This is a genomic window from Bacteroidota bacterium (assembly GCA_016722565.1).
Lineage (GTDB): Bacteria > Bacteroidota > Bacteroidia > 2-12-FULL-35-15 > 2-12-FULL-35-15 > 2-12-FULL-35-15.
On record JADKIU010000007.1, the window covers coordinates 173,015 to 403,700 of the forward strand.

Here is a 230,686-nt window from a genome sequence, read left to right on the forward strand (position 1 = left end):
CACTTAACAGTGTGAATGAAGGCACACAAGCGTCCAGCGCGGAAGTAAGAATGGGTGACGTAATCAATTCGGATGACATCAACATTTATCGTCAGCTATCGGGTGGCGTTACCACCGCACAATTATTGCACGGTTCTGCTAACCCAATTGGAGGACAATCGGCAATTATAAAATTACGTTGGGGAAAATCACCGGAAGAAATGAAATTTGAAAAAGCGGATGGGTTTATCAAATTTGCTTTAGGTGAAAATGTAAAACAAAGCAACTGGGGAGATGCGAACACCATTCGCTTTCCGCAATCACGTATGGGCGTAGAGCAAGTGTATTATGATATGTTTACCAGAGCGAAAGAATACGATGCCAAACAAAAAACATTTGGTGCCTTATCCGACAAAGCAAAAGCAAATACGACTCCATTCAGAAGAGACTTAGAATTGGAAGCCATTGCAGAAATTTTAAATAAAAAGCGATTCATTACATGTCACTCGTATGTACAATCCGAAATCAATATGTTAATGCATGTAGGTGATTCATTAGGCTTTCAGGTAAATACATTTACACACATTTTAGAAGGATATAAAGTAGCCGACAAAATGAAAACCCATGGTGCCGGAGCTTCTACATTTAGTGATTGGTGGGCGTATAAAATGGAAGTAAAGATGCAATTCCGCACAATGCTGCATTACTTACCAAAATGGGAATTACAACCGCTATCAACTCTGATGATGCAGAGATGGGTAGAAGATTAAATCAAGAAGCTGCCAAAGCAATTAAATATGGTGGATTAACGGAAGAAGAAGCTTTGAAGTTAGTGACATTAAATCCGGCTAAACTATTACATATTGATGATAAAGTAGGAAGTATTAAAGTAGGAAAACAAGCGGATTTGGTTTTATGGTCTGATAACCCATTATCTGTTTACGCAAAAGTTGAAAAAACAATTATTGATGGTCACGTTTATTTTGATTCGGAAGAAGATTTAAAACTGAGAGCAGAGATGCAAAAAGAACGTGCCCGCATCATTCAAAAAATGTTGGATGAGAAAAAAGGTGGAGCACCTACACAAAAACCAACAATGAAAAGAAAACAATTGTTTGAATGCGATAGTATGCAGGAAGATTATTTGGAAATAGCGGAGTAATTCATACTTACATCAAATAGGAACGCAGATCTTTAAGACTTTTATGATTTGCTAAGATAAAAAATTGAACTTTATTTATGATTTGAGATAATTATACACATTCAGATATAACTAAGAAAATAATAAAAGCTTATTACAATGTATACAATAATCTAGGCTATGGTTTTTTAGAAAAGGTTTATGAAAAAGCTATGATCATTGAGTTGAATAGACAAGAGCTTGAATGTGAAAGGCAAAAACCTATTGACGTATTTTATGATAAAATATGCATTGGAAATTATTTTGCTGACATAATTGTAGAAAACAAAGTTATTATTGAGTTAAAGGCATGCGAATATCTAATTGAGGAGCATGAAATTCAATTAGTAAATTATCTGAAAGCAACTGAAATTGAAGTTGGATTATTACTAAACTTTGGAAAGGAAGTTGAATACAAAAGAAAAGTATTATCAAACAATTTTAAAAAAAACATAACCCTAGAAAACATAAAAATATCATAAGACACACAGCTATCTTTTTTTACCCTAAAAAATCTTAAACGATCTGCGTTCCTATCAACATCAGCAACCATGAAAAAACTAATTTTATTCGCATTACTGCTTTCAACAACTTTTACCTTCGCACAAAAAAGTGCGTTGATTATGAACGGCATCGCTCATATCGGGAACGACAGTGTGATTCAAAATTCCATCATTGGAATTAAAGCCGGAAAAATTGTGTTAGTAGCCGATGCAACCACCGCAAAAATTGACCCATCCGGATACGATGAAGTAATTGATGCAAGCGGGAAACACATCTACCCGGGATTTATTGCTCCAAATTCAACTTTGGGATTAACAGAGATCGAATCGGTGAGAGCAACAAACGACTTTAGAGAAACTGGAACAACATTGCCGAACGTTCGTTCCTTGATTGCCTATAACACAGATTCAAAAATTATTCCTACCGTTCGCACCAATGGAGTTTTGTTAGCACAAATCACACCGCGTGGCGGACTTGTTTCCGGAACATCCAGTGTGGTTGTATTGGATGGATGGAATTGGGAAGATGCTGCTTATAAAATTGATGATGGGATTCACATCAACTGGCCTACCATTCAAAGCCGTAAATACTTGGATGAAGACAATATTTTCCCGGGACCATTTGAGAAAAACAAAGATTACATTCAACAAACCAATTCATTAAAAAAATTATTTGCAGATGCCAAAGCATATAATGAGAACCAGACCAAGGAAGAAGCCAACCTTCGCTTCGAGGCGATGAAAGGACTTTACAACGGCACTCAAACATTATTTATTCATAGCAATACTGTAAAAGAAATGGTGGAAGCAATCAATTTTGTGAAAGAAAACAAAATTACCCGTGTTGCAATTGTTGGAGGAAAAGAAAGTTGGATGATTACCGATTTATTAAAACAAAATAATATTTCAGTGATTGTTTCTCGTGTACATGATTTACCAACCTATCCGGAAGACGATGTTGATTTACCTTACAAACTTCCATATTTATTACAAAAAGCCGGAGTTCTTTTTTGCTTAAACAATGAAGGAGACATGGAAGCACCCGGAGCACGCAACCTTCCATTTTTAGCAGGAACAGCAAGTGCATACGGATTAACAAAAGAACAAGCTTTAAAATCCATCACTTTAAATGCAGCAAAAATATTAGGCATTGATAAAACTACAGGAAGCATTGAACAAGGGAAAGATGCAACACTTTTTATTTCAACCGGTGATGCATTGGATATGAAAAGTAACAATGTGGAGAAAGCCTTCGTAAAAGGAAACAGCATTGATTTAAAAAATGATCAAACAGAATTATACGAAAAGTATAAAAAGAAATACGGAATTAAATAACCTTAAGTCTGCTAATTTAAAAAATGAAACATTTCATTTCTATACTTATAATTTTTGTTTTTATTGCTTCATGCAAAAAAGAACCAAAGACGGTTACCGTTTCATATAAAATTTATGAAAAAAGTACCGCTGTTCCTACCTATACAGTTCGGTATACCCAAGCAAATGGTGTTTCTAAATCAAAAGGAGGAATTACACAAGCCAATTGGGTTTCAGAAACTATTCCGGAAGTGGAATTAGGCAAAACCGTTTCTCTTTCTGTGGAAGGGAATGGCGGTGGCGTTTACGAAATGTATATTTATGTAAATGGTTCCGTGAACGCACATCGCAGTGCAGGCGATGGTTATGGCGAACAAACACTCACACTGGAGATACCATATTAAATCTTAAATCCTAACTTTTCTCTCACACGTGTTAGTGTAGCTCTTGCTATTTTTCTGGCTTTATCGGCACCCACTTGCAGTTTCGCATCCAGCTCTGCACGGTTGTTCATGTAATACGAATAGGTTTCCCTTTCCTTTTTGAACTTTTCTAAAATCAATTCAAATAAAGCTGTTTTCGCATGACCGTAGCCATACCCCCCTTTTAGGTAATTCGCTTTCATCTCTGCAATTTGAACATCGTTGGCCAACAATTTATATAATGCGAACACATTGCAGGCATCCGGATTTTTAGGAGCTTCCAGTGGTGTAGCATCTGTAACAATACTCATCACTACTTTTTTTAATTCTTTATCCGTAAGAAATATGTTGATGAAGTTATTCAACGACTTGCTCATCTTTTTTCCGTCAATACCGGGAATCAGCATGGTTGCTTCATTTACTTTGCCTTCCGGAATCACAAATACCTCACCATAGACATTATTAAATTTTTCAGCAATATCGCGGGTCATTTCCAAATGCTGCATCTGATCTTTTCCAACAGGAACATAGTGCGCATCATACAAAATAATATCAGCTGCCATCAATACCGGATAAGTAAATAAACCTGCATTCACATCCGATAAGCGCTCCGACTTATCTTTGAATGAATGTGCATTCGCCAACATGGGAAATGGAGTGAAACAATTTAAATACCAGGTCAACTCACATACTTCGGTGACATCACTTTGACGATAGAAAATATTTTTATCCGTATCAAAACCGAAAGCCAACCAGGTAGCAGCAACAGCGTCCGTACTTTCTTTAATAAAAGCGGCATCCTTAATGGTTGTTAATGAATGTAAATCCGCAATAAAAAAAAGTGATTCATTCCCTGCTTGCTTCGACATTTCAATCGCAGGTATAATGGCACCTAAAATATTTCCCATGTGGGGAATATTGGTACTTTGAACTCCTGTAAGTATTCGTGACATAATTGGTAGTTAGTTGTTTGTTATTGGTTGATAGAGAATCTAGGTCAAATATACAGAAATTTAAAACCACAAAAACAGCCTTAAAATTTGCTATATTTGTCTTCCCAATGAACTTTTTGCTAATCATACCTCGAACACTTTGGAAGCTGGTCTTCATCCTCAATTTTGTATTGGGCTTGATTGTTCTTTATCCATTGTTTTCTATTTTTCTTTCGAAGCGAGAATGGTATCCAAAAGCTTTTGAGTTGAAAAAGTTCTGGGCAAAGTGGATTTTATATGTTCCTGGAATTTTTATCAAAGTAAAACGAGAAGTTCCAATTGAAAAGCTTCCACATCCAGCAGTGTATTGTGCTAATCACTCGTCTTATTTGGATATTGTGATGAGCTATTTGGTGATTCCGAATTATTACGTTTTTATGGGGAAGCAGGAATTAGACAAAACACCTTTGTTCCGAATTTTCTTTAAGGACATGAATATTTTGGTGGATAGAGGAAGCAATACATCATCGCACCGAGCGTTTATGCGGGCAGGAAAAGAAATTGACAAAGGAAATGGGGCATTTATTTATCCCGAAGCAGGTATTTCCAGCAATGGAAAATTAAGAGGATTCAAAAATGGTGCGTTTAAATTGGCGATTGAAAAGCAAGTGCCAATTGTTCCGATTACCTATTTAAACAACTGGAGATTATTACAAAATGGTGGTTTCTTTAAATCCTTTGGCGGAGATAGGCATCTCGCATATTATTGTCCACGCACCCATACCCACAAAAGGATTAACTGAAAATGATTTAGTATCTTTGAAAACAAAAGTGCATGATATTATTGCAAAAGAATTAGAAAAGCATGATTCCTCGACATCCCGATAGCTATCGGGACGAAATCACATTAAAGGATAAAAAATGAAGATAGATAACGACACCGTAGACAAAATTGCTCACTTAGCACGTTTGGAATTTGCAAACGAAGCAAAAGAGGAAATTAAAAAAGACATGAACAATATGTTGGGCTTCATAGACAAGTTGAACGAATTGTACACGTCTAATGTTGAACCGTTAATCTATATGAGTGATGAAGTAAATGTTTTGCGTGAAGATGAAGTGAAGCAGGTAATCACTCAAGAAGAAGCGTTGAAAAACGGACCAAAACATGATTCGGATTACTTTAAAGTTCCGAAGGTGATTGAGAAGGCTTAAAAGACAGCCACTTTTTCCAACTCAATTTTATTTCCGACAAACCATTTATCGTTTATCTTGCCACAACCCCAGAGTTTTAATTCGTATTTATATTCTTTATTGTCGGTAATGGTGATAAAGATATCGGCTCTTTCCTTGTAAATTTTATCTCCATCCTTCAATACGGCTCTGGTAGAAGAGCTCAACGTTTTTGAACCTTTTAGCGGTTTCAAATCTGTTGAAGAGATTTGCTTCAGTTTTTCAAGTATGTTTTTTTGCTCCACTGAATCAGTCGACAGAAGCACTTTCAACTTCTCTTCATTATAATTCAAAAGTGAATTTGTAAACGTCTTGCTCAATTCCTGAGGAGTTGTTTGTCCGGTTATTTTTAACGAAAACAAAACAAGAAAAAGTAAAATTGGAAGTGTTTTTTTCATTTTAAAATTTTCAAATTAACAAATTTTCAAATCCACCCCTTTTCAAAAATATCCTTCGTATGATAGGTAATAATGATATTTGCTCCTGCTCTAGCAAACGCGTGCATATTTTCCATCACAATTTTTTGCTCATCAATCCAGCCATTTTGCGCTGCGGCTTTTACCATGGAATATTCGCCTGAAACATTATAGCAAGCAATTGGTAAAAGTGTGTGCTGACGTAAATTAAAAATCACATCCATGTATGCCAATGCCGGTTTCACCATTAAAATGTCTGCCCCCTCCGCTTCATCCAACAATCCTTCTGTCATGGATTCATTTCCATTACGGTGATCCATCTGATACGATTTCCGATCGCCTTTTTGTGGGGCTGAATCTGCTGCTTCACGGAACGGACCATAATACGCAGATGCATATTTAATAGAATACGACATGATTGCTGTATTCTCAAAACCATTTTTATCTAACAATTCACGCATTGCTCCTATTCGACCATCCATCATATCACTTGGCGCTACCATATCCGCTCCGGCTTGTGCATGCGCCAATGCCATTTTTGCTAAGACCTCCACAGATGAATCGTTATGAACATATTCATCATGCAAAATACCACAATGTCCGTGGGTTGTATACGCGCAAACACAAACATCGGTAATGACATAGAGGCTGTCACCGAATTTTTCTTTCAATGCTTTTACCGCTTTTACAACAATAGAATTATTGCTGAAAGAAGAACTTGCATCTTCTGTTTTTTGTTCGCCAACACCAAACAAGAGAATTTTGTTGATCCCAATTTTCAAACCTTTCTCAACATCTTTCACCAATTCATCTACAGAATAGTGATTAATTCCCGGCATGGCATCAATACCATGTACTACGTTTTTTCCATCTACCACAAAGTAGGGATAGATAAACATATCTTTTGAAAGTCGGGTTTCAGCAACCATTTCACGAATGATTGCATTTTTTCTGAGTCTACGAGGGCGTTGTAACATATTAGTTGTTAGTTGTGGGTTGTTAGTTGTTAGTGTTGCAAGATTGCTAGTTTTATTTTTTTTCCAACAACCAATAACTAACAACCATCAACCAATTTATATTCCAAACACAGCTTCCGCCAAACCAACTTCATCAAACGAAGCTGGCAGCAAACAATTTTCTACTCCGTGTTCTGTTAATTTTTTTTCAGTTGACTTTCCGATGGCAATTACTTTCTGTGTCGCTTCTATTTTACCTTTTTCGAAAAACGATTCGACATTAGAAGGACTTGTAAATACTAAAATTTCAGCATCTGGTAATTTTGCATTTTCTTTTTTTACTGTCTCATACACAACCAAATCAGTCAATTTAGAAGCATCTTCAAATTGTTGTTGAATGGTGCGTAATCCGCCTTTTGCCTGCGGGAACAACACCGTTTCATCACCCACTGTTTTTGCAAATTTTTTGCCAACCACTTTTGTATCAGGGACAGAGCCGACAAATGCTGCGTTTCTGTTGTGCTTTTTCAATTCTTGTTCGGTCGATTTTCCAATCACTCCGAATTTTGTTTTTGATTTTAATTCCGGATTTTGAGAAAAGAAATAATCAACTGCATTTGAGCTGGCGAAGAATACCCAATCTGCCTGAGGAACAGACAGAATATTTACTTTTTTAGTTTCGATAAAAGAAACACCTTCTACGGTATATCCGTTTCCTTCTAAAACATTTTTAAAGAAGGAATCTTGTTTTAAATCACGGGTAATTAAAACTGAACAACCTTTAATTGCATTTAATCGGTTGACAATTTTTTGTGCAAAACCATCGGCAGTAAAAGATTCAAAATACAATCGTTTGGGCATGGTATCCCAGGCATCCGACTTGGAAGTCCACACTTTAAATTTATTATCCTCTTTGATACAGAAAACGCCTAAAGGCAATTGACAACCGCCATCAAATAAGTTAAGGACTTTGCGTTCGATACCGATAGTATCTTCAACTTTTTCGGAATTTAGCTTGTGGATGTATTCAAATAATTCATGGTCATCCTCGCGAATTTGCAATCCTAAAACACCTTGAGCGGGAGCGGGAATAAATTCTTTTGGATCTAAGCGTAGTACTTTAAATTCACTTAAATCGATGCGTAAACGTTCCACACCTGCAGCAGCTAACATGATAGCATCGTATTTTTTATCGCGTAATTTTTGAATACGTGTGGGAACATTCCCTCTTAAATCTTCAATTGTAATATCCTTTCGAAATGCGAGCAATTGAGATTTTCTTCTTGCGGAAGATGTTCCAACAACTGCATTTTTTTTGAATGCATATTTTTGTGCATTGTCAACACATTCTTTGCGAATCAAAATTAATTCTGCAGCATCTTCACGTTCGGAGACAGCAGCAATTTTAAGTCCTTCAGGAGAAGTGGTTGGTAAATCTTTGTGAGAGTGAACGGCTAAATCAATTTCTTTATTTAACAAGGCCTCTTCAATTTCTTTTGTAAAAAAACCTTTTCCTTCCAGTTTATCAAAACTTAAATTTTGAATTGCATCCCCTTGGGTTGTAATAATTTTCAATTCGGCTGTTAGCCCTAATTTTTGAACTTTACGCAATACGTGATTGGCTTGCCACAATGCTAAGTCGCTTCCTCTAGAGCCAATTATTATTTTTCTTTCCATTTATTTTTAATTGGAACGCAGATCTGCCAATTGGCCGTCAGGTTCTATTTTTGATTCGTCAAAATTTCCTTTGCCATTTTCATCGGCACACTGATGTATTTTTTTTCCATATAGGAAATTATTTTATCCAGCACTTCTTTCGATTCCGGATTGAGTGCATTCAATTCTTTGGCAAATACTTCATTCGCTGTTTCACGTATTTCCTTTACCTTTTTAGGTACTTCACTCATTGCCAATTCCACTTTGCGTGTTTTGAGGATTTGACGAAACTCATAAATATTGGCTTCAATAATTACTTTGCACGTATCCAATTCCTGTTCACGTGCCTTTAAATTTTCTTTTGCAATTTCCTGAAGGTTATTTACTGCGATGAGGTTTACATCGTAGTTATTTAAAATTTCAGCATCCAAATCATTCGGGATGGCAAGATCGATGACTATTTTTTGTGATTTATCATTCCCAACAAGATGCTTATACAATTCGAGAGTGATAATACTTTGAGCTGCACCTGTACAGGTTAGAATGATATCAAAACCTTCTTTATAATTATTCAATTCAGAAAGTGGAAATGCTTTTCCATTGAGTTCTGATGCTAATTTTTGAGCATTAGAAAGTGTGCGATTGAATACGGTAAAATTTGCAAACTTATGTTTTTTCAAGTATTGCGCCATGGTGGTGTTGGTAACACCGGAACCGATGATGATAAAGCGGGATTCTTTTTTTACGTTAAGAGAACGTAGTTTTCTGTAGGCCAATGAAACAACAGAAACAGGATTTCTGGCGATATTGGTTTCGGTATAAATTTCTTTTGCTGTTTCAATCGTCTTTTTTACAACCAAGCGAATTAAGTCGCCAGTTAATCCATATTCATTACATTTTTCATAGGCGTTGCGAACTTGTGTAATGATTTCTCTTTCTCCAACAACTAATGAATCAATGGAAGAAGCGACATTGAATAAATGACGCAATGCGGCTTCACCATCAAATACCTGAACATTTTTTTGAATCCAGTCGAGGTAGTCTGCATTCCAATCGTCATTAAAAGCTTTGAAAAAACTTTCGATATAAAGCGCATCGATTTCCTGTTCGGTGGAGAGCATAAATTCCATGCGATTGCAGGTACTGAGGTATAACAATTCTTCGATATCCATTACCGCCTTCACCAATGCTAATTTTTCGCTCGCAAGATGATCTTCCACGTGCAATTTTCCGATGTCGTTCACATCGGTTGTTTTATGGGTGAAAGCGATTATTTTAAACTTGTTCACTCTTTTTTGTATTACGATGCAAATTTGGGAATCTAGCCGAAGAGATTTGTCACACAATTGTCAGAAGCACAAATTCTGATGAAAGTCATAAATTCTATAAAAAGAGTTAAAATCGGAGCATCAACCAAAAGGTTCCAAGAGGAGAATGACCAAAATAGCTAAACCCGATGGAAGCGATTTTTTGAGCTGAGAGCGGGACGAAAGGTTCCAAAAAATGAGCGGCCGAGCTTTTCAAAAAATAGCAACAAAAAGGCTTTTTAAGGCGTTTTTTAAGCAAAAAACACGAATTTTTAAGTTTTTTCAAGCTTTTTGACGAAAATTACAACAAAAATACGAATGCAATATTAAGACCAGAATGCATGAACCACCTGTACGATGTGTTTCAAAAAAACGGATTTAAGCGATTAATAATGAACATTTATTTGTGAATTATTTTGTCAGAAATAAAAATGTGCTTATCTTCGCGTCCCGTTTTAAGAAAAATACGGCATTTTTAGTACATAAATTAATATCTAAATACAGTGGAAGCAATTAGTTACAAAACGGTTTCAGCAAGTAAAGAAACTGTTACAAAAGGATGGGTTATCGTAGATGCAGAGAACGAAACATTGGGTCGTTTAGCTTCAAACGTGGCTTACATTTTAAGAGGAAAAAACAAAACAAACTTTACTCCTCACGTAGACACAGGTGATAATGTGATCATTATCAATGCTGAAAAAGTAAAATTAACAGGGAACAAAGTTTCTGAAAAGGAATACGTTCGTCACACAGGGTATCCGGGTGGACAGCGTTTTGCAACTCCTAAATTATTACTTTCTAAAAAACCAACAGAAGTAATACGTTTAGCAGTTAGCGGTATGTTACCAAAAAACAAATTGGGTGATGCATTGAGAAAAAATGTATTTATCTATGCAGGTGCAGAACATCCACATGCAGCTCAACAACCGAAACAAATCAAAATAAATACAATTAAATAATAAAAATGGAAGTAGTAAATACTCTTGGTAGAAGAAAAACCGCTGTAGCACGTGCATATGTGCAAAAAGGAAGTGGCGAAATTGTAATCAACAATAAAGATTACAAAACGTACTTCACAACATCCGTTTTACAATACAAAGTAACTCAAGCTTTTGCTGTGACAAAAACACAGGATCAGTTTGATGTGAAAGTGAATGTAAAAGGGGGCGGGGTAACAGGACAAGCAGAAGCTGTTAGATTAGCGATTGCTCGTGCTTTAGTAGAAACGGATGCAAATCTTAAGCCTTTGTTAAAAGCAGAAAGCTTAATGACACGTAATCCTAAAATGGTTGAACGTAAGAAACCGGGTCAGAAAAAAGCTCGTAAGCGTTTCCAATTCAGTAAACGTTAAGATCATCTTCAAAACAGTATTAATCAACATTAAATTAAAGACGCAATGTCAAGAACAAATTTCAATGATTTATTAGAAGCAGGTTCCCACTTCGGACACTTGAAAAGAAAATGGAATCCAGCAATGGCTCCTTATATCTTCACCGAAAAAAACGGTATCCACATTATCGACTTAAACAAAACAGTTGTGAAAGTGGACGAAGCAGCAGATGCTTTGAAACAAATTGCAAAATCCGGTAAAAAGATTTTATTTGTTGCTACTAAAAAACAAGCAAAAGATATCGTTGCTGATAAAGTAAAAGCAATTGGTATGCCTTATGTTACTGAGCGTTGGCCAGGTGGTATGTTAACAAACTTTGCAACCATCCGCAAAGCTGTTAAGAAAATGGCAACCATTGATAAAATGAGTACTGATGGAACATTTGATAATATTTCTAAAAAAGAAAAATTACAAATTTCTCGTGAGCGTGCTAAATTAGAAACCAACTTAGGTTCTATTGTTGAATTGAGCCGCCTACCGGCAGCCTTGTTCATCGTAGATATTTCTAAAGAACACATCGCAGTAGCTGAAGCAAAAAGATTAAACATCCCAACATTTGCTATCGTTGATACGAACTCTGATCCTAATGCAGTTGACTTTGCAATTCCTGCAAATGATGATGCTTCTACTTCTATCGCTTTAATTACAGGTATCATTACCAAAGCAATTGAAGAAGGTTTAGCTGAACGCAAAGTGGATAAAGAAACACAAGCTGAAGAAAAAGAAGGAACAAAAACTTCTCGCGATGAAGCTGAACAATTAAGCGCTGGTGCCAAAGTAAAATCATCAAACGATGGTGAAGCAAAAGGCGGAGCCGGAAAAAAACCAAGAAGAAAAATTAATAGTTAATTAATAAAATACAAAAAACGTCCCCACAGAAATGCGGGGACATTTTTTAATAATATAAAAACACATGACAACAATGGCGATTACAGCAGCAGATATTAATAAGTTAAGACAAATGACCGGTGCCGGCATGATGGATTGTAAAAAAGCATTAACAGAGGCTGAAGGTGATTTTGAAAAAGCAATTGACGAATTACGTAAAAAAGGACAAAAAGTAGCAGCTAACCGTGGTGATAGAGAATCTAAAGAAGGTGTTGTATTAGCGAAACTTACTTCTGACAGCAAACGTGGTGTTGTATTAGCAGTAAACTGCGAAACAGATTTCGTTGCTATCAATGCTGATTTTATTAAAATGACAACTGCAATTTTGGATATCGCAGTTGAGAAAAACGCAAAAACTGCTGACGAATTAAAAGCTTTGCCTTTTGATGCTAAAATCACAATTGGAGAAAAACTAATTGAACAAACAGGAGTTATTGGAGAAAAAATTGAATTAACAAAATACGAAGTTGTGGAAGCTCCTTTCGTATACGCATATATTCACCCTGGTAACAAATTAGCAAACGTTGTTGGATTTAGTTCTGCAACAGTGAATGCTGATGTTGCGAAAGATGTTGCAATGCAAGTTGCTGCAATGGCTCCGGTAGCTGTTGACAAAGGCGATGTAGATGCTGAAACAATCAAACGCGAAATTGAAGTTGGTAAAGAACAAGCTCGTGAAGAAGGTAAACCGGAAGAAATGCTTGAAAAAATTGCAATGGGTAAATTGAATAAGTTTTACAAAGAATCTACTTTGTTAAACCAAGAATTTATCAAAGACAATAAAAAAACCATCGCTCAATATTTGAACGACTCAGAAAAAGGATTAACCGTTACAGGATTCAAACGAATCGCTTTAGGCTAATTCATTATTATTTTTTAAGTCCCGATTTATTCGGGACTTTTTTTTGCCCGGCCGCAAAGCGGCTTTATTTATGAAGTACTTGGTGTTTTACTAAGCTTTGAATAATAACTTTAAAGTTAATCTATATGAAATACAAACGCATCCTCCTAAAACTTAGTGGTGAATCCTTAATGGGTAACAAACAATTCGGCATCGATCACGATCGTTTAACCGAATATGCTGCAGCGATTAAAGAGGTAGCTGCAATGGGTGTTGAAGTTGCCATTGTGATTGGTGGAGGCAATATTTTTAGAGGAATTCAGGCTGCTGAAGGTGGCATGGACAGAGTACAAGGTGATTATATGGGAATGTTAGCTACGGTTATCAATTCGATGGCCTTGCAAGCAGCACTGGAAAAAGCTGGAGTAGAAACGCGTTTGCAATCGGCCATTAAAATGGAACAAATTTGCGAACCTTTCATCCGCAGAAAAGCTGTTCGTCACTTAGAAAAAAGCAGAGTTGTTATTTTTGGTGCAGGAACCGGAAACCCTTACTTTACAACGGATACAGCCGCAACATTGCGTGCCATCGAAATTGAATCGGATGTGGTATTAAAAGGAACACGTGTAGATGGTATTTACACTGCAGATCCTGAAAAAGATAAAACAGCTACTAAATACGATACGATTTCTTTTGAAGAAGTATACTCCAAAGGCTTAGAAGTAATGGACATGACAGCCTTTACGCTTTGTAAAGAAAACAAATTGCCAATTATTGTTTTTGATATGAACAAAAAAGGAAACCTTAAACGTTTGGTAGAAGGTGAAAAAGTAGGAACATTAGTTGAGTTCTAGTTCAAAAAAGCATAATTTTGTAATACACCTAAGGACTATTTATTATGACAGAAGATATTCAATTTATATTAGACAGCGCAAAAGAGCAAATGGAAAAAGCTCTTAATCACTTAGATGCAGAATTGGTTAAAGTACGTGCCGGGAAAGCGAGTCCGACTATGCTTGAAAGCATTTCTGTAGATTATTATGGAACGCGTACACCGCTAAATCAAGTTGCGAATGTGAACACTGCAGATGCACGTACCTTGGTTGTTCAACCTTGGGAAAAATCGATGTTGACACCAATTGAGAAAGCAATTATGGCGGCCAACTTAGGTTTAAATCCACAAAATGATGGTGTATTGATTCGAATTCTAGTTCCGGCTTTAACAGAAGAACGTAGAAAAGATTTAGTGAAGAAAGCTAAAGCGGAAGCGGAAGCAGCAAAAGTTGTTTTACGTACTGCCAGAAAAGACGCAAACGAAGAATTAAAAAAACTTCAAAAGAACGGAACTCCGGAAGATGAAGTAAAAAGCGCTGAAACCCTTGTTCAGACGTTAACTGATGGTTATGTTGTAAAATGTGATAAACATCTAGAAATAAAAGAAAAAGAGATTATGACTGTCTGAGTTTTCGACACTCCATCCATCCATTACTTAAACGCTCTGAAAATTTCAGGGCGTTTTTTATTAAACGCCATTCTACATTTAAATTCGACTGCCACTTCGAGTGGTTTGGTTTAACAAAATTGAATCGAAAAACATTAAAACAAAGCGCTCATTTCTGATAAAAGTCATGGTCGATAATTCAGATTATTTTTCAAACCTATTTCCAATTTATTAAATTTGTTTAAACCATTCATTCATGGAAAAAATAATCTACCCCAGATTTTTGATTGTCAAAGACAATTTTTATGACAAGCCCAATGAAGTACTTCAAACAGCACTTAAATCAAACTTCTATCAACCGGAGCATGCTACAGGCTACCGTAGCGATACAGTATTCCACCCCAAAGGTATTAAAGCGAAACTTGAAAAGATTTTAGGTCTGAAAATTACACGGTGGGACACCGATCCATTGGAAGAAAATGGCGTGTTTTACTTCGGATTTTCAGAGGGAAAGAAAAAAGAAAAACTGGGTGTGCATTCGGATGAACCCTACAACGATGTTACGATTGTTGTTTACCTCACCCCTAACATTCCGATTGACTGTGGAACCTCTTTATGGATGCACAAACAAACCGGGTTAATAAATCCAGTTTCTCCGGCAGATGCAAGAAGATTAAAATTAAATTTCCCAAAGCTACGAGCTCAATTAGAAAAAGAAAGCAAGGACAGGTCGAAATGGATTGAGGTTGACCGTGTTGGATACCGCGTAAATCGAATGGTGGCATACCCTTCAGGTGTTTTTCATTCTGCTACCAATCACTTTGGCGATAGTCTTTCAAATGGAAGAATTTACCAAACATTTAGGGTGGGTGTAGATTGGAGCACTTTTAAAATGAATAACCTTTAATGCTCAAAAATCTGATTCAATAATTTTTGGTAAGCATACAGGTCATTCGTTTTAGCAAAAGGTAACTGAGAAAATAATGTTAGTTTTGGGGATCCGAAATTTCAAACGCATTTACCCACAATGCAACTTCATTTAAAATTGCTTTTTCGTCTCTTGATTTTGGTAGTGACTGTTTCGTTTTTTCCAAAAACAACTCTACGCTTTTCTTTTCAGCCAATGTAGCATCATTCTTATACCTTTTATTAATCATTACTCTGATCTTCTCGGTTATATCGACTACACGAACTGGCGTTTTCTTTTCCATGTTCAAAGCAACATTTGATTCCGTAAATTTCAGCAATACTTTTTCGGTGCTTCGGTAATTTTTTTTCGTTTGAATCTTTGAAAACTCGGAATTTGATAGTTTCAACAGGTTTTTATCAAGAGGACGGAATCCATAACGATAATAGAACCAAAAAGCTCCACTGGTAATGCCATCCGGATTATCTAACCCAAATTGATAGGCTTCAATTTCAAAATAAGAAAGATTGAACGCTTGTTTGTATACGCGTAACAACTGACACATCACATATCCTGATTCTCCACCTCTAAACGATTCTAAAATATTCATTCCAAAATTTGCTCCTTTTCCAAATACCCAAGCACCGCCATAAGAACAAGGAAAACCATTTTTCAAAAGTGTAAAACCAACATAGGATTCAAAAGGCAATTGTCGATCCGGAACCATTCCGTAAATACAAACACTCATGCCTCTTTCCAGATCAAACACCTTCAACGAAGATGGCTCAATAAAAGTGGTTGGATCCGTTTCCCTTGCCGTTAAAGCCATTGCGTTTTTCAAGACATCAATCAACGCTGCTCTTTCCTTCACATCCATCATTCGGTCTGCAGGTAGTTTAGCATTTAGCAACGCTTCATGATCAAATTTTTTAAGTAAGGAATCGTGAAAGAAAGGTTGCTTGATTTTAGTTCGATTATATGTTCTAGAGAACGAAGCATTTTTCGGAATAAGTTTCACATACACCTCCAACCGTTCAAATAAAAAGTCTTTAATTAACGGATGTTCATTCAGGCGTTCGATTTGATTCACTAAATAAAAAAGATACTCTTTAGGGCTTACACCCAATACCTCCAAAAGCTCTTCACCCTCTAAACCGGCAGTAGTATGGGATTTTAAAGCACTCGGCAAAGTCAAATTTAAGACTTCATTAAGCGTCAATGTTGGATCAGAGAAAGCACTAAATTGAAGAGATACATCGGAATGCGTACTCAACCATTTTAAAAAATCTGGAGTAAATCGGGTAACCGTATGCGAATAAGGTAATCCCTCATTTTCAAAAAATGAGGCAGCTGTTTTGGACGACTTTTTTAAAAACAAAGTAATTCTGCTTAATTCCTTTTCAACAACCTCTAAGATTTGTTTATTATTAGGATGCGAACACATGAACAATAAGCATTCATGATAGTCGAGCAATGCTTTATTGACTTGCAACTTAGACCCGCTCAACTCCGATAAAGCCTGTTGTTGGAGCGTCAACGATTCTGAATCAAATTTATTGATTACCGTTTTTAATTTTTTTAAAGTAGAATTGAAATTCGTTTTCATATCCGTTTTTTTTAAATTAAAAAAAGATTAGGCCCATACTTTTGTTCCTTCTGTGCAATTTTTACAAATATCGATTTCGGAGCGAGAACGCAGGACAGCACTTCTAAAGTTTTTATACTTCTCCCCTTGCCACATTTCTTTGAATGATTCGGTTTTCAAATTCCCTAATTGATGTTGCGCATCTTTATCAAAACAGCAAGGAACAACCAAGCCATCCCAGGTGATAACCGTTGAATGCCAAAGCCTCCAGCAATGGTTCAACATTTCATTTTTGATGGTGTAGGTTCCATCGTCTTGCTTTTTATAACGTGAATATTTTTCGATGGTAGGAATCAATTTATTCCCATTTACATAATCATACATCTGAGCTGTTTTAAAACGCACCTCATCCACTCCTACTTTTTTAGCCAACACCTCAACGTCTTTTATTTGATGTTCGTTTGGTTTTACAACTAAAAATTGAAAAATAATATGCGGTGTTTTCGAATTCAACTGTTTTTTCCACTTCACAACATTTTCTGCTCCTTCAATTACTTTATTGATATCGCCACCAATCCTATATTGTTCGTAGGTTTCCTGAGTTGTTCCATCAATTGAAATAATTAATCTACTTAATCCGCTTTCTACCGTTTTTTTTGCTACGGCATCATTTAAATAATGTGCATTGGTTGACGTGGCTGTATAAATATTTTTTGAAGAGGCATATTTCACCATTTCTAAAAACTGAGGATTGAGAAATGGTTCACCTTGAAAATAAAAAATCAAATACGAAATCTCTTTGTACAAAGCATCAATGGTTGATTTAAAAAAATCATTTTGAAGCATTCCTGTGGGGCGTGTAAATTCGCGTTTTCCACTTGGACATTCAGGACATCGTAAATTACAAGAGGTGGTTGGTTCGAAAGTCACACTAATGGGAACGCCCCATTGAATAGGTTTGCCGCTCCATTTAGAAATATAAAAGCTCATCACGACTTTCGTAGCATTCCATGCTCTGCGAAACGTGAGTTTTGATACAAATTGGAGACCGTCAGAAATTCTTGGATTCAATTGCTTTGCTTTTATGTAAAGGTAAGGATGATTTTTAAATGAATCACCTTAACACGTCATTGCGAGGAACGAAGCAATCTCTCACGATGAGGAGAAGAGTTCCACTTTGGTTAAGATTGCTTCGTTCCTCGCAATGACGCATAAAAAAACACCAGCAACAAAATTATCACTGGTGTTTTTTAAATATAAAAGGTTTATTTCGTTACTTCAAATTTTCCTCTGTTAATCACTTCTTTCTTTTCATTCAGAACATTATAAATATAGATTCCGGATGCAAAAGCAGCTGTTTCAATGGTTGTTGTATTTGCATTCATTGTAAACGTTCCAACTTTACGACCAGCAACATCAAGTACTTCAACTGTTTCAGCGTAAACTGAACTTGAAAGGGTGATATTGTTAATTGCAGGGTTAGGGAAAACCGTAACTGTATTCACAACACCATTGATTTCGTTTGTGCTGGTATAACCAGACCATGACATTGCATCAATATAGAATGCGCTACCAATTTTTGCTCCCGGATGGTTGTAAACACTTGAGCTTGCAAACACCAACATTGTATCTGCCCAAACACCACTAAATGCAGGGTTATAGTTCATTGTTAAACTGTTTGCAGCAAAGCTCGTTGTTGTTGCTCCAGTTGCATACTTACCAGAAGCAATTGTATCTCTATTCCCAGCAAAATAACGGGTCAAATATGCCAAAACAAACGCAGAATCGCCAGGCATTGGGGTATATTTTGAAGTGAATGCCAATGTAGAAGGACGCCCAGACATTGGTTTACCATAAGAAATTCCTGGAGGAGAAATATTTATTGCCCCCATCACCAAAATTCCTGCTGTATCAATATTTCCAGTAGTGTAAGGATTTGGAATGGCAGCACCTACAACTTTTACAGTAACAATTTTTGCGCTGATTAAGCCTTGACTTGGAGCTACTGTTTCTTTAAAAACAGATTGAAGAGTTCCAACTGCAGTAAGTGCATTCAAGCTCGCCCAACCTTGTGGGTCTTCAATTGTAACAAAAGGAGGAACAGCTGCACCCCATGTTTCAAACATTAAATCGGGAGCTTGTGCAGAACCATTAAATGCAAAAGCAATAATTGCAGTCGCAGAAAGTAATATTTTTTTCATCGTTTATATTTTAAATGTATCTAACAAATATAACACAAATTTTTTCTTTAGTCAATACCATACAAGCAAAAAACGTCCCACCAAAGGCGGGACGCTTTTCAATTAAATATCAGATGAGATTATTTTACAATTGTAAATTTTCCTCTGTTTAAGATAACATTGTCCCTACCAACAAGTGTATAGGAATAAACCCCATTTGCTAATATTGAAGTATTCACTGGAACTGTTTCTCCATTCACTACAATTAAATCAATCATTCTTCCTGTGATATCCAAAATTTGGATTGAAGCTACTTTTTGAGCTTCTACAGTGAAGGTGATTTGATTTTGTGCCGGGTTAGGAAATACATTTACAACTGTTGCATTTGATTGTTCATTAATACCAACAGTTGGCAATGCTTGCAACCATTTTGCTTCGCTAATAGCTGCTGTTGAATCTAGTTTCAAAGAAACCAATGGAAAACCAACACCGTTTGCCCAGAATGAATAACTTGTAGTTGAATCAGCTGCCAAAAGAGGAGTAAAACCGGGAACCGGATTCCATCCTCCAAGTGAAGAAATTAATACATCGGTTGTATCGCGTCTTATAACAGTTTCTTTTACTCGAAGTACATTGTATGTTCCTAATGGAGTTGTTAAAGAACCCCAAGCATCAACTAAGAGTGTTTTTTTTACTCCAGCTCGTTGTCTTGCAGAATCAATCACAAAACCAACACCAGGATCAACGTTAAAATAGAATGCAGGTGTATTAACTTGATAATTATTTGTGGTCGAACTTAAATAAGTTCCAGGAAAGCTCATCAACACTTCTTCAGGTGTATTTTTATTCATAACAGTAGAACTTCCTCCACCAAAATCAGTATAGGCCACAGAACCTGATGATGTTAAGCCGGTAGCATTGTTTGTCAAATAAATATAATTAGTATCCGTTCCTGAAAAAGCACTTGCAATTAAATTGGACGCAGGGAAATTAGGATTCGGAATCCAAGAATAAGAGATAAACGTTAAACTATCTAATATACTTGAATTTAAAGCCGTCATGTTCCAGGTCTGGTTGATACCAGCAGAACCTTCAGTAACCGTAGGCAAATTATCTGTGGCTTGTTTAATCACTTTAGTAGGCATTGCTACATCCGCAGTAGTAATGGTAATTTGAGCGCTAGCACTCAAAGCACCGATCAATAATGCAGAACTTAGTAGTAAGTTTTTTTTCATGTTTATCGTTTTAAATTAAGGGGTTGAACTTTCAATTTATCTTAACAAATATACAAAATTTGAATATTCGATAAAAATACCAATGGTTGAGTGGAAATTAGACGTTGTGAGTGGGTTTAAGCTTAAAATGGGAAGTCTCATTTAAACCGTCATTGCGAGGTACGAAGCAATCTTGACTTATTGAACGCGAGAGATTGCTTCGTACCTCGCAATGACTTGCTAACCCGCAATCTCTCATTCTCAATAAGCAGAACTAATCATTTGGTAAAGAGTGCCACATCCCGCGAAAAGACGGAATTCGCAATGACGAAATTAATTGGAATTGGGGGAGCTTTATTAAACAAAGGATTGCATTTCGTGCAATTTGGAATAGGTGCCGTTTTTAGCCAATAATTGGGTATGTGTTCCTCGTTCGATGATAACCCCTTTTTGCATTACAATAATTTCATCGGCATGTTGGATGGTGGATAAACGGTGTGCAATTACAACCGAAGTACGGTTTTTCATTAAATTGGACAATGCATCTTGCACCAAACGTTCACTTTCAGTATCCAAGGCGGATGTTGCCTCATCCAATATCAAAATAGGCGGATTTTTAAGCACTGCACGTGCAATACTCATTCGTTGACGCTGTCCACCCGACATTTTACTTCCCCGATCGCCAATATTGGTTTGGTAACCTTGTGGCATTTTACTGATAAACTCATGCGCATTCGCGATTTTTGCTGCTTCAATCACTTGTGCTTCGGTAACATTCTCTATTCCAAAAGCAATGTTGTTATAAACGGTATCATTAAACAAAATCGACTCTTGCGTAACAATCCCCATGAGGGCCCGCACATCGGCAATTTTAGCATCTTTGATGGATACTCCGTCAATTAAGATTTCCCCTTGGGTGGTATCGTAAAAGCGAGGCAACATGTCTGCCAAAGTCGTTTTTCCGGAGCCAGATTGTCCAACCAAGGCAATCGTTTTTCCTTTTTCAATTTTCAGATTAATGTCGTTCAACACCCATCCCACTTCACCTTCACGGTAGGCAAACGAAACATTTTTGTACTCGATTTCTTTTTCGAATTTTGTAATTGGTTTTGGGGTTGGACCATCCTTAATGGTGACATCGGCATTCAACACTTTATCGATGCGTTCGGCAGAAGCCAATCCTTTTTGAACACTGGTATAGGCGGTGGTAAATGCTTTTGCAGGCGCTAACAATTGCGCAAACAAAGCTAAATAGGTGATAAACACTTCCCCATCCATGGAATAATCACTAATCACCATTTTACCACCAACATAGAGAATAACCACCAATACCGAAACACCCATAAATTCGCTGAGCGGAGATGCCATATCTCCTTTTCGGTACATACGAATGCTGATGTCGGTGTATTGCTGATTTTCGCTACGGAATTTTTCGCTAATGATTTTCTCTGCATTAAATCCTTTGATGATTCTTAAGCCTCCCAATGTTTCTTCCATAATGGAAAGCAATATTCCCATTTTTGCTTTTCCTTTTGCAGAAGAACGTCTTAAGCTTCTTCCAATCAATCCGATGGTAGCTCCGGAAACAGGCAAAAGGATAAATGCAATTAACGTGAGCATCGGATTCATGAACACCATCATGATTAAAAAGAAAACGATGTTTAAAGGTTCACGAAAAATCATTTCGAGCGATTGCATAATGCTCCATTCAATTTCCTGAACATCCACCGTCATCCTACTCATGATATCACCTTTGCGTTCTTCTGAATAATAGGCCAATGGAAGCTCCAATGATTTATTAAAAATTTTATTCCGCATATCTCTTACCACGCCATTTCTAATAGGGGCAAGAAAATACATTGCCAGGTAACGGAATAGGTTTTTTAGGAAAACCATGATAACCGTAAACAAACAAATCCAAATTAAGACACTTACTTTTCCATTGTCCACTGCACCTTTTGCCAAGGTGTGATTGAGTAGATCCAACAATCCACTGGTACTAAAGCTAAAAACAGGTTCTTTGGCTGCAATTGCCTGAAGTGCGTTCGGGTCGTTTGAAAACAGAATTTTCAAAAAGGGCAGCAACATTAAGATTGAAAAAAGAGAAAAAATAACGGAAAGTATATTAAAAACGATGTTCAGGATTGCATAGCGCCAATATCCTTTTACATAACGTAGAACACCGAAAAACTTTTTCATTCGGCAAATATAGCGTTTGTAGCCTTAATTTTGCTAATTTTACGCTCATAATAATCGTTAAAATGGATTCAACACGTCAGTTAAAAGTATCACGCTTAATTCAAAAGGAATTGGGAGAAATCTTTCAAAGAGAAACCCGTTTGCTTTTTGGAAATGCGCTTATTACCGTAACGCAGGTGCGTGTGAGTCCAGACTTAGGCATCGCCAAAGTGTATGTGAGTTTATTTAATGTTCCTGATAACAAAGCATTGCTAAAATTAATCCAGGAGAACACCAAGGAAATACGCATGAAACTTTCGGAGCGTATTAAAAAACAAGTACGCATCATTCCAAATTTGGTTTTCTTTCATGACGATTCATTGGATTATGCGATGCGGATTGATGAGTTATTAAAAAAGTAAATAAGTTAATTGTGGAAAATAAGTAATTTAGGTTTGTTTACAATTTTACTTGATTACCCTATTTAACCCAATTAACCTAATCAACTGATTTGAATCTACCCTTCTTCATAGCAAAACGGTATCTGATTTCTAAGAAGTCGCACAATGCCATCAATATCATTTCAGGCATTTCGGTTTTGGGCATTTGTATTGGCACCATGGCATTGGTCATAGTATTGTCAACTTTCAATGGTTTATCGGGCTTGGTTCAATCGCTTTATAATTCTTTTGATGCTGATTTGGAAATTACAGCCAAACAAGGAAAAACATTTGACCCAAACACCACCGCATTTCAATCCCTTTTAAAATCTGAGAACGTAGCACATTATACGGAAGTAATGGAAGGCAACGCATTATTAAAGTATGACGATAAACAATGCATTGCAACTGTAAAAGGTGTAAGTGCCGAATTCCAAAAAATGAGTCGCTTTGACACCCTTGTTCGTGAAGGCGATTTTAATATCAGCAAAAGTAACATTGTGATTGGGAAAGGAATTAGCTATAAACTGCAAACACGAACCAATGATTTTGCTTCACTAATTTCCATTTATGCACCCAAGCGCGGCAAAATAAGTTCCATGAATCCCGAAGACGGCATCAACGAACTAAAAGCTTATCCTGCTGGAGTATTTACCATCAGCGATGAACTGGATGATTACATCATTATGGACATTGCGAATGCAAGAGCATTGTTGGATTATACCACCGAAGTAACCGCCATTGAATTGGGAATGAAAAAAGGAATAGACATTGAAAAATTCAGAACTGAAGTTACAAGTATTGTTGGTGACGGATTTGAAATTAAAACCAGAGAACAACAAAATGCATTGTTTTATAAAACGATGCAATCGGAAAAAGTATGGACCTTCATCATTTTACTTTTTATTTTAATCATTGCCACATTTAATGTGATTGGCTCCTTAACGATGTTGATTATTGAAAAGAAAAAAGACATTACCATTTTGAGTAATATGGGAGCCGACATACAACTCATTCGTAAAATATTTTTGGTTGAAGGAATCTTAATTACATGTATTGGGGCATTCCTCGGTTTGTTTTTCGGCATACTCATTTGCTGGATACAAACAGAGTACAGTGTCATTTCGATGTCCGATAATTTAGTAGCAAATGCCTATCCGGTAACGGTAAAAACACTTGATATCCTTACCATATTGGGAGCAGTACTCGCGATTGGATTTATTGCAGCTTGGTATCCGGTGCGTGTGTTTACTAAAAAACATTTTGCATTATAATACAGGTTCGACAATGGTGCATTTTTCAAAACATCTAATTTGTGTTTTTTTCATTTTCGCACTATTAACATCAGCTTGCCATAACAACGATAATCTGCCACAAGGAAATTCTTCTTTTAATTTTCCAATTGGTCTCGATAACAAAATTAAAGTTGCCATCCTTCCATTTTCAGGAGTTGATCCTACTTATTCAAAATTATTAAAATCGGAAATTGAATTATTCTATTCTTGTGAAGTAACTGTGCTCAAAGAACATACTCTTCCAGCCTTTGCCTTTTATCAGCCTCGTAATAGATATAAAGCGGATAGCTTATTAAAATATTTAAAGCTAAGTCTACCAAAAGATTATAACTTAATAATTGGAATTACAGGAACTGATATTTCCACAAAAGATGACATTCATGAAGACTGGGGTGTATTTGGCTTAGGTTTTATGGGTGGTCCCAGCTGTATTATTTCTGATTTTAGATTAAAAAAATCTGCCATTGACAAAAAACATTTACAGCAACGAATAATAAAAGTTGCACTCCATGAATTAGGCCACACATTAGGTTTGCCGCATTGCACTTCCAGCAATAAATGTTTAATGAAAGATGCAAATGGAACAATTAAAAGTGTAGATGAGGAAGAAAAACAACTCTGTGAAAGTTGTAAAATAAAATTAGCGTCCTTCCGAACGATTAAGTAATTTTTGCAACAACTTACTCTTTGGTTTTTTATACGGATAGAAACGATTCTTCGGAATATTATTAAAAATCAAAGCAACAATTAAGAGTATCACCACACCAACCAATACCGGTGATAGTACATACAGAAATCCCAGTGCTTGAATTTTTTCAGAACCAATGTTGGCAATCAACGCTGTAGCGCCTCCTGGAGGATGAAGCGTTTTGGTAATTTGCATCATGACAATCGATAAGGAAACGGCTAAAGCGGACGACAACCAAATTTCTCCGGGAATTAATTTATGAATAGCCACTCCAATAATTGCACTGATTAAATGTCCGCCAACCAAATTACGAGGCTGTGCCAAAGGGCTGTTGGTAGCGCCATAAATTAACACCGCAGTCGCACCGAACGAACCGATTAAAAATAAATTATCATTTAAAGTAAAATAGCGGGAGTTGATAAATCCGATGAGTCCGATGCCTACAAACGCTCCAAGAAAAGTCCAAAGAATATCTGCTTTATCAACAATTGTTTCGCGGTAAACAACATAACGGGCAATGCGAAAATTTCGCTTGAGTTTATCCTTCATGGCAGTTATGCGACTTCCAATGCACCGTATTGTTTTTCAACTTTATCCAACAGCATAATAATTTCTTCGTAGGAATAAGTCGTCACCAATTTTAAACGAAATTCTTTAAAATTCGGCAAGCCTTTAAAATAGTTGGTATAATGTCTGCGCATTTCAACAATACCTGCATGGTTGCTTTTCCAACGCATCGAGAAATCGAGGTGTTCTTTACATACACGTACTCTATCCGAAATGGTTGGTGGTGCTAAATGTTCTCCGGTATTAAAATAATGTTTGATCTCATTAAATATCCATGGATACCCAATGCTTGCTCTTCCAATCATAATTCCATCTACACCATATCGATCACGCATTAGTTTTGCTTTTTCGGGAGAATCCACATCGCCATTTCCGAAGATAGGAATTTTGATGCGGGAGTTATTTTTGATATCACCAATCAAACTCCAATCGGCTTCGCCTTTATATAATTGAGCACGGGTTCGACCATGAATGGTTAAAGCAGATATTCCAATATCTTGTAAACGTTCTGCCACTTCCACTACATTTTTTGTATTGTCGTCCCAACCCAATCGTGTTTTTACGGTCACCGGGCGGGTTGCAATTTTCACAATGGCAGAAGTCATTTCCACCATTTTGGGAATATCTTGTAAGAGTGCTGCACCGGCACCGCGACAAGCAACTTGTCGGACTGGGCAACCATAATTGATATCAATCAAATCCGGTTTTGCATTGTCGGCAATCATGCCGGCTTCACGCATGGAATCAATATCAGAACCAAAAAGTTGAATCCCAATGGGGCGTTCGTACTCAAAAATATCCAGTTTTTGCACACTTTTAGCAGCATCACGGATAAGTCCTTCGGAAGAAATGAATTCTGTATACATTAAATCCGCACCATTTTTTTTACAAACGGCACGAAAAGGCGGATCACTCACATCCTCCATCGGAGCAAGTAATAAAGGGAATTCGCCTAATTCTATGTTACCTATTTTAGTCAATCGTTATGAGTTAAATGAAAATGGTTAATTGTTTTTTGGTGAAACCTAAATTACTTAATGTACCTAATTAACTATTTTACTAATTTAGCCCAAAGTTACCAAAAATAAGCCTATCAATGCAAAACATCGAGCAAGAACGCCATTCTTGGATTAAATTATCTGTCATTTTTGCCTGGTTATTTTTATATGGAGCCGGAACCGTTATTGGAAGTGGTGCTGAAACAGCGCTCAACCTAGATAACCCGCAAACAGTTTTATTGCTCTATTTCGGACAACTCATCGGAGTAATCGGATTATTTATTGTGCCATCGTTATTATTTGCCGGTTTCTGGACCAAACAAAAAATCGGTTATTTGGGTGTAACTACCAAAGCGTCTTTTCTCACATTAATACTTGGAAGTATTGGAATTTTATTTGCACTTCCAACCATCAATTGGATTGCTCAAATGAATGAACAGATGCATTTGCCGGATGCATTGCACGGGGTGGAAGAATGGATGAGAACCAGTGAAGCGAAAGCGATGGAAATGACGGAATTATTTACAAAAGGAAGTTCCGTTGGCGGATTGATTTTGAATTTATTTATTGTAGCCTTTATGGCGGCCATCAGTGAAGAGCTTTTTTTTAGAGGCATGATTCAAAAGGTTTTGATAGAATGTTTTAAAAATAAACACATCGCTATTTGGACCGGAGCAATACTATTCAGTGCATTTCACATGCAATTTTTTGGCTTTTTTCCACGAATGTTGATGGGTGCTTATTTAGGATATTTGTTCTTGTGGACGGGTTCGTTATGGCCGGGTATCTTAGCCCATTTCGTCAACAACGGAATGGCAGTTTTTTTAATCTGGCTCTCGAACAGGGGCGTTATTTCAGCAGATGTAGATAAAATCGGGACATTCGAGAATGAACTTATGTATGTGATTACAAGTGCGATTCTGGTGACTTTCAGCATGATTTTGGTTTATCGTATGGAGAAGAAACGAAAAAATAGCCTGACAAGCTAAAAACTTTATTACATTTGCAACCCGATTCCGGAGAGGTGTCTGAGTGGCCGAAAGAGCAAGCCTGGAAAGTTTGTATACTCGCAAGGGTATCGTGGGTTCGAATCCCACCTTCTCCGCTGAAAGGGACTTAGGCTCAAAAAGAGAACTAAGTCCCTTTTTTATTAAAGCCAAATCGCCCGTGTGTCGGGCGATTTGTGCAATTATAAAATTAATTTCAGCGGTTCGAAATGCCCCATTTTTCTTGTCATATACCAAACCGGACGGAAATATTAAATTTTGCAATCCTTCTTTTAGTGCTATACCGCCATCTTGCCAAATTTGGCGCAGGTTTTGGCAAATAAATACAGCTTCATTTATCATTTCTTTTAGGTTCGAAATGGAAATACCACAAGTTGCCATTTCCTTTCGAATATTATCAAATTCCTTAGTGTATTTTACTCTAAAACGTTCGTAGGTTTCCTTGGGCATCTCCTCTTTTATGAAGTGCTTCTCCTCAAGCGTTTCAATATCCTTGGTTAGTTCGATAATTCTCGCCTTAAGGATCGCTTCCTTTTCAACGGAGTCCTTATTCAGTTCATGGTAGGTGCTTTCCAATTCGATTTTTATAGCTTCTGTCAATTCAGGTTTTACTTCGTATTTCTCAAGTTCCTCTGAAAACAAACGGTGCATTTCTTTTGCGCTTTTATTGCACTTGCAACCGTTTGTTCTGCATTTGTAATAGTACAAGTTCTTCTTCTTTACAATGTATCCTGTAAAGGGCTGATTACAATCCGAGCATTTAATGAAAACCTTCAGCGGAATATTTACATCTTCTGCTTTATGCGGTACTCCGAATTTAGTTGAAGATGAAATTACCTCATTCACTTTCATAAAGGTTTCTTTTGTAATCATTTTTTCATGTACTCCTTCAACTACTTTTCCATTCAACATTCCGTGCGAAACTAATCCGCAATAAAATGGATTCATAAAAATTTTATGCAATTGTTGTTTGTACATTTTTACTCCGATAGACTGAAGCTTCAAAATAATTTCTTCATTCTTCATGCCCATGAGTTTCCATTCCCACGTTTTTTTAATTTTCTTTCCTTCTGCGTTCACAACAATTTTACGTTCACCACTTGTTCTTACAATATCATAACCCTGCGGTGGTTTCACAACCCAAATTCCCTTTTCAAACTTTGCTTTCATTCCAGCCATTGCCACTTGCTTTCGTTGTTCGTTATCCCACCGCCCGAATAACAATTGCATATCATGAAATAAAACTCCATTTGGATTGGAGGTATCAATTGGTTCTGTTACTGCCTTAATATGAACTCCATGTTTTTCTCTTAGTTCATCTGCAATGGAAATAGCTTTGCCTCCTGTTCTACTAAAGCGAGTCATTTTGTAAACCAAAATGGTGCTTATTTTTCCTTTGCTTGTATTCAAAAAACTCAGCATTCGCTGAAACTCTTTCCTAGCATCGGTTTTAGCACTTTCATAAGTATCCCCAAACGCTGAAACAATTGTGAGATTATTTCTCTTAGCATATTCCTCAATCGATTTGCGTTGAGTCTCCAACGACTCGTTTTTATCGAACTGACCTTTGCCAGAAACCCTTGTGTACATTACTGCTAAATTGGATGTCGACTGTTTTACTTCCTTTTTACCAAAGCGTCCAAACCGACTTGCGATTATTTGTTCTTCTGTCATTTTTGCCTCCTTTCTTTTATTATTAATCTTCTTATGCTTGTTTTCTGTACTCAATTTCCGAAACATCATTTTCAGTATTCAGCAAAATTATTTTTGCTTCACTTGAATCATCGATCTCGTTTTTCTTTTTTAGTTTTGAAAGATGTTCGCATAAAAGAACAGCCAGTTTTTTGATTGATAATACAATCTTGTTTGCTTGTTCATCGCTTACACTTTCATAACCTTTTATCATTCTTAGTTTTTCAACCGTTAATCCTTTATTATTTTCGCTCTCACTTTTCATTTCTCTTTTTGACTTCCGTTCAACACTCCTTTTTCTTCATTATTGTATTGATATTCAATATTATAGCTAATTTACGTACATCTTTTGGAATAAAGAAATACCCCAAAATCGCCCTAAGTTTGCCTAATTTTCAGGTTGATTTTATAGCTTTCTTCTGTACAGTTTATTATCCCAAAATTTGGCAAGGTGATCTTATTTTTATTTTCTGTTTCATATTATGCTGCTTTATTTTGTTGTTGACTTTTTAATAATCCCTGTTTTTTTAATGCTTCGTATCTATATCTCCAATCACTCTTTTTTTCTGTTTCACTTTTACCGGAGATGAATTGCTGCACTTTTTCTTGATGCGGTTTCTCTTCAACAAAATCTATTTCGGAAAATTTTATTTCAGGTGTGTGATGCATTAATTGATGCCTAATGCAAATCAGATGCGCTTTTCTTTCCTTTGTTAATTTGAAAGCAAGCATTTTTAAATGTCTCTTTTCTTCTATCGTTTTATTTAGTCCGAGAAAGAGTTCAATAATTAATTCCTTAAAAGGATAATCTTTTGGAAGCTTGTTAAAAGTTGCACTTGTAACCAATCGCTTAAATGCATCCGTTACGCAAAGCAAGGTGTGCTGGTCTATCCGGCTATAGTTACTAAGCTTTATTAATCCTTCGGATAAACATCTAAAGCGTGTGTTTACCCAAACAATCAGCTTTGCATCTTCGTATTCCCAATAATCAAAAGGCTCTTTTATTTTTACACCTCCGTAATTTTGCTCGTATTTTTTTTCAATTAAATCAATGAGTTTACTGTTGATCCATTTATAACGTGGCTCGTTTTCATTTTCATGTTTCTGCTCAACTTTTATAAGATTTTTTATTGGTTCAATTTCCTTTTCAATCTCTCTTACATTATTCGATTCTGCTATTTTGGTTTCTTCTTCTTCTTCTTCTTCTTCTTCTGCATCCGCCAGCGGTACAAATTCAAATTCACTTTGTTCATCCTTATCGTATTTTACGGTAAGTTCTTCATTACCGTATTTTACGGTATCCTTTTCCTTATCGCATTTTACGCTAACTTCATTAGTAGTAACAGGCTTTACGTTAACTATAGGAACTTGCAAACTTGGTTCTGCTTCCGTTGTTCCTGAAAGCACCAAACCATTTCTTTTAAAGTATGCCATTTGTTTACAGTTATCGCTGCAATATTTTTTGCTCGACCGTATTGCAGTAAAATGCCCTCCGCAATATAAACAGGTGCTTTCCATTCTTTTTAAATTCTAATCGGTTTAATATTCGTTTTCATCATCATCTTCATCCAACATCAAAACTGTATCGCCAAGCAAACCTTTCATGTATTCGCTGTAATCAGTTAATATGCCTTCCATGTTTTCTTTTGCTTCTCTATTCTTAAGAGAGTTTAAATCAAAATTCACATTTAGCAATACAATGTTTTGTCGCTCCTGAATTCCAATAATTTTATGCTTGATATTGTTACCAAACAGAATGCGTAAAATATCCATAAGCAAATCTTCTGGTACTTTATATCGTTTTACAATTAATTTATTTTCCATTTCTTTAATTTTATAAATAAGCGGTTTCATATGTTTTCTTTTTCTCCGGTTGCGTTATTGGTATAACATCTCTGAGTGCATTCATCCCGATTCCTAAATGGGGATTCTCCGTTTCTGTTTCCGATAACACTTTTATCTTCTTGTATTTCTTCTTTACTTTTTCAAAATCTTCCTCAAGCTCCGTATAGTCTTCTTTTAGCTTGAGGTTTTCTGCTTTCAATTTTTCTATTTCCTCCTTTTGCCCTTTTAATTTTATAAAGGCATAGATCAATAAACCGACACCAACCAATAGTGTAATAGGACTTAATACAAGTTTTAAAACAGATCCCATTAATTTATTATCTCCAGCAATGGTATCTGCTCTTTCCCAAACACCTTTTTCGGCATCTGTTCCTGATAAAGTTTTTCGGTCTTGTTTCCGTTTTGTTTTTGTTCTGTTTTTTCTTCTTTCGTTTCTTTCATGGCTATTGTATTTTACGTTTAAAAATTCAAAGGTCGTATACTGTATTTTACTGTTTGCCGATTCCCGAACGCATTGAACCTTATTGGTTCTTATTGAACGGTATTGCGTTTATCGTTTACAAAAACAAAGGTGCAACAAGTGTATTTTTACGCTTTCCGCATTTTGACGTTCATTGCAATCTTTTTCGTTTGTTTTATAATCTTTTCTAAAGTTTTTCGATTTTAGTGTAAAGTAACGGCAGGGGTTTAACTCGCTTTACCGATTTGGGCGGAAACTGCCGAGAAGTGCGCTCAAATGCTCTATAAAGATGTTTAGGTGCAAATTGAAAGGGGGGACTCCTCCTTTGCAAACTATAGTTATTTAGAAAATAATTAAGAATTACTTGTAAATTAGCAACGCAATTGTCTCAAACTCATAACATACTCAACCCTAATAACTGGATCAAAACATACTCCGATGAGTTATATGGCTATGCTATGGGCTTTAAAAATGAGAGTAATTTCACAACATGGACATATCCCATCGCTACTAATTACCTCTTAAACTTGATAGATAAGCAAAAGCGTCAGCAAATAAATTTTGAGATGTTTGCTGTAGACTTATCTCAGGGCTTAAATCATAATTTATTTGGTAAACGATGCAGAGAAAAAATTATTGGTGGAGGAAGTCAAAATCGGATGTTCCACTGGCATGTTACAATGCCTAGATGCTGAAAGTAGAATCACCTATATTTTAGGAGAGATTTTAGAATTAGATTCGATTGAAGATGCCTATATTCAAGATGTATCTATGTTTTTATTGGTTTATAGTAGTTAGACACAAAAAAAGAAAAGCTGTTACAACTCGGATTAACTTATTAAAGCGCATACAATTAAATTCCTTGATTATCAATACTTTAATATTTGTACAGGGCTAGATTTTGTAACCTCTATTCCGAGTAAAGTAGCTTTTAAGAATAACTGTATAACGGTAGTAGATGTATTTGTTTGTTACAGGTTACACTAAAATCCAGAAAAGAAGAGAGATGTTGAAAACTTTTATTTTATATAGTCAGGAATCCTAACTATATTTGCCATGTAATTGCAATTACATAGTTTAAGTATTATTAATATCTAAAAATTAAAGAAATGAGCAAATCAATTTTCTATCACGCAGGTTGTTCTGTATGCGTTAGCGCGGAGCACGACATCATTAATCTACTTGGTGCAAATAATGTAGATGTTGTACACTTCGGTACAGATAAATCAAGAATTGCAGAAGCTGAAAGGGCAGGTGTAAAATCTGTTCCTGCATTAGTAACTCCAAATGGTAATGTACTACACATTAATTTTGGAGCATCAATGGCAGATGTAAAAGGTTAAAAATAATGCCCTGCTATTACTAGCAGGGCATTTAAGTTTATCGATCTATGAAAAATTTAATGTTTTATCACGATGGATGTGACATTTGCGCAGGTGTTGGGCAAGTAATTGTAAATCTAATCGGACTTGCCAAATTGGATATCATTCATGTTGGGGTTAATCCTTCACGAATGGAAGAAGCTAAAAAAATCGGAATAAAGGCCTTTCCTGCCTTAGTAACTAGCAATGGAAATGTACTACATTTTAATGTTGAAGAGCATGAAGGAAGTACATCTTGCTTGTTTTAAAAATTATAAACTTTAATTAAAAAAAAATGAAAAAACTATTTTATACAATGTCGCTAGCGACACTATTTATTGCGTCAAAAGCATTTGCATGCGATAAGTGTCAAAAATTTAAAAACGATAATTTCGTTATTGTATCTACAAGTGCCAGCTACAATGCTAATTTAAAACAAGTGGTAATGTCGATACAAGTAAAAGGACAAGCAGGAATAACTATGCCTGATTCAATTGGAAAATTAGATGGTGCAGGGGTATTGGGGTATGTTTTTCCAACAACATTAAAACCAGAAGATGTAGGATTTAATCAAACGGAAGGTATTGTAGCTTTAGCGCTTACCTCACATCCTGATTTTGATGATTCTCCGTTATGGGATGAAAACAATAATGGTACTTTTTCTGATGATGGCCGTGTTTGGCATCCACACTGGGTCATACTGGTGAAAGATGAGAGGGTAAAAGGTGGGCTTGCTGTAAAAGAATTTAAAAAAGAAGATAAAACAGTAAAGTTACCTCCAACAGCTCCAAATATGCCAATGTATATGGATAGTCCGGCTTTCAGGTGGTAACAAAAGGAAATACAATTCAGGTTGTCATTCCATCATACAGAATTAACAACAAAAAAGATTTTAAATTTGATGCAGTTACCTGCTACATGGCTGTTAACACTTCCGATATGATGATGCCTATGCTAGGTGTAATGGATGTGTATAGCGTTGCATCAGGTAAGTTAACTTTACCATATACAATAAAAGTAAAATAATAATAACCAAAGTCCGTCACGTATATACGATTTTAATGCGTGTAGGCTTACAACTTAGATTCCATGGAAATATCCTTATACAATACCATATTTAAAAAAGAAGATGGTAATCTCTTAAAATTTGACATCATTGTCCCATCCGAATTCAAGGATATTGATAGAATTTATCAATTTGGAAATGAGTTTTTAAAAAAAGAAGGGGTATTGGCAAAAAAATTGATTAGCGCAGAGGAATGTGATTTTTGTCATATGGAAATAGCTAATGAAAAGATTACAGAAGAAATTCGGGAAAAGGGTTATTCAATTTTTAAGCATTGGGGATTCGAAACTTTAGCAAAATAAGTCCAATAATTTTTGTCTTGTAAAGTTAGGATTCCTACCTTTGCAAGACATTACTTCAAATAAAAAAAATAGTAAAGTGAGGATTTTAAATTTATTAATTATAATGCTGTTTTCTTTTTCCGCAAATGCACAAAACTATAAAACAAAAACAATGAAAGTAGCAGTTTGGGACACCTATGTAACAAAAAAAGATGGTAGTGTAATGCACTTCGATATTATCGCACCTGAAACCGTAAAAGACACAAGTATCATATACTGTTATGGTAAAGAGTATTTAAAGTATAAAGGGCAAGAAGGGCAACCATTAACTTCAAAAGAATGCAAGTATTGCCATATTGAAACAGTACGACTCCAATGGGAAGCTGAAATAAACCAAAAAGGGTATTTCATTATTGAAATGGAGAATTGCAAATGAAAGAACGAATTCATTTACTATTTTCCTACGGCACTTTAAAGTTAGAAAAAGTTCAACTTGAAAATTATGGCCGAATTTTAACTGGAACGCCCGATAGACTTAACGGCTATAAAATTTAAAACTTGCAAATAACCAATTCGACAGTTTTAAGTAAAATGTCAACTTGAATTTGACCCAACTGCAGTAAAAAAACAAATACAAATGCTTTTATTGAAGGAATGATACTTGAGATTATAGACACGGAGCTTGCAGAAACAGATAAATACGAAGTAAGTGATTATCAAAGAATTCTTGAAACATTTGAGTCGAGGAAAAAGGCTTGGATTTATATTGCTAAAAATTTGACGATATGAAATATTCATCATTCAACTTAAACGAGCAAAACGAACAAATTGAAAGCCGAATTGTCGTAGCTTTGGAACGAATTTCGGAAGCGTTCAGAGTATTATTATGGAATGAAAGTAAAGAAAACTCATTAAGTCCTATTCAAATTCAAATTTTAATTTTCATTTACTTTCATTCGTTGGAAAAATGCAAAGTGGGTTATTTGGCTGATGAGTTCAATATGACCAAAGCCACTATTAGCGATAGTGTAAAAATTTTACTTTCAAAAGAATTAGTAACCAAGGAAACTGATCCCAATGACACAAGGAGTTTTTCGATATCACTCACAAATGAAGGAAAAAAAATTGCTAAGAAAGCATCTTTATTTGCTTCATCAATAGAACAACCTATTGAAAAGCTGACGCATGAACAAAAAAAAATAATGCTCAGTGGCTTGCTGAAATTGATTTATGACTTGAACAAATCAGGCGTCATTACTATTCAAAGAATGTGTTTTACTTGTTCCAATTATCAACTAGAAAAAGATATTCACTACTGCAAACTTTTAAAGAGTCAACTTGCGGAAAGCGAATTAAGAATAGATTGCCCCGAACACGAATTACAGCTATGAATTTATTAATTGAAAATTTAGACAAGATAAAAAGCAGAATTAATATGCAGCAAAGTTATCAAGTCGTAATCCTAATGAAATCAAACTTCTGTTAGCAACAAAAAACGTTTCAACTCAAAACATAATTACAGCAATTGAAGCTGGTGAAATCTTAATTGGAGAAAACAAAATCCAAGATGAATGGAAAGGAAAACCAATTGCAATTTCAAATCTTTCAGCCAGTGGTTTTAGAGGTACGCAAAAGCTAAGAAAATATTCATTTTTAATGTAAATTATATAGTTGAAGGAGCTGAAGGAATTGCTTCTTTTTCTTCTTCAGGATCAAAAACTTACGCTATATCCTCACATAAATTGTTGTATACAGAATTTATGGTAGATGCGTCTATTTTTTGGAAAGGAAAAGAAATTGATAATATGAATGTGTTTATATGTTTTGATTTAAACACAGGAAAAATTACAGGAAAATTAAGTGATTTAAACATTTTTCAAATTGGGATGCAAATCCACAATCATTTTTAATGTTAAAATATTCTGTAACCTTTCCGGTTGTCAACTACTCTAATGTAGTATAAGTCAAAATTAATTTCATCTCTAAACCAAATTAAAATGGAAAGTATCAATTTAAATCAGTCAATCAAACCTACATTAAATCTTCTAAAACTAACATTTGGCATAGTTCCTATTGTTGCCGGGTTAGATAAATTCACTAATCTACTTACCAATTGGGAACAATACGTTCATCCCGGTATTGCAAGTATGTTACCTATTTCAGCATCTGCATTTATGATGATCGTTGGAGTTATTGAAATTGTAGCCGGAATAATAGTATTAAAGAAAACAGAGATAGGTGGTTACATTGTTGCGGCATGGTTAACATTAATAGCACTTACTCTTTTGGCAAGTTTTAAATTTGTGGATGTGGCAGTTCGTGATCTGGTTATGGCAATTGCCGCTTTCTCAATGGCTCGCATAGCCAAATTTGTTAAATAAACTCCTTACTTGTAACCTTTATTAGTATCAACCACTCTAATAATTCATAAACCTATATAAATGAAAAAAATAATTGTTATCGCCACACTATTAATATCAATAACCGTAGCTTGTAAGTCAAAAAAAGCTACAACTTCAACTGCAAAAGCAGATTCTAATATGGATGCACAACTAACAGCCGTAAATGCCCGGTTTCCAAATACTACAATGGAAGAATTGAAAAAAGGACATTCCATTTATACTGGAGCGTGCACCAAATGTCATGGCGCAAAGGATGTAACAGTCTATACAGAACCAAGATTGTTGGAAATAGTAGATGTAATGGCTAAAAAAGCGGAAATTACAGCAGAAGAAAAACAAGCGTTAATAAAATTTGCTGTTGGAGTAAGAGCCACGTCAAAATAATATTCAACTTTATAGTATGGCGAACGTAAAAGAATTCGAGCATTATTCAGATATTGAAATAATAGGCAAAATACTTGATGGCGAAAGTAAACTCTATGAATTAATTATTCGCAGGAATAACCCCTTTTTATATAAAATTGGTAGAGCCTATAATTATACGCATCATGACACTGAAGACTTGATGCAGGAAACTTACGTCAATGCATTTTACAATTTATCAAAATTTGAAGGAAAATCTACTTTTAAAACGTGGATCACAAGAATAATGCTTAATAACTGTTATCAAAAAAATAAAAAGCATAGTTACAAAAACGAAAATACAGTTGAGGAAATAACACTCGAAAAAAATAAACCGATGTTTCAAAATCACACGAATACCGAAAAAAATATTTTAAATAAGGAACTGGGACATGTATTAGAAAAAGCACTTAATAAAATCCCTGAAGATTACCGGTTAGTGTTCACGATGCGAGAATTAAACGGACTAAACATAGCTGAAACAGCTGAGGCACTTAATATCAGCGAAACAAATGTGAAGGCTAGATTAAGCAGAGCAAAAACAATGTTAAGATCAGAAATAGAAAAAATGTATTCGCCCGAAGATATCTACGAATTTAACTTGGTTTATTGTGACAGAATGGTAGAGCGAGTAATGGCAAAAATTACAACAAAATAAGAAGAGGCAATGATAGAAGATGTTGTAACGGAAAAATTATTACACGAATTAAACGAGGAACATTTAAGCACTTCGATAGATACCCCTATGCGTGAAGATGCTTTTAAATTAAATGACACTCAAAAAATTAAAATTATTGCTGACCATTTTAAACAAATAATGCATACGCTGGGTTTAGATTTAACAGACGATAGCTTAAAAGACACACCACTTAGAGTGGCAAAGATGTATGTTAAAGAAGCTTTTAGTGGGTTAAATCCTGCTAATAAACCACAAGCGGCATTATTTGAAAATAAGTATCGATATAACGAAATGTTGATTGAAAAAGATATTACTTTATATTCTTATTGCGAACATCACTTTGTTCCCATCATCGGCAAAGTCCATGTGGCATATATTCCTAATAAGAAAGTTATTGGATTGTCTAAAATAAATCGTTTGGTACAATATTATGCTAAACGTCCGCAAGTTCAGGAGCGTTTGGTAAATCAAATAGCAGAGGGGTTAAAAGCCGCATTAAATAGTGATGATGTTGCTGTTATTATTGATGCTACACATCTTTGTGTATGTTCAAGAGGCATAAAAGACACAAATAGCAGCACAATTACAGCTCATTACTCCGGTAAGTTTAAGGATGAAAAATTAAAAATGGAATTTATTACTTTGATTAAATAGTTAGATAACTGATACAATGCTATTAATTAAATAACAACTCATACAATCCATTTTCGCTAAAGCTATTTGGCACTAAAACATTAAAAATTCCATATTCTGTTAATTTATATTTAGTCGCATCCCCCATTGCTATTACAAGTTGTCGCGAATCAATCTTGTATTTATTAAAATAAGATAATACGTTTGAAGGGCTTGTGAAAATTAAAATATCAGTATATGGTATGGTAAAATCACTTTTTATACTGGTTTTATACACATAAAGATTATAACAAGTATTAGTAAACGATAATTGTTTCTGTATAGATTGTAAAGAATCGATTGCTTGAGGAAATAAAACAGTATCATTTTTTAAAGCCTCCTTAAAATCTTTAGCGATTTGCAACATATTATTACCTTGACCAATAAAATTAGCTTCCTTACCAAAAGTCAATAAATAGTTTGCAGACACAATACTCACTACTCCATAATTGACGTTTGCAGGTAATATAGGATTTTGTGCAAAAAAATAGGTAATAGAGTTTTTACTTGAAAAAAATATCCACTTTGTTTGAGGTGTATACGAATAACGAACAGGATTAATTTCTATCAAGGGCTCATCAATTAGCGTTATGTTGCTATCGCTTTTTAACCTTGTAAAGGCACCGTTCTCATCTACTTTTCTAGATATAAAAACACTTTTTATATCTTGAGATATAGCTTCACTAATCATATATTTATTAATTAATTTTTAAGACTTATAATGCGTACTAATGTACTAATCTTTACTGCATTTATTTCACTCGTTTAGTATCAATAAATACCACTATTTAACATTTAATTTAAAGCAATTGTCCGTTACTCAGTATATTTGCAATAATTCAAATGAATATTCAAAAATATTTCAGTTTAACAATAATATATAATAAACTTAAATTCAACAATAAAAACATTTAAATGAGTCAGTGAAATCATTTTCTTTTTTAATTAATAGTAATATTTATATTTCATTTGCAGCATCTGTATTAGCAATTGAAACACAAATTCAGTTGGGAATGAGACCTCAGTTGCATCCCTACGTGTTTATTATTTTTTTCGCAACTTTATTTGAATATAACATACATCGTTTAATATTAGTTTTAACTAATAAGGATGCATTAAACCATCATAGACATTCTTGGATCAAAAAAAATCCAAAACAATTTTATTTCGTTGTATTCTTTTCTATCATAGGCTTTTTAGTTTCAATACTTCTTGCTAAAGAAAGAGTTCTTATTGCTTTAGCACCTATAGGTCTATTAACCATTTTCTATTCCTTACCATTTTTTAAAAAATTAAAGTATGTTTTTAGATTGAGAGAAATCCCCTTTCTTAAAATATTTTTAATTTCATTTGTGTGGTCAGTAGTCACAATATTACTTCCTATAATTCAGTCAAATATTACTTATGATATTGGCCATCTATTACTAATGTTAATTGAAAGATTTATATTCGTATTTGCAATTACTATTCCATTTGACATTAGAGATATTTCTGACGATAGGGTATCTGGATTAAAAACAATTCCCATATTAATAGGTCAAAAGAAGTCAATAGTTGTAGCTAATATTTCTCTGCTATTATTTACAATAATTTGTTTAGTTCATTATCCAATGTATAAACTTACATTTATTTTACCTGGTTTAATTTTATCAACATTAACCACCTTGTTTTTTCTTAATAATAAGACGTTACGTAGCCTTTATTATTATCATTATGGCATTTTAGATGGTACAATGATTTTACAAGGATTTTTAGTGATTATCTTTTTCTATTTTTTAAATTAGCCAAAGAATAAATTCATGGAAAAGAATTGCAGTCTCTACAAAAATGATTTATAAATAGACATTACGTTTATGCCAACAAAAAAAATAAAAAGAAGTTATAGAAAGGTTAAGTATGTTTTTTATAAAGAAACGTTAATTGATAAAAAAGAACATTTTTTTACATTTCTCGGTGCATTTTTCGGCATTGGTATTATAGGATTCATTAACAGCAAATATTTTGTTTTTAATGATAATTTATTCTTGATAGGTTCATTTGGAGCCTCTTCTGTTTTGATTTACGGAGCTATAAACAGTCCATTAGCTCAACCACGTAATTTAATTGGCGGGCACATTGTGTCTGCTATTATAGGAGTCACAGTTCACAAATTAATACCAAATGAAATTTGGCTATCCTCAGCACTAGCCGTTGCTCTTTCTATTGTTTTTATGCAGATTACAAAAACGCTCCATCCCCCAGGTGGAGCTACAGCTTTAATCGCAAATATCGGCAGTGAAAAAATAAAGGCATTGGGATATATATACGTTCTTTCTCCAGTATTAACAGGTGTTCTAATCTTATTTTTAGTCGCACTAATTTTTAACAATATCACGCCAAACAGAAGGTATCCTGTAAAAAAGGATTATAGAAAAAGGATTCGATTCATTTTAGGGTTAAAAAAATAATAAAAGATATTTTTGTCTTTTATTTAAAATTGTATACATTTGTACTATAAATATCATTACTATGTTTTCAAAAGCTTGTGAATACGCTATTAGATCTACAATATACATTGCAGAACAGTCCAATTTAGATAAGCGTGTAAGTATTACAGACATTGCAAAAGCGATTGATTCGCCTGAAGCCTTTACTGCAAAAATTTTGCAACAACTTTCAAAAAATCAAATAATAGACTCAATTAAAGGTCCTAATGGAGGATTTTCTATAGAAAAAAAAAATATGCGTAATTTAAAACTTAGTCAGATAGTATTGGCTATTGATGGTGATTCTATATACAAGGGTTGTGGATTAGGCTTTAAAGAATGTTCGGAAAAACAGCCTTGCCCAGTACATAATAAATTTAAAATTGTAAGAGATGAATTAAAATATATGCTCGAAAATACCACTATTCTTGAATTGTCACTTGGGCTAAAAGAAGGGTTAACATTTTTGCATAGATAAAAAAATTAAAACATTAAAGGATATAAAGGTCTTAATATATTGTAATATATAATTCAAAAAATAGAAATCATGAATACATCTAAACAATCACAAATCAATACTCGGAATGGAAGCCAAAATTCATCTGACAGAGGAATTGATACTTGGTTCAACGAGCAAGCAGAAAAATTCGAGAAATCCCGTTTTGGGTGGATGGCAATGGGTATTACAATTCAAAGCTGTTTGGGTTCCATTGCTTGTGGCTTTATTCTTCAAAATAATGCTCACGTTATTTTACTAGCAACTTGTGCAGCAATTACAATGGCTAGCAACGCCGTTTTTATTGCCCTTGGTTCGGGTAAGCTCTGCCTTTCGATGTTTTACTTAAGTATTTTTTTGAACACCATTTTTATTATTACAAACATCTAAATTCAGTCAAAATGAAGCTAAGGCTAATAATAACCACCATACTTATATTTTATGGCTCAACGCTATTAAATGCTCAAGAAGCGAATAACATGATTCATCTTGAAAATTCACCACCAACCGCAACCTTCATATTTATATTATTCATAGGATTATTTTTAGCCATCATTTGGTACTTCCTTAGAAAATTTAATATTCAGGTATCTCTGGAAAAAAAATGGAGAAAAGAAACTACTACTAAAAGATTTTCTTCCTATATATCTAGTTTAAATTCAAATCAGATAACAGAATATCTTAAAGTAAAGCGGTTGCTTCGTTCTAAAAAAAAATCTGATATAAATAAAGGTATAAGCACTATTATACTTATACTTTTCTCCTCATTAACATTATCTGCTCAAAATAATACTAATCCGGAAAAGGGATTGTTTGGTCAAGGCGGTATTATTATAACCCTTATATTAATTTTAATACCTGTTTTGCTAGGATCAATTTTTGCGATTGTTAAAGCAATTAATGCGTTCAAAATTTATAATAATCAAAATAAATTACAAGATTCTAAGCAATTTGCAGAAAATCTTATAGCAATAGAAGATGAGGAACTGGAAAGTACTCTTCTAAAACGTAAAGCTGCACTTGATTATACATTGTCTAACTATGAGCTATCTGGAAAAAATAAGGCAGAAGATACAATAGGCATCATTCAAAATGCAAATCCAGATCACCAGGTTCACTTCACAGCACAAAAAAAGAAAGCAATTCCAAGGCCTAGCCTCGACAAAGATATCACAAAATTAATCCTATGGTATTTGGGATGCGCTGCCTTTTGGCTTGTACTTGGTGGTACTATTGGTGAATATGTAGGAATAAAATTTGTGTCTCCTGATGCGGATCATATTAGTTGGTTGAGTTTTGGAAGGCTAAGACCTGTTCATACGAATATGGTTTTTTGGGGTTGGGCATCATTAGGCATAATCGGTTTAGGATATTACGTAGTACCAACGGTTAGTAATGCAAAAACATACAACATCAAATGGGGATGGAATGCTCTTTGGTTAATTAATGCGATGGTAATCTTTGGTACAATAAGTTTAATGGCAGGTATCAATAATGGTGGCGGAGAGTTCAGAGAATATATATGGCCAATCATGGCGCTATTTGCAGTCGCTCTTATTCTAACATTATTAAACTTTTTAAAAACTGTAGCTAAACGCACTACCAAAGAAATTTACATTTCAAACTGGTATATTATTTCATCCATTATTTTCACAATTATAATTGCCCTAACGGCTTACTTGCCATTTTGGCAAAATGGCATTAGCGAAACAATCATTCAAGGCTATTATATGCACTCCGGTGTTGGTATGTGGTTTACTTTATATACACTTGGGTTGTTATATTATTTTATTCCTCAGCAATTAAACCGTCCAATCTATGCGTATAGCTTAGGTATATTGGCGTTTTGGACACAAATTTTATTTTACACAATTATAGGCACACATCATTTTGTTTTTAGCGCAATTCCATGGTGGCTACAAACAGTTGCTATTGTTGGTAGTGGTGGTATGATAATTCCTGTTGTAGCCGCTACAATTAATTACTTTTTTACATTTAAAGGTCAATGGAAAAAAGTATCGAACAGTTACACTTTACCATTCTTTTTTGTTGCTGTTATGTATTATTTTATTGTTTCTATGCAGGGTACAGCTGAAGCATTTAAGTTTACTAATCAATTATGGCACTTCACCGATTTTACAGTGGGACATTCTCATCTTGGGTTTTATGGCATAATCACATTCGCCATTTGGGGTGGCACCTATACAATAGTTCCAAGGTTAACAGGTATAGAGCCGCAACATCATATTGTTGGAGCGCACTTTTGGTTAGCCTTTATTGGATTATTGTTTTATGCTATCCCTTTATCCATTGGCGGCACGTTGAAAGGCATGATGTGGATGGAAGGTAAACCCTTTATTGATAGTGTTGTAATGATGTTTGACTATTGGTTATGGAGAGCAATTGGTGGCAGTTTAATGTTTTTAGCTCACTTTGTCTTTGCTTATAATTTCTATAAAATGACACGAAAACCAACTGTTGATATTGATATTAAAGAAGAGGCAATTAGACATTTAAAATCAATCATTGGAAATTAATAAAAAGTATCATGAATATATTTAATGATCATAAAAAACTGTATACAACAGCAGGTGCTTTGTTTTTGGGACTAACATTCCTTACGGCAATTATGCCCGCTCTTCAAAATCAAAAAAACACTGAACCTCTGCCCGAATCTAAACCATTAAGTGGTGATGCTTTAGCCGGTAAAATGATTTATATATCCGAAGGTTGTGTTGCTTGTCATTCACAACAAGTAAGAAATATAGATATGGACAAAGTATTCGGCTCTCGCCCAGGAATGGCTGCTGATTATGCCAATATAGAAAGAACCAGTTTTTGGCAAAACACGGCAACATTAATGGGTACCGAAAGAACAGGCCCGGATTTAACCGATGTAGGAAATAGGCAATCAAGTATAGATTGGAATTTAATGCACCTGTTTAATCCTCGTACCGTTGTTAAGCAATCCATCATGCCATCCTACGAATGGCTGTTCGAAACAAAACTTCATCCTACTAAATCAGATGTTGTTGTAAATGTGCCTCCAGAATTTTTAAAGGGTTTACACGGAAAACTAGTTGCGAAAAAAGAAGCCTTACAGTTAGTTGCATATATACAATCTTTAAAACAAATTCCATTACCAGACGGATCTAAAACTCCAATTTTTTTATACAAGAAAGAAACCAAGGTATCACTTGAGTCTAATTCGAATAGCGATGCTGATGGAAAAACGCTTTACATAGCCAATTGTCAAAGCTGCCATCAAGCAAACGGCGAAGGCCTTAAAGGTGCATTCCCTTCATTAAAAGGGAGTCCTATTGTTAACGGAGACAATTTAGAACTATATGTAGATATTATTATGAATGGCTATGATGCCCGAGCAGAATATGGAGTCATGTCCGCAGTGGGCACAAACATGGAATTCAGCGAACATCAAGTTGCGGCAATTATTAATTACGAAAGAACAAGTTGGGGAAATACTGGTAAAAAGGTAAGTCCTGAAGAAGTAAAGAAAATAATGGATTTTATTAAAATTAAAGCGACAGCAGCAAAATGAAAAAGAAAATTGTGATACTAATTATATTTCTGCAAACACTTGCCAACGCTTGCCCTGTTTGTGAAAGACAACAACCGAAAATTTTGAGAGGCATTGTGCATGGTACTGGTCCTGATAATAGTTGGGACTATGTAATCGTTTGGTCAATTGCAATTATAGCAATGTTGACACTTTTCTTCTCAATAAAATGGCTTGTTAAGCCAGGTGAGAAAAACAAATCACACATTAAGTATTTTATTTTAAATAACGATTAAAATGAGCGCCAATAGTAAAGTAATAATATTCTTAGACGACGAGAAAATTCCTTTTGGGGAATTTGAAGCTCCAATAAATTTTGAACTCGATACGCGTAAGTTGGTTGATGGAGCTCATAATCTAAAAATAGTCAGCAAAGATCCATTAGGTAAAGAAGGCATCCGCCTCATTCCATTTACAGTCCGAAATGGACCTGCTATTGCTGTTGAAGGTATTTCAGAAAACGAAGTAGTAGATGGCGTTTTACCAATTATGATAAATGCCTATGGTAAAGGTGATCAAAAAAGATTTTTGATTGAAGGTAGTGAAACTCCCCAAAGCATACCTGCTTGGCTTTGGGCTTTAATTATTGGCTTCGTAGGCTGGGGAATCTATTATGCAGTAACCGCTTTAAATACACTTCTATAATGAAAGAAATAATAACCATTGAGGATATAAAATTATTGGTCGATGCGTTTTACACAAAAGTAAGAACTGACAGTTTATTGGCTCCAATTTTTAATGATAAAATTCAAGATAGATGGCCAATTCATTTAGAAAAAATGTATCGTTTTTGGCAGACCGTTTTATTAAATCAACATACCTATAACGGCAGTCCATTTGTTCCTCATGCTAAACTTCCTGTAGACCAACATCATTTCGATAGATGGCTATTATTGTTTTACCAAACAATAGATGAAAATTTTAGTGGGGAAAAAGCAACAGAAGCCAAGTGGCGAGCCGAAAAAATGGCCGAAATGTTTTATCATAAAATTGAATACTATAAAAGCAATCCAGATAAATTAATCTTATGACAGCAGCTACAAAAGATCCATTAGCATTTGCCGTAATTTATTTATGGATAGGTTTTGTCTGTGCAATCAGTTTTATGGAAGCATGGTTAAAATTTAGAGCGCCCGGTGTAAATCTACAAATTGGATTAGGTATCGGAAGATTAATTTTTAATGCCTTAAACAAAGTAGAATGGGTTTTTGCAATCGCATTAATGATTAGCTTATTTAATTCAAAAGATACTATATATGCACCTTCTAATTTATTCTTTTACCTCCCACTAGTATTGCTAATTATACAAACAACTTGGTTGTTGCCAACCTTAGATACAAGGGCTCAAATGCATATAGATGGCAAGGTAGTACCCGCTTCAAACCTTCATTTATATTACGTTGGAATTGAAATTATAAAAACAATTTTCCTTTTTATTTACAGTATTAAATTTTTAAAATAATCAAATATGGAACAAACAATCATTCATCAAATTGAAGAAAAATATAAGAATTTGGGCGAAAATCCTGAAACATACTTAAAAGGCTTACTACAAGCAAAACCAATTAACTATTGGGATTACGTTGAAGTTGATACGCTATTATCATTACAAAAACCACGTACAAATTTTAAAGATGAAGAAATCTTCATTATGTATCATCAAGTTACAGAATTGTTTTTAAAATTAATGATTCATGAAATTAAACAAATTGTTTATAGTGATTCAATTACAGAAACATTCTTAATTACAAAAATGAGTCGGCTTAATCGTTATACCACGATGTTAATCAATTCGTTTGACGTTATGAAAGATGGCATGGATTACGATGACTATAATACATTCAGAACAACCTTAGCGCCAGCAAGTGGTTTTCAAAGTGCTCAATTCAGATTAATAGAAATTTATTGTACTCGTATTAAAAATTTAATTAATCAAGAAGGTAAAAAACACATCTCAGATCAACCATCAATCGAAGAATATTTTGAACATATTTATTGGAAAGATGCTGGATTAAACCGGAAAACTGGAGAGAAAACACTGACTCTAAGACAATTTGAAGAAAAATATCTTGACCGTTTTATATCTCTAGCTAAAAAAGTAAAGGGAAAAACAATCGAAGAACAAATATTAAAAATTGAAAACCCATCTAATGAACTCACACAAATTTTGCGAGAGTTTGATTGTTTGTATAATATTAAATGGCCACAAGTTCATCTTAACACAGCTAAACAGTATTTAGACAAAAAAGGCGAAAATCAGGCAGCAACAGGTGGTTCTGAATGGAAAAAATATTTACACCCACAGTTTCAACAACGAAAATTTTTCCCTGAGTTGTGGACAGAACACGAGATATCAGAATGGGGAAAATCTACTAATATTTAAATGAAATGAATAAACCAGAAGTAACATTACTCAAAAAAGGGGTCGTATTTAAAATATTACAAGTAACAGGTGAAAAAGATATGCAGATGCCTAAACATATCAGTACCAAAGAAGCAGTTATTGTTATTGAAGAAGGTAATGCAATCATTGAAATAGCCTCCAAAGAGCGTTTATTAAAAAAGGGTGATTCAATGATAATTCCAGCTACCGTTCCACATTCATTATTAGTAATGACTAGTCTTAAAGCAATTGTAATGATGCCAGTTGAATCAGAAATAGAATTTATAAACTAAAAATTAATAACATGAATACCACTAAAGAAAAAACAATTGGTGAAATGGTAGCAGACGATTACCGCACCGCAGGAGTGTTCCAATCATTCGGAATCGATTTTTGTTGTAAGGGCAATCAAACGATAGATGAAGTTTGTGAAAGCAAAAGTATTAGTAAAAGCTTATTGTACAATGATCTCGAAAAAGTAAAGATAAGTGAAGATAATCCAGCAACAGATTACAAGTTTTGGCCATTGGATTTATTAGCTGATTATATTGAGAAAAAGCATCACAGGTACGTTGAAGATAAAACACCTGTCTTAAAACAATACCTTGATAAAATATGTACAGTGCATGGTAAGAACCATCCAGAATTATTTGAAATAAAAGATTTGTTTAATCAATCTGCGAGCGAACTCGCTGCTCACATGAAAAAAGAAGAGTTGATTTTATTTCCGTTTGTAAGAAAAATGGCAATTGCAAAACAAGAAAATCAGCCCTCTCCTCAGCCTCCTTTTGGAACAGTTCAAAGTCCCATAAAAACAATGATGCACGAGCATGATACCGAAGGCGAAATATTTAGAAGAATCGAAAAATTAACTGATAATTATACACCGCCACTTGATGCTTGCAATACATATAAAGTAACATTTGCTTTGCTTAAAGAATTTGAAACTGATTTACATCTTCACATTCATTTAGAAAACAACATCTTGTTTCCAAAATCAATCGAGATGGAAAAGGAAGTTAAAAAAGAATACTAAAATATATTTAAGCAAAAATTTCAATAGGGAAATGTCTTAAAATAGATGTTTCCCTATTTTATATTTTAATGCTAATGTCTAAAATCAAATAATTCATTGTTTTTAATTGCCCCCGTGAGTCAAATAAAAGATATAAAAATAATTTTAATTAAAGGGGGTCAAAAAATCCAATTTTTAACTTACACTAATGAGTATAGAAGCCTGATGGAGCTTTTATCGGATAAATTGTATCTAGAGAATTTTGGCGAATGTAAAGGCATGGGACGTTGTTGTACTTGTCTGATTAAAATAAATTCTAAATTCCATAAAGTAAACGATTTTGAAGGAAATGAATTAGCTACTCTTAAAAAACACAATTTTAATAATTTAAATGATAGGCTTTCTTGCCAGATAATAATTGACCAAAATTTAGAATTAATAGAAATAGAATTATAATCATGAAAAATAAACTTAAAAATTACAAAGTTGATGTAACTGATTTAGATTGGAAAACAGGTCACGTAAAGGGGTTTTTAGGAAAGGAATTCATTCAGTTATCAAATGGCGGAGTTAAGTTAATTAAAATTGATCCTATGTCAGTTTATCCTGAACATTTACATCCAGATAAAACAGAATATGCCTATGTAGTTTCAGGAAACCCTGAATTTTCTATTGATAATGAGTATTTTATTGACAAGTCAGGTGATTTTTTTATTTTTCCGTGCAATGTTAAACATTCAATAAAAAGCAATACAGTCGTTGAATGCCTTGTTTTAATAGGCTCTATTAATAATTAAAACTAGTGATAATGAAAACAGTACCAATTAAAAGAAGCATTGCTTTACAACCCTTAAGTCGTGAACATCATCATGGCTTACTGCTATGTTGGAAAATAAGAACAGGGCTAAAGAAAGGTATTGATATCGATAGGATAAAAAAATATTCAGATTGGTTTTTCAAGAATAGTTTGTTAACCCATTTTAATATAGAAGAAGAGTTCGTTTTTCCACTATTGGGCAATGAACATGAGTTGGTCAAAAAGGCACTAACAGACCATCGAAGATTAAAACGGCTCTTTGAAGACACAACGGATATTGAAAAATCTCTAAGTCTGCTTGAAGAGGAACTTGAGAAACATATTCGTTTCGAAGAAAGAGTATTGTTTCCTGCAATAGAAACAATCGCAAATGAAAAAGAACTACAGCTCATTATGGAAATTCATTCTGAAGACAGTACTTATGAAGATTGGGGAGATGAATTTTGGAAAATAATTCGTTAACTAGGTGTTAATGTGATTTAAATCATTCAAAATAGTTGTTAAAATAATTGTGGGGGAAAGAAATGTTTAATACTTTTGTAAGTGAATACTAACTTACATTAAAATTATGAAAGGAAAAAATAACATAGCTATCGGTTTTCTTGTAATGGGATTGTTTATGGCATATGGCTTTTTACTAATCTATTTAAGAGACTTTGCTCCCGGTAAGGACGAGTGGATTAACTCTTACTCAATAGGTAAACACTTTGAAACAAGATTAGCCCATGTACACGGTAATCTTTTCGCCTTCTTAAATATTTTGATAGGTTACTTACTATTACATTTTAAAAATCAACTTAAAAACACAACGGTAATTTCTTGGCTTGGTTTAATTGGTCTGTTAATGCCAATAGGGATTCTGTTAGAAGTGTATTTAGGTGCGCCTCCTGTATTTGTGCTTATTGGCGCAATTAGTATGACGGTGTCAGTAATTTGGTTAGGAATATCTTTTTATAAAATGAAACTTGAAAATGAAAAATAATAAATTCTCTGAAAGACAAATAGAAATCATTGAAGCCGCTACCAAAAGAATTGATGAGCATGGCATTCAGGATTTAACGATTAAAACACTTGCTGCTGATTTAAATTTATCAGAAGCAGCATTATATCGCCATTTTAAAAGTAAAAACGAAATATTACTTGGCTTGTTAACATACTTTATTGAGGAAATGAAAGGGAGGCTTGATGTAATACTTTCTAATAAAGATCGCAGTCCATCAGAACTTTTGAAAGCTCTGTTTGATTCGCAATTAAAAACATTTGTACAAAAGCCTTCGGTAGTTAGTGTTATTTTTTCCGAAAGTATTTTTCAATTTAATAAAGAATTGTCATCTACGGTTTCATCCATGATGGAATTGATGCAGAATCATATAGAAACCATTGTGAAAAAAGGTCAGGCAAATGGATCTTTTAGTAAAATAGTGGGCGTTTCAACAACAACAACAATTATAATGGGTGGGATGCGAATTACAGTTCTTAAATGGAAACTATCAGGTCATAAATCAGATTTGATAAAAGATGGAAATAAAGTATTAAATGGCATATTAAAAATGGTAGAAACTAATCATTAACAAACAACTAATGAAACCAATTATTTTAAAAGCAGCAGCAGTTATCATTACATTATTTGCATTAATTACTCTATTTATGAGTACGTCTGTAATATTTGATTTGTTCGGAATAAGAGCGAAGGAGGGTAATTATGTATTGTTTGTTGTAGTCTCCAATTTTATTGCAGGTTTCCTATATCTGTTTGCTGCATATGGATTATTTACAGAAAAAGCGTGGGCTACAAAATTACTTTTAATCACAACAACAATCCTTATTGTGAGTTTTGTTGGTTTGTTAATTCACGCAAATACAGGTGGAATTTACGAGCAAAAAACGATTAAAGCCATGCTTTCTCGTATTGCTATTACAGGCGCATTTGCAGGCATATCGTGGTTCTTTATAACAAAAAAAGATTAGCATAAATGAAAAAATATTTGGCAATATTAATTGTGGTTCTTATGGGTATTACCTATGGCTGCAATAATCCTGTAAAGGATGAAAATAGTGAGATTTCGAATATTAAATCTATACCATCATCCAAGGAAAGCGAACACCAACATACAGAGAGCGACTCCATTGAATTAAACAACGGAGCTAAATGGACGGTTGTTCCTGAAATGATGGCGCATATTAGGAACATGGAATCAGACATTAATCGTTTTGTTGAAGCTAAACATACAGAACTAAAGGACTTCACACAACTTGGTGCAAGTTTGCAAAAAAACATTGATCTCTTAACTTCAAATTGCACTATGGAAGGAAAAGCCCATGATGAATTACATAAATGGTTGTTGCCTTATATTGATATGGTAGACAAATTGAATAAATCAAAAAATAACGATGAGGCATTGCAAACCTTTGAGGAAATAAAAGCTTCTTATAAATTATTTAACATATACTTTGAATAAAAAAGAAATCATGAACATAAAATCAATCCATACCGAAGAAAAGCCTGTCAGCGCAAAGAAATTATTTTCTACAACTGAAGGAAATGTAACTGCTTTACAAATCAAAGCAAACGGCACATTAAAAGAACATATAACAACTGTTCCTGCATTACTTATTTGTATTAATGGCAATGTAGTTTTTAAAAATGAAAAAGGGGTAACAGAAAACCTTTTAAGTGGCGACATGGTTAACATTGAGCCAAACGTAAAACATTGGGTAGAAGGAATAGAAGACACTCAATTACTATTAATCAAATAAAAAAATTTGCCTAATTATGTTAGTAAACACTCACTTATTAAAATTGAAATTATTAATGGTTCTCACCATTTTAATTTTCACAACCAATTCTGAGGCTCAAAATTGGTCACTAAAGCAATGTATTGATACAGCATTAGTGCATAATAAAACGTTGAAAATAGCACAAGGCGATATTGAGATTGCCAATGAGAGAAACAAGGAAGCAAAAGGTGGTTTAGTACCAAAATTGTATGGCAATGTTGACTATCGGTACTACACCGATCTTCCGTATCAGTTACTTCCTGCATCCGTTTTTGGTGGACCGGCAGGCGTTTACAAAGAGGCTCAATTTGGTGTTCCTCATAATTTAAATGCAAACCTAACTCTTGATGTGCCTTTATACAACCCTCAAGCTATTGGAGCAATTACGATTTCAAAAAGAGCAAAAGAATTAAATCAAATACAGTTTCAACAAACCGAGGAGCAAGTGGTATTTGATGTTTCTAATTTGTATTACAATGCACAGTTAGTATCAAATCAGATTGTGTTTATCAAAAACGGATTAAGTAATAGCGAAAAACTACTTAGCAATATTCAATTGCTTTACTCACAACAAATGGCAAAGGGTACAGATGTAGATAAAATTAAACTTCAGCAAAGTCAGCTAAACACACAATTAAGTAAGGCGAATGCACAGTATCAACAAATTCTTAATTTGTTAAAACTTCAATTGGGCATAACACCAACCCGACCAATTACAATTGAAGAAACATTTAGCACATCGTCAGAAGTAGTAAAATATACAAGCAAACCAACCTCTGATATATTATTGTTTAATACGAAAGAACAGCTCTTAAAATCTGAATTAAAAACATTAAAACTTTCACATTTACCTTCTTTTTCACTTTATGGTACTTATGGAACTACCGGATTTGGAAACTACAGTGGTACAAATGATTTCTTTAAAACGTACCCGATTGGATTTGCCGGGGTAAAAATGTCTTGGATGATATTCTCCGGTACTACTTTAGAACACAAGGTTTTTCAAAAGAGAGAAGAGATAAAGCAAAATACAACTCGATTAGAATTATTAAATGATAAACAAAACGTTCAGATAGAAAATGCACAAATGCAATATGAAGTTGCAAATTCTAATCTATTAAATGCAAAATCACAATTGACATTAGCAGAAACAATTTATTCTAAAACACTTATTCAGCAAAAGGAGGGTGTTGCATCATTAACAGATGTTTTACTTTCAGATAATACCCAAAAGGAAGCACAACAAAATTATTTGTCGGCATTGGTAGATGTGATGAAGGCAGACTTAGAACTAAAAAAAGTATCAGGAAATATTTTAAAAACGAAATAAATTAATAATTAAAAATAACAGATAATGAAAAAGGTTTTATACATCATCATACCATTGGCATTAATTGCAATTGTAGTCATAAAATTAAAAAGTAATAAAGAAATCGTAAAAGATAAAGTTTATCAATATGATAAAGAGCAAGCTATCCATGTTCAGGTAGATACAATCAAATCGGAATTAATAGGAGCTGAATTTGCTTATTCAGGAACATTTGAACCTAATAAAGAAACTAAGCTTAGCGCTGAAATACAAGGCAAGATAAATGATGTTTTAGTTGATGTTGGAACTTTTGTAACAAAGGGGCAATCATTAATTCAGTTAGATAATTCACTATTGAAATTGCAATTACAATCAGCGGAGGTTCAAGTTGAAGGATTAGAAGCTGATGTAAAACGATTTACTGTTTTAGCGAATGCAGATGCTGTACAAGGGGTTCAATTAGAAAAAGCAGAGTTAGGTTTAAAATCTGCAAAAGTTCAAAGAGCAACTTTACTTGAACAAATTAATAAAACAACCATCAAAGCACCGTTTAATGGAGTGGTTACTGCTAAACTTACTGAAGAGGGAGCATTTGCCGCACCGGGTGTGCCATTGCTTCAAATTACAGATATTTCAGTTTTAAAATTTACCGTTAATGTTTCTGAAAATGATTTGAGTTCATTTCAATTAAATCAAACCTTCTCGATTAATGCAGATGCTTATTCGGATGTGCTATTGTCGGGTAAAGCAACAATGATAGGTAGTAAAGCCAATATGGGCAGTAGTTTTCCTGTTCAGTTTATTGTAAGTAACACCTCCGATTTAAAAATCAAATCGGGAATGTTTGGTAAAGTAAATTTGAAAAGTGAAAATCAAAAAACAGGAATCATTATACCGGCTTCTGCTATTGTTGGATCGTCAAGTCAACCTCAAGTTTATAAAGTTAAGAACGGAAAGGCTGTTCTAAATAGCATAAGTATTGCGCAAAAAATAAAAAATAAAACTGTTGTGGCAAAGGGATTAGAAGAAGGTGATGTGATTGTAACAAATGGATTTATTAATCTATTTGACAATGCGAATGTAACTGTTAAATAAAATTTGAATTATGAATATTACAGAAATATCAATAAAACGTCCATCGCTGATAATTGTTCTTTTCAGCGTACTTACCTTATTGGGAGTTATAGGATATAAAAATTTGAGTTATGAATTGATGCCTGATTTTAATCAACCTGTTGTGGTTATTAAAACGGTGTATCCCGGAGCAGAGCCCAACGAAGTAGAAACTTCGGTGTCACGAAAAATAGAGGATGCTTTATCTAATTTAGAAGGAGTGGATTATTTGGTAACTAAATCTTTACCAAACGCATCTATCATTATTGCCAACCTGAAATACGGAACTGATTTGGATAAAACCATGCAGGATGCTCAACGCTACATTGACAATATTCGCAAAGATTTACCGCAGGATATTTTAAGTCCGGTAATGAGTAAGGTTTCTCCTAATGATTTACCTATCATGTCAATTAGTGCAACAAGTAACTTGCCTGCAACAGAGTTTTATCAAAAAATGAAAGACGAGTATCTTCCACAAATTCAACAAATAAAAGGGGTTGCAGAGCTTACGATTTTAGGTGGTGAAGAAAGAGAGATACAAGTAAAAGCAAACCGGGATAAACTGAAATTATATAAAATTTCATTGTATCAGGTTGTTGAGGCTATTAATCGTTCAGGCTTAGACTTACCTGCCGGAAAAGTACAAACGGATCAGGAGAATAACTCCGTTCGTTTAACCGGAAAATTTGCAACAATTGATGATGTAAAAAATGTTCAGGTGGCTATGCCAATGCTCGGCAGCCCAGTCTATGTAAAAGATGTTGCTCAGGTAGTTGATGGAATAAAAGAAACGACATCTATCAGTAGATACAATGGAAAAGATGGCATTGGAATTCTATTAAAAAAACAAGGCGATGCAAATGCTGTTGATGTTTCAAAAATGGTTCGTGCAAAATTTAAAAGTATCGAAGCACAAAATAGTAATTCCTCTGTAAAATTCATCATTGCAGATGATAGCACCGACAATACAATTGCAGCTGTTAATTCTGTTGTATTTGATTTGGGATTAGCAGTTGTTTTAGTTTCTTTAGTAATGCTATTATTTTTAAGAAGTTTCAGAAACTCTTTAATTGTAATCATTGCAATACCTACCTCTTTGGTTACAGCTTTTGCAGTTATGTGGCTTTTAGGATACACTCTAAATTTAATGACCTTGCTCGCCATGTCTTTAATTATTGGAATCTTGGTTGATGATGCTACAGTGGTGTTGGAAAACATTCAAAGGCATTTAGATATGGGAAAAGAAAAACGTACTGCCTCAATGGATGGGCGTATGGAAATTGGATTTTCTGCATTGTCGATCACATTGGTTGACGTGGTTGTGTTTTTACCGATATTGTTTTTACAAGTATTTGTGGCAGATATGCTCAAACAATTTTCAGTAGTTGTAGTAACTTCAACCTTAACGAGTTTGTTAGTTGGCTTTACGCTTACACCTTGGTTGGCATCAAGAATAGGTAAGAAAGAAGATTTACAACCAACCAACTTCTTCAATCGTTTTTTGCTTGGATTTGAACATCAATTAGAAAAATTCACCAATTGGTATGGCAAACAATTAGAATGGGTACTCAGCCACAAATTAATTTTTACAGGAATAGTTGTTTTACTTTTTGCGGTTACTTTGGGAATAATGAAACAAGGTATCATTGGTAAAGAGCTTATCTCTACCGGAGATCAGGGTAAATTTCGTATGGCTTTAGAGTTTGACAAATCAACTTCCATTCAACAAAACAATTTAATCGCTCAGAAAATAGAAACCTATATTATCAAGCAAGCAGATGTCTCTACTGTGTTTAGTAACATAGGTGGTCCGAGTACAGGCATTGGAAGTTTAGGTGTAGGATCAGCTAATAAAACTGAATTTACTATTCAGTTAAAATCCGCAAAAGAACGCAATAAGCAACCTACTGAAGAGTTTATGAAAAAATTGAGGGAAGAATTAAAAATGAAATTCCCCGGAATAAATTATTCAATGGCTGCATTAGGATTGATACCACGTTCAGCTCCAATTGAAATTACTTTAAGCGGCAGTAATTTAGATTTAGTAATGAAAACAGGTAATGATTTAAAATCGGTGATTGAAAAAATACCGGGTTCAGATAATGTACGTTTATCAGTAGAACAAGGAAGTCCCGAATACAAAATAATTCCTGACAAAGATAAAATGCAACGATTAGGATTAACGACAGCTTATGTTGGCATGAATTTAAGAACAGCTTTTACTGGCAATGACGATGCAACATTAACAGAAAACGGAACAGAATATCCTGTAAGAATTTGGTTTGACGGTTACAGTAGACAAAGCTATGAAGATGTACAACGCCTCTCAATTGTTAATCCAATGGGGTTACCAGTAGAAGTATCGCAGTTTGCAACGGTAGAACGAGATAATTCACCATCCTTATTGGAAAGAAAAGATCGTCAGCCAGCGGTAACGCTTACGTCTGACGCACTTGGTAGACCTTCGGGAACAGTTGCTGATGATGTAGTTGCTTACCTTAAAAATAACCCATTACCCGATGGAATTCAAATGACTTGGGGTAGTGATATCAAAAGACAAAATGATAGTTTTGGTGCATTGGGTTCGGTTCTATTAATCTCGTTCCTATTGATTTATTTAATCATGGTTGCTTTATATGATAGTTTCGTTTACCCATTTGTGGTATTGTTTTCAATTCCTGTAGCTGCTATTGGTGCGTTTTTAGCATTGAATTTATCATTAAACAATCTTAGTTTATTTGCTTTGCTCGGATTGATTATGCTCATGGGATTAGTAGTAAAAAACGCTATTTTAATTGTAGACTTTACAAATCAATTGAAGGCGGAGGGAAAACATTTCAAAGAAGCATTAATAATTGCGGGAAAAGGTCGTATGCGTCCAATCTTAATGACAACCATTGCAATGATTATAGGAATGTTGCCAATTGCCCTTGGCAAAGGAACAGCAAGTGAATGGAAGAACGGTTTGGCATGGGTAATTATTGGTGGGCTGTTTTCATCCTTGATATTAACTGTTTATTTAGTGCCAATGGTTTATTATTTAGTAGATCGTTTAAAAGAAAAAATTACAAATAGAAAAACGAATTAAAATGAAACAATTACTCTTATTCGCACTAGTCAGCATATCATTATTGACCTTATCTTCATTTAATAACCAAAAGGGAGAAAACTATTCTTTAACCGTGGAAGTAAATGGTCTACAAAACTCGAAAGGTATTGTCCAGTTTGCATTATATAATAAGGACGGAACGATTCCTGATGAAGATTACAAAAAGTGTTGTAAGATATTGAAAGAAAAAATACAAAATGGATCATCTAAAGTAACCTTTAGTAATCTTCCGGTAGGTAAGTATGCTGTAAATATTCTTCACGATGAAAATGAGAATGGTGAGATAGACAAAGGGTTTATTTTACCAATAGAAGGGAATTGGGTTTTCGAATTATGAATCAATTGGATTAACAAACCGCCCCAACTTTTCAAAAGCAAGCTTTGAGTTGAATTGTGATAAGAAAATCTCAGTAAAAGTCATCTACATGTAGCTATCGAGAATCTATTACAGTATTTTAGCATTGTGAAAAAATCAACTATTTATATTTCTAAAATGGATTGCCCTTCAGAGGAAAACATGATCCGACTAAAATTGCAAGGTCTGCATTTTATGAAACTTGATTTTGACATCCCTAATAGAAATTTATATGTGTACCATGAAGGTGATATAACGTCTATTTTTAATGCTGTTAACGACCTTAAACTTGGGGCTTCATTAATTGGTAGTGAAGAAAGTAATTATACCCATGTTAGCGAAGACCATTCAAAAGAAAAAAAATTACTGTGGACAGTTTTATTGATCAATCTTTCGCTTTTTATTTTGGAAATTATCGCAGGGTTTATTTCAGAATCAATGGGATTAGTTGCCGATAGCCTTGATATGCTTGCTGATGCTATGGTCTATGGATTAAGCTTATATGCTGTTGGTCATTTAGCGTCTAAAAAGAAGCAAATTGCTAAAATGAGTGGATATTTTCAGATGGCATTAGCTCTGTTTGGAATAATTGAGGTTATTAGAAGGTTTTTGGGGATTGAGGAAGTTCCCGAATTTCAATTAATGATCATCATTTCGCTTTTCGCCTTAGTAGGAAATGCGGTTTCACTTTACCTTCTTCAGAAATCAAAAAGCAAAGAGGTTCACATGCAAGCAAGTGTAATTTTTACGAGTAATGATGTAATCGTAAATATTGGAGTTATTTTAGCTGGTGCAATTGTTTATTTCACAAATTCCAAATATCCCGATTTAATTGTGGGCTCCATTGTTTTTATTTTGGTCGCAAAAGGAGCAATAAGAATTCTTAAACTATCTAAATAATATTTTTTGAATTAAGGCAGGAAATTCCCCTCCCCCTTAGAACTTGAAAATCATCAGTAAAACTTGATAAATTTACCGGGAATAAGTTCGGAATCAGTTTTCAGGGTTAAAATTAAAACTCCTTACCTTCCTTTCAACAGCAAGCTTTCACTTAAATAGCGTTAAGAAATTCGTTGTAAAGTCATTTACCTGAGACCCTAAGGGGGGATCTTACAGTAAAATTACCGTAAAATACGATAATAGCCCCTATTTCTGACCAACCCTAAACACCTTGCAGAAGTGACTTATCGCCCGTAAATCAGCTAAAAATCGCTGAATTTCAGCATCTTTCAATTCTTCAGGGTTTTCGTTGGTTATTTGGTTCGAACAGGGTAAATTTGAGCCCGCAATGAATCAAATAAAGTCCCGTTTTTACGGGACTTTTAATTTTTCTATACAGTTCGTAATAGAAAAATTCAACTATTTAACTAATACTAAAAACCTATGAATAGAATGAAACGATACTTTAAAATTGCACTATTAGGCTTTCTTATGTCTTGTACAAACAATTCGAATGAATCAAAAGAATCTATTTTAAATGATATACAAAAAGACAGTTCAAGTGTGGAAAAAATTGAACCAGAAGAAAATGCAAGCCCATTGGTATTTTTAGAAGATGATTCTATTGCATTTTACAATTCAACCATTGCTGAAGAAAAAACAATAAAAGAATATTGTGAATGCGCCCAAAAGAAGGGAGGAACAAGTTCTGCATGCAGAGATTTCATTAAAAAATTAACAGTCCATCAAAACAGAACTGATGAAATACTAAATAAGTATCTAAACAGTACAGCAATTTTTGAAAAATTGAACTTAAGGGTTTCTGCTTTAAATAAAAAATTTAATGATTGCAACAACTATCCTTCAAAATAAATGAAATCTTAACCTATCTAGTTCTTTAATTTTTCATTTAGACAAAATCCGATGGCATATGATTTTAAAATAGAATTCATAGTTGTTAACCCCTACAAAATTTAAGTATTTATTTATTTTATTACTTCCATACTTATTGTATATGCTGCGCTGATTCACTAATTCAAAAAAGAATGCATTTTCAAATTTGACCATCTCGTACTTACCAGTAAAATCGGCCCATCGATGAAAATAATCAGTGTTGTTTGTATAAATATAAATCCCACTTTCGGTCCCGAGAACATTAAAGCCCTTTCGTTTCACTCTTGAATAATACAACGCTCCCAAAACGACAAAAAGAACGAATGAAAGTATACCAATAAAAAGTAAAAGATTACTTAGATTTAATGCATTCAAAACGTTAAAGATGAAGGAAAAGATAAAACAGAATTGAAATTATTGAAACGACTAAAAATCCAAACCCGATTTTGAGATTAGGTTTTTCCTTTGCCATAGAATAGCTAGATCTTGTCTGAAAAAAAAACACTCTTTCGCCCTCAGGATGATTAACTTTTTTTGCATAGTAATTTGACAAAAAAACAATTTCCTTATACGTATCTATTTCAAAATGCTTTTGATATTTACTAACAAAAATGCCATCGGTATCAACACATCCAAACTCAACAATATGGCTAGGGATAGAAGTCGAGTCTCTTCCCCATGGATCTTCAAATACTAAAATTTTTTTAATATTAAAATCTAATTTAATAAGACAATCCGTGCTGTTTAATTTAAATTCATACTGAAAAAGGCTCATCCTTTGAAATATAGTTTATTTAAAAATACAAAAAAATAATTCCCATAACGAATAGTTAACACATTTCTAACAGCAATTTCTAAAAATTTCAATTAAACTAACACAAGGAGAATTATAGCAAAACTAAGAGCATGTAAAAAAAGCAATTATTTTCATTAAATTTACAACCCTATGGAATACATCATCATTTGTTTAGTTGCATTTCTTGGCTCGGGATTAACATTGTTTTCGGGGTTCGGACTGGGCACCTTATTATTACCCGTATTTGGATTATTTTTCCCCATTGAACTATCCATCGCTTTAACTGCCATTGTACATTTTTTAAACAACCTGTTCAAATTAGCATTGGTTGGGAAGCATGCCGACAAAAGCACCATTATTAATTTCGGAATTCCATCTATCCTTGCTGCATTTATAGGAGCATATGTTTTACAACTGTTAAGCGGGATGCAACCGGTGTTTGCTTATACATTGATGGAACATTCGTTTAGTGTATTACCCATCAAGTTAATCATTGCGATTGTTTTACTTTTCTTTTCCTGTTTTGAAATCATTCCGGCTTTGGCCAACCTGGAATTTGATAAAAAGTATTTGCCATTAGGTGGATTGCTAAGTGGATTTTTTGGAGGATTATCGGGCAACCAAGGAGCATTGCGTTCGGCATTCCTGATTCGCTCCAACTTATCAAAAGAAGCATTTATTGCCTCCGGAGTGGTGATTGCTTGTTTAATCGATATTTCAAGATTATCGATGTATTCCAAACAAATTTTCTCATCGCCCTACCCTTTCAACTATGCGCTGATAGTAAGTGCAACATTGGCGGCTTTTGCCGGTGCATTCATTGGAAATAAACTCTTGAAAAAAGTAACAATAAAAACCGTACAACTTCTTGTTGCCATTTTACTATTTATTTTTTCGATTCTTTTGGGAATGGGAATTATTTAATCGATTTTGCAAAAAAACAAACTTTAAAAATATGAAATCTACACTTTTATTATCGCTTACTTTTTTATTCGCTCAATCCCTATTCTCTCAAAAAGAAAAAATCATTGCTGCCCCAGATGGCAATTGCAAGGAAGATCAATGGGAATTGAAATTTGAAGAAAATTTTGATGGGATGCGATTGAACTTAAACACCTGGAAAAACAGAGAATATTCACAAGGTTCAATGAGCAACGAAGGTGTTGAAGTGTATTGCACATTAGATAATGTTTCATTATCGAATGGAATTTGTAAAATCATCGCTAAAACCGAAACCATCGAAAGAAAAGCTGTTAACTGGAAACCGGATACATTAAAACTGGATGATGGTGTTCAAAACTTAAGAACATATTATCATACCGCTTCATGGATTGAAACCAGAGAAACCTATAAATACGGAAAATTTGAAATCCGATGTAAAATTCCAAAAGAAAAAGGATTTTGGCCAGCATTCTGGATGTACGGACAATCCGGTGATGTGAATAATGAAATTGATGTGTTTGAATTTTGGAATCCAACCAATTTTTTCGGAAAATACAATGAAAAGAAACTATCTAAAATTCACCACATGACCGTTCATTACAATAAAAAAATGAGTGGAGAAAATTATGAAGGCCCGGACTTCTCTGCCGACTTTCATACGTTTTCTGTTGTATGGGACAGTACAAAAATTGAATGGTATGTTGATGGAGAATTGAAACGATTAAGTACATATTACCAAACAAAAAGAGGAAAAAATGTAGAATGCAAAAATATAAAAGCCGGAAAAACCTACTACATCAATCCAATATTCCCCAAAGATCCTATGAGTATTATTGCCAACTTAGCCATTCAAACCGGTAAAAATACTCCGGATGTAACTGTATTCAATAGCGCCTTTGAAATTGACTACATCAAATATTATAAAAAAGTAGAATGACAACTACTAAATTCGAAAAGTCAATTTTTATTCTTGCCGTAACTTGGTACTTTATTACCGCCTATTTTAGTAATGGCTATTACCATGCTGATGAACATTATCAAATAATTGAATTCGCTAAACTAAAACTTGGGACCAATATTCCAAGTGATTTATCTTGGGAGTATCACGAGCAAATCAGATCAACAATTCAACCTGCTCTATGTTTTGTAATACTAAAATCACTCCATCTTATATCTATCACTAACCCTTACATACAGGCTCTTCTGCTTCGAATTCTAACCTGTCTATTTGCTGTCTTTACTATTTCATTTTTCAGTTTCTCCTGTAAAAAATATATCCATCCAAAAAATTGGAACACATTTTATTTTCTTTCCTTTTTTATTTGGTTCCTACCAGTTATCAATGTTCGATTCTCTTCTGAAACTTATTCCGGATTACTCATTCTTATAGCTATTTCAATGATTTTAAGGGAAAGAAATTCTTCTCGTCATTTTATAATCATAGGTCTTTTACTTGGACTCAGTTTTATATTTCGATTTCAAACTATTGCATTGACTTTTGGAATTATTGCTTGGTTGAAGTTCATCAAAAAAACACCAATCAACAAATGTCTGTTTCTATTCATCGGATTTTCTACATCAGTAGTCATCGGAGTGATTATTGACTGTTGGTTCTACAACAATTTTGTATTAACTGCTTGGAAATACTTTTATTCCAACATTGTAAACGATGTTGCATCCAACTTCGGAACCTCCCCTTGGTATTATTACTTCTATTATGTTTTCCGTTATTCGTTTTTTCCGATTGGAATTGCCATCCTACTTTCATTCATTCTCCTCCTCATCAAACAACCAAAAAGTATTTTTATCTGGGCAGTTATTCCTTTTATAATCCTGCACTCCATCATTCCTCATAAAGAATTGCGCTTTCTTTTTCCAATTGTTCTTCTCGTTCCAGTCTTTTTGATGGTCGCCTTTCAAGAAATTAAAAACCAAACCGAATATTCCTCTTTAATTATTAAAAGAATTGTTTCTTTTCTTCTTATTTCATTAGGAGTGATTAATTTAATCGGACTTACTGTTGCAAGCACAAAGCCGGCAGGAAACGGAGCTATAAAAATCACAGAAGATATAAACAAAAACACCTCCTGCAATCAGATTTGTTTAATTGAAAAAAACGGCAGCAATCCGTTTGATCCTTGGGATGGATTAGTCGCAAAGTTTTATTTACAACACAACTTGACAACTTTTGATTTAAACTCTTTCCCTGCTTCCGAAATGCTAAATAACAAATGCACCTTTTTAGTTTTAAAAAAGGAAGACGTAAAAGATTCTGTTGTTTGTAATTTTATTAAGCAACACAACCTACAGCATATCTCACAAAGTGTTCCTGAATGGATGGATGGGCTATTAAATCTCTATGGGGGATACGATTCAAAGCAAACGCTCATTTTGTACAAAAAGAAAATATAAACTCGGGACTCAAGTCTTAAATAATTCTTGCAGCTACAACCATCAAAATAATTACACTTTGATGTGCCATTTGATCCAACCCGAACACCCACCAATGGTAAGAATTTTTTGCATCTGCCAAAGAAAACCAAACATTCAGCTTCCCTTTCAATACATCAATACAAAAATGTGTTCCTATTTGAAAGGCTGTTAATATCAAAACGGTTTTAATCGGTGCAAAAAACAAAAGAACAATACACATCAACGTGCCATGAACGCAAGCATGAATAAAAATTGGGAATAAAGGCTTGCCGATTGCTTTCGCTCTTAGCATCCATGGAGTAGACAAATGGGTAAAGTCGGCCAACCAATGACACAACATCAACAAAAAAAGCAATTTTATCATTTGAATAAAATTAAACAGTCATTTCGCCCCTCAAATCTTTCTGCAATAATTTTTCGATTTCTTTTTTATTGGAAGTGGCGCCAAGTACAAACATCAATTTAGCAACTGCTGCTTCCGAAGTAATATCCGAACTTCCGATAACACCAATTTTTTTAAAGGCGGCACTGGTTGCATATTTGCCTTGCTCTACTTTTCCGGCATTGCATTGTGTTACATTCAAAATAACAATTCCTTTGTCGATTGCCTTTTTCAAGGCATCAATGAATCCTTTTTGGGTGCTGGCATTTCCGGAACCAAAGGTTTCTAAAATAACCGCCTTTATATTTTTGGTATTTAAAATTGCATCTACCACATTTTGAGTAATCCCCGGAAATACTTTCAAAATAGCAATATCTGAAACGAGTGTTGTATGCACTTTTAATTTTTTTCCATTTCCTTTTTGCAATGCACTTTGATTGTATTTTAAATGTACACCTGCTTCGGCCAACACGGGATAATTTGCCGATTGAAATGCTTGAAAATGTTCTGCATTAAACTTATGTGTTCGGTTACCTCGATACAATTGATATTCAAAATAGATACATACTTCTGAAACAACCGGTTTTCCTTTATGTTTTGCTGCTGCAATTTCAATTGCTGTAATTAAATTCTCTTTTCCATCCGTGCGAATCATCCCTATTGGCAATTGTGAACCGGTAAGTATCACCGGCTTGTTCAAATTCTCCAACATAAAACTCAATGCAGAAGCAGTAAACGACATCGTATCACTTCCATGCAAAACAACAAAACCATCTACCTTGTCGTAGTTCTTTTCAATCATCTTTGCAATATCCACCCAAACTGCAGGTTGCATATCGCTGGAGTCGATTGGATTTGCAAATGAAACAGCAGACAATGTAACATCAAACTTATTCAGCTCCGGAATCTGATCTGTAAGTTGCTTGAAGTCGAATGGTTTCAGTTGACCGGTTTTTGCATCCTGCATCATGCCGATTGTTCCACCGGTGTAGATTAATAATACTTTACTTTTGCTCATACTTTAAATGTGTTGACTATAAATGGTAGTTCTAACAACCAAAAACTTCTATGGAATTTTTTGTTGTGGTCTCAATTACTTCTTCCAGACTTATGTTTTTTATTTCAGCAATTTTTTGGGCTATCAGTATTAAATATTCAGGAAGGTTTGTTTTTCCGCGGTGTGGAACCGGAGCCAAATAAGGCGCATCTGTTTCCAACACCAAATGTTTTAAATCAATCGCTTCTACTACTTTATCCAATCCCGAATTTTTAAAGGTCACGACTCCTCCTATTCCTAGTTTAAAAGTTCCCAACTCAACCACTTGCTCTGCTTGAGTGACATTTCCACTAAAGCAATGAAATATGGCTTTGATACGATCTTCCTTAAATTCATTGACAATTTCCATCACTTCATCAAACGAATTTCGCGAATGTATCACATAGGGTAAATTGTATTTTTTTGCCCATTGAATTTGTGTGCGGAAGGCATCTTGCTGCTGTTCAAAAAATGTTTTATCCCAATACAAATCAATTCCGATTTCCCCGATAGCTACAAATTTCCGTTTAGCCAGCCAGTACTCCACTACCTGCAATTCTTGCTGATAGGTTGCATTTACCGAACAAGGATGTAAGCCCATCATCGCAAAACAATGATTCGGAAACTGTTTTTCTACTTGAAACATTCCGGCAATTGATTCACTGTCCACATTGGGCATAAACATTCGGGTGATCCCTGCATCAATTGCATTCTGAATCAGCTCTTGCCGATTGGCATCGAACTCCTTTGAATATAAATGGGTATGGGTGTCGGTCACAATCATTTCTCAAAAATAAGCATTTTCAATCTTCCGAATACTACAATATTCTTTATCTTTGTTTACGTGAAACACCTAGCTCAACTATCTCTTTTTATTCTTTTCATTTCTTTTGCCTCTTGCAAAAAATATGAAGATGGTCCTGCTATGAGTTTATTGTCCAAAAAAGCACGAATCGCTAATATTTGGAAAGTGGATACTTATTATTTAAATGGCAAAGACAAAACCACAGAATACCGTCAACTAGTTGTTCGCGAGAAACTCATCTTCTTTCAATCCGGGGAATTTCAATACAGTGAATTGTCAAACTGGATATGGGCCACTCCCGAATATTCAGGAACCTGGAAATTTGTGAACGATAAAGAAGAAGTTGAAGTAACACCCTCAACTTCCACCGTAAAAACAAAAACATATAAGATACTACGATTAAAAAACAAATCGTTGTGGCTCGAAGAGCGCCTATCCAACGACTCATTAGTTGAATATCATTTTTTACCTTATACTGAAAATTAAATGAACATGAAAAAATCTGCTCCGCTTTTAATTGTCCTTTTTATGACAATTCCATTTTTAAACAGTTGTAAAAAATATCCTGATGGACCGGGATTCAGTCTGCTGTCCAGAAAACAACGATTAGCAAATACCTGGCACGTTAAAACCTACCAAGAAAATGGAGTGGACAAAACAGCCGACTTTAACAATGTTTTTCAAGGGGCAATCATCACCATTGATAAAGAAGGTGGATACTCACTAAAATATAAAGCATTTGGAGTAGTCGACTACAACGAATCCGGAACTTGGCGCTTTACCGACAATGACGATTTTTTTGAAACAAACCCTACAAACGGTTCCGGATCAGTAGCTCGCCATGAGATTCTACGCCTTAAAGAGGCTGAACTCTGGTATGTGGATACCGATGCAAATGGGACAAAAGAATACCATTTGGTACCATAAAGGATTACCAAAAAATTTACTTTTTAATCTCCGTTTTATTTATTAGATTTGTTTTATGAATACTATCGGCAAAGCCCTTATTATCGATATCAAACAAATTACCAAACGTAATCCTGAATAGGAATACGCTCCTCATCGTTTTTGTACTTCGTACAAAAAACATCTATTTTCCAGCATTTTAACTTTTAACTTATTTATAATGCCAATCTATCATAAATTGGGTGAATTCCCTCAAAAACGTCATACACAATTTGAAAAGCCGAAAGGCGGATTGTATTATGAACAACTCTTCGGAACCGAAGGATTTAATGGTCATTCTTCTTTATTGTATCAGGTTCACCGCCCGACACAAGTAAAAGAAATTTTGAAATCGTATGATGTTACTCCGAAAATTGCAATCAACAAAAACATCAAAGCACTTTTATTAAAAGGATTTGAAGTAAAACCTGCTGCTGATTTTTTAGAAAGCAGAAAAGACATGCTTGTGAATTCCGATTGTATCATTGGTTTAGCGGCTCCTCAACAATCCTTGCGCACGTATTTTTATAAAAATGCAGATGCAGATGAAATGTTGTTCATCCACAGAGGAAAAGGGAAATTACGCACCATGATGGGAAACATCTTCTTTGAATATGGCGACTATCTTATCATCCCGCGTGGAATGATTTATCAAATTGATTTCGAAACATCCGATAATCGTATTTTTTATGTGGAATCGCATGCTCCTTTTTATACCCCTAAACGTTATAAAAATGAGTCTGGACAATTATTAGAACACTCCCCATTTTGTGAGCGTGATTTTAAATTACCAAACGAATTAGAAACGTTTGATGAAAAAGGTGACTTCTTAATCAAGATTAAAAAAGAAGGAATGATACACGAAGTTGTTTACGCTACTCACCCATTTGATGTTATTGGTTGGGACGGATACAATTTCCCTTATGGTTTCAGCATTCACAATTTTGAACCGATAACAGGACGTGTTCACCAACCACCTCCGGTGCATCAAACTTTTGAAACTTCAACGTTTGTGGTGTGTTCATTTTGTCCACGTTTATACGATTATCATCCGAAATCAATTCCTGCACCTTACAACCATAGCAATATCGACAGTGATGAAGTATTGTATTATGTAGATGGTGATTTTATGAGCAGAAATAATATTGAACAAGGACATATTACGTTGCATCCAAAAGGAATTCCACATGGCCCCGCACCTGGAGCGTATGAAAGAAGTATCGGTCAGAAAGAAACACAAGAGTTGGCGGTGATGGTAGATACGTTTAAACCATTGATGGTTACTGAAGCCGCAATGGGCATTGATGATGGAAAGTACTATAAGAGCTGGACAGAGTAAAAAAATATGTATTATAAATTTAGAATTATAAATTAAAGAGAAATGGCTAAAGAAGTAAAAAATGTAGAGTACGGTTTAGAAAAAATATTTGAAGGAGCACAAGATTTTCTTCCATTATTAGGAACCGATTATGTAGAATTTTATGTGGGCAACGCAAAACAATCGGCTCATTATTATAAAACTGCTTTTGGTTTTCAAACTCATGCGTATGCAGGATTGGAAACAGGATTGAAGGATCGCACATCGTATGTATTAAAACAAGACAAAATCCGATTGGTCTTAACAACAGCATTAGTAAGCGATTCACCAATTGGCGAACACGTAAAAAAACATGGTGATGGTGTAAAAGTAATTGCACTTTGGGTAGAAGATGCTCGCAAAGCATGGGAAGAAACCACCAAACGAGGCGCAAAATCGTTTATGGAACCAACCGTTGAAAAAGATGAAAACGGAGAAGTAGTACGTGCAGGAATTTACACGTATGGTGAAACCGTACACATGTTTGTAGAACGTAAAAATTACAAAGGTGAATTTTTACCGGGATTCAAAAAATGGGAAAGCGACTACAACCCAACACCAATCGGTTTAAAATTTATTGATCACATGGTTGGTAATGTGGGTTGGAACCAAATGAATACCTGGGTGAAATGGTATGAAGATGTAATGGGATTTGTAAACTTCCTTTCATTTGATGACAAACAAATTCATACAGAATATTCTGCGTTGATGAGTAAAGTAATGAGCAATGGGAATGGTCGAATTAAATTTCCAATCAATGAACCAGCAAAAGGTAACAAACGTTCACAAATTGAAGAATATATTGATTTTTATGAAGGTTCAGGCGTACAACATTTAGCGTTGGCAACAGACGATATCATCAAAACGGTGACAGATTTAAAAGCAAGAGGCGTGGAATTTTTACCACCACCACCACAAGCGTATTACGATGAAATTCCAGCACGTTTAGGAGTTCACCGCGATATGATGAAAGAAGATATCGCACAACTTCAAAAATTATCCATTTTAGTAGATGCTGATGAAGACGGATACTTGTTACAAATCTTCACCAAACCGGTAGAAGATCGTCCGACATTGTTCTACGAAATTATTCAGCGTATGGGTGCCAAAGGTTTTGGTGCAGGAAACTTCAAAGCATTGTTCGAGTCAATTGAGAGAGAACAAGCGAAGAGAGGAACGTTGTAGTTTATAGCACAAAATAGCAATAAAAATGCCCCGTTCAATTACAACTGAATGGGGCATTTTTATTGTCTTATTTCCTGCAAAATGCCTATTTTAGTAATCTATTTGTAGTAAGTTCATGAAGTCGATTTTCGCCCTTCTATTCGTTTTTATTATTTCTTTTTCGCAGGTTCATGCGCAGGAGAATCCGGCTGTTGACTCCCTTCAAAAAGTAATTTCTGCTACCAACAATAAAAAAACGAAAGCCGATGCATTGGTTGAACTCTCTGTAGAATATATCAATTTTAATGTACCCAAAGCTTACGAATACGCCAAACAATCCATTGAATTTTCAAAAAAAATACAATACACACATGGGATTATTGAAGGGATGAATTCACTGGCAATGCTTGAAAACAACAGCGGAAAGTTTTCTCAGGCATTGATTGTATTGCGTGATGCCCTCCATCTTGCGCAGGAAAACCGAGATCCTACTGCCACTGCCAGATGTTATTTAAACATGGGAAATGTGCATTCAACACTAAAAAACCATCAAAAAGCCATTGAAAATTATCAAAACGCATACGACCTCTATTATCAACACAAAGATTACGACCAATGCATTATCGCATTGAACCGCATTGCCAATCGTACCATGGATATTGGAAACGAATTGAACGACACCAGTTATTTTTTCAAAGCAATCAATATTTACACCAATGCATTCAATATTGCGAAGCAAATAAATGATATCCCGAAAATCATCAACTCCTATGCAAACATGGCGGATGCCTATAATATTTTAGGTAGCAAAACGAACAACAAAAACTATTTGTTCTATTCTATCAACTACTCCTTAAAGGGCTTAAAGTTATCACGTGAATATAAATTACCACGACAAGAAGGTCTTAACTTTTTGAATATGGGTGAGGCGTATGAGCGATTAAATTTTCCATTTAAAGCCATCCATTTTTATGAAGAAGCGCTGCATAAATATGAAAAAGCGGGAGATAAAAACTGGATTCAAAATACACATCGGCTGCTCGGAAAAATATACCATGCACTTAAAAATTACGACAAAGCAGTTTTTCACATTAACAAAAGTATTGAGCTTGCAAAAGAGCAACAATTAATCGGTTACCTCCGCGACAATTACCAAATCCTGTCAGATATTTACGCATCGAAAAATGACCTCAAAAAATCATTGGAATACCAAGAATTGTATGCTAAATACAAAGACAGCATCCTCAATGAGAACTCTGCCATTAACATTGCCCGCCTCCAAGCTGAATTTGAATTTGAAAGACAAAATCAAGAGATTGAACTTTTAAGAAAGAATACCGAAATTCAGAAAGAAAAAATCAAAACACAAAATACACAACGTAACTTTCTAATTGCTGCCATCATCGGAATTTTTTCATTGCTCGTTATTCTTTACTACCGCTACCGCGAAAAACAAAAAGCAGAAGCACAAATATTAAAAGCAAAAGAGGCGGCAGTACTTGCAAAAGAAATGCAAGAGCAATTTTTGGCAAACACCAGTCATGAAATTCGTACTCCGATGAACGGAATCATTGGAATGACCAGCCAATTGTTGGACAGCAATCTTACCAACGAACAATTAGAATACGCGTTGGCAATCAAAGAATCGTCCAATAATTTATTGGTGATCATTAACGACTTATTGGATTTATCGAAAATAAAAGCCGGAAAAATGGCTTTTGAAATGATTCCTTTCAGCTTAAACGACTTGTGTAAAAACTTAATCTTTACACTACAATACCGTTTAGCTGAAAAAAACATTCATTTAATTTCCAGCATTGACGAAAAAATTCCAAATGTTCTGGCCGGAGATCCGGTACGATTAAACCAAGTTTTATTAAACCTGGCTGGGAATGCTATCAAGTTTACTGAAAAAGGGGAAGTTAAAATCAATGTAAAACTTTTAAAAGACGATGGCAAAAAAGTACGACTGCTTTTTTCCGTACACGATACCGGTATTGGAATTCCAAATAATAAATTAGATAAAATTTTTGAGAGTTTCACACAAGTAAACGCTACAACCACCAGAAAGTATGGAGGAACAGGATTAGGGCTTACCATTGCCAAGCAAATTATTGAGCAACAAGGAGGAACTATTTCTGTTAGCAGCAAGGTAAATGAAGGCTCCGTATTTGTTTTCTTTCTCGACTTTGTGAAAACGAATAAAAAAGCGAAAGAGTTAAAAGAACAAAAAACGACCGAAACGGTTCACCAGAGTGTCAATCTATCAAAAATCAAAATTCTAGTGGTGGATGACAATCGCGTGAATCAACGAGTGGCGTCTTTGACATTAAAAAAATGGAATGTCGATGTAAGTGTAGCGGACGATGCAAAATCAGCCATCAACTTATTAAAAGAACACCAGCACCATTTGATTTTAATGGACATTGCCATGCCTGAGATGGACGGATTGGAAGCAACTCAATACATCCGAACACAACTACCTGCACCGCTCAACAAGACACCAATCATTGCAATGACTGCATCTGCATTAATCGGGGAAGAAGAAAAATGTATTTCTGCCGGGATGAATGATTATATTTCAAAACCTTTTCATCCCAATGATTTATTTGTCAAAATAACTCGTTTAATACCAAAGGAGTTGATTACAACCAGCGGAAAATCAATCGACCTCACATTACTTCATAGTCGCGCAGAAGGTGATAAAGAATATTTAACTGAAATTTTTGAAACCTATATTGCAGAAATGCCAAACTATTTGAAAGAATTAAACGATTTCATCGAAAATAGAAACTGGCCACAAATCTGTAAACAAGCTCATAAAATGAAAAGTCCGGCTGCATTGGTGGGTGCTCATGAATTAAAATATATTTTTGAAAGAATAGAAATAGATGGTCTTTCAGAAGAAAAGCAACCTGAACTAACTGAATTATTTAGCCAAATGAACAAACTAACATCCAGAACCATTGATGATATTAAAAAAGAGCTGAAATCGATTACTTAAAAACAATCTTTCAGAATGCTTTTTTTTAACAATTATTTTTCTGTACTTTGCTTACATAAACAAGACAATGTTAAATCGCATCCTATTCCTTTTCATAATACCTTTTGCATTTGCTTCCTGCAAACACGAAACTGTTTTTACTGAAGTAAAGGTGAATAACAGATATTCTATGAATATCCCGGATTATCTGCAACCTTGCACCGATTTGCACAAGGATGCTTCGTTGCAATATCAAAACATAGAAAAAGATGTGTATGCAATGGTGATTGATGAGAAAAAGAAAACCATGCAGGATTATAGTCTGGATTATGATTTGGACACCTATTTCAACAACATTGCCTCCCAAGGTTTTGCGGACAATATCAAAGATGGAAAAGTAAGTATTCCCGGTCGTCAGGAAATTGACGGACATAAAGCATTGATTGCTGAAGTAACTGGCAAACTTGAAAACAATGAAGTGTATTATAAATTGGGATTGATTGAAACTCCCTATGAGTTTTATCAAATTTTAGTTTGGACACGCGCATCTAACAAAGAAGAGTTGGAACCCGATTTTGTCAAAATATTGGAGTCATTCAAAGAACTTCCTCATCCTGCAGAAGAGCTACCTGAGCCCAAAATAAGTGATAGTGTGGCTATCATTCAAAACTGGGATGCAGCACAATAAAAAATCCCCTCGATATAATCGAGGGGATTTTTGTTTTATATCACTTAGAACTATTTCACTTCTATTATTCTCTTCATTGTTGTTTTTCCATCAATCATAAATTTCACAAAGTAGATTCCAGCATCGTAGCCATTTTCTTTTGCACTGAAAGTGTACTTATATTCACCGGCCGACTGCTTACCATCAACTATCGTTTCGATTTTTTGCCCGATGGTATTATAAATTTCAATTGCAACATTAGAATTTCTAACCAACGAATAATAAATATTGGTTGAACCTGAATACGGGTTTGGATAGACATCGATACCATTAATATTCTCAGTATCATTTAAAGCTGTTGCCAATGGTACAATATAAATTGTATCTGTTTCTAAACTAAGAAGCACATTAGCTCCTGCTGAATCATTTGCTGTATATCCAGAGTAAGAAAAATACATTGGAGTAGTTGCAGAAATAGTGCTGAGCGCTTGAAATCTGAATGTTGCAATCTTTCCAAAACCATCAGTATTCACATGATCAATACGCGTTTCCGCACCATAAGCAGTATTTGCCAAAGGAACTATCTTACTTAGCTTTATACCGTCCAAGCCAGGAGAAGCGAACCAACTTGCAGGATAATTCAAACTTTCTGTTCCGGGTTGAACCATTGATGCATCATAATTAATATTAAATGCTATACCGTACAAATTTTCAACTGGTAGCGCTGATGTACCCAACATCACATCAACATTCACCCAATCACCTGGAAGATAACTACTGCTTGTTGTTGAAAAATACATTGGAGGCGAAAGTAATCTTGCATCATTTGAAGGCTCTGGAGCAAAGGCATGTATGGATGCAAAATTTAAATTCACGGCTAAAGTATCATTAGCATTGATGATACCATCACCATTGCAATCAGCATGATTAATGTCTGAACCATTTGACTGAGTTGTGCCCCATTCCGCAGACGGATAAGCTTGCCAACTATTGCTTATGGTTGATCGTGGAGATCCTGTTTGTGAATAATGCAGACCAATAGGTAATAAATCAAAATTATTTGCAACAGAATCATTGTTTGCATCACCAGGCCAGACATTTGTATAATCAACAAAGATACAATTAGTGTCTAATTTTGCGGCAAACGCACCAGGATTACAACACCCTCCGCCCAAACCTACAAACGTTTGTGCCAAAGTAAAATCATACGAGTAAGTGGATGATATATATATATTTTCATTCGAGTCAATTGACAATGCATCGTTAAAATCATCATCACCAAGCATATCACCTACCAACTTAACCAGATGCTGTGGTCTCAGCAAAGTGTCGGTCTGAAGCAAGAAAAGATTTGAATAAACAGATGAAATTGTAGCTGTAGAAAGAGCTGGAATACCAGCAAAGGAAATTGTATCACCTAAGCCAGGTCTTGCTGATCCTAACAAATAAGCGTGTCCATTTTTTACTGCTGCACCAGAAATGTATGAATTAAATGAAGCCTCTCCTTGTAATATACCCAAAGGTACTCCTCCGGGTGAAAACTTAGCAATAAACACATCATATTGCACAGGCCCAGAAACAGGATTTGCGTTATAAAGTGTGTCACCGTTAAAAATAAAATTTTGTTGGAAATTACCAAAAACATAAATATTTCCTGCTTCATCTTTTTTGAGGATCTTACTCCACACCTTGGGATAAGAAGCAGGAGGAGCAACTTGTATAAAAGGTGTTTGCCAGATTAGAACCCCCATGGGATTAAACTTTTGCACAACCAATCCGTTTTCCGAAACAATGTATGAATCTCCATTCGGATCAACCGTTGCATCTCCATAATAATCCAAGGTTTTTGACCACAATATATTTCCACCGGGATCGAGTTTATAAAAACTTCTTTGTGCGGAAAGATAAATATTTCCACTGGAATCTGTTTTAACGGAATAACCAACTCTTTCAGAAAACACAAGGTTAAAGTATTTCACAAATTTCAGAATTCCGTTTTTATCATACTTGCAAAGAAATTTATTATCAACCGGAACCGCTACAACAGTGCTATTGTCAATCGAATTAAATGAAGCAGGGCCCCATTGCGTATAACCTAAAACAAAAACGTTGCCCTGACCGTCAACATGAATTGCTTTCGCTGCTGCGGTTCCTGCACCTGAAGAATTTAATGCCCACTGAAGAACACCAAACTTATTTGATTTAGAAACGAAAATATTGTCTCCCGGAAGTAATTTAATCGTGTCAGTATTATTCGGTGAAAACAAGTTCAAATTTCCGCCATAGTAATCTCCAAAACAATAGAAGTTGCCAGCGGAATCATTTTCGACCGCATGCAATTGAACGGGCATACTTGGAATGCAATTCATTTGTGATATGTAGCATGACCCGGTTGTATCGTAATTGATCACGTTCACATTAATTTGTGCTGTATCCAAACAACCATTTGGACCGACTGCTATTAATTTTATTACTTTAATTCCTAAACTTGAATAAGAAAACGCAACAGGCGACATTAAGGTAGATGATGGGATTGACGCTCCCACACCAAAATCCCAGGAATAAGTTCCTCCCGGATTAACAGAAGTATTAAAACAATTCACTAATTCTCCAATTCCAACATTATAAGATCCAACAGTAAAATATGCCAAAGGAACTTCAACCGCAATGGTTATAGTATTGGTCAATAAACTAACACACCCTAAATAACTTGTTGCCTGAATACTGAATGTTGTTGTTGAAAGCAAATTTCCAGACGGGAAAGAAATGGTTGAACCATTACCCATCAGTGCTGGACCAATGTTAACCGCTCCCACTTTCAGCTGATACATTGTTCCAACATTCGAACTTCCTACAGTTATAGTTGTTGAAGAATTTTTACAGACGATTGTTGATGTTGCAGAAACGGGCAACAAATTATTATTTGGAATAACATAAACTGTATCATAATTAACCTGCTGATAAGTACCGCATACATTTGTTTTTGTTCCAAGAATATTAAATGTAGTTGTACTTGCCACCGTTCCTGTGGAAAATGAAAGTGTACCTCCTGTTCCATTTTGAGTAACGCCAATTTGAGTGGTACCATTTCTTAACTTATATGTAACACCAACTATTGATGATGCAACCTGCAATGTTGCCGATGTACCCGGACAAATACTATCATTTACCACTGCTGTACTCATTGTAAAATTCAATGCCGGCTGAACATAAGGATACTGATAGACTGTATCATATAATGAGCCGTTAAATGCAACTAAAGAAATAGTATCTGTTTGACCCCCATTCGTAAATGAAAAAGAAGGATTGTATGCTGAAGAAAATAAAACTCCGTTAAAGAACCATTGGTAGGAATAACCAACAGGGCCATTATTAATAAATGAAAATAAAGAATCCTTGCAAAAAGTACTTGTAGAAGTAGAAAAAGAAGCAATTGGTCCTGAAACCCCTCCTGAATTAGTAGTTTTATAAGCATTTCCATTCTTACCAACAAGAATTCCATCGGTACTATTTTGGAAAGCGATGCCATTGTGCACGACTGCAGAACTTACTATTTGTTCCTCCCAAAGTGTTCCGCCATTATTTGTCTTCAGAACAACATTCCCAGATGTTGCATAGCCAGTATCCTGAGCTGTAAAAAACACATCCGTAAATGAATAAGTTCCATATACTGGAACCAGTGACCAGGAAGCTCCTGAATTCGTTGTCTTATATATTTTACTATTGTCTGCTACAGCATAACCTGTTGTTACAGTTGGAAAATAAACAGATTTGAAACTAGTACTTGCAATACTAGTTTGCGTCCATGAAGTACCGCCATTTATCGTTTTCAGTATAATATTGTTTCCAACAGCAAATCCGGTTGATGTACTTGTAAAACAAACTGAAGTAAGAGCTTGTGTTGTTCCTGAAGGGCTTGACGACCATGTTGCACCAGCATTGAAAGTCCTAAGAATCCGACCATTTGTTCCTACCGCAAAACCGTTCGTTGCACTTGGAAAATTTATATCATTCAAATTTCGTGGCCATGCTCCTCCTCCATAAAGACTCACCGTGGACCAATTTACTCCTCCATTTGTTGTTCGTAATATTACTTCATTATTTCCACTAACCATCAAACCGGTTGCAACACCGGTAAAAGCATCAAAAAAATGCACATCATAAAGTATACTAGCTAAAATAGGACTTCCTCCTACATCCAGAAGAGGAAAGGTATTCCATGTTGATCCATTGTCTGTTGATTTAATCAAACCATCTACACCTGTTACATAAATAAGAGGTGGTGAATTATATTGAATGCCATAAAGTTCTTGAGTACTGCCAACACTTAAAGGATTCCATTGTGCAAACAATGATACAGAGGTGCCAAATAAAAAGGAGCAAAAAAACAGAAATTTTTTCATTATGTAAATTTAACCATTAAAAACAACAAAACCCTTGCTTTTCAGCAAGGGTTTTTAATTATATCTGTTGAATTTATTATTATTTCTTCAACCCAATCATCAACTCATCCAATTGCGCTTGTGAAATAGGTGAAGGTGAGTCAATCATTACATCTCGTCCGGAATTGTTTTTCGGGAAAGCGATGAAATCACGGATTACATCTGCTCCTCCGAATAATGAACAAAGTCTGTCGAATCCGAAAGCAAGTCCACCATGTGGAGGCGCCCCAAACTCAAATGCATTCATCAAAAATCCAAATTGTGCTTGGGCTGCTTCTTTGCTGAAACCTAACAAGCTGAACATTTTGGCTTGTAAATTTTTATCGTGTATACGGATAGAACCGCCACCAATTTCAACACCATTAATTACCAAATCATATGCATTGGCACGAACAGCTCCCGGATCAGTTTCCAACAAGGATACATCTTCCAATTTAGGAGATGTGAACGGATGATGTTTTGCATGCCAACGTCCACCTTTTTCTCCAACAGAGGTTGAATCTACTTCTTCACTGAATTCTAATAATGGGAAATCAATGATCCAGTGACAAGCAAATTTATTTTTATCTCTCAACCCTAAACGATTTCCCATTTCTAAGCGCAACTCCGATAATGCTTTACGCGCTTTGTTTTCTTCGCCAGCAATGATCATCATTAAATCGCCCGGTTGTGCATTAAATGCAGCAACCCATTTTTTTAATTCGTCCTCGTTGTAAAATTTATCAACCGAAGATTTAATTGTTCCATCTAAATTATAGCGTGCATAGATTAAACCGGTTGCACCAATTTGTGGACGCTTCACAAACTCTGTCAATTCATCCATTTGTTTACGGGTATATTCCGCAGCACCTTTTGCACAAATACCAACCACCAATCCGGCATCATCAAATACTTTAAACTCTTTGCCTTTAACGATATCATTCAACTCCACAAATTTCATTTCAAAACGAATATCCGGTTTATCATTTCCATAATACTTCATCGCATCCGCATACGACATGCGCGAAAGTGTTGGAACATCAATCCCTTTCACGGATTTAAACAAATGACGAATCATTCCTTCAAAGGTGTTTAGGATATCTTCTTGCTCCACAAATGCCATTTCGCAGTCAATTTGTGTAAACTCCGGTTGACGATCTGCACGTAAATCTTCATCTCTAAAACATTTTACAATCTGATAATACCGATCGAAACCACCTACCATCAATAATTGCTTGAAGGTTTGTGGAGATTGCGGTAAGGCATAAAATTCACCCGGGTTCATGCGTGAAGGCACCACAAAATCGCGAGCCCCTTCCGGAGTCGATTTAATTAAGACCGGTGTTTCTACCTCTAAAAAATTTAATTTATCTAAATAGTTACGTACTTCAATTGCAATGCGATGACGCAACTCTAAATTTTTACGTACAGAATTTCTTCTCAAATCCAAATAACGATATTTCATTCTGATATCATCTCCACCATCCGTTTCATCTTCAATCGTGAAAGGAGGAGTTATAGCCGCGTTGATAACAACAATTTTTTCCGGATTAATTTCAATATCGCCTGTTGGTAATTTATCGGATTTTGAATACCGCTCCGCAACTGTACCTATAACTGAAATCACGAACTCACGCCCCAAGGTACGCGCCACGTCAATTAGTTCTTTTGAGGCTTTATCCGTTTCAATGGTAATTTGTGTAATGCCATAGCGGTCACGTAAATCAATCCAAAGTAAAGAACCTTTATCTCTTACTCCTTGCACCCATCCGCTGAGTGTAACCGTTTGTCCTGCATTTGAAATTCGTAATTCTCCGCATGTATGTGATCGTAACATAGTAATTTGAAAATTTGAAAATTGAACTCCCGATAACTATCGGGATTGAAAATTGTTTTGCCTTAGGCTTCTGCGAAATTACTAAAAATAAAGCTTGGTTTAGGCATAAAAATTAGGCTTAGGAACACTATCTTTACCGCATGGAATTAACCGTTTTTAGTGACGAATCCTTTATGCGGGAAGCCTTAAAGGAAGCTCAAAAGGCTTACGATGCCGATGAAGTACCTGTTGGAGCCATTGTGGTTTGTCAGAATAAAATCATTGCCCGAGCACATAATTTAACCGAGCGACTGAATGATGTAACGGCACATGCCGAAATGCAAGCCATCACATCTGCAGCCAACTTTCTCAATGGAAAATACTTGAATGAGTGCACTTTGTATGTCACCTTGGAACCTTGTGTGATGTGTGCCGGAGCCATTTCTTGGGCACAGTTTGGAAAAATCGTTTATGGTGCTGCCGACACCAAGCGCGGATTTAATTTGATTACCAATTCGTTGCTTCATCCTAAAACACAAATCATTTCGGGAATCCTGGCAGAGGAAAGCACAACACTTTTGAAATCATTTTTTCAAAAAAAAAGGTGATCAATGGATCACCTTTTTTTCACAATTCAATTACCTCGGGTTTTGAGTATTTCTTGGCGGAGGATTTACTGTATTCGGATCCGAATCCACAGGTCGATCTCCCAATTTCAGTTCGTTCTTTTTTAAATCCGGACCTTTAATTTCATTTCCGTCCATATCCAATTCTATCACTTCATAGCCCAACTTGCGCAACGGCAACAATATCTTCGACTTATCACCCACCACCAAAATCGCCATTTTATCATATTGCAATTGCTTTTTTGCAAGTGCATTGATTTCTTCTTTTGTGATTGCTTTTAAAATTTCATTTTGTTTGGTTGTATATGCTTTGTCTAAGTCATAATCCAAAATACGTTTTACAAATCCAGCTTTTTGACCTGCTGTTTCATACTTCAACGCTTCACTTTGTCCCATCGAACTTTTTGTAAATTCTAATTCCGCATCCGTAACACCTTTTTCTGCGAACAACTTAATTTCTTTCATAAACTCAACAACCGAACTATCTGTTGCATCTCCGCGCACACCTGCACTAGCAGTATATGGACCAGCAAATTGATTTCCTGAAAATCCGGAACGGGCACCATACGTAAATCCATGTGCTTCACGTAAATTTAAATTGATGCGGCTATTAAATGCCCCACCCAATGTAAAGTTCATGATGGTTGATATATAAAACTCACCGGTAGCATCGTAGGGCATCGACATAAATCCGATACGAATTTCCGATTGCGGTGCTTTGTCTTTATTAACAAGGTATATTTTTGTTTTATCGATAGTTGGTGTTGCCACTTCTGGAGCATGCACCACTTTCGGTCCTTTCCAGTTTTTCAAGAAACCAATCTTCGGTAAAATAGCTTCCTGAGAAACATCTCCTACAATCACCAATGAAGAAATGCTCGGTGAAATATTTTCTGAATAATATTTTTTAACATCGTCAATCGTTAGAGCAGAAACCGTTTCTTTTGTTCCTAATGCTGAAATCCCCATGATGTGATCTTTCCCGTACATTAGTTTTGCATACGCATTATTTGCAATGGTAGTGGCTTGCGTTACCTGATTAGCAATCGCTTCCAAGCGTTGTTTTTTCACGCGTTCAAACTCTTCTTTATCAAACTTCGGCTGGAACAACATCTCTTCCGCAATTGCAAGTGTAGCATCAATGTTTTTTGTTAAACAGGAAACATACACAACAATGTCTTGCCCATTATTTACGATGCTAACTGTACTTCCTAAATTCTCCAACAATTCCCCTATCTCTTCTGCCGAATGTTTGGTTGTGGATTCATTCATTACACTCGTTAATAAATATGAAATTCCGGCTTGCTCCTTTTTCTCATAACGATGTCCGGCTTCAATCGTCAACTGAAATGTGGTTGTGGGTACCTCATCGCTTTTCGCTCCGATTATTTCAATTCCATTCGAAAATTTTTGTTTCCAATATTCTGGAGCTTTAACAACCGGACTTGCACCTGCAACAGGTTTTTTGCTTCTATCAAAATTATCTTTCGCTTTGTTGTAGACTAAATTTTTATACTCTGCTCCTTCCGGGGCATTGACATTGCGTTGTGGAGGAGTATAATTATCCTTCTTTGCTGCCAAGTTCGATTTCCCTTTTGGGCAAACACTTAATACAACTGCGAATTTATTTTTGATGTATTGATTGTAAACACGCATGACATCTTCCTTGGTCACTTTCGAATACCGTTCAATTTCTTTGGTGATGTAATTCGGATTACCAGTAAATGTTTCGTTCGAAGCTAACATTGCTCCTTTTCCTTGTACACTAGACAAAGAGTTTACCATCTGTGTTTCAAAACCAGCCAAATACTTTTTAATATCCTCATCTGTTACACCACGTTTTTCAAATTCCAACAACGAATAACGTACCAACGAATCCATTTGTGCTAATGATTTATCCGGGAATGCACGAATAGTAATATCAAAAGTACCTGCTAATTCTGCGGTTGGATGACCGGCACTTGCAGACATTGCCAATTGCGATTTTACAAAATTCTGATAAAAAATAGACGATTTTCCACCTGCCAACACATCTGCCAACACATCCAACGGAGCTTCATCCGGTGAACGAGCAGGAACTGTTGGAAATGCAAAATCTAACATAGGAGCACGCACATTGTCTTCATAAGAAATGTAGCGATCCTTATCCAAAACAACAGTAGGAAATGATTGTGCTTTTACTTCCGGTCCGGGAACGATGGGCCCAAAATATTTTTCCGCTAACTTCACAACTTGCTCAGGAGTAACATCTCCGGATACTGTTAGCGTAGCATTATTGGGGCCATACCAACGCATAAAGAATTTTTTCAAATCATTTACATCTACACGATTCAAATCTTCAATGTATCCGATGGTCAACCAAGAGTATGGATGTGTTGTTGGATACAATGCCGCTGATGATTTTTCACCAGCCAAGCCATACGGGCGATTATCATAATTTTGTCCACGTTCGTTTTTAACGGTTGCACGTTGCACTTCAAATTTTTTCTGAGTAACCGAATCCAACAAAAATCCCATTCGATCTGATTCCAGCCAAAGTGCCACTTCCAATTGATTCGAAGGCATTACTTCAAAATAATTGGTACGATCCAAATTGGTTGTTCCGTTTAATGTGCCACCGGCTTCACTTACTATTTTAAAATGTTGTTCATCGCCTACGTGTTCAGAACCTTGGAACATCATGTGTTCAAAAAAATGTGCAAACCCGGAACGTCCTTCTTGCTCACGTGCAGACCCCACATGGTAGGTTACATCCACATAAACAATCGGATCGGAGTGATCCTCGTGCACCAAAATGGTTAACCCATTTGCCAACTTATATTTTTCATAGGAAATCACCAGTTCGGACCCTTTCCGAGTCACTTTTTCAATCAATTTTGTTTGAGCAATTGATTGGATTGTTCCTGTTAAGAGTAACGCCAGTAAGAGTATTCCGCTTTTTATTTTCATTTTTTTTGAGATTTTGAAGAACAAATATATTGATTTGATTGTTAGAATCATATATTACTGAAATAGGGTATCATTTATAGTACATATTTCGTAAATTTGCACCCACAATTCAATTAGTATAAACATATCCGTCCGAGTGAAATCCTGACGGATGAAAATAATAATAACTATGTATCCAGAAAGTATTGTATCGCCTATGAAAGCAGAATTGACTGCTGTAGGATTCGAAGATTTAACAAACCCTGATGCGGTAAACGCAGCTATCAATAGCCCGGGAACGACATTAGTAGTCGTAAATTCTGTTTGCGGATGTGCCGCAGGAGCTGCTCGCCCGGGAGTAAAATTATCATTGACAGGAACAAAACGTCCGAGTAAAATCACAACGGTTTTTGCAGGTTTTGATACCGAAGCTGTTGCGGAAGCTCGTAAACATTTTGCTCCATACCCGCCATCATCACCGGCTATCGCCTTATTTAAAGATGGCAAATTGGTGCATTTTGTAGAACGTCATCACATTGAAGGACGCAGTGCACAAATGATTGCAGACAACTTAAAAATGGCATTTGACGAGTTTTGTTAATCCATTCATACGCCTTTCGGCAGGTCAAACCCCTCTCTTTGCAAAAGGAGAGGGTTTTTTGTTTCTGAAAGCGAATTCACGGCAGCCATTCATCCATACCTCTAACCATTCATACATTATCTTTCACTTTCTTACAAAAAACGAGTAGAAATTGATGAAATATCTATATTTTCGTATACCTAACCCAATTATAATTATGAAGCACCTACTCCTAATTGCAAGTTTCCTTTTTACAACTGCAATTTATGCACAGACAAAAAATCCGGACAACTGGCCTACTCTTGATCCTAAAAAAGACAAAGCCTATGGTGTTGGTTCGGAACAAGCTTACAAAACGTTAACCGGAAAAACATCCAAAACAGTGATTGTTGCTGTTATCGATAGCGGTGTAGATCCGAATCACGAAGACTTAAAAGACGTGATCTGGAAGAACGAAGACGAAATTCCTGACAATGGAATTGATGATGATAAAAACGGATACATTGATGATGTAAACGGATGGAGCTTTTTAGGCGATAAAAACGGAGACATTAATTTTGAGGCTTCCGAGTTGGCGCGTATCGTTCAAAAAGGAAATAAAAAATACCAAAATGTTACCGATGAGTCGAAGCTGAAAGGTGATGAACTAAAAGCTTATCAAGAATACAAAACATTAAAAGAAAAATTTACCACTGAATTAAAAAATCAGGAAAAACAATTGGAAGGCATCAAAGCTGTTGAATCCTATTTACAAAAAGTAAAAAAGCAAAACAACGGTGTTTTAAATAAAGAGGCATTTAAAAATTACAAGCCGGAAGGTGAGATGGAAATACAATTGAATAAAGCAATTATTCCTGCTATTTCATTGGGACTTGTTAAACCGGAAGAAATTGAAAGCCAAGTAAAAGAAGGAATCGACCATTTTGAACCAATGGTAAAATACAGCAAGTTGGATTCTGATTCGTTGAGAACCTACATGGTGGGAGATGATGTAAACAACCCTACTGAAAAGTATTATGGAAACAATCATGTGCAAGGACCTGATGCTCGTCATGGAACACATGTTGCCGGCATTATTGCTGCTACAAGAGGAAACAACTTAGGAATTGAAGGGATTGCCAACAATGTAAAAATTATGATTGTGCGTGCTGTACCAAACGGTGATGAGCGCGACAAAGATGTAGCCAACTCCATTTATTATGCAGTTGACAATGGCGCTACCGTTATCAATATGAGCTTTGGTAAATATTATTCTCCTGATAAGAAATTGGTTGACGATGCGATTAAATATGCCTTGTCAAAAGATGTTTTATTAATTCATGCTGCCGGAAACGAATCCAAAAACAATGATGTTGAACTTTCGTTCCCTAGCCGTGAATTCCTCGATGGTGGAATTGCAAGTAACTGGATTCAAGTTGGTGCAAGTGGTTATAAAAAAGGATCTGAAATTATTGGTGGCTTTTCGAATTACGGTAAAACAAAAGTTGATTTGTTTGCGCCAGGTGTAGATGTTTACGCAACCGTACCGGGAAGTAAGTACGAAAGTTTATCCGGAACCAGTATGGCATCACCAAGCACAGCTGGTGCAGCAGCCATCATTCGCAGTTATTTTCCTGAATTAAAAGCGGAAGAGGTAAGAGCAATCCTAATGAAAACTGTTGTTCCTTATAGCGGAAAAGTAAACGTTCCGGGATTAAGAGAACCGAGAGGATTACGCAAAAAAATGAAGCCTGTAAAGAAAAAGATGACTGAGTTGTGTATCTCCGGAGGTTTTGTGAATGTGAACAATGCCGTGATTGAATTGCTTAAAAAGAAATAGCTATACGCAACATCCCTAAATCAAAAGCGCCAGGAATGAAAAACCTGGCGCTTTTTTCTCAACCTATCCCAACCCAAAACTATTGCAGCTGTTTCACAACTTCTGCTTTTTCAATAAAACCAACATTCGTCCACGAAAGTGATTTGTTTTTATATACCTGTAAAACCGGTAGTCCATCTATTTTCAACTCTTGACACAATTGTTTGTGATCGTCTGCATTGATGCGAATAACCGTTACCGTGTTTCCCATCTCCGTTGCAATTTCATCCAAATAGGGTTTCATTTTCTTACATGGTGCGCACCAATCGGCATAAAAATCAACCAAAACAATTTTATCTCCAGCCAATAACTTCTCAAATTCTGCTTTATTCATTCCTGCTGACACAACAGCGTTATCTGTTGTTTCAGGAAGATTCGCACTTCTCCACTTCATCATTCCTCCTGTTAGTTCAAACACTTGTTTAAATCCATCTGCTCGCATTTTGTTAGCAGCAGAAGAACTTCTTCCTCCACTTAAACAATACACAAAAACAGGTTCTGATTTATCCAACGTTGCGATTTGTTTCTCAAATTCATTTCCATTCCAATCAAAATTCTCTGCATTTTGAATATGCCCTTTTGAAAATTCATCGGGTGTTCGCACATCAATAATTTTTGCGGAGGGTAGCTCTTTTGTTTTTTGTGCAAACTCAGTTGCCGAAAGTGCTGTGTTTCCCGTTTGTGATTGTCCGGATGAACAGCTATAAAGAATCGTTGTCAGTGTAAATAAAGTGATCGCAATAATAGATTTCATAATTAGAGTGTTTTAAAATTTTGTTTTAGTTTCGAATAGTTCTTGTCGTATTTGATAAAAAAATTAAGCCACAATAAACGCGAAATACGAAACGTCAACGGCATGAATAAAATAATGGAAGTAATAAAAAAAGTTAAGTAGCTTCCAATCTCTGCATTAATAAAAAAGCGATCTACTCCCCATGTAATGATAAACCATCCCGCCATCAGCGCATAACTAACGTACATGGCGCCTTGAAAAAAACCGGGTTCCTTCTCATATTTTAATCCGCAACATTCGCACGACTCGTTCATCTTATCAAACTTCTTTAATTGATAAGGGCCTGAAATAAAAACTTTCGACTGATGACACTTTGGACATTTATTCCACAAGGTCGAATAAAATACATTTTTTAACATCCTTATAAATGTTGATTAATAATATCTTGAAGATTTCGTGCAGAAACCACACCGGATTGCCTCCACTTTATTTCTCCGTTTTTAAATAAGATCAAGGTTGGAACACCTTGTATTTGATATACACTTGCTACCTGAGGATTTTTATCTACATCAATCTTGATGATTTTTGCGTTCTCACCAACTGCTGTTTTTAATTCCTCTAAAATAGGTTTCATCATTTTGCAGGGGCCACACCACTCAGCAAAAAAATCAACCAACGTGGGTGTATCACTTTTAATAATATCTGAAAAGGTTGTTGCCATCTTATTTTGATTTAATTTTCACTTCTTCAAATTTTACGTCTTCTATCGATACATCCGATTTTTGTTCAGGCGTTGTCGTACAGTTTCCTACGTAACAATTTCCTCCTGCACAACCAAAACCAAATAAACCCATTGCTGCAAAGTATCCGCCAAAAGCGACACCCAACCATTGTCCGCTTTCCAATCCTTGCATAATCACCATCGCTCCTAATGCTACATATATAACACGAACAAATGTCCAGCCGGTTAAAAGTCTCTCTTTCATCTTATTGTACAATTATAGTTGGATGCATTGTTACTTTGGATTTTACGGAATTTGAGATCAAACAAGCTGCTTCCGATTTTTGCAAAACACGTTCGGCACGCTCGCGATCTTTTTCATCAGAAATAGTAACTACCGGTTCGAGAATAATTTCACTCATCATAAATTTTCCTTCTTGTTCCAACTTCCCTTTCGAATTACAGGTAAAACTAATAAAGGGAAGTTTGGAATTTTCTGCAATCGATAAAAAGGTGGTCATCAAACAACTGCTTACAGCTGCTGTGAACAAATGTTCTGGGGACCAAATACCTGGTATTCCTTTCGGAAATTCAGGTGGCGTTGCCACTTCAATGCAACTACCAGCATTGGAAGTTAATTCCGGGGAACACATCACACCTTTACGATCGGTGTTCCATTTAATATCTACGTTATAATAATGTGGTTCCATAATTATTTGATTTTATATTGTAAACTACTCCAGCCTCCTCCATTATGAACGGTAGTATATCCATTGGATTTCAAAATACTTTTTGCAGAAGCACTACGCATACCGCTTGCGCAACAGGTAATAATTGGTTTGTTTTTATCTTTTAACTTACTCAAGTTGCTCCCTAAAGCATCCACAGGAATATTGATTGATCCTTTGATATGCCCACCTGCATATTCTCCTTTGCTGCGCACATCTAAAATGATTGCGCCATTTTTTACCAGTTCTGACAAATCCACCTTGGGACCTAAACCAAATAGTTGTTTAATTGTACTTAACATATTTTATAGTGTTTGAGATTGATAATAATTTACATCCAACCAAGAACCGCCATTAAAGCATTCAATGCCTTGGTGCAGCAAGTAGCTATGCGCTTGCCCGCTTCGTCCACCGGAAGCACAACACAATACGAGTGGCTGTTCTAATTTTTTCAATTCATCCATACGTTGCTCAATTTCTTGCAACGGAATATTGATAGAACCTTTTACATTTCCACCGCGATACTCTTGTACAGTACGCACATCTACAATGGTACCTTTTTTCTCTTTAATTATTTTTTCTACGTTCATTTTATTCTGATTTTGGTTTTTCTGTTTTAAATACATTCACTAACAATCCGCCCATCAAGCCACCATACAGTGTGCTGTTTAATGGCTTAGACGTTATTGCACACGTTCCGCTGGCGCATCCTACAAAATAGTAGTAGAGATATCCGCCTATTGCTCCAAGAGCTACTCCGGCAATCGTAAATTTATGTTTTAGTATGAAATTCATTTTTGAAATTGTTTAACGGCTTCACTTAAATCAAATACTTCTGATGCACCCTTTAATTTTGACTTCAAAATACTGCTTCCTGCAGCACTTCTGTATCCACCTGCACAATGCACCAAAATTGGCTTATGCAAAGGTATTTCATTTGTGCGTTCTCTCAACTCGTGCAATGGAATATGAATGGTATTCGAAAATATTTTATTTACTTTCACTTCCGAATCGTTTCGAATATCAACAATTGTATATGCCGATTCATTTTCTTTTAATTCCTCACTATCAAAATAATTCATCTCCGCATTTCCAAAATTTAATAAGAAGGCAGAAATAATTTGTTTTTCATAACCAATTTTTGCAATTCGTTCAATCAGTTGATTTAAAACCATTTCGTTTTCGCCAATTAGATAGAATGGTTCATCCGCATTCACGATACTCCCTAGCCACGTTTCAAATTTGGTGTCGTTCATCAAGTTGATGGCATTTGCCAAATGTTTCTTTTTAAACTCTGCTTCCGGTCGTGTATCAATAATGACAACATCAGGATGTAGGGTATTGGCGCACGACTTGCAGGTAATTGGTTCTCTAATTTCAACCTTTTCTACACTGCTGTTAAAAGCATCTGCTCCCTTTTTGTTCACGCCTACATCAAATGTAAAATACTTAGGAATGAACGGTTGATCTGCTAATAATTCTTTCACAAATGCTTCTTCCGTCATGTTTTGCAAACTCCAATTGCTGATCTTCTCTGCACCGATTGTGCTGCTATTTTGTGCACTCAATCCTTTTCCGCATAAACTGCCGGCACCATGAGCCGGATAAACAAGGACATCATCGGGTAATGTCATTAACTTGTTTCGAAGTGAATGATACATATCTTTTGCTAATACCTCTCGTGCCGCTGTAATAGCGCCTGCTTGTTCTCTTAAATCCGGTCGGCCGCAATCTCCGATAAACAAGGTGTCACCAGTAAAAACTGCTTTTTCTTTTCCTGTCTCGTCTAACGCTACAATGCTGATACTATCCGGTGAATGTCCGGGTGTATTGATTGCCTTTAATGTACCATTTCCTAAAACAATTGCATCTCCATCATCAAAGGTTTGGTGGTCGTATTCTGCCCCCAACAATTTACTCACATAAATTGTCGCTCCGGTAGTGGTATGTATTTCTAAATGACTACTCACAAAGTCAGCATGTGGATGCGTTTCAATGACTGTTGTAATTCTTGCGTTATTTTGTTTCGCAAAATCATAATATGGCTGTGGGTTACGAGCCGGATCGATTAACGCTACTTCTCCATTGCTAAGTATTGCATACGAAAAGTGTGCTAAATTTTTATCTTCAAATTGTTTGATTTCCATTTTTCTAAATTTTGATGGTACAAAGTTCGTTCGATTTGTATTCCCCCACAGCCACTTTTGTTACACAACTGTAAATTAAGTTGCAATGCCCTTAAAACAGGCAATTATTCCTTCTCCTTTTTTCTGGTAGAAATACCAAAAGGCAGATAAAGCGGGCAAAAACTCATAAAACTTGTCAGGATAAATACTCCCGCAAGAATTAAAAGGATGATGGCAATAGTTCCTGAAATAAGGTTTGCGAAATACAAACCTACAATTACGATTGCGACAAGTATTCTAACTACTTTGTCGACTGTTCCCATGTTTTTTTTCATTTTTTTAGGATTTTAGTGGTTGATTTATACTACAAAAATCCATCAATAAAAAAGACTACACAGCAACTAATGTTACACAAGGGTTATTTTATTTCTGCCCAGTTTTACAAGGCCTTCATCCTCCATTTGCTTCAGCAATCGAGAGATAACTACACGGGCAGAACCCAACTCATTGGCGAGTTGTTCGTGGGTTACATATAAAGTATGACTGTTGGTAAGATCGCACTTTGTTTTGATAAAATCGAGCAAACGTTGGTCTAATTTTTTAAAGGCAACGGCATTTACCACATCCAAAAGTTCCTCAAATCGTTTATGATACAAGCGGAAAATATAATCCAGCCACTCCGGAAAATCTTTAATTAATAAATTGACCTTATCGATGGGAATAAATAAAATTTCTGTTTCTTCTTCTGCAATCGCGCGCACTTTACTTGTATCGTGGTGAATGCCTCCTAAAAAAGACATGATACAGCTTTCTCCGGCTTTGATGTAATACAGCAAGATTTCTCTGCCATCATCATCCGTGCGCATCACCCGAATACTTCCGGTTGTAACTATCGGAATGGCTTTGATGTAAGCATTTTCATTCAAAATCACTTCCCCTTCGGCAAATGTTTTTGTAAACCCAAAATTAGAAAGTTTGTCTCTTAACTCCTTAGACGATTTAAATTCAGCGATTGCGTTTAATTCCATGTTTTAAAGTTATACATTTTTATTTTGAGCGATTATTACCAAATCAACCGTTTTTACACCTACCTGTTGCTCATACTCTTTGCGATCTACCTTTAAAATTTTAAAGCCATTTTCGATAAGCATTTTTTCCAAATCAGCATATTGATAGTAATGCATATATATTTCGTCTCCTTTTCTTCCTTTTTGTAGTCCCGACTTACTATACGCTTCTTCCATTGTGCTGAGATAGATAACACCTTTCGTATTTAATAATCCAGCAGCATCTTTAATGAGTTGCTCCGTTTCCGACATGGATAAATAAGGCAAACAAAAACCACACATGAGACCATCATATTGCTGCTTCAGCTTACCGATTTCTCGACAATCCATGATTTCAAATTCAGCTCCGGGGTTGTTTTGTTTCGCCAATTCAACCATGTTTGGAGCCAAATCTGTTCCCAACCATTTAAAATCGGGACGTTTATTTAATACATGCTGTGAAATATTACCAGGGCCGCAAGCCAATTCTAAAATGGATGCATTCGATTTTTCAATTGCAGTACAAAAAGAATCGAATGTATCGTTATACAAACTCACGTCCATATATAAGTTTTGATAATCATTTGCATACTTGTTAAAGATGCTTGCTGCATGTATTCCTTTATCCATGTTACTACTTATTCTTAAGAAACCATTTGTTCGAAAAATCCACCAATTTCTAAATCACGATTTACAAAATGAATTTCATAAATCCAAAAGCGTTCGTTTCCAAGTTTATCTTTTTCACACATCAATGTATTGTTTTCAGGATGGATATAGTTCACTTTTTCTTCACCCAATAATTGTTCATGCGGGAAATTTCCAATTAAATGTCCACAATGCTCATTTCCATATTCCCATCCATATTTTTGCGCCAATGCCACGGTATACTTGTAAAAATCAGCACCTGTTAATTCTGTTTTATTTGCATCATAAAATGCTTTTCCTTCCTTCCATGCAAGTTCCACATCTTGTTTCAATTTATTTTTTCACATCATTCCCGATTACATAGGTCTTTCCAACATCTGCTTCCCAGTCTTCGAAAACCGGACCGAAATCAAAAAATAAAATATCATCGTTCTGTAAAATTAAATCAGGAGGATTTTCACGATATGGCAATAAAGTGTTTTTTCCGGATCTCACAATGCGTTTGTGCCAATACTTTTTTATCTCAAACAGTTCTTCTGCCAGTTTAAAAATATCTGTATTCAATTCGCGCTCTGATTTCCCAGCAACAATCAAATTACGCGCTTGCATCGTATCGAATAAAACGATTGCCTTTTCTTCAGCTGTTCTTAAATTATAAAGTTGTTCATTCATTTGACTCACTTTTAAATACTAAAATGAAGGTGTTAAAATACAAATGACTTTTTAAAATTTCCTTAGGCTACATTTACACCAAAAAGATATCCGACAAAAGCAGATAATCCCATTGCAACGGTACCCCAGAATGTAATTCTGATAATGGCCTTTTTTACTCCCGACCCACCTGTTTTTGCAGCCATCGCTCCAAGCACAATTAAAAATACAATTGCAAAGCCATATAGGAAGTATTCCATATTTTTTAATGGAAGAAAAAGTGTAACCAATACCGGCAACAATCCGCCAACTGTAAAAGAAGCACCGGAAGCGAATGCGGCCTGAATAGGATTTGCTTGTGTAATTTCATTCAATCCCAATTCGTCACGCATGTGCGCACCCAAAGCATCGTGGGCTGTTAATTCTTTCGCAACTGTTAAAGCTGTTTCTTTTTTAAGTCCTCGTTTCTCGTAAATTTCTGCCAACCGCTGCAGTTCCAGTTCCGGCATTTCTTTTAGCTCTTGCTCTTCACGCAATACATCCGCCTTTTCAACATCGGTTTGAGAACTAACCGAAACATATTCCCCGGCAGCCATCGACAGCGCTCCGGCAACCAATCCGGCAACGGATGCTAAAACAATCGGTGCTCTCAACTCACTTGCAGCCGCAACGCCAATCGCTAAACTTGCCGTTGATAAAATTCCATCATTGGCACCTAATACCGCAGCTCTCAGCCAATTGCTACGTTGAACATAGTGCGGTGCTAAATAATCATCTGTCGTAGTTGTCATTTTAGAAATCCATTTTAGTATTCATTAAATCCTTTTCCTTTTAAAATCTGAGGTATACATTTTTCAATTCTCGCTTCGCGTGTTTTAGTTTGTTTAGCTTGCGAAAAATGAAGCAAATAACTTTTTTGGCGACCGGGTGTTAAAGCATCAAACGCTTTTTTCAGCGCAGGCATCAGCTTCAATTTGTTTTGAAATTCTTCCGGCAGAACAAAATCTTCTGGTTTTTTAAACGTCACTTTCAATCCGGCTTTTTCGATTTCTATCGCTTCAAAAAGATATGCTTTCAAAACAGATTTTAGCTTCATGATTTCTTTCACATTCGTAAAACGAATTAAGCGAGCCGACTGTGTATGTTCTCCGGGTTGTGATAAAATGTTATGTGTATCGCTTAACAAACTGCCTTTAAAAAAACTCAGGGAGCAATATGTCTTAAATGCCGCAACCACTAAAATGTTTTTTTTCTGAAAGGTATAAACAGGCACTCCCCATTTTAATTCTTCCTGTAAACCACACTCCAAAACAATTGTTCTTAATGCTTTCAATTCTTCCGGCCAGTTGTGCACTTTACAATTGGGTGTTCCGCCTAAGGAGCAACGGCCACAGCCTTCAGCTAAATAATGATCAACTTGTGGATTCATAGCGTTGAATAATTTAGTCGTTTAACCCTTTTCCAATCAGAATATCCGGAATACATTTTTCAATTCTTGCTTCACGTGTTTTTGTTTGCTTAGCAGAAGAAAAAAAGAGTAAGTACCCTCTTTGTCTACCGGGTGTTAATGCATAAAATGCTTTTTTGAGAGCCGGAGTTTTGCTGAGTTTTTTCTCAAACTCCTCCGGCATATTAAACTCCTCTGTCGTTTTTAACTCCACTTTCAATCCTGCTTTTTCTACTTCAATCGCTTCATGGATATACGCTTTCAAAACAGATTTCAACTTCACAATTTCTTTCACGTTCGTAAATCGAATTTGACGAGCCGCTTGAACATTTTGTGTTTGTTGAGCCAGAATGCCTTTGGTATCTTTTAAGAGAGCACCTTTAAAAAACAAGAATGCACAATACTCCTTGAATACATGTATTAAAACAATATTGCTTTTATTCAATGTATAACAAGGCACACCCCATTTTAATTCTTCCGATAAATTACAATCCAATGCAATTGCTCGCATTTGTTCCAGCTCCTCTTGCCAGTTTTTTGCTTTTGTAAAATAAAAATCCACTTTCGGATTCATCGAACTTTTTGTCATCGTTTGTTTGTTTGATTTGTTTTCAAATGAGTTTGGATTCCTCTCTTTACTATTTTTGTTTTCGATTCGTTAAACAATTAAAATTAATTAAAATCGGTCTAAATTCATCACTTTATTCCATGCAGCTATAAAATCGTGAACAAACTTTTCAGTACTGTCAGCACATGCATATACCTCTGCTATGGCTCTTAGTTCTGAATTTGAACCGAATACTAAATCTGCACGCGTAGCTATCCATTTTACTTTTCCGGTTGCTCTATCTACACCTTCAAACAAATCACCGGATTCGGAAATGGCTTTCCAGGTCGTTTCAACAGTTAACAGATTTACAAAAAAATCGTTAGTTAATTTTTGAGGACGATCGGTAAACAGTCCATATTTTGAGCCGTTGTAATTTGTATCCAAGGCTCTCATGCCTCCAATTAAAACAGTCATTTCAGGAGCCGTTAAGGTGAGCAACTGCGATTTATCAACCAGCAGTGTTTCTGCTGGAATTGCAGCCATTGATGCATGCTTATAATTTCTAAAACCATCCGCTTTGGGTTCCAGCACCGCAAATGAATCAACATCAGTTTGCTCCAATGTTGCATCCGCACGACCGGGAGAAAATGGAACAAAAACATTCAATCCGGCATCTTTTGCAGCTTTTTCAATACCAGTGCAACCACCTAAAACTATCAAATCGGCTAATGATACTTTTTTCTTTCCGTTGTTTGTTTCATTAAATTCTTTCTGAATCTGTTCTAATTTCATCAACACTTTTGCTAATTGAACAGGATTATTTACTTCCCAATTTTTTTGAGGTGCAAATCGAATACGAGCACCGTTGGCACCACCACGTTTGTCAGAACCTCGGAATGTAGCTGCGGAAGCCCAAGCAGTTGAAACCAACTCGGAAACGGTTAATCCGGATTGAAGAAGTTTTTCTTTTAATAATACAATGTCCGCAGTTGTAATTAGTTCATAATCAATTGTCGGAATAGGATCTTGCCAAATTAATCGTTCAACGGGAATTTCCGGACCTAAATAACGAGCACGAGGCCCCATATCTCTATGTGTTAATTTGAACCATGCTCTCGCAAATGCATCTGTAAATTTTTCAAAGTTTTCAAAATAGTTTCGAGAGATGGCTTCATAAATCGGATCCATCTTTAAAGCTAAATCGGCTGTTGTCATGATGGGAGCGTGACGTTTTTTCGAATCGTGTGCATCTTCCACTAGGGTTGCTGCCGACTCATCTGTTGGTATCCATTGGTGTGCTCCGGCAGGACTCTTAACAAGTTTCCAATCGTATTTGAAAAGTGTTTCAAAATATCCATTGTCCCAGGTTGTTGGATTTGGTTTCCAGGCACCTTCTATCCCACTTGTAATTGTATCGCCACCTTTGCCGGTACCAAAACTATTTTTCCATCCTAAGCCTTGTTCTTCCATACTTGCACCTTCCGGTTCACGTCCAACATAACTTGCACTTGCCGCTCCATGTGCTTTTCCAAATGTATGTCCACCGGCAATTAATGCTACCGTTTCTTCGTCATTCATGGCCATGCGAGCAAACGTTTCGCGAATATCTTTTGCAGAGGCAACAGGATCAGGGTTGCCATTGGGGCCTTCCGGATTTACATAAATTAATCCCATTTGAACTGCCGCCAAAGGATTTTCTAATGCACGATCACCACTGTATCGTTTATCTCCTAGCCATTCCGTTTCGGCACCCCAATAAACATCTTGTTCCGGTTCAAAAATATCTTCACGACCACCTGCAAAACCGAATGTTTTAAAACCCATCGATTCCAATGCACAATTACCGGTAAGAATCATTAAATCGGCCCACGATAATTTTTTGCCATATTTTTGTTTGATGGGCCACAATAAAAATCGTGCTTTATCTAAATTCCCATTGTCCGGCCAACTGTTTAACGGAGCAAAACGTTGGTTGCCTGATCCAGCACCACCTCGCCCATCGGAAATACGATAGGTGCCTGCACTGTGCCAAGCCATACGAATAAATAACGGACCATAATGACCGTAATCTGCTGGCCACCAATCCTGAGAAGTTGTCATTAATTTGTAAATGTCTTCCTTCACCGCTTTTAAATCCAATTTTTTAAATTCATCGGCATACTTAAAATCTTTTTCCATTGGATTCGTAAGTGACGAATGCAAACGAAGAATGTTCAGATTCAATCGGTTTGGCCACCATTCTTTGTTGGATGTACCCATGCCACCAACGGGTAGACTTTGTCCATGATTAAACGGACATTTTTTTTCTGTTGAATTGCTCATTATAATTTTTTTATTTGTTAGTACTAAATTTCCCTGTGATCTGAAGCTTGATGTCTTCAATTTTAAAATTCTTTATTCTATGTTTTTTAAAGTACTCCTTTAAAAATTCATTTAAATGGTCATCATCATAATCTTCGATTCGATCTGTTTCAATGCAATACAAATGATGGTGATGCGACAAAACAGCATCATAACGCATAAAATCTTTTTCTGTTTTTACTTTCTTCAGCAGATCGTTTTCTACTAATGAATCCAACACTTTATAGACTGTGCCCACAGAAATGTTTGGATGGTTTGCTTTGATATAATCAATTATTTTCTCAGCCGTTGGGTGATTGTTTAATTTAACAACCGCTTGATAAATTGCTACACGCTGTGGTGTAACCTTTAGTCCTTTTTCTTGTAATTTTTCTCTGATATATGTATCCACGTGATTGGTTTTACTTATGAATTATTACGTAAAGATAATAATTCTCCTTTAGGAATAACTGACATTTATCATGTTTTGTCCAGATTGGTCAAAAAAAATGAATCTCAAAGCTGAAAAAAGGCCTTTAAATTGGGCAAAACAAGAGCTATCAGCTTATTTCCCGACTTCCAACTTCATTGGCAATTCTTATTGGAATTCCAAAAAATAAAGTGTAGATTTGATTTAATGTTAAACCCTAAAACTAAAACACTATGAAATTGAAAACAGCATTTTTATCTATGGCATTTTTGCTAGTCGTAAACATTGCAAGTGCGTTCACGATTGACTATTACAACAAAGACTCTCAAAAGTATACCATGGAAGTAAAATCCAACGGCTCTACTCAAAAAGTTGAATTTAATGCATCTACTAGCGGTGCTACATCGATTCAAACCAGCGCTTCAGAAGTTGAAATCAAAACTTCTTGCGGTTGGGTAAAAGTAAAAAATGGTGCTAAAATCACTATCAAAGACGGTTGCATTAAAGTTGAGTAATTCTTTAATACTAGTTTATAAAAAAAGCTCTGTGTACACAGAGCTTTTTTTATGGAGAATAAATCCTTTCTTCTAACACTCCACGACAATAAATACCGCAGGAGTAATTAAATTTCCCAATTCACATAGCAGGTTTTATTTTTTATGAGTTCGTTGTCGCTCTTCTCATTACTCAAATCCTGAATGATACTACCAATTTCCGATTCGGATAATTTTCTTCTACTATAGATAAGTGCGATACTGAGTGCATTTGATTTGCCCAACAAGATATTCACCAAATTTTTTGTGTTAGGGGTTCCAACAACTTTTTGCAATTGTAGGCTTGTGAATTGAATTTCTGAAATAGTTATAGAAAATGTATCTAATGGCAAAGAGACTATTGCATATCCATCCAAATTCGAGCGAATCAATGTATCCATTTTACTCCCACGGATTAAAATACTTGCAAATGGAACAGATTCACCCTTTTTGTCCAGAACTTGAAATGCAAATACACATTTGTTAGGGTCCAATAGTGTGTCTGCTACTTGAGCTGTGAAAGAGGAAGGCTGACTGATTAAATGTGCTCTATACTTATACTTATATTTTTTCTGAGCAAATACAATTGTCGGAAAGAGAAACAAAAAAAATAAAAGAAGACGAAACCAATACAATTTCATAAAAAATCGTGTTAATCACTGACTATTCCTTTGCAAATACATTCTTAATCTCACGAACATCGTCAATCAAAAAAGAGTTTTGTGATGGCACCACAACAATTTCTCTATAAAAGGTTGACTTATAATCCGCGTCTTCCAAAACTACTTCAAACAAATACCCACCCATCTCCGTCTTATTCTTCAATTCACATTTAGACACTTTAATTTTTCCATTGTCCGTTCCGCCTATTAAAAATCCTTCTTGAATTCCTGCATATTCGGAATACCTTCTTCCCCACTTCGTTTTAAATGCATCTTCTGACATTCCTCCATCCATATCCACATTGGTTGCATCTTTCTTGAATTCCGCATACTCCTTGGTGCAAATTTTTGAATAGTCTCCTTTCAATGTTTCAAAATTTGTAAAGAAGCCTTCTATAGTTTCAATCAACCATTTTTTTGCTGATGCTGCATCGTCTTCCTTTCTTGCTGATTCCGCATTTTTTGTGGCATCTACTGACATATTCTCCTTCTGTTCGTTGTTGCTACACGAAACAAAAAGTGACAAGAGTGAAATAGCAATAACAATCTTTTTCATTTTGTGTTAATTTTTAGTATTCTAAATAAAAGTATGAAATATTTCAGACAGCCGAAGAAAAGTATAGTTTTCTTCACGCATGCAGTTGACCAAGCTTCGTTAAAACATTTGTTAATTCGGTTGCTTTGCCTGTGCCTATTAATAATTTCTTACTTGTCTTAAATTCAAGTTGCAATCCGGTATTCCCGGAAACATTGTAAGCCTTTCCTCTGCCAAACAAACCAATTCTTAATCCCCAGCCACCATATTCAGTTATTGCAGAATAATTCCGAACAAATGATTTCGTCAACGATTCCCAACTGAAGTATTTGAAATTGACATGAAAGGAAAAAAAGCGAACGTAAATTCCGTCCTTTTTTATTTGTGTTTCAAGACGAAAAACAACAAATAATAAGGTGATTAAAAGAAAAAGTCCGGATACAATTAAAAGTCCGACATCGCTCATTGGTTTATCACCAAACGGATGGCCATTGAAAACTTGTTGAAAAACGCCAAAGAGGAACAATCCATTTAAGGATATTAAAATGAGCCAAAGCCACCATTGTTTAAACCGTTGTTGTTCTGTAAATAAAATTTCCTTGTCCATATAGTTTTATAGTTTAATGCTGTAAGAAATTATTTATTTTCTAATTTATAAAATACATTATCATAATTCGCATAAAGTATTTTCACCTTCTCCGTTGTTGCTTTTCCCACATTGTACTTAATACTTTTTATCAATCGTTTCGAATGTCTTTTTGTGGATCTATTCCAATAGACAACAACACAATAATCAAAATCTTTCTCTACAAACTCGTTGGTTGATTCACAAACAGGTTTTAAATAACTCAGTTGTCGTTTCAAATTTAGCACGGTATCAATAGGTGCTTGATCTTTTGGTAAGAATGTATCTAACATTCCATCTCTATTCCATTTCAAGTTTGGGAAACCACCGGCATAGCAATTAATATAAAATTTTACAAGTTCTCCTTGCGAGTTAAAATACAATGCCTGCAAAGGTTGAACATGATTTTTTCGTTGCGCTTTAAATTGAGTCGTGTCCAGTTTTAAAATAAAATCCAAATAGCTTGTATCCAAACGGTAATTAGAATTCTGTGGAATATCAAAAGCTTTGGAACACTTTGTGATTTCTTTATCAGTGAGACGTTTGGGATCTTTGATTCCAATGATGGATTGCATGATTGACATACAACTCGAAAGCGAAAGTGCTAAGGATAATAAAACAAATAGTTTAAGTACTTTCATAAAATGTGATCTGATGAATATTCGTTAACTGTACTCTCCCTTACTCGACTATCTCTTATTTCTTTTGCATCAGCATTTACTACTTGGTTTCAAATCCATCTCGTACGATTGCTTCAAGCACTTCGAGATGTATATCTTTCAGTGCTTTGAACTTAATGCAATATCCTGTTACAGTCGCTTTTCCAATTTTTTCACCATAGGTTGTTGCCAAATAAGCTTTATCCTTCATGCCAAAAACATAAACTGAAATTCCGGTTTTGTTTGCGCTGATTCCAATTTGATAAAATGCTTTGGAGGTTCCATCTGCATATTTTATAGCGTATTCTCCATATCCGATATTCGGATTAGAAACAACTTTACCCTTTTCGTCCTTCCCATCTAAAAACCACAATTTACCTTTCGGTTGTATTTGCAATATACTTTTGTGCAATACTTCCATCTCAGCGCTTTTGGGCGCAGGCAGACTAACAATATAGTTTTTAATTTGTTCTTTTATGCTCATCGTAATGGATGCCTTGCATCAACTTGAATTTTAAGATCTCCAAGAAATGGTTATTTTTCACAAAGTTCTTTCAATTTGTCAAGTGCTTTAGGGTACGATTCATTCATATACTCCACAAACTCTTCCGTGGTGTCGAGGTCAACAATGAGGGTTGTAACTGCACCATTTTCTTCAAAGGTATAATTTTCTAATCCATTTGCCCATTTTTCCACTTCCGGTCCTTCAGTAATTTCCTTGCCGGCTTGTACAAGGCCATAATGTTGAATGGAAACAAATTGGTTAGGAATATTCTCAGCAATTCTGGAAACCATACCACCCTTTTCTCCTTTCTCATCTACTCCAACAAAAAGAATTTTACTTCCTTTGTCCCAACTGCCTTCATAGGAAGAGGTAGGATTAAACAATGCGGTCCATTGTTCATACGTTGATTTATTGTCAAGACCAAGCATAATGTTGTATACATTGGTCAATGTTGAATTTATGCTTACTTTATATTGCAATTTTTTCATAGTTTAGTTGTTTAAATTAATAGCTCGAAATGTGTTTTTTGTCATTCAAAGCAGTTGTAGAACATTGCCTATATTGATTAATAGCTAAAGAAGTTATCAATTTTAAGTAACAAAGCTGTCTTAACCAAAAAACCATAATAAAAGTACGAAAGGAAATTTCAAATGCAAAATTATTCGTGTTAGCACCATTGAAAAATTGCATTTAACACTTTCACAAAACTACATAGCGATTGGGTGCTTTAACCGGCATGGTGGTTCACACAATTTAACTTATCTTTAAATGTTCGCATATAGAACCGTTGATCTTAGCACAATTTTTATCCACAAATTCCGTTAAGTAGTAATGAAAAAGCTTTTCATTTTTTTTGTCATGTCAATTATTTGCCTTGATGTTTGGTCCCAAGCTAAATTAAAAATGCCATGCAAATTTGGCGTTAAATTAGGTTTTGGAATGCACACGATTACTGGAAGTCGCGTAAAAACTCACCCATTATATTCATTCATGGGTGGAATCTGGTTTCAGATAAAAATGAATAAAAGTTGGACGATGCAGTCTGAACTCACTTTAATAGAAAAAGGAGCTGGGGGATTCAATTCTGATCATCCCAAGTATGGGGATTATTATTTAGGTCTATCCTACTTTGAAATCCCAATCCTCTTCCAATATAACAGGAAAAAGGCATATGTCGAATTTGGTCCGGGATTATCAGCATTAAGACATGCTGGAGAAACTACAGGTGGTGGAGCTCTTCCGTACCAAACGGACCTTTATCCCATTAGTAAAAAAGACCTTTCCTTCAATCTAGGTGCTGGTTATCTAATCAACGAAAAATGGGGTGTAGGATTGCGACTGACTCACTCACTTCTTCCTGTTAGAAAACAATTACCGGAAACTTCTCAGTCGGGTTACAACAGAGGAATTGTCCTTTCTGTTAGCCGTCAAATAAACTTTAAATCCCCAAGGAACAAGCAATCGCAAGACATCGAGTAATAGGGTCATTATGTAGGTTGCATTCGGGCGGGTTTCCACCCAAAATGAATCAAATGAAACTGAATTTTCAACGGGAACGCGATGTTTTCTTTTCACCCAATGCCTGCCTTACGTAAAGCCGCTCCTAGCTACCGTATTTTCTCATTTTTAAGCAAGATGGTCTGGGAACTTTTATTTCTTTTCCAGTCTTAGTTAACAATCCTGTTTTATTGTCTCGTTTAAAAACAACAATGTTATTTGTAACTTGATTTGCTACGATAAGAAAATTACCTGTCGGGTCAAGTGTGAAGTTTCTCGGATGATCACCATAGGTTGATTGATGTCCAACTAAAGTTAGTTTGCCATTATCCTGATCAATTGAGAATATGGAAATTGTGTTTTCGTTGTCCCAGCGATTGGAAGCGTAAAGAAAGAGTCCGTCAGGAGAAACATGAATATCTGCGCTATTGTATTCTTCCTGTAGTTTTGAGTAGGAAAATATTCGTTGTATACTGTCTAATTTCCCATTTTCATATTTAAACGAAGTAATCGTTCCGCTAAGTTCTTCAATGCAATATGCAAAACGGTTGTTTGGATGAAAGGTGAAATGTCTTGGACCACTGCCTAAAATGGTTGAATAGTCATAATTTCCTAACGACATTAAAGGTTGGTCGTCTTGTAAATTGAATTTGAAGACACGAATTTTATCCGCTCCTAAATCCGGAAAGAAAATATATTCGAAGTCGGGCGAAAAAACGGCAGCATGTATATGAGCCTTGTCTTGTCTCCTAGCATTAGGACCATTTCCCTGAAACTGGATTGTTTGTGAAGATGGATTTAGGCTACCATCTGGGTTTGTTTTAAAAACGGAAACCGTTCCTTCTGTGTAATTTCCATTAATAACAAATTCATTATTTCTACTTGTTGTTAAATAAACAGGATTTTCACCACCACTCTTTTGTTTATTCAAGAATGTCAATGAGCCATTTATACTATCGAACTTAAACGCAGATACACTTCCTTCTTCAGGCAGCTTTGTGTCAGTGCAGGCATACACGTAATTACCAGCAGGCGACAATGTCAGGAATGAAGGATTGGTAATATTTTGTCCACTATACACTTTCTTTAAGTTCCCTGTCTTAGAATTGAACTCATAAATGTAAATTCCTTTGTCTGGCTTTCCGTCAGTGTACGTTCCTATGAATAAATATGTTTTACTTAATTGTTCTGAGGCACAATATCCAATAGTTGTTAATAGTATTATTAGAAGGGTCCTCATTTTTTTAATATGACTGCTAACGTTTGGTGTCTTCAAGAAGGAGGGAAATTAAAAGTACAAATGTTCATTAGAAATCCAACGCTCAAATTTAGCACAAAAGCACCACATTTGTATAACAGATTTCATCGATTCGTAGTTTTCTATTTTCGTTTATTCATCATTGTATTCCAATCGAACTTATCTTTATTCGCTGTGTTACGTTTGGCTAATTCTGCAAGCATTGCGTCTAGTTTAGTTTTGTCCAACCAATTACCATTTACAAAAACACCTGCAATTTTACGAGTATTTTTTATAGCTATAAGCGGATTTTCATCAAGTAATATAAGGTCAGCAAATTTACCTGTTTCTATGCTCCCAATTTGTTTATCAATACCGAGCCACTGAGCAGAGAGCAATGTAGCTGAATTTAATGCTTCTTGTGTCGTCAGACCTGATTGAACTAATAATTCTAATTCATCGTGTAACGAAAAACCTGCTACAACTTCTGAAACACCTACATCTGTTCCTGCAACTATTGGTACTTCTGCATCTTTACAAGCCTTAACTAAAAGAAGATTAAACTTTACATATTGCTCAAAATGTGCAATATCTTCTGGACTATTCATTTTATTGTATTTATTGGCCGTAAGCCACTTGCTCTGTAGTAGTGGATGAACATATTTTAAGCTTGGCATGGATTTTATTTCGTCTAATGATTTTACTTGGCTTAAAATTTTTACCATCGTTATCAATGTAGGAGAAAGCCAACTACCATTCTCTTTCAAAAGCATTGCCATTTCTTTGGCTTCTTCTTCATTATATTTTATAGCATAATTTGATAATTCTTCTGCATGAGCTACTAAACTAAATCCTTTCACAAAAACTTCTTTCAACTTTCCTTCAAAAGAATCAGGAATATGACCAACAACTTTTATTTGTAGTTTATTGGCCTCATCAATAATTGCATTATAAGTTTCAATATTCAAATTAGCATATACCTTTATAAAGTCGTAGCCTTCTACTTTTGCACTTCGCACTGCTTGACGCCCATCTTCTGGAGTATTTACATTGCGACCTTGCCCTTCACCACCATCAATCAATGCAGCCAAAGCCATACGTGGACCAATAAGATAGCCTTTCTCAATTTCTTTTTTTTGCGCAATGTGATTTGTGTTCGAATTTAATTCTAATACTGTAGTTACGCCATTAGCAATAAATGGTGTCATAATATCTTGTGTGTTAAAAACCAAGTCGGGTAATTGTGCTGGCTTTTTTTGTCCCAAATAAAAGTCCGTTGGCAAATGAACGTGCATATCAATAAGTCCCGGGATTAACCATTTACCTTTGCCGTCAATAATTTTAGCTCCCTTGGGAATAGCGCCATTTATAGATTCTATTTGATTGCCAGAAATAACTACTGTTGCATTCTCCAAAATTTCATTTTGCGCTGCCATAGTGATGACATTCACATTTTTGATAACAAATGCAATTTGCTGATTAACTTGTTTGTCATTAATTTTCTGTCCTAATGTTAACGTTGTCGAGAAAATTAGAATTAAGATTATAAAAATATTTTTCATTTTTTTTGTTTGTAAATTGTTTGTTGTGAGATACTGTAAAATGACCGCCAACGTTATTCAGCTAAAAATAGTTAGAAATTTCGAAGCACAAAGCTTTTGTAACTATTCAACCGCCAATTTCTTGTAGCTGCTGCTAGCTCCTGTTTTTCTTTTCTTCATTGATGTTGTGTTGTTATTTAAGATAAACAAAGTCCGTGTATTTGAATTTCTGAAAACCTCTTGGAAAGGTTTTCGTATTAAATGTCTGTTGTTTTATCCAGTCCTCAATTTCAATTTTCAGTTTTGGGTTGTCAATATAATTATCTTTTTTAGTGTCGTTTCTTGTGCTTGGAGAAGTGTAAACATCTTCACATTTACCTTCTTTATTGATTAGTAAAGTGTGAAAATATATTTGAATAACGGCACTATCTCTGTCTCCATTTGATACTCTTTTGTTTAAAAGTTCTGCAAGTCCTTGGTCAATTGTTTTTCCATTTTGTAATTCTGGCAAAAGAAACTTGTCAGGGTATTTTACCTTTTTATATTTTCTTTTAAATATGGTTGGTGTCCAATTAGATTTTTGTTTTAATGTTTCATAGCCATTTTTTCGGTCGGTAATTTGTCCTGTTGTTACTTCAATTACAATTAGTTGATTGTCTACTGTGATAAGGTAGAGTTTATCCATTTCAATAAAAGCAGGATGCTGATCCATTTTGTTTTTCAAAGCATCTTTTGTCGTATCAGTTACCATGTAATTCCAAGAAAACCAGTTTCCAACTTCATTTATTTTAATTTTAGAGGTGTCAATTTTTAGTTCACTAAAATCTATCGTCTTGAATAGTTTGCCGTCTTTATAAATGGTCACGGCTTTTCCATCATATAAAACAGGTTCAATTGTAACTTTACCGCTATCATCCACTATTTCAAATGGCTGACGATAATTAAGAAAAAAGTCAAACTCAATTAAATATTGTCCGTTGTTGGTCGTGAAAAATGGAGTTGAAAAATATTTGTCAATTGAGTAAAGGAGTTTGCCATTAGAATAAACGAACGTTTGTCCAGGTCCATAACCTCCGTCATAAACTCCGTATGGGACGGAATATGATTTTATTTTTCCATCTTCTGTCTTTTGAGTATATGGATAAATAGGTGCCCAAGTTGTCGCAAAAGCAGTTACTGCAAAAATTGTCAGCAAAAAAGTCGTCCCTATGATTTTAAGTAATTTCAATATCGATTCTTTAGTTGTATGTTTATGTTTATAAGGTCGCCCTAAAATTGTATCTAGTGGTTTACCGCAATGTGTTGGTGGTCTTATGAAATCGAAAACGGTCTACCAGCAATATGTTTATTAAATGCTCAAATATTTCTATTCGAACTGTTCGCCCACTAGCGCAAAACCGTGTTAGCGGTTCGTTGCTTTTTTTTGTTCTCCCATTTTAATATGTACAAAGTCTTCATATTTTGTAAAATATTCCAGTCCTAAAACTAATAGTATTGAGCTTATAGAATATACTTTCTGCATTATAAAGGCTAATTCCAAATAACTAAAGCCATATAAGAAAAAGAAAATATAATAAGTTAATAAACATAATATACAGCTAAATTTAAGTAACTGTAGTTTTGACTTCAAGATAAAGAAAGTAATTATAAATAGCCCAAACAATGTTAAAACAATTGAAATTGTTCCGAGGTCGTGGAAGGGTGTTGCAATTAAGAAAATGAATAAAATGTTGATAAACCCTATATATTTTAGAACATTTGCCCACACTTTTATTGAAATTTTTTTCGACATATTTATAAAAAAAGTTCCAAATCCAACCGACTGAAATGCCATTCCAAGAATTGCCCAAATCCTGCCAGGATTTTCTAAACCATTAATCGCTTTTGACTCAAATAAATTGCTAATAAAATTTTTTGACCATCCAAAGCCAACAGAATTTTTGTCAAGTAACGAACCACCTGGATATCCAAATGCTGCTATTACAATTAATATAACTGAAATAATCATGCATATAAAAACCAAATATTTCTTAATTAAAATCATCTATTTAATAATATTATCCAATACGTTAAAACGTTGCTGCATATTCATTTGCAATGAGCGATAAAGGGTTGCTACCAATAGAAGTTGGCGATTTCGGAGACGAAACTTGTATGTCACCTTAGACCTTGATACGAAGCACAAAGCTTCATTTAACAACTGAATCGCCAATTTCTTGTAGGTACTTCTATATGCCGTTTTTAATCTTTTCAAAGTCCATAAAGTATTTATTATGGTCAAAATTAATAATTGATTCTCTCGCGTTCTTAGAAAATTGCGAATAATCCGCATCTGTCATTTTGTAAAATTGATTTATCCTTTCTTTAAAATCATTTGCCGTGACGCAAAAATATCCATTGACTCCATCAACAACAACAGAATTATTTTCAGGCAGATTTGTACTTAATACTGGAACGCCATTATTCATGTACTGCTTTGCTTTAATTCCCGATTTGGATATTTGCATTTCAGAATTTGTTAATGTAGCAATACCTACATCAAATGACACAATTTTCTTTTGAATTTCAACTTCGTTGTTCCAATCTATATTTAAAGGAATTTCAATTTCAATATTTGAGTTGCCTTGAAAATACGTCTTAATAAGATCAATGTCCTCAAATTTAACAACTCCAATGACAATCAATTTTATATGAAAGTTCAATTCTTTCAAAGCTGGAAATATGAGTTCCATAAAGCTGTTTTTATGGTCTCCACCAAATCCGCCAATCCATCCGATAGTAAAAATGGCACTTCTGTTCTTCTTAATTATTCCCAAGTCAACAATTGGAGAAGTTGTATGAATAACTTGATGGTTAAATTGGCTTAAATATTCTTGTATTTGTTTACTACCCGCTGATATTTTTTTGCAGTGTTTAGCGAAAAAATGTATTGTTTTAGGGTTTACTTCTAAGTAGTCAGCATCATCAAGGTCGTAAACTGTATCTTTATTTCTAATTCTAATAAGTAATTTCAAAAGACTAGCATATAAGAAATGTGAGTGAACTCTCTGAATTACAATTAAAGAATTCGGCTTTCTAATAAAAAGAGCTGCTAAATATGCTTTTACAAATAAGTAAATTCCCTTTGGTCTATAACTGGGGACAATAAAGTAATTTCCAACACCTTTATTATCTTTAAAAAAGTCCAGCGGGTATTTTGCTCTATATCTTACACTAGGTGAGTCTAGGTTATAATATGCGAACCAATATATAAATTCAATTTTTTTCTGCTCTAATTTCAATGTGTGGACCTTTAAAATGACCGATAACGATTTGCAGCCATGTGATGTACTGGTAGTACTTGCACAAAACTGTCTTAACCTCTAAATTTTACCTGTCTGCCGACAGGCAGATTAAATGTACTGAACTAAATGGAAAATGCAAAATATCCCGCCCCATCGGGGCACCGATAAAAGCCGCATTTGCAACTTGCACTATCTCAGAATTTATTTTAGGTGCTGTTAGCAGCAGTTATTCAGTGATAGTTTTGAACGTGCTAGTTTACTTCTGCATTAGTTGTCTCTCCCTCTTTTATCTTAAAATCAATTAAGGATTCCTCCGGGTTCGCCAAATTATATATTACGCGATAGAGACCATTTGGCACTTGTATGCCGGCTATTTCTTCACCACCATAAACCGGGCTAGCTTTCGATACGTATCGTCTTCCATTAACTGTATAATAATATTCCACATCATCTGATAGCCCACGTAAATCTATCCATTGTGTTGTAGTCCCCACGGTAAATGCTGGATTCTGCTTTATTCTGTTAATTAATCTATCCTTCTTAATGGTAGGGTAGGCAAACATAATTGCAAAGATTATTGCAAACACACTAACATCTATTCTGATGATCTTCTTGAATTTGGTCGTAAAATTATTGTCGACTTTTAATCCGATTATTATAATATTAGAAATTGCCAGCAGTAAAAGAACGACAGCTGCGGTCAAAAGAATTGTCGACAATCTTTGATTTTGTTGAAAGATATATTGGCTGTCTAGCAATGAATGTGTCATTCGAGATACTCTTTTGGCGTGAATGGTGCGTTTCTCATATAATTACTGCTAACGTTTGGCAGCTAAAAGAAGTGCGGGTTTACTTGCACAAAAATTTCTTAACTGATAAACTTTATTAAATGTACTGAACTAAATGGCAAATGCAAAAAATATTCTTCCGTTGAAAAAATGCATTTGCAACTTGCAGGAACTCCGCATTGCGTGCAACCTGTGTTAGCAAACGTTTTTTATTGTCTTTCAGTAATTAGATTACCATCGCGGTCAACATAAATTAATTTTAATTTCCAGTTGTCTTTTGAGTCAATATAATTAATAAGCAAATATGTGTCATAGCTGTTTTTTTCTATTCGCCAATTGCCCGCTATAGATGTTTCTCTAAATTCGAAACACCCTTCACCTCGTTGTCTGTAAAATAAATTCTTTGTTAGAAAGTCGTAATAATTGGTTTTTGAAAAATTATTGTTACAATCTTCTCCGTATCGTCCATTATATGTCCTACACTTAGTAAAGATCATTCTTGGAGATGTTTCATTATCACAAGAACGAAGCATCCATCTTCCTTTTAATAACATTATTAAACTGTCTATAGGCGATTCTATAGCCAAATTTTTCGTGTAAATATTTTTTGTGCTGTCTAAGTCGTAATTGATTTGTTTCAATTCAAATCCGTTCATATGTTTCCAAATTCCAACTCGCTTTCCTCTATTGTATTCTCCTTCCCAATAGTCAGAAAATTCTGACTGGTTAGAATACTCTATAAATTTTCCTGTTTTTAGAATTCCTCTGAAATAAAATATCATATAAGACATTTCTGCAGTGGTGATGTCTTCAATCATTGAAGTGTCGGCACCAATTATTTTGTCTGTTATAATATAATTACCAATTGTTTTGTAATTGCCGTCTGGAGAGTATTCAATACAATGAAATAGATTGTCTGTAATGCGGAAATATTCAAAATTTGCTTGTGATTTTTCCAGAAATGAAATTTTAACATAAAGTATTTTCCCATCTGATTTAATTACTCTGTTCTCATAACCATGAAGTCTGTCATAAGTTCGTTGATTCCAAAAGTCAATAATGGTGTCTCTTTTTTGTTTTTCAATTTTGGGCTGTCCGAAAGCTGATAAGGATAAAAGGAATAATATGATGATATGTACATTTCTCATGATTGGTGTGTCGTTTTCTTGAAAATGGTTGCTAATGGTTTGCAGCTAGAACTTGTGCGGTTTTGGAACACTCGTCTACCGAAACGTTTAAATAAAGATACTATGTTTCTAGGCAATTTGAAAATGAAAATACGTTTCGCGGAGCGACCTTGAATTTGCAAATGCTTTGATGTCGCCCGCATAAGTTTTAGGTGCTGTTAGAGTAGGCCTTCTTCTCGACAGTGTTAATTCAAGTCAAATGATTGTCTAAACTTGTCATTGCTCAAAATCTCGTTCAGTATTTTTTTAGTCGTAATGGTGCTATTTTTAAATGGATGTTGTTTGAATAAATTAGAATAAATTTTGTCCCTTTCATTCAATAAATTATCTACCGTATTTTCTGAAAGTTCATAAATACGATTTGAAAAGTCTGAATGCCATTTTAGATTTTCTGGATTTACATACCCTTTTTCAATAAATCCTTTTGTCTTTTTTGGGCAACGACAAGTATTGTTGCTGTTTACTAAACCACATCTGTTATGCATCCATTCATAAAGGTCTTTTCTGGCTCTTGTTAGTCGTTGTCTGAAATTGTCGGTACTTATTTCAAAAATTTCTGCACCTAAATTATGGTCAATTTCAAAAACATCACCAAGAATATAAGTTAGCCGTTGTTCTCTATCTAAGCACATAATCATGCCTGCCATACAAGCTACTTTGGCTTCTTCAATTTCCCATTTCATTTTGTTTTCTTCTTCATTTGTCAATTCTACAAGCGGTGAACTTTCTATTGTTTTGAAAAAGTTTTTAAACCCTGCTTCGTAACGCATTTCGATGGGTGCTTTTTTAGCATTAAGAAAATGATTAAAAGTAATTCTATAAAGCCAAGTTCTAAACTGTGCTTTGCTGGCATCATAATTTCCTAGATTGGCAATTACTTTTATGAGGACTTCTTGTGTGGCATCTTCTGCATCTGCAATATGATTAAAATATTTCAGGGCTACATTGTAAATGTAACCCTGATGATTCTCTACTAATGTATTCAATGCAAGTTTACCTCCATTCAAACAAGATTGTATGAGTGCTAAATCGTCTTGTTGATTATAGGCTTTATTGCTAAATGGATTTTTTGTCATTATTTACACATGAAAAAGTGGTAGCTTTTTAGAACATTATCTCTAATTGGTGCTAATTTTTGATAGTTACTGTCTGCAATGTATTCCTTCATTTTTGAAGTATTATCAACGCCAAATATAACAATAAGTTCAGGTTGTTGATAATCAAGTTCTCCGATTGCTGGCATACTTTTCATGATTTTTACAAAATTTTCAGCATGAATACCGTACTTTGAAAACAAGCCACTTTTTTGCCCTTGTTGATTGAACTCAATGAGTTGGTCGTAACCCAAACTATCCTTAAAGTTTACCAATGCTATGCCATGTAAAGCATTTTTTGCCGAGTTTGTAATGATATCTTTTGTTTGCGTTTCAGTTCCGAAACTCACATTCATTTTTCGTAAACCATTGTTTCGTATTTCGGCTAACTTTTTTACTTCTTCGTCAGCCATATAGCTTTGGAAATTTGCCATACTTTCAGCTGTGAAAATTTGTATCATATCGGGTTGTTCAATATTGTTTTGATTTACACCGATTTGTCCCTTGCTTACAGGTTGATATTGATGTAGAATTTCAATTCCGTACTTTTTAAAATATGGATTTGCCTTCGCCTGAAATTCTTCCAAGTTTTGCATTCCGCCTTCTTTGAAGTACAGAAAACTTATAAATATTATTTTAATACTGTTCATTTTAGTTGTTTTTTAAAAATTCTTCAATTCCTTTGATTCCACCTTGATACAATTGGTCAAGACCTGTTGCAACAGCACCTTCCATACTTTCGTCCAACAAGTTGTAATTTGCTAACCACGTAATATTTGTTTCTGTTGGCGAAAGATTTGTTACATGGATTGTTCCTAAAACATCTTTTGTAGGCAGCATATCCTGTTCATCAATGGAATACTGAAAGACCATTGCATAATTGTCCACCGCAAGAATGGTTTCTTTTAGTACATTACCTTGAAAGGTTTTACAAATTCTTTTAGCACCTGGCTTTGCAGGTCCTTCTAATTCGCAAGTTTCAATGGCAGAAAACCATTTTTCTAAGCCGTTACCTTTTGCGATTACTTCCCATACTTTTTCAGATGGGGCATTAATTGTCATTGTTGTTACTACTGATTTCATTTTATCGTTGTTTTAAAATTTATATCAGTTATACAATGCAATAGTTGAAGTGTGACAAGAATTGTGAAAATAATCAGAATCAGTGCTGAAATAAGTCCGTCAAGATGTTCGGATGTTTGTCTGGAGGTTGGTTTTTAGGCTTACCGCTAACGGTTTCGGGCTTTGCGTTGGTGGGCTTTTGAAACCGAAAACTGTCTGCCAGCACCAAAGTTTATTAATTGCTCAAATGTTTCTATTCGCACTGTCCGCCCACTAACGCAAAACCCGTGTTAGCACTTGTAGGGGCACACAGTTGCGTCATGTCTGCGTGTCCGCTTATTTAGTATTAGCCCATTAAAGTTGGATCTTCATCAAGCACATAACCTTTGTCAATCCAAACCTGAATTGTGTGACCTCCAAAAATATCGTCATCATCAAAGTATAAGACTAGGTTACCGTCTTCAATTGGAACATTATGGTCAAATTCACCAGTCGCTGATATTTTAATAACATCGAGAAATGCTCTTTCTTTGAAATCATTTTCACTCATTTCACTTTCTCCTTCTTGAAGCCAATCATTAGCAAGAGAAGTCATTTTATTTGCAACGTGTGTTCGGATTGTCTCTATATTATCTACGACCCAATTTATGTGTTTATTTGCAATGTCCGCAATGTATTCTGCCTGGTTATTTACTTCACAATTTTCTAGGGAAATTTGGATCTGGACAGCTCGGTCGCATAATTTCACACCTGAGCTGTAAGTGCTGCTTGTCCATTTTTCGGTTTCTTCAAATTCTCTTTGAAAGTCGCCTATCGTCCATTGTCTACTCATAAATAATTTTATATGTCCGTGAATTACTCCATGTCCGCCCTATTAGTGCTAACGGTTTGCGGCTTTGCGTTGTGGCGGATTAGATGCACTAACCTGTCTATAAGCAGACTGTTTATTAAATGCACTACTGTTCATATTCGCACTTCCCCCGCCATAACGCAAAGGTGCTGTTACCTGCTGGTGTTCTTTTCATACTGTTTGTTTCAGTTTATGCTCTTCACAGTCAATTCGTAATTCTGTGTCGGCAAGTTTAGTATTAAGTAGTCCGCAAAAATGCTCCTGTCCGTTTTTGTTTGATTTGTAAAAGTGGCAAGTAAAACACATTCTCTGAATAGTAATAATTCCTGACTTGTTTAAGTGATGAATAATGTCTAACAAACTTAACAATAAATTTTCTTTGTCGGTTGAATGTAGTCTGTCAATAGGAACTTGAATTTGTTTTGCAAACAAAGATGTCTGTTCGGCTATGTCTTTGCCTTTTTTGGTTAAGTGAATTATATAGCTTCTTGTGTCGTGTTGATCATATTCTTTTTTGATGAGTTGTTTTTGTTCAAGAGTTTTGATTGTGTCGCTGATAGTTGCTTTTGTCATATTAAACTCGTCCGCCAAGTAGCTCACTTTCTTTTTTTCGTCAGAGTGATGCAATAAGAAGATTAACACTTGAACTTGAATTGGACTTAATGAAAATTCCTTGCTTTCATTCCAAAGCAATACTCTAAATGCCTGCGAAACTCTTTCAAGTGAAGCAACAATTTTACTTTCAATACTCGAATTTTGATGCTCCAAGTCAAACGCTGATTTTTTCATATTGCAATATTTTTAGCCACATAGACCCAAGCCCTTTTTCCAGAATCAAATGTTTCCAGTATTCTATGGTATTGACTTACCTCGTATTTGTCGGTTTCGATAAGTTCCTTGTCTGTAATTTCAAAAAGCATTCCTTCGATAAAATCACCGTCATCTTCTGATTTTATAGCTATTGGATGATATTCAAGTTGACTTTTAGCAAGTACATCTGAATCAGTGATTTGTATTTTTTCAATTTTATAGCTGGTCAGTCTATCTGCCTCTCCTATAAGGAGCCGACCGTAATTTTCTTGCTGAACTTTCTCTAACTGTAAAGTACCGTAAGAAAAGAGTAAGTGTATAGTTTCTTTCATTCACAATTTTCCATTTCAATGATGAAATAGCCTTTTTTGTTGATTGCTTCTTCCCAATTAGGTCTTACAGTTTCAACGTGGCAAAATCTACAATTTTTTGATGTCAAAGGTTGACCTTCTTGTCCTTTTGATTTTAAATAATCTTTACCGTAATTGTAGATTACGGTTGTGTCTTTTATGCTTTCAAGTGCAAGAATGTCAAAGTGCATAATTGCTCCGTCTTTCTTTGTTACATAGGTGTCCCAAACTGCTACTTTCATTTTATTAGGGTTTGAATTTTTTGTTTGACTACAAACTTGAAAACAGATTAATAGCAAAACAATATTTAAAAATAATTTCATTTTTTGTTTAATTAAAAATGCCCCACAAAGGTAGTTATCCTAACTTTATGGGGCAAATTATTTTAACCTTTTACGTCCGCCATTGAAGCACCAAAGTTGATGTGTAATACATTTCCGTTTGGTGTCACCAAAGCCGGAACTGATTTTACACCTGCTTTTTCTGCTTCGTTAATTCTTGATTTGTCGTTACCGAAGTGAACAACATCTACATTGTTCGCACCTAAAAGGTTAATGATGTCGTGTTCTGCACTAACGCAAACAGGACAACCTGCATGAAAGAAAACTGATTTACTCATTTTTTATGAATTTAAATTGTTATGACATTATTGTCGGTACAAATATAGTTAGGTATCCTAACTTTCCAAAATAAAAGTTTTCAACACCTCTTTTTTGTCAAAAATTATTGTCGGTTTGATTTGGGATTGTCTGTCTGTTACACTTGCAGGTAACGATTTGCAGCTACCAGAAGGGCGGGATTTTAACCACAAAATTAATTTAGAAAGATGAATGATAATTTAACCACAAATGCTTCTAACGAAGCCGAAAGCCCCGCCTTTTTGGTAGGTGCTGTTATGTGCCGTGCTGGTGATTTTGTAAAAGAAGCTGGTGGAGATTGGATAAAGGTACTTAGGGTAGAAGGAAGAAACATATACCTTGATTATGATGATGGACTGAATTGCTTAGATGTTGATGATGTCATTGAGTGGAAGCATGGCACATAACGTGTCGCAGCTACAAGAAGTTGGCGATTTCGGAGACGAAAACTGTCTGCCACCACTGAACTTGATACGAAGCACAAAGCTTCAACTAACCAATGAACCGCCAATTTCTTGTAGCTGCTGTTATAGGGCGTTTTTTCTTTCATTTGTTTCTGTTGTCCTCTGTCACACGAAACCGAAATTCTCTATCAATTTCATTTCCCTTGTCGTCAATTTGCGTAATGTAATTAGCTTTTGATTTTATTAGGTCAATACTGTCTTTTTGATAATAACTTTCAGTTCTTATAACAAGTTTGTTCGTCTTTATGCAATTATCAATATTTGATTTGTCAATTGTAATAATGCTGTCTTTCAACTTGTATGTTCCATAAAAGTAACTCTGTCCAAGTCCGCTGCCGTTTGCCATTACGTAATTTCCGTCTGTCTTAAAGTCTACTGAGAAACCATTAAAACCACCGTCATAAAAACCACTAATTAAAGTCGGTGCATTAGTCTTGCTGTCTTGGTAATAGAATAAGCCAATGTTTGTCAGGATAAATAAAAGTCCAATAAAGCTCGGCAAATAACTTATTAATTTTTTTGTAGTCTTAAACTCTTTTCTGTCTTTACGAATTGTCCAAATTAAGATTACAAGACCAATGAATGCAATTACTAACAAAATAATTCCGTCAAGAAAAAAGTCATCTTCAGCTGTCTGATACAATTTGTATGTGAACCAAGTCCCAAAAATTGTTAGCAGAATAATTCTTAATATTTTGTTGTCTCGTGTCAATTGTGTCGTCTTTTAAAATGCCCTATAACGTTCTCGCGCTACAAGCAGTTTGGGACTAAATTAAGCCCTATTTTCGGATTAGCCAAATAGTCACAAATACAAAACCAATTTCAAATTAAGCATAATACCCAAATTGCTTGTAGCGTGTGTTAGCTGTAGTTTTTTTCTCTATTCAATTCTTCTTGTTTCATTTCGTTTACAAGTTGCTCAATTTTTTCTTTAGTGAATCCCATTCTTTCTGTGTGTTTAGAGTAATAAGAATTTAATTCAGAATCAATATTTTTGGTTTGGTCAATAAAATTTCCAAAATATTTTAGCATTTCCTTACGACCTAAATCCGAGTAGCATTTTTGAATCTCAATCTTAAAATATTTATGAATTAAATAATTTCGCTTTTCAAGTACGTCCTTTAAATCATTTGTATGTTTTTCCGTTAAAGAATAGGATTTCTTTACTTCATTAATGAAATTTCCCATTGTCTTTTTTGACTTTTCAATTGCATCAATTATTTCGTTTACTTCTTTGTTTGTCTTAACCTTTTTTTTAAAAATTCTGTCAGTCCATAGCATTATGGAAAAAGTTTCTTCTAAAACTTGACTAAAATAGATTGAAAGTCCAAAATATGAGTAAATTAAGCGATGTTTTCCATTATCATCTTCAGACTCATATTCAGCTAATGCATCTTTGTAAGTATCCATATTTTAAAGAACTATACCTTTGTATTTACAAAAATCTTTAATTGCATCACAAGTTTCATAATCTTCATTTTCGATTGCGATTTCATTAACCTTCTTCAAAACCTGTATTGAAGGAACTTTTTGAAGATCTTTTAAAATAGTTAATCTTTCTTTCTTATCTTTTTTAATTCTAATTTTTGATGATATGCTTTCAGCTAATATATTTATTGCTTCATTTAGTTTATTTACTGCTAGATTATAGTTTTTTTGTGACTCTTCAAAACTGTCCATTTAAAATTTTGTTTGGTTAATTTTAATTAATTTTTTTATTATTCTTTTCTATCTTTTTACTTTTTAGCTGTTAGCTTTTAGGTCAGAGTGGCAAAATTACAGCTAACGATTTGCATGCAAGCGATGGGCGCGATACCGAAGCACTGAACTGCAAACCTATTACAAATTTATAAAAGAAATACGAACTTCCAAATTAGCGCTGAACCAGCGGCTATCGCTAGCATGCTGTTAGCGGTAGCTTTCATATCCAACCGAAGATGGTCAGTTCGAAGTTCGCACAAACTTTTCACAAAGTGAATTTGTACTCTTGATATGTATGTCAGTTCTCTCATTTACTCAGCCAAATTATTAAAAGTTTAATTGGATATGTCAGAATACCAAAAACAAAGTCTGTGGCCAAACCGATAAATGGAAGTAGAATAAAAACCCACCACTTGTATTTGAATTTTGTTGTCGTGTCTTTTGTGAGATTGTTCCAAACTAATATCATTTTGTCCTTGTAGTAAAATAGAATAAGCAAGTCCGAAAGTATCATACAACATAGTCTGATTGGCAAAGCTGCTCCGAACATACTTGTCGTGAAAGCAATGTCAATTAAAAATATTTGTCCTAAGATTGGTAGCAACATTAACGCTCCAACCAAAGCTGTTCTGTTTATTGCAATAAGAACTGCTCCGATAATCTGTGAAAGACCAACAAAAATGTCAAATGTCTTGTCTAAACTGAACAAGTGCCAAGCTAAATGAAATTTATCTACATCCTTTAGCGGCATATTTAAAATCTCAACACTACGATGACCGAATTGATCTCCTGTCAATTTACTAAAACCGTATTCCGCCATGTAGTATGCCAAATACCACCTAAGTGTCAGAATTGCGAAGTCGAAGATTTGTTCTCTCGTCAGTTTCAAAATGGTCTTGTCTTTGTTTGTTTAAAGTCAGTCTGTTTTATGTTTGCAATGTCGTCCGAAAGTTACCGCTAACGATTTGCGTGCAAACGAAGGCCGCGAAACCAAAGCGCTGAACTGCAAACCTAATACAAACTTAAAAGAAATATCTGAACTTTCAAATTATTGCAAACCAGCGGCTTTCGTTTGCACGCTGTTATTGCTAGTTGCCCACGACCTGGTTCAAAAAAAATATCAATTTTAAAATCACTCTCAACAGCGTGCGTTCGCCTTTGGGTCATGCTTTAAAAGTCCGTATAATTGTCTACGTTATTCGTCAAAAAGTAAAAGCATATAAACTTTATTTTGTCTACCAATAGAAATGGTTTTGATGTGCGTTGCCAAAACTTATAAAAGTCAAACGCTCTTCTCACCTACTCTTTCGTCACACAAAGGTCGTCAAACAATTCTAGAAATACACACAATGGTCATCATTTTCACGCAATGGTCGTAAAATAAATACCAATTTTTCAGACTTTTATAAGTTTTGTTCTGGTAATGGTTGAGCATGCTTTTCACCATTAAATTAATACCAAATTTGTCAAGCAAACCACCAAAAAAAGTCGGTGCGCTGCCAAAACCATTTTGTATATTTTGCAAACTGTCGAGAAGCAAAGAACTATTAAATTACCAAAATAATTGTCAAACAAATGTCAAATTAAATTAGCCCAAACGCAATGAATTTTCAATAAAAATGCTTTTACTTTTCAGTCACAGGGCAATTGGCAATAACGTTTTCCAGCTAGGCGCAGTTGCGGATTTGAAAAGCAAAACTGTCTTTACCGAAAAACTTAATTAAAAGTACAAAAGGAAATGCGCAAATGCTAGAAATTTCGCTTCAGCACCTTAATTTGCATTTGCGAACTTGCAGAAGGCCCGCAATTGCGATTAGCTGGTGTTAGCTGTTGTTTTCTGTATAAAACTGAATTTCTGCGCTTTATTTCAAAAACACCTGCCAATTGAAAAGCCAAATGAAGCTTGCGCTTTATAGCAATTTCCTAATGGTGGTATTTTATTTATAAGTACCATTGGAGCTGCCCGTATTAATAATCCATTATCATTTATAAATTGGTATCCTAGTCGGAAGGAATTACCATAATAGAAATTTGTCCTGTACTCAGGAGGGACTTTGGGATTATTTAAATCACTAGTTCCAAAAAATAAAGTGCCTCCAATTCCTGCCTCAACACTATGTTTCCCTCCAACAAAAACGTTCAGCTCTAAAGGAAAACTAAAAAACGTGTTCTGATCATATTTTCCTCCTTGCAAACCAAATCCAATATTTGTGCTAAAGTATGTGTACTTAAATTTTTTGGGTTGAAAAATTCTTTCGTAATGCAAAGAAAACAGCGTTTGTGACGTTCCTCCAACGTCAAATGTATAAGCATTCCTATCTTCTATTTTGTCAATCTCATTTTGACCATTTGTAAATATCGGAGCAAAAAGTAACAAAATTAGTCCGCAAAATTTTGAGAGAATTAAGGAATTCAAATTAATTAAATTTTTTAAGTGCGAATATTGTCTTCATTTTGAGTCTTTAAAATAACAGCTAACGTTTTGCAGCTACCCGAAGGGCGGGACTTTTACCACAAAACTCGATTTGAAAAACTAATGTTTGATTAACCTCAAAACTGTCTTTGGAAAACGAAGCCCCGCCTTTTGGGTAGGTGCTGTTATAGCCAGTTTTTCTGCGTGTCATCATAATCTACTATTTAATTCGGTCAACATATTTGCAAGTTTTTCTATGTCTTTCCACTCGTCTGGAAGATGATGCCACTTGAAAGTTGTCTGTGTATTTTCAACTCCTATTTTCAATGTGTAAAATACTCCATCAAGCATAATTCCTCCCCACTTTTCAATTTTTGGTTTAGTAGAAATTAATTTTACAAAATCAAAGATTGGTGAAATGCTTATTATTTCTGTCGTTCCGCTTTCATAAATTATTGTCGGTCCGACTGCTTGTCCAATATGCTTCAGACTTTCAATAGGGTCGTAAAATTTTGGTGCGTCAACAAGCCGCAGCCAGGTCGTTCTATGCCATTTAACGACTTGTTCATTTACTTCAAGTTGCAAATGGAAACTGTTGTCAAAAGAAGGTTCAACTAAAATTTGAATGTGAGACTGATAATGGTCAATAGTTTGTCCATTCAGCAAAAGAGTATGTGCTGATTTCATGAACTCAAACCATTTCTTATTATTATCCATCTATTTCAATTTACTCATAAATTTTAGCACCTTTAAAAATGTCTGCAAATGTTGACCAGTCTGGTTGATCAGCATTTATGTTTTGCTTTGTGTTGTCGTAATAACCTTGTATGTCTTCCGTGTAAGCACTCAACGCTTCTAAAAAGTCGGGTAATGATTTGTTTTCCCAACTTTCAGGATTGTCCAAAAAGTCCTTGCATAATAAGTCAAGAAACTTAATGAAAGTTTGTCTGTCCGTTACTTCAAAGTTGTTAAGTGTGTCGTTCATAAAATTGGCTATAACGTTTCCCGGCTAGGCGCAGTTGCGGATTTGAAAAGCAAAACTGTCTTTACCGATAAACTTTATTAAAGGTACAAAAGGAAATGCGCAAATGCTAGAAATTTCTACGCCTTTTGGCGGAACCTTAATTTGCATTTGCGAACTTGCAGATAGTCCGCAATTGCGATTAGCCGGTGTTATGGGCAGTTAATTTTTAAAACGAATTGGATATGTATAACTAAAGCCAACGTTTGTTTTTTCAGTCATTGTTTTACTAAGTGTCCACTTTCCTAATTTTTGAAAGATTGAAATAATAATTCCTTCAACTTCAGGGTCTTCAATTTGATTCGAATGAGTGACGATATGTACGCCTGTCACTTCGCCAGATTTTCTATCAATTGAAAATGTCACTTCAAGTTTTTTTCCAGAATATTTTTTAAAGAACTCTTTCTTTATGTTTTTGTAAATTCCCCTAGTAATATATTCGTTCATAGCATTCAGTCCTCCAGGGTAACGAGGTGCTCCCAAATATTTTTCATAAACATAGTTGTAAAACAATTCTGTCTGAGTTGTATGGTTGTATTTTTGTACAATTTCTGTTGCTGAAGCGCCATTTGAATAGTAAACCCATTCTCCAGTTTTTTCATCATTCGTATATTTTCCTTCTGATAATATTTTACCATAAGAAGAAAAACTTTTATAAAACCCGTTTCTAGCTGAATCTTTAGTTGTTATTTGATACTCCTCGAAAACCTTTTTGTCGGTATAATAAGTTTTAACAATCGAAGTGTCGGATTGACCGATAAGGTGTCCGTATGCTAAAAGGAATAATATGATTTGTACTAATTTCACTTCCGTTTCTTTTAATTGCCCATAACTTATATATACTCGCCATAAAATGGCGTAAATATGCCCAATATGGAAATGTTTACGCCATTGAGTGGCATTTTGTGTAAACCAAATTTAAGCCATTTTATGGAGCTTTCCATAAAAATAATTTAAACAGGAAAACAGGAATTTTTAGCCCTGATTGTAGTGAAAAGCTCCTGCACCATTGGGGCAGGACTTGAAACGAAAAGCAGGAATGAACTGAACCAAAACAGATGAACTGCCGCTCCTACAAATAATTAAAGCGTGTCGAAAGGAGACACTATTTTTTGTATGCTTTTGTTGCTTACATGGGTATAGATCTCTGTTGTTTTGCTGCTGCTATGACCTAATATTTCCTGAATGTACCGCAGATCTGTTCCGTTTTCTAATAGGTGTGTAGCATAACTGTGCCTAAGCCAATGCAAGGATACGGGTTTATTTATGTTTGTTCGTGCCAAATTTTGCTTTAATACATTTTGTAAACTTCTTGCATCGTAAGCCTGACCACGTTGTGCACCTTCAAACAAAAATAATTGTGGCTTGTAAGCCTTGTAATAGGATTGTAATAATTCAACGATCTTACTACTGAGTGGTGCTATTCTGTCTTTTCTTCCTTTACTCTGTTTTATGATTAATACCATCCTCTTTGTATCTACATGCGCTGGTGTTAATCGCAAAATTTCACCGCAACGAAGTCCGCATGCATATATGAGCGACAACATTGCCCTGTGTTTTATGTTTTGTGTCGCATCCAAAATCGATTTTATCTCTTCTTTACTCAATACATTGGGCAACAATTTCGGGTTTTTCGGTCGATGAATCAATTCAACATCCATTTTTATATTTTGCATCGTTCGATAAAATAACTTGATGGCATTCACCACCTGATTTTGATACGAGGCAGAAAACTTATTTGACAAAATATGCTTGTTGTTAAATTCGATTAAGTCATCATTGGTAATTTCCAAAATCGATTTCGTATGAAAATAAAGTAAAAATGCTTTTAAGGCTTCGGAATACGTTTTCACTGTATTCTCACTATATCTTCGCGAATGAAGCCAATTAATAAATTTTTCAATTTGTTTTAAAGTAGCATCACTTAGTTTCTTTTCCTTGTTTGTCATCTCGTCCCGATAGCTATCGGGAGTAGCCGAGAGATTTTCTTTAGCGATCGTCTCCTTCAACATACTTGCATCAATCAAAGCAATAGTATCAAAAAGGATTTTAATCTCATTCAGCATAGCTATTGAATAAGGCGCATACCACGATTTTAAACTTTTACTCCAACGAACATTCGTAATTTTTCGTACGGCTTCTCCCAACAGCTGATCATGAGGGAAATGTATTAGCACAACCTCCCCACCTCGATGAATTGATTTGTCGAGTTTAATTGTTTTCATAAAAACAGTTTGATTATTTTCCTTCTTCTTTCTTTTTTACCAAATGGAAATAGTCGTTTCCCGTTGGTGTATAACCATACTCATAACAAAAAAATAAGTTAGCCCCCTTTTTAGTGGTTTGCACATTGGTGTAAAAACTAAAATTAAAGCCTTTTTGCAAGAGCTTTGATTTGGATGTCTTGGTCGTTCCCTTTGGGATCAACTCTTCCAGAATTTTATAATTTTTACGTAATGTGGAGTTAATTACTCTGTAATAATCGCTCGTGGATTTTTTTAAACGATTATTATAACAGTTTCTGCAAATGTCCGAACAAAATTTTTTGTCGGTTCTGCCTTTAAAGGAGTCGTTACACTCCAAACAAACTTTACTCATAAAACAAATTTTTTAAAATTTGCCTGCCGGAGTAGTTGCAAGGTCTTGATTAATAATTAATAATTCGTATGTATTATTAAAATGCGGGAGTAATCGTTTTTAACGAGGCTAAAATATAAAATTTATCTGTTACAACCGTGTATACACGATTAAAATCGAATATAAACGTTTATTTACCGAATCGGGATAAAAAGCCGTTACACCTTTGCACCGTCAAAAACAAAAAACGTTACCTGCCTGCCGGCAGCAGGTTGACAAAAAACAAAACAATAATTATTAACCCGTAGCTGCAAATAAACCGCTACACAAAAAAAACAAAACACGATGAACGCATTGCGCAACAAAGTACAATTGATCGGGAACCTAGGCATGGACCCGGAAGTAAAATCCTTAGACGGAGGAAAAAAATTAGCGAAGATGAGCATCGCTACCAACGAAAATTACAAAAATGCAAAAGGTGAAAAAGTAACCGAAACACAATGGCATAATTTAATTGCTTGGGGAAAAACTGCAGAAATCATTGAGAAGTTTCTTAAAAAAGGCAGCGAAGTTGCCGTTGAAGGAAAATTAATCAATCGCAACTATACCGACAAAGAAGGCATCAAACGCTATGTGACCGAAATTGAAGTGAGCGAACTACTTATGCTCGATTCTAAAAAATAAGTGCTGTTGATTGGTGGATGATGGACAAGTCGTCTCTCTGGGAGCGGAGAGGCGACTTTTTTTTGTTTTTCCCACTTAGATGCAAAAATTATCCCTCAAAATGCAGGATATAACGCAAAATTTAGAAACAAGAAGTACATGACTAAAAATAATTATACTCTTTCTATTCCGGACGAAATCATTCTTAATAAAATTTACCTGATTAGAAACCAAAAAGTAATGATCGACATCGACCTAGCCCAATTGTATAAAGTGGAAACAAAAAGGTTAAACGAACAAGTTAGAAGGAATATCAAACGATTTCCAGAAGATTTTATGTTTCAATTAACTGAAAAAGAATTTGGAATCTTGAAGTCGCAATTTGCGACTTCAAGTTGGGGTGGGAAACGTAAATTACCATTCGTATTCACCGAACATGGAGTTTTGATGCTGTCCAGTATATTATCCAGCGACATAGCCATTAGCGTCAATATTAAAATCATGAGGGTATTCACCCAAATTCGAAACACACTCGCTAACAATGAAAAATTAAATCTTTTGATAGATGAAATTAGTAAACGAACTGAAAATAATACCAATAACATCGAACTCATATTCCAATACATTGATGAACTCACACTCAAAAAGGAGAATCAAAAACCAATAAAAAAGATTGGATTCAAAATCCCAAAAAAAAGCCTCAAGTAATATCACTTGAGGCTTTTTTCAAAATTTAATTTTTCTCTTATTCTGTTAAATCGAAATCTTCCAAAAACTTAGTAGTATAGTTTCCTTTGATGAAATTTTCATCCTTCATCAATTTTAAATGGAATGGAATCGTTGTTTTTACTCCTTCAATAACATACTCACTCAACGCTCTATGCATTTTTGCAATCGCTTCTTCACGTGTTTGTGCAACTGTAATTAACTTCGCAACCATACTATCGTAGTTTGGTGGAATTGTATAGCCTGCATAAATATGCGAATCTACTCGGATACCATGCCCACCCGGTGTATGCAACACTGTGATTTTACCCGGTGACGGACGGAAATTATTAAACGGATCTTCCGCATTGATACGACATTCAATCGCATGCAATTGTGGATAATAATTTTTTCCGGAAATAGGAACGCCTGCTGCAACCAATATTTGTTCACGAATCAAATCATAATCAATCACCTCTTCTGTAATCGGATGCTCCACCTGAATACGCGTATTCATTTCCATAAAATAGAAATTACGGTGCTTGTCTACCAAAAACTCAACCGTTCCAACACCTTCGTATTTTACTGCCAATGCTGCTTTAATAGCTGCATCTCCCATGCGTTCACGCAACTCATCTGTCATAAATGGAGATGGAGTTTCTTCCGCCAATTTTTGGTGACGTCTTTGAATCGAACAATCTCTTTCGGATAAATGACATGCTTTACCATATTGATCACCTACCACTTGAATTTCAATGTGACGTGGTTCTTCAATATATTTTTCCATATACATCGCACCATTACCAAATGCCGCTTCTGCTTCTTTACTTGCGGATTCGTAATTTGCTTTCATCTCTTCTTCTTTCCAGATGATACGCATTCCTCGTCCACCTCCACCGGCTGTGGCCTTAATAATTACCGGATACCCAACTTTCGGAGCCAACTCAATCGCTTGCTCAGCACTTTCCAACAATCCTTCTGAACCCGGCACGCAGGGAACTCCTGCAGCAATCATCGTTGCTTTTGCCGATGATTTATCTCCCATGGAGTTAATCATTTCAGGCGATGCACCAATAAATTTTATGTTGTGCTCCTGACAAATTTTTGAAAACTTTGCATTCTCTGAAAGAAAACCATATCCTGGGTGAATCGCATCTGCATTGGTAATTTCTGCTGCAGAAATAATATTCGGAATATTTAAATAGGAATCTTTACTAGGCGGTGGACCGATACAAACGGCTTCATCCGCAAACTTTACATGCAAGGAGTCTTTATCAGCAGTGGAATAAACCGCCACTGTTTTAATTCCCATTTCTTTACAGGTACGAATAATGCGCAACGCAATCTCGCCTCTGTTTGCTATTAATATCTTTTTGAACATCTCTTTTTATTTAGGTACGGACAACGAATAAAGCGAAACTACGAATCTGAATTTGCTATATAATTACTATGCGGACGCTTTTATAAACACCCACATTCGTAATTTCGTTTTTGTTTGTTATCGGTACAAGGAAATTTATAAACTAAGCCGGATCTATTAGAAATAATGGTTGATCATACTCAACTGGAGTAGCATCATTTACCAATACTTTCACAATTTTACCTTTTACTTCTGATTCAATTTCATTGAACAATTTCATTGCCTCAATAATGCAAATTACTTTGCCTGCTGCAACATCATCACCAACATTTACAAATGCCGGTTTATCAGGTGAAGATGAACGATAGAATGTTCCGATCATCGGAGATTTTACGGTGATGTATTTTGACTCATCTGCTCCTCCTGTTGCTTTCACTTCAGGTGCTTTCGTCTCAGTTACCGGTGCAATACTTTGTTGAACTACCGGAGTTTGCATCACTTGTTGAGCAACCGGTGTGGTGGATTGAACAAACACTTGCTCTTTTTTACCTGCAGGTGTTTTGATAACAATTTTTACATCTTTGGTTTCTAACTCCACCTCGCTTACGCCAGACTTCGCTACAAACTTGATCAAATCTTGAATTTCGTTCAGTTTCATTCTTATTTTATTTTAGAGATTTACTTTTAAAAAATTTACTACTAACTATACTTTTTATTGGAACGCAGATTTTTTATGATTTTCATGATAAAAAATGATTTTTTTCTTTGCGTTATGATTTCTTATGATTAATAAGCTTCGCTTATTTATTATGTTGTTTACTTTTTTAATTGCCTACTCTTTGTAATTGCTTACTGCCTAATATTAAAATTGTCTACTTACTATCGTATGCCCACTTCAAATAAATCGCTCCCCACGTAAACCCGGCTCCAAATGTTGAAAGGATAATATTATCTCCTTTTTTCATTTGCTTTTCATAATCCCATAAACACAATGGAATTGTTCCGGCTGTGGTATTGCCATATTTCTGAATGTTCAGCATCACTTTTTCAGACGTCAAACCCATCCGTTCTGCTGTTGCATCAATAATGCGTTTGTTTGCCTGATGTGGAACCAACCAAGCAACATCATCTGATTTTAAGTTGTTGCGCTCCATAATTTCTGCACTCACCTCTGCCATTCCCACAACAGCACGTTTAAATACAGGTTGTCCATCTTGAAACACAAAATGTTCGCGTGCATCAATCGTTTCATGACTTGGTGGTTTTACTGAACCACCCGCTTTTTGATGTAAATATTTTCTTCCCGATCCATCCGATTTCAAAATCGAATCTTGTAATCCAAAACCTTCGGTATTTGGTTCCAACAATACTGCACCTGCACCATCACCAAAAATAATGCACGTGGAACGATCCGTATAGTCAAGGATAGCCGACATTTTATCAGCACCTACTACCACTACTTTTTTATATTTTCCAGTTTCAATAAATTGTGCTCCGGTAGCTAATGAATAAACAAATCCGGAACAAGCTGCATTCAAATCAAAGCCCCAAGCATTGGTTGCTCCAATTTTATCGCAGACCACATTGGCTGTAGAAGGGAATACATAATCCGGAGTTACAGTTCCGATGATTAATAAGTCGATGTCCAACGCAGTGATCCCACGTTTTTTCAAAAGATCTTCAATGGCTTTCACACACATGTCGGACGTACCTAAACCTTCGCCTTTTAAAATTCTTCGTTCTTTAATTCCAGTTCGTGTTTCAATCCACTCAGAAGTAGTTGGAACTAATTTTTCCAATTCAGCATTGGACAAAACATAGTCAGGAACGTATCCGGCAACAGCCGTAATTGCAGCAGTAATTTTCATTATTGAAATGCGGATTTAATTTTAGCCGGCAAATTTGCTTCGATAATACTCTTTGTTACCAACAGCATATTTTTTACAGCCACATTATTTGAAATTCCATGTCCGATCATTACAGTGGAGTTAATCCCCAATACAGGAGTACCACCATAAATTTCGTAATTAAAACGATCGAAGTATTCGTCTTTGATTTTACGTTTCCGCATCAATGTATACATTGCTTCTGCTTGCTTCAACACTACGTTTCCGGTAAAACCATCACAAACAGTAACATCGGTTGAGTCGTTAAATAAATCACGACCTTCAATGTTACCGATAAAATTAAAATCTTTTGAATCTTTCATCAAGGCATGTGCAGCTTGCGCCACCAAGTTTCCTTTCTCGGGCTCTTCACCAATATTCAATAAAGCAACACGGGGATTTTTTATTCCATACACAAATTCAGCAAACAGGGAACCCAATACACCAAACTGATACAATACATCTGGCTTACAATCCGCGTTGGAACCCACATCCAGAATCAATCCGATGCCACCACCTTCTTTCGGAAGAATGGATGTGATGCATGGACGAATCACTCCGGGTACCGCTTTTACGCTAAACATAGAGCCAACAAGCATTGCGCCTGTGTTTCCGTTACTTGCAAAACCATCAATCTTCCCTTCTTTTAAAAGATGAAACCCAACGCTAATGCTAGAATTGGGTTTCTGACTGAATGCTTTGGTTGGGTGTTCACCCATCCCGATAATTTCTGTTGTATGAACGATGTCAAAATTTTTCTCATCCGCTCCTTCTTTTGCAAGACAAGCAATGATTTGTTCTTTATCGCCAATTAAAACCAGGCGTACATCTTTGGGTAATTCATTATAAGCTAATACTGCTCCAGACACGGTTGCATCCGGTGCATAATCACCGCCCATAATATCTAAACCAATTCTCATAAACTCTTTCGAATTACGAATGTTTATACTCTTCTACGCATCCCGATACTATTGTTTACGCTAGCAAACACAGATTCAGAAATTCGTAAAAATTCGTTATCTGTATACTATGCAGAAACTTTTTTCTCTACTGCTAATTTTCCTTTGTAGTACCCACACTCTCCGCATACACGGTGATACAATGTTGGTGCTCCACAGTTTGAACAGCTAGATAGTGTAGACGCAACTGCTTTGTCGTGACCTCTTCTACTATCTCTTCTACTTCTCGATAATTTTCGCTTTGGATGTGGCATTGTTTTATTGTTATTAGTTAATGGTTATTTGTTAATCGTTATTGGTAATTCGTTTTTTTGCTAACTGCAAAATTACTTAATTCAATTTGATATTCTTTAATCCTGCCCAACGTGGGTCCGTTTGTTCTTCTTCCTTCTTCTCTTCTTCTGTTAAAAATTTTTCCAACTTCTCCAAGGTTTCCTTGTCACATGTACTCTTTCCTTTTTTATCCAGCGGATGTACTCGCTTTATTGGAAACGACAAGGTAATGTACTCATAAATATATTGCGCTACATCCAACTCATGCTCGTTTGCAGCAATGGTAATGATATCATCATCTTCATTGCCCGTATCACTTCCTCCAACCTTCACAATCAATTTATAATTTCCTGATATCGGTAAGTCAAATTCTCCGGTACACAAATCACACTCCGTGCGAACCGTTCCGGAAATTTCAAATTCCAGCACCATCATTTGCGACTGCTTTAAAAGCTTTAAGTCGACAACAATGTTTGCTTTCTGTATTTCAGAATATTCATGATCTAAAAAGAACGAATCCTTTACTTCAAACTGATATTCATGCAAGCCTAATCCTAACCCTACAAACTGAATAATGTATTCTTTTCTGGTCTGCATCTTACCAAGTTTTTAAGAAAGAGGGCAAAGGTAAAAAATTCTCCCTTACTTCAAAGCTTTGGACAAAATTAATTTCAATGCAATTTTACCCTTTTTTATGCAAAAATCGGATAAAAAACATGCTTTTATCCGATTTTTGACCAAATTTATCGAGTTTTTATCCCTTTTTTACCTCACAATTGCCAGTCGCAACGACTCCGACACCTTTCCACCACTTACCAGATGATAGTAATATACCCCTTGCGCTAACGTGGAAGTGTTCAAACGATGACTTTTTGCTTCCGAATCAATACTTTCTGAAAATACCAGCTGCCCGTAACTATTGAATACTTCGATACTTGCCTTTTCTCCTTTCGGTAACGAATAGTTTATAAATGTATAATCGCTTGCCGGATTGGGCATCGATTGCGACAAAAACAATTGATTCGCTGTTGCTTCATTCATTCCCGTAATAGCAGGAACCAATTTCTCTACTTTTAAATCATCAAAATAAAAACCGTCTGCTCCTCCGCCATTATCACTTACCAACTTGAAACCAATTTTTACATTTTGACCAACATAATTATCCAACGACACCTCTTCCTTCATCCAATCAAATTTATATGCATCATACACCGGATTTCCAAAATCCTGATACCCGTTTCCGGATTTGGTATGATGTCCGCACAACGGTTCCCACGTTGCTCCACCATCTGTCGATACAACCACCTGCGCATAATCATAATTGGTTTCAATTTCCCAGCGTGTCCAATACACAATTTGCGCACTAATCGCATCTGTTAAATCCACATTGGAAATCGTACTAATGGACACATTTGCATTGTCACCATAATCACCAACCGGACTGTCGGTAATAGAACCTGTTCCACCATGAAAAACAGAAGTGCTTACTCCCCACGAGGAACTTGTCCAACCCGTCATCGAATTTCCATCACTGCTGAATTCAATTACTGGAGGTCCGAATTTTTTTACAATCGTATCTTTAAATGTATACAAGCCATTACTCACATTTAATTCATATTTAATTGTAGTACCAACAGCCAACGGATTTAAGGTAAACGAAATCGAATCCAAAGCCTCATCCAATAAGTTTAATGTTGAAAATGTTTTCGGTCCACCCACAGTTGCAATCTCTGAACCAATCGGAACAATACTCACCGTAAACGTTCCGGGTGCATCCATCCCCAATCGTTTTATTTTAAAATTAAAATAACCCGAAGCAGCAGGAATATAATTCGGTTCTTCATCCGATGCAACTGCAAACTTTAAAGCAAGATGTGCCATGTGCAAATTCTGCCAAATGTTTTCTTTACAGATATCAATTATCCGAGATGCCGGTGGCCAAAATCCTTCATCACTTCTGCCTGCCTCAGGCGTCATCCCGAAAATTTTAGGCTTGGTTACTTCTTCACCGTATTGCCAATCATCAATGGTTCCGTTGGTGGAATACAACACCGTTTGCGGAGCTGTTCCATATGAATACTTATTATAGGTTGTTAAATGTTTGGCATACTCTGAAAATTGCGCATAGTCAGGAGCAATCACCGCTGCATCGTAACCAAATGAATAAATCAACAAGTTACCAAACGTATGGTTGTTTAACGACAACTTAAACGTATGTGCATTGCTAAAGTCTCTTAAGTTTTGTGATTCAGCTTCCGACCAAGCTGCAGTTCCGCGATACGCTTCTGAAAATCCGCTTGGCGATGAACCAATATTATCATAGCCCCATTGATAGCCGTAGTTTCTGTTAATATCTACACCATACGAACCACCATTGTTTCTTCTGTTTTTTCTCCACATCCCGCCACCGGTTGGATCGGTTGTTTCATTACGAATGTATCCATCCGGATTCACCAATGGAATAAAATACATTTCTTCATTATTAACTAAGTATTGTACTTCCGGATTGGTAGCATAATTCTCACATAAATAATACATGTACAAAATCAATTGTGAAACCGATGCAGGTTCACGTGCATGGTGTGCCGAATTATAAAGAACCTCCGGCTCCGCTTCATCCACATTCGGATTATCTGAAATTTTCATCCAATACAATGGATTACCATTAATTGTATTGATAGGACCGATAGGCATCTTTGCTTTTACCAAAGTAGGAAACAAAGTTGCTAAATTGTCCATGTGCCAGAGTATTTCGGCATAGGTAAAATATCCGCCCATACTTCCCAACGAAAAATTTGTCGGTGTCGGATAGGTAGGTGGAACACTGCATCCAATCGACATAGTCGTAACCGGAGTGGTTTCGTTTTTAACTGTATTTTGATCTTTATAAAATTGTTTTACATCTGCAATCAAAACATCATAGGTGAATCCCATTTCTTTTGCAATGGCAATTTCTGTTTCAGAAAAATCGGAGATAAACCAAAACCCTTTTTTCATTTCGCCATGGTCCATTGCCAAACCGGCTTGTGCCAATTGGATAATACCCAACTCATCCGCATAAATTTTTACACGTGAATAGTTTTCTGTTTGAATGGATTGTGCAAATGTTGGAGTTATACCCAACAATAAAAAGAATAGTAAAAATTTTTTCATTAGAAATCAATTAGATGTATAACAAATCTAATGATATCCACCATGAAAACCAAATACTATCTTTCTCGTTTACTCGGAGCTATTTTCAAAGGATTAGAAGTAATCTCTTTGTAGAGTTTTCGTACTTTATAAATGTCGATGGCGGCATATATGGCTCTCCGAAACGATTCTTCTGAAGCAACATTTTTTCCGGCAATATCGTAAGCCGTGCCATGATCGGGAGAGGTTCTTACCACCGGCAAACCGGCCGTAAAGTTGACACCCGAATTAAATGAAATAGTTTTGAATGGAATTAATCCCTGGTCGTGATACATGGCCAACACGGCATCAAAATTTTTGTAGGCTTCATTTCCGAAAAATCCATCCGCAGGATAAGCACCATACACCAACATGCCTTCTTCTTTCAATTGATTGATAGCTGGCAGAATAATATTTTTTTCTTCATCGCCAATTACACCATTATCTCCCGCATGCGGATTTAAACCCAACACAGCAATCTTCGGTTTACGAATTTCAAAATCTTGAATCAACGATTGATTTAATGCTCTTAGCTTTTTAACGATTTTTTCAGTTGTTAATTCTTGCGCCACTTTGGTAACAGGAATATGTCCGGTAACCACCGCAACACGCAATGTATTACTTACCAAAAACATTAAACTATTTCCATTGCCAAATTTATCGTCTAGGTATTCGGTATGACCCGGAAATTTAAAATCTTCTGATTGGATATTTTCTTTATTGATTGGTGCGGTAACCAATACATGCACTTTCCCTTGCGCCAATGCATAAGCCGCTGCTTCTAACGATTTAAATGCATACTTTCCGCCATCCGGAGTTTGTTTTCCCAATTCAATGTTTACGTCTTCCTCGTATACATTAATGAGGTTGGCGCGCTTATGATTTATTTCTGAAAAATCTTTTATCTGATTAAAACTAAAATCTTCGATGTTCAATGCCTTCCGATGAAAGCTTGCTGTTTTCATTGAACTGAAAACAACAGGAGTGCAGAGCTCAAGCATTTGTGGATCCAGAAATGTTTTGATAATCACTTCCATTCCAATTCCATTGATATCACCTTGTGAAATTCCAACAATTATTTTTTCGTCTGACATTTTAAATAAATTATAAATTATAAGCTATGAATTATAAATTAAAACAAAACTTATTGATGTAGTAAAGGTAATTGTTTATTGCTTGTGGAGAATACAATTTTCAATTTGTAATCTTAAATTTATTCTTCCACCCACCCCACAATATCACTCAAGTTGGTAATGTACAAGGTTGTCCATTTTTTGTTGGTTGTATTCCAAATCGCTACACCTTGCGGATAACGCTCTTCACCCATCACGATTTCACTTTGAAAAGCAGCATATCCGCTCACCGTTTTTGCATTCTCCAAACGACACCATTTTTTACCAATCACTTCCAACTCATATAAAATGGATCTGCCGTATTTCGGATTTTCATCCGCCTCTAAGAAAAAATTATTTCCAATCGGTTGGTTCACCAACTTGGTAACCATTTTCTTTTTTATATCAATCGCAAAACGACCTTTTCCACAGGCATACACAACACCTCCATCACTTGCAAATTCAAAAAACGCATTGGCTGCCGTTGCCGGAATTTCTGTTATCTCTCCAATTTTTTCTATTGAATGATTGATGTTCACTTTATAGATGGTTGCCGACTGCTGATTTTTTGAAAAGTTGGCATACAAAAAAGAAGTATTGTCCAGCCAAAAAATCGGAAACTTACGTTTTACATCATCGCCCAACAAGGGCTGTGCTTCGCCAAACCCTGCATCTTTGACCAATACATCTTGTTTTCCGGAAACGGCATAGGCTGAAATACTAAATGGCTTCGTGGTTTCATCCACCTCCACATCCGGACGAGGCAGCGGATTGTAATTCGCATTCTCTACTTTCCCGAATTTTTCTGTTCTTAAATCCAAAACCGAATAATACTTTCCTTTAAAAATATCGTTGGTGCGAAAAACAATACTATCTCCTTTAAAAGCGATAAAATCTCCACGCTCTGCTACCAATAATTTTTTTGTTTTGATATCAATTACATTTCCGATACTGGTTACCACGTATCGGTTGCGATAAATTCTGTTTTTACCTAAATCGAAACGAACATAATTTCCGGTAACACCGGCTTTTTGGGTGGGAAGGGAAATAACGGTTTCTTTCGAAACCATTGCTCCATCTACAAAATGATAATTCACTAAATGTTGCAAATTATTTGCTGCGGCATTGTCATCATACTCGGCAACAAGAAGAGAAACCTTCCTGCCGGCAGGCAGACCTTCTTTTGGTGGCAATTGAAATGCTACAAAAAAAGCGAAAACACAAAAGAGAGCAGAGAGTTTGAGTAGTCGCATTAAAAAAGTTTATGCATTGTTTTTCAAATAGTCGAACAGCAGTCGAACTCCAACTCCTGTGCCACCTTTTACTCTGTAATTATCTTTACTGGTTAAAAAAGCCGGACCAGCAATATCAAAGTGCATCCAAGGGTAGTTGATGTAACGTGCTAAAAATTTTCCTGCAGTGATACTTCCGGCATACGGTCCACCTAAATTTTTCATATCCGCAATATCCGATTTGATTAATTCATCGTAATCATCCCAGAAAGGCATTTCTGCCAAACGCTCAAACACATTATTACCACTTTGTTTCAATTTTGTTTTGGTACGTTCATCGGCTGTTCCCATCGCTACAATACCGGATGTTCCGATTGCGGCAACTGCTGCGCCTGTTAAGGTAGCTAAGTCAATTACCAACTTCGGATTGTATTTTTGTGCATATGACAATGCATCCGCCAAAATCATTCGTCCTTCCGCATCCGCATTTAACATCTCCACCGTCATTCCATTAAACATGGTGATGACATCTCCCGGAACATACGCATTTTCACCCGGACGATTATCTGTTGCAGGCACCAAACCAATAACATAAACCGGCAATTTCGCTTTCGCGATGGCATACAATGTTCCTGCAACTGCAGCAGAACCTGCCATGTCGCATTTCATCATGTCCATGCTGTTAGGTGTGGGTTTTAAACTTAATCCGCCGGTATCGTACACCACACCTTTACCAACCAAAATAATTGGTTGTTTATTTTTTGCATTGCGGGGTTTGTATTCCATAATGCTGAAGGTAGGAGGCTCCATACTTCCTAAATTCACGGATAACAATCCGCCCATTTTTAAGGCTTTGATCTTTTCTTTATTAAACACCTCCACATTAAATCCGGCCGACTTTCCTAACTTCTGAAATTCTTTTGACAGTTGTGTTGCCGTTAAAAAATTCACAGGCTCATTCACCAACGTACGTGAAATACAAGTTGCTTCTACCACAATGTTCAACTCTTCAACTTGTTTTGCATTTATACTTTTCGAAATAATTGAAATCGATTTTAACGAATGTGTTTCTTTGTCTTTGTCTTTTTTATATTTCAAAACTGATAGTTACTCAACGCCAAACCTTCTGCAAATGCTAAGGTTTCCAATACTTTCCCATCAGCATCCACAACAGTTACCGACTCTTTTTTCGCATCTGTAATCCAGGTATGAATCGTGCTGGCTGCCTTGCGCAACAATTCTGCTGTTTGATATTTTTCTTTTTTCGCATCAATCAACTGCACAATAAACAAGCGGTGAAGCTGATTAATGCAAACTGATTTTTTTTCGTGTTGATTAATTTCATTCTTGATGAAATCGATTTCTACTTTGGATAAACCATAGTTGTTAAAACTATTATTCTTACCGCACAACAAAACAACGTTCTCATTGTTATTTAGTGTAGATTTTTTGGAGATATTCGTCATATAATTTCTACTTTTGAGGAAGTAAATGTAATAAAAGAATTGAGAAATTCCGAACGAACCGACTACCGGCTAAAAAGCCAATTAAAACAATACTTCTAAGGGCATGAATACAGAACAATTATTAAAACGGGCATTAAATTTCGAATTTCTAACGCAAGAAGAAGGCGTTTATTTATTTAAACATGCACCTACTGCCGAATTGATATTTGTTGCCAACGAACTTCGCAAAATTCAAAAACCGGATTCACTTCCCAATAATGGCAAACCGGGCAAAGTAACTTGGCAAATCGATCGAAATGTAAACACCACCAATGTATGTACCGCCAATTGCAAATTCTGTAACTTTTATCGCATTCCCGGACATGCAGAATCGTATATCACCGACATTGAAACGTATAAAGTAAAAATTGATGAAACGCTTAAATATGGTGGCGACCAACTGCTTTTGCAAGGCGGTCATCATCCCGATTTAGGATTGAAATTTTATGTCGATACGTTTTCTTCCATCAAAAAAATATATCCAAAATTAAAGTTGCATGCACTGGGGCCACCGGAAATTGCACACATCACCAAGCTCGAAAAATCAACACATACGGAAGTATTAAAAGCATTGAAAGATGCGGGAATGGACAGTTTACCCGGAGCAGGAGCAGAAATATTGAACGACCGCGTACGCAGATTAATTTCAAAAGGAAAATGTACAGGCCGCGAATGGCTGGACGTAATGCGTGCTGCACATCAATTAAACATTACCACTTCCGCTACCATGATGTTCGGACATATCGAAACCATCGAAGAACGTTTTGAGCATTTGGTATGGATTCGTCAGGTACAAAGCGAAAAGCCAAAAGATGCAAAAGGTTTCTTAGCATTTATTCCTTGGCCGTTTATGGACGATGGTACTTTATTGAAACGTCACAAAGGAATCACCAACAATGTAAGCGGTGACGAATACATCCGCATGATAGCAATGAGTCGCATCATGTTACCAAACGTCATTAACATACAAGCAAGTTGGTTAACCGTAGGAAAAGATGTAGCAAAATTGTGTTTACATGCCGGAGCCAATGATTTTGGCAGCATCATGCTGGAAGAAAATGTGGTTTCAGCGGCAGGAGCACCTCACCGTTTTACCGCAAAAGGCATTCAGGATGCCATTAAAGAAGCCGGATTTGAACCACAATTGCGTACCCAACAATACGAATACCGTGAGTTACCCGCAAACATGGTGGAACAAGTGATTAATTATTAAGAGAATCTCTAAAAAAAAGAAGGTGTGTTGATGAACACACCTTCTTCCATTTACTATTTTACAATCACATTTTTTATTGTCACCTCACCATTAATTGTTGCTTTCACACGATATGCTCCTTTGGGTTCTCCAGATAAATCAACAACTACATTATTTGAAGAAATTGCTTTCTTGAGAACAGTCTTACCGGATATATTGAATACTTCAATCTCTCCTGAAACCTCAATTTGATTGATATCAATTATAAGTTTACCATCACTACTAGGGTTTGGATAAATTGTCATTTTACTCATTACCTCTTCTGAATTTGAATTCATACTCTTTGGGGGGCAACAGCTAAAACTCGCATACTTTGTTACTAAAACATCATCCGTACTTGTAGTACAATCAGAACCGGAAACAGTAAGTGTATACGTTGTAAACGATGAAGTTGGAATCGCATTTGTTGTTGCGCAAGTTGAACAGGCTAATCCGGTTGTAGGTGACCAGCTATAAGTAGACCCCGAAGCAGTAGTACCTATCGTAACACCAACGCAACCTCCTGAACAGCATGAACAAGTAAACGACTTATCACTTCCTGCATTTGCCGCACAATTCATTGAAACATCATCAATTATAAAGTGTCGCAAATCACTATAATTTCCATCATTGCAAAATACATTACAGCCCATCACAAGATAATAGGTGGTTGTAGAAGGAGCAGTCCAATCGTATTCAACTCGATAAAATCCACCGGCTACACTTGTCGATGAAGTTAATACTGTGCCCTGTGATCTAACATTCCCAAGAATTGCACTTGCAGAAGAGCCAACGGAAGTATTCACCATTGTAATACTAAAAAGATTCATTGGATCCCAGCCGGCAACTAACGTATTTACATAGGCTGTAATTCGATACGTTCTGCCTGAAGTTACTGAAACAGTCTGATAGATATACTCCGCACTTGCCGTAGAAGTAGGAGCAAAACCTCTATATTCAATATGCGCATAACCTGTACCTGTTCTCGCTGTGCTTACTTGACAAGACGATGTACCACCCGCTGTTGAATTAAAATAATCAGGCAAAGTGCTTGTCACATCTGTTGTTGAGTTACAATTTGAATATGGATATGAACTTTTTAAACCATACCAATTTGTCGCTTTCGTAATTGCATAGTTACTCGGACACGTTGGAAGAGAGCTGTAGCTTTCAAATCCTCCATTTGAAATTTGTCCAGAAGCTACATTTATTATAATAAATGAGCCAATTAAAAAAAGAAACTTTTTCATGACATTAGGGTTTTAGTTAATACTATTTTATATTGCTAATTTCCAGAGAATTAGACAAAATTCCATGGACAAAACAATACGCCATCTTACATTATGAAAAAGCGCGAAATCATTGATTTTTTAGCAAAAAAAAGCCCTTTTATCACATACACGAAAAACAATTATATCTAAAATACTGTTAATACGCTGGCAATTGAATGAGACCATCTGCTTCTTTAAATCGAATTAAATAAATATATTTCAGATATAGAGCTTCGTAGGAGCGGCATAATTTGTTTTGATAGCCTTTATTTCAGACATGTATACAATTCCTAAATTTAGTTTTGTTTTCCATTCTTTATTGGTCTAATTTTATAGAAAAAAACACCATGAAAAAATTATTGATTTTCATTTTTCTGTCAATTTCTGCCTTTAGTTTCGCTAGCCATAATATGGGAGGAGATATTACCTATAGGTACATAGGAAGTGCTTCATTCCCTAACAGGTACGAAATCATTGTAACGACTTATACAAAATGGTTAGATTCTACAAGTGTAGACAGATGTGAACTGAAGTTTATTTTTGGTGCTGGTGACAGTGCTCTTGTTGAGCGCGTTAATGGGCTTAGCGTTAATTGTCCATCGGCACATGACGGAGAATTAATCGGTGGATGCACAGGAAATGTAAGGATGAATCTCTATACAACTTCCCATGATTTTCCTAGTAATGGAATTTATACAATATCGATTGAAGACTACAACAGAAGTTCAGGAATATGTAATCTCATTGATTCTGAAAACCAATCCTTTTTTTTGCAGACAGAACTAATTATCAATCCATTCTTGGGTAGCAATAATGCACCCGATTACACATCCATTCCTGTAATCTGTGTTGCAAATGGCATCATTTCTTACTACAATCCATCAGCAATAGAACCCGATGGAGATAGTTTGTATTATGAATTGATTCCACCAATAGCTAATGGAGTATCGACTGTACTCTATGCTTATCCGCCATCAAGCAGTTCGTTTAGCATAAACAATTTATCTGGAACAGTAACCTGGGATCATCCAATGGTGATTTGCTATTACATATTTGACATCCGTATTTCCGAATGGAGAAAGATTTCTGGCACCTATTATCTGGTTGGGAAAACCATGCAGGAAGTCTGGGCAGAAGTATCGGTATTGGGTGGAATTAAAGAAAATAATCCAAGCGTTTCAATAACAGCATTTCCAAACCCATCTAGCGGTTTTATCAATTTCAAAATTGAGAGTGAAGACCAAAACTCGGAATACGAATTGAACATCAGTAATTCGTTGGGACAAACCATTCAAACAATCGCAATAAAGAACAATTTAGCGACTTTAGATGAAGGTGAACTTTCAGCAGGAATGTATTTTTATAGCCTTACAAACAAAAGAGCAATTGTAAACAAAGGGAAATTTGTTATTTTACAAGGTAATATGAAATAAAATCCCTAATTTAGAGTTCTTATTCTGAGGCACTTTGTGATGAAAAAACATTTACTCTCCATACTTCTTCTTTTGATTGGTTTTTCCAATGCATTTGCGACACATAATCGTGCTGGAGAAATCACTTATAAATACATTGGTACTACTGCCAATCCATATAAGTATAAAATCATTGTCACCACCTATACCAAATTTGTAACTAGCTCTACTTCTAATACTGATAAATGCGAATTGATGGTATTGTTTGGCGATGGCGACAGTGCTTCTGCACCACGCGTAAATGGACCAGCAGGTGACTGTTCTCCTCTTAAAAATGGTGTGATGATTGGCATCGATACTCGCCTCAACGTTTATGAAACAGAACATAATTATGCCGGACCTGGTAACTACATTATTAGTATGGAAGACCCAAACAGAAATTCAGGCATTTGTAACATCGTTAGCTCCGTTGATGTTTCTTTCTTCCTTCGTACCGAATTAGTGATCTCTCCTTTTTTAGTCCAGAACAATTCACCCACTTTGCTCAATCCCCCCATCGACAATGCTTGTGTGGGTGTCTGTTTCGAACACAACCCGGGTGCATACGATATTGATGGAGATAGTTTGCATTATAGTTTAAGTGTTTGCTACGCAAATGGATTACCACTTGCTTTGTGGAGTTATCCACCCAACATGAACGCCAGCAGCATCAATCCGTTAACAGGTGATTTGGTTTGGTGTGTACCCACCATGATTTGCGAATACAACGTAGCAATTGTCATCAAGGAATACCGCTTGTTACCGGGTACCTCAACGCGTTATTATATTGGTTCCGTTTTACGTGATATGCAAATTGATGTAAAACCTTGTATCAACGATGCTCCGATATTTACTCCTGTAAACGATACCTGCGTGATTGCTGGGAGCAATTTAAATTTCAATGTTTTTGCAACAGATCCACAAGCCAACCTGCTTACAATTACAGCAACCGGTGGTCCACTTTTATCAACCGAAACACCACCTGCAAGTTTTACTTCATTCCCAGGAATTGGAGCTGCAAGTGGAACCTTCAACTGGAACCCAAGCTGTACACAACTTCAATTATTACCTTACCTCATTACATTTAAAGCAACGGATGGTGATTTGTCTACCCCTTTGGTGAATTTTGAATCCATGTTTATTCGAGTGATTGCACCTGCTCCAACTGGCTTAACAGCAGTTCCAAGCGGATCAAGCATTCTCCTCAACTGGAATTATCCGTTCTGCGATAGCACTGGAAGCAATCCGCTTAAAAAGTTTTATATCTATCGAAAAAACACTTGTGACCCTTGGACACCCGGACCATGTGAAACAGGAGTGCCCAGCTATACCGGCTACACACTTATTGGTACTACCAATTATACCATCACCAACTTTATTGATAATAATGGTGGTGCAGGCTTAATCAATGGCGTAGATTATTCCTATATCGTTGTTGCTTATTATGTTGATGGCTCGCAAAGTATTGCATCGGATCACGTATGTGCCCAATTGGTAAGGGATGTTCCGATTATGACCAATGTGAGTGTGATGACAACCAACACCAGCACAGGAACCATTTGGACACACTGGGTAAAGCCGATAGGTAATTCAGCCAATCTGGATACCATTATCAATCCGCCACCTTACGAATACCGCTTAATGAAAGCAACCGGCTTTAATCCTCCGGCTACAGCATATACATTGGAAACAACTTATACATTTGGTTCTTATACGGCCATGACCGATACCGGATTTGTTAGCAACGGATTAAATACGGAAGGCACACCATATACCTTTAAAGTAGATTTCTATTCAAACGGAATTTATAAAGGCTCTACACAAACAGCATCATCGGTATTTTTAAGCTCTACGCCTGCCGACAAACAAGTAAATTTAACTTGGCAACATTTTGTTCCTTGGAACAATTATGAATATTTTATTTACAGAGAAACCAGTCCGGGCTCTACCGTATTCAATTTAATTGACAGCACCACCGCATTAACATACGCGGATACCGGCTTGGTGAACGAAGTTGAATATTGTTACAGAATATTAGCCGTTGGTGAATATTCCGATACATTACTTCCTAAACCATTGCGTAACTATTCACAAATTAATTGTGAAACCCCGGTTGATATTGTTCCACCATGCGCACCACCATTTGATGTGGTAACGGATTGTGAAGCAACACAAAATACCATTACATGGGTAAACCCAAATACATTCTGTAGTGATCAGGATGCGGTGCAAATCAATATTTATTTTTCACCGAATGTAACCGACCCAATGCAATTGGTGTATAGCACAACGGATATGAGCTTAACAAGCTATACACTTCCGGTGTATTATTTCGAAGGTGTTGTATCCATAGCAGGCTGCTATGCTGTAACAGCAGTTGATTCGGCATTAACCCCTAACGAGAGCGTAATTGTAAATAGAATTTGTGTTGACAATTGTCCGGAATACGAATTACCAAACGTATTCACTCCAAACGATGATGGTAAAAATGATTTCTTTACACCACTTCCAGACTGGCGTTTTGTAAAAGATGTCGACATCAAAATTTTTGATCGTTGGGGATTGGAAATGTTCTCAACCGATGATCCAAATGTATTATGGGATGGTAAAAATAAGGACACAAAACAATTCTGTTCTGATGGCACCTATTTTTATGTATGTACCGTAAACGAAATTCGTATTGACGGCATCAAACCTCGTGTATTAAAAGGGTTTGTTCAAATCATCAAAGAAGGATCAAATCCTGCACAATAATATGTTTTCCGGAATTATAGAAGTACTTGGGGAAGTTGTTGGCATTCAAAAAGAGCAAAGCAATTTACACCTTACCGTAAAATCACTGTTCACACACGAACTCAAGATTGATCAAAGTGTTGCACACAATGGCGTTTGTTTGACCGTTGTTGGCATCCAAAACGACACCTACACCGTTACTGCAATTGACGAAACCATCAAAAAAACAAACATCGGTTTACTCAACAAAGGAGATGTAATCAACTTGGAACGTTGTTTAAAAGTAGGCGACCGACTGGATGGACATATCGTTCAAGGACACGTAGATCAACGTGCCGTTTGCACCAAAATGGAAGAAACTGATGGTAGCTGGACGTTCACATTTGAATACGATGCCACAAAAGGCAATGTAACCGTTGAAAAAGGATCTGTTTGTGTGAATGGTGTGAGTTTGACTGTGGTTAATTCAAAAGACAATTCCTTTTCCGTTTGTATCATTCCATATACGTTTGAACATACCAATTTCAAAACAATCACCCCCGGTGCCATTGTCAACATTGAGTTTGACATTGTAGGAAAGTACATCGCCAAAATGTTACCGAAAGCTTAATCGGTTTTATCCAACTGTTTTTTTTTCAAAAAATTAAACGAATCGCTTTGCCATTCGTCAAATTGTCTTAAATTAGCTATCAATTAAAATTCAAAACATTTTAAAACATCCCAAATGAAAAAAACTACTCTTATTAAGTTATTATTTATCGGCTTTGTTCTGCAAGTCTCTTTGGCTTCAGCTCAAGCAACCTACACCGATATCTACAATATTTTTCAAGCAAATTGCACCACATGTCACGATGCAAGTAGCCCTGCTGGTGGATTAAATTTAATTGCTCCTTCGGCTACGGTATACACCAGTTTAGTGAATGTGAACCCAAGTAATCCTGCTGCATTGGCAAGAGGCGACAAACGCATCAAACCGGGTGATCCACACAGAAGCTTTTTGTTACGTAAATGTCAAAATGGTTTGGATCCTGACAATGGATTGGTTTCTGCGGCAGAAGGAAATGTAATGCCGGATGGCGTAGGTGCTACTCCATTAACAAACAAAGAAATTGAATTAATCCGTCAGTGGATTTATGCCGGTGCTCCTCAAACAGGAGTTGTGGTAGATACTGCGGTTGTGAATCAATATTATAACGGGTACGGAATTACAAGCGTTGCTCCTGCACATCCATTGCCAACTGCTCCTGGGTCTTTCCAAGTACACGTTGGGAAAATCTTTTTAGGTGAAAGTTCTGAAGTAGAATATTTCTTAAAACACAATTTGAATTTACCGGACACATTGGAAGTAAATCGCATTGAATTGTTTTTGTCAACACAATCACATCACTTCATCATCCATAAATTTTTACCGGGTGCTGCAGCAAGCTTTACCGATGCATTGCGTATTCAAAATCCATCAACCGGTGCTGGCTCTTCCGATGGCTACAACACCATGGTGAGTGCATTCCAAGCATCTCGCAACGATGTATTGCCAATAACAACTGCTTATCAATGGGAAACAAGTACTGTATTGGATTTGAATCACCACTTCTTTAATTCAAACCCCGATTCAGTTTTAGCTACCGATGTGTATTTTAATGTCTACACACAACCAAAAGGAACAGCTGCTAAAATTATGTACAGCGATATTATTACCAACACCAGTATTTTTATTCCGAACAACAGTACCGATGTAACCTTTACAAGAGCAGATTACAATGCAAGTGCTTCAAACATGTGGAACATTTGGTTGCTTTCGTCACATACACATAAATACGGAGTGGACTTCGATATCTTTTTAAGAAATCCAGGCGGAAGTACCGGCACGCAAGTGTATGAAGGATATTACAACAACGACTACACCTTCAATCAAGGTTACTACGATTGGGAACATCCTCCTGTTCGATTATTCGATCCATTGCTGGATGTAAATCCAAGAGATGGCTTGATTCAACAAGCGAAATTTAACAATGGTGGTCCTGCTTCTGTATTCTTTGGATTAACAACCAACGATGAAATGATGTTGTACTTTGTACAATACACATTAGGAACTTCCATTGTAGGAATCAATGAAAATTCCGCGATTGAAAACAAAATCAATTTAAATGCATATCCGAATCCATTCAGCGCAAACACACAAATCTCTTACGATTTAAAAGAGAATGCAACTGTGAATGTAGCCGTTTATGATGTATTGGGTAACAAAGTAGAAACACTTGTCAACGAAAATCAAAACAGTGGCAATCATGTAATTGATTATGCTGCAAAAAACAAAGCAAAAGGAATTTATCTTGTTGCCGTTACCATTGACGGGCAAGTGTATACCAAACGAATTGTTTTAACTAACTAATATCATTCGAATTCATTCATAAAAAAATCCCGCTTCGTAAAATTACGAAGCGGGATTTTTTTTAATTTATTTTTTAAAAAACCTTACTCGCTACTCTTCGTGTTACTTCCGAAGTTCCCATTGTATAATAGTGTAAACAAGGTGCTCCTGCTTTAATCAATTCTTTTGATTGTTGAATGCACCACTCTATACCTACTTCTTTAACTTCCGCATCCGTTTTACATTTTTCAATCTCTTCCAACAAGGCTTGCGGCACATCAATCTTAAAAATTTTAGGAAGCACCGTTGCTTGTTTTTTTGTTGTAATAATTTTTAATCCCGGAATAATCGGAACATTAATATTCTGCTCCTTGCATTTTTTCAAGTATTCAAAATATTGTGAATTATCAAAAAACATTTGAGTGACAATATACTCCGAACCAGCATCAATCTTTGCTTTCAGATGTTTCATGTCTGAAATCATATTAGGTGCTTCAAAATGTTTTTCGGGATAACCGGCAACACCAATACAAAAATTGGTGGGTGCAACATCGGCCAAATCTTCATCAATGTATTTGCCTTTGTTCATGTTCCCGATTTGTTTTACCAAATCAATGGCATAGGTATGTCCACCCGGCTCCGGAACAAACTCTGGTTCACTTTTAATCGAATCGCCTCGTAAAGCCAATACATTATCAATCCCTAAAAAGTGCAAATCAATCAATGCATTTTCTGTTTCTTCTTTACTAAAACCACCACAAATAATATGAGGAACAGCATCCACATGATATTTATTCATAATGGCTGCACAAATCCCAACCGTCCCCGGACGCTTACGAATGCTTACTTTTTCCAAGTAACCACCTTCGCGTTTTTTGTACAAATACTCTTCGCGGTGGTAGGTCACATCTACAAACGAAGGTTTAAATTCCATCAACGGATCAATTCCGTCAAAAATAGATTGAATGCTTTTTCCTTTTAATGGTGGAAGAATTTCGATGGAGAACAAGGTCGATTGAGCTTGTTTGATGTGATCAGTTACTTTCATAAAGGTGTAATTGCAGATCTATCTGCCGACAAGTTAAATTATAATTCGGGTGCAAAGTAACGGCTTGGAGGGTTAAAAACCAAATTAATATGTGATTACAAAAGTGGAATGTGTACCATTCCCAGCTATAAAGGAATGAAGGGGGATTTTTCCATATTATTCGGCAGAATTTTAGTAAATTCGCACTCCTTAAGAAGAAAGTACAGATAACCAATTTAGTATTAACAGATTCCGCAATTGCTGCGGGATTAATTCGACTTAATGATTTCAATTCGCTTACAGCTTTTGAAATCATAGTCTCATGAAAATGGAGAACATTAGAAATTTTTGCATCATTGCCCACATCGATCACGGAAAGAGTACCCTTGCCGACCGTTTGCTTGAATATACCAATACCATCAGCAAACGCGACATGCAAGCGCAAGTGCTCGATGATATGGATTTGGAAAAAGAACGCGGAATCACCATTAAGAGTCATGCCATTCAAATGGACTATGAACTAAATGGTAAAAAATATATTTTCAATTTAATTGATACTCCCGGACACGTAGATTTCTCTTACGAAGTTTCCCGCTCCATTGCTGCTTGCGAAGGCGCCTTGTTAATTGTAGATGCCGCTCAAGGAATTCAAGCACAAACCATCTCTAACTTATACTTAGCGCTTGAAAATGATTTAGAGATTATTCCTATCCTAAACAAAATCGATTTACCGAGTGCTGAGCCCGAAATGGTAAAAGATCAAATTGTGGATTTATTGGGTTGTAAACGCGAAGAAATTATGGCGGCATCCGGAAAAACTGGAACCGGTGTTCACGAAATATTAGCAGCTATTGTTGACCGTATCCCTGCTCCAAAAGGTGACCCCAGCGCTCCCCTGCAAGCATTAATTTTCGATTCAGTATTTAACTCCTTCAGAGGGATTATCGCTTATTTTAAAATTGTAAATGGTACTCTTAAAAAAGGAGAACGTGTAAAATTTGTGAATACAGGTGCCGAATACAATGCCGATGAAATTGGTGTTCTCAAATTAAAACAAGAACCCCGAAACCAAGTAAATACAGGTGATGTAGGGTATATCATTTCCGGAATTAAAGATGCACGTGAAGTAAAAGTAGGTGATACCATCACCACCACCAACAACCCTTGCGAAGCAGGCATACAAGGTTTTGAAGATGTAAAACCAATGGTGTTTGCGGGTATTTATCCGGTGGATACCGAAGACTTTGAAGAATTACGTTACTCCATGGAGAAATTGCAATTGAACGATGCCTCCTTAACATGGGAGCCGGAATCTTCTGCTGCTTTGGGGTTCGGTTTCCGTTGCGGATTCCTCGGCATGTTGCATATGGAAATTATTCAAGAACGCTTGGAACGTGAGTTTAACATGACCGTTATCACAACGGTTCCCAACGTTTCCTACCATGCATATACTGCTAAAGGCGATAAATTATTAGTAAACAATCCTTCCGATTTACCGGATCCTAGTAAACTGGACCGCGTGGAAGAACCGTATATCAAAGCTCAAGTAATTACCAAAGCCGAATTTGTTGGCCCCATCATGAGCTTGTGTATCAACAAACGTGGTATCATTGTAAATCAAAATTATTTGACCACCGACCGCGTTGAATTAATTTTTGAAATGCCGTTGGGTGAAATTGTATTCGATTTTTACGACCGCCTAAAAACCATTTCAAAAGGATATGCCTCCTTCGATTATTCTCCGTTAGATTACCGCTCATCCGACTTGGTAAAAATGGATATTCTTTTAAATGCTGAACCGGTTGATGCGTTGTCATCGTTGATTCACCGCGACAATGCCTACGACTTCGGTAAAAAAATGTGTGAGAAATTAAAAGAATTAATCCCACGTCAGCAATTCGAAATTCCTATTCAAGCCGCTATCGGAGCAAAAATTATTGCCCGCGAAACCATCAAAGCCATGCGTAAAGATGTGACCGCTAAATGTTATGGTGGTGATATTTCACGTAAACGTAAATTGTTGGAAAAACAAAAAGAAGGAAAGAAACGGATGCGTTCGGTTGGTAGTGTAGAGATTCCACAAAGTGCATTTATGGCTGTGTTGAAGTTGAACGATTAATATTTTTTGGAGCAGTTCCAACATTTTTCATAACCAGCTCACACCCGCTTTCCGTTCCAATCTTTTTGTGAAAAACAAAAAGGATTTTTACTTCAATCGGGGCTAAAAAGCATTGGGTTGTTTTCCAAAAGTAAACTGATTCGCTGCTATCCCTAAGGCAGATAAGAGCTTCTGTCATTTTTCATAGCCCCGATTGCAGAGAAAATCCTCAAGCGATAGCGAAGAGATTGAAACGAAAAGCGGGTGGATGATTAATACGGAGCGAAATAAAAATGCTCCAAAATATTTTATGTAGTATTAGGGCCTTCCCTTTCAGGGCGGGCTATTCGCTGCAATCTTTTTCGTACCTCAAAAGGATTTACGCTACTATCCCTAAGGCAGATAAGAGCTCCTGTCATTTTTCACAGCCCCGATTGCAGAGAAAATCCTCAAGCGATAGCGCAGAGATTGAAACGAAAAGCGGGTGAAGGATTAATACGGAGCGAAATAAAAATGCTCCAAAATATTTTATGTATTATTAGGGCCTTCCCTTTCAGGTCGGGCTATTCGCTGCAATCTTTTTCGTACCTCAAAAGGATTTTCGCTGCTATCCCTAAGGCGAATCCATCACCTATTAATATTTATAGCCCCGATTGCAGAGAAAATCCTCAAGCGATAGCGCAGAGATTGAAACGAAAAGCGGGTGGATGATTAATACGGAGCGAAATAAAAATGCTCCAAAATATTTTATGTATTATTAGGGCCTTCCCTTTCAGGTCGGGCTATTCGCTGCAATCTTTTTCGTACCTCAAAAGGATTTACGCTACTATCCCTAAGGCAGATAAGAGCCTCTGTCATTTTTCATAGCCCCGATTGCAGAGAAAATCCTCAAGCGATAGCGCAGAGATTGAAACGAAAAGCGGGTGGATGATTACTCCGGAGAAAAATATTAGTGCTTCAAGGAATTAGTGTTTCACAACTTTTCTCACAACAGAATTCCCTTTCGAATCATTTATTCGAACAAAATAAATTCCATTCAAAAAATCAGAAATATTTATTTCTGTTTGATTATTTTCTGAATACAACATTCTTCTTCCAAAAACATCCAATACTTCTATTGAATTAATTTCTAGTTCTGTTTTAATTTGAAATGATCCGGTTGTTGGATTTGGATAAACATTAATATTAATGGATTTATAAACCTCATTCAAACCCATGTATAACTGATCGCAATAAATGTTGCTCATGAATGGCGGAGGAGGCCCTCCTGGTGTCACAACCGGAATTCCATTAATGGAAGCACAATATACATGAAAGCTGTTGACATATTCAAACTCTCCAAAATAACTAAGCGGATTATACAACTGGCCAACTCCTTCAACAAGTGAAGTTACCACCATACTCCCTGGGCCACCCGGCTGCATCCAATATTGATCGGTAGTATCAACTAATGCATCTGGAGGCATAAGTCCGTGATAAATACCATTAAAACGAAAGCGTTTATGGTAAAGACCATCGTGAGGCATCAAAACACTATCAATGGAAGTCACCCATGCAGTATCTAATGTTGCCATCGGAGGCATTTCTGTAACTACCAATTGATCATAAAAGCCAAAACCGGAAGTGGCATTCACAGTATCACCAACAGAAAGGTCAAAATCATAAAACACTTTTTCGGTATTGGTAGTAAAAGAATAGAAATATACTTTCTTATTCAACGTATCATTTCTGATCCCCCCCGTTTTTGAAACAGGCAATACCCCCGAATAAACTATTGCATAATGGTGAGCTCCGATCAATGTGTCTAAATTAATCTCAGTACGATGAGGAACCCAATAGGAGTCGCCCATCGACAAAGTATAATGGGAATAGCCATAAACAACCATTTTTGATGGAAATGGAATATATGATTGCGCTCGAACTCCAATAAAATTAAGCAAGAGAAGGATAATCACTACATTTTTTTTCATGATCTATGGCTTATATTCATACAATTTACAAAAAATATCTCAAATCCCTGTAACTTTACCGTTCCTTAGTCGTCTTATACCTGAAAATCGCACAAAAACGCTACAATGACTGTCGAAGAATTCAACAAAACCGTTGATTTACATGCAGATAACCTCTACCGGTTTATCCTTAAGAATATTAAGGATTCTGAAAAGGCGCGCGACATTGTGCAGGATACATATGAGAAATTGTGGTTAAAAGTGTCGGAAGTGGAGAGTACAAACGCAAAATCGTACATGTTTACCACTGCTTATCGTACCATGATTGATAGAATACGAAGAGATAAGAAACAAGGCGAAATGACGGATGCTAATTTGAATAGTTTAAGCTCAAACCGTCAGTATAGCGATTTAAAAGAAATATTAAATGAGGCATTAACCAAATTACCTGAAATACAACGCTCCGTAATTTTATTACGCGATTATGAAGGGTATAATTATGCTGAAATTGGAGAAATAACCAACTTAAGTGAGTCACAAGTAAAAGTATATATTTTCAGAGCACGTGGGTTTTTAAAGAACTACATTGGAGCAATGGAAAACGTAATATAACCTCACCCCATAATCCCCTCGCGATAAGAGAGGGGCGTTTGGTGAGAAGGGTATTAAAAATGAAAAGACAAAAAGTAAATAATTAATCAAATCAAAAAGTCCCTCTCCTTTGGAGAGGATTTAGGGTGAGGTCTATGAACATTAACAAAAATAACTACGAAGCATTTTTCCTTGATTACCACGAAGGAAATCTTTCACCTCAACAGGTGGCTGACTTGTTATTGTTTGTTGAACAACACCCCGAGCTTAGAGAAGAATTTGAAAGTTTTGAGAATGTTACTTTAGACGACTTATCAACTATTTCGTTTGATCAAAAATCTTCTTTGAAAAAAGAAATCACACTAGAAAACAGAGAAGAGTACTTCATTCGAAGTATTGAAAACACCCTAACACCTGCTGAAAAAAATTTATTAGACGCATTTATAAAACAACATCCCCAGTTTTTAAAAGAGCTTGAATTATTTCAAAAAACAAGAGTGCCTGCTGACACAACTATCGTTTTTGAAAACAAAGAAGCATTACAAAAATCCACTGCAGATGATTTGTTAATTGCCTCCATGGAGGGTCTATTAACCAAGCAAGAAAACATCTTCTTAAATCAACAACTAGCTGTTGATGCAGAAATGCAACACAATTACAGTTTGTACAAACAAACAAAATTGGTTGCCGACACCACCATCGTTTTTGAAAACAAAGAAGAATTAAAACGTGAAGAACGAAAAATTATTCCGTTCTACTTTTATGTTGCCGCTGCCGCTTCCATTGCCTTGTTAATTGGAATGTTCTTCCTCTACAACAGCACCACACAAGAACAAACCTTTGCGGACAAAACAAATGAAACAAAAACTGCTCCTGTTGAAAACAATAATTCAACCGCGGTAATAAAAAACATTCAGCCAATTGAAAATAATCCATCCATAAAAAATCAGATGGCTGCAACAACTTCATCGATTATTAAAAACAAACGCAACAACGACAGCATCGCTAAAACACCTGTTAATGTAAACGAACAACCCATTTTACCAATTGCAGTGAACATCCCTGAGAACAAGAAAGAAATTGAACAAGAAAAAATATTATTGGCAAACAACGAGCAAACAAACAAACCAAACACTGCAACTGAACCAACAAACAACGATGCCATTGCAAGTATCATTGGAAAATCAAAAACTATTGGTGCATCAACAGGTTACCTTTCATTGCGTGAATTAGCAACCGAAAAAATAAAAGAAAAAACATTGGATGAAGAAACCCTTGCCATACAAAAGAAAAATGGTCGCGTTAAACGTTTCTCGGGTTGGGACTTCGCACAAATTGTTACGAGAGGTATCAGCAAAATGACCGGCAGAGATGTGGAAGTAAAACCAACCTACAGTGATGATGGTGATGTAACAGCTTATGCTTTAGGAAATGGCATTCAAATATCGAGAGGAAAATAAGTTACAATTTGCTATCCGCACCCTTTGGATAATTCACCGTATAATGCAACCCTCTACTCTCTTTCCTTTTTCGCGCATGTTTGATAATGATGTAAGCAACATTGATAATGTTTCTTAACTCACATAATTTCGGAGAGATAATTGTTTTTAAATACAAGGCTTCATTCTCTTTGTACAAAATTTCCAAACGATCAAAAGCACGTTGCAAACGGATATCCGAACGTACAATTCCAACATAGTTGGTCATAATTGCTTGCACTTCTCTTAAACTTTGAATCAACAATACCATTTCCTCGGGATGTGCAGTTCCTTCTGCATCCCAATCAGGAATGGCTTCACAGAAATTTATTTTTTTTGCCTGCTCCACAGCATCCAACGCTGCACGATGTGAATACACAACCGCTTCCAACAACGAATTGGATGCCAAACGATTTGCTCCATGCAAACCAGTTGAAGAACATTCACCTATGGCATACAAATGATGAATGTTACTGCGACCATGTTGATCTACTTTTATTCCACCACACATATAATGTGCAGCCGGCACAACAGGAATAAAATCTTTGGTGATATCAATTCCCAATGTCAAACATTTCTGATAAATGTTAGGGAAATGCTTTATCAATTCTTCTTTGTCTAAATGACGGCAATCTAAATACACATAATCATCTCCTCGTGTTTTCATTTCATTATCAATCGCACGTGCAACAATATCACGCGGGGCTAACGATTTGCGTGCATCGTATTTATGCATAAACTCTTTCCCGTCAATCGTTTTTAAAATTCCACCAAAACCACGCACCGCTTCTGAAATTAAAAACGAAGGACTCTCTCCCGGATTATACAAAGATGTTGGATGAAACTGATAAAATTCCATTCCTTCTACTTGTCCTTTCGCCCGGTACACCATCGCTACACCATCACCGGTTGCTATGGTTGGATTGGTGGTAGTGCTGTATACATGTCCAGCTCCACCGGTTGCCATTAAAATGGTTTTCGCCAGAATGGTTTCAATTTTATTGGTTCGCAAATTTAATACATACGCTCCGTAACATTCAATATCAGGGGTGCGGCTGTTTACTTCTTTTCCTAAATGATGTTGTGTTAATACATCAATCGCAAAATGATGATCTAAAATTTCGATGTTGGGATGTTGATGCACTGCCGCTAATAATGCACGTTCTATTTCATATCCGGTATTGTCCTTATGATGCAAAATACGATGTTCGGAATGCCCGCCTTCTTTCGCCAAATCATATTCACCACTTGCTGTTTTATCAAATTTAGCGCCCCAGGCAATCAATTCATTTACGCGGTCGGTAGATTCGGTAATCACCATGCGAACAATTTCTTCATCACAAATTCCATCACCGGCAATCAAGGTATCTTGTATGTGTTTTTCGTAGCTATCCGGACTATACATCACAGCCGCAATTCCTCCTTGGGCATACTTGGTGTTGCTCTCATCCTCATTGGCTTTGGTAATCATGCATACCTTTCCATGTTTCGCCACTTTCAGCGCATAACTTAATCCTGCAATACCAGAACCAATAATTAAGAAATCTATTTTTCTCTTCATGAATCTTACAACACTTACTTTTATGTACCTTTGTACTATTATAACACCTCAAAATTACTGAAAAGATGGACACAATCGTTAAAAAGCCGATTATCATATATGCCGAAAGCACTCCCAATCCTTCATCCATGAAGTTTGTTGCCAATCAATTGTTGGTACACGATGGTGCCACCGCACAATATCTAACAAAAGCCGAAACCAAAGGTTCTCCATTGGCAGCAAAACTATTTGAATTTCCTTTTGTAAAAGCAGTGTTTATGGCGGCCAATTTTGTAACCATCACAAAAATTGATGCCATTCAATGGGAAGAAGTCACATTCGAGTTACGTGATTTTATTCGTGTGTATATTTCAGAAGGCCATCCTGTTATTACTGAATTACCAAAAACCGAAGTTGCGATTGACAATACATTCACAGAGAAAAAAGAAGTATTTACAGAACATGCTGCTCCAACAACAGAAGTAGAAGTAAAAATTGTTGAAGCACTGGAACAATATATTCGTCCGGCTGTTGAAGGCGATGGCGGAAGTATTACTTTCAAAAGTTTTATCGATGGGATTGTTACTGTTCAATTGCGCGGTGCATGCAGCGGTTGTCCGTCCTCTACGATAACACTAAAAGCAGGAATTGAAGGTTTATTAAAACGAATGATTCCTGAAGTGAAGGAAGTCGTTTCTGAAGCAGTTTAGATTGGAAAATTGAAAGATTAGTTCCGAGTGAAGAAAAGAAAATATATCATTTTTAACAATAAAAAAAGTCGTCTAGAAATTTTCTAAACGACTTTTTAATTTTTCCCAAAGGGACTCCTTCGGAGCAATGTTACAAATTTCTAATTTTTTATAATCTTTTTCGTAACTACATTATCACTTGTAATCACTTGCAAATAATAAATTCCGTTTGCAATTTCAGCGATGTTAATATTTTTTGTGTTGATGCCCGGATTACCATCCATCTCTTCTGAATAGATTAATTGTCCGGTTACATTCATCACATTCATTTTTACTTGCTCCGATTTTTCCATTTGAAATTCCAATGTAAAATCGGTTGTTGCAGGATTTGGATAGACACTCAACAACAATGCATTTTCATTTTCTACAATTCCATAGTTATTGATATTGAACACTGCAGAAACGGTTGAACAACCCAATGCATTAAACACCTCTACATAATAATTTCCATTTCCGGTAAATTGGAAATTTTGAGTAGTAGCACCAACAACAGGTGAACCATTGAAATACCATTGATAAGCAAAATAAGAAGGAGAACACATCAACGAATCGATGCCTTGCGTTAACGTTGGTAAACCAGGATTTCCAATCACATAAATTGTAACAGAATCCGTATTGGTGCAACCACCGGTAGCTGTTCCAACAACCGTATACGTTGTTGTAACGGTTGGACCGGCAACAGGGTTTGCAATGTTCGGATCACTTAATGAACCAGCAGGCGACCACACATAAGAAACACCACCTGTAGCCAATAAATTTGCGTTTGTACTCAAACAAGTACTGTCATTCGGACCTGCATTAATTGGTGGCAATGAAAACACAGTCACCGTTTGTGAAGCGGTTGCCGTACATCCTGTTCCGTTGGTGATGGTAACAGAATAAGTTCCGGAAGTAGAAACTGTAATTGACGCCAATGTATCGGATGCAGAAGTGCTCCACAAATAAGAAGTTCCTGCTGCAGAAGTTAAGGTAACAGAACCACCATTACAGAAAGAAGTAGGACCACTTGCGCTAATACTTGGTGAAGGAAGTGGAACCACATTCACAACAATCGTATCGTTATCCGTACAACCATTTGCGTTTGTAATTGCAACAATGTAGGTAGTTGTAACCGATGGATTCGCAATCGGGTTGGCGATATTTGTAAAATTTAATCCGGATGCTGGAGTCCACAAATAGCTTACAGCACCGGGTGCAGAAGCACTTAACTGAACAGAGCTACCATTACAGATGGTCGTGTCCACACCTGCATCCGATTTTAACTGACAATATTTAATCGTTTCATAATCTTCGTTAGAACCTAATCCACGGCTCATTCCGGCTATGAATACATTTCCGATAGCATCTACAGAAACAGCCGCTGCTTGATCGGCATTGTTACCCGTACCATTGTATTTTGTTAACCATTCTTGTGCTCCTGTTGCATCATATTTAATCGTTAAATAATCGTTGTTTGCACCGGTAGTAAACGAATACCCGGTAATATAAACATTTCCGGAAGCATCCAGTGCAATAGCTTTTCCTTCATCGTATCCGTTGGACGGACCGTTATATCTGGCTGTCCATTGAGAAACCCCTGCATTATCATATTTTATTGTAAATGCGTCTTCAGCGGTACTTCCTACACCAACACTTTTTCCTGTAACATATACATTTCCGGAAGCATCCAATGCAATTGCGTTGGCTCTGTCATAATCGTTTCCGGTTCCATTGTAACGTTGCTCCCATTGTTGAACACCTGCAGAGTTATACTTAACAGTTGCATAATCATAATCTGTCAACACCAATGTTTGACAATATCCGGTAACATAAACATTCCCGGAAGCATCTACAGCAATTGCGCGTGCTTCATCGTAGTTGGCACTCGGACTGTTATATTGGGAAGCCCATTGCTGAGCACCTGCCAAATTGTATTTTACTGTAAGAAAATTAAAATCGTTTGCAGCACTTTGATAGGTATATCCTGCCACATAAGAATCACCGGTAACAGCATCTACATAAATAGAAAATCCGGCATCAATAGATGCTCCTCCACCTTCAAAACGATTAGCAAATTGTTGAACACCGGAAGAATTGTATCTCACTGTAGTCGCTGCACTATTAGAACCTGATCCATCACTTGTTCCGGTTACGAATACATTTCCTGCATTGTCTACTCCAACATCCCAAGCCTCATCGGTTGCCCCTGCAACATTTGTGTAACGAGAAGCCCATTGTTGAACTCCGGCAGCATCGTATTTTACAGTTGCATAATCATACCCTGTTCCCGCACCACCATAACTCCAACCGGTAACATATACATTTCCTGAAGCATCCACAGTAATCGCATGAGCTTCATCCAAACTGTTACCTGGTCCGTTGTATTCCGTTCTCCACAATTGAGCACCTGCAGGATCATATTTAATGGTTACATAATCAAAGTTTCCGCTGGCACCAAGCCCTAATCCAGTCACATACACATTCCCTGCAGCATCCACAAACATATCCTCTGCCCTATCGATATTGCTTCCTGCACTGGTATAACGCGTTTGCCATTGAATATTAATCTGAGCTTTTGTAATAAAAGAAATGGCCCCGAAAATAAGAGTAGTAAGTAGAATTTTTTTCATGCTAAATGTGTCATAAGTTTAGTCAAAACTAAGCTTTTTTATCATTAATCTGACAATTTTGAAGATAAAAATTTGCCCGAACAAAATTTTTATTACATTTACATTTCGTAATTGTATAACGACTAAACACTATTTGAATGAAGAATAAATTACTTCTCCTAATTATTTTTGTCTTCCTTCTACCATTTGTTTCAAATGCAACTCACGTTGTGGGTGGATCATTAACATATGAACAATTGGGTGGCTCTACTTACCGTGTTACACTAAAGCTTTACCGCGATTGTAAACCAGGAAGTGCTGCGTTCCCTAACCCTGTTACTATTGAGGTGAGAAGAAACTGTGGTGGTACTGCATTACCGGATATTACAATTCCATTCCCGGGTGCATCCTTAGTACCTCCTAACATCGATACCTGCGCAGTAAATCCAGGCATCTGCTTAGAAGAAGCAATCTATACTCAAGTTGTTACAGGATTACCTCCAACTCCAGGTGGATACGATTTATATTTCCAATATTGTTGCAGAAACTCAACCCTACTAAATATTGTCGCTCCTTTATCTGCTGGTGAAACATGGTATGCGCATATTCCTGACAACGGAGTCGTAATTGCAAACAGCAGTCCGAAATGGGTAAACCCTCCTCCCGTATTTGTTTGTCAAGGAAACAACATGTTCGTTGATCACAGTGCGACTGATTCTGATGGTGACTCATTAGTTTATTCGCTTTATACGCCTTTCGATGACAATGCAATTACCTATCCCGGTTGCGTTTGGTCTACTCCTTCAGTTACTTGGTCCAGCACCTATGGTGCCAACAATCCGCTCGATGCCGCCACCCCGTTTTCATTAACAGTCAGTCCTAGTGGTATCATCAACGGTGTCCCTCCTATTCTAGGTCAGTTTGTGGCCGGTGTGCGTTGCGAAGAATGGCGTAACGGAGTAAAAATCGGAGAGATTTTACGAGATTTCCAATTCAACGTTGTAAACTGCCCACCTCTTGCTGTCGCCAGCTTTAGCTCTGGTGGAGCATGTAACGGAACAACCATTACCTTTTCAAATACAACAACTCCTGCTGCCAATACCTATTTATGGGATTTTGGTGATGGTTCACCAACTTCTACTGTTACCAGTCCGGTGCATACGTATCCTGGTTTAGGAAGTTATACAGCTGTTTTAATTATCAATGATGGAACGCCTTGTGCAGATACCATGACACAATTGGTAAACATCTCCTACGTGATCTCCGACTTTAGTCATAATGCACCCAACTGTATGGGCTTGCCAATTAGCTTCAATGATACCTCTTCAGTCGATCCGGGTAGTACCATCACCAGCTGGAATTGGAACTTCGGAGATTTCGGAACAAGTACCCTTCAAGACCCCACTCATATTTATGCTGCCGGTGGAACCTATAATGTTAGCTTAATTACAGTTACTGCTGCAGGATGCTCAGACACCATTACCTATCCGGTTACCATTCAAGGAAACCCGATTGCGAATGCCGGTGGTGATACCATCAGCTGTACCAACAACTCTACCATCACATTGGGTGGAACAGTGTTGAATGCAGGAGGCGGTATTTGGAGCGGTAGTGGTATATTCAACCCAACCGACAGCACATTAAACGCAACGTATACACCAACAGCTGCAGCTATCTTAGCAGGTGCTGATACATTGGAGTTGATTACCTATGCCAATGCTTTCTGCCCTGCAGATACAGATCAAGTTATTATTAGTTTTTATGCCGGACCAACTGCTACGGCCGGACCAGATTTGTTTGTATGTAAAGACACCGCAAGTGTTCCAGTTTGTGCAACCATCACCGTTGCTTCCGGAGGTATTTGGGCAACAACAGGATCCGGAACATTTACAAGTCCGACATCTTTATGTACCGATTACATCCCGAGCACAGCTGATACAACGGCAGGCACGGTGATGCTCTATCTTGCAACAACTGGAAACGGAAATTGTATCGCCTCGAGTGATACCGTTATTGTTACCTTCACAGGAACACCAATCGCTTTAATCACTTCAGCAGATAGCTCCTGCGCAAGCAATCCAATTAACTTGAATGCAAACGTTACCACCGGAACTGGTATTTGGTCAACAACCGGAAGTGGTTCTTTCTCACCAAATGACACCACCATCAATGGGGTATATTTACCGAGCCCGACTGATGATCTTGCAGGAAACGTGACTTTAATCTTTACCTCTACCAACAATGGTGGTTGTCGCTCCAATGCAGACACCATCAATGTAACGTTGATTCCATCACCGGTGGCAGCCTTCTCAAGCATTAGTGCTTGTCCGCAAGACACCGTTTCCTTTACTGATGGTTCAACCACTGTAGGAACAATCGTTGCATGGAATTGGAACTTTGGCGATTCCGGAACAAGTACTTTGGAAGACCCAACACATATTTATGCAACAGGCGGACCATTCAACGTTTCGTTGATTGTTACTTCAAACAATGGTTGTGTGGATACACTTAATCAAATTGTAAACGTATTCGAAAAACCGATTGCAAACTTTAATGCAAACGGAATTTGTTTGGATGACGGAACAGTATATACAGACATTTCAACAGTTGGGGGTGGAGCAACCATTGCTACTTGGAACTGGACCTATGGTGACGGAAGTACAAACGGAACGATTCAAAATCCTTCTCACAATTTCCCAACTGCCGGAACATACAATACGCAATTGATTGTAACCTCCTCTCAAGGATGTATCGATACGGTGGTTCAGTCGGTAGTGGTATTACCCGGACCAGCTGCCGTATTTACTTCTGACGACTTTACAGGAAATGTCAATCAGCAAATCAACTTTACGGACCAATCCACCAATGGCGCCATTTCATGGTTCTGGGATTTTGGTGATAGCTCTTCCGATTCAACATCTACTTTACAAAATCCTTCTCACACCTATGGTGCCGGTGGATATTATGATGTTTGTTTAATTGTAACAGATGCAAACGGTTGTACAGATACTACTTGCAGAACAGAAGTAATCTCCATGCCTCCGGATGTTCCAACAGGATTCAGTCCGAATGGTGATGGTGAAAACGACATCTTCTTTGTTTATGGTGGTCCATTCAAAAAAATTGAATTCAGAATTTACAACAGCTGGGGTGAATTGATTTTTGAAAGCACCGATGCGACCGATTGTGGCGGACATACGTGTGTTGGTTGGGATGGTAAACGTAAAGGTATTGACCAAGCATTAGGCGTATATGTATACACCGTTATTGGAGTAACCGAAGACGATAAGGAACATAAAATTTCGGGTGACGTTACTTTACTTCGATAATACATTAGGTTGAGAAGAATTAATATGAAACATATTTTACATACTCCATTTTTAAAGTCGATGAATAAATCACTACTCGCGATGGTGCTTTTACTTGTTGTAAAAGTAGCCTCAGCTCAAGATTTTCACTTGTCGCAATACGATGCTCCTCCTATGTTTCTCAATCCTGCAATGACAGGAATGTTTGACGGGAAATATCGTATACACGGACATTACCGTACACAGTGGATGGCCGTTGCAACAAAACCATATACCACTGCCGGATTGTCTTTCGACATGCCTGTAAAAAAATTCGGTATCGGATTACAAGTTTTTAATTACCGTGCCGGTGCAGGAAATTACAATGCATTAAGTGCATTGCTTTCTGTTGGCTACGATGTTGTTTTCGATAAAAAGAAAAACCATCACTTAGCATTAGGTGTTCAAGGTGGTATTGTAAACAAAGCAGTAGACCAAAGTAAATTGTCTTTCGGAAATCAATACACTACCGCAAATGATGGTGGCTTTGATGCTTCTATCGCAAGCGGTGAAACATTTGCCAACTCCAACTTTACGATTCACGATATCAACGCTGGTTTCTTGTATTATTATGCAAAAGAAAATTCACGCATTAATCCATTCATCGGTTTTTCTGCATTCCATTTAACACAGCCTACCGAATCATTCTTTGATAAAGAAAACAAATTACCATTGCGCTATTATGCACATGGTGGTGTGAAAGTTAACATCAATGAAAAAATTCAGTTGTTGCCAAAGTTCATTTATATGAAACAAATCAACGACCAGGAATTAACGGCTACTTTGTTGTTGCATTACTTCCTAAAAGATTCAGAAACGTATTTGATCTTCGGACCAACGTATCGTAATAAAGATGCAGCCATTATTGAAGCAGGTTTAAAGAAAGGTAGTTATACCGCTCGTATCAGCTACGATATCAACACCTCTTCATTGCAACAGGTTTCGAACAAACGCGGAGGTTTTGAAATTTCTTTAACCTATGTTGCCCGCAGAAGCAAACCGAACCCTTTAGCAAACTGTCCAAGATTGTAGTTATGAAAAACACGAAAAATATTATTGCCTTATTATTCCTGTTTGTGACTGTATCTACTTTTGCTCAAAGCAAAAGGGAATGGTTGGAATATGCTGATGCAGCTTACAAAAACGGAGATTATAAAACTGCTGTTACTTTCTATTTAAAAGTAGTAGACAAAGGAACAGCTGTAGATTATACACGCCCATACGAAGCAAAACCGTATACACCTCCTAAAAAAATTAAAAAGGACAGCGCAAGTGTTCCAAAAGACACAACCGTTATTACTACTTCTGACCCTACCGAACAATATGCGATTCATCAAATTGCAGACAGCTATCGTTTAAACCACGATTATGCAAATGCTGAAATTTGGTTTAAAAAATCAGTAGACAATAAACCAACGGATTATCCTTACGAACGTTTTTGGTATGGTGATGCATTGATGAAAAATCAACGTTATCCGGGTGCTGCGTATCAATTTGAGCAAGTGATGACCGAAGCAGAAGGAAAAGATTCTGCCATGTTCAAACAATCGAAATTAAAAATTGCTGGCTGTTATTTGGCAACAGATACTGCTAATAACAAAACAGGTGTTATCGTTACCAAAATAAAAGATTCGTTATTCAATTCCGGAACAGCTAGTTTCGCTGTGAACTATTATGGCGATGCAAACACCGTTCAGTTTACCACTGCACGTGACGGCAACACCGTTCTTGATCCAAAAAAACAAGATCCGAAATATGTTTGCGACATTTATACTTTAAAGAAAACAAATAGTGGCTGGACTGAATTAGCAAAAGTATCCGGACCGGCAAACACAGAAATGCACGAAGGTGCAGGATTCCTTACCTTAGACAGAAGTAATTATTTCTTCACCCGTTGGTCAACCACCAACAAAAACGAATGTGCAATCTATCTTTCAAAAAACATGAACGATCGATGGTTGGGTGCTGAAAAATTAAACGACAACGTAAACCTTGCAGGCTATAAAACCATGCATCCTTCTCTTTCTCCAGATGGAAGTATTTTATATTTCTCTTCCAACCGCCCGGGTGGTTTTGGGAAAATGGATTTATGGTATGTGAACCTAGATGATGATAGTCGTCCTGTTGGTTCACCAATCAACATGGGTCCTTTGTTTAATACATCAGAAGATGAGGTGACACCTTTCTTTCATTATTATACTTCAACCTTGTATTTCAGTTCTAACGGTCATCCTGGATTTGGTGGATTGGATATCTTCAAATCATCTTATAACAGCGATTCATTGTGGTCGGCTCCCAAAAATATGGGCGCACCTTTCAACTCTAGCAAGGAAGATTCCTACTTTGTTTTAGAGCGTAGTCAGCGTGCAGGCTTCTTAACATCCGACCGCGAAGAATGTAAAGATTGTACAGGTGGTGCTTGTTTAAAAATTTATTCCATTGAAAAAGATCCATTGGTATTTGATTTAAAAGGAACGGTTTACAATGCTGAAACGAATCAGGTGATTGCAAACTCCATGATTACATTAAAAGATATCCGTGGAGATAAAGAGCCATTCTTCTTGTTTACTGATGCAGATGGTAATTATTTTACTGCATTAGACGAAGGAATGGAACTGTATCTAAAAGCACAGAAAAATAAATTCTTTGGTGATGCAGGAAACGTAACCACTTTGGGATTAACAGAATCTGCGCATTTAGTAAAAGATTTCTTCTTATCTCCAATTCCTTCAGGCGATATTGTGATTCCAGGAATTGAGTACGATTTGGATAAAGCAACCTTACGTCCGGCTTCTAAAAAGATTTTGGATGACTTAGCTGACTTCTTGAACTTGAACAACAACTTAACGGTTGAGATTAATTCACATACAGATGAGCGTGGTGGAGATGCATATAATATGCGATTATCACAGGAGCGAGCAAAATCCTGTGTCGACTACTTAATCTCGAAAGGTATTGCTAAAGAACGATTGTTACCTCAAGGGTATGGAGAAACCAAATTGTTAATCCCTAAAGCAACTACTGAGGAAGAACACCAAAAGAACAGAAGAACTGCTTTCCGACCAATCAAAGAAGGAGATATCAGAACTACAAAATAAAATCAAAAACCCAAACAGGAATGTTTGGGTTTTTTGTTTGATTCATTTTATTATCCAAAAAGAACTTTAGTTCTATCGTTAATTATTTGATAACTCATGCTTGGTGCAAAGCGTTTCACACTTTTTTTCCGTCTTCTATGGTCGCGTCTGTTCCCACAACCTGGCTTTGGCGCACAGCCATCTAAAAGAAAAATAGCAGACACGAGTAGTGCAACCATACTTAGTTTACTGAATCGAGGGAGTAGTGTATTCATTTAGCAAATATGTTTAAGATATAATTATTTAGGAGTACCTGGTGTAATATCACCAGGTGCTTTTGGCAACCAGCAACCTTCGTACTTAAATGTTAGTTTACTATAATAGTCGCTGCTATAAAATCCAACTCTGTCCAAAGTAGCATCAATTTCCGACTGATCTAATCCTGCTGTTTCGCGCAAACTCAAAACATAAATCCAGTTTTCTTTTTTACACATCCAAGAGCCATACATCTTGTAGTTAATCTCCAAAAGATCCCATGCAAATTCATCTTTCTTTTTATCCGGTACTGCGCACAACGGGCTCATTACTTGTAAATAAAATTTTCCGGGAGTGGTTGAAAAATCAAATACATCAATCCAAACACTTGCATCTTTAATCTTAATGGACCATTGTCCGGGTTTTGCCCCGCGACTAGCCGCTACATCCAATTTTAATCCGGCTATACTGTTTTCTATCAGCTTTCCTGTCTCTTCTATGTTCATGTTATAAACCTTTTAATTAAACGTATTAAAAATAGTAAATATTCTTGTTTGAAAAAATATTTTTTTGAGGATTTCGCTTCGGAAAAGGAAATCCTTTGAAGCCGTCATTGCGAGGAACGAAGCAATCTCAGCCCATTGGTCACGCTAGTCTTCATCTTGAGAGATTGCTTCGTTCCTCGCAATGACGCTGCGCAATCGGAGCAATCGCCCCTCTCTATTGGAGAAGGGTTGGATGAGGTCAGAAACGACAAAAATAATTGAAAATAATTTTGGTTTATATTATAAACTAATTTACATTTGTCAAATATTTACATAAATCAAGTCGTTTATGAATCGTATTTTATTCACCTTTACATTGATTCTATTGAGTTTCCAAGGAGTATTGGCGCAAACCAAAGTTTCCGGCAAAATCCTCGACCAGAAAAAACAACCCCTACCCGGAGTGAACGTTTTTATAAAAGACACCTATGATGGTGCCTCTACCGGTGCGGATGGAACCTTCTCCTTCACCGCGGCAGATACTGGAGACGTTATCATCGTTTGCAGCTTCATCGGTTTTGAACAAATTGAAAAAAAGATCAAACTCACAAGCATCGATTTCACATTTAACACCACCATGAAGGAATCCTTAAACGAATTAAAAGTGGTGACCATCTCCGCAGGAACCATTGAAGCCAGCGATGAGAAAAAAACAACCGTATTAAAACCACTCGACATTGTTACCACTGCCGGTGCGCAAGGAGATATTGTGGGAGCTTTAAAAACATTACCGGGTGCACAACAAGTGGGTGAGTCGGAAGGACTCTTTGTGAGAGGTGGTGACGGAAGTGAAACAAAAACCATCATCGATGGAATGGTCGTAAATAAACCATTCTTCAGCGCTGCTCCCGATATCGCCTCGCGTGGACGCTTTTCTCCTTTCTTATTTAAAGGAACAGTTTTTAGTACCGGTGGATATTCGGCTCAATACGGACAAGGAATGTCATCGGTATTAGCATTGGAAACACAAGATTTACCAGCACAAACATCCTCTACTCTTGCTATTTCATCCGTAGGTATTGGTGGAGGTTATAATAAATTATGGAAGGAAAAAAACATGAGTGTTGGATTTGATTTGAACTATGCCAACCTACTACCTTATTTTAAATTAGTCAAACAAACTCCCGAATATACCAGAGCGCCACAATTTTCCGGTGGCTCTCTGAACTTCCGTAAAAAAACTTCTACCACCGGAATGCTCAAATTTTACGGGTATTTTAACCTTTCGGATTTAGGAATTAAAACACTCAGCATCGATAGCACCAACGGATTCAAAAATTTATTCGAATTAAATAACTCCGATGTATATACCAACCTTACCTATAAAGAACGTTTGGGTGAAAAGCTCTTAATGAACATTGGCGCATCTTACAGCACCAATGTGGATAACATACGCACCTGGACCGATTCCATCCGTTCACAAAGTGACATGACACAAGGACGAATTGTATTTAGCAGAGGCATCGGAAAATTATCCATGCTCCGCATCGGTGCAGAATACCAATACACCTATGACGATGTAAAAATTGATGGTGCAGCATCAGGTTATGGATACCATATCCGAAATACAATTTATGATAACTACTCTGCACAATTTGTAGAAGCAGATATTTACATTACACAAAAATTAGTGTGGCGTGCAGGTGCCCGTGGTGAGCATTCTACCTTAGAAAAAGAATATGTAATTTCTCCGCGTACTTCTGTTGCATATAAAGTGGGAGAAAAAAGTCAGCTCTCATTGGCGTACGGACAGTTTTATCAAAAACCGGACAGAACCTATTTGTTTTATCCGCAGATTCCCGGCTACAACAAAGCAACACATTACATCGCGAACATTCAGCGTGTGGATGATTTTCACACCTTGCGTGCCGAAATCTATTATAAAAAATACGATAATCTTACCAACCTAAACGATTCAACCAATTCAGGATATGGGTATGCACAAGGATTAGATGTTTTTTGGAGAGATAAAAAAACCATCAAAGGTGTAGATTATTGGATTTCGTATACCTATTTAGAAACAAAACGCAAATACCAAAACTATCCCAAAGAAGTGACACCACCATTTGCGGCAAAACATACAGCATCACTGGTATTCAAAAAGTTTTTTGAAAAATTAAACTTGAGCAGTGGATTCACCTACACCTATGCAAGCGGTCGACCATACTACAATCCAAACAACCCGGAATTTATGAGTGACCGAACCATTGATTATCATTCATTGGGAATCAATGGCGCCTACTTGCGACAAATAAAAAATTGTTTTGCAGTGTTAGCATTTTCAGTAACCAACACGATTGGCAATGAGCAAATTTTCGGATACCGCTACTCGTACGATGGAAAACAAAGTGCAGCAATAACGCCTCCTGCTAAACGCTTTTTCTTTGTAGGCTTATTTTTATCGTTTGGACAAAATCGTTCGAAAGAAGTAATCGATAATAACAATTAGTACGGATAACAAATAAAATTAGAATACACGCATATAAATTGAAAAAACATTTCAAAAGAAAATAGAAAAAATTAACAACAATTAAACAATCAGAAAACAAAATGAAAAAGACCTTATCAATTCTAGCACTATTAAGTGTAGCGATTTTTGCAGAAGCACAAAATCCGAAATACATTGCCGCGATGGAAAAAAACATTGCTGCATTAGACACCACACGTGATGGCGCAAAATTGCAAAACTTGGCGAACAACTTCGAACGTATTGCCAGCGCTGAAAAATCAGAGTGGTTACCTAATTATTATACAGCGTATTGTTATGTAAACATGACTTACTCTACCAAAGGAAATGAGATTGATACCTTTTGCGACAGAGCAGAAAAATTCATCAAAGTTGCCGATTCAATCAGTCCGAATAACTCTGAAATCTACACCCTCAAAGCACAAATCGCATCTGCACGCATCAGTGTAAATCCAATGTCACGCGGACAAAAATATGGAATGGAATCCGGTGAACTACGTGAAAAAGCGAAGGAATTAGACAAAACAAATCCACGTCCGTATTACTTAGAAGGAACTGCATACTTCTATACACCTCCGATGTTTGGTGGTGGAAAAGACAAAGCAAAACCTGTTTTTCAAAAAGCATTGGAAATGTATGAAACATTCAAACCAGCCAGCACCATCGCTCCAAACTGGGGAAAAAATTCTTGTACTTATTTCCTAAAAGAATGCGATAAGAAATAAATTCGAGTGTTGCAGATTTTTTGAATTATAGAATCAAAAAATCGAAATTCTAAAAATCAAAAATATAACCATGGAAAACGAAGAAAAACAACTCACGCAGGAAGAAAGCCTAAAAATCATTCACGAAATGATTGCAGCTGCTAAAAATGATGTGAAAGCAGATGCATTCATCTTCCTGCTTTGGGGATGGCTGGTATTTGTAGCAAGTATTGCACAATTTATTTTAGTCAACTTACACGTTTCCTGGAATTCTATACCATGGATGTTGATGCCGGTTGGAGGAATCATCACCGCTGTATATTCGTTTATGAAAGGTAAAAAAGACCGAACAAAAACAAATGTAACAGAATCACTAAAATACACTTGGATTGCATTTACCGTTGCGCTCCTAATCATTCTGTTTTTTAACTCCATGAATTACTTGCAAGTATTACCCATCATAATGGCGTTGTATGGAATGGGATTGTTTCTTTCCGGTGGTGCGCTTCGATTTAAACCATTAATGATTGGTGGTATTTTTTGTTGGATATGTGCTGTTGCCGGTTTTGAAATCCAAAACATGTATCAGCTGCTGATTCTGGCAACTGCTGTATTGGGCGGTTACATTATTCCTGGCTACTTATTAAAAATGAACAATAAAAAATAGAATGTTTAAAGATCTCGACCCCTTATTACATTCACAACTGCGCTTATCCATCATGAGTTTATTGATTAGCGTGAAGGAAGCAGACTTTAGTTTTCTGAAAGAAAAAACGGGCGCGACTGCCGGTAATTTAAGTGTACAAATCACCAAATTAGCCGAAGCAGAATACATTACTGTTAAAAAAACATTTAAAGATAATTATCCACAAACCAGTTGCATCATCACAAAAAAAGGAATCAAAGCATTTGAAAACTATGTAGAATCCATTCAAGTCTATATTAAAAAGAATTAGAAATTTTTAAAATAAAACGAATCACCAAACCACAAATCTAACATGGAAAACAGAGACGAACACTTATGGCGTATCGCTAAAAAAAGAGCCGGTTTTAAAAAACATCTGGCTTCTTACATTATTGTAAACGGATTCCTCTGGGCGATGTGGTATTTCACACAAGGTCATAGTGAATTTGCTGAAATGGAACACAACGACTTCCCTTGGCCAATTTGGTCCACCCTTGGATGGGGAATCGGTTTAGCATTTAATTTCTTTAGCGCTTACATGAGTGATAAAGAAACAGATGTCATGAAAGAGTACCAAAAGTTAAAAGACAGAGAAGGCAGATAATTGCGAATGAGAACTCTTTAAACAAGGAAGGTAGAAACGTGTACTCCTATGGAAATTAAAAAAACTCCTTAGAACGTCAACACATATTGCAATGCTGTTGTTCTCGGTGATTCAATTTTCATTGGACGTAGCGAATAATCTACATTAAACACATTGCTGCACACCAAGGACAACTTATGTTTTTTACTCGCCTGATAACTTAGTCGAGCATCAAACACATGATACCCACTATGTTTTTCCCAATAATTAATTGCTTTTAAGTCATCCACAAATGTTAGTGCTTGTGTTAACTCTTCCAAATCTTCAAAAGCTTTATCGATGTTTTGCATTTTACTATAGTAACGATAACTAAAGCCAACACCAAATTTAAAAATTCTAAATTCAATATCACCTTTGACCAAATGTTTGAAACGATACTTTAGAATATTATCCGTAGTATCCATGCTACTATTTTTATAGGTCAATGGTTTTCCAGCACCGCCAAAAGCGCTGTCAACAGCATAGACATTATCAGGAGTCAAGGTTATAGGTTCTACATACGTATAACCTAACAAAGCAGTCACACCAAATTTTTTGTTTTTTTCATCAGAAGAAAACACCATCGACATATCTACTCCACGCACTTGCGAATTTCCTGTATTTACAAATTTAAAACCCAACAAAGCGATAGAAGGCTGCCATTGCCCGAATAAATACTCAATTGTATTTTCATAGCGTTGATAGAAACCGGCAACATCTAAATATCCCATGATACCACCCAATTTAAATCCTTGCTTTAAACCTACTTCAAAATTATTGCTGGTCTCCGGTTTTAAATCCGGATTCGGAAACACTCCAAACAAACCGGCTTTCGTAGAAATATAACGCTCAGTAATTGTCGGATATCTAAACCCTTGTCCGTAAGATGCACGCACATACGTTGCCTTTAACACTTGCAAGCTTGCACCTGCCCTGTATATTGGAGCAACTACACTATTAAAATTATTCATTTTAAAATACTCATATCGGAATCCACCGGAAATGTTTAAAATGTTCCAGAACTTTTTATCTATTTGCGCATACCCACTGGCATTTACAATTTTATTGTCGGGTGATCCACTCGAAACATACAGCTGCGCATGTGAATTAGAAACACTTCCTACCACTCCACCCGTGAATGTAAAATCTAAATTTTTAAAAATACGTTGTAATTGGTATTCACCATAATACAGTGTCCCGGAATTCGATTGGTTATTTGTTATCTGATTATCGGAATGAAAAACACGGGTCACCAAACTATGGCTAATGCCATTCCCTTTATTGAACTTAAGAAACGGATCAAGGTTAAACAGTTTTTGATTCTGCAAAAACACTGCTCCCGGATATCCTTTGTAAAGGCCCAACGAATCGTCACTCCATGCCAATACCATATTCGTTTTATTCAACATCCCGTTTCCGTTGATACCATAACTCAACCCTGGAAATTTTTTGGAACGGTAACGCAAATTAAAATTTAATCGTCCACGGACTTCCTGCATATCTTTGTTCGAAAATGTAGGAATTTCGCCAACAACACTTTGAGCAAATGCAGGCACTGGTCCTTGTGGTGGTGGTGGACCAATGTATCCTTGATCGATATTAAAATTACCACCAATTACAAAATCAAAATTCTTTTTGATGATACGGGAGTGTAAAAAATTCAAGTTGGTAAATCCGGGAATGGATTCGTTGTACCAATTGGTCGCAGGCTTTTTGGGATAACTATAATTCCCAACAGAATAGTTTACAATTGTTTTAGGTGTGCTTCTTGGATAAGCTGAACGAACATTGATAACACCACTTAATGCCGAAGAACCATATAAAACAGAAGAAGCGCCTTTGATAATTTCTATTTGTTCAATGTTTTCTACAGGAATATAACTCCACTCAGGACGACCGGCATCACCGCTTAACAAAGGAATTCCATCTACAACAATCGCAACGCGACTCCTACACCAAATGTAAAACCACTTCCTCCTCTAATTTGTGGATCATTATCAATGATGGTCAATCCGGGAACTTGTTCCAATGCTGTTTCAACGGAAGTTGTGTTCTTATTATTAATTAAACTAGGCTTGATTACCTCCATCGATACAGTCATCTCTTCCAATTTCTGATCGAACTTACCGGATGAAACAACAATCGTTTCTAAAAACTTTGTAACCGTTAATAAGGCAATGTTTTTTTCTGTAATTGCATTGGTTTGAATGTGAACAGAAAACGTATCATTTACCGAACCAATAAATACACAAAAAAGTTGATGGTATCCCGTATCCAACACCATCGAATAGTTTCCGTCAATATCTGAAACGGTTCCTTTGGTCAAATTATTAACCAATCGAATGGTTGCACCGGGCAGGTATTCTTTCGAATTTGCATCGGAAATTTTCCCTTTTAAAATTCCTGTTTCCTGAGCAGAAACAGAACCTAAAAAAAGAATTAGAGAGAATAATAAAGAAAGAAATTTATGATTTTGCATTTTAAAAAATAAAAAACCTTGACAAAAAATGTCAAGGTTTTTTATAGAATAGCTTTTATTACTTGATAAACAATTTACCTGATTTTTGAATTTCAGATCCACTCAATTGATAGAGATACAATCCTGAATTTAATTGGGAAACATTAATGGTGCTCAATTGATTGTTTGAAAGCACATGTGTAGAAACCAATTTTCCGGTAATATCATAAATAGATAATGTGGATGGAGCTTTTATTCCTTTGATAAAATCAACATAAATTGTTTTATCGTATGCATACACATTCGCATTGCTTTCGTTGAAAGAATTTTCAGTAATGCTGGAAGAATTATATACAACTGCTAAATCATCCAACCACAATTTACTACCGGATGTAGATGTATTTTGGTCGTTAGAAGAAGTTGTATTAATCATAATATATGCAGGGTTACTGGTAGACACGTAATTGAATGCAACAGCGAAGCGTGTCCATGTTGTAACATTCGCAGCAGGAGTTAAAAACAATGCATCCGCAATTTTATTTACAGACGAATCCGGATGATACGATGTAGCTGTTTCTGGGTCGTAGTAATTTCCAACATGTAAAATGGCTCTTACTTTTCCAATTTCAGCAGCACCACCTTGTGTGTATTTATACCATCCAACAATACTATCCGGACGACCAACAAACGACATACGTCTGATGTCAGAAGCATCTGTATTTTTCATGGTACCAAGATATCCATCCGATTTGGTAGTGGTCGGAGCATTTACAATTCCGGTTGTAACTGAACCATTTACCACTGCAAAAACAAATGTTTTGGTTTCCATACGAACGGAATATAATCCGCCATGGAATGTTGACGCATCTCTGTAACAGGTTTGAGGACCACTGGTTGCCCAATCGGTTCCAGTTCTATTTGAATTAAAGAAGGTAGGTTCTTCTGTTGCAGAACCAACATTTTCCCATAATTCAAAATCTCCGTTTTGAATGGTTGTTTGTGCAAACATTCCGGTTGCAAATGTGATTGATAGGAGTGTAAGTATTTTCTTCATTGGGGGACGTTTTTAGTGTTTCTATAACAAATATACATTTTTTTCAATAACTGTATTTATTCCTTTTCTACCCAGTCGCCATGCTTTTTAATGAGTTCTATCAACGCATCGACAGCTTTTTCTGAGTGTACATTTCGCTCTACAACTTCCCTTCCCTTGTATAAGGTAATTTTATCAACCCCGGTTCCAACGTAGCCATAGTCAGCATCTGCCATTTCCCCGGGACCATTCACAATACAACCCATGATTCCAATTTTCACACCTTTTAAATGATCGGTGCGACTTCGAATTTTTGCTGTTGTTTCTTGTAAATCAAAAAGGGTGCGACCGCAAGAAGGGCAAGAAATATATTCTGTTTTAGAGATACGTGTACGTGTTGCTTGCAAAACACCAAAAGCTGTTGCATTTACATTTTTAGGAGAAGTGCAATCCGTTTGAGAAATCCAAACACCATCACCAAATCCATCCAGAAATAAGGCTCCAAAATCTGTAGAAGCATGCAATTGAAATTCTTCTTCGGATATTTTTGAATAATTTCGTTTGATGATAACAGGGACAGTAACACCCTTGCTTAACAACTCTAAAAACATTCTGCGTTGTTCAGCCATTCCATGAGTATTGGATGTTTCAAAAACAAGAACACAATTGGAAGATGCGAACATTAATAGATTAGAAGAAGGAAGTAAATCGTTTATCTTGATTGAAACAAAATTTAAAATATCCGATTTAGTCTTTGCAGAATTAAATTCACTGAAACTAAACAACGGATAACTTCTTGTTTTATCTTTTAAATTATTCCAAACACTTGCATTGTAAATCAACCCTAACGTTCCGGGAATCTGGAAATCGATTGTATTGTCTCCGGCAAAAATATAATCACAGGCCTGATCGGTCAAATTCCATTTATCAAGTGGCACAGAGTAATTATACCCGACTGCAAATAAAGAAGCCGGAGTAATTTTTTGTTTTTCAGAGAAATCAGCAACAACTCTTGGAACATTCGTACCACCAAGATTTCCAACTTCGACTGAACTTCTTTTTGAAAAATCGTAAGGTGAATACGGAAGTTTAATAATTTCAGGAATCGGTGAATGATTTTTTCTGTCCGAATAGCGTTCTATTAAATTTTTCGCAACAGGAATTTCAAACTCCGGATCTTCTGTTAAGGAAACACGAACCGTATCACCAATGCCATCTTCCAGCAATGTTCCAATTCCAACAGCCGATTTAATTCTACCATCTTCTCCTTCACCCGCTTCAGTCACTCCTAAATGCAAAGGATAGTTCATATTCAACTCTTGCATTTTGAGTATCAGTAAACGATAGGCCTGCACCATCACTTGAGGATTACTGGCTTTCATCGACAATACGATGTTGTAATAATTTTGATCTTCACAGATGCGCAAAAACTCCAACGCACTTTCCACCATTCCCAGCGGAGTATCTCCATATCTACTTAAAATACGATCACTCAGTGAACCATGATTGGTTCCGATACGCATGGCTGTTCCGTATTCTTTACAAATTTTCACTAATGGTGTAAAGCGTGTTCGTATGCGATCTAATTCCTCAACGTAGGTTGCATCTGTATACTCAATGTTTTCAAATTTCTTTTTATCAGCATAGTTTCCGGGATTCACACGCACTTTTTCAACAATGCGAGCTGCTAATTCAGCAGCATTCGGAGTAAAATGAATATCTGCAATTAAAGGAGTCGAATAACCACGCTTCTTTAATTCCTTTTTTATTTCTTCTAAATTTTGTGCTTCTTTTAAACTCGGTGCGGTGATGCGAACATATTCACATCCGGCATCAATCATACGAATACTTTGTTCAACTGTTGCAATGGTATTCATCGTATCAGTGGTAGTCATCGATTGAATCCGAATCGGATGGTCGCCACCCAATGGTACATCTCCGATATTCACCACTCGTGTTTTATATCTGGAATAGTGCGTTAAACTATTGCAATAAAGTTTAGTATTCATAAGCATTTGATTGAGTAATTCTGAAGGAATTCCTGCAGGACAAATTTAAGATAAATGCAGAAACTAATTCAGAATATTTGTAAATTTGATATGGATAAAAAACGGAAACAAAATGAAAAAAAACTACCTCGCATTGATAGCTGTTTGCTATCTTAGCGTATTATCGTTTACTACAAAAGCGCAATGCACCGCTAACTATACAGCCAGTAATGTTGCAAACGTGTTTTCATTTACAGATGCCTCTACCACGAGTTCAGGAACGATTGTTACATGGTTGTGGAACTTTGGAGACCTTTCTGCTCCAAGCACATTGCAAAACCCGACACATACCTATGCTGTATGTGGCGTGTATAACGTTTCATTAACCATCGCTACCAGTTTCTTTTGTACAAATACATATTCTACAACCATCACTGTTAATAGTGGAATGACCGGCTCGTTCACATCTACAGTCGACACCACCACCGGTCTGGCTAATTTTATTGCCAGTCCGCTTGGCCTAGACATTGATTATTCTTGGGATTTCGGAGACGGAAACACAGGAACCGGTGCAACTGCAATCAATACCTATGCGACCTCCGGAACGTATTATGTTTGTTTAACAATTGCAGATACAGGAGGCATTTGCTCCAGCACGTTCTGTGATAGCGTCATTATATACATCGCAACTCCTGATTGCAGCTCTACTTTTACATATACCGATAATGGTACCGGAAACTTAACCTTTCAAGCAAACCCTGTTGTGGTTACAAATACGTATAGCTGGGATTATGGCGATGGAACAACCGGAACGCTCCCACTTTCACTGCATACTTACGCAACTGCAGGAACGTATTATGTATGTTTAACAACCACTGACCCACTGACTTCCTGCACCAGTACTTTTTGTGATAGTGTTATCGCTGCAGGAACAGGTGCTTGCGCTGTTTCATACACGTATTTGGATGTAAACGGAATTGTTGGATTTACTGCATCACCACTTTCGATAACCAATACGTATACCTGGAATTTTGGTGATGGGAATACTGGAACTGGAGCAATAACAACAAATACATATGCTACTTCCGGAACCTACTATGCATGTGTAACGATGATTGACGCATTCAATGCATGTACGGATACCTATTGTGATTCTGTTACAGTGAATATTACAGGAATTGGAATTTTTGAAAATGGAAGCAACAATTTTAATTTGGTTGTATTTCCAAATCCGGCAGAAGAGCAAGTAACTATTTCATACGAATTGACTCAAGCATCAAAATTGAATATTGAACTGTTTGACATAATAGGAAATAAAATTTCTTCCAGTTCTTTTTCTCAAACTTTAGGAAAACATCAAACGGTTGTTGATACTTACCTGCTAAGTCAAGGTGCATATTTAATAAAACTCAGCTCCGAAACTGGAAATGCAAGCAAATTAATCATCAAAAATTAAGTTTATTCTAAGCATTGAAAAAAGGAGATTATTTAACCATAATCTCCTTTTTTATTGATATAAACAATTAATTTAACATTTTGAACACGTAAGTTTTTACAATTTTGATTTTATTCCAGGCGAAATGTATTGCACATTTGTATCATCAAATTAAAAAACGAAAAACAATTAAATCTTAATACCATGAAAACAATCTCTACCATTCAACAAAACATGCTCACCAAAATTTCCAAAGCAGTTCTTTTGGGAGCATTTATTTTCATTGGCTTTACATCTAAAGCACAATGTACTGCTTCATTCATGCCATTTGATTCGGCTGGATACGGCTATTTTGTAAACACATCTGTAGGATCAGGACTAACCAGCACCTGGGATTTTGGAGATGGATCAACAGGAACAAGCGTTGGGGATATTACACATTTATATACCACGCCAGGGACTTATTATGTTTGTCTTACAGTAAACAATTTTTTAACAACCTGCACTGCTACGTTCTGTGATTCAATTACCATTTCGTCTACATCAGGAAGCTGCAATGCGTATTTTGTTTCAAACGACTCATCCACATTCACTCAGTTTTATGATTATTCATCAGGAACTGGAACCTATACCTATTTCTGGGATTTCGGTGACGGTAGCAACTCTTCAACCGTAGGCAACGAAACCCACGTTTATGCTAGTCCGGGTACCTACACCGTTTGTTTAACCATAACAGATACGAGTTCTTCATGTACAGACACCTATTGCAGTTCAGTTACTGTTCCGGGAGTTGCAACATGTTCCGCAAGCTTTATAATTGTACAAGATTCTTCCAACCTTTACAATTACTTTGTATACAATACATCTTCTGTATTTGGACCAGCACTTACATACCTTTGGGATTTTGGTGATGGAACAACATCCACCGCAGCATACCCTTCACATACCTATGCATCTACATCACCTGTTGTATTGTGTTTAACAATTGCTGACGGATTAGGTTGCACGGATACATTCTGCGATTCAATTACTCCGGGAATGATGATGTCAAGTACATTTACGATTAATGTATTGCCATTGGGTGTAGCAGAAGAACTTTCAACAATTAATTCATTGGATAATTATCCAAACCCATTCAGCAACTCCACAACCATCAATTACAGTATCCGTAAAGATGCCAATGTATCCATCTCCATTGTAGATCTTTTGGGAAATACAGTTGCAGAATTAGAAAATGGAAATCAAGTAAGCGGAGAACATACAACAACTTGGGATGCATCAGCAGTTGCAGAAGGCATGTATTTACTTCAGTTAAAAGTTGACAACAACATTAAAACCAAAAAAATCATCGTTAGTAAATAATTCATCTGTTTGTTTAGAGGGAAAACCTGCCAGAATATTCGGCAGGTTTTTTTATGCTTTTTCCTTTTTTAAATATTGCTTCAACAATCCATTTCCAAAAATGGTTGCCAAAATAATTAAGGTGCCTAAATAAAAACCTGGCGTCATTGCTTCATCCTTTTTCCAAAGAATAAATGCGATGATGATTCCGTAAATGGTCTCCAAATTAACAGTGAGGGTAACGGTGTACGGACTAATTTTCTTCATTAAATTCACACTTGCAATAAAAGGGAAAGCAGTTCCCAATACTGACAAAATACCCAACCAACCCCAAGCTCCCGGAGTAATATCAAAAAACGAAGCCGTAAATTCACCCGTAAATAACAAGTAAACTGTTAGGGCAAGAAAACCTCCCGTCAATTCATAAATCGCAATAACAGGTGACGGAATTCGTCTAACTAACAAACCATTAAATACTGTAAAAAAAGAAGAGGTAAGTGCTGCCAACATCCCGAAAATAATTCCAAGAGTGTATTGGGTTTCTACTTGAAAAATCATTGCGATTGCACCGATAATCACCATTCCGAATGCGATTTCATAACGGATAATTTTACGTTTGTAAAAAATCGGTTCAACAATAGAAGTAAACAATGTTCCCGTTGCAAATGCAACTAACGTAACAGATACGTTTGAGACATTGATGGCATTATAAAAACAAAACCAGTGAAATGCAATGATAGCACCAATTCCAACTAATTGATAAATATCCTTTTTGGGAAGTCGAACATCTATTTTAGCCAGAAATATATAAGAAGCAACAGTTGCCACAGTAATCAACATTCGAAACCAAACCAATTGATAGGCAACTACACCTTCAATATTAATGAGTTTCCCCAGAATTGTACCCCCAAATGAGAACAATAAAATGTAAAAGAAGGAGATTTTTGTTTTTAAAAAGCACTGAATGGGTTATTCAAATCGTTTGGAAATTTTAGCTTCCACGTATTCACGTAAAGCTTCAATCTTAATTGTATCAACCACTTCAGAAGCAAATGCATGCATTAGTAATTTTTTTGCACTCGCCTCACTCAATCCACGAGCACGAAGATAGAAAATTTTATCCTCATCTAACTTGCCGGTAGATGTTCCATGTGAACATTTTACATCATCCGCATAAATTTCCAATTGAGGTTTGGTATTAATCGTTCCATCATCACTTAAAAGGATATTTTTGTTGGATTGAAAAGCATTTGTTTTTTGAGCGTCTTTTCTTACGTATATTTTTCCATTAAACGTAGCGGAAGATTTATCTTCAATAATACCTTTGTATAGCTCATTACTGTTGCAATTCGGTTTTCGGTGGTCTACCAATGTATGATTATCCACTACTTGATTGCCATTCGTTAAATACAACCCATTCAAATGCGATTCAATAAACTGATCATCCAAAACCATATTCAAATTGTTTCGCACCAATAATCCACTCAAGGTAAATGTATGCGTTGAAAAATGACTTTGCTTCTTTTGAACCGACTGTGTTGTACTCACCAAATGTCCGAATTCACTTTCGTTCTGAATTTTATAATGATCTACAATAGCGTTTGCTCCAACAACAATTTCTGTTAATGCATTGTGAAATGATTTGGCTTTAGAATCAACAATTTCAAAAGATTCAACGATTGTGGCTTGCGCATTTTCTTCAACCACAATTAAATTCCGGGAATTCAAAATGGTGCTTTCAGCTACAGAAGTAAGATGAACAATATGAATTGGGGTTTCAATTACAGCACTTTTTGCAACATGAATAAACACTCCACTTGTTGCTAAAGCAGTATTCAATGCAATAAATGGATCTAAATTTACATCCGCATATTTTGAAAAATGCTTTTTAAATGCTTCATTAGAAACAGCATCAGAAATGCTTACTATTTCTAACCCTTTTGACAAAGAATTAATTTTCGAAAACTCAGAATTAAACTTCCCGTTTTCGATAACAACAACAAACGCATCTTTTAAGAATTGAGTATTTTCAACCTGTTTGGCAGAAAGTTTTTGTGTGGTTGAAAATGAAAAATCTCCTTTCAAAGCCAATTCCATATTCACATACTTGTACTCTTCACTCTTACGACCAGGAATACCTTGTTTGGAAAATGACTCTAAAGCTTGTTCACGCAATTGCACATCACCAAACAATGAACCTTTTGAGGCTTCATATTCAGCAATCAATTTATCTTTTATTGTATTTGTTTTTGTAACCGTTTCCATTCTGACTTTGTGCCTTCGATAATTTTATGCTTCGTTTGCGCTCAGCACACTATTTAAATTAAAAATTTGTGAATCTGTGGCTATCTAAGCACCCACTTCTTCTTTAATAAAATCGTATCCTTTTTCTTCCAACTCCAATGCTAATTCTTTCGGTCCGGATTTTACAATCTTTCCCTTATAAAGAATATGCACCACATCCGGAACGATATAATCCAACAAACGTTGATAGTGAGTAATCACAATTGTTGCATTGTCTTTCGACTTCAATTTATTTACTCCACCCGCTACAATTCTCAAAGCATCAATATCCAAACCGCTATCTGTTTCATCTAATATGGCCAACTTTGGTTCTAACATGGCCATTTGAAAAATTTCATTTCTCTTTTTCTCACCACCGCTAAAACCTTCGTTTACCGAACGGTTCGCTAGCTTTCCATCCAACTCTACCAATTTTTGTTTTTCTTTTACCATCGCTAAAAAATCTTTTGCTTCCATTGGAGCTTGTCCTTTGTATGCGCGAATCTCATTGATAGCCGTTTTCAAAAAATTAATGTTGCTCACACCTGGAATTTCGACAGGGTATTGAAAGGCAAGAAACACACCTTCGCGAGCTCTGTCTTCCGGAGAAAGTTCTAACAAATCTTTTCCATTGAAAGTTACGGAGCCTTCTGTAATTTCATAGTCTTCTTTTCCTGCTAACACAGATGACAAGGTACTTTTCCCGGAACCATTTGGCCCCATAATCGCGTGAATTTCTCCGGCTTTTACCTCTAAATTAATTCCTCTCAGAATTTCTTTCCCGTCAATTGACGCATGTAAATTTTTAATGCTTAACATATGTTTAGTAATTCGTATTTTTCGTATAAATTAGTAATTCGTTGGGATTAGCCGACAGATCCCTCAAGAGAAACGGCTAACAACTTCTGTGCTTCCACAGCAAATTCCATTGGTAATTTATTTAATACTTCCTTGCAATATCCGTTTACAATTAAACCGATTGCTTTTTCATTATCTATTCCTCGTGATTTACAATAGAACAATTGATCTTCACCAATTTTTGAAGTCGTTGCTTCGTGTTCTACAATTCCCGATTTATCTTTTATCTCGATGTAGGGAAATGTATGGGCTCCACATTTATCACCCATCAATAAACTATCGCATTGCGAAAAATTTCTCGCATTGGTTGCACCTTTTGCTATTCTCACCAAACCTCTGTAACTGTTATTACTAAAGCCAGCTGAAATTCCTTTTGAAATGATGGTGCTTCTGGTGTTTTTGCCAAGATGCATCATTTTTGTTCCGGTATCTGCTTGCTGATAATTGTTCGTTACTGCTACTGAATAAAATTCTCCTACCGAGTTATCTCCTTTTAAAATAACAGATGGATATTTCCAAGTAACGGCAGAACCGGTTTCTACTTGTGTCCAAGAAATTTTTGAATTGTCTTCCAAACAAATTCCTCTCTTCGTAACAAAATTGAAAATTCCACCTTTCCCATCTTTATCTCCGGGATACCAATTTTGAACCGTTGAATATTTTACTTCCGCATTTTTATGCGTTACAATTTCTACAACAGCTGCATGCAATTGATTTTCATCACGCATTGGAGCGGTACATCCTTCGAGGTAACTTACATAGGCATCTTCATCGGCAATAATTAATGTTCTTTCAAACTGACCGGTGCCGGAAGCGTTAATTCGGAAATATGTTGAAAGTTCCATTGGACAACGAACTCCTTTAGGAATGTAGCAGAATGAACCATCTGTAAAAACAGCTGAATTTAATGCCGCATAAAAATTGTCGGTATAAGGAACAACCGAGCCCATATATTTTTTTACCAGTTCTGGATGTTCTTGAACTGCTTCTCCGAATGAACAAAAAATAATTCCTTTTTCAGAAAGCGTTTCTTTGAATGTAGTTTTTACCGAAACACTATCCATTACAATATCTACAGCAATTCTACTTTCTACTCCACTCAATCTTTTTTGCTCTTCAATTGAAATACCCAACTTCTCAAATGTTTTTAATAATTCAGGATCTACTTCATCCAAACTATTTAATTGCACTTTTGGTTTGGGTGCAGAGTAATAAATAATATCCTGGAAATTTGGCTTGGTGTAGGAAACGTGAGCCCAGTGAGGCTCTTCTAATGTTTGCCAATAACGAAATGCTTTCAGTCGATACTCCAACATCCATTCCGGTTCGTTTTTCTTTTTAGAAATAAAACGAATAATGTCTTCATTCAAACCCTTGGGAGCATTGTCTGCTTCAATATCCGTAACAAAACCGTACTTATATTCCCCGCTAATCTGCTCTTCTAATATCTCGTTTGCCATTTTTCTTTGAACTTTAAACTGAAAATGATTCCCCGCAACCGCAGGTTCTGCTTGCATTTGGATTGTTAAATACAAACCCTTTTCCATTCAACCCGCCTGTATAATCCAACTCGGTTCCAATTAGATAAAGGAAACTTTTTTTGTCGACTGCAATTTTTATCCCTTTGTCTTCAAACACTTGATCGCCTTCCTTTATTTGGTTATCAAACTCCAATTTATAGGAAAGTCCTGAACATCCACCACCGTCAACACCTACACGAATAAATGTATCATTTGGGCGATTTTCGTTTTTTATTAAGTCTAATGCGTGCTGTTTTGCATTCTCAGATACTGTTATCATTTTTATAGTATTGATAATCAATTAGTTACTTCTTATTCTTATTTAGATTGAATCTAATCAGAGTACAAAAATACCTAATTTTAGGTACTCTAACAAGTATTTCGTCTAATTATTTAAGCGTAAATAAAGAAGCATCTCCTAATTACTTTTTCTATTTTTGGGGGATGTTTATCTCAATCTAAAATTCGACAATGTTTTATTATAAAAAGTGGGCAATCGTCATTCCAATGGCAAATGAAGAACAGGATTTCAAGCCTTTTATTGAAATGCTCAACTTTGTTATTGATGAACTAAATCCCGGAAGTGTTTATTTTATCATTGATAAAGCATCTACAGATAAAACGCTCGAACTCTCTCAAGCCCTATCTGCAAAAGATTCAAGATATGTTACTGTTTGGTCGCCCGAAAACAAAAATGTGGTGGATGCTTATGTAAAAGGATTGCGTGTAGCTTACGAAGCTGGTCATGAAATCATCATTGAAATGGATGCCGGTCTTTCACACGACCCTCGTGCCATTCCAATGTTTTTACGTGTACTCAACGAAGGAAACGAATGCGCATTCGGCAGTCGATTTATTAACGGAGGCTCCATGGGCGATTCACCGTTCAAACGCAGAATGCTTTCTAAAACCGGAACCATCTTGGCAAACTTGTTATTGGGCACGAAATTACGTGATATGACATCCGGCTACCAAGGTTTTCATCGGGATGTGGTAGGAAAAATCATTAATCACAAATTTAAATCAAAGGCACATTTCTATCAAACAGAATTACGTTATTTGTTAAGAAAACGAAGAACATTTGAGGTGCCCATTCACTACCAAGCTCCTTCCCCACGTGTTTCTAAAAATGCCATAAAAAATGCTTACCAAACTTTATTTTATTATTTCATTCAACGACTGCGTGGAAACAAACCAACATTGTAATTAATTAAATATGTCTAAGTCACTAATCATCACTTCCATTGCAAATGATCAACATCCGATCTTAAAACAGTTTGCAAAAGAATGTAAAGAAAACCATTTGGATTACATTGTTATAGGCGATACAAAATCTCCTGCAGATTTTAAATTGGAAGGCTGCGACTATTGGAGTGTTGAACGTCAACTCACGCTCCCTTTTGAATTAGCTAAAATCACTCCCACTCGTCACTATTCCCGAAAGAATTTAGGCTACCTACTAGCGATTAAAAATGGATCTACCGAACTGGTTGAAACCGATGATGACAATATTCCAAGACCAGAATTTTGGGAAGAAAAAAAACGTGAAGTAAAAAGTCATGTGTTTGAAAACACAGGATGGGTGAATGTTTACCATTATTTCACAAAGAATATGATTTGGCCGCGCGGGTTTCCGTTGGAAGAATTACAAAACAAACAAATTGAGCTTTCTACTTTAAAAAACACTGCCGTCAATTGCCCTATTCAACAAGGCTTAGCAGATGAGAATCCGGATGTGGACGCTGTTTATAGATTAACATATCCGTTACCATTAAATTTTGAAATCAAAAACAAACTGGCGCTCGGAAAAAATGCATGGAGCCCGTTTAATAGTCAAAATACACACTGGTTCAAAGAAGCATTTCCACTGATGTATCTTCCTTCCTTTTGCAGTTTCAGAATGACGGACATCTGGAGAAGTTATGTAGCGCAGCGCATTGCGTGGGAATGCGGCTGGAGCGTATTGTATCACGAACCTACTGTTTGGCAGGAACGCAATGCTCACAATCTGATGAAAGATTTTGAAGACGAAATTCCCGGGTACTCAAACAATTTAAACATCTGCAAAGAATTACAGGGATTATCGCTAAAACCCGGACAAGAAAACATCTACGATAATTTAATTACGTGTTACCAAAAATTAATCGATATCAATGTTGTTGGGAAAGAAGAAATGGGCCTTCTAAAAGCCTGGATAAGCGACATTAGTAAGTTGAAAAATTAACTACTAATATTTTATTTCGTATAACTCACACTTCTCCTTTGTACCAATTGTTTTTACCAAACGGATCTTCTGTGGATATTTTTGATATACAGGTCCAATCATACGATGGATTGTATTGATAACTCTTCCGTTATTTTTCTTTGGGTTCATCCTTAAATTTGATAGAATCACATATTGCACTTCCAGTTTTTTCCAATCCATCAAAACCGTATCTGCATCCATGGATGTTGTAATAAATTGACCAAGAAATTTTTTTCCATCCCCATATAAAAAAGACATAGCTGGCTTACGAGACAAAACAACTGCACTGTCAGGCAAACTATCTGCACAGTACTTGCTCATCTTTAAGAAATTTTCCCAATCGGGTGTATAGCCGTAATAAATATCTCCGGCCAAATTTTTTCTGAAAGAAGTAATTTTACTTTTATCTATTGCTGATATTTTAATAGTATACAGCAACATTCCGCCAGCAAAAAGTACAAATACAACTTGCATCATCGAGTACTTTTTTATCAACTCATAAATTCCATAAAAGAACAAAAGGAATATTAAATGCACTACGATTACTATCAATCTGTCTTGCATGTTATTTGACTGAACACCTAGAAATATACCCCCACACAGCACTATAAAATAAATACTGGAGAAAAATATAAACTTGTTCTTTTTAAAACTTAAGAACGTGAAAATTCCAATCAGCACCGCAGTGATATATGCAAACTGAGGAACTATACTTGCTAATTCATACGCATCTTTTCTTAAATTCATAATACGATAAATGTGCAACGACATATACGTATTAAAATTATTAAAGAAACGATCAGCCATTCCTGAAAAATCTTCATGCCCACTAATTGGTTTGTACAACTCTTTTCGAAGCATCATCTCCAACTGATTGGTTTCATTTGCACCAAACATTGCAGTAGTAACAAATTGATAAATCATTCGGATAACAAAAAATGCTACCACTGCATATATTACTTGTTTGTAATTCTTTTTCAACAGAAAATAAGCTGCAACTCCAACAATTGCAACAACAGCAACACTCTTTGAAATCGTTAACAAAACAAACAATAATCCGAAGATGATCCATTTAAGATAATTCTGTTTGAGATCTTCTAAAAGACTTTGGTTGTCCTTAATTCCGTCAATAATTTTAAAAACAATATAAAAGCAAACCGACTGAACAAAAAGGAAAAATGTTTCTGTAAATGTTTGACTGGCATAATATTGAATAAAATGATTGAATGAGATGAATGAAATGAGCGCAAAAAGAACAGTATAAGGAATTCATTTTACAAATGCTTTATACGTAAACCAAACAAATCCAAAGTGGCAGACCACTGAAGACATTTTTAATGCAATTACATTGAGTCCGAATAGTTTTACGACTATGGATAAAAAAATAGGATAACCCGGTCCTTGAAAATAAGGAAATTTGTTTTCGTGCAACAAGGACCACGCTCGCTCTATATAGGAAGAATCATCACCACCATCCGATACTTTTGCGTCAAAAAGTATAAAGGAAAAAATAGTGGAAAAGAACAGAAGAGAATAAAAAACTTTTTTATCGTTTTTCTCAAACCAATTATTTAATCGATCAAAAAGTTCCAACTTGTTTCTACTTTGCGCAGCAGTCCCTTTTGATGTACTAATTGTTTTTGATTGGTGCTTTTCTTTTTTTGACATACATTCATTCTGTTTAAACCACCTAAAATTAATTAAAAAACAGATAAATCAAAATAATACCCTAGTTTAAGCCGTTTAGTGTTGTCTCATTCACAGATAAGCCTTACTTTTACTCTATAAAGTTACATTTTATGTTAGAAAATACAGGCCGAACAGAATTAAGCAGCTTGGGTGAATTTGGATTAATCAAACACCTCACTCAATTTATTGAAATAAAAAACGAAAGTACCATCAAAGGCATTGGAGACGATGCAGCGGTAATCGATTATAAAAACAAACAAACGGTTGTTTCTACCGACATGCTTGTTGAAGGAGTTCATTTTGATTTGGCATACATGCCATTAAAACATCTAGGTTTCAAATCGGTTTCTGTCAACCTTTCTGATATCTATGCAATGAATGCAACACCTAAACAAATTACCATCTCTTTGGCTATCTCCAACCGTTTTTCAGTTGAAGCCTTGGAAGAGCTCTATGCAGGTTTTATGATGGCTTGCAAAAAGCACAATGTTGATATCATCGGTGGCGACACTACCACTTCTAAATCAGGATTGGTGATTAGCATAACCGCAATTGGTGAAGCGAATGCCGAAGATCTTGTTTACCGAAACACAGCAAAAGAAGGAGATTTACTTTGCGTAACTGGCGACTTAGGCGCTGCCTATGTAGGTTTGCAATTACTAGAAAGAGAAAAAAGAATTTTTATGGAATCTCCCGGGGTGCAACCAGATTTGGAAGGCAATGACTATATTTTAGAACGCCAATTAAAACCGGAAGCTAGAAAAGACATTCCCGTTCTATTAAAGAAACTAGAAGTGAAACCCACTGCAATGATTGATGTATCGGATGGATTATCTTCTGAAATATTACACATCGCTTCTCAATCAGGAGTCGGATGTAACTTATACGAAGAAAAAATACCAATCGACCCATCCACCTATAACATGGCCCGTGAGTTTAATTTAGATCCAACTATTTGCGCACTGAGCGGTGGGGAAGATTATGAATTATTATTCACCATCGACCCATCGGATTTTCCAAAAGTAAAAGCGAATCCTGACATCACAGTTATTGGTCACTTAACAAATAGCAAAGAAGGTGTAAATTTAATTTCGAAAGCTGGTACCTCAATCACACTCACTGCCCAAGGCTGGGATTCGCTTTTAAAAAAATAAAATGGCCTCATTGATGAAAATAAAACAACTTCTCCTTTATTTTTTCATCTTGCTTACTTTCACCGGTGAAGCACAATCCACGTTTTTTCGCAACTACTCCGTTGAAGATGGATTACCGTTCATCAATGTATCCGCTATTTTTCAAGATAGAAAAGGAAATTTATGGAGTAGCGGATATGGCGGATTAAGCAAATTTGACGGAATTTCCTTTACCAACTTTGCCCCTAAAGACGGATTACTCAATCACTTTGTAACCACCATCTGCGAAGACAATCAAGGAAATCTTTGGGTTGGAAGTATCAGCGGCATAAATAAATTTGATGGCAAAACATTTACCGGGTTTACAACTAAAAATGGGCTCATCCACAACTCAATTACCTCGTCCTTAAAAGATAAAGCAGGAAATATCTGGTTTGGAACAGAAAAAGGATTAAGCAAATTAGCAGATGGCTCATTTATTAATTTTTCAAAAAAAGATGGACTCGTTGGTAATTTTATTAAATGTTTGTTCCAAGACAAAGAAGGGAAAATTTGGATAGGCACAAATGATGGCATCAGTATTTTTGATGGAAAAACGTTTACCTCCATTACCACCGCCAATGGTTTGTTATCAAACGAAATTTCAGCAATCACCCAAGACAAACAAAATAATTTTTGGGTTGGTACTTCCAATGGAATTTGCAAAATCAGCAACAATACATTTACCACTTATACAATTGAACAAGGACTAACAGACAATAACGTAACTTCACTTTTAGTCGATAATAAAAATACACTTTGGATTGGAACCGGAAAAGGATTAGTAAAATATACGAATAATCAATTCACAAAATACTCCATTAAAAGAGATCAAAACAGTAATCTGGTAAGCTGCTTATTCGAAGATTTTGAAAACAACCTTTGGATAGGGACTTATTCCGGCTTGTTTAAATACCGCGGTAATCCTTTTATTTCATACGGAATTCATGACGGACTCACCAACAATTTTATTTTTGGTATCACGCGTGATTCAAAAAACAATCTCTGGGTAGGATCGCAAGGTGGCGGACTTTTTAAATTTGACAATGGTGAATTTTTACAATACAATCAGGAAAACGGACTGGATGCCAACGGAGTAAATATGATTTATGAAATCAGTCCAGGAATCCTTTGGCTTGCTACTGATGAAGGATTGAGGATATACAATGGAAAAACGTTTACAAAAGGTAATGATACTTCCTCTGTTTGGTCAAACGTAACCAATGTAATTTACAAAGACTCCAAAAACAACCTCTGGATAGGTGCTACCGGAAAAATATTTAAATACGATGGTACCAACTTCACCTTTTACCCTCTAAAAGGTTTAACTGAAAAATGTAATGTTTGGACATTTGTTGAAGATAAAAAGGGAACACTTTGGGCAGGAAGTTATTTAGGTGGAATTTTTAAGTTGGACGGCAATACATTTGTTGAATGCACACAACAGCTTGGATTAAAAAATGACTCTTATCTCGCTTCGTTAATTGACAAAGAAGGGAATTTATATTTCGGGGCGCTCGATGGTCTGTGGATGTTCAATCCTAATGACATGAGTCAGCCAGCAATGAATTTTAGCGAAAAAGATGGAATGAGTTCCGATTTGGTGTATTCACTCACATTTGGAAAATCAGAAAATGAAATTTGGATAGGAACCAATCAAGGTATTAATAAGCTTGATATTGCCCGTTATAAAGCGACCAAAGAAAAAAACATTATTCCTTTTGGAAAACAAGAAGGATTCTCCGGAGTAGAATGTAATGGTAATGGAACATTTGTAGATCGGGATGGAGCCATTTGGTTTGGAACAGTTAATGGTGTAATCAAGTACGATCCGAATGAATATATCCCTAATCCCTTCGAATCAAAAATTAGCATTACAAAATATCGTTTATTTTATAAAGACACATTGTTTACCAACAATATGCATTTGCATTATGATGATAACAGCATCACGTTTAACTTTTCCGGAATCTGCTTAACCAATCCTTCAAAAGTAAAATACTCGCATATTCTTGAAGGATTTGAAACCAACTGGTCGCCACCCTCAAAAGATCGTTTTACTAACTACTCCAATCTACCTCCGGGAACCTATACCTTTAAAGTGATTTCCTCCAACAACGAAGGGGTTTGGAATACTGTCCCCGCTACATTTACATTTACAATTGATCGCCCTTTTTGGAAAACCTGGATATTTATCATTGCATCCACCTCCTTTTTCATCATCGCGCTTATTCTTTCCATTCGTTTACGCATCAAACGGATTAAATTGCGTGAAAAAAGAAAAACCGAACTCAATAAAAAAATTGCAAACATCGAATCACAAGCACTGCGTGCACAAATGAATCCACATTTTATTTTTAATACACTCAGCTCCATTCAGCATTATATTTCCAATAACGATACGGATGCTGCATTAAAATACTTATCGAAATTTGCGAAATTGATGCGTAGAATCATGGACAATTCCAAACAACAAATGATCTCTGTTGCTGAAGAAATCAACGCACTGGAATTATACCTCGAATTGGAAACCATGCGTTTTGATAAAAAATTCATACACACAATTACGGTTGATAAAGAAATTGACTTGACCTACGACCGCATCCCTTCCATGCTCATTCAGCCTTATGTTGAAAATGCGATCATTCACGGATTACTACCAATGCAAGGGAATGGTAAAATTTTAATTTCCTTGGAAAAACAAAACGACACGATTTTATGTACCATCGAAGACAATGGAATCGGTAGAGAAAAATCGAAAGAATTTAAAAAGAACAGAGTGCAACAACACAAATCCATGGGAATGAGTATTACTCAGGAGCGGTTGGACATTTTAAATTCCAGCTTGAATAGTAATATCAATGCCGAAATTGTTGATTTGTTTGAAAACGGGAAAGCGGCAGGTACAAAAGTGAGATTAATCATCCCGTTGGAAACCAATGAATATTGATTGGAAATTTAAAAAGTATTATATTCGTAGTACATATGATAAAAGCAATAATAGTAGATGATGAATTAGGCGCACGCGAATCATTATCAAAGATGTTAGAAAAAAACTGCAAACAAATTGAAGTGGTTGCAAAGGTGGATTCGATGCTAAGTGCATTTGAAGCAATTACTAACAAGGAACCTGATTTGGTATTTTTAGACATCGAAATGCCGAACGGGAATGCGTTTGATTTACTCGAAAAATTTAAAAAAATCAACTTTAACATCATCTTTACCACAGCTTATGATCATTATGCTATCAAAGCGATTAAATTTAGCGCCATTGATTACATTCTAAAACCAATTGACCCCGAAGAGCTTGTAAATGCCGTAAGACGATTTGAAGGCCAACACGGGCAAAAAGAGTCGCTCGATAAACAATTCAAAACACTCCTTTCCAACGTAAAGCCTGAAAATAAACTCAAAAAAGTAGGTATTCCTGACGGAGACGGACTTATTTTCATTAACCTTTCAGATATCATTCGCTGTGATTCAGACGGCAATTACACCTTTTTTATTCTTACCAATGGCAAAAAAATCATCGCCTCCCGCACCCTAGGGGAATACGAACAAATGTTTGCCGATGACAATTTCTTCCGCATCCACCGCTCCCACTTAATCAATCTCGAGCACGTAAAAAAGTACATAAAAGGAGAAGGCGGATACGTTGTAATGTCCGACAATTCACAGGTTGAGGTCTCCAGACGTAACAAAACCGATTTCCTCGAAAAACTATCCCATTTATAGTAAAACCACTTACATTCTAATTCCTACCATTAAATAAGTGAACCCGCCATTTACTCATTATGGGTATACTTATGCCTTTTTGTGTCGTAATATTGGTCAGAAGTTCATTCAAATAATGATTACATAACAAGAGCAGGTGTTGGGAGGTTTGCAACAAAATTAATTGGCACATGGGGATGTTGTTTATATTAATTGGCAAACCGACCACACCTTAACTCAAAAAGAAAACAAATCCGAAAACTTCCTTCCAAGAAGTTGAAAGGAATAAGATATAAAATAAGAAACTTAAAACTTTAATACGATGGCAACAGTTATACTCGATTTTAACAATTTAAATTCAAAAGCCATGAACAGAAAAACATCAATCCGCCACGGACACAATTACCACCAAGAGGGTATCGGAACCGTAACCATTTTGTTAGCGATTGCTACAGTATCTATCATTTTCTTTAGCATCTACAACGCATTTTAGAATTTCATTTTTGTTTGTTTAGTTTAGTTTAGACCCCCGAGAGCGGTACCTTTGAGAGCAGGTGCCGCTCTCACCTTTTATACCCTACTTCATTCCGGCAGTTTCTTCTACAATCACTCTAAATGGTACACGTTGCACCTTGCTTTCTGCCCAAGCAATAAAATCAAAATACTCAAAGGCAGCCCGCTCAAATGAATCTGATTTTAATTCAATCAATGCCGTTTTTAACTCTTTATAATATTTATTCTGCTCCTCTCGCTTTGTGGTTTTTAAAATCTTACCAATGAACTCCATAAATACCGTTTCAAATTTATAAACGCGCTTACGAGAGCTTAAATAACGATAAACACTCTTAAAAGCATGCGGAACAAAATCATCGTGTTTTAACTCTATATGAATAATTAAACTCATAATTTGAGCAAAACAATAGATATTCTCACTCTCCTCAAAATTCGGACTATTCAATAATTTATTAATCCATTTTAATGCTTGAGAATATTTTTCAGCACCGAAAAACATAGCAGACATTCCAAAATAAAAATAGGTTTCACGCAACTTTGTAAACTTGCCCGGATACTTTGACAACTTCTCCTCAATTTTAGGAGCCAATTCAATCCCTTTTTCAAACTCTCCTGTTTGCATATAAATCGACAACTCAATACTCGTTGCACTTGAGAATAATTTCACCTCCAAATCCTCATTCTTTCCATTTTCAAATTGAACCAAGGCCAAACGCAATTTCTTTAAACTAGCATACACTTCCTTGTACTTCTTTAACTGACTCCCCACATAAATTTCATTTGTTAACACCGAAAAATAAATATTTGGCTCCTCTTTAAAAATATCCGGATACGTTTCAATCAGCTGAACATTTTTAACTAAGTTTTCATAACTCTTCTTATAATCACCAATACCAAAATAATAGGCGCTATAAATGTGAAAAAACAAGTACCGTGTTTCTGTGGACAAAGCCTTGTCTTCACCTTTCAATAAGGTATTATCAATAATTTTTTTAAAGCGCAGCAACTCCTCCGAATTTCGAACCTTTCCCTGTGTATTCAAGATGGCAAAAAAACGACTCTTGATATTCCAGTACTCATTAAAATTGTTGATTTTTTCACTAATCAATTGATCCGCTTCCAGCATTTTTAAAATATCTGCATCGTTCTTTCCTGAATAATTTTCAGTCTCTACTAATTTCTTTTCCCACAAACTAATCTCTAACAAGGAAGAATGTCGCTCAAAACGGATAGCTACCTTTTTCGCACTCGACAACATTTTCGCACATTGCTCATACAGTGTTTTTTTATACAATATTTCTGCGCAATGCAAATCTCTTTTCAATTGAGCATCAATTGAACTTCCAGAATGAAATGCAGTTAAACTATTCATCACAACATCGTATAACCTGGCCTTGGTAATTGAAAATTTATTGATAAAGGATTCTTTTTTAAATTGTTTTAAAAGAGCTGCTTCATCATATTCCTTTTGCTTGTCGATTGCTTCGAACAAAATCACATAATTATTCTTTTCACCGATGGTATGGCGGGAAGCATATAAACTAAAATATCGTTTCTCCGATTTATTGAGTGATTTTATCAGTTTGAACAAATGATCTGAAGCTACGTTTGACATGTATATTAATAAGATAAATAATTTTGAAACGAATTCAACAAACAATGTCTATTCACCATTTTTTATATTCCTACCTCCAACCCAAAGAGTAAATATTTGCCTTTATTTTTAATACTTACAAAGATTAAATTCACTAGACATATATCTAAATTACTTACAATTTATGAGATATCATAGGATATTGATGAATATTTTAAACTAAAAATGAACATTAGACATGTATATATATCAGAAAAATCGAAAAAGAGGTTCACGTGTATACTTTTAAAACACAACTATTCAACAATATCAATACATAGAGACACATAACAAAGAATTAGACATATATACTATTAACCGAATCCCTAAATTTTACCCCTTGTTTCTACCATAGCTTTGTACCAGTTAAATGCTTTGGCTCGGCTTGTTGCATGAAACATGGGGATGTTGTTCGGCAACAAGCTAAGCTAGGGCTAACTAAAAAAGACAAAGAAACAACCACTAATGACAAAAAGAGAACCGCTTAATAGTTAAGACTCGAATACAACAACTATAAAATTTAAATTCACGTAACACGCCTACAGAATCATCCCTCCATTATAAAATCAAATGCAATGAAAAAATATACGCTTATCATCCTTCTCGCTATTGTGAGCTTTTCTTTAAAAGCGCAATCTTATGTAACCATCCCCGATTCAGGCTTTGTTTATTGGTTAACAGTAAACATCCCATCGGCCATGGTAGGTAACCAGATGGATACAAGTAACGCAGCCATCACAAACTTAACTGCAATGGATGTCTCCTCAAAATGTATTAAAGATTTAAATGGTATTCAATACTTTACTTCTTTGAAAAATTTAAATTGTACAAATAATAAAATTGATACTTTATTAAATTTACCTGATTCATTACAATCACTTATCTGTGGAGCAAATTGGTTGACATTTATAATGGAACTTCCAGATTCGGTAACCTATTTTGATTGCACCCAAAACCAATTAGACAGCTTACCGCCCTTACCAATAAATTTAGTTTATTTCGATTGTCATAATAATTCTTTGAGAAGCTTACCTACTTTACCTAATTCGTTACTTTATTTTGATTGCTCAGGTAACCAATTAACAAGCTTACCTAGTTTACCATCATTTTTACCCAAATTAAATTGTGCAGAAAATCAACTTACAAACCTTCCATTGCTACCCAATACAATTACATCTATTTATTGTGAAAACAATTATTTAGATAGTTTACCCACATTACCTTTGACTTTAGATACTTTAAGTTGTGGTTATAATCAACTAACAAGCCTTCCATCACTACCAAATTCAATAACTGATTTGGAATGTTACTATAATCAACTGACAAGTTTACCATCTTTACCATCTTCTTTGATAACCTTAGTTTGTGGAGGCAACTTATTAACTAGTCTTCCAACATTACCAAGCTCACTTGTAACATTAAAATGTTACTCAAATCAATTAACAATCTTACCGGCTTTGGCTGGCACACTTTCTTTCTTAGATTGTAGCAGCAACTTAATTACTAATCTACCTGCTTTAGCTGGCTCGTTAACTTATTTAGATTGTAGTATCAATCAGATTACTAACCTTCCTGCATTAACCGGTTTAATTCAATACATCAATTGTTCAAATAATTTTTTGACACTTCTACCTACTTTACCAGGATCATTAGCACACCTAAATTGCGCCTATAATTCCTTGATCGATTTACCCGTGCTGCCAAGTGCACTTTCTTTTTTAGATTGTTCCTATACATCATTAGATAGTCTTCCGGTATTACCAAGCTCGCTTGTCCACCTAGATTGTTCAAACAATTCTCTTACAAATCTTCCTGTCTCAATAAATTCTGTTAGTGAATTATTCTGTCAAAACAACCTTTTAACTAGTCTTCCAATATTGTCAAACTCAATGTATGCATTAGTATGCAGCAACAATAATATTAATTGCTTTGAAGAATTTCCAACAACACTATTTTGGTTTGATATTTCAAATAACCCAATTGCCTGTTTACCTAATTATATCCCTGCTATGGATGCAGCAATTTTATTGTTCCCATTGTGCATCACCGGTGATTTAATAAACAATCCATTTGGTTGCACAGGAGCTGAAGGTGTTGTAGGCTATACCTACACCGATATGAATTCAAATTGTATGAAAGATACATTGGACGGAAATCTTACAAATATCCCAGTACAACTTTTCGATAGCACAGGAACATATTTAGGCCAAACGTATACTGCAATAAATGGAGTGTATCACTTTCCCGAATCAATGGGAACTTATGAAGTTCGGGTTGACACAACTGGAATGCCCATTAGCCCGCAATGTTCTAGTCCAGGTATCGATTCCGTTGTTACGCTAACAACATTAAATCCATTAATAGCAAATGTAAATTTTGATTTCAATTGCAAACCAGGGTTTGATGTTGGGGTAAGATCAATTGCTCATTGTGGTTTGGTTTTTCCAGGACAAACCCATGATTTAAGAATAGATGCCGGAGACATGACACAGTGGTATAATATGGCTTGTGCTGCTGGTATTAGCGGACAAGTGCAATTGACAATTACCGGACCAGTGACTTATAGTGGTCCAATATTAGGTGCATTAACACCAAGTATTTCCGGTTCAACATATACTTATTCTATTTCAAATTTTGCTTCCATCATCAATACTCAAGCTTTTGGGTTACACCTTACAGTTGATCCAACAGCTGGAAGTGGGAACCAAATTTGTGTTGATATCAATGTTACTCCTATTGGGGGAGATAGCGATACAACTAATAATTCATTTATTTTTTGTTACGAAGTTGTTAATTCACATGACCCAAACATGAAGGAAACTTACCCAGAGGAAATTCCATTAAATTATACAGATTGGTTAACATACACTATACACTTTCAAAACACAGGCTCTGCTCCTGCTATCAATATCAATTTGAGAGACACATTAGACAATCTTCTTGACCTTTCTACTTTTGAAGTTATTGGTTACAGTCATCAAAATCATGTTATGCTAAATGGAAATGCATTAGCAATTCAATTTCCAAACATCTATCTAGCAGATAGCACATCCAGCTTAGATAGTTCAAAAGGTTTTTTCCAATATCGTATAAAACCTTTGCCGGGTCTCTCTTGTGGAAACGAAATTCATAATACGGCTTCCATCTATTTTGATTTCAATGATCCTATTCTGACGAATACAACAACCAATTCTGCTCCAAAATCGCCAGAAGCAATAGCAATAAGCGATACTACAATTTGCCATTCGAGTTCAATTGCTTTCAATATTAGTTCAATTGGAAATACAATAAATTGGTATGATGCTACTAATACTTTGATTAATGTCGGAAATACTTACATCATGAATAATATAAATGCAAATACCACAATTTATACACAGATAGTAACATCGAGCGGATGCTCAAGTAGTTTTGAACCCATTAACATTTCTGTTCTCCCGCTCCCTTCATCACCTATTTTGTCTTTAAATGACACGCTGTGTTATACGGATTCATTGTCTCTATCAGCATCTACTGTTGCGGGATGGAATTATAATTGGAGTGGTCCATCAGGATTCATTTCTTCAATGGAAGATCCTTATTTAGACTCCCTTTCTTCCCAAAATAATAGTGGGACGTATAGCTTATATATTTCAAATGGTCAATGTGTAAGCGATACAGCTGCAATATACATTCAGATCGACTCCTTACCTCAAATTTTTGTAACTAACAATCCTTACATCTGTTTGGGTGATAGCATAGACTTACATGCAACAGGAAACTTAAACAACATTGTTTGGGGAACGGGAGAAACAAATCAATACATATTTGTTAAACCAACACAAACAACATTGTATACTGTAAATGGATCCAACTCTTGTGGCTCTGTTACACAAAACATTATTGTCACTGTCCACACACCACCCAATGCAATTGCATCCGATGCTGTTTTAATACACGGAGAGAATGCACAATTAAATGCATCCGGTGGAACTAACTATTATTGGTATCCCGACAATGGATTGAGCTGCTCGGATTGTTCAAATCCTAGCATATCAATTACACAAGATCAATATTATTCTGTTATTGTAACAGATGCAAATGGATGCAGTGATACAGCAAAGGTTTTTGTTAAAGTAGTGGAAGAAACCAATACGGTTTATATTCCAAATTCATTTACTCCAAATAATGATGGATTAAATGATGAGTTTAAAATAACTGGAAAGAACATTAATAATGCACACACAATTATTTATGGTCGATTAGGTGATATTGTTTTTGAGTCCAGTGACATGAACGCTGGATGGGATGGAACATATAAAGATAATAGTATAAATCCATGGGTATTTATTTATTTGATTCAAGTAACATTTAATGATGGAGAAGTAAAAAAATATAAAGGAACAGTAACATTGGTTAAGTAAGTAAACATGGCTATTAAAAATAGGAGTCGCAAATACTTCTGTAATCAAACAAATTTTTTATGTGCAATATTTCCGAATTAGAAAATGGCTTGTATTTAATAAGTGTAACGGATGGCACAACATCCATCACCAAACGATCTATAAAACAATAAAAATCATCCTCTCACAATAAAATATACATGTTATGAAAAAATTAATTCTAACAATTGCAACAATCACAAGTTTTGTTTCAATGAACGCGCAAGTGCCCACAATGTTTGAACACTTAGACATCAACAACATTAAAGCAGAAATAAATTCTGACGGAACGTTCTTTTGGAACCTCACTTCTGGGCAATTCGAAGTTCCGCAGGGAAGTGGTGCACATACTATTTATGCAAATGCACTTTGGATTGGAGGATTTGACGCCAGCAACAATTTAAAAATTGCAGGACAAACCTACCGTCAAACCGGAACTGATTTTTGGCCGGGACCATTGTCATCAGCAGGCACAACGGATTCCATTACCATGCATGCATTCAATAAAATTTGGAAAATAAATCAATGCGATATTGATACCTACATTAGCTGGTTCACATCGGGTGCATCGGGCGCAAATCCAACAGATAGCGCTGCAATGAATACCATTTTAACATGGCCGGCAACAGGACCTGATGGAGCACCTTTAGCACCTTATGCGGATGTAAATTCAAACGGAATTTATGATCCAACTGCAGGAGATTATCCGCTTATTAAAGGAGACCAAGCACTCTTTTTTGTGTTCAACGACAAAGGAGGCATTCATACTGAAACCGGAGGCGCTGCAATTGGTTTAGAAATACAAGGAATGGCTTACGCATACAGTTGCCCGAATGACAGTGCATTGTACAACACCATTTTTACAAATTTTAAAATCATTAATAAAAGCTCTTTCCTTTTAGATTCAGTATTTGTAGGTAACTGGACGGATTTTGACATTGGTACTTATGGTGATGATTTCGTTGGTTCGGATGTTACTAGAGGTGCATATTATGGTTACAATGGTGATTCTATTGACGATTTTCCTGCTGCAGGTCAAGTTGCTTATGGTGCAAATCCACCGGCACAAGCTGTTACTTTTTTAGCTGGGCCCTATGCTAATCCTAATGGAATAGACGATGCCGCTTCATCAACAGTAAATGGAACCAACTATGGAGATGGCATTGTTGACAACGAACGTTTGGGTATGAGTAAGTTTTTGTACTACAATAATGATTTTACCGTTACCGGCAATCCATCTACTGCGAATAATTTCTATGATTACATTTCCGGAACTTGGAAAGATGGTACTCCCTTGACATATGGAGGTAACGGTCATTTAACTGGTGTGGCCTGTGATTATATGTTTCCGGGAACTTCTGACCCATTGGGTTATGGAACAAACATGGTTCCACAAGCACCATGGGATGAAACATCATCTGGAAATATTCCTTCTGACAGAAGAGGATTGGGATCATTCGGCCCTTTCACCTTTCAAGCAGGTGCAATTCATGAAATTGATTTTGCCTATGTATTCGGAAGAGCAACATCTGGTGGAAATCTTGCCAGTGTAACCGTTATGCAAGAACGTATCGATAGTGTTCGTCAGAAATTCAACAATGGAATTACCGGTTGTGGTTGTCCGAGTTTAACCGGAATAACAAATTATGACAACAGCAATTCACTTTCCATCTATCCAAATCCTGCTACTGATAACATCACGATCAGCTTCACCGCTACATCAAAAAATGCTTCGATAAAAATTTACGATGCAAGAGGACGATTGGTAAAAAGCATATCAAATGTAAAATCCGGTGAAACTACTTTCAATATATCTGAATTAGAAAGCGGATTGTATTTGATAAATGTGAATGATGGAACCATGAATGTTACAAAGAGATTTGTGAAACAGTAATATTTTTCAATATGAAAAAGCTAATTATATCTTTAGTTGTTGTTACCACAATTTCAGCAAATACGTTTGCTCAAAATGGTCCAAAACTAAGAAGAATAGAAGGAAAAGGGAATGATGGACAAATACTGGATTTCGTTAATGGAATGCATGATAGTATATTGCAAAGTTCTACGAACAAATATGATTTCCCTTTATACGACAATAACAAAGGTCCTGTTTATGTTGATATTTACAATCCGGCTTTAACACCGGCAGGAGATTTTGCAATTATTTTTGATGATACAACAACACATTCCATTGCAAATGATTTAACCGATTATTCATCACGATGGCACATCGTTCATCTCCCAACCAGTACAACATTTTACAGTGATACAATATTGGGAGTAGACAGCACTCAAGATATTTCAGCATGGGGAATGAAAATAAGAACTCGACCAATGGATGACCCTGGAACAAGTCTGTATGCAAATAATGGGTTCTTGGAAGCAACCATGACTTTCGCGAATCCACTTACCCCCTGGCTAACAGGATTATCGGATGAAGAAGGTATCAATAACAAAAACTGGATTCGTTCAGGTACATCATTAATAGGAAGCCCTCCCGGAAGTTATTTTAGTGATGCAACAGGGTTAGAAACAGACTCAAGTGAGGCATACGAAAATTCGATCAATGGCACATGGGCACCTTACCGCTTGTGCGCTTATTCAACTCCTCCTTTTACTGTTTGCAAAGGTGGGCCCGCTTGGCCAACAAACATTTCTTTAAATAAACTAGCCAACATTGCTAGCGTAGATGTGGTCATTACAAGCGATCAAAGTAAATGGACACGTTGTCCAGTTATCGAAGAACAAGAATCTACATCACTTGCATTAGGGGGAGCAGAAAAATTATCAATGAGAAATTCTCTTTCTGTCGATAAAAATGGCGTTGCAAATTTCCCGTCTGCTCAAAATAGTGACTTCCCAACCGGCATGGGCTGGTTTCCGGGTTATGCAATCAATTTGGAAACAGGCGAACGTCTAAATATGGCTTTTGGTGAAGACTCCTGGCTCACGACAGAAAATGGATCAGATATGAAATGGAATCCGACTTCTATAATTGATAGTGCTAACGTAATTTTTGGAGGGAAGCACTATATCTACATTTTCGGGCATAATGGAGATGCGACATTTTCTCCTTCAGACATAGGTCTTCCAAACGGATTAAGAGATATCCCATTATACGATCAGGGTGCGGCACTTCATGATCTCTTCATTGCGTCAACAGGTTTTACTGGTAGCGCGGGTATAGCTTATAAAAGCGAAATATATACTGATGCAATGTGGGTGAATATCCCCTTGCTAAATCCCGGTTATACATTACTGCAAACAGATGTCAATATTCGTTTACGAGTAAGTAAAAAATATCGCCAGTATGCAACGAACAATGCGAATGCAAATAATCCAATGTATACATTTAATGCAGGAACTATTATAGGAATTAATGATGTTGACTACAACAATTCTCTTTCCATATATCCCAATCCTGCTGCTGATAACATCACGATCAGCTTCACATCTTCATCCAAAAATATTTCCATAAAAATTTACGATGCAAGAGGACGATTGGTAAAAAGCATAAATTCGGTAAAATCGGGCGAGAATACGATTCCTTTGAATGAATTGGGAAATGGCTTATATTTGGTTAATGTAGGTGATGGAAAATCATCTGTTACAAAGCGATTTGTAAAACAATAAAATCACTCCTTCACATAATAATTACAACAATGAAAAAATTATACACACTTATTGCATTTGCAGGAATTTCTCTAAGCCTGATTGCTCAATCAATTGATAAAAGCAACCTTACTTTTACGAAAAAAACAACTGCTTTTCCAAATATCCGGAGCGGAGAAAGACTCATGGGCCCTGACACGCTAGGACTAGTTAATTTCACTGATTTTCTTCCCGAATTTAGATCTATAAATCCTTATTTATATGCATATTCATTCGGAGGTTACGTTTATGGTAATAATAAAGATACTATGAATGTTTGTGCTCAAGGATACTCAAATTTAAATAATACTCCAGTTCGCGTCATTGGAGTATATCTTTGGTTTGGAGCAAAGCATTCGGATCTAAGTAGTTCGCCATCTTCAAAAGTAGTAGTGAAAGCATTGGGAATTTCTGCAAATAAAGCAATAAATACAGATAGTTCAGGTACGTTCAATTCAACTGTATTCAACTGGCCTGGGCCAAATACTGGCAATACTTTACCTGATGCATCGGCAGATATATTATTTTCGAATATTGATACCATTGGCAACCTCAATTATGTGAGCTTCGCAGTTCCACCTGTTTATACAGATGATTTTGCCGTAGGAGTAGATTTTTCAGGACTTGCAGCTGGTGACACAACAGGACTAGTGTGTGATGGCATCAATGACGCTTATAACTTGGATTATGCCTTTCATCTTAAGCAAAACAAATGGATGGTTACTGACCAGTTATTCAGCACTCCTGGAGGCCCCGACTTCGGTTCAGGAGGATTTGATAATAACATCGCTATTTGGGCAGTTGTCGATACGCCTCAATGTTACTCTCATTTTACAACTACTTATGATAGCACACTCAATACTTTTAACTTAACCATCGCTCCCCTTACTACAGCATTTGCAACAGGCTACCACTGGGATTTCGGAGACGGCAGCACTTCTACGTTGCCCGCACCTACTCATATTTATACAGTCGATTCACTTTATAATGTTTGTTTGAAAATATATACAGCTGCTGGCGATTCCTGCGAATATTGCCATATTATTGGCATAGATTCATTGGGTAATATAATCCGAAATACACCCGGCTTTACACTAAGTGTAATTAATCCAATAACGGCTTCTTTAAACAACATTGAAAATGAAAATACAATCGCCATCTATCCAAATCCTGCTGCTGACAACATCACGATCAACTTCACCTCCACATCCAAAAATGTTTCGATAAAAATTTACGATGCAAGAGGACGATTGGTAAAGAGCATAGCAAATGTAAAATCCGGTGAAACTAATTTCAATATTTCGGAATTAGAAAGCGGATTGTATTTGATAAACGTGAATGATGGAAATACATCAACAACCAAACGCTTTATTAAGCAATAAGTTGATGAAATAGATAGGCGAATTCGTAGCTGAAAACCTCAAATTCGTCTATTTTTTATAACCAAATCGCAGCTATTGTGGTATAAGAACATATATGACACTAGCTACGATAGATATGATTTCATCTGTAAATAACGATGCTTTAGAATTAAATTACCGTTGCCAAACAACACAAGTAACTTTTTCCATTGCTGATTTTGGAGGCAATGTAATGAAAAGAGGTAACTATAATTGCATTGAAAATAATAAACTGATTATTGAAGAGTTACCGAAAGGTTCCTATACACTCTGTATCATTGATGGGGACCAACTATCGAAAAGCAGATTTGAAAAAAATTAATACTTAGTATTTATTCCGATACGTTCGTATCGCGAACAACTCCAACTCTTTTAATGTTTCTTTGGGCGCTTCATAAAAACTCATGTGCCCCGAATCTTCCAACATTACCACCGAAGGGTATTTGCACAAGGCCATTTGTGCATACATGGTTTCATAATTAATTACGCCATCTTTTTTCCCAACAATAAATAAGATTGGAAATTCTGCAAATTTCAAAATTAAATCTCTGCTCTTCCGCTCTTTCATCCCTTCCAAACTATTGATAATCGATTGCTGCGTAATTTTTTGTGCAATCCCGGATACTTTTTCAACTTCTTTAGAAATTTTTGGAAGATTTTCCGGAGCAAATAATGAAACAACCACTTCTCCTACGTAATGTTTATGCGATTTTTTCACCAAACGAATAACTTTCTCTCGCTCCTTTTTCTTTTCTTCCGAATCAGCATAGGAGGTTGAATTGAACAAACAAATGCCGCTTACATTTTCCGGAAACAATTCGGCAAACGTTAAAGCAACATACCCACCCATCGAATGACCGGTAATGATGTATCGCCTCACTCCTGCTTTGTCCAAAACCGCCTTTACACTTTGTGCCAACAATTCCATACTATGATAATAGCCAATGGAGGGAGTTTCTCCATGTCCGGGCAAATCAATGGCAATTACACGAAATTTTTTTGAAAGTTTTTTTACGAATTCACTCCACACTTCATGCGAACCTAAAAAACCATGCAACAATACCAGCACTCTTCCTTTGCCTGTGTCGGTATAATGAATTTTTGTTTTTTTAAATTCTGCAAACATTGGTTGATGCGCTTGTTAAACTTTTGTACGAATAACATTTTCAATCCCGATTAACTATCGAAATCCAAATTGGCAAATTCAAATTATTTATTCATCAACGACTCTATCTCCTCTGCTTCTAATGGGATGTTTTTCATCAAATCATCCGGACCGTTGGCAGTAACAAGAATGTCGTTTTCTAAACGGATACCTAAATTTTCTTCCGGAATATAGATTCCCGGCTCACAGGTGAACACCATGCCTGCTTCCAACTTGCGATTGAAATCACCCACATCGTGTACATCCAATCCCAAGAAATGGGAAGTACCGTGCATAAAGTATTTTTTATAGGCCGGACAATCCGGACTTTGTTTTTTAATATCGTCCATGGTAATCAAACCCAAATCCACCAATTCTTTTTCCATCAACGAACCAACTGCTCGATGGTAATCCGGAATATTATTCCCAACGGTTAACATGGCTGTTGCCGCTTTCATAACTCGTAATACTGCATTGTATACCTGTTTTTGTCGCGCTGTAAATTTTCCACTCACTGGCAAACAACGAGTAAGGTCACTGGCGTAATTTCCATATTCGGCAGCAACATCCAACAAAATGACATCTCCCGCTTTACATTCTTTGTTATTTTCCACATAGTGCAATACACAAGCACTTCCACCTGATGCGATGATCGGACCATATGCAAAACCGCGTGAGCGATTAGAAATAAACTCATGTACCAATTCTGCTTCTATTTGATATTCCATTACTCCAGGTTTAACAAACCCTAACAATCTGCGCAAGCCTTTTTCAGTGATGTTGCATGCTTGTTGAATCAACTCCACTTCATATTTTGATTTGATTGCACGCAACTTATGCATAATTGGAGCCGAACGCTCTAACTTATGTAATGGAAATTTTGTAATAATATTTTTATTGAAACGCATCTCTGCTGTTTCTGTATCAATGTATCTGCGAGTATGCTCATTACTATTTAAATAAATATGTTCTGCTTGAAACATTACCGATTTTAAAAACACATCAAACTCTTTGTTCCACATCACATTTTTTATCCCGGACGTTTGTGTTGCTTGTTCTTTGTTCAGTTTTGCACCTTCCCAAATTGCAATCAACTCGCTTGTTTCTTTCACAAACAACACTTCTTTAAAAGCTCCGTTAACCGCATCCGGATAAATCAACAAAATCGTTTCTTCCTGATCTACACCGCTTAAATAAAACAAGTCTGAATTTTGCACAAATCCCATTGAGCCATCTGCGTTGGTGGGAAGAATATCATTACTGGTAAACAATGCAATAGAATTTGGTTTTAAGCTTGCTGCAAAACGTTTACGATTCTCGATGAATAACTTGTTGTCAATTGCGGAATACTTCATGCTGTTTTATATTGAAAAATTATTTTTGTAAATATACTCATTCCTATCAAAAAGAAAAACCTCTGCATTCACAGAGGTTTTTCAATATCTATTTTAATGATTCTAAGAAGAATTATCTATTTCACAATGGTTACATGTCCTATGAATTGGTGGCGTTTACCTGCCCAATCCTTCAGCACAATTTTGTAAACATAAACATCTTCTTGAACAAGTTTTCCGGAATTATTTTTTGCTCCATTCCAACCTGTTTTCATATCTGTTGAACGGAAGATGCGTTCACCCCAACGATCGAAAATCATCATTTCGAAATTGTTTGGATCAATACCTTCGCCTTCCACCAAAAATACATCATTTAATCCATCACCATTTGGAGTAAATGCATTTGGTGCATACATCAAGTATACAGGGTTTACCGTTAAAAATTCCACTACTGTATCTTTACAACCATACATGTTTGTAATGGTTAATTCAACCGGATATACTCCTTCAGTAGTGTATGAATAAACTGGATTTTGTGCAATAGACGTTGCTCCCGGCTGGAATACCCAAGCCCAGTTGGTAATCGGACTTGCACTCGAGCTCATGTCATAAAAGTTTACAGTCGGTTCAATGATATCCACAGGATTCGGATTCATTGTAAATGCTGCAACCGGTCGAGCATGGATAGTTATCAAGTTCGTACTTACTACATTTTGAACACAACCAAGTGTATTGGTGTAGGTCATTGATACCGTATACACTCCAGTTGGATATTGATACGTAGGATTTGACAAATGTGATGTATCTGCAAAAGTAGTTAACACTCCGAAATCCCAATAAAATACACCACCCGGTTGATCTGTTGTACCAACAAAAGAAATCGTTGTTGGATCACAACCTTCCGTTGTATCTGTAGTAAATGAAATGACAGGTAATGCCACAACGGTTACTAATGCAGTATCATTTGTACCACATAGTCCAGGAATGGTATAGGTAATTGTATGAACCCCTGCACCTGCTGTTGCCGGATCAAATGTTCCAGTAGCAGCATTTGTAATTCCTGTACCGGTCCAAGTACCACCTGGTGAAGCAGCTACCATATTGAATGCTGGTGCACTGATACACATAGCACCTACATTGGTAATGGTTGCATTGTATACCGCTAAAACAGTAACAATTACAGTATCAACTGCAGGACATGGTCCCGAAATAGTATAGGTGATTGTATGCGTTCCAATACCTGCAATAGCCGGATTGAATGTTCCTAAACCTACGCTGGTAATACCAGTGCCTGTCCATGCACCACCAGCATCAACAGCTGTTAAATTGAAAGCTGGAGAAGCCACACAAAGCGGTCCAACAGGCGTAATGGTTGCATCAAAAACAGGATTTACAGTAACAATAACAGTATCTGTAGAAGGACAAGTTCCTGCAATATCATATTGAATGGTGAATGCACCAGCCGTTGTAGGATCAAATGTTCCTAGAGCGGTATTTGTAATTCCAGTCCCAGACCAAACTCCGCCCGGAGCTCCAGCAACTAAGTTGAATGGTGCAGTTCCTTCACATACCGCTGCAGGCTGTGTAATGGTTGCACTCGCGCTACCCAAGACTGTAATATTTAACGTATCAATATTATTACAAGGATTGTTGGTATAATAAGTAATCAAGTGTGTACCAGGTCCGGCAATAGCAGGATCAAATGTTCCAAGTGTTGGACTGGTAATTCCTGTTCCAAGCCATGTTCCACCTGTTGAATCGACAGCAAGTGCAAAGGCTGGAGTAGTTTGGCAGACCGGTGCTACCGGAACAATTACAGGATTATTACCTGTACTTGGTGTTACAAGAACCACAAATGTTAATGTAACTGGGTTTACACATGTATTTAATGGAGTTCCTGTTGCTGTATACGTTGTTGTAACAATAGGATTCGCAATAACAGATGGGCCAGTCGGTGGCGTTAAACCTGCTGTTGGTGTCCATGTCCAAGTATAATCTCCTACAATCGGACCAGTAATTGAAATAGGCACTGCCGAACCGCATGTTCTAACTGTGTCCACATATGGAGTACATACGGAAGGAGGAGATGTAGCCGATCCAGGATATGTAAAATACAATGAGTTGTTGATGGCATTGTTTGCTGAAGCAGCATCCAAAATTACCAAGAACTTAAATGTTTCTGTTGCTCCCGGAGCTAAATTGGTAATCTTATACGCCAAAGAAATAGCCTCATCTGCGGTGTTGGTTGAACCCGGTGCTTGTGTAAAGCCTACGTTGTTCCAAATATTGGATGCATCACGATTAGAGAAACCACCATAGGTTGCTCTCCAATTGGCACCAATTGCTGCAAATCCTAAATAGGAGTTCCATGGAGTTGCCTGAGTTGCTTGCACGTGTGCTAAGTTACATACCGAACTTGGTGGGTTGTCCACAATCGTATTTACAGTCGTAAATCCTGCACCAACCTCCTGATTATTATCTGGATCCACATTTCTGTAGTAATACAATTCAGGGATCATTGCACCTGTATTATTAGTAATGGATACGGTAGTTGTATAAAATAAATCGGTTTGCTGTAAAAAGTAGTTGATCTTAAAGTGAAGGTTTGTCCCTGAGGTTGCATCCCCTTCCCAATCTACATTGTAACAATTAAACACAGTGCTGTTTCCTGTAATTGCACCATTTATTTGTTGCAGGTAAGAACAGTTGTTTCCCGCCAAAGTGCCGGTAGCAGCTGAACCTGTTGTTCCGATTTCAAATCCCCAGCCGTTTTCCGGACTACCAGGAGTAAAAAAGTCACCATCGAATGCTGAACCTGCCCAAGCATTTAGCTGAGGATTGGCCACAAATCCAAATAAGTTATTTGCTGATCGCAAGTGCATACCTGCAGGAACAGGTGATGTTAAAACATCTACCCCTTCAAATCCGCCTATTCCGCGAATTCCATATTCAACACTTGTTCCTTTCACATAACCATCTGGTCCAACCATCGTGATTTGCGCTGTAGACAAGGCAACTTGAAAGAAAGAAAATACAGTTAAAGCTACTGCATTTAAAAACAATCGTTTATTTTTTTTGACTTTATTCATTGTAAAAAAGTGCTAAAACTGTTTCGGCTTAAAAAAATCTATCTGATTTAACATACAATAGACGATTAAATATCAGATATAGTTGCACAAAAGTAAGTTAAAATTGAATAAAATCTACAAATATCAAGGGGTAGTTAAAAGTATTATTAGGTTTCGAACCTATTGTTTTACAGATTGTTTTACAAAAAAGCCCCAAGGAAATTTCCGTGGGGCTTAAGATTCGTTTTTGAGGATAAAAATTAATGACGTTTCTGGAATAAGAAAGGATTCGCAGAGTTAAAACGAAGCATAATTTCCGGTCCACCTCTCAATGTACTTACTTTTGTTAAAGCAGAAGTATTGATATCGTAACTGAAACCAATCGCATATTGACCCATCTCAACCATCACATTTGCAATGATGGCATCTTTGTAACGATAATAAACACCTAAGCCAATAGAAGAACGTTTAATATAACCGGTGTATTTCGAGTCGTCTTTCAAATAATATTTCACCATTAAACCACCAATAATCTCGGTTGTTGGTCCTTGTTTTTGATAGATAAAACTAGGTGCAACACCTACATTAGAGCGAGGAATACCAATCAACAATTTTCCATGAACAACATATTTAGAAAATAATTTTTCATTTGTTCCCACTAAAAACTTTTGTTTTGGTTTGTTGATGTGAAACATGGCGAACCCTGCATCAGCTTTAATATGATTGTTTTCACCAATTGATGATTCTTCTTTAACATAATTCCACAATAAACCGGCTGCTACATCGGCATAAAAAAAGCTTCTGGAACCATACTGCTCCCCGTTTGCGATAGTTTGATCATAACCGGTAGAGCCGTTGTATTGATTAGAAAAAATAAGTTTCGAATAATCAATAGTTTTTTGAACACCACTTCCTTGTAACCCCAATGAAAAAGAAGAATGTTCTCCCCCTTTAATAAAAGTAGCAAAAGAAAGGTTCACCAAATTTGTTCCCATGTTTCCATCACCCGCTTTATCGCTGTAGAAAGAAAGTCCACCTGACAAACGATTGAACGACTTTTTAAACGTACGTGTTTTAAATGGATCCACTTTATCCCAGTTACTGGCTTTAAACTTCATATCGAAAGAAGCACCGAATGTTTTATAAGGAACAGTTACACTACGCCACTGATCTTTATAAATTACAGATGCTCTCATTACATATGAAGATCCTGTAAGAGCGGGGTTGAGTAAAGAAGGATTTTCATTGTATTGAGAAAAGTGTAAATCTTGCGAAAACACGTTTCCACCTACAATCAAAAAACCTCCTACTATTAAAATTACTTTTTTCATATATTCAATTTCTTCTTCCCTTTATTCTTTCAATAAACGCTTATCGCACAAGAGAAATGTTTCCTGTTCTGTTTGCTTCCACAACCCCAGTAGGGCTAATCGGTGTAGCACCAGCTGTTTCGTAAGTTGCTTTAATGAAGTAAACAAATACTGCAGGATCTAAGGCTTTACCTTTGTAAATACCATCCCAACAGAAATCCGGATCCGCTGATTCAAATACTTTTTCTCCCCAACGATCAAAAATCACGATGTTGAATTTTGAGATACAATCACCCCAACCATCTAAACAGAAGGCGTCATTCACACCGTCATTGTTCGGACTAAATGCATTTGGAACACCTAAGTTTCTGTTACTTGGACAAGGAATTTCAACATTCACTTTTACACAAGCACTATCAATACAACCCAATTCGGTTACAATTACACAGAATTCAGTTGTTTCAGGAGGAGTTGCAACAGTACTATCACAAGTTGGACAGCTTAAGTATGCACTAGGGCTCCATGAATAAGATGTTCCACCTGTTGCAAAAATCCAAGCGCCATCGCCAACCCAAATGGTTTGTTCTGGACCCATTAAAATAGATGGTAATGGATTAATGGTGAATGTTGCAGTACCTGTGCCTGCTGCATCACATGTTGCTGTATCCTGTGGAACTGTATAAGAAACCGTATACGTACCTGGAGTACTATTATTCACATCAATTACCCCTGTTGTTGGGTTGATAACTACACCTGAAGGTGAAGCTGAGAATATTCCTCCTGGTGTAAAGCCTGCTGCTAAAGTAGGAACTGCATCTGCAGTATCTGTTGCACAAACTGTAGGATAAGTGAAACCTAGTACTGGAATGATTTCTGGATTCACCACCAATGTAGTTGTACTCGATCCTGCCGGTCCGCAACCTGTTGCAGGGAATGAATATGTTATTGTATAAGTACCAGGAGAACTTGCAGACAAGTTAACGGCACCTGTTGTAGTACCAATAGATAATCCTGCAGGTGTTACACTGTATGAACCACCTGTAGTAAATCCTGGAACAGTTGTCAATGTAGGGTTAGCACCTGCAATACAAACTGGTGATGTATAGGATATACCTGTAGTTGGAGGAACTGTAGGGTTCACAACAACCAATTGTGTATCCACTGCAGTACAAGTACCAGCAATCGTATAGGTAACTGTAAACGTTCCTGCCAATGCCGGATCGAATAAACCTGTAGTCGGATTAATACATGTACCACATGTAGCAGACCATGTTCCACCTGTTGAGGCTGCCGTCATTGTATATGGTGCAGAACCTGCGCAAACCGCAGCCGGAGCTGTAATAGTTGGGTTTGAGCCGCTCACCGTAACCATCATGGTATCTGTTGAGTTACATGAATTAAGAGTTGTATAGGTTATTAAGTAAGTTCCAGCACCGGCAAGCGTTGGATTAAACACCCCGGTTGTTGCATTTAAACATGCACCACATGTAGGAGTGGAGGTCCAAGTACCACCAGCTGAATCGACTGCAAACGTGACCGGAGGATCCGAGACGCACATTGGTCCGACCGGGGTGATGTAAGGATTGCTTCCACCGCCCGGTGTAATCAAAACAACGAATGTTAACGATGCAGGAGTCACACACGAATTAAGCGGAGTTCCTGTTGCAATATAAGTAGTAGTTACTGATGGATTTGCAACTACAGAAGGACCTGTTGGTGGTGTTAAACCTGCAGTTGGTGTCCATGTCCAAGTATAATCTCCTACAATCGGACCGGTAATGGTAATAGGCACTGGTCCACCACACGTTCTAACTGTATCCACATAAGGAGTACAAACAGATGGAGGCGCAGTTCCAGAACCTGGATATGTAAAGTACAATGAGTTGTTAATCGCACCATTCGCAGCTGCTGCATCCAAAATGATTAAAAATTTGAATGTTTCTGTCGCTCCTGGAGCTAAATTGGTAATCTTATACGCCAATGAGATAGCCTCATCTGCGGTGTTTGTTGAACCTGGTGCTTGCGTAAAGCCAACGTTATTCCAAATATTGGACGCATCACGATTAGAGAAACCACCATAGGTTGCTCTCCAATTCGCACCAATTGCAGCAAATCCTAAATACGAGTTCCATGGTGTTGCCTGAGTTGCTTGAACGTGAGCCAAGTTACACAAAGAAGATGGAGGATTATCGACAATCGTATTTACAGTTGTAAATCCTGCACCAATCTCTTGGTTGTTATCCGGATCCACATTTCTGTAGTAATACAATTCAGGAATCATTGCTGATGTATTATTCGTAATCGATACAGTTGTTGTATAAAACAAATCCGTTTGTTGTAAAAAGTAGTTGATTTTAAAGTGAAGATTTGTTCCAGATGTTGCATCCCCTTCCCAATCCATGTTGTAACAGTTGAACACAGTACTGCTGCCGGTAATGGCACCATTTATTTGTTGTAAATACGAACAGTTATTTCCACCTAAAGTTCCTGTTGCAGCAGAACCGGTTGTTCCGATTTCAAATCCCCAACCGTTTTCCGGACTACCCGGGGTAAAAAAGTCACCATCGAATGCTGAACCTGCCCAAGCATTTAGCTGCGGGTTGGCCACAAATCCGAATAAGTTATTTGCCGAACGCAAGTGCATCGCTGCTGGAGGAGGAGACACCAAAGCATCAACACCTTCAAATCCGCCTAATCCACGAACACCAAACTCAATGCTTGTTCCTGCAACATAACCGTCCGGCCCTACCATTGTAATTTGAGCGTTTACATTCGTTTTAATAGCGCAGAATGCCAAAACCATTGCGCAACTAAGAAGAAATTTACTTTTTACCATTTTGTTTTATAATTTAATATTTCGACTATTCTATGTTTTTTTACTGATGAACGAGAGTATACATGCTGGTAGATGTCAAAAAACCATATATAGTTGCACGAAATTAAAATTTTATTTGCAAATCAGTGCATTTTTTTACAAGTTATTGTTTTTCAGCAATTTAACACAAAATCAAAACCAGCCATTCTACCCTGTTTTTAAGCTACAATTAAACTGAAACTTTTTCACGAAAAAGAAAACTTAAAAATGAATAAAACAGACGATTAATAAACAAGTATTTGGGGAATTTGTTCCCTATTTTAAAATGAGCCCGATTACTATTTTTATTCCTAAATATTTTGTGTACGTTTGTTCACGAAAAAACCGAAAATAATTTTATTCATTATGAGTAATACATCTGCAAATTTTATTCAATCATCACTCGGAAAAAAGCTATTAATGGGCTTAACAGGTCTGTTTTTGATTTCTTTTCTTGTTGTTCACGCAACATTGAACTCTTTTATTTTTGCCATGGATGGTGGCGAATTATTTAATCAAGGGGCACTTTTTATGGCAACCAACCCAATTATCCGCATCATGGAAATTGTGTTGTTTATCGGAATCGTTTTACACATCGTTCAAGCGTTAATTTTGACTTTGAAAAATCAAAAAGCTCGACCAGTAAAGTATGCTGTAACCGATGGCAAAGCAAATAGCAAATGGTATTCTCGCTCCATGGGAATTTTAGGTTCGTTACTGTTGATGTTTTTAGTTATTCACCTTTCTCATTTTTGGGTAGGCACGAAAGCAGCACAATTTGGAGGAACAATTCAAGAACACAATACTTATCTAGAAATTATTGAAGTATTTCACAATCCATTAAATGTTTTAGTGTATTTATTTGGTGTTATTTCTTTGGGATATCATTTAGCACATGGATTTCAATCTGCTTTTCAAACATTAGGACTCAATCATCCAAAATATACGCCTGTAATCAAAAAGTTGGGCCTTTGGTTTTCAATCATCATCACCATCGTTTTTGCTACAATGCCATTAACGGTGTTTTTTGGTTGTGTTAAATAAATCATCATTATTAGAATCGAAATTAGAATTTTCAAGATATGTCAAAATTAGATAGTAAAATTCCAGAAGGACCATTGGAGCAAAAATGGGAGAAATACAAATCTTCCGTTGCTCTTGTTAACCCTGCAAACAAAAGAAGTTTAGAAGTGATTGTTGTCGGTTCCGGATTAGCCGGTGCATCCGCAGCCTCTTCGCTTGCTGAAATGGGTTACAAAGTAAAAGTATTTTGTTTTCAAGATTCTGCCCGTAGAGCACACTCTATCGCTGCTCAAGGTGGTATCAATGCTGCAAAAAATTATCAGAACGATGGTGACAGCACCTATCGTTTGTTTTATGATACCATTAAAGGTGGTGACTACCGTGCCCGCGAAGCAAACGTATATCGTTTAGCATCTGTAAGTGCAAACATCATTGACCAATGTGTTGCAATGGGAGTTCCTTTGGCACGTGAATATGGCGGGATGTTGAGTAATCGATCTTTTGGTGGAACACAAGTACAACGTACCTTTTATGCAGCCGGACAAACCGGACAACAATTATTATTAGGAGCTTACAGTGGCTTACAACGTCAGGTAGGTTTAGGAACAGTAGAAATGTTTGCTCGTCATGAAATGTTAGATGTAGTAAACATTGATGGAAAATGCAGAGGAATCATTGCTCGCGATTTAATTTCCGGTAAGTTGGAACGTCATTTTGGTCATGCTGTTTTATTGTGTACCGGTGGCTACGGAAACGTATTTTATCTTTCCACCAATGCAATGGGCAGCAATGTAACCGCAGCATGGAAAGCACATAAAAAAGGAGCATTCTTCGGAAACCCTTGCTTCACACAAATTCATCCTACTTGTATTCCGGTTTCCGGAGATCACCAATCAAAATTGACATTGATGAGTGAATCGTTGCGTAACGATGGTAGAATTTGGGTTCCTAAAAAACAAGGTGATACACGCAAAGCAAATGAAATTCCGGAAGAAGAAAGAGATTATTATTTAGAGCGTAGATACCCGGCTTTCGGAAATCTTGTGCCTCGTGACGTTGCTTCACGTGCTGCAAAAGAGCGTTGTGATGCAGGTTACGGAGTAGGAGCTTCTAAAATGGCGGTATACTTAGATTACAAAGCAGCTATTGATCGTTACGGAAGAACACAAGCAAAAAAATTAAATATTTCAAACCCTACTACTGCTCAATTACGTGAATTCGGAAAACAAGTGGTAGAAGAAAAATACGGAAACTTGTTTGAGATGTACGAACAAATTACCGGAGAAAATCCATATGAAGTTCCGATGCGTATTTACCCTGCTGTGCATTACACAATGGGCGGATTATGGGTAGATTATAACTTGATGACAACCGTTCCGGGATTGTATGCATTGGGAGAAGCGAACTTCTCTGACCATGGCGCGAACCGCCTTGGAGCATCTGCATTGATGCAAGGTTTAGCGGATGGTTATTTTGTAATTCCTTATACTATCGGTGCTTACTTATCAAAAGAAATTGCGACAAAAGCAATTCCTACCGATCATGAAGCATTCGTAACTGCAGAAAAAGAATCACAAGCAATTATCGATAAATTATTCGCGATAAAAGGAACAAAATCTGTTGACCACTTCCACAAACGTTTAGGAAAAATTATGTGGGACAAATGCGGAATGGCTCGTAATGAAAAAGGATTAAAAGAAGCAATTGTTGAAATCCGTGCATTGCGTGAAGAATTCTGGAAAGATGTTCGTGTACCGGGATCAGCAAATGACTTTAACCCTGAATTGGAAAAAGCAGGTAGAGTTGCTGATTTTATTGAGCTTGGCGAATTGATGTGTATGGATGCATTAAACCGTTCTGAATCTTGTGGTGGTCACTTCCGTGAAGAATCACAAACAGAAGAAGGTGAAGCATTGCGTAAAGATGAAGAGTTTGCATACGTTGCTGCTTGGGAAAACAAAGGCAATCATACGTATGAACTGCATAAAGAAGAATTGAAATTTGAAGCAATTAAAATTGCTGCTCGTTCATACAAATAATAGAATTTAAATTTTCAAAATATGAGTGGAAACATGAATTTGACGTTAAAAATTTGGCGTCAGAAAAACGACAAAGAAAAAGGAAAATTAGTTACGTATCCTGTGAAAGATATTTCTCCGGACATGTCCTTCCTTGAAATGTTTGACGTTTTAAACGAAGAGTTAATCAACAAAGGTGAAGAACCTATTGCATTCGATCACGATTGTCGCGAAGGAATTTGCGGAATGTGTAGCATGTTCATCAATGGTCGTCCACACGGACCAAAGCGTGGTGTTACTACTTGTCAGTTACACATGCGTTCATTCAAAAATGGGGATACCATTGTTGTTGAACCATGGAGAGCAGCTGCATTTCCGGTGATTAAAGATTTAACTGTTGACCGTTCTGCATTTGATAGAATCATAGCGAAAGGTGGATTTATTTCTGTAAACACAGGAAACGCACAAGACGCCAACAACATTCCTATTCCAAAACCGGATGCGGATGCTTCATTTGAAGCGGCTGCTTGTATTGGTTGCGGTGCTTGTGTGGCTACCTGCAAAAATTCATCTGCGATGTTATTCGTTTCTGCAAAAGTTTCTCAATTGGCTTTATTACCTCAAGGGAAAGTGGAAGCAACTACACGTGTTAAAAACATGGTCGCGCAAATGGATGAAGAAGGATTTGGAAATTGTACCAACACCGGTGCTTGCGAAGTAGAATGCCCAAAAGGAATTTCTTTAGAAAACATTGCTCGCATGAACCGTGAATTTTTTGTTGCGAATATGAAATCATAAATTAATTACCTGTTCTATAAAAAAACCAATTCTTTTAATTAAGAATTGGTTTTTTAATTTATACTACATTTACAGCATGAAACTAATCATCAGATTAATTATTTTCATTTTTGCTTTTCTAATTTACGGTTGTTTTAACCCGTTAAAGAAAAAGCCTCAGCTACCTCAATCAGTTGATTATACAGTTGTTTCCAGAACACCCGACTTCAACAAAAAAAACACTTCGCTTACGATTGATACTATAAACAATCTCATGATTGTTAGACTTATTGTAAATCCTGCAAAAAAATTACCTTATCCGATTAATACAAAAGACAAGGACACATTGGATCAAACCGCTTTCAATTTTGATTTTTATCAAAACGGTAAAATCATTTTATCGGATTACAAAAAAAACAAAAATACACTTCGCTGGCAAACAGATAGCTCCGAAACAAGCAACTACCTTCGCTTTGTATCGGACACGCTTTATTTAACAACCTCGAATGAAATTACGTATGAAATCCCTTTTCATGTTTTTCACAACTTAAAACAAGGCAAACAAACCATTGAACTCCGCATTTGGCAAAATACGTTTAAGGGAAACGGACATGAAATCAAAACAGCTGACAACCGTTACAATTATTGCAACTATGCCACAAAATGCATTTTTGATGCGCGAGTAAAATTTGATGTGATAATTCCACCCATTTATAAAAGTTCTGTTTACGGATTTGGATTGCAATTAAAAAATGATTCCACGTTCTCTCCGGCAGGAATGGACAACACCATTTGGAACAGCAGTTATCCGGATATCTATTGGACACTTTATTATCCAACAGAGCAATTTTATGCGCAAACAAGTTATCAAAAATCAACGGATGTTTATACCGACTCTGACACGTTTGATTTATATCACTATTATTTAAACGACAGCATCGGCATTGGAGTATACGACCATGATGACCTATCTCGAGATGATGGATTGGGTTATTGGACTGGCCCAATCGACTTTTTAAACAGAGAACCCCGCAGACGAATTAGCTTTGGAAATGTGGCGTGGTTTGATATGAAAGTTGGAAAAGCAAAGATGGTGAACTAAAAAGCCACAGATTCTATTTTGTGAATCTGTGGCTCAAACTTTTATAATAAAATATTATTTCTTCTCTACAGGAAATCCTTTTTGCAACCACTCCGACAATCCTTTTTCAAGTGTGTATACTCTTTTGAAACCTGATTTTTCCATGTATGCTGCTGCTTCCGAACTTCTTCCACCACCTGCACAATAGATGTAATACGTTTTGTTTTTATCCAATTTATCAATTTGCTTTTCAGAATCTTTCGCCAAATAATCCAACTGAATAGCCCCTTTGATGAATCCTTTTTTCTCTAACTCTTCCGTTGTTCTTAAATCGATGATGGTTCCGTTTTTATCATTTTCGATAATTGCTTTGAATCGCTCCGAAGAAAGATTAGTAACAACAGGGTTTTGAGCTTTACTGATACTTGCGAATGACACAAGCGCTACAAATAATAGGATTAGTTTTTTCATGTTCGTTTTGTTTGTTAAAGATTTATATTACGGCAGGTACTACCAATTTTATGCCAGTTGCTTTTATTTTACCCATTCCACCCAACACATTCGTGATTTTTTTAAACCCTTTTTGTTTCATAATGGAAGCAGCCATCATTGAACGATACCCTCCTGCACAATGAATGGTGTAATGTTTATTTTTATCCAAGTTGTCCAATTCATTTTGTAATTGCGACAAACAAATGTGGTTTGCATTTTCAATCATACCGCCTTCAACCTCACCCAATTTTCTTACGTCCAATACATTCGAATCGGTATTCAACTCTGCAACAAATTTTTCAGCAGAAATGCTCTCAATCGTATCCATCTTTTTTCCTGCATTTTCCCAAGCAGCCATTCCGCCATTCAAATATCCTTTCACGTTTTCATAACCTACACGTGCCAAACGCAATACCGCTTCCGCTTCTTTTCCTTCATCCGTTACTAACACTAAATTAGCTTTTGTATCTACCAATGCTCCAACCCAAGGAGCGTATTGTCCGTTTAAACCAATATTAATTGCATTGGGAACATATCCTTTTTCAAAATCATCCGGTGAACGCACGTCCAACACCAATGCACCTTTTGAAATTTCTGTTTCTACTTCTTCTACTGAAAGTGCTTTTGTATTATTTTTTAAAACGTCATCAATACTGGAATACCCTTCTTTGTTCAATTTTGCATCCCAAGCAAAATATTGAGGAGCAGCAGACAAGCCTTCAGTAACAGCTTTGATGAATTCATGTTTGCTCATGTCTTGCATCGCATAATTCAATTGTTTTTGCGTACCGATGGTAGAAAATGTTTCTTTCCCGATATTTTTTCCGCAAGACGAACCGGCACCATGTCCGGGATACACAACCACATCATCCGCAAGTGTTTTTATTTTTGTATTGAGTGAATCGTATAACATCCCTGCAAGATCATCAATCGTTAAATCACTTTTAATTGCTAAATCCGGGCGACCTACATCCCCAACAAACAAAGTATCTCCGGTAAAGACGGAATGATTCTTTCCATTTTCATCTATCAATAAAAAGCAAGACGATTCCATGGTATGTCCGGGTGTGTGCAATACTTTTAACTTCACACTTCCTACAGTAAACACTTCTTCATCTTTTGCTACAATGGTATCGTAACCTGTTTTTGCTGTAGGTCCGAATACAATAGATGCATTTGTTTTACGCGCCAAATCCACATGTCCGGATACAAAATCCGCATGAAAATGCGTTTCAAACACATATTTGATTTTAGCATTTCGTTTGTTTGCTAATTCAATATATGGTTCTGTTTCGCGCAAAGGATCAATGATTGCTACTTCACCATCCGATTCGATGTAATATGCTGCTTCAGCTAAACATCCTGTATAAAGTTGTTCGATGTACATGTTTATATAATTTTACCCCGAAGGGACTCCTAATTACAAAGGTATTAAATAATCTGCGTATGTTTAACTTAAACAAATTAGCTAAAAAAAAGTTCCATGCTGATGATGTAAACACCCATAACCAGGATGAACCAGCCGAATCCGGGTTTTAGTTTTGCACTGCTGATGTACTTTGAAAGGTAACTTCCTAAGATGATTCCACCGATAGCAAATCCGGAGAAAATCAAAATAAATTTCCAATCAAATTGATGCGTTCCAAAATCACTCAAAAAACCAACAGCTGAATTAATTGCAATAATCGCCAAGGATGTTCCAACTGCTTTTTTCATTGGTAATTTCGCCAATACTACTAATGCCGGAATAATTAAAAAACCGCCTCCGGCACCAACCAATCCAACCAATGTTCCCACCAGAATTCCTTGCTGAAAAATTAGAAAATAACGGTATTGTTCATTGTTATGTTTATGCAAGTCGATGCGCACCGAGGATGGCTTTCGAATCATTGTATAGGATGCAATAATCATGAGCACCGCCAACAAAATCATCAAAGCCGCACTTTTTGTGATCTCCAAAGAACCGATTGAGAATAAATGATCCGGAATTTTATGAAGTAAATATTTTCTTGTAAAAAAAATGCTGATCACAGATGGTATTCCGAATACCAGCATGGTGCGCAAACAAATCAAATTGTTTTTTAAATAACGCAATCCGCCAATCAAAGCCGAAACACCTACAATAAATAAGGAATACGAAGTAGCATGCACCGGTTCAATACCGATAAGATATACTAAAACAGGAATGGTGAGAATTGAGCCACCTGCACCAATCACCCCTAATAATATGCCAATTAAAATTGCCGCGAAATACCCTAAATACTCCATTCAACTAAAGTGGGAAATTTTAACAAAATTACCTGCTATTTTGCCCGAATACTTATGAACTCTTTTCCACTATTAGGAATTGAAAGGGGTATTTTGGAGATTCCTCAAAATGGCTTCTAATGAAGACTTGGATGAAGACGCTAGAGACCCTTATTTCTATGGGTATTTAAGACTCCGATTTCATTGCATCGAAGTCAAGTGTAAATAAAAAGCCCCGACAGGTTAGTATCGGGGCGGGTATTTTTAAGTGATATATTTCTATTGGAAGGCGTTAATGCCGGTTACATCCATACCGGTAATCAACAAATGGATATCGTGTGTTCCTTCATATGTTACAACCGATTCCAAATTCATCATGTGACGCATAATTGGATATTCACCGGTAATACCCATTCCACCGTGAATCTGACGGGCTTCACGTGCAATTTGCAAAGCCATGTTCACATTGTTACGTTTGCTCATTGAGATTTGAGCTGGAGTAGCACGGTTTTCGTTTTTCAAAACCCCTAATCTCCAGGTTAATAACTGTGCTTTGGTAATTTCGGTAATCATCTCCGCCAACTTCTTTTGTGTCAACTGGAAACCTGCAATTGGTTTACCGAATTGGATACGCTCTTTCGAGTAACGCAATGCCGAATCATAACAATCCATAGCTGCACCAATTGCACCCCAAGCAATACCATAACGTGCTGAATTTAAGCAACCTAATGGCCCTTTTAATCCTTTTATGGTAGGGAAAATGTTTTCTTTCGGAACTTTTACATTGTCAAATACCAATTCTCCGGTAGCGCTTGCACGCAAGCTCCATTTACCATGTGTTTCCGGTGTTGTAAATCCAGCCATTCCTCTTTCAACAACCAATCCACGAATATCACCAGCTTCATCTTTTGCCCACACTACTGCGATATCCGCGAAAGGAGCATTTGAAATCCACATTTTTGCGCCATTCAATAAATAATGGTCGCCTTTATCTTTAATATTGGTAATCATTCCGGAAGGATTTGAACCATGATCCGGTTCGGTTAATCCAAAACAACCCATCATTTCACCACTTGCCAACTTCGGAAGGTATTTCATGCGCTGCTCCTCGGTTCCGTATGTATAAATTGGATACATCACCAACGAACTTTGAACAGAAGCAGTTGAACGCAAACCACTGTCGCCACGCTCTAACTCTTGCATAATTAAACCATACGAAATTTGATCCAAGCCTGCTCCACCATATTTGGTAGGAATATACGGACCAAATGCACCAACTTCCGCCAAACCTTTGATCCATTGTTTTGGAAAAGTGGTTGTTTGACATGCTTCTTCCACAATTGGAGAAACCTCTTTCTTCACCCATGCACGTGCTGTTTCACGGATTAATTTATGTTCATCGGTTAATAACTCATCCATTAAATAATAATCGTGAGCTTCAAATCTATCTGTTGCCATTGTAAATAATTTTAATTTTTTTGCGAGACAAAAGTAAGTAAATATATTATATAAAATTGAGTTTTTAGATGAATAGGAAGTCTTCGCTCCTATTGGTGTTTAGCATAGGAACGCAGATTTTTTAAGATTTTTATGTTTCAAGGTTATGATTTTTTCTGTGTGTATTTATAATATTTCCTTTTTAGTCAAATCACAATGAATCACAATCGCCTAAGGCGATTAAAAATCTTTTTTTATCATAAAAGATCTGCGGGAATCTGCGTTCCCATTGAATCACCATTAATCACAGAATGCCTGTCCCAAAACGCAACATCTTCCAATTATATCCGTTAGACAATATATTGTTGAAAACGTTTGTTAAAAAGTTTGCAAATACCATGTAGGAAAGGTACCTTAGAAAAGTATTTTTATAAAAAATAAAACTCGCGCATTTTGAACAGACTCTCTAATAGCTCTCTATTTTATTCAAAAGCTTTATTTATAAGCCTTTTGATACTATCCAATTTTATCAATGCACAAACAACCGTAAAAAATGTTCCGGTTGTAGAAAAATATGTGGTGGGTTACAACGATGTCACCAAGATGAAATTTATTGATGATGCGACTTTATATAGCGAAGGATGGCATAATTTACCACAGCCACAATTTTGGCAACAAATTATGAATCTTCCGCCTGATTCAGCAATGATTAGTGTTGCCGGAACGCGCCAAATGCTTACTAAAGTTTCTACCAAAGTATGGAACAAACAAAGCGACCTACAAAAGAATAGTTATAGAGATAGTATTCGTAAAGCTCACAACATTGCCGACAGCGTAAGTATCTTAGTGACCATCGGGAAAAAAGATTTTTATGAATTTAAAAAAGTAATGCCGACTATCAACCGTTCCATTGATGTATTTAAACAAAACGGTGTAGATCCTTGGTATGCGCAAGCGATTTTGTTGATTGAGAGTCCGGGTAAAATGAATACCAAATCTACTGTTGGCGCAAATGGTCCGTTTCAATTAATGAAAGCTGTTGCACGCAAACAAGGATTAATCGTGAACAGTCAAATTGACGAACGCACCAACATCGAGAAATCGGCATTGGGTGCTTCACGTTTGTTGAGCAGAATTTGTATTCCTTATACCAAAGCCATGTTGGACAGTGCACATGTTACGTATAACGAAACTGATTTATGGTTCCGACTTTTAGTATTACACTCGTATCATGCAGGAGCAGGCAATGTAGCCGGTGTTATCCGTAAAATCAATCCTTGTGAAGGTGGGATGCAATTGATACAAACCGTTTGGCAAACATCGTATGGCGGATTTAAAAATGCTTCCCAAAATTATTCGCAATTGGCATTGGCAGCATTCTGTAATTTCGATCAGATGATTATGCAAAATAAAGATTCTGTTTATTTGATTGATGGAGATAGAATGTATAACTCCTACATGGCTTGCAAATGTGCGCCTTATGATGAATGTTCATATTTAGGAAATTGCATTACCAAATACGAACATGATTTTATTGATGGTGTTATTCCATTCGATTATTTTATGTCGAAAGTAAAATCGGTTGAAACAGAATTAAGTGGATTAACTCCTTTTAAATATCCGTATAACGATGAGCACATCAATGATATCGGATTTAAATTATTAAAGGCACGCAAAACCGAGGAGGCACATAAACTGTTTAAACATACCGAATCGCAATATCCTGACTCGTGGGCAGTTTACCATGGATTGGGTGAAACGTATCGTTTAATGGGACAAAAAGAGCTGGCACTCAGCAACTACAAAAAATCGCTGAAAATCAATCCCAATAACGAGGATAGCCAGCGTGCCATGGCCAAATTGATGGCGAAACCGGCCAAAAAATAAGCCTCCTTTCTTAAGCATTTTTTTCGTAAATTAGCGTTCCGTTTGATGGGATTACTTTGTCAGATTGGAACGCAGCGAGAAAACGATTCTGTCAAAGAAGAAGTTTCAAAAAAGAAAAAAAACAACATCGTAGTAAAAACAAAATATATCTCTCCTCCCGATAGCTATCGGGATCGGTCGAGATGACAAGTAAAGGAATAAATATTATTCATTGATACACAAAGAAGACATAGACAAAATTTTTGAAGCTGCTCGTGTAGAAGAAGTGGTTGCGGATTATGTTTCGTTAAAAAAACGCGGAGCAAATTTAATCGGCTGCTGCCCGTTTCACAATGAGAAAACGCCTTCTTTTTATGTTTCTCCTGCCAAAGGCATTTACAAATGTTTTGGTTGCGGAAAAGGTGGCAATGCCATCAACTTTATCATGGATCATGATAAAATGACGTATCCGGATGCCTTGCGTTTTCTTGCAAAAAAATACAATATTGAAATAAAAGAAGAGGAACAAACTCCTGAACAAATTCAGCACAACAACGACAGAGAAAGCTTGTTGGTTGTTTCTTCCTTCGCACAAAAACATTTTTCCGAAAATTTATACAATACCGATGAAGGAAAATCCATCGGCTTAGGATATTTTAAAGAACGCGGATTGCGAGAAGACATCATCCAAAAGTTTCAATTAGGATATAGCATCAATCAGCGAAATGCATTTACTGAAATTGCGGTAGCAACCGGTTATAAAATGGAATACCTTGTTAAATCAGGTTTAACCATTGAATATAAAAATGAAGCAGAAATAAATGCGGAGACCGGAGAAATTATTAAACCCGAAGAAACCAAACACCTCGATCGTTTTTGGGGAAGAGTAATGTTTCCGATTCACAACCAAAGCGGACGGGTCATTGCATTTGGCGGAAGAACCTTGCGTACCGATGCTAAAACATCGAAATACGTTAATTCTCCTGAAACGGAAATTTATCATAAGAGTGATGTGTTATACGGATTGTATCATTCGAAAAATGCCATCATTAAAGAAAAATTCTGCTTCCTCGTTGAAGGCTATATGGATGTGATTGCCATGCATCAAGCAGGAGTTGAAAATGTTGTTGCAAGTAGCGGAACAGCATTAACAGCAGGACAAATAAAATCGATTGAACGATTTACAAAAGATGTAATTATTTCCTATGACGGGGATAAAGCCGGTATAGAAGCGGCAATCAAAGGAATCAATCTTTTGCTGGAAGAAGGTTTAAATGTAAAAGTATTGCTTTTCCCTGACGGAGATGATCCGGATTCGTATTCTAAAAAAGTAAGTACGCAGGAACTGAAAGATTTTATCGTTAACAATGCGCAGAATTTTATTTCTTACATAGCAAGTATTGAAGCGTCAAAAAATCCAAACAATGACCCTTTAAAGAAAGCGGAAGCCATCAAGAAAATTGTGAACACCATTGCTCTTGTTCCGGATGCGATTTACCGTTCCATCTATGTGAAAGAGTGCAGCCGTATTATGGAAGTGGATGAGCAAATTTTGTTGAGTGAATTAAATAAAATTCGCAGCAAAAATTTTAACGATAAGAGAGGCCAACCGACACAACAGCAACAACATTCGGAATTAGAAGAACTTATCCTACCTGAAAAGAAAGAACATTCTATTGCGGATGCTGAACATCAGGAACGCGATATTATTCGTTTATTAATCAACTATGGTGGCGAACATGTGACCATCGACAGTCAGGATGAAGCAGGTGAAGACATACAAGTAGAAGTTTCAGTAGCTTATTTGCTGGTTCACGAATTACAAAGCGACAACATTGTCATCGACAATTTATTATACAACAGTGTATTCAATGAATTTGCACAACACTTGGAAAAAGATGTAGTGCCCGACACGAATTATTTTATCAGTCATGAAAATGCAGCCATCTGTTCACTCACCATCGATTTGATCAGTAGTCCGTATACCCTTTCTAACTGGGAGCAGCATGGCATTTATCCTACTCAAGAATCCAGTGTATTAAAGCGTTCGATTTACAATGCAATTTATGCATTGAAGAGCCGTAAGATTGAAATGATGATTCATGACAATCAAAAGCGTTTAAAAGAAAACCCACCCGAAGAAGAAATGTTGACCTTGATGCAAACCCAACAATCGTTATTAGAAGCAAAAAAAGTTTTTAATAATATGTTGGGGAGGATTGTGGTGAAGTAGAACGCAGAATGTCTCGATGCAGATATTGAAGAATGGAAAAAATGACAAAAACGAATCTTTACTGTTGTCAATAAAAATAGCACCTACAATTATTAGCGTTTCTGAGCATCGAATAGTTTACGAAAAATTCATTTGTTACTTGAAGAATGATGCAAAAATTTTCTTATAGCTTAATGATTATACTTTGACACCGATGACTAAAATATCATCACACTGCTCTGTACCATCCTTCCACTGTTCGATAAAATTGTCCAAAAACAGGCTTTGTTCTTGCATATTTTTATCTCTTATTTTCACTAATAAATTTTTAAAATTTTTTGTCATTAATTTTTTATCATTTATCCCTCCAAATGTATCAGCATAACCATCAGTAAAAATATAGAAAACATCGCCTTCTTTTAATTTCAACTCGTGTGTTTTAAAATCTTGACTATTCTGTGTATAACCTGCAATGGACATTTTAGTAGGTTCTAATTCAACAATTTGACTTTCTTCTTTCCTCAATATCCAGATTGGTCTATTTGCCGCAGCATAATTGATAATGAGCGAATCTATGTCGATTGAACAAAGAGCAATGTCCATTCCATCATAATTATTCATTACTCCTTCACTTTGGCCTAAAGACAATTTTATTTTTTGATTTACTTGTTTTAAGATTTCAGAGGTATCAGAGGTCTCCAATACTGTCGAATATAATTTTTCATGAGCCAACATACTTAACAAAGCTCCGGGCACACCATGTCCTGTACAATCTGCTGCTGCTAAAAATATTTTATTGTCATTTTTTAGAAAAAAATAAAAATCTCCACTCACAATATCTTTGGGTTTGAACAATACAAAGCAGTTATTAAGTGCATCCTGAATTTGCTGAATAGATGGCAGATTTGCCTGCTGAATCTTTCGAGCATAATTAAGGCTATCCGTTATTTCTTTATTCTTTCTTGTTAAAGTACTTAGCAATGATTCGGTTTCTACATTCTTGAAATTCATGGATACATAATTCGCTACTGATTGTACAAAAAGTGCATCTTCGTATTCCCAATTTTTAATTTCATTCTGATGCTCACAACAAATAAGTCCTATTTTTTTATTATTTAAAACTATACTACAATCTAACATTGAGTAGATGTTTAAAGGCTTTAAATACGTTTGACCGAATTCGGAAGTTGCTTTATGTGACACAGCATCATTTGCTGAAATAAAATCATATTCATCTATCGCTTTAAAATAATTTGGATAATCCTTCTCATAAATATCAAAAACAGCATCATCAAAATTATTATTATCAATTAACGCTTGCTTTGAAATACACTTTCTATCTTCCGAATACAACCAAATACTTACACGTGTACAATTTAATTTTTCTGAAATTGTTTTTATCGCATTATGGTAAACTTCAATAATATTTGTTTTTTGAAAATCGTCAACCACTTCTTTTTTTGAGAGAAGAATTGTCGCTTCACCATACTTTTCTAATCTTTTTCTTTTCAACAAATTAGTTTCTTGGAGCAATAAATTTTCTTTGTTTAATATCGCTTGTTCTGATATAAAATTATTTAAAACCGCTACTAAATAATACATTAAAATACTCACCCCAAATACTGCCATTAGGTAATTAGGAGTTGTTGTTTTAATAAAAACATCGTGACTTGAAAACAAGTAATGTAATATATACACAACGAGTCCAATAGTTAGAGAAATGATATGTTTTTTAGATGCAATAAAACCAACTATGGCAATAAATGGCAATAAAAAGAAAATATTTCTGGCGAATAATTCACCCCTTGTAAAAAAAATTAACTCACTAAAATTGGAGAAAAAAACATTGTCCACAATAATAGAAAAAAACATGTAGTAGCTGACAATCAAAGTAGATAGAACATAATTTCGTTTACTATTTACAACCTGAAGAACAAGTGCAATAGCAATTACACTAATTCCAAAAAAATGAAATTCTAATTGTACAGGCATATATAAATCAAAAAAGGATACAATATCTATTGTGTATCCCATTAACAAAAGCAAATTTAAAATAAGTGAAATTTTTTGTTTGCCGCTTATATATTTTTGTTCAATTTTAGTGTTTCCCATATTCACAATAAGTGCTTTACCATTCTTTTAAACATTCTCGTTTAGATTTGCTACGATACCTTAATTACGAAACATGATTATCAAATATACTCAAATTTATTTATTGAACCAAGACACCCTATGTTATTCATTTTTTCAAAAAAATCTATGCAAACTTCTGTTGAATAAAAATCATGCTATTTTTTCATATCTTTTAGGAGCATTCAGAGAGTTGTCAATTCAGTCCGGAAAGGGTGAAGAATGCATCTATCTTTTACCAAGCAATTGCCCCAATATGGTAACACATGAAGTTCTATAGAACTGAAACTTTATTGTTCTTCTTTAATCACAGAGTAATTCAAGATAGATTTTAATCATCCCAATCGTAATTACTATTACCATCAGATGAATCCATATCTTTTGTAGCAAATGGAAGTTTTGCATACGTTCCAACGCAATGAAAATTCGTTTTGTCGATTCGTCTATATCGATAATCCAGGCCAATAAAATAGTTTACCCATCCTGTTGCTTGAAAACCTAAATGCGCCTCCCGCTCTACTTTGTTAAATTCGAAAACCGGACCGAAAGAAATGCCGGCTACACCCACTCCTGTTTGCACTTCACCGTATAATCGGGTCCGTTTTTTTGAAAACTCTATTCCTCCATCAATACTATAAGGAACATTTTTAATATTCCAATAAGCTACTTCAACTGCAAATGAGAAATGTCTTTTTTCACCACCAAAATTATAATGAAGCATCGGACCAATTGTCCAAACAGTTTGCGCTAAAGTTTTGAAACTAAAACTTAGCGTGAATAAAATTATTATTAAACAGATTCGTTTCATGGTATAGTCACTAGGGATTAGTATAAAATAATGATCAGCAAATCCTTTATAAATTTAATCCTAAGAAATTATATTTCCAAAATTTGAAAATATGTTTTAATATTCCCCTACTCCATCTTCATATCCTTCACATTCAATTGAAGTGATACATTTCCATTGTATTCGTTCTCTTCAATTGCATAACAAGCACTAAATGTTTTTTTGCGCAACACTTCATCAAAATGTTGTGCTTGTGAAAAGGCTATTGCTGAAAATGTTTCTTTTGGCTTTTCAGCCGATTGAATGTCCATTTTCAAATGGTTGTTTCCTACAATGCGCACATAACCTTTGTCGACAAGATTCTTACTCATGAAAACAGGCGACATGTTGCCAGGCCCGAAGGGTTCGAACTGCTTTAGGATGCGGAAAAATTTTGGTGTGATGTCGGATAATTTTAATTCAGCATCAATGGCAATTTCCGGAATCAGCATGTGATCTTGAATGGTTGCTGAAACTACTTCTTCGAATCTTTGTTGAAAAGCAGCCAGATTTTCCATTTTCAAAGTTAATCCTGCTGCGTATTTATGGCCACCAAATTGTTCCAACAAATCAGAACATGCTTCAATGGCATCGTATACATCAAAATCTTTTACCGAGCGCGCAGAGCCGGTGGCTTTTCCATTCGACTCGGTGAGAATGATGGTCGGGCGGTAATACCGTTCTATTAAACGAGAAGCTACAATGCCAATCACACCTTTATGCCAATCGGGATGAAACAAGACAGTGGATTTGCGATTGATTAATTCAATGCTTCCATCAATCATACTGAAAGCATGTTGTGTGATGCTTACATCGAGTGCTCTGCGTTCGGTGTTGGAAGTATTGATATTGATTCCAGATGTTTTTGCATCGGCATGATTATCGGACACCAAAAGGGCAACGGCATTTCTTCCTGTCTCGATTCTTCCTGCAGCATTGATACGCGGACCAACAGTAAATACCAACTCATTCATCGTGACTTCTTTTTTGATGTTGGCTAAATCCAAAATTGCTTTGATTCCTTTGCGTGGATTTTTATTGATCTGTTCCAAACCGAAATAACACAACGCACGATTTTCTCCAACAATCGGAACTAAATCCGAAGCAATGGAAATGGCATTTAAATCAAGGTATTCAGTTAAGTTAGAAAAAGGAATATTATTTTTTTGAGCATAGGCTTGCACCAATTTAAATCCCACTCCGCAGCCACATAATTCATCAAAAGGATACGAACAGTCGGCACGTTTCGGATCTAAAATTGCAACCGCTTTGGGAAGTGTATCGCCTGGACGATGGTGATCACAAATAATAAAATCGATGTTGCGTTCATTGGCATAATCCACTTTATCAATGGCTTTTATTCCACAATCGAGTGCAATGATTAAGGAGAAATTATTTTCTTTGGCAAAATCAATTCCCATAAAAGAAATCCCATAACCTTCGGTATATCGATCGGGAATGTAATAATCAACCAGCCCTTCCGAATCGGGTAAATTTTTCAGAAAAGAATATACCAATGCAACAGCTGTTGTTCCATCCACATCATAATCACCAAAAACTAGAATTTTTTCTTTGGCAAGAATGGCCTTTTCCAGTCGGGCAATGGCAATGTCCATGTCCTTCATTAAAAAAGGATCGTGCAAATCATCTAATGAAGGACGGAAAAATTTTTTCGCATCATCATAGGTTTTAATATCGCGCTGCACCAATAAATTTGCCAACACCTTCTCAATCTTCAATTCTTCCGCCAAGCGATTTACAATCGTTTCATCAGCACTTGAATTTATACTCCACCGTTTTTCCATATAATGATTATCGTTCTATTCATAATTTTTACCGCTGAGGTCGCTGAGTTTTTTCGCTGAGGTCGCTGAGTTCTCTGCGGCTCTCCTTTTTTCTCCTATATCTCTGTAGTAAAATTTCATCAAAATTACTCAATTCACCCTCTCTTCCACACCTCTTGGCAAATTGTTAATTTAATCTTACTTTTATGTAAAATTAAACAAATGAAGAAGATTACCCTGCTAACTATTTTAGTATTCTCAATATTATCCGGAAAATCGCAAACCTACACCAGTACTGCCGGAGGCCCTATCCCCGATGGCGGACCGATGGTGAATTTCCCGATGACCATTTCCGGATTGAGTCCGGCTACCATCGATACGATTTTTGGTATTGAAACCATTTGTTTTAACATTGTTCACCCTTGGGTAGCCGATTTAAATATTTCGTTGCAATCACCGGATGGTACCATTGTGGATTTATCCATTGCCAATGGCGGAAGCGGAGATGATTATATCAATACCTGCTTGAATGCATTTGCCACCAACTCGATTGTTACTGCTGGTGCGCCCTTCACAGGTACTTTTCGTCCGCAAGGATTTATTGGCGCGTTTAACAACGGACAAAATGCAAACGGAGTGTGGAAACTTTTGATACAAGATACTTACGGAGCGGATGCCGGAAACTTAATTGATTGGAGCATTACCTTTGGCAACACGCCTGCTCATCCGTTCAATTTCTCTTCATCAAACTTACCGATTGTTGTTGTCAACACCGGTGGGATGGTCATTCCCAATGAACCGAAATTGGCGGCTCAAATGGGAATTATCTTCAATGGTATCGGTGTTAGAAATTATCTAACCGACCCTTTTAACAATTACAACAATAAAATTGGTATTGAAACACGTGGCTCCAGCTCATCTGGATTTCCACAAAAAACGTATGGTTTCGAAACAAGAGACAATCTCGGAATTAAAAAAGATACCATGCTCTTAGGAATGCCGGAAGAGCACGATTGGATATTATATGCTCCTTACGATGATAAAACGTGTATGCGCAACGTATTGACATACGACATTGCCAACAAAACAGGACGTTATGCATCCCGCACACAATTTTGTGAATTGTTGATTAATGGACAATATCAAGGCATTTATGTGTTGATGGAAAAAGTAAAAAGAGATTCGAACAGAGTGAGCATTGCAAAATTAGATCCGACAGAAATCAGCGGAGATGATTTAACAGGTGGATATATTATTAAAGTTGA

The 230,686-nt window shown here is 36.2% G+C and carries 217 protein-coding genes, 1 tRNA gene and 6 pseudogenes (2 of these 224 cut by a window edge); 110 read left to right on the forward strand and 114 right to left on the reverse strand.

Features of this window, described 5'->3' with window-relative positions; all coding sequences use genetic code 11:
- From IPP64_15470 to IPP64_15485, 4 genes and pseudogenes are all read left to right on the forward strand, one after another.
- Positions 1 to 1,141 (forward strand): annotated as a pseudogene (locus tag IPP64_15470) (amidohydrolase family protein) (it extends 1,927 nt beyond the left edge of the window).
- A gap of 107 nt (positions 1,142 to 1,248) precedes the next feature.
- On the forward strand, positions 1,249 to 1,641 hold the full coding sequence (locus tag IPP64_15475; GenBank protein ID MBL0330762.1) for a GxxExxY protein: 393 nt from the start codon (positions 1,249 to 1,251) through the stop codon (positions 1,639 to 1,641).
- A 69-nt stretch (positions 1,642 to 1,710) separates the two neighbouring features.
- Positions 1,711 to 2,997, forward strand: coding sequence for an amidohydrolase family protein (locus tag IPP64_15480; GenBank protein MBL0330763.1), 1,287 nt, complete (start codon positions 1,711 to 1,713; stop codon positions 2,995 to 2,997).
- A gap of 23 nt (positions 2,998 to 3,020) precedes the next feature.
- The gene (locus IPP64_15485) at positions 3,021 to 3,380 is read left to right on the forward strand and encodes a hypothetical protein (protein ID MBL0330764.1); all 360 of its coding nucleotides are present in this window, start codon (positions 3,021 to 3,023) and stop codon (positions 3,378 to 3,380) included.
- Here the strand turns inward: IPP64_15485 and trpS are convergent.
- Positions 3,377 to 4,351, reverse strand: a complete 975-nt coding sequence (gene trpS, locus IPP64_15490) for a tryptophan--tRNA ligase (protein MBL0330765.1) — start codon at positions 4,349 to 4,351, stop codon at positions 3,377 to 3,379. The two genes, IPP64_15485 and trpS, sit on opposite strands and share 4 nt — an antisense overlap.
- A gap of 107 nt (positions 4,352 to 4,458) precedes the next feature.
- Here trpS and IPP64_15495 point away from each other — a divergent pair, with 107 nt between their 5' ends.
- Positions 4,459 to 5,133 (forward strand): 1-acyl-sn-glycerol-3-phosphate acyltransferase, encoded by a 675-nt coding sequence (locus tag IPP64_15495; GenBank protein MBL0330766.1) that lies wholly within the window; start codon positions 4,459 to 4,461, stop codon positions 5,131 to 5,133.
- Between the two features lie 118 nt (positions 5,134 to 5,251).
- The gene (gatC, locus tag IPP64_15500; protein MBL0330767.1) at positions 5,252 to 5,545 is read left to right on the forward strand and encodes an Asp-tRNA(Asn)/Glu-tRNA(Gln) amidotransferase subunit GatC; all 294 of its coding nucleotides are present in this window, start codon (positions 5,252 to 5,254) and stop codon (positions 5,543 to 5,545) included.
- On the opposite strand, the gene IPP64_15505 is transcribed toward gatC, so the two are convergent.
- The 4 genes from IPP64_15505 to hemA all read right to left on the reverse strand — a co-directional run bounded on the left by IPP64_15505 (position 5,542) and on the right by hemA (position 9,880).
- Positions 5,542 to 5,961 carry a hypothetical protein gene (locus IPP64_15505; GenBank protein MBL0330768.1) on the reverse strand — a complete coding sequence of 140 codons (420 nt, stop codon included), beginning with the start codon at positions 5,959 to 5,961 and terminating at the stop codon, positions 5,542 to 5,544. The two genes, gatC and IPP64_15505, sit on opposite strands and share 4 nt — an antisense overlap.
- 26 nt (positions 5,962 to 5,987) lie before the next feature.
- On the reverse strand, positions 5,988 to 6,956 hold the full coding sequence (gene hemB, locus IPP64_15510; protein MBL0330769.1) for a porphobilinogen synthase: 969 nt from the start codon (positions 6,954 to 6,956) through the stop codon (positions 5,988 to 5,990).
- Between the two features lie 96 nt (positions 6,957 to 7,052).
- Positions 7,053 to 8,612, reverse strand: a complete 1,560-nt coding sequence (gene hemC / locus IPP64_15515) for a hydroxymethylbilane synthase (GenBank protein ID MBL0330770.1) — start codon at positions 8,610 to 8,612, stop codon at positions 7,053 to 7,055.
- Positions 8,613 to 8,656: 44 nt separating this feature from the next.
- Positions 8,657 to 9,880, reverse strand: coding sequence for a glutamyl-tRNA reductase (gene hemA, locus IPP64_15520; GenBank protein ID MBL0330771.1), 1,224 nt, complete (start codon positions 9,878 to 9,880; stop codon positions 8,657 to 8,659).
- A 521-nt stretch (positions 9,881 to 10,401) separates the two neighbouring features.
- On the opposite strand from hemA, the gene rplM reads away from it, so the two are divergent.
- The 7 genes from rplM (at position 10,402) to IPP64_15555 (ending at position 15,365) form a co-directional block, all read left to right on the forward strand.
- A complete protein-coding gene (gene rplM / locus IPP64_15525; GenBank protein MBL0330772.1) occupies positions 10,402 to 10,857 on the forward strand; it encodes a 50S ribosomal protein L13 in 456 nt (151 codons plus the stop codon).
- Between the two features lie 5 nt (positions 10,858 to 10,862).
- A complete protein-coding gene (gene rpsI / locus IPP64_15530; protein ID MBL0330773.1) occupies positions 10,863 to 11,249 on the forward strand; it encodes a 30S ribosomal protein S9 in 387 nt (128 codons plus the stop codon).
- Positions 11,250 to 11,294: 45 nt separating this feature from the next.
- Complete coding sequence (rpsB, locus tag IPP64_15535) at positions 11,295 to 12,137, forward strand: 30S ribosomal protein S2 (protein ID MBL0330774.1); 843 nt, start codon at positions 11,295 to 11,297, stop codon at positions 12,135 to 12,137.
- Positions 12,138 to 12,210: 73 nt separating this feature from the next.
- The gene (locus IPP64_15540) at positions 12,211 to 13,038 is read left to right on the forward strand and encodes an elongation factor Ts (protein ID MBL0330775.1); all 828 of its coding nucleotides are present in this window, start codon (positions 12,211 to 12,213) and stop codon (positions 13,036 to 13,038) included.
- Positions 13,039 to 13,163: 125 nt separating this feature from the next.
- Entirely contained in the window at positions 13,164 to 13,871 is a 708-nt protein-coding gene (locus IPP64_15545; GenBank protein ID MBL0330776.1) for a UMP kinase, read from the forward strand.
- Positions 13,872 to 13,915: 44 nt separating this feature from the next.
- Positions 13,916 to 14,479 carry a ribosome recycling factor gene (frr, locus tag IPP64_15550; protein ID MBL0330777.1) on the forward strand — a complete coding sequence of 188 codons (564 nt, stop codon included), beginning with the start codon at positions 13,916 to 13,918 and terminating at the stop codon, positions 14,477 to 14,479.
- Between the two features lie 235 nt (positions 14,480 to 14,714).
- The gene (locus IPP64_15555; GenBank protein ID MBL0330778.1) at positions 14,715 to 15,365 is read left to right on the forward strand and encodes a hypothetical protein; all 651 of its coding nucleotides are present in this window, start codon (positions 14,715 to 14,717) and stop codon (positions 15,363 to 15,365) included.
- 79 nt (positions 15,366 to 15,444) lie between these two features.
- Here IPP64_15555 and IPP64_15560 read toward each other — a convergent pair whose 3' ends face one another.
- The 5 genes from IPP64_15560 to IPP64_15580 form a co-directional block, all read right to left on the reverse strand.
- Positions 15,445 to 16,971: a hypothetical protein gene (locus tag IPP64_15560; GenBank protein ID MBL0330779.1), complete on the reverse strand. Its 1,527-nt coding sequence runs from the start codon at positions 16,969 to 16,971 to the stop codon at positions 15,445 to 15,447.
- A gap of 27 nt (positions 16,972 to 16,998) precedes the next feature.
- Positions 16,999 to 17,940, reverse strand: a complete 942-nt coding sequence (locus IPP64_15565; protein MBL0330780.1) for an SPASM domain-containing protein — start codon at positions 17,938 to 17,940, stop codon at positions 16,999 to 17,001.
- A gap of 275 nt (positions 17,941 to 18,215) precedes the next feature.
- Positions 18,216 to 19,151: a T9SS type A sorting domain-containing protein gene (locus tag IPP64_15570; GenBank protein MBL0330781.1), complete on the reverse strand. Its 936-nt coding sequence runs from the start codon at positions 19,149 to 19,151 to the stop codon at positions 18,216 to 18,218.
- A gap of 119 nt (positions 19,152 to 19,270) precedes the next feature.
- Positions 19,271 to 20,365 (reverse strand): T9SS type A sorting domain-containing protein, encoded by a 1,095-nt coding sequence (locus IPP64_15575; protein ID MBL0330782.1) that lies wholly within the window; start codon positions 20,363 to 20,365, stop codon positions 19,271 to 19,273.
- 336 nt (positions 20,366 to 20,701) lie between these two features.
- Positions 20,702 to 22,543, reverse strand: coding sequence for an ATP-binding cassette domain-containing protein (locus IPP64_15580; protein ID MBL0330783.1), 1,842 nt, complete (start codon positions 22,541 to 22,543; stop codon positions 20,702 to 20,704).
- Between the two features lie 62 nt (positions 22,544 to 22,605).
- Between IPP64_15580 and rbfA the strand changes: the two genes are divergently transcribed.
- The 3 genes from rbfA to IPP64_15595 all read left to right on the forward strand — a co-directional run bounded on the left by rbfA (position 22,606) and on the right by IPP64_15595 (position 24,924).
- Positions 22,606 to 22,944 carry a 30S ribosome-binding factor RbfA gene (gene rbfA, locus IPP64_15585; protein ID MBL0330784.1) on the forward strand — a complete coding sequence of 113 codons (339 nt, stop codon included), beginning with the start codon at positions 22,606 to 22,608 and terminating at the stop codon, positions 22,942 to 22,944.
- 89 nt (positions 22,945 to 23,033) lie between these two features.
- Positions 23,034 to 24,236: an ABC transporter permease gene (locus IPP64_15590; GenBank protein ID MBL0330785.1), complete on the forward strand. Its 1,203-nt coding sequence runs from the start codon at positions 23,034 to 23,036 to the stop codon at positions 24,234 to 24,236.
- Positions 24,237 to 24,249: 13 nt separating this feature from the next.
- Complete coding sequence (locus IPP64_15595) at positions 24,250 to 24,924, forward strand: Zn-dependent protease (protein MBL0330786.1); 675 nt, start codon at positions 24,250 to 24,252, stop codon at positions 24,922 to 24,924.
- Here IPP64_15595 and IPP64_15600 read toward each other — a convergent pair.
- Complete coding sequence (locus IPP64_15600) at positions 24,898 to 25,494, reverse strand: HPP family protein (GenBank protein ID MBL0330787.1); 597 nt, start codon at positions 25,492 to 25,494, stop codon at positions 24,898 to 24,900. The genes IPP64_15595 and IPP64_15600 overlap by 27 nt on opposite strands.
- A gap of 5 nt (positions 25,495 to 25,499) precedes the next feature.
- Positions 25,500 to 26,492, reverse strand: coding sequence for a tRNA dihydrouridine synthase DusB (gene dusB, locus IPP64_15605; GenBank protein ID MBL0330788.1), 993 nt, complete (start codon positions 26,490 to 26,492; stop codon positions 25,500 to 25,502).
- A gap of 116 nt (positions 26,493 to 26,608) precedes the next feature.
- Between dusB and IPP64_15610 the strand changes: the two genes are divergently transcribed.
- A complete protein-coding gene (locus tag IPP64_15610; protein MBL0330789.1) occupies positions 26,609 to 27,499 on the forward strand; it encodes a CPBP family intramembrane metalloprotease in 891 nt (296 codons plus the stop codon).
- Positions 27,500 to 27,528: 29 nt separating this feature from the next.
- A tRNA-Ser gene (locus IPP64_15615) sits at positions 27,529 to 27,615 on the forward strand.
- 1,048 nt (positions 27,616 to 28,663) lie between these two features.
- Here IPP64_15615 and IPP64_15620 read toward each other — a convergent pair.
- From IPP64_15620 to IPP64_15640, 5 genes and pseudogenes are all read right to left on the reverse strand, one after another.
- Positions 28,664 to 29,260, reverse strand: a pseudogene (locus IPP64_15620) (recombinase family protein).
- Positions 29,223 to 29,474, reverse strand: a complete 252-nt coding sequence (locus IPP64_15625; protein ID MBL0330790.1) for a hypothetical protein — start codon at positions 29,472 to 29,474, stop codon at positions 29,223 to 29,225. The pseudogene IPP64_15620 and the gene IPP64_15625 overlap by 38 nt, the downstream one beginning before the upstream one ends.
- A gap of 215 nt (positions 29,475 to 29,689) precedes the next feature.
- A complete protein-coding gene (locus IPP64_15630; GenBank protein ID MBL0330791.1) occupies positions 29,690 to 30,643 on the reverse strand; it encodes a hypothetical protein in 954 nt (317 codons plus the stop codon).
- Positions 30,644 to 30,748: 105 nt separating this feature from the next.
- Complete coding sequence (locus IPP64_15635) at positions 30,749 to 31,033, reverse strand: hypothetical protein (GenBank protein ID MBL0330792.1); 285 nt, start codon at positions 31,031 to 31,033, stop codon at positions 30,749 to 30,751.
- A gap of 10 nt (positions 31,034 to 31,043) precedes the next feature.
- Positions 31,044 to 31,364, reverse strand: a complete 321-nt coding sequence (locus tag IPP64_15640) for a hypothetical protein (GenBank protein MBL0330793.1) — start codon at positions 31,362 to 31,364, stop codon at positions 31,044 to 31,046.
- A gap of 1,259 nt (positions 31,365 to 32,623) precedes the next feature.
- On the opposite strand from IPP64_15640, the gene IPP64_15645 reads away from it, so the two are divergent.
- From IPP64_15645 to folE, 11 genes and pseudogenes are all read left to right on the forward strand, one after another.
- Positions 32,624 to 32,857, forward strand: a complete 234-nt coding sequence (locus IPP64_15645) for a thioredoxin family protein (protein MBL0330794.1) — start codon at positions 32,624 to 32,626, stop codon at positions 32,855 to 32,857.
- 47 nt (positions 32,858 to 32,904) lie between these two features.
- A complete protein-coding gene (locus IPP64_15650; GenBank protein ID MBL0330795.1) occupies positions 32,905 to 33,144 on the forward strand; it encodes a thioredoxin family protein in 240 nt (79 codons plus the stop codon).
- 26 nt (positions 33,145 to 33,170) lie between these two features.
- Positions 33,171 to 33,901 (forward strand): annotated as a pseudogene (locus IPP64_15655) (hypothetical protein).
- Between the two features lie 63 nt (positions 33,902 to 33,964).
- Entirely contained in the window at positions 33,965 to 34,243 is a 279-nt protein-coding gene (locus tag IPP64_15660) for a DUF2024 family protein (GenBank protein ID MBL0330796.1), read from the forward strand.
- Positions 34,244 to 34,394: 151 nt separating this feature from the next.
- On the forward strand, positions 34,395 to 34,658 hold the full coding sequence (locus tag IPP64_15665; GenBank protein ID MBL0330797.1) for a DUF2024 family protein: 264 nt from the start codon (positions 34,395 to 34,397) through the stop codon (positions 34,656 to 34,658).
- A 349-nt stretch (positions 34,659 to 35,007) separates the two neighbouring features.
- Positions 35,008 to 35,613: a winged helix-turn-helix transcriptional regulator gene (locus IPP64_15670; GenBank protein MBL0330798.1), complete on the forward strand. Its 606-nt coding sequence runs from the start codon at positions 35,008 to 35,010 to the stop codon at positions 35,611 to 35,613.
- 354 nt (positions 35,614 to 35,967) lie between these two features.
- The gene (locus tag IPP64_15675) at positions 35,968 to 36,132 is read left to right on the forward strand and encodes a hypothetical protein (protein MBL0330799.1); all 165 of its coding nucleotides are present in this window, start codon (positions 35,968 to 35,970) and stop codon (positions 36,130 to 36,132) included.
- Positions 36,133 to 36,219: 87 nt separating this feature from the next.
- A complete protein-coding gene (locus IPP64_15680; protein MBL0330800.1) occupies positions 36,220 to 36,603 on the forward strand; it encodes a hypothetical protein in 384 nt (127 codons plus the stop codon).
- 60 nt (positions 36,604 to 36,663) lie between these two features.
- Entirely contained in the window at positions 36,664 to 37,008 is a 345-nt protein-coding gene (locus IPP64_15685; GenBank protein ID MBL0330801.1) for a hypothetical protein, read from the forward strand.
- Positions 37,009 to 37,024: 16 nt separating this feature from the next.
- Positions 37,025 to 37,684, forward strand: a complete 660-nt coding sequence (locus IPP64_15690) for a sigma-70 family RNA polymerase sigma factor (GenBank protein MBL0330802.1) — start codon at positions 37,025 to 37,027, stop codon at positions 37,682 to 37,684.
- Between the two features lie 9 nt (positions 37,685 to 37,693).
- Complete coding sequence (gene folE, locus IPP64_15695; protein MBL0330803.1) at positions 37,694 to 38,359, forward strand: GTP cyclohydrolase I FolE; 666 nt, start codon at positions 37,694 to 37,696, stop codon at positions 38,357 to 38,359.
- Positions 38,360 to 38,381: 22 nt separating this feature from the next.
- Here the strand turns inward: folE and IPP64_15700 are convergent, their stop codons facing one another.
- The gene (locus tag IPP64_15700; protein ID MBL0330804.1) at positions 38,382 to 39,068 is read right to left on the reverse strand and encodes a uroporphyrinogen-III synthase; all 687 of its coding nucleotides are present in this window, start codon (positions 39,066 to 39,068) and stop codon (positions 38,382 to 38,384) included.
- Between the two features lie 232 nt (positions 39,069 to 39,300).
- Here IPP64_15700 and IPP64_15705 point away from each other — a divergent pair, with 232 nt between their 5' ends.
- The 27 genes and pseudogenes from IPP64_15705 (at position 39,301) to IPP64_15835 (ending at position 59,609) form a co-directional block, all read left to right on the forward strand.
- Positions 39,301 to 40,161 carry a UbiA family prenyltransferase gene (locus IPP64_15705; GenBank protein ID MBL0330805.1) on the forward strand — a complete coding sequence of 287 codons (861 nt, stop codon included), beginning with the start codon at positions 39,301 to 39,303 and terminating at the stop codon, positions 40,159 to 40,161.
- 69 nt (positions 40,162 to 40,230) lie between these two features.
- Complete coding sequence (locus IPP64_15710; protein MBL0330806.1) at positions 40,231 to 40,824, forward strand: HPP family protein; 594 nt, start codon at positions 40,231 to 40,233, stop codon at positions 40,822 to 40,824.
- 61 nt (positions 40,825 to 40,885) lie between these two features.
- Positions 40,886 to 41,320: an Rrf2 family transcriptional regulator gene (locus IPP64_15715; protein ID MBL0330807.1), complete on the forward strand. Its 435-nt coding sequence runs from the start codon at positions 40,886 to 40,888 to the stop codon at positions 41,318 to 41,320.
- Between the two features lie 69 nt (positions 41,321 to 41,389).
- Complete coding sequence (locus tag IPP64_15720) at positions 41,390 to 41,728, forward strand: hypothetical protein (GenBank protein MBL0330808.1); 339 nt, start codon at positions 41,390 to 41,392, stop codon at positions 41,726 to 41,728.
- 89 nt (positions 41,729 to 41,817) lie between these two features.
- Complete coding sequence (locus IPP64_15725) at positions 41,818 to 43,875, forward strand: cbb3-type cytochrome c oxidase subunit I (GenBank protein ID MBL0330809.1); 2,058 nt, start codon at positions 41,818 to 41,820, stop codon at positions 43,873 to 43,875.
- Positions 43,876 to 43,886: 11 nt separating this feature from the next.
- Positions 43,887 to 44,897: a cytochrome c gene (locus tag IPP64_15730; GenBank protein MBL0330810.1), complete on the forward strand. Its 1,011-nt coding sequence runs from the start codon at positions 43,887 to 43,889 to the stop codon at positions 44,895 to 44,897.
- Positions 44,894 to 45,151: a hypothetical protein gene (locus IPP64_15735; GenBank protein ID MBL0330811.1), complete on the forward strand. Its 258-nt coding sequence runs from the start codon at positions 44,894 to 44,896 to the stop codon at positions 45,149 to 45,151. The genes IPP64_15730 and IPP64_15735 overlap by 4 nt, the downstream gene beginning before the upstream one ends.
- Position 45,152: 1 nt before the next feature.
- Positions 45,153 to 45,560: a cytochrome C gene (locus tag IPP64_15740; protein MBL0330812.1), complete on the forward strand. Its 408-nt coding sequence runs from the start codon at positions 45,153 to 45,155 to the stop codon at positions 45,558 to 45,560.
- A complete protein-coding gene (locus IPP64_15745) occupies positions 45,560 to 45,946 on the forward strand; it encodes a group III truncated hemoglobin (protein ID MBL0330813.1) in 387 nt (128 codons plus the stop codon). The genes IPP64_15740 and IPP64_15745 overlap by 1 nt, the downstream gene beginning before the upstream one ends.
- Positions 45,943 to 46,377: a hypothetical protein gene (locus IPP64_15750; protein ID MBL0330814.1), complete on the forward strand. Its 435-nt coding sequence runs from the start codon at positions 45,943 to 45,945 to the stop codon at positions 46,375 to 46,377. Before IPP64_15745 ends, IPP64_15750 begins: the two co-directional genes overlap by 4 nt.
- A 6-nt stretch (positions 46,378 to 46,383) precedes the next feature.
- Positions 46,384 to 47,298 (forward strand): tryptophan 2,3-dioxygenase, encoded by a 915-nt coding sequence (locus tag IPP64_15755; protein ID MBL0330815.1) that lies wholly within the window; start codon positions 46,384 to 46,386, stop codon positions 47,296 to 47,298.
- A 5-nt stretch (positions 47,299 to 47,303) separates the two neighbouring features.
- The gene (locus IPP64_15760; GenBank protein ID MBL0330816.1) at positions 47,304 to 47,591 is read left to right on the forward strand and encodes a cupin domain-containing protein; all 288 of its coding nucleotides are present in this window, start codon (positions 47,304 to 47,306) and stop codon (positions 47,589 to 47,591) included.
- A gap of 11 nt (positions 47,592 to 47,602) precedes the next feature.
- Positions 47,603 to 48,334: an iron-sulfur cluster repair di-iron protein gene (ric, locus tag IPP64_15765; protein MBL0330817.1), complete on the forward strand. Its 732-nt coding sequence runs from the start codon at positions 47,603 to 47,605 to the stop codon at positions 48,332 to 48,334.
- 114 nt (positions 48,335 to 48,448) lie between these two features.
- Positions 48,449 to 48,769, forward strand: coding sequence for a 2Fe-2S iron-sulfur cluster binding domain-containing protein (locus tag IPP64_15770; protein MBL0330818.1), 321 nt, complete (start codon positions 48,449 to 48,451; stop codon positions 48,767 to 48,769).
- 2 nt (positions 48,770 to 48,771) lie between these two features.
- On the forward strand, positions 48,772 to 49,110 hold the full coding sequence (locus IPP64_15775) for a cupin domain-containing protein (GenBank protein ID MBL0330819.1): 339 nt from the start codon (positions 48,772 to 48,774) through the stop codon (positions 49,108 to 49,110).
- Positions 49,111 to 49,121: 11 nt separating this feature from the next.
- Positions 49,122 to 49,592: a hemerythrin domain-containing protein gene (locus IPP64_15780; protein ID MBL0330820.1), complete on the forward strand. Its 471-nt coding sequence runs from the start codon at positions 49,122 to 49,124 to the stop codon at positions 49,590 to 49,592.
- Between the two features lie 106 nt (positions 49,593 to 49,698).
- On the forward strand, positions 49,699 to 50,112 hold the full coding sequence (locus IPP64_15785) for a hypothetical protein (protein MBL0330821.1): 414 nt from the start codon (positions 49,699 to 49,701) through the stop codon (positions 50,110 to 50,112).
- Positions 50,102 to 50,701: a TetR/AcrR family transcriptional regulator gene (locus IPP64_15790; GenBank protein MBL0330822.1), complete on the forward strand. Its 600-nt coding sequence runs from the start codon at positions 50,102 to 50,104 to the stop codon at positions 50,699 to 50,701. Before IPP64_15785 ends, IPP64_15790 begins: the two co-directional genes overlap by 11 nt.
- 10 nt (positions 50,702 to 50,711) lie before the next feature.
- A complete protein-coding gene (locus tag IPP64_15795; GenBank protein MBL0330823.1) occupies positions 50,712 to 51,098 on the forward strand; it encodes a hypothetical protein in 387 nt (128 codons plus the stop codon).
- Between the two features lie 5 nt (positions 51,099 to 51,103).
- Positions 51,104 to 51,589 carry a hypothetical protein gene (locus IPP64_15800; protein ID MBL0330824.1) on the forward strand — a complete coding sequence of 162 codons (486 nt, stop codon included), beginning with the start codon at positions 51,104 to 51,106 and terminating at the stop codon, positions 51,587 to 51,589.
- Positions 51,590 to 51,599: 10 nt separating this feature from the next.
- Complete coding sequence (locus tag IPP64_15805) at positions 51,600 to 51,887, forward strand: hypothetical protein (protein MBL0330825.1); 288 nt, start codon at positions 51,600 to 51,602, stop codon at positions 51,885 to 51,887.
- Positions 51,888 to 51,903: 16 nt separating this feature from the next.
- A complete protein-coding gene (locus IPP64_15810) occupies positions 51,904 to 53,238 on the forward strand; it encodes a TolC family protein (protein MBL0330826.1) in 1,335 nt (444 codons plus the stop codon).
- A gap of 24 nt (positions 53,239 to 53,262) precedes the next feature.
- Entirely contained in the window at positions 53,263 to 54,312 is a 1,050-nt protein-coding gene (locus tag IPP64_15815) for an efflux RND transporter periplasmic adaptor subunit (GenBank protein ID MBL0330827.1), read from the forward strand.
- Between the two features lie 10 nt (positions 54,313 to 54,322).
- Positions 54,323 to 57,421: an efflux RND transporter permease subunit gene (locus IPP64_15820; GenBank protein ID MBL0330828.1), complete on the forward strand. Its 3,099-nt coding sequence runs from the start codon at positions 54,323 to 54,325 to the stop codon at positions 57,419 to 57,421.
- A 1-nt stretch (position 57,422) separates the two neighbouring features.
- Positions 57,423 to 57,873: pseudogene (locus tag IPP64_15825) on the forward strand (DUF2141 domain-containing protein).
- Positions 57,874 to 57,905: 32 nt separating this feature from the next.
- The gene (locus IPP64_15830; GenBank protein ID MBL0330829.1) at positions 57,906 to 58,697 is read left to right on the forward strand and encodes a cation transporter; all 792 of its coding nucleotides are present in this window, start codon (positions 57,906 to 57,908) and stop codon (positions 58,695 to 58,697) included.
- A 483-nt stretch (positions 58,698 to 59,180) separates the two neighbouring features.
- Entirely contained in the window at positions 59,181 to 59,609 is a 429-nt protein-coding gene (locus IPP64_15835; GenBank protein ID MBL0330830.1) for a hypothetical protein, read from the forward strand.
- A gap of 400 nt (positions 59,610 to 60,009) precedes the next feature.
- Here the strand turns inward: IPP64_15835 and IPP64_15840 are convergent, their stop codons facing one another.
- Positions 60,010 to 60,405 (reverse strand): hypothetical protein, encoded by a 396-nt coding sequence (locus IPP64_15840; GenBank protein MBL0330831.1) that lies wholly within the window; start codon positions 60,403 to 60,405, stop codon positions 60,010 to 60,012.
- Positions 60,406 to 60,576: 171 nt separating this feature from the next.
- Between IPP64_15840 and IPP64_15845 the strand changes: the two genes are divergently transcribed.
- Genes IPP64_15845 through IPP64_15855 form a run of 3 tightly spaced genes read left to right on the forward strand, consistent with a single transcriptional unit; the run spans position 60,577 to position 63,780 of the window.
- Entirely contained in the window at positions 60,577 to 61,350 is a 774-nt protein-coding gene (locus IPP64_15845; protein MBL0330832.1) for a sulfite exporter TauE/SafE family protein, read from the forward strand.
- Positions 61,351 to 61,381: 31 nt separating this feature from the next.
- On the forward strand, positions 61,382 to 62,305 hold the full coding sequence (locus IPP64_15850) for a glycoside hydrolase family 16 protein (protein MBL0330833.1): 924 nt from the start codon (positions 61,382 to 61,384) through the stop codon (positions 62,303 to 62,305).
- A complete protein-coding gene (locus IPP64_15855) occupies positions 62,302 to 63,780 on the forward strand; it encodes a hypothetical protein (protein ID MBL0330834.1) in 1,479 nt (492 codons plus the stop codon). Before IPP64_15850 ends, IPP64_15855 begins: the two co-directional genes overlap by 4 nt.
- Before the next feature lie 16 nt (positions 63,781 to 63,796).
- On the opposite strand, the gene IPP64_15860 is transcribed toward IPP64_15855, so the two are convergent.
- The 3 genes from IPP64_15860 to IPP64_15870 are packed head-to-tail and all read right to left on the reverse strand — an operon-like array spanning position 63,797 to position 66,003.
- A complete protein-coding gene (locus IPP64_15860) occupies positions 63,797 to 64,165 on the reverse strand; it encodes a DUF3307 domain-containing protein (protein MBL0330835.1) in 369 nt (122 codons plus the stop codon).
- A 10-nt stretch (positions 64,166 to 64,175) separates the two neighbouring features.
- Positions 64,176 to 65,201 carry a type I asparaginase gene (locus IPP64_15865; GenBank protein MBL0330836.1) on the reverse strand — a complete coding sequence of 342 codons (1,026 nt, stop codon included), beginning with the start codon at positions 65,199 to 65,201 and terminating at the stop codon, positions 64,176 to 64,178.
- 31 nt (positions 65,202 to 65,232) lie between these two features.
- Positions 65,233 to 66,003 carry a TatD family hydrolase gene (locus IPP64_15870; protein ID MBL0330837.1) on the reverse strand — a complete coding sequence of 257 codons (771 nt, stop codon included), beginning with the start codon at positions 66,001 to 66,003 and terminating at the stop codon, positions 65,233 to 65,235.
- A 60-nt stretch (positions 66,004 to 66,063) separates the two neighbouring features.
- On the opposite strand from IPP64_15870, the gene IPP64_15875 reads away from it, so the two are divergent.
- The 6 genes from IPP64_15875 to IPP64_15900 all read left to right on the forward strand — a co-directional run bounded on the left by IPP64_15875 (position 66,064) and on the right by IPP64_15900 (position 73,161).
- The gene (locus IPP64_15875; protein ID MBL0330838.1) at positions 66,064 to 66,510 is read left to right on the forward strand and encodes a hypothetical protein; all 447 of its coding nucleotides are present in this window, start codon (positions 66,064 to 66,066) and stop codon (positions 66,508 to 66,510) included.
- 6 nt (positions 66,511 to 66,516) lie between these two features.
- Positions 66,517 to 66,951 carry a hypothetical protein gene (locus IPP64_15880; GenBank protein MBL0330839.1) on the forward strand — a complete coding sequence of 145 codons (435 nt, stop codon included), beginning with the start codon at positions 66,517 to 66,519 and terminating at the stop codon, positions 66,949 to 66,951.
- Between the two features lie 199 nt (positions 66,952 to 67,150).
- Entirely contained in the window at positions 67,151 to 68,308 is a 1,158-nt protein-coding gene (locus IPP64_15885) for a homogentisate 1,2-dioxygenase (GenBank protein MBL0330840.1), read from the forward strand.
- 42 nt (positions 68,309 to 68,350) lie between these two features.
- On the forward strand, positions 68,351 to 69,511 hold the full coding sequence (gene hppD / locus IPP64_15890) for a 4-hydroxyphenylpyruvate dioxygenase (protein ID MBL0330841.1): 1,161 nt from the start codon (positions 68,351 to 68,353) through the stop codon (positions 69,509 to 69,511).
- A gap of 115 nt (positions 69,512 to 69,626) precedes the next feature.
- Positions 69,627 to 72,494: a response regulator gene (locus IPP64_15895; protein ID MBL0330842.1), complete on the forward strand. Its 2,868-nt coding sequence runs from the start codon at positions 69,627 to 69,629 to the stop codon at positions 72,492 to 72,494.
- A 67-nt stretch (positions 72,495 to 72,561) separates the two neighbouring features.
- A complete protein-coding gene (locus IPP64_15900) occupies positions 72,562 to 73,161 on the forward strand; it encodes a hypothetical protein (GenBank protein MBL0330843.1) in 600 nt (199 codons plus the stop codon).
- A 50-nt stretch (positions 73,162 to 73,211) separates the two neighbouring features.
- Here the strand turns inward: IPP64_15900 and IPP64_15905 are convergent, their stop codons facing one another.
- On the reverse strand, positions 73,212 to 77,543 hold the full coding sequence (locus IPP64_15905) for a T9SS type A sorting domain-containing protein (GenBank protein MBL0330844.1): 4,332 nt from the start codon (positions 77,541 to 77,543) through the stop codon (positions 73,212 to 73,214).
- 79 nt (positions 77,544 to 77,622) lie between these two features.
- Positions 77,623 to 79,398, reverse strand: a complete 1,776-nt coding sequence (gene aspS / locus IPP64_15910) for an aspartate--tRNA ligase (GenBank protein ID MBL0330845.1) — start codon at positions 79,396 to 79,398, stop codon at positions 77,623 to 77,625.
- A gap of 140 nt (positions 79,399 to 79,538) precedes the next feature.
- Between aspS and IPP64_15915 the strand changes: the two genes are divergently transcribed.
- Positions 79,539 to 79,985, forward strand: coding sequence for a nucleoside deaminase (locus IPP64_15915; protein ID MBL0330846.1), 447 nt, complete (start codon positions 79,539 to 79,541; stop codon positions 79,983 to 79,985).
- Between the two features lie 30 nt (positions 79,986 to 80,015).
- On the opposite strand, the gene IPP64_15920 is transcribed toward IPP64_15915, so the two are convergent.
- Positions 80,016 to 82,952, reverse strand: coding sequence for an insulinase family protein (locus IPP64_15920; GenBank protein MBL0330847.1), 2,937 nt, complete (start codon positions 82,950 to 82,952; stop codon positions 80,016 to 80,018).
- A 169-nt stretch (positions 82,953 to 83,121) separates the two neighbouring features.
- On the opposite strand from IPP64_15920, the gene IPP64_15925 reads away from it, so the two are divergent.
- Together IPP64_15925 and IPP64_15930 are read left to right on the forward strand one after the other, a co-directional pair.
- Positions 83,122 to 83,532 carry a BrxA/BrxB family bacilliredoxin gene (locus tag IPP64_15925; GenBank protein MBL0330848.1) on the forward strand — a complete coding sequence of 137 codons (411 nt, stop codon included), beginning with the start codon at positions 83,122 to 83,124 and terminating at the stop codon, positions 83,530 to 83,532.
- Between the two features lie 196 nt (positions 83,533 to 83,728).
- A complete protein-coding gene (locus IPP64_15930) occupies positions 83,729 to 85,330 on the forward strand; it encodes a S8 family peptidase (protein MBL0330849.1) in 1,602 nt (533 codons plus the stop codon).
- A 79-nt stretch (positions 85,331 to 85,409) separates the two neighbouring features.
- Here IPP64_15930 and IPP64_15935 read toward each other — a convergent pair whose 3' ends face one another.
- The 18 genes and pseudogenes from IPP64_15935 to IPP64_16020 form a co-directional block, all read right to left on the reverse strand.
- A complete protein-coding gene (locus IPP64_15935) occupies positions 85,410 to 86,123 on the reverse strand; it encodes a redoxin domain-containing protein (GenBank protein MBL0330850.1) in 714 nt (237 codons plus the stop codon).
- Between the two features lie 2 nt (positions 86,124 to 86,125).
- Entirely contained in the window at positions 86,126 to 86,521 is a 396-nt protein-coding gene (locus IPP64_15940; GenBank protein MBL0330851.1) for a DUF983 domain-containing protein, read from the reverse strand.
- A 2-nt stretch (positions 86,522 to 86,523) separates the two neighbouring features.
- Positions 86,524 to 86,823, reverse strand: coding sequence for a thioredoxin (gene trxA / locus IPP64_15945; protein ID MBL0330852.1), 300 nt, complete (start codon positions 86,821 to 86,823; stop codon positions 86,524 to 86,526).
- A gap of 1 nt (position 86,824) precedes the next feature.
- A complete protein-coding gene (locus tag IPP64_15950) occupies positions 86,825 to 87,088 on the reverse strand; it encodes a hypothetical protein (protein MBL0330853.1) in 264 nt (87 codons plus the stop codon).
- A gap of 1 nt (position 87,089) precedes the next feature.
- Positions 87,090 to 87,533: an OsmC family protein gene (locus IPP64_15955; GenBank protein ID MBL0330854.1), complete on the reverse strand. Its 444-nt coding sequence runs from the start codon at positions 87,531 to 87,533 to the stop codon at positions 87,090 to 87,092.
- Positions 87,534 to 87,535: 2 nt separating this feature from the next.
- Positions 87,536 to 87,853, reverse strand: a complete 318-nt coding sequence (locus tag IPP64_15960; GenBank protein MBL0330855.1) for a rhodanese-like domain-containing protein — start codon at positions 87,851 to 87,853, stop codon at positions 87,536 to 87,538.
- A gap of 3 nt (positions 87,854 to 87,856) precedes the next feature.
- Entirely contained in the window at positions 87,857 to 88,141 is a 285-nt protein-coding gene (locus IPP64_15965) for a rhodanese-like domain-containing protein (protein ID MBL0330856.1), read from the reverse strand.
- Position 88,142: 1 nt separating this feature from the next.
- Positions 88,143 to 88,346 (reverse strand): hypothetical protein, encoded by a 204-nt coding sequence (locus IPP64_15970; protein ID MBL0330857.1) that lies wholly within the window; start codon positions 88,344 to 88,346, stop codon positions 88,143 to 88,145.
- The gene (locus IPP64_15975; GenBank protein MBL0330858.1) at positions 88,343 to 89,698 is read right to left on the reverse strand and encodes an MBL fold metallo-hydrolase; all 1,356 of its coding nucleotides are present in this window, start codon (positions 89,696 to 89,698) and stop codon (positions 88,343 to 88,345) included. The genes IPP64_15970 and IPP64_15975 overlap by 4 nt, the downstream gene beginning before the upstream one ends.
- A gap of 104 nt (positions 89,699 to 89,802) precedes the next feature.
- Positions 89,803 to 90,012 carry a DUF2892 domain-containing protein gene (locus IPP64_15980; protein MBL0330859.1) on the reverse strand — a complete coding sequence of 70 codons (210 nt, stop codon included), beginning with the start codon at positions 90,010 to 90,012 and terminating at the stop codon, positions 89,803 to 89,805.
- A gap of 72 nt (positions 90,013 to 90,084) precedes the next feature.
- Positions 90,085 to 90,705, reverse strand: a complete 621-nt coding sequence (locus IPP64_15985; protein MBL0330860.1) for a Crp/Fnr family transcriptional regulator — start codon at positions 90,703 to 90,705, stop codon at positions 90,085 to 90,087.
- Positions 90,706 to 90,714: 9 nt separating this feature from the next.
- Positions 90,715 to 91,353 carry a class I SAM-dependent methyltransferase gene (locus tag IPP64_15990; protein ID MBL0330861.1) on the reverse strand — a complete coding sequence of 213 codons (639 nt, stop codon included), beginning with the start codon at positions 91,351 to 91,353 and terminating at the stop codon, positions 90,715 to 90,717.
- Between the two features lie 14 nt (positions 91,354 to 91,367).
- Positions 91,368 to 92,043 (reverse strand): annotated as a pseudogene (locus IPP64_15995) (aminopeptidase P family protein).
- Positions 92,044 to 92,105: 62 nt separating this feature from the next.
- A complete protein-coding gene (locus IPP64_16000; protein ID MBL0330862.1) occupies positions 92,106 to 92,813 on the reverse strand; it encodes a VIT family protein in 708 nt (235 codons plus the stop codon).
- Positions 92,814 to 92,827: 14 nt separating this feature from the next.
- On the reverse strand, positions 92,828 to 93,451 hold the full coding sequence (locus IPP64_16005; protein MBL0330863.1) for a YdeI/OmpD-associated family protein: 624 nt from the start codon (positions 93,449 to 93,451) through the stop codon (positions 92,828 to 92,830).
- A 13-nt stretch (positions 93,452 to 93,464) separates the two neighbouring features.
- The gene (locus tag IPP64_16010; protein ID MBL0330864.1) at positions 93,465 to 94,043 is read right to left on the reverse strand and encodes a YdeI/OmpD-associated family protein; all 579 of its coding nucleotides are present in this window, start codon (positions 94,041 to 94,043) and stop codon (positions 93,465 to 93,467) included.
- 102 nt (positions 94,044 to 94,145) lie between these two features.
- Entirely contained in the window at positions 94,146 to 96,341 is a 2,196-nt protein-coding gene (gene katG / locus IPP64_16015) for a catalase/peroxidase HPI (GenBank protein MBL0330865.1), read from the reverse strand.
- Between the two features lie 10 nt (positions 96,342 to 96,351).
- Positions 96,352 to 96,771 carry a transcriptional repressor gene (locus IPP64_16020; GenBank protein MBL0330866.1) on the reverse strand — a complete coding sequence of 140 codons (420 nt, stop codon included), beginning with the start codon at positions 96,769 to 96,771 and terminating at the stop codon, positions 96,352 to 96,354.
- Between the two features lie 278 nt (positions 96,772 to 97,049).
- On the opposite strand from IPP64_16020, the gene IPP64_16025 reads away from it, so the two are divergent.
- On the forward strand, positions 97,050 to 97,304 hold the full coding sequence (locus tag IPP64_16025; protein MBL0330867.1) for a hypothetical protein: 255 nt from the start codon (positions 97,050 to 97,052) through the stop codon (positions 97,302 to 97,304).
- 107 nt (positions 97,305 to 97,411) lie between these two features.
- On the opposite strand, the gene IPP64_16030 is transcribed toward IPP64_16025, so the two are convergent.
- The 6 genes from IPP64_16030 to IPP64_16055 all read right to left on the reverse strand — a co-directional run bounded on the left by IPP64_16030 (position 97,412) and on the right by IPP64_16055 (position 100,796).
- Entirely contained in the window at positions 97,412 to 97,963 is a 552-nt protein-coding gene (locus IPP64_16030) for a carboxypeptidase regulatory-like domain-containing protein (protein MBL0330868.1), read from the reverse strand.
- A 22-nt stretch (positions 97,964 to 97,985) separates the two neighbouring features.
- Positions 97,986 to 98,540 (reverse strand): hypothetical protein, encoded by a 555-nt coding sequence (locus IPP64_16035; protein ID MBL0330869.1) that lies wholly within the window; start codon positions 98,538 to 98,540, stop codon positions 97,986 to 97,988.
- Positions 98,541 to 98,613: 73 nt separating this feature from the next.
- The gene (locus tag IPP64_16040) at positions 98,614 to 99,126 is read right to left on the reverse strand and encodes a hypothetical protein (protein ID MBL0330870.1); all 513 of its coding nucleotides are present in this window, start codon (positions 99,124 to 99,126) and stop codon (positions 98,614 to 98,616) included.
- 29 nt (positions 99,127 to 99,155) lie between these two features.
- Positions 99,156 to 99,785 (reverse strand): hypothetical protein, encoded by a 630-nt coding sequence (locus tag IPP64_16045; GenBank protein MBL0330871.1) that lies wholly within the window; start codon positions 99,783 to 99,785, stop codon positions 99,156 to 99,158.
- Positions 99,786 to 99,864: 79 nt separating this feature from the next.
- Entirely contained in the window at positions 99,865 to 100,287 is a 423-nt protein-coding gene (locus IPP64_16050; protein MBL0330872.1) for a DUF1801 domain-containing protein, read from the reverse strand.
- 50 nt (positions 100,288 to 100,337) lie between these two features.
- Positions 100,338 to 100,796 (reverse strand): SRPBCC domain-containing protein, encoded by a 459-nt coding sequence (locus IPP64_16055; protein MBL0330873.1) that lies wholly within the window; start codon positions 100,794 to 100,796, stop codon positions 100,338 to 100,340.
- A 343-nt stretch (positions 100,797 to 101,139) separates the two neighbouring features.
- Between IPP64_16055 and IPP64_16060 the strand changes: the two genes are divergently transcribed.
- Entirely contained in the window at positions 101,140 to 101,787 is a 648-nt protein-coding gene (locus IPP64_16060) for a PorT family protein (protein ID MBL0330874.1), read from the forward strand.
- A gap of 124 nt (positions 101,788 to 101,911) precedes the next feature.
- Here IPP64_16060 and IPP64_16065 read toward each other — a convergent pair whose 3' ends face one another.
- The 15 genes from IPP64_16065 to IPP64_16135 form a co-directional block, all read right to left on the reverse strand.
- Positions 101,912 to 103,045, reverse strand: coding sequence for a lactonase family protein (locus tag IPP64_16065; protein ID MBL0330875.1), 1,134 nt, complete (start codon positions 103,043 to 103,045; stop codon positions 101,912 to 101,914).
- Positions 103,046 to 103,185: 140 nt separating this feature from the next.
- Complete coding sequence (locus IPP64_16070; protein MBL0330876.1) at positions 103,186 to 104,604, reverse strand: amidohydrolase family protein; 1,419 nt, start codon at positions 104,602 to 104,604, stop codon at positions 103,186 to 103,188.
- A gap of 172 nt (positions 104,605 to 104,776) precedes the next feature.
- Positions 104,777 to 105,811, reverse strand: coding sequence for a hypothetical protein (locus IPP64_16075; GenBank protein ID MBL0330877.1), 1,035 nt, complete (start codon positions 105,809 to 105,811; stop codon positions 104,777 to 104,779).
- 174 nt (positions 105,812 to 105,985) lie between these two features.
- Positions 105,986 to 106,618 (reverse strand): hypothetical protein, encoded by a 633-nt coding sequence (locus tag IPP64_16080; GenBank protein MBL0330878.1) that lies wholly within the window; start codon positions 106,616 to 106,618, stop codon positions 105,986 to 105,988.
- 193 nt (positions 106,619 to 106,811) lie between these two features.
- Positions 106,812 to 107,864: a glycosyltransferase gene (locus tag IPP64_16085; protein ID MBL0330879.1), complete on the reverse strand. Its 1,053-nt coding sequence runs from the start codon at positions 107,862 to 107,864 to the stop codon at positions 106,812 to 106,814.
- Between the two features lie 254 nt (positions 107,865 to 108,118).
- Positions 108,119 to 108,454, reverse strand: coding sequence for a hypothetical protein (locus IPP64_16090; GenBank protein MBL0330880.1), 336 nt, complete (start codon positions 108,452 to 108,454; stop codon positions 108,119 to 108,121).
- Between the two features lie 410 nt (positions 108,455 to 108,864).
- Complete coding sequence (locus IPP64_16095) at positions 108,865 to 109,803, reverse strand: hypothetical protein (protein MBL0330881.1); 939 nt, start codon at positions 109,801 to 109,803, stop codon at positions 108,865 to 108,867.
- Positions 109,804 to 110,027: 224 nt separating this feature from the next.
- A complete protein-coding gene (locus IPP64_16100; protein MBL0330882.1) occupies positions 110,028 to 110,918 on the reverse strand; it encodes an RNA polymerase sigma factor in 891 nt (296 codons plus the stop codon).
- A complete protein-coding gene (locus IPP64_16105; GenBank protein ID MBL0330883.1) occupies positions 110,918 to 111,586 on the reverse strand; it encodes a hypothetical protein in 669 nt (222 codons plus the stop codon). The genes IPP64_16100 and IPP64_16105 overlap by 1 nt, the downstream gene beginning before the upstream one ends.
- A gap of 1 nt (position 111,587) precedes the next feature.
- Positions 111,588 to 112,019 (reverse strand): SRPBCC family protein, encoded by a 432-nt coding sequence (locus tag IPP64_16110; GenBank protein MBL0330884.1) that lies wholly within the window; start codon positions 112,017 to 112,019, stop codon positions 111,588 to 111,590.
- Positions 112,020 to 112,344: 325 nt separating this feature from the next.
- Positions 112,345 to 112,830: a DUF2262 domain-containing protein gene (locus IPP64_16115; protein ID MBL0330885.1), complete on the reverse strand. Its 486-nt coding sequence runs from the start codon at positions 112,828 to 112,830 to the stop codon at positions 112,345 to 112,347.
- 189 nt (positions 112,831 to 113,019) lie between these two features.
- Positions 113,020 to 113,637, reverse strand: a complete 618-nt coding sequence (locus tag IPP64_16120; protein ID MBL0330886.1) for a winged helix-turn-helix transcriptional regulator — start codon at positions 113,635 to 113,637, stop codon at positions 113,020 to 113,022.
- Complete coding sequence (locus tag IPP64_16125) at positions 113,634 to 113,990, reverse strand: gamma-glutamylcyclotransferase (GenBank protein MBL0330887.1); 357 nt, start codon at positions 113,988 to 113,990, stop codon at positions 113,634 to 113,636. The genes IPP64_16120 and IPP64_16125 overlap by 4 nt, the downstream gene beginning before the upstream one ends.
- Positions 113,987 to 114,250 carry a DUF2024 family protein gene (locus IPP64_16130; GenBank protein ID MBL0330888.1) on the reverse strand — a complete coding sequence of 88 codons (264 nt, stop codon included), beginning with the start codon at positions 114,248 to 114,250 and terminating at the stop codon, positions 113,987 to 113,989. The genes IPP64_16125 and IPP64_16130 overlap by 4 nt, the downstream gene beginning before the upstream one ends.
- 143 nt (positions 114,251 to 114,393) lie before the next feature.
- The gene (locus IPP64_16135) at positions 114,394 to 114,627 is read right to left on the reverse strand and encodes a thioredoxin family protein (GenBank protein ID MBL0330889.1); all 234 of its coding nucleotides are present in this window, start codon (positions 114,625 to 114,627) and stop codon (positions 114,394 to 114,396) included.
- A gap of 207 nt (positions 114,628 to 114,834) precedes the next feature.
- Here IPP64_16135 and IPP64_16140 point away from each other — a divergent pair, with 207 nt between their 5' ends.
- The gene (locus IPP64_16140; GenBank protein MBL0330890.1) at positions 114,835 to 115,053 is read left to right on the forward strand and encodes a hypothetical protein; all 219 of its coding nucleotides are present in this window, start codon (positions 114,835 to 114,837) and stop codon (positions 115,051 to 115,053) included.
- 139 nt (positions 115,054 to 115,192) lie between these two features.
- Here IPP64_16140 and IPP64_16145 read toward each other — a convergent pair whose 3' ends face one another.
- The 10 genes from IPP64_16145 to IPP64_16190 form a co-directional block, all read right to left on the reverse strand.
- Positions 115,193 to 115,822, reverse strand: coding sequence for a hypothetical protein (locus IPP64_16145; GenBank protein MBL0330891.1), 630 nt, complete (start codon positions 115,820 to 115,822; stop codon positions 115,193 to 115,195).
- Between the two features lie 149 nt (positions 115,823 to 115,971).
- Complete coding sequence (locus IPP64_16150; GenBank protein ID MBL0330892.1) at positions 115,972 to 116,520, reverse strand: hypothetical protein; 549 nt, start codon at positions 116,518 to 116,520, stop codon at positions 115,972 to 115,974.
- Positions 116,521 to 116,523: 3 nt separating this feature from the next.
- Positions 116,524 to 116,790 (reverse strand): hypothetical protein, encoded by a 267-nt coding sequence (locus tag IPP64_16155; GenBank protein ID MBL0330893.1) that lies wholly within the window; start codon positions 116,788 to 116,790, stop codon positions 116,524 to 116,526.
- Between the two features lie 328 nt (positions 116,791 to 117,118).
- Positions 117,119 to 117,631, reverse strand: coding sequence for a hypothetical protein (locus tag IPP64_16160; GenBank protein MBL0330894.1), 513 nt, complete (start codon positions 117,629 to 117,631; stop codon positions 117,119 to 117,121).
- Positions 117,632 to 118,678: 1,047 nt separating this feature from the next.
- The gene (locus IPP64_16165) at positions 118,679 to 119,227 is read right to left on the reverse strand and encodes a hypothetical protein (protein MBL0330895.1); all 549 of its coding nucleotides are present in this window, start codon (positions 119,225 to 119,227) and stop codon (positions 118,679 to 118,681) included.
- A gap of 207 nt (positions 119,228 to 119,434) precedes the next feature.
- On the reverse strand, positions 119,435 to 119,941 hold the full coding sequence (locus tag IPP64_16170; GenBank protein ID MBL0330896.1) for a hypothetical protein: 507 nt from the start codon (positions 119,939 to 119,941) through the stop codon (positions 119,435 to 119,437).
- A gap of 10 nt (positions 119,942 to 119,951) precedes the next feature.
- Positions 119,952 to 120,209 (reverse strand): hypothetical protein, encoded by a 258-nt coding sequence (locus tag IPP64_16175; GenBank protein ID MBL0330897.1) that lies wholly within the window; start codon positions 120,207 to 120,209, stop codon positions 119,952 to 119,954.
- A 198-nt stretch (positions 120,210 to 120,407) separates the two neighbouring features.
- Positions 120,408 to 121,052 carry a hypothetical protein gene (locus tag IPP64_16180; GenBank protein ID MBL0330898.1) on the reverse strand — a complete coding sequence of 215 codons (645 nt, stop codon included), beginning with the start codon at positions 121,050 to 121,052 and terminating at the stop codon, positions 120,408 to 120,410.
- A 275-nt stretch (positions 121,053 to 121,327) separates the two neighbouring features.
- Positions 121,328 to 122,470 (reverse strand): tyrosine-type recombinase/integrase, encoded by a 1,143-nt coding sequence (locus IPP64_16185; GenBank protein ID MBL0330899.1) that lies wholly within the window; start codon positions 122,468 to 122,470, stop codon positions 121,328 to 121,330.
- A 13-nt stretch (positions 122,471 to 122,483) separates the two neighbouring features.
- Positions 122,484 to 122,843 carry a hypothetical protein gene (locus IPP64_16190; GenBank protein MBL0330900.1) on the reverse strand — a complete coding sequence of 120 codons (360 nt, stop codon included), beginning with the start codon at positions 122,841 to 122,843 and terminating at the stop codon, positions 122,484 to 122,486.
- Between the two features lie 324 nt (positions 122,844 to 123,167).
- Here IPP64_16190 and ssb point away from each other — a divergent pair, with 324 nt between their 5' ends.
- A complete protein-coding gene (ssb, locus tag IPP64_16195) occupies positions 123,168 to 123,506 on the forward strand; it encodes a single-stranded DNA-binding protein (GenBank protein MBL0330901.1) in 339 nt (112 codons plus the stop codon).
- Positions 123,507 to 123,644: 138 nt separating this feature from the next.
- Positions 123,645 to 124,193: an ORF6N domain-containing protein gene (locus tag IPP64_16200; protein MBL0330902.1), complete on the forward strand. Its 549-nt coding sequence runs from the start codon at positions 123,645 to 123,647 to the stop codon at positions 124,191 to 124,193.
- A 37-nt stretch (positions 124,194 to 124,230) separates the two neighbouring features.
- Here the strand turns inward: IPP64_16200 and accC are convergent, their stop codons facing one another.
- From accC to IPP64_16250, 10 genes and pseudogenes are all read right to left on the reverse strand, one after another.
- Entirely contained in the window at positions 124,231 to 125,571 is a 1,341-nt protein-coding gene (accC, locus tag IPP64_16205; protein MBL0330903.1) for an acetyl-CoA carboxylase biotin carboxylase subunit, read from the reverse strand.
- A gap of 142 nt (positions 125,572 to 125,713) precedes the next feature.
- Positions 125,714 to 126,208 (reverse strand): acetyl-CoA carboxylase biotin carboxyl carrier protein, encoded by a 495-nt coding sequence (gene accB, locus IPP64_16210; protein ID MBL0330904.1) that lies wholly within the window; start codon positions 126,206 to 126,208, stop codon positions 125,714 to 125,716.
- Positions 126,209 to 126,422: 214 nt separating this feature from the next.
- Positions 126,423 to 127,421 (reverse strand): ketoacyl-ACP synthase III, encoded by a 999-nt coding sequence (locus IPP64_16215; protein ID MBL0330905.1) that lies wholly within the window; start codon positions 127,419 to 127,421, stop codon positions 126,423 to 126,425.
- Positions 127,418 to 128,356, reverse strand: coding sequence for a phosphate acyltransferase PlsX (gene plsX / locus IPP64_16220; protein MBL0330906.1), 939 nt, complete (start codon positions 128,354 to 128,356; stop codon positions 127,418 to 127,420). Before plsX ends, IPP64_16215 begins: the two co-directional genes overlap by 4 nt.
- 107 nt (positions 128,357 to 128,463) lie before the next feature.
- Positions 128,464 to 128,649, reverse strand: coding sequence for a 50S ribosomal protein L32 (rpmF, locus tag IPP64_16225; GenBank protein MBL0330907.1), 186 nt, complete (start codon positions 128,647 to 128,649; stop codon positions 128,464 to 128,466).
- Between the two features lie 76 nt (positions 128,650 to 128,725).
- Entirely contained in the window at positions 128,726 to 129,265 is a 540-nt protein-coding gene (locus IPP64_16230) for a DUF177 domain-containing protein (GenBank protein ID MBL0330908.1), read from the reverse strand.
- A gap of 168 nt (positions 129,266 to 129,433) precedes the next feature.
- A complete protein-coding gene (locus IPP64_16235; protein MBL0330909.1) occupies positions 129,434 to 131,821 on the reverse strand; it encodes an immune inhibitor A in 2,388 nt (795 codons plus the stop codon).
- Between the two features lie 56 nt (positions 131,822 to 131,877).
- Positions 131,878 to 132,933: a 4-hydroxythreonine-4-phosphate dehydrogenase PdxA gene (gene pdxA, locus IPP64_16240; GenBank protein MBL0330910.1), complete on the reverse strand. Its 1,056-nt coding sequence runs from the start codon at positions 132,931 to 132,933 to the stop codon at positions 131,878 to 131,880.
- A 119-nt stretch (positions 132,934 to 133,052) separates the two neighbouring features.
- On the reverse strand, positions 133,053 to 134,204 hold the full coding sequence (locus tag IPP64_16245; protein MBL0330911.1) for a hypothetical protein: 1,152 nt from the start codon (positions 134,202 to 134,204) through the stop codon (positions 133,053 to 133,055).
- 9 nt (positions 134,205 to 134,213) lie between these two features.
- Positions 134,214 to 135,649, reverse strand: a pseudogene (locus IPP64_16250) (leucyl aminopeptidase).
- 103 nt (positions 135,650 to 135,752) lie between these two features.
- On the opposite strand from IPP64_16250, the gene IPP64_16255 reads away from it, so the two are divergent.
- Entirely contained in the window at positions 135,753 to 136,901 is a 1,149-nt protein-coding gene (locus tag IPP64_16255) for a CofH family radical SAM protein (protein MBL0330912.1), read from the forward strand.
- Between the two features lie 53 nt (positions 136,902 to 136,954).
- On the opposite strand, the gene IPP64_16260 is transcribed toward IPP64_16255, so the two are convergent.
- A complete protein-coding gene (locus tag IPP64_16260; protein MBL0330913.1) occupies positions 136,955 to 138,169 on the reverse strand; it encodes a T9SS type A sorting domain-containing protein in 1,215 nt (404 codons plus the stop codon).
- 368 nt (positions 138,170 to 138,537) lie between these two features.
- On the opposite strand from IPP64_16260, the gene IPP64_16265 reads away from it, so the two are divergent.
- From IPP64_16265 to IPP64_16280, 4 genes are all read left to right on the forward strand, one after another.
- Entirely contained in the window at positions 138,538 to 139,623 is a 1,086-nt protein-coding gene (locus IPP64_16265) for a T9SS type A sorting domain-containing protein (GenBank protein ID MBL0330914.1), read from the forward strand.
- Positions 139,624 to 139,662: 39 nt separating this feature from the next.
- Positions 139,663 to 142,395 (forward strand): gliding motility-associated C-terminal domain-containing protein, encoded by a 2,733-nt coding sequence (locus tag IPP64_16270; protein MBL0330915.1) that lies wholly within the window; start codon positions 139,663 to 139,665, stop codon positions 142,393 to 142,395.
- 1 nt (position 142,396) lies between these two features.
- The gene (locus tag IPP64_16275) at positions 142,397 to 142,984 is read left to right on the forward strand and encodes a riboflavin synthase (protein ID MBL0330916.1); all 588 of its coding nucleotides are present in this window, start codon (positions 142,397 to 142,399) and stop codon (positions 142,982 to 142,984) included.
- Positions 142,985 to 143,098: 114 nt separating this feature from the next.
- Entirely contained in the window at positions 143,099 to 144,763 is a 1,665-nt protein-coding gene (locus IPP64_16280) for a T9SS type A sorting domain-containing protein (GenBank protein ID MBL0330917.1), read from the forward strand.
- Between the two features lie 73 nt (positions 144,764 to 144,836).
- Here IPP64_16280 and metF read toward each other — a convergent pair whose 3' ends face one another.
- Positions 144,837 to 145,790, reverse strand: coding sequence for a methylenetetrahydrofolate reductase [NAD(P)H] (gene metF / locus IPP64_16285; protein ID MBL0330918.1), 954 nt, complete (start codon positions 145,788 to 145,790; stop codon positions 144,837 to 144,839).
- Positions 145,791 to 146,097: 307 nt separating this feature from the next.
- Between metF and lepA the strand changes: the two genes are divergently transcribed.
- Complete coding sequence (lepA, locus tag IPP64_16290) at positions 146,098 to 147,888, forward strand: elongation factor 4 (GenBank protein MBL0330919.1); 1,791 nt, start codon at positions 146,098 to 146,100, stop codon at positions 147,886 to 147,888.
- Positions 147,889 to 148,832: 944 nt separating this feature from the next.
- Here the strand turns inward: lepA and IPP64_16295 are convergent.
- On the reverse strand, positions 148,833 to 149,837 hold the full coding sequence (locus IPP64_16295) for a T9SS type A sorting domain-containing protein (GenBank protein ID MBL0330920.1): 1,005 nt from the start codon (positions 149,835 to 149,837) through the stop codon (positions 148,833 to 148,835).
- A 105-nt stretch (positions 149,838 to 149,942) separates the two neighbouring features.
- On the opposite strand from IPP64_16295, the gene IPP64_16300 reads away from it, so the two are divergent.
- Both IPP64_16300 and IPP64_16305 read left to right on the forward strand, forming a co-directional pair.
- Positions 149,943 to 150,428 carry an RNA polymerase sigma factor gene (locus tag IPP64_16300; protein ID MBL0330921.1) on the forward strand — a complete coding sequence of 162 codons (486 nt, stop codon included), beginning with the start codon at positions 149,943 to 149,945 and terminating at the stop codon, positions 150,426 to 150,428.
- 134 nt (positions 150,429 to 150,562) lie between these two features.
- Positions 150,563 to 151,867: a hypothetical protein gene (locus IPP64_16305; protein MBL0330922.1), complete on the forward strand. Its 1,305-nt coding sequence runs from the start codon at positions 150,563 to 150,565 to the stop codon at positions 151,865 to 151,867.
- Position 151,868: 1 nt separating this feature from the next.
- Here IPP64_16305 and nadB read toward each other — a convergent pair whose 3' ends face one another.
- The gene (gene nadB / locus IPP64_16310) at positions 151,869 to 153,446 is read right to left on the reverse strand and encodes an L-aspartate oxidase (protein MBL0330923.1); all 1,578 of its coding nucleotides are present in this window, start codon (positions 153,444 to 153,446) and stop codon (positions 151,869 to 151,871) included.
- A 74-nt stretch (positions 153,447 to 153,520) separates the two neighbouring features.
- On the opposite strand from nadB, the gene IPP64_16315 reads away from it, so the two are divergent.
- The gene (locus IPP64_16315) at positions 153,521 to 154,135 is read left to right on the forward strand and encodes a NifU family protein (GenBank protein MBL0330924.1); all 615 of its coding nucleotides are present in this window, start codon (positions 153,521 to 153,523) and stop codon (positions 154,133 to 154,135) included.
- Positions 154,136 to 154,275: 140 nt separating this feature from the next.
- On the opposite strand, the gene IPP64_16320 is transcribed toward IPP64_16315, so the two are convergent.
- Positions 154,276 to 156,783 (reverse strand): SBBP repeat-containing protein, encoded by a 2,508-nt coding sequence (locus IPP64_16320; GenBank protein MBL0330925.1) that lies wholly within the window; start codon positions 156,781 to 156,783, stop codon positions 154,276 to 154,278.
- Between the two features lie 137 nt (positions 156,784 to 156,920).
- Here IPP64_16320 and IPP64_16325 point away from each other — a divergent pair, with 137 nt between their 5' ends.
- Genes IPP64_16325 through IPP64_16335 form a run of 3 tightly spaced genes read left to right on the forward strand, consistent with a single transcriptional unit; the run spans position 156,921 to position 163,207 of the window.
- Positions 156,921 to 160,091: a PKD domain-containing protein gene (locus IPP64_16325; protein ID MBL0330926.1), complete on the forward strand. Its 3,171-nt coding sequence runs from the start codon at positions 156,921 to 156,923 to the stop codon at positions 160,089 to 160,091.
- Positions 160,092 to 160,115: 24 nt separating this feature from the next.
- Complete coding sequence (locus IPP64_16330; protein ID MBL0330927.1) at positions 160,116 to 161,141, forward strand: PorP/SprF family type IX secretion system membrane protein; 1,026 nt, start codon at positions 160,116 to 160,118, stop codon at positions 161,139 to 161,141.
- Between the two features lie 2 nt (positions 161,142 to 161,143).
- A complete protein-coding gene (locus IPP64_16335; GenBank protein ID MBL0330928.1) occupies positions 161,144 to 163,207 on the forward strand; it encodes an OmpA family protein in 2,064 nt (687 codons plus the stop codon).
- Between the two features lie 278 nt (positions 163,208 to 163,485).
- Here the strand turns inward: IPP64_16335 and IPP64_16340 are convergent, their stop codons facing one another.
- A complete protein-coding gene (locus IPP64_16340; GenBank protein MBL0330929.1) occupies positions 163,486 to 163,947 on the reverse strand; it encodes a YbjN domain-containing protein in 462 nt (153 codons plus the stop codon).
- A 328-nt stretch (positions 163,948 to 164,275) separates the two neighbouring features.
- Here IPP64_16340 and IPP64_16345 point away from each other — a divergent pair, with 328 nt between their 5' ends.
- From IPP64_16345 to IPP64_16365, 5 genes are all read left to right on the forward strand, one after another.
- Positions 164,276 to 166,435, forward strand: a complete 2,160-nt coding sequence (locus tag IPP64_16345) for a TonB-dependent receptor (protein ID MBL0330930.1) — start codon at positions 164,276 to 164,278, stop codon at positions 166,433 to 166,435.
- A gap of 101 nt (positions 166,436 to 166,536) precedes the next feature.
- Complete coding sequence (locus IPP64_16350) at positions 166,537 to 167,178, forward strand: hypothetical protein (protein MBL0330931.1); 642 nt, start codon at positions 166,537 to 166,539, stop codon at positions 167,176 to 167,178.
- Positions 167,179 to 167,248: 70 nt separating this feature from the next.
- Positions 167,249 to 167,824 carry a hypothetical protein gene (locus tag IPP64_16355; GenBank protein MBL0330932.1) on the forward strand — a complete coding sequence of 192 codons (576 nt, stop codon included), beginning with the start codon at positions 167,249 to 167,251 and terminating at the stop codon, positions 167,822 to 167,824.
- Between the two features lies 1 nt (position 167,825).
- Positions 167,826 to 168,113, forward strand: coding sequence for a transcriptional regulator (locus IPP64_16360; protein MBL0330933.1), 288 nt, complete (start codon positions 167,826 to 167,828; stop codon positions 168,111 to 168,113).
- 42 nt (positions 168,114 to 168,155) lie between these two features.
- Positions 168,156 to 168,446, forward strand: coding sequence for a 2TM domain-containing protein (locus IPP64_16365; GenBank protein ID MBL0330934.1), 291 nt, complete (start codon positions 168,156 to 168,158; stop codon positions 168,444 to 168,446).
- Positions 168,447 to 168,514: 68 nt separating this feature from the next.
- On the opposite strand, the gene IPP64_16370 is transcribed toward IPP64_16365, so the two are convergent.
- Genes IPP64_16370 through ispG form a run of 4 tightly spaced genes read right to left on the reverse strand, consistent with a single transcriptional unit; the run spans position 168,515 to position 173,970 of the window.
- Entirely contained in the window at positions 168,515 to 170,380 is a 1,866-nt protein-coding gene (locus IPP64_16370; protein ID MBL0330935.1) for a TonB-dependent receptor, read from the reverse strand.
- A gap of 11 nt (positions 170,381 to 170,391) precedes the next feature.
- Entirely contained in the window at positions 170,392 to 170,943 is a 552-nt protein-coding gene (locus IPP64_16375; GenBank protein ID MBL0330936.1) for a carboxypeptidase-like regulatory domain-containing protein, read from the reverse strand.
- Between the two features lie 58 nt (positions 170,944 to 171,001).
- Positions 171,002 to 171,976 (reverse strand): PCMD domain-containing protein, encoded by a 975-nt coding sequence (locus IPP64_16380; protein ID MBL0330937.1) that lies wholly within the window; start codon positions 171,974 to 171,976, stop codon positions 171,002 to 171,004.
- A 56-nt stretch (positions 171,977 to 172,032) separates the two neighbouring features.
- Positions 172,033 to 173,970, reverse strand: coding sequence for a (E)-4-hydroxy-3-methylbut-2-enyl-diphosphate synthase (gene ispG / locus IPP64_16385; GenBank protein ID MBL0330938.1), 1,938 nt, complete (start codon positions 173,968 to 173,970; stop codon positions 172,033 to 172,035).
- 106 nt (positions 173,971 to 174,076) lie between these two features.
- Here ispG and IPP64_16390 point away from each other — a divergent pair, with 106 nt between their 5' ends.
- Together IPP64_16390 and IPP64_16395 are read left to right on the forward strand one after the other, a co-directional pair.
- Positions 174,077 to 175,399 (forward strand): PKD domain-containing protein, encoded by a 1,323-nt coding sequence (locus tag IPP64_16390; GenBank protein MBL0330939.1) that lies wholly within the window; start codon positions 174,077 to 174,079, stop codon positions 175,397 to 175,399.
- A 183-nt stretch (positions 175,400 to 175,582) separates the two neighbouring features.
- Positions 175,583 to 176,740: a PKD domain-containing protein gene (locus IPP64_16395; GenBank protein MBL0330940.1), complete on the forward strand. Its 1,158-nt coding sequence runs from the start codon at positions 175,583 to 175,585 to the stop codon at positions 176,738 to 176,740.
- Positions 176,741 to 176,791: 51 nt separating this feature from the next.
- On the opposite strand, the gene IPP64_16400 is transcribed toward IPP64_16395, so the two are convergent.
- From IPP64_16400 to IPP64_16420, 5 genes are all read right to left on the reverse strand, one after another.
- Entirely contained in the window at positions 176,792 to 177,640 is an 849-nt protein-coding gene (locus tag IPP64_16400) for an EamA family transporter (GenBank protein ID MBL0330941.1), read from the reverse strand.
- Positions 177,641 to 177,688: 48 nt separating this feature from the next.
- Complete coding sequence (gene sufD, locus IPP64_16405; protein ID MBL0330942.1) at positions 177,689 to 178,984, reverse strand: Fe-S cluster assembly protein SufD; 1,296 nt, start codon at positions 178,982 to 178,984, stop codon at positions 177,689 to 177,691.
- An 84-nt stretch (positions 178,985 to 179,068) separates the two neighbouring features.
- Positions 179,069 to 179,821, reverse strand: coding sequence for a Fe-S cluster assembly ATPase SufC (sufC, locus tag IPP64_16410; GenBank protein ID MBL0330943.1), 753 nt, complete (start codon positions 179,819 to 179,821; stop codon positions 179,069 to 179,071).
- Positions 179,822 to 179,868: 47 nt separating this feature from the next.
- A complete protein-coding gene (gene sufB, locus IPP64_16415) occupies positions 179,869 to 181,320 on the reverse strand; it encodes a Fe-S cluster assembly protein SufB (GenBank protein MBL0330944.1) in 1,452 nt (483 codons plus the stop codon).
- Between the two features lie 13 nt (positions 181,321 to 181,333).
- Positions 181,334 to 181,660, reverse strand: a complete 327-nt coding sequence (locus IPP64_16420) for an iron-sulfur cluster assembly accessory protein (GenBank protein MBL0330945.1) — start codon at positions 181,658 to 181,660, stop codon at positions 181,334 to 181,336.
- Between the two features lie 227 nt (positions 181,661 to 181,887).
- On the opposite strand from IPP64_16420, the gene IPP64_16425 reads away from it, so the two are divergent.
- Together IPP64_16425 and IPP64_16430 are read left to right on the forward strand one after the other, a co-directional pair.
- Complete coding sequence (locus IPP64_16425; protein MBL0330946.1) at positions 181,888 to 182,586, forward strand: glycosyltransferase; 699 nt, start codon at positions 181,888 to 181,890, stop codon at positions 182,584 to 182,586.
- 10 nt (positions 182,587 to 182,596) lie between these two features.
- A complete protein-coding gene (locus IPP64_16430; protein MBL0330947.1) occupies positions 182,597 to 183,604 on the forward strand; it encodes a DUF288 domain-containing protein in 1,008 nt (335 codons plus the stop codon).
- A gap of 3 nt (positions 183,605 to 183,607) precedes the next feature.
- On the opposite strand, the gene IPP64_16435 is transcribed toward IPP64_16430, so the two are convergent.
- The gene (locus tag IPP64_16435; GenBank protein MBL0330948.1) at positions 183,608 to 184,669 is read right to left on the reverse strand and encodes a hypothetical protein; all 1,062 of its coding nucleotides are present in this window, start codon (positions 184,667 to 184,669) and stop codon (positions 183,608 to 183,610) included.
- 225 nt (positions 184,670 to 184,894) lie between these two features.
- Positions 184,895 to 185,293, reverse strand: coding sequence for a hypothetical protein (locus IPP64_16440; protein MBL0330949.1), 399 nt, complete (start codon positions 185,291 to 185,293; stop codon positions 184,895 to 184,897).
- Positions 185,294 to 185,424: 131 nt separating this feature from the next.
- Between IPP64_16440 and thiL the strand changes: the two genes are divergently transcribed.
- From thiL to IPP64_16460, 4 genes are all read left to right on the forward strand, one after another.
- Positions 185,425 to 186,468 (forward strand): thiamine-phosphate kinase, encoded by a 1,044-nt coding sequence (thiL, locus tag IPP64_16445; GenBank protein ID MBL0330950.1) that lies wholly within the window; start codon positions 185,425 to 185,427, stop codon positions 186,466 to 186,468.
- Positions 186,469 to 186,481: 13 nt separating this feature from the next.
- Positions 186,482 to 189,436 (forward strand): histidine kinase, encoded by a 2,955-nt coding sequence (locus IPP64_16450; GenBank protein MBL0330951.1) that lies wholly within the window; start codon positions 186,482 to 186,484, stop codon positions 189,434 to 189,436.
- A 35-nt stretch (positions 189,437 to 189,471) separates the two neighbouring features.
- The gene (locus IPP64_16455) at positions 189,472 to 190,221 is read left to right on the forward strand and encodes a response regulator transcription factor (GenBank protein MBL0330952.1); all 750 of its coding nucleotides are present in this window, start codon (positions 189,472 to 189,474) and stop codon (positions 190,219 to 190,221) included.
- Positions 190,222 to 190,522: 301 nt separating this feature from the next.
- Positions 190,523 to 190,693 carry a hypothetical protein gene (locus IPP64_16460; protein ID MBL0330953.1) on the forward strand — a complete coding sequence of 57 codons (171 nt, stop codon included), beginning with the start codon at positions 190,523 to 190,525 and terminating at the stop codon, positions 190,691 to 190,693.
- 84 nt (positions 190,694 to 190,777) lie between these two features.
- Here IPP64_16460 and IPP64_16465 read toward each other — a convergent pair whose 3' ends face one another.
- Entirely contained in the window at positions 190,778 to 192,328 is a 1,551-nt protein-coding gene (locus IPP64_16465; protein ID MBL0330954.1) for a hypothetical protein, read from the reverse strand.
- Positions 192,329 to 192,921: 593 nt separating this feature from the next.
- On the opposite strand from IPP64_16465, the gene IPP64_16470 reads away from it, so the two are divergent.
- The 5 genes from IPP64_16470 to IPP64_16490 all read left to right on the forward strand — a co-directional run bounded on the left by IPP64_16470 (position 192,922) and on the right by IPP64_16490 (position 202,140).
- Positions 192,922 to 196,749 (forward strand): gliding motility-associated C-terminal domain-containing protein, encoded by a 3,828-nt coding sequence (locus IPP64_16470; GenBank protein ID MBL0330955.1) that lies wholly within the window; start codon positions 192,922 to 192,924, stop codon positions 196,747 to 196,749.
- A gap of 184 nt (positions 196,750 to 196,933) precedes the next feature.
- Positions 196,934 to 198,661, forward strand: coding sequence for a T9SS type A sorting domain-containing protein (locus IPP64_16475; GenBank protein ID MBL0330956.1), 1,728 nt, complete (start codon positions 196,934 to 196,936; stop codon positions 198,659 to 198,661).
- Positions 198,662 to 198,672: 11 nt separating this feature from the next.
- Complete coding sequence (locus IPP64_16480; GenBank protein ID MBL0330957.1) at positions 198,673 to 200,400, forward strand: T9SS type A sorting domain-containing protein; 1,728 nt, start codon at positions 198,673 to 198,675, stop codon at positions 200,398 to 200,400.
- Positions 200,401 to 200,429: 29 nt separating this feature from the next.
- Positions 200,430 to 201,800: a T9SS type A sorting domain-containing protein gene (locus tag IPP64_16485; GenBank protein MBL0330958.1), complete on the forward strand. Its 1,371-nt coding sequence runs from the start codon at positions 200,430 to 200,432 to the stop codon at positions 201,798 to 201,800.
- 94 nt (positions 201,801 to 201,894) lie between these two features.
- Positions 201,895 to 202,140, forward strand: a complete 246-nt coding sequence (locus IPP64_16490; GenBank protein MBL0330959.1) for a hypothetical protein — start codon at positions 201,895 to 201,897, stop codon at positions 202,138 to 202,140.
- Between the two features lie 3 nt (positions 202,141 to 202,143).
- Here the strand turns inward: IPP64_16490 and IPP64_16495 are convergent, their stop codons facing one another.
- The 5 genes from IPP64_16495 to IPP64_16515 form a co-directional block, all read right to left on the reverse strand.
- Complete coding sequence (locus IPP64_16495) at positions 202,144 to 202,944, reverse strand: alpha/beta hydrolase (protein MBL0330960.1); 801 nt, start codon at positions 202,942 to 202,944, stop codon at positions 202,144 to 202,146.
- A gap of 83 nt (positions 202,945 to 203,027) precedes the next feature.
- Positions 203,028 to 204,317: an aminopeptidase P family protein gene (locus tag IPP64_16500; protein MBL0330961.1), complete on the reverse strand. Its 1,290-nt coding sequence runs from the start codon at positions 204,315 to 204,317 to the stop codon at positions 203,028 to 203,030.
- A 116-nt stretch (positions 204,318 to 204,433) separates the two neighbouring features.
- Positions 204,434 to 207,385, reverse strand: a complete 2,952-nt coding sequence (locus tag IPP64_16505) for a gliding motility-associated C-terminal domain-containing protein (GenBank protein MBL0330962.1) — start codon at positions 207,383 to 207,385, stop codon at positions 204,434 to 204,436.
- A gap of 239 nt (positions 207,386 to 207,624) precedes the next feature.
- The gene (locus IPP64_16510; protein ID MBL0330963.1) at positions 207,625 to 208,695 is read right to left on the reverse strand and encodes a PorP/SprF family type IX secretion system membrane protein; all 1,071 of its coding nucleotides are present in this window, start codon (positions 208,693 to 208,695) and stop codon (positions 207,625 to 207,627) included.
- 40 nt (positions 208,696 to 208,735) lie between these two features.
- Positions 208,736 to 211,510, reverse strand: coding sequence for a gliding motility-associated C-terminal domain-containing protein (locus tag IPP64_16515; GenBank protein MBL0330964.1), 2,775 nt, complete (start codon positions 211,508 to 211,510; stop codon positions 208,736 to 208,738).
- Positions 211,511 to 211,894: 384 nt separating this feature from the next.
- On the opposite strand from IPP64_16515, the gene IPP64_16520 reads away from it, so the two are divergent.
- The 4 genes from IPP64_16520 (at position 211,895) to IPP64_16535 (ending at position 216,448) form a co-directional block, all read left to right on the forward strand.
- Complete coding sequence (locus IPP64_16520) at positions 211,895 to 212,572, forward strand: succinate dehydrogenase cytochrome b subunit (protein ID MBL0330965.1); 678 nt, start codon at positions 211,895 to 211,897, stop codon at positions 212,570 to 212,572.
- Between the two features lie 38 nt (positions 212,573 to 212,610).
- On the forward strand, positions 212,611 to 214,590 hold the full coding sequence (locus tag IPP64_16525; GenBank protein ID MBL0330966.1) for a fumarate reductase/succinate dehydrogenase flavoprotein subunit: 1,980 nt from the start codon (positions 212,611 to 212,613) through the stop codon (positions 214,588 to 214,590).
- Positions 214,591 to 214,623: 33 nt separating this feature from the next.
- Positions 214,624 to 215,367: a succinate dehydrogenase/fumarate reductase iron-sulfur subunit gene (locus IPP64_16530; protein ID MBL0330967.1), complete on the forward strand. Its 744-nt coding sequence runs from the start codon at positions 214,624 to 214,626 to the stop codon at positions 215,365 to 215,367.
- A gap of 76 nt (positions 215,368 to 215,443) precedes the next feature.
- Positions 215,444 to 216,448 carry a hypothetical protein gene (locus IPP64_16535; protein MBL0330968.1) on the forward strand — a complete coding sequence of 335 codons (1,005 nt, stop codon included), beginning with the start codon at positions 215,444 to 215,446 and terminating at the stop codon, positions 216,446 to 216,448.
- A gap of 54 nt (positions 216,449 to 216,502) precedes the next feature.
- On the opposite strand, the gene IPP64_16540 is transcribed toward IPP64_16535, so the two are convergent.
- From IPP64_16540 to IPP64_16555, 4 genes are all read right to left on the reverse strand, one after another.
- A complete protein-coding gene (locus IPP64_16540; GenBank protein MBL0330969.1) occupies positions 216,503 to 216,898 on the reverse strand; it encodes a rhodanese-like domain-containing protein in 396 nt (131 codons plus the stop codon).
- Between the two features lie 22 nt (positions 216,899 to 216,920).
- Complete coding sequence (locus IPP64_16545; protein MBL0330970.1) at positions 216,921 to 218,306, reverse strand: MBL fold metallo-hydrolase; 1,386 nt, start codon at positions 218,304 to 218,306, stop codon at positions 216,921 to 216,923.
- Positions 218,307 to 218,383: 77 nt separating this feature from the next.
- Positions 218,384 to 219,187 carry a sulfite exporter TauE/SafE family protein gene (locus tag IPP64_16550; protein MBL0330971.1) on the reverse strand — a complete coding sequence of 268 codons (804 nt, stop codon included), beginning with the start codon at positions 219,185 to 219,187 and terminating at the stop codon, positions 218,384 to 218,386.
- Between the two features lie 258 nt (positions 219,188 to 219,445).
- Positions 219,446 to 220,624: an acyl-CoA dehydrogenase family protein gene (locus IPP64_16555; GenBank protein ID MBL0330972.1), complete on the reverse strand. Its 1,179-nt coding sequence runs from the start codon at positions 220,622 to 220,624 to the stop codon at positions 219,446 to 219,448.
- A 489-nt stretch (positions 220,625 to 221,113) separates the two neighbouring features.
- On the opposite strand from IPP64_16555, the gene IPP64_16560 reads away from it, so the two are divergent.
- Entirely contained in the window at positions 221,114 to 222,490 is a 1,377-nt protein-coding gene (locus IPP64_16560; protein MBL0330973.1) for a transglycosylase SLT domain-containing protein, read from the forward strand.
- Between the two features lie 211 nt (positions 222,491 to 222,701).
- Positions 222,702 to 224,702, forward strand: coding sequence for a DNA primase (gene dnaG, locus IPP64_16565; GenBank protein MBL0330974.1), 2,001 nt, complete (start codon positions 222,702 to 222,704; stop codon positions 224,700 to 224,702).
- 177 nt (positions 224,703 to 224,879) lie between these two features.
- Here dnaG and IPP64_16570 read toward each other — a convergent pair whose 3' ends face one another.
- The 3 genes from IPP64_16570 to recJ form a co-directional block, all read right to left on the reverse strand.
- The gene (locus IPP64_16570) at positions 224,880 to 226,793 is read right to left on the reverse strand and encodes a SpoIIE family protein phosphatase (protein ID MBL0330975.1); all 1,914 of its coding nucleotides are present in this window, start codon (positions 226,791 to 226,793) and stop codon (positions 224,880 to 224,882) included.
- 349 nt (positions 226,794 to 227,142) lie between these two features.
- Positions 227,143 to 227,532, reverse strand: a complete 390-nt coding sequence (locus IPP64_16575; GenBank protein MBL0330976.1) for a hypothetical protein — start codon at positions 227,530 to 227,532, stop codon at positions 227,143 to 227,145.
- A gap of 194 nt (positions 227,533 to 227,726) precedes the next feature.
- Positions 227,727 to 229,442: a single-stranded-DNA-specific exonuclease RecJ gene (gene recJ, locus IPP64_16580; protein MBL0330977.1), complete on the reverse strand. Its 1,716-nt coding sequence runs from the start codon at positions 229,440 to 229,442 to the stop codon at positions 227,727 to 227,729.
- A gap of 201 nt (positions 229,443 to 229,643) precedes the next feature.
- On the opposite strand from recJ, the gene IPP64_16585 reads away from it, so the two are divergent.
- Positions 229,644 to 230,686 carry the 5' portion of a CotH kinase family protein gene (locus tag IPP64_16585; protein ID MBL0330978.1) on the forward strand. It continues 1,036 nt past the right edge of the window, so 1,043 of the gene's 2,079 nt are visible here — the first part of the coding sequence; it begins with the start codon at positions 229,644 to 229,646; the stop codon falls past the right edge of the window.

What these genes read in the sequence shown, in the direction of transcription:
- IPP64_15480 (MBL0330763.1), top strand. Translation starts at nt 1,711, where the DNA reads ATGAAAAAACTAATTTTATTCGCATTACTGCTTTCAACAACTTTTACC.
- IPP64_15485 (MBL0330764.1), top strand. Translation starts at nt 3,021, where the DNA reads ATGAAACATTTCATTTCTATACTTATAATTTTTGTTTTTATTGCTTCA.
- trpS (MBL0330765.1), bottom strand. Translation starts at nt 4,351, where the DNA reads ATGTCACGAATACTTACAGGAGTTCAAAGTACCAATATTCCCCACATG.
- IPP64_15495 (MBL0330766.1), top strand. Translation starts at nt 4,459, where the DNA reads ATGAACTTTTTGCTAATCATACCTCGAACACTTTGGAAGCTGGTCTTC.
- gatC (MBL0330767.1), top strand. Translation starts at nt 5,252, where the DNA reads ATGAAGATAGATAACGACACCGTAGACAAAATTGCTCACTTAGCACGT.
- IPP64_15505 (MBL0330768.1), bottom strand. Translation starts at nt 5,961, where the DNA reads ATGAAAAAAACACTTCCAATTTTACTTTTTCTTGTTTTGTTTTCGTTA.
- hemB (MBL0330769.1), bottom strand. Translation starts at nt 6,956, where the DNA reads ATGTTACAACGCCCTCGTAGACTCAGAAAAAATGCAATCATTCGTGAA.
- hemC (MBL0330770.1), bottom strand. Translation starts at nt 8,612, where the DNA reads ATGGAAAGAAAAATAATAATTGGCTCTAGAGGAAGCGACTTAGCATTG.
- rpsI (MBL0330773.1), top strand. Translation starts at nt 10,863, where the DNA reads ATGGAAGTAGTAAATACTCTTGGTAGAAGAAAAACCGCTGTAGCACGT.
- rpsB (MBL0330774.1), top strand. Translation starts at nt 11,295, where the DNA reads ATGTCAAGAACAAATTTCAATGATTTATTAGAAGCAGGTTCCCACTTC.
- IPP64_15540 (MBL0330775.1), top strand. Translation starts at nt 12,211, where the DNA reads ATGGCGATTACAGCAGCAGATATTAATAAGTTAAGACAAATGACCGGT.
- IPP64_15545 (MBL0330776.1), top strand. Translation starts at nt 13,164, where the DNA reads ATGAAATACAAACGCATCCTCCTAAAACTTAGTGGTGAATCCTTAATG.
- frr (MBL0330777.1), top strand. Translation starts at nt 13,916, where the DNA reads ATGACAGAAGATATTCAATTTATATTAGACAGCGCAAAAGAGCAAATG.
- IPP64_15555 (MBL0330778.1), top strand. Translation starts at nt 14,715, where the DNA reads ATGGAAAAAATAATCTACCCCAGATTTTTGATTGTCAAAGACAATTTT.
- IPP64_15560 (MBL0330779.1), bottom strand. Translation starts at nt 16,971, where the DNA reads ATGAAAACGAATTTCAATTCTACTTTAAAAAAATTAAAAACGGTAATC.
- IPP64_15565 (MBL0330780.1), bottom strand. Translation starts at nt 17,940, where the DNA reads ATGAGCTTTTATATTTCTAAATGGAGCGGCAAACCTATTCAATGGGGC.
- IPP64_15570 (MBL0330781.1), bottom strand. Translation starts at nt 19,151, where the DNA reads ATGAAAAAAATATTACTTTCTGCGACTGCAATTATTGCTTTTGCATTT.
- IPP64_15575 (MBL0330782.1), bottom strand. Translation starts at nt 20,365, where the DNA reads ATGAAAAAAAACTTACTACTAAGTTCTGCATTATTGATCGGTGCTTTG.
- IPP64_15580 (MBL0330783.1), bottom strand. Translation starts at nt 22,543, where the DNA reads ATGAAAAAGTTTTTCGGTGTTCTACGTTATGTAAAAGGATATTGGCGC.
- rbfA (MBL0330784.1), top strand. Translation starts at nt 22,606, where the DNA reads ATGGATTCAACACGTCAGTTAAAAGTATCACGCTTAATTCAAAAGGAA.
- IPP64_15595 (MBL0330786.1), top strand. Translation starts at nt 24,250, where the DNA reads ATGGTGCATTTTTCAAAACATCTAATTTGTGTTTTTTTCATTTTCGCA.
- IPP64_15600 (MBL0330787.1), bottom strand. Translation starts at nt 25,494, where the DNA reads ATGAAGGATAAACTCAAGCGAAATTTTCGCATTGCCCGTTATGTTGTT.
- IPP64_15610 (MBL0330789.1), top strand. Translation starts at nt 26,609, where the DNA reads ATGCAAAACATCGAGCAAGAACGCCATTCTTGGATTAAATTATCTGTC.
- IPP64_15625 (MBL0330790.1), bottom strand. Translation starts at nt 29,474, where the DNA reads ATGAAAAGTGAGAGCGAAAATAATAAAGGATTAACGGTTGAAAAACTA.
- IPP64_15630 (MBL0330791.1), bottom strand. Translation starts at nt 30,643, where the DNA reads ATGGCATACTTTAAAAGAAATGGTTTGGTGCTTTCAGGAACAACGGAA.
- IPP64_15635 (MBL0330792.1), bottom strand. Translation starts at nt 31,033, where the DNA reads ATGGAAAATAAATTAATTGTAAAACGATATAAAGTACCAGAAGATTTG.
- IPP64_15640 (MBL0330793.1), bottom strand. Translation starts at nt 31,364, where the DNA reads ATGGGATCTGTTTTAAAACTTGTATTAAGTCCTATTACACTATTGGTT.
- IPP64_15645 (MBL0330794.1), top strand. Translation starts at nt 32,624, where the DNA reads ATGAGCAAATCAATTTTCTATCACGCAGGTTGTTCTGTATGCGTTAGC.
- IPP64_15650 (MBL0330795.1), top strand. Translation starts at nt 32,905, where the DNA reads ATGAAAAATTTAATGTTTTATCACGATGGATGTGACATTTGCGCAGGT.
- IPP64_15660 (MBL0330796.1), top strand. Translation starts at nt 33,965, where the DNA reads ATGGAAATATCCTTATACAATACCATATTTAAAAAAGAAGATGGTAAT.
- IPP64_15665 (MBL0330797.1), top strand. Translation starts at nt 34,395, where the DNA reads ATGAAAGTAGCAGTTTGGGACACCTATGTAACAAAAAAAGATGGTAGT.
- IPP64_15670 (MBL0330798.1), top strand. Translation starts at nt 35,008, where the DNA reads ATGAAATATTCATCATTCAACTTAAACGAGCAAAACGAACAAATTGAA.
- IPP64_15680 (MBL0330800.1), top strand. Translation starts at nt 36,220, where the DNA reads ATGGAAAGTATCAATTTAAATCAGTCAATCAAACCTACATTAAATCTT.
- IPP64_15685 (MBL0330801.1), top strand. Translation starts at nt 36,664, where the DNA reads ATGAAAAAAATAATTGTTATCGCCACACTATTAATATCAATAACCGTA.
- IPP64_15690 (MBL0330802.1), top strand. Translation starts at nt 37,025, where the DNA reads ATGGCGAACGTAAAAGAATTCGAGCATTATTCAGATATTGAAATAATA.
- folE (MBL0330803.1), top strand. Translation starts at nt 37,694, where the DNA reads ATGATAGAAGATGTTGTAACGGAAAAATTATTACACGAATTAAACGAG.
- IPP64_15700 (MBL0330804.1), bottom strand. Translation starts at nt 39,068, where the DNA reads ATGATTAGTGAAGCTATATCTCAAGATATAAAAAGTGTTTTTATATCT.
- IPP64_15710 (MBL0330806.1), top strand. Translation starts at nt 40,231, where the DNA reads ATGCCAACAAAAAAAATAAAAAGAAGTTATAGAAAGGTTAAGTATGTT.
- IPP64_15715 (MBL0330807.1), top strand. Translation starts at nt 40,886, where the DNA reads ATGTTTTCAAAAGCTTGTGAATACGCTATTAGATCTACAATATACATT.
- IPP64_15720 (MBL0330808.1), top strand. Translation starts at nt 41,390, where the DNA reads ATGAATACATCTAAACAATCACAAATCAATACTCGGAATGGAAGCCAA.
- IPP64_15725 (MBL0330809.1), top strand. Translation starts at nt 41,818, where the DNA reads ATGATTCATCTTGAAAATTCACCACCAACCGCAACCTTCATATTTATA.
- IPP64_15730 (MBL0330810.1), top strand. Translation starts at nt 43,887, where the DNA reads ATGAATATATTTAATGATCATAAAAAACTGTATACAACAGCAGGTGCT.
- IPP64_15735 (MBL0330811.1), top strand. Translation starts at nt 44,894, where the DNA reads ATGAAAAAGAAAATTGTGATACTAATTATATTTCTGCAAACACTTGCC.
- IPP64_15740 (MBL0330812.1), top strand. Translation starts at nt 45,153, where the DNA reads ATGAGCGCCAATAGTAAAGTAATAATATTCTTAGACGACGAGAAAATT.
- IPP64_15745 (MBL0330813.1), top strand. Translation starts at nt 45,560, where the DNA reads ATGAAAGAAATAATAACCATTGAGGATATAAAATTATTGGTCGATGCG.
- IPP64_15750 (MBL0330814.1), top strand. Translation starts at nt 45,943, where the DNA reads ATGACAGCAGCTACAAAAGATCCATTAGCATTTGCCGTAATTTATTTA.
- IPP64_15755 (MBL0330815.1), top strand. Translation starts at nt 46,384, where the DNA reads ATGGAACAAACAATCATTCATCAAATTGAAGAAAAATATAAGAATTTG.
- IPP64_15760 (MBL0330816.1), top strand. Translation starts at nt 47,304, where the DNA reads ATGAATAAACCAGAAGTAACATTACTCAAAAAAGGGGTCGTATTTAAA.
- ric (MBL0330817.1), top strand. Translation starts at nt 47,603, where the DNA reads ATGAATACCACTAAAGAAAAAACAATTGGTGAAATGGTAGCAGACGAT.
- IPP64_15775 (MBL0330819.1), top strand. Translation starts at nt 48,772, where the DNA reads ATGAAAAATAAACTTAAAAATTACAAAGTTGATGTAACTGATTTAGAT.
- IPP64_15780 (MBL0330820.1), top strand. Translation starts at nt 49,122, where the DNA reads ATGAAAACAGTACCAATTAAAAGAAGCATTGCTTTACAACCCTTAAGT.
- IPP64_15785 (MBL0330821.1), top strand. Translation starts at nt 49,699, where the DNA reads ATGAAAGGAAAAAATAACATAGCTATCGGTTTTCTTGTAATGGGATTG.
- IPP64_15790 (MBL0330822.1), top strand. Translation starts at nt 50,102, where the DNA reads ATGAAAAATAATAAATTCTCTGAAAGACAAATAGAAATCATTGAAGCC.
- IPP64_15795 (MBL0330823.1), top strand. Translation starts at nt 50,712, where the DNA reads ATGAAACCAATTATTTTAAAAGCAGCAGCAGTTATCATTACATTATTT.
- IPP64_15800 (MBL0330824.1), top strand. Translation starts at nt 51,104, where the DNA reads ATGAAAAAATATTTGGCAATATTAATTGTGGTTCTTATGGGTATTACC.
- IPP64_15805 (MBL0330825.1), top strand. Translation starts at nt 51,600, where the DNA reads ATGAACATAAAATCAATCCATACCGAAGAAAAGCCTGTCAGCGCAAAG.
- IPP64_15810 (MBL0330826.1), top strand. Translation starts at nt 51,904, where the DNA reads ATGTTAGTAAACACTCACTTATTAAAATTGAAATTATTAATGGTTCTC.
- IPP64_15815 (MBL0330827.1), top strand. Translation starts at nt 53,263, where the DNA reads ATGAAAAAGGTTTTATACATCATCATACCATTGGCATTAATTGCAATT.
- IPP64_15820 (MBL0330828.1), top strand. Translation starts at nt 54,323, where the DNA reads ATGAATATTACAGAAATATCAATAAAACGTCCATCGCTGATAATTGTT.
- IPP64_15835 (MBL0330830.1), top strand. Translation starts at nt 59,181, where the DNA reads ATGAATAGAATGAAACGATACTTTAAAATTGCACTATTAGGCTTTCTT.
- IPP64_15840 (MBL0330831.1), bottom strand. Translation starts at nt 60,405, where the DNA reads ATGAGCCTTTTTCAGTATGAATTTAAATTAAACAGCACGGATTGTCTT.
- IPP64_15845 (MBL0330832.1), top strand. Translation starts at nt 60,577, where the DNA reads ATGGAATACATCATCATTTGTTTAGTTGCATTTCTTGGCTCGGGATTA.
- IPP64_15850 (MBL0330833.1), top strand. Translation starts at nt 61,382, where the DNA reads ATGAAATCTACACTTTTATTATCGCTTACTTTTTTATTCGCTCAATCC.
- IPP64_15855 (MBL0330834.1), top strand. Translation starts at nt 62,302, where the DNA reads ATGACAACTACTAAATTCGAAAAGTCAATTTTTATTCTTGCCGTAACT.
- IPP64_15860 (MBL0330835.1), bottom strand. Translation starts at nt 64,165, where the DNA reads ATGATAAAATTGCTTTTTTTGTTGATGTTGTGTCATTGGTTGGCCGAC.
- IPP64_15865 (MBL0330836.1), bottom strand. Translation starts at nt 65,201, where the DNA reads ATGAGCAAAAGTAAAGTATTATTAATCTACACCGGTGGAACAATCGGC.
- IPP64_15870 (MBL0330837.1), bottom strand. Translation starts at nt 66,003, where the DNA reads ATGATTGTGACCGACACCCATACCCATTTATATTCAAAGGAGTTCGAT.
- IPP64_15880 (MBL0330839.1), top strand. Translation starts at nt 66,517, where the DNA reads ATGAAAAAATCTGCTCCGCTTTTAATTGTCCTTTTTATGACAATTCCA.
- IPP64_15885 (MBL0330840.1), top strand. Translation starts at nt 67,151, where the DNA reads ATGCCAATCTATCATAAATTGGGTGAATTCCCTCAAAAACGTCATACA.
- hppD (MBL0330841.1), top strand. Translation starts at nt 68,351, where the DNA reads ATGGCTAAAGAAGTAAAAAATGTAGAGTACGGTTTAGAAAAAATATTT.
- IPP64_15895 (MBL0330842.1), top strand. Translation starts at nt 69,627, where the DNA reads ATGAAGTCGATTTTCGCCCTTCTATTCGTTTTTATTATTTCTTTTTCG.
- IPP64_15900 (MBL0330843.1), top strand. Translation starts at nt 72,562, where the DNA reads ATGTTAAATCGCATCCTATTCCTTTTCATAATACCTTTTGCATTTGCT.
- IPP64_15905 (MBL0330844.1), bottom strand. Translation starts at nt 77,543, where the DNA reads ATGAAAAAATTTCTGTTTTTTTGCTCCTTTTTATTTGGCACCTCTGTA.
- aspS (MBL0330845.1), bottom strand. Translation starts at nt 79,398, where the DNA reads ATGTTACGATCACATACATGCGGAGAATTACGAATTTCAAATGCAGGA.
- IPP64_15915 (MBL0330846.1), top strand. Translation starts at nt 79,539, where the DNA reads ATGGAATTAACCGTTTTTAGTGACGAATCCTTTATGCGGGAAGCCTTA.
- IPP64_15920 (MBL0330847.1), bottom strand. Translation starts at nt 82,952, where the DNA reads ATGAAAATAAAAAGCGGAATACTCTTACTGGCGTTACTCTTAACAGGA.
- IPP64_15925 (MBL0330848.1), top strand. Translation starts at nt 83,122, where the DNA reads ATGTATCCAGAAAGTATTGTATCGCCTATGAAAGCAGAATTGACTGCT.
- IPP64_15930 (MBL0330849.1), top strand. Translation starts at nt 83,729, where the DNA reads ATGAAGCACCTACTCCTAATTGCAAGTTTCCTTTTTACAACTGCAATT.
- IPP64_15935 (MBL0330850.1), bottom strand. Translation starts at nt 86,123, where the DNA reads ATGAAATCTATTATTGCGATCACTTTATTTACACTGACAACGATTCTT.
- IPP64_15940 (MBL0330851.1), bottom strand. Translation starts at nt 86,521, where the DNA reads ATGTTAAAAAATGTATTTTATTCGACCTTGTGGAATAAATGTCCAAAG.
- trxA (MBL0330852.1), bottom strand. Translation starts at nt 86,823, where the DNA reads ATGGCAACAACCTTTTCAGATATTATTAAAAGTGATACACCCACGTTG.
- IPP64_15950 (MBL0330853.1), bottom strand. Translation starts at nt 87,088, where the DNA reads ATGAAAGAGAGACTTTTAACCGGCTGGACATTTGTTCGTGTTATATAT.
- IPP64_15955 (MBL0330854.1), bottom strand. Translation starts at nt 87,533, where the DNA reads ATGGAACCACATTATTATAACGTAGATATTAAATGGAACACCGATCGT.
- IPP64_15960 (MBL0330855.1), bottom strand. Translation starts at nt 87,853, where the DNA reads ATGTTAAGTACAATTAAACAACTATTTGGTTTAGGTCCCAAGGTGGAT.
- IPP64_15965 (MBL0330856.1), bottom strand. Translation starts at nt 88,141, where the DNA reads ATGAACGTAGAAAAAATAATTAAAGAGAAAAAAGGTACCATTGTAGAT.
- IPP64_15970 (MBL0330857.1), bottom strand. Translation starts at nt 88,346, where the DNA reads ATGAATTTCATACTAAAACATAAATTTACGATTGCCGGAGTAGCTCTT.
- IPP64_15975 (MBL0330858.1), bottom strand. Translation starts at nt 89,698, where the DNA reads ATGGAAATCAAACAATTTGAAGATAAAAATTTAGCACACTTTTCGTAT.
- IPP64_15980 (MBL0330859.1), bottom strand. Translation starts at nt 90,012, where the DNA reads ATGAAAAAAAACATGGGAACAGTCGACAAAGTAGTTAGAATACTTGTC.
- IPP64_15985 (MBL0330860.1), bottom strand. Translation starts at nt 90,705, where the DNA reads ATGGAATTAAACGCAATCGCTGAATTTAAATCGTCTAAGGAGTTAAGA.
- IPP64_15990 (MBL0330861.1), bottom strand. Translation starts at nt 91,353, where the DNA reads ATGGATAAAGGAATACATGCAGCAAGCATCTTTAACAAGTATGCAAAT.
- IPP64_16000 (MBL0330862.1), bottom strand. Translation starts at nt 92,813, where the DNA reads ATGACAACTACGACAGATGATTATTTAGCACCGCACTATGTTCAACGT.
- IPP64_16005 (MBL0330863.1), bottom strand. Translation starts at nt 93,451, where the DNA reads ATGAATCCACAAGTTGATCATTATTTAGCTGAAGGCTGTGGCCGTTGC.
- IPP64_16010 (MBL0330864.1), bottom strand. Translation starts at nt 94,043, where the DNA reads ATGAATCCGAAAGTGGATTTTTATTTTACAAAAGCAAAAAACTGGCAA.
- katG (MBL0330865.1), bottom strand. Translation starts at nt 96,341, where the DNA reads ATGAGCAATTCAACAGAAAAAAAATGTCCGTTTAATCATGGACAAAGT.
- IPP64_16025 (MBL0330867.1), top strand. Translation starts at nt 97,050, where the DNA reads ATGGCATTTTTGCTAGTCGTAAACATTGCAAGTGCGTTCACGATTGAC.
- IPP64_16030 (MBL0330868.1), bottom strand. Translation starts at nt 97,963, where the DNA reads ATGAAATTGTATTGGTTTCGTCTTCTTTTATTTTTTTTGTTTCTCTTT.
- IPP64_16035 (MBL0330869.1), bottom strand. Translation starts at nt 98,540, where the DNA reads ATGAAAAAGATTGTTATTGCTATTTCACTCTTGTCACTTTTTGTTTCG.
- IPP64_16040 (MBL0330870.1), bottom strand. Translation starts at nt 99,126, where the DNA reads ATGGACAAGGAAATTTTATTTACAGAACAACAACGGTTTAAACAATGG.
- IPP64_16045 (MBL0330871.1), bottom strand. Translation starts at nt 99,785, where the DNA reads ATGAAAGTACTTAAACTATTTGTTTTATTATCCTTAGCACTTTCGCTT.
- IPP64_16050 (MBL0330872.1), bottom strand. Translation starts at nt 100,287, where the DNA reads ATGAGCATAAAAGAACAAATTAAAAACTATATTGTTAGTCTGCCTGCG.
- IPP64_16055 (MBL0330873.1), bottom strand. Translation starts at nt 100,796, where the DNA reads ATGAAAAAATTGCAATATAAAGTAAGCATAAATTCAACATTGACCAAT.
- IPP64_16060 (MBL0330874.1), top strand. Translation starts at nt 101,140, where the DNA reads ATGAAAAAGCTTTTCATTTTTTTTGTCATGTCAATTATTTGCCTTGAT.
- IPP64_16065 (MBL0330875.1), bottom strand. Translation starts at nt 103,045, where the DNA reads ATGAGGACCCTTCTAATAATACTATTAACAACTATTGGATATTGTGCC.
- IPP64_16070 (MBL0330876.1), bottom strand. Translation starts at nt 104,604, where the DNA reads ATGAAAAATATTTTTATAATCTTAATTCTAATTTTCTCGACAACGTTA.
- IPP64_16095 (MBL0330881.1), bottom strand. Translation starts at nt 109,803, where the DNA reads ATGAGAAATGTACATATCATCATATTATTCCTTTTATCCTTATCAGCT.
- IPP64_16100 (MBL0330882.1), bottom strand. Translation starts at nt 110,918, where the DNA reads ATGACAAAAAATCCATTTAGCAATAAAGCCTATAATCAACAAGACGAT.
- IPP64_16105 (MBL0330883.1), bottom strand. Translation starts at nt 111,586, where the DNA reads ATGAACAGTATTAAAATAATATTTATAAGTTTTCTGTACTTCAAAGAA.
- IPP64_16110 (MBL0330884.1), bottom strand. Translation starts at nt 112,019, where the DNA reads ATGAAATCAGTAGTAACAACAATGACAATTAATGCCCCATCTGAAAAA.
- IPP64_16115 (MBL0330885.1), bottom strand. Translation starts at nt 112,830, where the DNA reads ATGAGTAGACAATGGACGATAGGCGACTTTCAAAGAGAATTTGAAGAA.
- IPP64_16120 (MBL0330886.1), bottom strand. Translation starts at nt 113,637, where the DNA reads ATGAAAAAATCAGCGTTTGACTTGGAGCATCAAAATTCGAGTATTGAA.
- IPP64_16125 (MBL0330887.1), bottom strand. Translation starts at nt 113,990, where the DNA reads ATGAAAGAAACTATACACTTACTCTTTTCTTACGGTACTTTACAGTTA.
- IPP64_16130 (MBL0330888.1), bottom strand. Translation starts at nt 114,250, where the DNA reads ATGAAAGTAGCAGTTTGGGACACCTATGTAACAAAGAAAGACGGAGCA.
- IPP64_16135 (MBL0330889.1), bottom strand. Translation starts at nt 114,627, where the DNA reads ATGAGTAAATCAGTTTTCTTTCATGCAGGTTGTCCTGTTTGCGTTAGT.
- IPP64_16140 (MBL0330890.1), top strand. Translation starts at nt 114,835, where the DNA reads ATGAATGATAATTTAACCACAAATGCTTCTAACGAAGCCGAAAGCCCC.
- IPP64_16150 (MBL0330892.1), bottom strand. Translation starts at nt 116,520, where the DNA reads ATGGATACTTACAAAGATGCATTAGCTGAATATGAGTCTGAAGATGAT.
- IPP64_16155 (MBL0330893.1), bottom strand. Translation starts at nt 116,790, where the DNA reads ATGGACAGTTTTGAAGAGTCACAAAAAAACTATAATCTAGCAGTAAAT.
- IPP64_16160 (MBL0330894.1), bottom strand. Translation starts at nt 117,631, where the DNA reads ATGGCGGAATACGGTTTTAGTAAATTGACAGGAGATCAATTCGGTCAT.
- IPP64_16170 (MBL0330896.1), bottom strand. Translation starts at nt 119,941, where the DNA reads ATGGATAATAATAAGAAATGGTTTGAGTTCATGAAATCAGCACATACT.
- IPP64_16175 (MBL0330897.1), bottom strand. Translation starts at nt 120,209, where the DNA reads ATGAACGACACACTTAACAACTTTGAAGTAACGGACAGACAAACTTTC.
- IPP64_16185 (MBL0330899.1), bottom strand. Translation starts at nt 122,470, where the DNA reads ATGAAAACAATTAAACTCGACAAATCAATTCATCGAGGTGGGGAGGTT.
- IPP64_16190 (MBL0330900.1), bottom strand. Translation starts at nt 122,843, where the DNA reads ATGAGTAAAGTTTGTTTGGAGTGTAACGACTCCTTTAAAGGCAGAACC.
- ssb (MBL0330901.1), top strand. Translation starts at nt 123,168, where the DNA reads ATGAACGCATTGCGCAACAAAGTACAATTGATCGGGAACCTAGGCATG.
- IPP64_16200 (MBL0330902.1), top strand. Translation starts at nt 123,645, where the DNA reads ATGACTAAAAATAATTATACTCTTTCTATTCCGGACGAAATCATTCTT.
- accC (MBL0330903.1), bottom strand. Translation starts at nt 125,571, where the DNA reads ATGTTCAAAAAGATATTAATAGCAAACAGAGGCGAGATTGCGTTGCGC.
- accB (MBL0330904.1), bottom strand. Translation starts at nt 126,208, where the DNA reads ATGAAACTGAACGAAATTCAAGATTTGATCAAGTTTGTAGCGAAGTCT.
- plsX (MBL0330906.1), bottom strand. Translation starts at nt 128,356, where the DNA reads ATGAGAATTGGTTTAGATATTATGGGCGGTGATTATGCACCGGATGCA.
- rpmF (MBL0330907.1), bottom strand. Translation starts at nt 128,649, where the DNA reads ATGCCACATCCAAAGCGAAAATTATCGAGAAGTAGAAGAGATAGTAGA.
- IPP64_16230 (MBL0330908.1), bottom strand. Translation starts at nt 129,265, where the DNA reads ATGCAGACCAGAAAAGAATACATTATTCAGTTTGTAGGGTTAGGATTA.
- IPP64_16235 (MBL0330909.1), bottom strand. Translation starts at nt 131,821, where the DNA reads ATGAAAAAATTTTTACTATTCTTTTTATTGTTGGGTATAACTCCAACA.
- pdxA (MBL0330910.1), bottom strand. Translation starts at nt 132,933, where the DNA reads ATGTCAGACGAAAAAATAATTGTTGGAATTTCACAAGGTGATATCAAT.
- IPP64_16245 (MBL0330911.1), bottom strand. Translation starts at nt 134,204, where the DNA reads ATGCGACTACTCAAACTCTCTGCTCTCTTTTGTGTTTTCGCTTTTTTT.
- IPP64_16255 (MBL0330912.1), top strand. Translation starts at nt 135,753, where the DNA reads ATGAATACAGAACAATTATTAAAACGGGCATTAAATTTCGAATTTCTA.
- IPP64_16260 (MBL0330913.1), bottom strand. Translation starts at nt 138,169, where the DNA reads ATGAAAAAGTTTCTTTTTTTAATTGGCTCATTTATTATAATAAATGTA.
- IPP64_16265 (MBL0330914.1), top strand. Translation starts at nt 138,538, where the DNA reads ATGAAAAAATTATTGATTTTCATTTTTCTGTCAATTTCTGCCTTTAGT.
- IPP64_16270 (MBL0330915.1), top strand. Translation starts at nt 139,663, where the DNA reads ATGAAAAAACATTTACTCTCCATACTTCTTCTTTTGATTGGTTTTTCC.
- IPP64_16275 (MBL0330916.1), top strand. Translation starts at nt 142,397, where the DNA reads ATGTTTTCCGGAATTATAGAAGTACTTGGGGAAGTTGTTGGCATTCAA.
- IPP64_16280 (MBL0330917.1), top strand. Translation starts at nt 143,099, where the DNA reads ATGAAAAAAACTACTCTTATTAAGTTATTATTTATCGGCTTTGTTCTG.
- metF (MBL0330918.1), bottom strand. Translation starts at nt 145,790, where the DNA reads ATGAAAGTAACTGATCACATCAAACAAGCTCAATCGACCTTGTTCTCC.
- lepA (MBL0330919.1), top strand. Translation starts at nt 146,098, where the DNA reads ATGGAGAACATTAGAAATTTTTGCATCATTGCCCACATCGATCACGGA.
- IPP64_16295 (MBL0330920.1), bottom strand. Translation starts at nt 149,837, where the DNA reads ATGAAAAAAAATGTAGTGATTATCCTTCTCTTGCTTAATTTTATTGGA.
- IPP64_16300 (MBL0330921.1), top strand. Translation starts at nt 149,943, where the DNA reads ATGACTGTCGAAGAATTCAACAAAACCGTTGATTTACATGCAGATAAC.
- IPP64_16305 (MBL0330922.1), top strand. Translation starts at nt 150,563, where the DNA reads ATGAACATTAACAAAAATAACTACGAAGCATTTTTCCTTGATTACCAC.
- nadB (MBL0330923.1), bottom strand. Translation starts at nt 153,446, where the DNA reads ATGAAGAGAAAAATAGATTTCTTAATTATTGGTTCTGGTATTGCAGGA.
- IPP64_16320 (MBL0330925.1), bottom strand. Translation starts at nt 156,783, where the DNA reads ATGAAAAAAATTCTACTTACTACTCTTATTTTCGGGGCCATTTCTTTT.
- IPP64_16325 (MBL0330926.1), top strand. Translation starts at nt 156,921, where the DNA reads ATGAAGAATAAATTACTTCTCCTAATTATTTTTGTCTTCCTTCTACCA.
- IPP64_16330 (MBL0330927.1), top strand. Translation starts at nt 160,116, where the DNA reads ATGAAACATATTTTACATACTCCATTTTTAAAGTCGATGAATAAATCA.
- IPP64_16335 (MBL0330928.1), top strand. Translation starts at nt 161,144, where the DNA reads ATGAAAAACACGAAAAATATTATTGCCTTATTATTCCTGTTTGTGACT.
- IPP64_16340 (MBL0330929.1), bottom strand. Translation starts at nt 163,947, where the DNA reads ATGAACATAGAAGAGACAGGAAAGCTGATAGAAAACAGTATAGCCGGA.
- IPP64_16345 (MBL0330930.1), top strand. Translation starts at nt 164,276, where the DNA reads ATGAATCGTATTTTATTCACCTTTACATTGATTCTATTGAGTTTCCAA.
- IPP64_16350 (MBL0330931.1), top strand. Translation starts at nt 166,537, where the DNA reads ATGAAAAAGACCTTATCAATTCTAGCACTATTAAGTGTAGCGATTTTT.
- IPP64_16355 (MBL0330932.1), top strand. Translation starts at nt 167,249, where the DNA reads ATGGAAAACGAAGAAAAACAACTCACGCAGGAAGAAAGCCTAAAAATC.
- IPP64_16360 (MBL0330933.1), top strand. Translation starts at nt 167,826, where the DNA reads ATGTTTAAAGATCTCGACCCCTTATTACATTCACAACTGCGCTTATCC.
- IPP64_16365 (MBL0330934.1), top strand. Translation starts at nt 168,156, where the DNA reads ATGGAAAACAGAGACGAACACTTATGGCGTATCGCTAAAAAAAGAGCC.
- IPP64_16375 (MBL0330936.1), bottom strand. Translation starts at nt 170,943, where the DNA reads ATGCAAAATCATAAATTTCTTTCTTTATTATTCTCTCTAATTCTTTTT.
- IPP64_16380 (MBL0330937.1), bottom strand. Translation starts at nt 171,976, where the DNA reads ATGAAGAAAATACTTACACTCCTATCAATCACATTTGCAACCGGAATG.
- ispG (MBL0330938.1), bottom strand. Translation starts at nt 173,970, where the DNA reads ATGCTTATGAATACTAAACTTTATTGCAATAGTTTAACGCACTATTCC.
- IPP64_16390 (MBL0330939.1), top strand. Translation starts at nt 174,077, where the DNA reads ATGAAAAAAAACTACCTCGCATTGATAGCTGTTTGCTATCTTAGCGTA.
- IPP64_16395 (MBL0330940.1), top strand. Translation starts at nt 175,583, where the DNA reads ATGAAAACAATCTCTACCATTCAACAAAACATGCTCACCAAAATTTCC.
- sufD (MBL0330942.1), bottom strand. Translation starts at nt 178,984, where the DNA reads ATGGAAACGGTTACAAAAACAAATACAATAAAAGATAAATTGATTGCT.
- sufC (MBL0330943.1), bottom strand. Translation starts at nt 179,821, where the DNA reads ATGTTAAGCATTAAAAATTTACATGCGTCAATTGACGGGAAAGAAATT.
- sufB (MBL0330944.1), bottom strand. Translation starts at nt 181,320, where the DNA reads ATGGCAAACGAGATATTAGAAGAGCAGATTAGCGGGGAATATAAGTAC.
- IPP64_16420 (MBL0330945.1), bottom strand. Translation starts at nt 181,660, where the DNA reads ATGATAACAGTATCTGAGAATGCAAAACAGCACGCATTAGACTTAATA.
- IPP64_16425 (MBL0330946.1), top strand. Translation starts at nt 181,888, where the DNA reads ATGGCAAATGAAGAACAGGATTTCAAGCCTTTTATTGAAATGCTCAAC.
- IPP64_16430 (MBL0330947.1), top strand. Translation starts at nt 182,597, where the DNA reads ATGTCTAAGTCACTAATCATCACTTCCATTGCAAATGATCAACATCCG.
- IPP64_16440 (MBL0330949.1), bottom strand. Translation starts at nt 185,293, where the DNA reads ATGTCAAAAAAAGAAAAGCACCAATCAAAAACAATTAGTACATCAAAA.
- thiL (MBL0330950.1), top strand. Translation starts at nt 185,425, where the DNA reads ATGTTAGAAAATACAGGCCGAACAGAATTAAGCAGCTTGGGTGAATTT.
- IPP64_16450 (MBL0330951.1), top strand. Translation starts at nt 186,482, where the DNA reads ATGAAAATAAAACAACTTCTCCTTTATTTTTTCATCTTGCTTACTTTC.
- IPP64_16455 (MBL0330952.1), top strand. Translation starts at nt 189,472, where the DNA reads ATGATAAAAGCAATAATAGTAGATGATGAATTAGGCGCACGCGAATCA.
- IPP64_16460 (MBL0330953.1), top strand. Translation starts at nt 190,523, where the DNA reads ATGGCAACAGTTATACTCGATTTTAACAATTTAAATTCAAAAGCCATG.
- IPP64_16465 (MBL0330954.1), bottom strand. Translation starts at nt 192,328, where the DNA reads ATGTCAAACGTAGCTTCAGATCATTTGTTCAAACTGATAAAATCACTC.
- IPP64_16470 (MBL0330955.1), top strand. Translation starts at nt 192,922, where the DNA reads ATGAAAAAATATACGCTTATCATCCTTCTCGCTATTGTGAGCTTTTCT.
- IPP64_16475 (MBL0330956.1), top strand. Translation starts at nt 196,934, where the DNA reads ATGAAAAAATTAATTCTAACAATTGCAACAATCACAAGTTTTGTTTCA.
- IPP64_16480 (MBL0330957.1), top strand. Translation starts at nt 198,673, where the DNA reads ATGAAAAAGCTAATTATATCTTTAGTTGTTGTTACCACAATTTCAGCA.
- IPP64_16485 (MBL0330958.1), top strand. Translation starts at nt 200,430, where the DNA reads ATGAAAAAATTATACACACTTATTGCATTTGCAGGAATTTCTCTAAGC.
- IPP64_16490 (MBL0330959.1), top strand. Translation starts at nt 201,895, where the DNA reads ATGACACTAGCTACGATAGATATGATTTCATCTGTAAATAACGATGCT.
- IPP64_16495 (MBL0330960.1), bottom strand. Translation starts at nt 202,944, where the DNA reads ATGTTTGCAGAATTTAAAAAAACAAAAATTCATTATACCGACACAGGC.
- IPP64_16500 (MBL0330961.1), bottom strand. Translation starts at nt 204,317, where the DNA reads ATGAAGTATTCCGCAATTGACAACAAGTTATTCATCGAGAATCGTAAA.
- IPP64_16505 (MBL0330962.1), bottom strand. Translation starts at nt 207,385, where the DNA reads ATGAATAAAGTCAAAAAAAATAAACGATTGTTTTTAAATGCAGTAGCT.
- IPP64_16510 (MBL0330963.1), bottom strand. Translation starts at nt 208,695, where the DNA reads ATGAAAAAAGTAATTTTAATAGTAGGAGGTTTTTTGATTGTAGGTGGA.
- IPP64_16515 (MBL0330964.1), bottom strand. Translation starts at nt 211,510, where the DNA reads ATGGTAAAAAGTAAATTTCTTCTTAGTTGCGCAATGGTTTTGGCATTC.
- IPP64_16520 (MBL0330965.1), top strand. Translation starts at nt 211,895, where the DNA reads ATGAGTAATACATCTGCAAATTTTATTCAATCATCACTCGGAAAAAAG.
- IPP64_16525 (MBL0330966.1), top strand. Translation starts at nt 212,611, where the DNA reads ATGTCAAAATTAGATAGTAAAATTCCAGAAGGACCATTGGAGCAAAAA.
- IPP64_16530 (MBL0330967.1), top strand. Translation starts at nt 214,624, where the DNA reads ATGAATTTGACGTTAAAAATTTGGCGTCAGAAAAACGACAAAGAAAAA.
- IPP64_16535 (MBL0330968.1), top strand. Translation starts at nt 215,444, where the DNA reads ATGAAACTAATCATCAGATTAATTATTTTCATTTTTGCTTTTCTAATT.
- IPP64_16540 (MBL0330969.1), bottom strand. Translation starts at nt 216,898, where the DNA reads ATGAAAAAACTAATCCTATTATTTGTAGCGCTTGTGTCATTCGCAAGT.
- IPP64_16545 (MBL0330970.1), bottom strand. Translation starts at nt 218,306, where the DNA reads ATGTACATCGAACAACTTTATACAGGATGTTTAGCTGAAGCAGCATAT.
- IPP64_16550 (MBL0330971.1), bottom strand. Translation starts at nt 219,187, where the DNA reads ATGGAGTATTTAGGGTATTTCGCGGCAATTTTAATTGGCATATTATTA.
- IPP64_16555 (MBL0330972.1), bottom strand. Translation starts at nt 220,624, where the DNA reads ATGGCAACAGATAGATTTGAAGCTCACGATTATTATTTAATGGATGAG.
- IPP64_16570 (MBL0330975.1), bottom strand. Translation starts at nt 226,793, where the DNA reads ATGGGAAACACTAAAATTGAACAAAAATATATAAGCGGCAAACAAAAA.
- IPP64_16575 (MBL0330976.1), bottom strand. Translation starts at nt 227,532, where the DNA reads ATGCTTCATTATAATTTTGGTGGTGAAAAAAGACATTTCTCATTTGCA.
- recJ (MBL0330977.1), bottom strand. Translation starts at nt 229,442, where the DNA reads ATGGAAAAACGGTGGAGTATAAATTCAAGTGCTGATGAAACGATTGTA.